Annotated in this window: 221 protein-coding genes, 6 tRNA genes and 4 pseudogenes (2 of these 231 only partly in view); 117 read left to right on the top strand and 114 right to left on the bottom strand. The window is 65.5% G+C overall.

What is annotated here, in order from left to right; translation table 11 throughout:
- From ABRZ00_RS01355 to ABRZ00_RS01345, 3 genes and pseudogenes are all read right to left on the bottom strand, one after another.
- Positions 1–121: pseudogene (locus tag ABRZ00_RS01355) on the bottom strand (IS3 family transposase); its annotated part reaches 593 nt to the left of the window's first position; the annotation flags it as partial.
- 567 nt (positions 122–688) lie between these two features.
- Positions 689–919 (bottom strand): annotated as a pseudogene (locus ABRZ00_RS01350) (Arm DNA-binding domain-containing protein); the annotation flags it as partial.
- Positions 920–1,171: 252 nt separating this feature from the next.
- Positions 1,172–1,247, bottom strand: a tRNA-Gly gene (locus tag ABRZ00_RS01345).
- 246 nt (positions 1,248–1,493) lie between these two features.
- Between ABRZ00_RS01345 and murB the strand changes: the two genes are divergently transcribed.
- Positions 1,494–2,567 (top strand): UDP-N-acetylmuramate dehydrogenase, encoded by a 1,074-nt coding sequence (gene murB, locus ABRZ00_RS01340; protein ID WP_368641403.1) that lies wholly within the window; start codon positions 1,494–1,496, stop codon positions 2,565–2,567.
- 94 nt (positions 2,568–2,661) lie between these two features.
- Here the strand turns inward: murB and dapB are convergent, their stop codons facing one another.
- Complete coding sequence (gene dapB / locus ABRZ00_RS01335; protein ID WP_368641404.1) at positions 2,662–3,453, bottom strand: 4-hydroxy-tetrahydrodipicolinate reductase; 792 nt, start codon at positions 3,451–3,453, stop codon at positions 2,662–2,664.
- The gene (locus ABRZ00_RS01330; protein ID WP_343835933.1) at positions 3,453–3,938 is read right to left on the bottom strand and encodes an outer membrane protein assembly factor BamE; all 486 of its coding nucleotides are present in this window, start codon (positions 3,936–3,938) and stop codon (positions 3,453–3,455) included. The genes dapB and ABRZ00_RS01330 overlap by 1 nt, the downstream gene beginning before the upstream one ends.
- 211 nt (positions 3,939–4,149) lie before the next feature.
- Here ABRZ00_RS01330 and fur point away from each other — a divergent pair, with 211 nt between their 5' ends.
- Entirely contained in the window at positions 4,150–4,575 is a 426-nt protein-coding gene (gene fur, locus ABRZ00_RS01325; protein WP_343835762.1) for a ferric iron uptake transcriptional regulator, read from the top strand.
- Positions 4,576–4,616: 41 nt separating this feature from the next.
- On the opposite strand, the gene recN is transcribed toward fur, so the two are convergent.
- Entirely contained in the window at positions 4,617–6,269 is a 1,653-nt protein-coding gene (recN, locus tag ABRZ00_RS01320) for a DNA repair protein RecN (protein WP_368641405.1), read from the bottom strand.
- Between the two features lie 28 nt (positions 6,270–6,297).
- A complete protein-coding gene (locus ABRZ00_RS01315) occupies positions 6,298–7,200 on the bottom strand; it encodes an NAD kinase (RefSeq protein ID WP_368641406.1) in 903 nt (300 codons plus the stop codon).
- Between the two features lie 199 nt (positions 7,201–7,399).
- On the opposite strand from ABRZ00_RS01315, the gene hrcA reads away from it, so the two are divergent.
- From hrcA to dnaJ, 5 genes are all read left to right on the top strand, one after another.
- Positions 7,400–8,413 (top strand): heat-inducible transcriptional repressor HrcA, encoded by a 1,014-nt coding sequence (gene hrcA / locus ABRZ00_RS01310; RefSeq protein ID WP_343835758.1) that lies wholly within the window; start codon positions 7,400–7,402, stop codon positions 8,411–8,413.
- Entirely contained in the window at positions 8,410–9,456 is a 1,047-nt protein-coding gene (hemH, locus tag ABRZ00_RS01305; protein WP_368641407.1) for a ferrochelatase, read from the top strand. Before hrcA ends, hemH begins: the two co-directional genes overlap by 4 nt.
- 168 nt (positions 9,457–9,624) lie before the next feature.
- Positions 9,625–10,215, top strand: a complete 591-nt coding sequence (gene grpE / locus ABRZ00_RS01300; protein WP_368641408.1) for a nucleotide exchange factor GrpE — start codon at positions 9,625–9,627, stop codon at positions 10,213–10,215.
- A gap of 81 nt (positions 10,216–10,296) precedes the next feature.
- Positions 10,297–12,219, top strand: a complete 1,923-nt coding sequence (gene dnaK / locus ABRZ00_RS01295) for a molecular chaperone DnaK (protein WP_343835754.1) — start codon at positions 10,297–10,299, stop codon at positions 12,217–12,219.
- A gap of 141 nt (positions 12,220–12,360) precedes the next feature.
- Positions 12,361–13,494, top strand: a complete 1,134-nt coding sequence (dnaJ, locus tag ABRZ00_RS01290) for a molecular chaperone DnaJ (RefSeq protein ID WP_343835753.1) — start codon at positions 12,361–12,363, stop codon at positions 13,492–13,494.
- 79 nt (positions 13,495–13,573) lie between these two features.
- Here dnaJ and ABRZ00_RS01285 read toward each other — a convergent pair whose 3' ends face one another.
- The gene (locus ABRZ00_RS01285; protein ID WP_368641409.1) at positions 13,574–16,321 is read right to left on the bottom strand and encodes a M16 family metallopeptidase; all 2,748 of its coding nucleotides are present in this window, start codon (positions 16,319–16,321) and stop codon (positions 13,574–13,576) included.
- A gap of 202 nt (positions 16,322–16,523) precedes the next feature.
- Between ABRZ00_RS01285 and ABRZ00_RS01280 the strand changes: the two genes are divergently transcribed.
- Together ABRZ00_RS01280 and ABRZ00_RS01275 are read left to right on the top strand one after the other, a co-directional pair.
- Positions 16,524–16,979 carry a type III secretion system chaperone gene (locus tag ABRZ00_RS01280; protein ID WP_368641410.1) on the top strand — a complete coding sequence of 152 codons (456 nt, stop codon included), beginning with the start codon at positions 16,524–16,526 and terminating at the stop codon, positions 16,977–16,979.
- Positions 16,980–17,005: 26 nt separating this feature from the next.
- A complete protein-coding gene (locus ABRZ00_RS01275; protein WP_368641411.1) occupies positions 17,006–18,922 on the top strand; it encodes a hypothetical protein in 1,917 nt (638 codons plus the stop codon).
- Between the two features lie 25 nt (positions 18,923–18,947).
- Here the strand turns inward: ABRZ00_RS01275 and ABRZ00_RS01270 are convergent, their stop codons facing one another.
- The 3 genes from ABRZ00_RS01270 to ABRZ00_RS01260 all read right to left on the bottom strand — a co-directional run bounded on the left by ABRZ00_RS01270 (position 18,948) and on the right by ABRZ00_RS01260 (position 21,681).
- The gene (locus tag ABRZ00_RS01270; protein WP_343835747.1) at positions 18,948–20,117 is read right to left on the bottom strand and encodes a VWA domain-containing protein; all 1,170 of its coding nucleotides are present in this window, start codon (positions 20,115–20,117) and stop codon (positions 18,948–18,950) included.
- Between the two features lie 18 nt (positions 20,118–20,135).
- Positions 20,136–20,750, bottom strand: a complete 615-nt coding sequence (locus tag ABRZ00_RS01265; RefSeq protein ID WP_343835745.1) for a GNAT family protein — start codon at positions 20,748–20,750, stop codon at positions 20,136–20,138.
- A gap of 67 nt (positions 20,751–20,817) precedes the next feature.
- A complete protein-coding gene (locus ABRZ00_RS01260; protein ID WP_368640410.1) occupies positions 20,818–21,681 on the bottom strand; it encodes an AAA family ATPase in 864 nt (287 codons plus the stop codon).
- Between the two features lie 159 nt (positions 21,682–21,840).
- On the opposite strand from ABRZ00_RS01260, the gene ABRZ00_RS01255 reads away from it, so the two are divergent.
- Positions 21,841–22,197, top strand: a complete 357-nt coding sequence (locus ABRZ00_RS01255; protein ID WP_343835741.1) for a c-type cytochrome — start codon at positions 21,841–21,843, stop codon at positions 22,195–22,197.
- 17 nt (positions 22,198–22,214) lie between these two features.
- Entirely contained in the window at positions 22,215–22,571 is a 357-nt protein-coding gene (locus ABRZ00_RS01250) for a c-type cytochrome (RefSeq protein WP_343835740.1), read from the top strand.
- Positions 22,572–22,688: 117 nt separating this feature from the next.
- Here the strand turns inward: ABRZ00_RS01250 and ABRZ00_RS01245 are convergent, their stop codons facing one another.
- The gene (locus tag ABRZ00_RS01245) at positions 22,689–23,120 is read right to left on the bottom strand and encodes a DUF1841 family protein (RefSeq protein WP_368641412.1); all 432 of its coding nucleotides are present in this window, start codon (positions 23,118–23,120) and stop codon (positions 22,689–22,691) included.
- Between the two features lie 183 nt (positions 23,121–23,303).
- On the opposite strand from ABRZ00_RS01245, the gene icd reads away from it, so the two are divergent.
- Entirely contained in the window at positions 23,304–24,560 is a 1,257-nt protein-coding gene (icd, locus tag ABRZ00_RS01240) for an NADP-dependent isocitrate dehydrogenase (RefSeq protein ID WP_343835737.1), read from the top strand.
- A gap of 69 nt (positions 24,561–24,629) precedes the next feature.
- Here icd and ABRZ00_RS01235 read toward each other — a convergent pair whose 3' ends face one another.
- From ABRZ00_RS01235 to ABRZ00_RS01220, 4 genes are read right to left on the bottom strand one after another with little or no spacing between them, the layout of a single operon-like run.
- Entirely contained in the window at positions 24,630–25,904 is a 1,275-nt protein-coding gene (locus tag ABRZ00_RS01235; protein WP_368641413.1) for a cytochrome c, read from the bottom strand.
- 14 nt (positions 25,905–25,918) lie between these two features.
- On the bottom strand, positions 25,919–27,682 hold the full coding sequence (locus ABRZ00_RS01230; RefSeq protein WP_368641414.1) for a GMC family oxidoreductase: 1,764 nt from the start codon (positions 27,680–27,682) through the stop codon (positions 25,919–25,921).
- Positions 27,683–27,693: 11 nt separating this feature from the next.
- Positions 27,694–28,389, bottom strand: a complete 696-nt coding sequence (locus ABRZ00_RS01225; RefSeq protein WP_368641415.1) for a gluconate 2-dehydrogenase subunit 3 family protein — start codon at positions 28,387–28,389, stop codon at positions 27,694–27,696.
- Positions 28,390–28,429: 40 nt separating this feature from the next.
- Positions 28,430–28,909, bottom strand: a complete 480-nt coding sequence (locus tag ABRZ00_RS01220) for a hemerythrin domain-containing protein (protein WP_368641416.1) — start codon at positions 28,907–28,909, stop codon at positions 28,430–28,432.
- A 170-nt stretch (positions 28,910–29,079) separates the two neighbouring features.
- Here ABRZ00_RS01220 and ABRZ00_RS01215 point away from each other — a divergent pair, with 170 nt between their 5' ends.
- Positions 29,080–31,176, top strand: coding sequence for a putative bifunctional diguanylate cyclase/phosphodiesterase (locus ABRZ00_RS01215; RefSeq protein WP_368641417.1), 2,097 nt, complete (start codon positions 29,080–29,082; stop codon positions 31,174–31,176).
- Positions 31,177–31,362: 186 nt separating this feature from the next.
- Here ABRZ00_RS01215 and ABRZ00_RS01210 read toward each other — a convergent pair whose 3' ends face one another.
- From ABRZ00_RS01210 to trxB, 3 genes are all read right to left on the bottom strand, one after another.
- Positions 31,363–31,698 carry a multidrug efflux SMR transporter gene (locus ABRZ00_RS01210; RefSeq protein WP_368641418.1) on the bottom strand — a complete coding sequence of 112 codons (336 nt, stop codon included), beginning with the start codon at positions 31,696–31,698 and terminating at the stop codon, positions 31,363–31,365.
- 67 nt (positions 31,699–31,765) lie between these two features.
- Positions 31,766–32,527: a Smr/MutS family protein gene (locus ABRZ00_RS01205; protein WP_368641419.1), complete on the bottom strand. Its 762-nt coding sequence runs from the start codon at positions 32,525–32,527 to the stop codon at positions 31,766–31,768.
- Positions 32,514–33,473 (bottom strand): thioredoxin-disulfide reductase, encoded by a 960-nt coding sequence (trxB, locus tag ABRZ00_RS01200; RefSeq protein WP_343835729.1) that lies wholly within the window; start codon positions 33,471–33,473, stop codon positions 32,514–32,516. The genes ABRZ00_RS01205 and trxB overlap by 14 nt, the downstream gene beginning before the upstream one ends.
- A gap of 45 nt (positions 33,474–33,518) precedes the next feature.
- Between trxB and ABRZ00_RS01195 the strand changes: the two genes are divergently transcribed.
- The 3 genes from ABRZ00_RS01195 (at position 33,519) to ABRZ00_RS01185 (ending at position 37,922) form a co-directional block, all read left to right on the top strand.
- Entirely contained in the window at positions 33,519–35,873 is a 2,355-nt protein-coding gene (locus ABRZ00_RS01195) for a DNA translocase FtsK (protein ID WP_368641420.1), read from the top strand.
- 61 nt (positions 35,874–35,934) lie between these two features.
- Entirely contained in the window at positions 35,935–36,585 is a 651-nt protein-coding gene (lolA, locus tag ABRZ00_RS01190; protein ID WP_368641421.1) for an outer membrane lipoprotein chaperone LolA, read from the top strand.
- Positions 36,585–37,922: a replication-associated recombination protein A gene (locus ABRZ00_RS01185; protein ID WP_368641422.1), complete on the top strand. Its 1,338-nt coding sequence runs from the start codon at positions 36,585–36,587 to the stop codon at positions 37,920–37,922. The genes lolA and ABRZ00_RS01185 overlap by 1 nt, the downstream gene beginning before the upstream one ends.
- A gap of 48 nt (positions 37,923–37,970) precedes the next feature.
- Here the strand turns inward: ABRZ00_RS01185 and wrbA are convergent, their stop codons facing one another.
- Positions 37,971–38,570 carry an NAD(P)H:quinone oxidoreductase gene (gene wrbA, locus ABRZ00_RS01180; protein WP_368641423.1) on the bottom strand — a complete coding sequence of 200 codons (600 nt, stop codon included), beginning with the start codon at positions 38,568–38,570 and terminating at the stop codon, positions 37,971–37,973.
- A gap of 121 nt (positions 38,571–38,691) precedes the next feature.
- Here wrbA and serS point away from each other — a divergent pair, with 121 nt between their 5' ends.
- On the top strand, positions 38,692–40,029 hold the full coding sequence (gene serS / locus ABRZ00_RS01175) for a serine--tRNA ligase (protein WP_368641424.1): 1,338 nt from the start codon (positions 38,692–38,694) through the stop codon (positions 40,027–40,029).
- A gap of 55 nt (positions 40,030–40,084) precedes the next feature.
- Here serS and ABRZ00_RS01170 read toward each other — a convergent pair whose 3' ends face one another.
- A complete protein-coding gene (locus ABRZ00_RS01170; protein WP_368641425.1) occupies positions 40,085–40,450 on the bottom strand; it encodes a hypothetical protein in 366 nt (121 codons plus the stop codon).
- Positions 40,451–40,573: 123 nt separating this feature from the next.
- Between ABRZ00_RS01170 and ABRZ00_RS01165 the strand changes: the two genes are divergently transcribed.
- Positions 40,574–40,664, top strand: a tRNA-Ser gene (locus ABRZ00_RS01165).
- A gap of 790 nt (positions 40,665–41,454) precedes the next feature.
- Here ABRZ00_RS01165 and ABRZ00_RS01160 read toward each other — a convergent pair.
- Positions 41,455–42,753 (bottom strand): MFS transporter, encoded by a 1,299-nt coding sequence (locus ABRZ00_RS01160; RefSeq protein WP_368641426.1) that lies wholly within the window; start codon positions 42,751–42,753, stop codon positions 41,455–41,457.
- Between the two features lie 72 nt (positions 42,754–42,825).
- Here ABRZ00_RS01160 and ABRZ00_RS01155 point away from each other — a divergent pair, with 72 nt between their 5' ends.
- Complete coding sequence (locus tag ABRZ00_RS01155; protein WP_343835721.1) at positions 42,826–43,452, top strand: TetR/AcrR family transcriptional regulator; 627 nt, start codon at positions 42,826–42,828, stop codon at positions 43,450–43,452.
- 43 nt (positions 43,453–43,495) lie between these two features.
- Here ABRZ00_RS01155 and ABRZ00_RS01150 read toward each other — a convergent pair whose 3' ends face one another.
- Positions 43,496–44,566, bottom strand: coding sequence for an alkene reductase (locus ABRZ00_RS01150; RefSeq protein WP_368641427.1), 1,071 nt, complete (start codon positions 44,564–44,566; stop codon positions 43,496–43,498).
- A gap of 252 nt (positions 44,567–44,818) precedes the next feature.
- Between ABRZ00_RS01150 and ABRZ00_RS01145 the strand changes: the two genes are divergently transcribed.
- From ABRZ00_RS01145 to ABRZ00_RS01130, 4 genes are all read left to right on the top strand, one after another.
- Positions 44,819–45,397: a DJ-1/PfpI family protein gene (locus tag ABRZ00_RS01145; RefSeq protein ID WP_368641428.1), complete on the top strand. Its 579-nt coding sequence runs from the start codon at positions 44,819–44,821 to the stop codon at positions 45,395–45,397.
- 129 nt (positions 45,398–45,526) lie between these two features.
- The gene (locus ABRZ00_RS01140) at positions 45,527–45,892 is read left to right on the top strand and encodes a ribbon-helix-helix domain-containing protein (protein WP_368641429.1); all 366 of its coding nucleotides are present in this window, start codon (positions 45,527–45,529) and stop codon (positions 45,890–45,892) included.
- Positions 45,893–46,414 carry a DUF5602 domain-containing protein gene (locus tag ABRZ00_RS01135; RefSeq protein ID WP_368641430.1) on the top strand — a complete coding sequence of 174 codons (522 nt, stop codon included), beginning with the start codon at positions 45,893–45,895 and terminating at the stop codon, positions 46,412–46,414.
- Positions 46,411–46,932 (top strand): plastocyanin/azurin family copper-binding protein, encoded by a 522-nt coding sequence (locus ABRZ00_RS01130; protein ID WP_343835716.1) that lies wholly within the window; start codon positions 46,411–46,413, stop codon positions 46,930–46,932. The genes ABRZ00_RS01135 and ABRZ00_RS01130 overlap by 4 nt, the downstream gene beginning before the upstream one ends.
- Before the next feature lie 49 nt (positions 46,933–46,981).
- On the opposite strand, the gene ABRZ00_RS01125 is transcribed toward ABRZ00_RS01130, so the two are convergent.
- The 3 genes from ABRZ00_RS01125 to ABRZ00_RS01115 form a co-directional block, all read right to left on the bottom strand.
- Positions 46,982–47,683 carry an RNA polymerase sigma factor gene (locus ABRZ00_RS01125; RefSeq protein ID WP_343835715.1) on the bottom strand — a complete coding sequence of 234 codons (702 nt, stop codon included), beginning with the start codon at positions 47,681–47,683 and terminating at the stop codon, positions 46,982–46,984.
- A gap of 91 nt (positions 47,684–47,774) precedes the next feature.
- Positions 47,775–48,122, bottom strand: coding sequence for a carboxymuconolactone decarboxylase family protein (locus ABRZ00_RS01120; protein WP_343835713.1), 348 nt, complete (start codon positions 48,120–48,122; stop codon positions 47,775–47,777).
- A gap of 126 nt (positions 48,123–48,248) precedes the next feature.
- The gene (locus tag ABRZ00_RS01115; protein ID WP_343835712.1) at positions 48,249–48,965 is read right to left on the bottom strand and encodes an ABC transporter substrate-binding protein; all 717 of its coding nucleotides are present in this window, start codon (positions 48,963–48,965) and stop codon (positions 48,249–48,251) included.
- An 86-nt stretch (positions 48,966–49,051) separates the two neighbouring features.
- On the opposite strand from ABRZ00_RS01115, the gene ABRZ00_RS01110 reads away from it, so the two are divergent.
- Together ABRZ00_RS01110 and ypfH are read left to right on the top strand one after the other, a co-directional pair.
- On the top strand, positions 49,052–49,615 hold the full coding sequence (locus ABRZ00_RS01110) for a DUF924 family protein (RefSeq protein WP_343835711.1): 564 nt from the start codon (positions 49,052–49,054) through the stop codon (positions 49,613–49,615).
- Positions 49,616–49,622: 7 nt separating this feature from the next.
- Positions 49,623–50,363 (top strand): esterase, encoded by a 741-nt coding sequence (ypfH, locus tag ABRZ00_RS01105; protein WP_343835709.1) that lies wholly within the window; start codon positions 49,623–49,625, stop codon positions 50,361–50,363.
- Between the two features lie 41 nt (positions 50,364–50,404).
- Here the strand turns inward: ypfH and ABRZ00_RS01100 are convergent, their stop codons facing one another.
- From ABRZ00_RS01100 to ABRZ00_RS01090, 3 genes are all read right to left on the bottom strand, one after another.
- Positions 50,405–52,087, bottom strand: coding sequence for an ABC transporter permease (locus ABRZ00_RS01100; protein ID WP_368641431.1), 1,683 nt, complete (start codon positions 52,085–52,087; stop codon positions 50,405–50,407).
- A gap of 8 nt (positions 52,088–52,095) precedes the next feature.
- Positions 52,096–53,181: an ABC transporter ATP-binding protein gene (locus ABRZ00_RS01095; protein WP_368641432.1), complete on the bottom strand. Its 1,086-nt coding sequence runs from the start codon at positions 53,179–53,181 to the stop codon at positions 52,096–52,098.
- A 100-nt stretch (positions 53,182–53,281) separates the two neighbouring features.
- Positions 53,282–54,271: a diaminopimelate dehydrogenase gene (locus ABRZ00_RS01090; protein WP_368641433.1), complete on the bottom strand. Its 990-nt coding sequence runs from the start codon at positions 54,269–54,271 to the stop codon at positions 53,282–53,284.
- Between the two features lie 243 nt (positions 54,272–54,514).
- Between ABRZ00_RS01090 and sstT the strand changes: the two genes are divergently transcribed.
- Entirely contained in the window at positions 54,515–55,759 is a 1,245-nt protein-coding gene (gene sstT, locus ABRZ00_RS01085; RefSeq protein ID WP_368641434.1) for a serine/threonine transporter SstT, read from the top strand.
- Here sstT and ABRZ00_RS01080 read toward each other — a convergent pair.
- The 3 genes from ABRZ00_RS01080 to ompA form a co-directional block, all read right to left on the bottom strand.
- A complete protein-coding gene (locus ABRZ00_RS01080) occupies positions 55,744–56,442 on the bottom strand; it encodes an HAD family hydrolase (protein ID WP_368642822.1) in 699 nt (232 codons plus the stop codon). The genes sstT and ABRZ00_RS01080 overlap by 16 nt on opposite strands.
- 5 nt (positions 56,443–56,447) lie before the next feature.
- Positions 56,448–57,155, bottom strand: coding sequence for a bifunctional 2-polyprenyl-6-hydroxyphenol methylase/3-demethylubiquinol 3-O-methyltransferase UbiG (ubiG, locus tag ABRZ00_RS01075; RefSeq protein ID WP_368641435.1), 708 nt, complete (start codon positions 57,153–57,155; stop codon positions 56,448–56,450).
- A gap of 104 nt (positions 57,156–57,259) precedes the next feature.
- Positions 57,260–57,829: an outer membrane protein OmpA gene (gene ompA / locus ABRZ00_RS01070; RefSeq protein WP_343835702.1), complete on the bottom strand. Its 570-nt coding sequence runs from the start codon at positions 57,827–57,829 to the stop codon at positions 57,260–57,262.
- Positions 57,830–58,225: 396 nt separating this feature from the next.
- Between ompA and gyrA the strand changes: the two genes are divergently transcribed.
- The 8 genes from gyrA (at position 58,226) to ABRZ00_RS01030 (ending at position 69,293) form a co-directional block, all read left to right on the top strand.
- On the top strand, positions 58,226–60,895 hold the full coding sequence (gyrA, locus tag ABRZ00_RS01065) for a DNA gyrase subunit A (RefSeq protein ID WP_368641436.1): 2,670 nt from the start codon (positions 58,226–58,228) through the stop codon (positions 60,893–60,895).
- Positions 60,892–62,022 carry a 3-phosphoserine/phosphohydroxythreonine transaminase gene (gene serC, locus ABRZ00_RS01060; protein ID WP_368641437.1) on the top strand — a complete coding sequence of 377 codons (1,131 nt, stop codon included), beginning with the start codon at positions 60,892–60,894 and terminating at the stop codon, positions 62,020–62,022. The genes gyrA and serC overlap by 4 nt, the downstream gene beginning before the upstream one ends.
- Entirely contained in the window at positions 62,015–63,103 is a 1,089-nt protein-coding gene (gene pheA, locus ABRZ00_RS01055) for a prephenate dehydratase (protein WP_368641438.1), read from the top strand. The genes serC and pheA overlap by 8 nt, the downstream gene beginning before the upstream one ends.
- A gap of 11 nt (positions 63,104–63,114) precedes the next feature.
- Positions 63,115–64,227, top strand: a complete 1,113-nt coding sequence (hisC, locus tag ABRZ00_RS01050) for a histidinol-phosphate transaminase (protein ID WP_368641439.1) — start codon at positions 63,115–63,117, stop codon at positions 64,225–64,227.
- Positions 64,224–65,105 (top strand): prephenate dehydrogenase, encoded by an 882-nt coding sequence (locus ABRZ00_RS01045; RefSeq protein ID WP_368641440.1) that lies wholly within the window; start codon positions 64,224–64,226, stop codon positions 65,103–65,105. Before hisC ends, ABRZ00_RS01045 begins: the two co-directional genes overlap by 4 nt.
- Entirely contained in the window at positions 65,105–67,117 is a 2,013-nt protein-coding gene (locus tag ABRZ00_RS01040) for a bifunctional 3-phosphoshikimate 1-carboxyvinyltransferase/cytidylate kinase (protein ID WP_368641441.1), read from the top strand. Before ABRZ00_RS01045 ends, ABRZ00_RS01040 begins: the two co-directional genes overlap by 1 nt.
- 107 nt (positions 67,118–67,224) lie before the next feature.
- Positions 67,225–68,937: a 30S ribosomal protein S1 gene (gene rpsA, locus ABRZ00_RS01035; protein ID WP_343835695.1), complete on the top strand. Its 1,713-nt coding sequence runs from the start codon at positions 67,225–67,227 to the stop codon at positions 68,935–68,937.
- Positions 68,938–68,945: 8 nt separating this feature from the next.
- Positions 68,946–69,293 (top strand): integration host factor subunit beta, encoded by a 348-nt coding sequence (locus ABRZ00_RS01030; protein WP_343835930.1) that lies wholly within the window; start codon positions 68,946–68,948, stop codon positions 69,291–69,293.
- Positions 69,294–69,389: 96 nt separating this feature from the next.
- On the opposite strand, the gene ABRZ00_RS01025 is transcribed toward ABRZ00_RS01030, so the two are convergent.
- Positions 69,390–70,268 carry an MBL fold metallo-hydrolase gene (locus ABRZ00_RS01025; RefSeq protein WP_368641442.1) on the bottom strand — a complete coding sequence of 293 codons (879 nt, stop codon included), beginning with the start codon at positions 70,266–70,268 and terminating at the stop codon, positions 69,390–69,392.
- A gap of 150 nt (positions 70,269–70,418) precedes the next feature.
- On the opposite strand from ABRZ00_RS01025, the gene ABRZ00_RS01020 reads away from it, so the two are divergent.
- The 6 genes from ABRZ00_RS01020 to cysM all read left to right on the top strand — a co-directional run bounded on the left by ABRZ00_RS01020 (position 70,419) and on the right by cysM (position 75,524).
- Positions 70,419–70,742 (top strand): lipopolysaccharide assembly protein LapA domain-containing protein, encoded by a 324-nt coding sequence (locus ABRZ00_RS01020; RefSeq protein WP_343835693.1) that lies wholly within the window; start codon positions 70,419–70,421, stop codon positions 70,740–70,742.
- Positions 70,743–70,757: 15 nt separating this feature from the next.
- On the top strand, positions 70,758–71,969 hold the full coding sequence (gene lapB, locus ABRZ00_RS01015) for a lipopolysaccharide assembly protein LapB (protein ID WP_368641443.1): 1,212 nt from the start codon (positions 70,758–70,760) through the stop codon (positions 71,967–71,969).
- Positions 71,966–72,901 carry a D-glycero-beta-D-manno-heptose-7-phosphate kinase gene (gene rfaE1, locus ABRZ00_RS01010; RefSeq protein ID WP_368641444.1) on the top strand — a complete coding sequence of 312 codons (936 nt, stop codon included), beginning with the start codon at positions 71,966–71,968 and terminating at the stop codon, positions 72,899–72,901. Before lapB ends, rfaE1 begins: the two co-directional genes overlap by 4 nt.
- Complete coding sequence (gene rfaD, locus ABRZ00_RS01005) at positions 72,898–73,902, top strand: ADP-glyceromanno-heptose 6-epimerase (protein WP_368641445.1); 1,005 nt, start codon at positions 72,898–72,900, stop codon at positions 73,900–73,902. Before rfaE1 ends, rfaD begins: the two co-directional genes overlap by 4 nt.
- A 148-nt stretch (positions 73,903–74,050) precedes the next feature.
- Complete coding sequence (locus ABRZ00_RS01000; protein ID WP_368641446.1) at positions 74,051–74,515, top strand: ComEA family DNA-binding protein; 465 nt, start codon at positions 74,051–74,053, stop codon at positions 74,513–74,515.
- Positions 74,516–74,618: 103 nt separating this feature from the next.
- Positions 74,619–75,524: a cysteine synthase CysM gene (gene cysM / locus ABRZ00_RS00995; RefSeq protein ID WP_368640520.1), complete on the top strand. Its 906-nt coding sequence runs from the start codon at positions 74,619–74,621 to the stop codon at positions 75,522–75,524.
- A gap of 19 nt (positions 75,525–75,543) precedes the next feature.
- Here the strand turns inward: cysM and mltB are convergent, their stop codons facing one another.
- On the bottom strand, positions 75,544–76,737 hold the full coding sequence (gene mltB / locus ABRZ00_RS00990) for a lytic murein transglycosylase B (protein WP_368641447.1): 1,194 nt from the start codon (positions 76,735–76,737) through the stop codon (positions 75,544–75,546).
- 10 nt (positions 76,738–76,747) lie between these two features.
- Between mltB and ABRZ00_RS00985 the strand changes: the two genes are divergently transcribed.
- The 8 genes from ABRZ00_RS00985 (at position 76,748) to ABRZ00_RS00950 (ending at position 84,025) form a co-directional block, all read left to right on the top strand.
- Positions 76,748–77,671 carry a histone deacetylase family protein gene (locus ABRZ00_RS00985; protein ID WP_368641448.1) on the top strand — a complete coding sequence of 308 codons (924 nt, stop codon included), beginning with the start codon at positions 76,748–76,750 and terminating at the stop codon, positions 77,669–77,671.
- Positions 77,672–77,746: 75 nt separating this feature from the next.
- Entirely contained in the window at positions 77,747–78,496 is a 750-nt protein-coding gene (locus ABRZ00_RS00980) for an electron transfer flavoprotein subunit beta/FixA family protein (RefSeq protein ID WP_368641449.1), read from the top strand.
- Positions 78,497–79,426, top strand: coding sequence for an FAD-binding protein (locus ABRZ00_RS00975; RefSeq protein ID WP_343835683.1), 930 nt, complete (start codon positions 78,497–78,499; stop codon positions 79,424–79,426).
- 79 nt (positions 79,427–79,505) lie between these two features.
- Entirely contained in the window at positions 79,506–81,320 is a 1,815-nt protein-coding gene (locus ABRZ00_RS00970) for an acyl-CoA dehydrogenase (protein ID WP_368641450.1), read from the top strand.
- Positions 81,321–81,434: 114 nt separating this feature from the next.
- Positions 81,435–82,076, top strand: coding sequence for a peroxiredoxin (locus tag ABRZ00_RS00965; RefSeq protein ID WP_343835681.1), 642 nt, complete (start codon positions 81,435–81,437; stop codon positions 82,074–82,076).
- A gap of 300 nt (positions 82,077–82,376) precedes the next feature.
- Positions 82,377–82,721, top strand: coding sequence for a hypothetical protein (locus tag ABRZ00_RS00960; RefSeq protein WP_368644356.1), 345 nt, complete (start codon positions 82,377–82,379; stop codon positions 82,719–82,721).
- An 80-nt stretch (positions 82,722–82,801) separates the two neighbouring features.
- Positions 82,802–83,173 carry a 50S ribosomal protein L19 gene (gene rplS, locus ABRZ00_RS00955; protein WP_343835679.1) on the top strand — a complete coding sequence of 124 codons (372 nt, stop codon included), beginning with the start codon at positions 82,802–82,804 and terminating at the stop codon, positions 83,171–83,173.
- A gap of 135 nt (positions 83,174–83,308) precedes the next feature.
- The gene (locus tag ABRZ00_RS00950) at positions 83,309–84,025 is read left to right on the top strand and encodes a CoA pyrophosphatase (protein WP_368641452.1); all 717 of its coding nucleotides are present in this window, start codon (positions 83,309–83,311) and stop codon (positions 84,023–84,025) included.
- A 163-nt stretch (positions 84,026–84,188) separates the two neighbouring features.
- On the opposite strand, the gene ABRZ00_RS00945 is transcribed toward ABRZ00_RS00950, so the two are convergent.
- From ABRZ00_RS00945 to ABRZ00_RS00925, 5 genes are all read right to left on the bottom strand, one after another.
- Positions 84,189–84,941, bottom strand: coding sequence for an SDR family NAD(P)-dependent oxidoreductase (locus tag ABRZ00_RS00945; RefSeq protein WP_368641453.1), 753 nt, complete (start codon positions 84,939–84,941; stop codon positions 84,189–84,191).
- A gap of 60 nt (positions 84,942–85,001) precedes the next feature.
- Positions 85,002–85,460 (bottom strand): carboxymuconolactone decarboxylase family protein, encoded by a 459-nt coding sequence (locus ABRZ00_RS00940; protein WP_368641454.1) that lies wholly within the window; start codon positions 85,458–85,460, stop codon positions 85,002–85,004.
- 92 nt (positions 85,461–85,552) lie between these two features.
- The gene (locus ABRZ00_RS00935; protein WP_368641455.1) at positions 85,553–86,458 is read right to left on the bottom strand and encodes an RNA polymerase sigma-70 factor; all 906 of its coding nucleotides are present in this window, start codon (positions 86,456–86,458) and stop codon (positions 85,553–85,555) included.
- A gap of 91 nt (positions 86,459–86,549) precedes the next feature.
- Positions 86,550–87,449, bottom strand: coding sequence for a ribosome small subunit-dependent GTPase A (gene rsgA / locus ABRZ00_RS00930; RefSeq protein ID WP_368641456.1), 900 nt, complete (start codon positions 87,447–87,449; stop codon positions 86,550–86,552).
- Positions 87,442–88,686, bottom strand: coding sequence for a M48 family metallopeptidase (locus ABRZ00_RS00925; RefSeq protein ID WP_343835671.1), 1,245 nt, complete (start codon positions 88,684–88,686; stop codon positions 87,442–87,444). The genes rsgA and ABRZ00_RS00925 overlap by 8 nt, the downstream gene beginning before the upstream one ends.
- 55 nt (positions 88,687–88,741) lie before the next feature.
- Here ABRZ00_RS00925 and orn point away from each other — a divergent pair, with 55 nt between their 5' ends.
- The 5 genes from orn to pgsA all read left to right on the top strand — a co-directional run bounded on the left by orn (position 88,742) and on the right by pgsA (position 93,292).
- Complete coding sequence (orn, locus tag ABRZ00_RS00920) at positions 88,742–89,287, top strand: oligoribonuclease (RefSeq protein WP_343835669.1); 546 nt, start codon at positions 88,742–88,744, stop codon at positions 89,285–89,287.
- 64 nt (positions 89,288–89,351) lie between these two features.
- Positions 89,352–89,789, top strand: a complete 438-nt coding sequence (acpS, locus tag ABRZ00_RS00915) for a holo-ACP synthase (protein WP_368641457.1) — start codon at positions 89,352–89,354, stop codon at positions 89,787–89,789.
- Entirely contained in the window at positions 89,786–90,862 is a 1,077-nt protein-coding gene (gene nagZ, locus ABRZ00_RS00910) for a beta-N-acetylhexosaminidase (protein WP_343835667.1), read from the top strand. The genes acpS and nagZ overlap by 4 nt, the downstream gene beginning before the upstream one ends.
- Positions 90,825–92,648: an excinuclease ABC subunit UvrC gene (gene uvrC, locus ABRZ00_RS00905; protein ID WP_368641458.1), complete on the top strand. Its 1,824-nt coding sequence runs from the start codon at positions 90,825–90,827 to the stop codon at positions 92,646–92,648. Before nagZ ends, uvrC begins: the two co-directional genes overlap by 38 nt.
- 74 nt (positions 92,649–92,722) lie before the next feature.
- Entirely contained in the window at positions 92,723–93,292 is a 570-nt protein-coding gene (gene pgsA, locus ABRZ00_RS00900) for a CDP-diacylglycerol--glycerol-3-phosphate 3-phosphatidyltransferase (RefSeq protein ID WP_368641459.1), read from the top strand.
- Positions 93,293–93,305: 13 nt separating this feature from the next.
- Here the strand turns inward: pgsA and queF are convergent, their stop codons facing one another.
- Positions 93,306–94,136, bottom strand: a complete 831-nt coding sequence (gene queF / locus ABRZ00_RS00895; protein WP_343835662.1) for an NADPH-dependent 7-cyano-7-deazaguanine reductase QueF — start codon at positions 94,134–94,136, stop codon at positions 93,306–93,308.
- Between the two features lie 319 nt (positions 94,137–94,455).
- Between queF and aceA the strand changes: the two genes are divergently transcribed.
- From aceA to ABRZ00_RS00845, 10 genes are all read left to right on the top strand, one after another.
- Positions 94,456–95,775, top strand: a complete 1,320-nt coding sequence (aceA, locus tag ABRZ00_RS00890) for an isocitrate lyase (RefSeq protein WP_343835661.1) — start codon at positions 94,456–94,458, stop codon at positions 95,773–95,775.
- Between the two features lie 353 nt (positions 95,776–96,128).
- Positions 96,129–97,079, top strand: coding sequence for a hypothetical protein (locus ABRZ00_RS00885; protein WP_343835658.1), 951 nt, complete (start codon positions 96,129–96,131; stop codon positions 97,077–97,079).
- A gap of 8 nt (positions 97,080–97,087) precedes the next feature.
- Complete coding sequence (gene ccoS / locus ABRZ00_RS00880; protein WP_368641460.1) at positions 97,088–97,249, top strand: cbb3-type cytochrome oxidase assembly protein CcoS; 162 nt, start codon at positions 97,088–97,090, stop codon at positions 97,247–97,249.
- Positions 97,250–97,336: 87 nt separating this feature from the next.
- Positions 97,337–98,818, top strand: a complete 1,482-nt coding sequence (ccoN, locus tag ABRZ00_RS00875) for a cytochrome-c oxidase, cbb3-type subunit I (protein WP_368641461.1) — start codon at positions 97,337–97,339, stop codon at positions 98,816–98,818.
- Between the two features lie 10 nt (positions 98,819–98,828).
- Complete coding sequence (ccoO, locus tag ABRZ00_RS00870; RefSeq protein WP_368641462.1) at positions 98,829–99,488, top strand: cytochrome-c oxidase, cbb3-type subunit II; 660 nt, start codon at positions 98,829–98,831, stop codon at positions 99,486–99,488.
- A 1-nt stretch (position 99,489) separates the two neighbouring features.
- The gene (locus ABRZ00_RS00865; protein WP_343835652.1) at positions 99,490–99,666 is read left to right on the top strand and encodes a CcoQ/FixQ family Cbb3-type cytochrome c oxidase assembly chaperone; all 177 of its coding nucleotides are present in this window, start codon (positions 99,490–99,492) and stop codon (positions 99,664–99,666) included.
- The gene (gene ccoP, locus ABRZ00_RS00860) at positions 99,659–100,561 is read left to right on the top strand and encodes a cytochrome-c oxidase, cbb3-type subunit III (protein WP_368641463.1); all 903 of its coding nucleotides are present in this window, start codon (positions 99,659–99,661) and stop codon (positions 100,559–100,561) included. Before ABRZ00_RS00865 ends, ccoP begins: the two co-directional genes overlap by 8 nt.
- A gap of 114 nt (positions 100,562–100,675) precedes the next feature.
- Positions 100,676–102,181 carry a cytochrome c oxidase accessory protein CcoG gene (ccoG, locus tag ABRZ00_RS00855; protein WP_343835650.1) on the top strand — a complete coding sequence of 502 codons (1,506 nt, stop codon included), beginning with the start codon at positions 100,676–100,678 and terminating at the stop codon, positions 102,179–102,181.
- 12 nt (positions 102,182–102,193) lie between these two features.
- Entirely contained in the window at positions 102,194–102,418 is a 225-nt protein-coding gene (locus tag ABRZ00_RS00850; protein ID WP_343835649.1) for a hypothetical protein, read from the top strand.
- 29 nt (positions 102,419–102,447) lie between these two features.
- Positions 102,448–102,699: a hypothetical protein gene (locus ABRZ00_RS00845; protein WP_343835647.1), complete on the top strand. Its 252-nt coding sequence runs from the start codon at positions 102,448–102,450 to the stop codon at positions 102,697–102,699.
- A 60-nt stretch (positions 102,700–102,759) separates the two neighbouring features.
- Here the strand turns inward: ABRZ00_RS00845 and ABRZ00_RS00840 are convergent, their stop codons facing one another.
- Positions 102,760–103,437 (bottom strand): helix-turn-helix domain-containing protein, encoded by a 678-nt coding sequence (locus tag ABRZ00_RS00840; RefSeq protein WP_343835646.1) that lies wholly within the window; start codon positions 103,435–103,437, stop codon positions 102,760–102,762.
- 354 nt (positions 103,438–103,791) lie between these two features.
- Between ABRZ00_RS00840 and nirK the strand changes: the two genes are divergently transcribed.
- From nirK to thpD, 6 genes and pseudogenes are all read left to right on the top strand, one after another.
- Positions 103,792–105,192: a copper-containing nitrite reductase gene (nirK, locus tag ABRZ00_RS00835; RefSeq protein WP_368641464.1), complete on the top strand. Its 1,401-nt coding sequence runs from the start codon at positions 103,792–103,794 to the stop codon at positions 105,190–105,192.
- A gap of 162 nt (positions 105,193–105,354) precedes the next feature.
- The gene (locus ABRZ00_RS00830; protein ID WP_343835644.1) at positions 105,355–105,891 is read left to right on the top strand and encodes a MarR family transcriptional regulator; all 537 of its coding nucleotides are present in this window, start codon (positions 105,355–105,357) and stop codon (positions 105,889–105,891) included.
- A pseudogene (gene ectA, locus ABRZ00_RS00825) lies at positions 105,888–106,385 on the top strand (diaminobutyrate acetyltransferase); the annotation flags it as partial. The gene ABRZ00_RS00830 and the pseudogene ectA, both read left to right, overlap by 4 nt.
- Positions 106,386–106,454: 69 nt before the next feature.
- A complete protein-coding gene (ectB, locus tag ABRZ00_RS00820; protein WP_368642823.1) occupies positions 106,455–107,759 on the top strand; it encodes a diaminobutyrate--2-oxoglutarate transaminase in 1,305 nt (434 codons plus the stop codon).
- Entirely contained in the window at positions 107,759–108,163 is a 405-nt protein-coding gene (locus ABRZ00_RS00815; protein ID WP_343835642.1) for an ectoine synthase, read from the top strand. Before ectB ends, ABRZ00_RS00815 begins: the two co-directional genes overlap by 1 nt.
- Positions 108,164–108,194: 31 nt before the next feature.
- On the top strand, positions 108,195–109,097 hold the full coding sequence (gene thpD / locus ABRZ00_RS00810; protein ID WP_368641465.1) for an ectoine hydroxylase: 903 nt from the start codon (positions 108,195–108,197) through the stop codon (positions 109,095–109,097).
- A gap of 119 nt (positions 109,098–109,216) precedes the next feature.
- On the opposite strand, the gene ehuA is transcribed toward thpD, so the two are convergent.
- The 4 genes from ehuA to ehuB are packed head-to-tail and all read right to left on the bottom strand — an operon-like array spanning position 109,217 to position 112,287.
- Positions 109,217–110,035, bottom strand: a complete 819-nt coding sequence (ehuA, locus tag ABRZ00_RS00805) for an ectoine/hydroxyectoine ABC transporter ATP-binding protein EhuA (RefSeq protein ID WP_343835640.1) — start codon at positions 110,033–110,035, stop codon at positions 109,217–109,219.
- A gap of 8 nt (positions 110,036–110,043) precedes the next feature.
- A complete protein-coding gene (gene ehuD, locus ABRZ00_RS00800; RefSeq protein ID WP_368641466.1) occupies positions 110,044–110,736 on the bottom strand; it encodes an ectoine/hydroxyectoine ABC transporter permease subunit EhuD in 693 nt (230 codons plus the stop codon).
- Positions 110,737–111,408, bottom strand: a complete 672-nt coding sequence (gene ehuC, locus ABRZ00_RS00795; protein WP_343835638.1) for an ectoine/hydroxyectoine ABC transporter permease subunit EhuC — start codon at positions 111,406–111,408, stop codon at positions 110,737–110,739.
- Between the two features lie 18 nt (positions 111,409–111,426).
- A complete protein-coding gene (gene ehuB, locus ABRZ00_RS00790; RefSeq protein WP_368641467.1) occupies positions 111,427–112,287 on the bottom strand; it encodes an ectoine/hydroxyectoine ABC transporter substrate-binding protein EhuB in 861 nt (286 codons plus the stop codon).
- Between the two features lie 504 nt (positions 112,288–112,791).
- Here ehuB and aroG point away from each other — a divergent pair.
- The 6 genes from aroG to mnmA are packed head-to-tail and all read left to right on the top strand — an operon-like array spanning position 112,792 to position 120,311.
- Positions 112,792–113,880: a 3-deoxy-7-phosphoheptulonate synthase AroG gene (gene aroG / locus ABRZ00_RS00785; RefSeq protein WP_343835927.1), complete on the top strand. Its 1,089-nt coding sequence runs from the start codon at positions 112,792–112,794 to the stop codon at positions 113,878–113,880.
- Between the two features lie 57 nt (positions 113,881–113,937).
- Positions 113,938–115,353 (top strand): FAD-linked oxidase C-terminal domain-containing protein, encoded by a 1,416-nt coding sequence (locus ABRZ00_RS00780; protein ID WP_343835636.1) that lies wholly within the window; start codon positions 113,938–113,940, stop codon positions 115,351–115,353.
- Between the two features lie 9 nt (positions 115,354–115,362).
- On the top strand, positions 115,363–116,859 hold the full coding sequence (locus ABRZ00_RS00775; RefSeq protein WP_368641468.1) for an FAD-linked oxidase C-terminal domain-containing protein: 1,497 nt from the start codon (positions 115,363–115,365) through the stop codon (positions 116,857–116,859).
- A 10-nt stretch (positions 116,860–116,869) separates the two neighbouring features.
- Positions 116,870–117,964: a glycolate oxidase subunit GlcE gene (glcE, locus tag ABRZ00_RS00770; RefSeq protein ID WP_343835634.1), complete on the top strand. Its 1,095-nt coding sequence runs from the start codon at positions 116,870–116,872 to the stop codon at positions 117,962–117,964.
- A gap of 9 nt (positions 117,965–117,973) precedes the next feature.
- Complete coding sequence (gene glcF, locus ABRZ00_RS00765; protein WP_368641469.1) at positions 117,974–119,203, top strand: glycolate oxidase subunit GlcF; 1,230 nt, start codon at positions 117,974–117,976, stop codon at positions 119,201–119,203.
- Positions 119,196–120,311: a tRNA 2-thiouridine(34) synthase MnmA gene (gene mnmA / locus ABRZ00_RS00760; protein WP_368641470.1), complete on the top strand. Its 1,116-nt coding sequence runs from the start codon at positions 119,196–119,198 to the stop codon at positions 120,309–120,311. Before glcF ends, mnmA begins: the two co-directional genes overlap by 8 nt.
- A 68-nt stretch (positions 120,312–120,379) precedes the next feature.
- Here mnmA and ABRZ00_RS00755 read toward each other — a convergent pair whose 3' ends face one another.
- The gene (locus ABRZ00_RS00755; protein WP_368641471.1) at positions 120,380–120,997 is read right to left on the bottom strand and encodes a glutathione S-transferase; all 618 of its coding nucleotides are present in this window, start codon (positions 120,995–120,997) and stop codon (positions 120,380–120,382) included.
- A 161-nt stretch (positions 120,998–121,158) separates the two neighbouring features.
- On the opposite strand from ABRZ00_RS00755, the gene purB reads away from it, so the two are divergent.
- The 3 genes from purB to ABRZ00_RS00740 all read left to right on the top strand — a co-directional run bounded on the left by purB (position 121,159) and on the right by ABRZ00_RS00740 (position 123,186).
- The gene (gene purB, locus ABRZ00_RS00750; RefSeq protein WP_368641472.1) at positions 121,159–122,535 is read left to right on the top strand and encodes an adenylosuccinate lyase; all 1,377 of its coding nucleotides are present in this window, start codon (positions 121,159–121,161) and stop codon (positions 122,533–122,535) included.
- Between the two features lie 84 nt (positions 122,536–122,619).
- Positions 122,620–122,695, top strand: a tRNA-Lys gene (locus ABRZ00_RS00745).
- A gap of 227 nt (positions 122,696–122,922) precedes the next feature.
- Entirely contained in the window at positions 122,923–123,186 is a 264-nt protein-coding gene (locus ABRZ00_RS00740; RefSeq protein ID WP_368641473.1) for a hypothetical protein, read from the top strand.
- A 23-nt stretch (positions 123,187–123,209) separates the two neighbouring features.
- On the opposite strand, the gene ABRZ00_RS00735 is transcribed toward ABRZ00_RS00740, so the two are convergent.
- The gene (locus ABRZ00_RS00735) at positions 123,210–123,563 is read right to left on the bottom strand and encodes a hypothetical protein (RefSeq protein WP_368641474.1); all 354 of its coding nucleotides are present in this window, start codon (positions 123,561–123,563) and stop codon (positions 123,210–123,212) included.
- A 66-nt stretch (positions 123,564–123,629) separates the two neighbouring features.
- Here ABRZ00_RS00735 and ABRZ00_RS00730 point away from each other — a divergent pair, with 66 nt between their 5' ends.
- The 5 genes from ABRZ00_RS00730 to ABRZ00_RS00710 all read left to right on the top strand — a co-directional run bounded on the left by ABRZ00_RS00730 (position 123,630) and on the right by ABRZ00_RS00710 (position 127,350).
- Positions 123,630–124,340 (top strand): carbonic anhydrase, encoded by a 711-nt coding sequence (locus tag ABRZ00_RS00730; protein WP_368644355.1) that lies wholly within the window; start codon positions 123,630–123,632, stop codon positions 124,338–124,340.
- A 3-nt stretch (positions 124,341–124,343) separates the two neighbouring features.
- Entirely contained in the window at positions 124,344–124,496 is a 153-nt protein-coding gene (locus ABRZ00_RS00725; RefSeq protein WP_368641476.1) for a hypothetical protein, read from the top strand.
- A 271-nt stretch (positions 124,497–124,767) separates the two neighbouring features.
- On the top strand, positions 124,768–125,682 hold the full coding sequence (locus ABRZ00_RS00720; RefSeq protein ID WP_368641477.1) for a M14 family metallocarboxypeptidase: 915 nt from the start codon (positions 124,768–124,770) through the stop codon (positions 125,680–125,682).
- Position 125,683: 1 nt separating this feature from the next.
- Positions 125,684–126,616: a 2-hydroxyacid dehydrogenase gene (locus ABRZ00_RS00715; protein ID WP_368641478.1), complete on the top strand. Its 933-nt coding sequence runs from the start codon at positions 125,684–125,686 to the stop codon at positions 126,614–126,616.
- A gap of 101 nt (positions 126,617–126,717) precedes the next feature.
- Positions 126,718–127,350, top strand: a complete 633-nt coding sequence (locus ABRZ00_RS00710; protein ID WP_368642824.1) for a hypothetical protein — start codon at positions 126,718–126,720, stop codon at positions 127,348–127,350.
- Positions 127,351–127,359: 9 nt separating this feature from the next.
- Here the strand turns inward: ABRZ00_RS00710 and ABRZ00_RS00705 are convergent, their stop codons facing one another.
- The 32 genes from ABRZ00_RS00705 to ABRZ00_RS00550 form a co-directional block, all read right to left on the bottom strand.
- Positions 127,360–128,436: an ADP-ribosylglycohydrolase family protein gene (locus ABRZ00_RS00705; RefSeq protein WP_368641479.1), complete on the bottom strand. Its 1,077-nt coding sequence runs from the start codon at positions 128,434–128,436 to the stop codon at positions 127,360–127,362.
- Positions 128,397–129,917: a diguanylate cyclase gene (locus ABRZ00_RS00700; protein WP_368641480.1), complete on the bottom strand. Its 1,521-nt coding sequence runs from the start codon at positions 129,915–129,917 to the stop codon at positions 128,397–128,399. The genes ABRZ00_RS00705 and ABRZ00_RS00700 overlap by 40 nt, the downstream gene beginning before the upstream one ends.
- Positions 129,918–130,064: 147 nt before the next feature.
- Positions 130,065–130,817, bottom strand: a complete 753-nt coding sequence (locus ABRZ00_RS00695; RefSeq protein ID WP_368641481.1) for a hypothetical protein — start codon at positions 130,815–130,817, stop codon at positions 130,065–130,067.
- A 15-nt stretch (positions 130,818–130,832) separates the two neighbouring features.
- Positions 130,833–131,153 (bottom strand): BON domain-containing protein, encoded by a 321-nt coding sequence (locus ABRZ00_RS00690; protein ID WP_343835925.1) that lies wholly within the window; start codon positions 131,151–131,153, stop codon positions 130,833–130,835.
- 525 nt (positions 131,154–131,678) lie between these two features.
- A complete protein-coding gene (locus ABRZ00_RS00685; protein ID WP_368647815.1) occupies positions 131,679–131,924 on the bottom strand; it encodes a hypothetical protein in 246 nt (81 codons plus the stop codon).
- Positions 131,924–132,634 (bottom strand): hypothetical protein, encoded by a 711-nt coding sequence (locus tag ABRZ00_RS00680; RefSeq protein WP_368647814.1) that lies wholly within the window; start codon positions 132,632–132,634, stop codon positions 131,924–131,926. Before ABRZ00_RS00680 ends, ABRZ00_RS00685 begins: the two co-directional genes overlap by 1 nt.
- A complete protein-coding gene (locus tag ABRZ00_RS00675; protein ID WP_368647813.1) occupies positions 132,631–132,963 on the bottom strand; it encodes a hypothetical protein in 333 nt (110 codons plus the stop codon). The genes ABRZ00_RS00680 and ABRZ00_RS00675 overlap by 4 nt, the downstream gene beginning before the upstream one ends.
- Positions 132,963–133,400: a hypothetical protein gene (locus tag ABRZ00_RS00670; RefSeq protein ID WP_368647812.1), complete on the bottom strand. Its 438-nt coding sequence runs from the start codon at positions 133,398–133,400 to the stop codon at positions 132,963–132,965. Before ABRZ00_RS00670 ends, ABRZ00_RS00675 begins: the two co-directional genes overlap by 1 nt.
- Positions 133,400–134,653: a hypothetical protein gene (locus ABRZ00_RS00665; protein WP_368647811.1), complete on the bottom strand. Its 1,254-nt coding sequence runs from the start codon at positions 134,651–134,653 to the stop codon at positions 133,400–133,402. The genes ABRZ00_RS00670 and ABRZ00_RS00665 overlap by 1 nt, the downstream gene beginning before the upstream one ends.
- Positions 134,654–134,682: 29 nt before the next feature.
- Positions 134,683–136,344 (bottom strand): phage terminase large subunit, encoded by a 1,662-nt coding sequence (gene terL, locus ABRZ00_RS00660; RefSeq protein WP_368647810.1) that lies wholly within the window; start codon positions 136,342–136,344, stop codon positions 134,683–134,685.
- The gene (locus ABRZ00_RS00655; RefSeq protein WP_368647809.1) at positions 136,311–136,655 is read right to left on the bottom strand and encodes a hypothetical protein; all 345 of its coding nucleotides are present in this window, start codon (positions 136,653–136,655) and stop codon (positions 136,311–136,313) included. Before ABRZ00_RS00655 ends, terL begins: the two co-directional genes overlap by 34 nt.
- An 8-nt stretch (positions 136,656–136,663) precedes the next feature.
- Positions 136,664–140,038, bottom strand: coding sequence for a hypothetical protein (locus ABRZ00_RS00650; RefSeq protein ID WP_368647808.1), 3,375 nt, complete (start codon positions 140,036–140,038; stop codon positions 136,664–136,666).
- On the bottom strand, positions 140,025–141,611 hold the full coding sequence (locus ABRZ00_RS00645) for a hypothetical protein (protein WP_368647807.1): 1,587 nt from the start codon (positions 141,609–141,611) through the stop codon (positions 140,025–140,027). The genes ABRZ00_RS00650 and ABRZ00_RS00645 overlap by 14 nt, the downstream gene beginning before the upstream one ends.
- Entirely contained in the window at positions 141,608–142,069 is a 462-nt protein-coding gene (locus tag ABRZ00_RS00640; protein WP_368647806.1) for a hypothetical protein, read from the bottom strand. The genes ABRZ00_RS00645 and ABRZ00_RS00640 overlap by 4 nt, the downstream gene beginning before the upstream one ends.
- Positions 142,059–142,523 (bottom strand): N-acetyltransferase family protein, encoded by a 465-nt coding sequence (locus ABRZ00_RS00635; RefSeq protein ID WP_368647805.1) that lies wholly within the window; start codon positions 142,521–142,523, stop codon positions 142,059–142,061. The genes ABRZ00_RS00640 and ABRZ00_RS00635 overlap by 11 nt, the downstream gene beginning before the upstream one ends.
- Complete coding sequence (locus ABRZ00_RS00630) at positions 142,520–144,694, bottom strand: hypothetical protein (protein ID WP_368647804.1); 2,175 nt, start codon at positions 144,692–144,694, stop codon at positions 142,520–142,522. Before ABRZ00_RS00630 ends, ABRZ00_RS00635 begins: the two co-directional genes overlap by 4 nt.
- A 10-nt stretch (positions 144,695–144,704) precedes the next feature.
- The gene (locus tag ABRZ00_RS00625; RefSeq protein WP_368647803.1) at positions 144,705–145,274 is read right to left on the bottom strand and encodes a hypothetical protein; all 570 of its coding nucleotides are present in this window, start codon (positions 145,272–145,274) and stop codon (positions 144,705–144,707) included.
- Between the two features lie 82 nt (positions 145,275–145,356).
- Entirely contained in the window at positions 145,357–145,815 is a 459-nt protein-coding gene (locus ABRZ00_RS00620; protein ID WP_368647802.1) for a hypothetical protein, read from the bottom strand.
- A gap of 11 nt (positions 145,816–145,826) precedes the next feature.
- Complete coding sequence (locus ABRZ00_RS00615; RefSeq protein WP_368640585.1) at positions 145,827–146,693, bottom strand: phage capsid protein; 867 nt, start codon at positions 146,691–146,693, stop codon at positions 145,827–145,829.
- 184 nt (positions 146,694–146,877) lie between these two features.
- Positions 146,878–147,759, bottom strand: coding sequence for a hypothetical protein (locus ABRZ00_RS00610; protein ID WP_368640586.1), 882 nt, complete (start codon positions 147,757–147,759; stop codon positions 146,878–146,880).
- A gap of 2 nt (positions 147,760–147,761) precedes the next feature.
- Positions 147,762–148,004, bottom strand: coding sequence for a hypothetical protein (locus ABRZ00_RS00605; RefSeq protein WP_368640587.1), 243 nt, complete (start codon positions 148,002–148,004; stop codon positions 147,762–147,764).
- Entirely contained in the window at positions 148,001–149,632 is a 1,632-nt protein-coding gene (locus tag ABRZ00_RS00600) for a portal protein (RefSeq protein ID WP_368640588.1), read from the bottom strand. Before ABRZ00_RS00600 ends, ABRZ00_RS00605 begins: the two co-directional genes overlap by 4 nt.
- A gap of 261 nt (positions 149,633–149,893) precedes the next feature.
- Entirely contained in the window at positions 149,894–150,199 is a 306-nt protein-coding gene (locus ABRZ00_RS00595) for a hypothetical protein (RefSeq protein ID WP_368647801.1), read from the bottom strand.
- Between the two features lie 120 nt (positions 150,200–150,319).
- On the bottom strand, positions 150,320–150,589 hold the full coding sequence (locus ABRZ00_RS00590) for a hypothetical protein (protein ID WP_368640590.1): 270 nt from the start codon (positions 150,587–150,589) through the stop codon (positions 150,320–150,322).
- Positions 150,586–151,161, bottom strand: coding sequence for a hypothetical protein (locus tag ABRZ00_RS00585; protein ID WP_368647800.1), 576 nt, complete (start codon positions 151,159–151,161; stop codon positions 150,586–150,588). Before ABRZ00_RS00585 ends, ABRZ00_RS00590 begins: the two co-directional genes overlap by 4 nt.
- The gene (locus tag ABRZ00_RS00580) at positions 151,158–151,712 is read right to left on the bottom strand and encodes an endonuclease domain-containing protein (RefSeq protein WP_368647799.1); all 555 of its coding nucleotides are present in this window, start codon (positions 151,710–151,712) and stop codon (positions 151,158–151,160) included. The genes ABRZ00_RS00585 and ABRZ00_RS00580 overlap by 4 nt, the downstream gene beginning before the upstream one ends.
- A 1-nt stretch (position 151,713) precedes the next feature.
- Complete coding sequence (locus ABRZ00_RS00575; RefSeq protein ID WP_368647798.1) at positions 151,714–153,093, bottom strand: replicative DNA helicase; 1,380 nt, start codon at positions 153,091–153,093, stop codon at positions 151,714–151,716.
- Complete coding sequence (locus ABRZ00_RS00570) at positions 153,090–153,935, bottom strand: YdaU family protein (RefSeq protein WP_368647797.1); 846 nt, start codon at positions 153,933–153,935, stop codon at positions 153,090–153,092. Before ABRZ00_RS00570 ends, ABRZ00_RS00575 begins: the two co-directional genes overlap by 4 nt.
- Positions 153,932–154,384 (bottom strand): class I SAM-dependent methyltransferase, encoded by a 453-nt coding sequence (locus ABRZ00_RS00565; RefSeq protein WP_368647903.1) that lies wholly within the window; start codon positions 154,382–154,384, stop codon positions 153,932–153,934. Before ABRZ00_RS00565 ends, ABRZ00_RS00570 begins: the two co-directional genes overlap by 4 nt.
- A 41-nt stretch (positions 154,385–154,425) precedes the next feature.
- Positions 154,426–154,803, bottom strand: coding sequence for a hypothetical protein (locus ABRZ00_RS00560; RefSeq protein WP_368647796.1), 378 nt, complete (start codon positions 154,801–154,803; stop codon positions 154,426–154,428).
- On the bottom strand, positions 154,800–155,231 hold the full coding sequence (locus ABRZ00_RS00555) for a hypothetical protein (protein ID WP_368647795.1): 432 nt from the start codon (positions 155,229–155,231) through the stop codon (positions 154,800–154,802). The genes ABRZ00_RS00560 and ABRZ00_RS00555 overlap by 4 nt, the downstream gene beginning before the upstream one ends.
- A complete protein-coding gene (locus ABRZ00_RS00550; protein WP_368647794.1) occupies positions 155,231–155,599 on the bottom strand; it encodes a hypothetical protein in 369 nt (122 codons plus the stop codon). Before ABRZ00_RS00550 ends, ABRZ00_RS00555 begins: the two co-directional genes overlap by 1 nt.
- A gap of 101 nt (positions 155,600–155,700) precedes the next feature.
- Between ABRZ00_RS00550 and ABRZ00_RS00545 the strand changes: the two genes are divergently transcribed.
- Positions 155,701–155,907 (top strand): hypothetical protein, encoded by a 207-nt coding sequence (locus ABRZ00_RS00545; RefSeq protein WP_368647793.1) that lies wholly within the window; start codon positions 155,701–155,703, stop codon positions 155,905–155,907.
- An 82-nt stretch (positions 155,908–155,989) separates the two neighbouring features.
- Entirely contained in the window at positions 155,990–156,265 is a 276-nt protein-coding gene (locus ABRZ00_RS00540; protein WP_368647792.1) for a hypothetical protein, read from the top strand.
- Between the two features lie 146 nt (positions 156,266–156,411).
- On the opposite strand, the gene ABRZ00_RS00535 is transcribed toward ABRZ00_RS00540, so the two are convergent.
- Positions 156,412–156,639 carry a Cro/CI family transcriptional regulator gene (locus ABRZ00_RS00535; protein ID WP_368647791.1) on the bottom strand — a complete coding sequence of 76 codons (228 nt, stop codon included), beginning with the start codon at positions 156,637–156,639 and terminating at the stop codon, positions 156,412–156,414.
- Positions 156,640–156,719: 80 nt separating this feature from the next.
- Between ABRZ00_RS00535 and ABRZ00_RS00530 the strand changes: the two genes are divergently transcribed.
- A complete protein-coding gene (locus ABRZ00_RS00530) occupies positions 156,720–157,400 on the top strand; it encodes a helix-turn-helix transcriptional regulator (RefSeq protein WP_368647790.1) in 681 nt (226 codons plus the stop codon).
- Positions 157,401–157,418: 18 nt separating this feature from the next.
- On the opposite strand, the gene ABRZ00_RS00525 is transcribed toward ABRZ00_RS00530, so the two are convergent.
- Together ABRZ00_RS00525 and ABRZ00_RS00520 are read right to left on the bottom strand one after the other, a co-directional pair.
- Positions 157,419–157,616, bottom strand: a complete 198-nt coding sequence (locus ABRZ00_RS00525; protein ID WP_368647789.1) for a hypothetical protein — start codon at positions 157,614–157,616, stop codon at positions 157,419–157,421.
- 400 nt (positions 157,617–158,016) lie between these two features.
- Positions 158,017–158,667 (bottom strand): hypothetical protein, encoded by a 651-nt coding sequence (locus tag ABRZ00_RS00520; RefSeq protein WP_368647788.1) that lies wholly within the window; start codon positions 158,665–158,667, stop codon positions 158,017–158,019.
- 175 nt (positions 158,668–158,842) lie between these two features.
- On the opposite strand from ABRZ00_RS00520, the gene ABRZ00_RS00515 reads away from it, so the two are divergent.
- The 15 genes and pseudogenes from ABRZ00_RS00515 to ABRZ00_RS00445 all read left to right on the top strand — a co-directional run.
- Positions 158,843–159,025, top strand: a complete 183-nt coding sequence (locus tag ABRZ00_RS00515; RefSeq protein ID WP_368647787.1) for a hypothetical protein — start codon at positions 158,843–158,845, stop codon at positions 159,023–159,025.
- A 1-nt stretch (position 159,026) separates the two neighbouring features.
- Complete coding sequence (locus ABRZ00_RS00510; RefSeq protein WP_368647786.1) at positions 159,027–159,371, top strand: hypothetical protein; 345 nt, start codon at positions 159,027–159,029, stop codon at positions 159,369–159,371.
- A complete protein-coding gene (locus ABRZ00_RS00505) occupies positions 159,365–159,727 on the top strand; it encodes a hypothetical protein (protein ID WP_368647785.1) in 363 nt (120 codons plus the stop codon). The genes ABRZ00_RS00510 and ABRZ00_RS00505 overlap by 7 nt, the downstream gene beginning before the upstream one ends.
- Before the next feature lie 7 nt (positions 159,728–159,734).
- The gene (locus ABRZ00_RS00500) at positions 159,735–160,010 is read left to right on the top strand and encodes a hypothetical protein (protein WP_368647784.1); all 276 of its coding nucleotides are present in this window, start codon (positions 159,735–159,737) and stop codon (positions 160,008–160,010) included.
- A 1-nt stretch (position 160,011) separates the two neighbouring features.
- Positions 160,012–160,914, top strand: coding sequence for a recombinase RecT (locus ABRZ00_RS00495; protein ID WP_368647783.1), 903 nt, complete (start codon positions 160,012–160,014; stop codon positions 160,912–160,914).
- Positions 160,911–161,720 carry a lambda exonuclease family protein gene (locus tag ABRZ00_RS00490; RefSeq protein ID WP_368647782.1) on the top strand — a complete coding sequence of 270 codons (810 nt, stop codon included), beginning with the start codon at positions 160,911–160,913 and terminating at the stop codon, positions 161,718–161,720. The genes ABRZ00_RS00495 and ABRZ00_RS00490 overlap by 4 nt, the downstream gene beginning before the upstream one ends.
- 10 nt (positions 161,721–161,730) lie before the next feature.
- Positions 161,731–162,168: a Gp49 family protein gene (locus tag ABRZ00_RS00485; protein WP_368647781.1), complete on the top strand. Its 438-nt coding sequence runs from the start codon at positions 161,731–161,733 to the stop codon at positions 162,166–162,168.
- 15 nt (positions 162,169–162,183) lie between these two features.
- On the top strand, positions 162,184–162,690 hold the full coding sequence (locus ABRZ00_RS00480; protein WP_368647780.1) for a hypothetical protein: 507 nt from the start codon (positions 162,184–162,186) through the stop codon (positions 162,688–162,690).
- Positions 162,691–162,834: 144 nt separating this feature from the next.
- Entirely contained in the window at positions 162,835–163,044 is a 210-nt protein-coding gene (locus ABRZ00_RS00475; RefSeq protein WP_368647779.1) for a hypothetical protein, read from the top strand.
- Positions 163,045–163,056: 12 nt separating this feature from the next.
- On the top strand, positions 163,057–163,299 hold the full coding sequence (locus ABRZ00_RS00470; protein WP_368647778.1) for a hypothetical protein: 243 nt from the start codon (positions 163,057–163,059) through the stop codon (positions 163,297–163,299).
- Positions 163,300–163,653: 354 nt separating this feature from the next.
- Positions 163,654–165,441, top strand: coding sequence for a DNA cytosine methyltransferase (locus ABRZ00_RS00465; protein ID WP_368647777.1), 1,788 nt, complete (start codon positions 163,654–163,656; stop codon positions 165,439–165,441).
- Positions 165,438–165,650 carry a hypothetical protein gene (locus ABRZ00_RS00460; RefSeq protein ID WP_368647776.1) on the top strand — a complete coding sequence of 71 codons (213 nt, stop codon included), beginning with the start codon at positions 165,438–165,440 and terminating at the stop codon, positions 165,648–165,650. The genes ABRZ00_RS00465 and ABRZ00_RS00460 overlap by 4 nt, the downstream gene beginning before the upstream one ends.
- Positions 165,647–166,831, top strand: a complete 1,185-nt coding sequence (locus tag ABRZ00_RS00455) for a hypothetical protein (protein ID WP_368647775.1) — start codon at positions 165,647–165,649, stop codon at positions 166,829–166,831. Before ABRZ00_RS00460 ends, ABRZ00_RS00455 begins: the two co-directional genes overlap by 4 nt.
- The gene (locus ABRZ00_RS00450) at positions 166,828–167,049 is read left to right on the top strand and encodes a helix-turn-helix domain-containing protein (RefSeq protein ID WP_368647774.1); all 222 of its coding nucleotides are present in this window, start codon (positions 166,828–166,830) and stop codon (positions 167,047–167,049) included. The genes ABRZ00_RS00455 and ABRZ00_RS00450 overlap by 4 nt, the downstream gene beginning before the upstream one ends.
- Before the next feature lie 364 nt (positions 167,050–167,413).
- Positions 167,414–168,418 (top strand): annotated as a pseudogene (locus tag ABRZ00_RS00445) (tyrosine-type recombinase/integrase); the annotation flags it as partial.
- Positions 168,419–168,489: 71 nt separating this feature from the next.
- Here the strand turns inward: ABRZ00_RS00445 and ABRZ00_RS00440 are convergent.
- A tRNA-Met gene (locus tag ABRZ00_RS00440) sits at positions 168,490–168,566 on the bottom strand.
- Positions 168,567–168,715: 149 nt separating this feature from the next.
- On the opposite strand from ABRZ00_RS00440, the gene ABRZ00_RS00435 reads away from it, so the two are divergent.
- Positions 168,716–170,278 carry a diguanylate cyclase domain-containing protein gene (locus ABRZ00_RS00435; protein ID WP_368644354.1) on the top strand — a complete coding sequence of 521 codons (1,563 nt, stop codon included), beginning with the start codon at positions 168,716–168,718 and terminating at the stop codon, positions 170,276–170,278.
- A 209-nt stretch (positions 170,279–170,487) separates the two neighbouring features.
- Here ABRZ00_RS00435 and ABRZ00_RS00430 read toward each other — a convergent pair whose 3' ends face one another.
- The 11 genes from ABRZ00_RS00430 to rnr form a co-directional block, all read right to left on the bottom strand.
- Positions 170,488–172,179 (bottom strand): FMN-binding glutamate synthase family protein, encoded by a 1,692-nt coding sequence (locus tag ABRZ00_RS00430; RefSeq protein WP_368641483.1) that lies wholly within the window; start codon positions 172,177–172,179, stop codon positions 170,488–170,490.
- 35 nt (positions 172,180–172,214) lie between these two features.
- A complete protein-coding gene (locus ABRZ00_RS00425) occupies positions 172,215–172,655 on the bottom strand; it encodes a DUF3293 domain-containing protein (protein ID WP_368641484.1) in 441 nt (146 codons plus the stop codon).
- Positions 172,656–172,661: 6 nt separating this feature from the next.
- Positions 172,662–173,255: a DNA-3-methyladenine glycosylase I gene (locus ABRZ00_RS00420; RefSeq protein ID WP_368641485.1), complete on the bottom strand. Its 594-nt coding sequence runs from the start codon at positions 173,253–173,255 to the stop codon at positions 172,662–172,664.
- Positions 173,256–173,274: 19 nt separating this feature from the next.
- A complete protein-coding gene (locus tag ABRZ00_RS00415; protein WP_368641486.1) occupies positions 173,275–174,774 on the bottom strand; it encodes a helicase HerA-like domain-containing protein in 1,500 nt (499 codons plus the stop codon).
- 26 nt (positions 174,775–174,800) lie between these two features.
- Positions 174,801–175,859, bottom strand: a complete 1,059-nt coding sequence (gene selD / locus ABRZ00_RS00410; RefSeq protein ID WP_368641487.1) for a selenide, water dikinase SelD — start codon at positions 175,857–175,859, stop codon at positions 174,801–174,803.
- Between the two features lie 34 nt (positions 175,860–175,893).
- A complete protein-coding gene (mnmH, locus tag ABRZ00_RS00405) occupies positions 175,894–176,970 on the bottom strand; it encodes a tRNA 2-selenouridine(34) synthase MnmH (RefSeq protein WP_368641488.1) in 1,077 nt (358 codons plus the stop codon).
- A 53-nt stretch (positions 176,971–177,023) separates the two neighbouring features.
- Positions 177,024–177,099 (bottom strand) — tRNA-Val (locus ABRZ00_RS00400).
- A gap of 182 nt (positions 177,100–177,281) precedes the next feature.
- Positions 177,282–177,560 carry an HU family DNA-binding protein gene (locus tag ABRZ00_RS00395; protein WP_043681629.1) on the bottom strand — a complete coding sequence of 93 codons (279 nt, stop codon included), beginning with the start codon at positions 177,558–177,560 and terminating at the stop codon, positions 177,282–177,284.
- Between the two features lie 256 nt (positions 177,561–177,816).
- On the bottom strand, positions 177,817–179,058 hold the full coding sequence (locus tag ABRZ00_RS00390; RefSeq protein WP_368641489.1) for a cystathionine gamma-synthase family protein: 1,242 nt from the start codon (positions 179,056–179,058) through the stop codon (positions 177,817–177,819).
- A 104-nt stretch (positions 179,059–179,162) separates the two neighbouring features.
- On the bottom strand, positions 179,163–179,915 hold the full coding sequence (gene rlmB / locus ABRZ00_RS00385; protein ID WP_368641490.1) for a 23S rRNA (guanosine(2251)-2'-O)-methyltransferase RlmB: 753 nt from the start codon (positions 179,913–179,915) through the stop codon (positions 179,163–179,165).
- A gap of 92 nt (positions 179,916–180,007) precedes the next feature.
- The gene (rnr, locus tag ABRZ00_RS00380) at positions 180,008–182,446 is read right to left on the bottom strand and encodes a ribonuclease R (RefSeq protein WP_368641491.1); all 2,439 of its coding nucleotides are present in this window, start codon (positions 182,444–182,446) and stop codon (positions 180,008–180,010) included.
- A gap of 108 nt (positions 182,447–182,554) precedes the next feature.
- On the opposite strand from rnr, the gene ABRZ00_RS00375 reads away from it, so the two are divergent.
- The 8 genes from ABRZ00_RS00375 to ABRZ00_RS00340 all read left to right on the top strand — a co-directional run bounded on the left by ABRZ00_RS00375 (position 182,555) and on the right by ABRZ00_RS00340 (position 189,724).
- Positions 182,555–182,639, top strand: a tRNA-Leu gene (locus tag ABRZ00_RS00375).
- 206 nt (positions 182,640–182,845) lie between these two features.
- Positions 182,846–183,616 (top strand): SDR family oxidoreductase, encoded by a 771-nt coding sequence (locus tag ABRZ00_RS00370; RefSeq protein ID WP_368641492.1) that lies wholly within the window; start codon positions 182,846–182,848, stop codon positions 183,614–183,616.
- A 91-nt stretch (positions 183,617–183,707) separates the two neighbouring features.
- Positions 183,708–184,520, top strand: coding sequence for an energy transducer TonB (locus tag ABRZ00_RS00365; RefSeq protein WP_368644353.1), 813 nt, complete (start codon positions 183,708–183,710; stop codon positions 184,518–184,520).
- Between the two features lie 13 nt (positions 184,521–184,533).
- Complete coding sequence (locus tag ABRZ00_RS00360) at positions 184,534–185,460, top strand: MotA/TolQ/ExbB proton channel family protein (RefSeq protein ID WP_343835922.1); 927 nt, start codon at positions 184,534–184,536, stop codon at positions 185,458–185,460.
- Between the two features lies 1 nt (position 185,461).
- Entirely contained in the window at positions 185,462–185,992 is a 531-nt protein-coding gene (locus ABRZ00_RS00355; RefSeq protein ID WP_368641494.1) for an ExbD/TolR family protein, read from the top strand.
- 54 nt (positions 185,993–186,046) lie between these two features.
- Positions 186,047–186,721: a response regulator transcription factor gene (locus ABRZ00_RS00350; RefSeq protein ID WP_343835586.1), complete on the top strand. Its 675-nt coding sequence runs from the start codon at positions 186,047–186,049 to the stop codon at positions 186,719–186,721.
- A 31-nt stretch (positions 186,722–186,752) separates the two neighbouring features.
- Positions 186,753–187,835 carry a sensor histidine kinase gene (locus ABRZ00_RS00345; RefSeq protein ID WP_368641495.1) on the top strand — a complete coding sequence of 361 codons (1,083 nt, stop codon included), beginning with the start codon at positions 186,753–186,755 and terminating at the stop codon, positions 187,833–187,835.
- Positions 187,836–187,840: 5 nt separating this feature from the next.
- Positions 187,841–189,724, top strand: a complete 1,884-nt coding sequence (locus ABRZ00_RS00340; RefSeq protein ID WP_368641496.1) for a potassium transporter Kup — start codon at positions 187,841–187,843, stop codon at positions 189,722–189,724.
- 15 nt (positions 189,725–189,739) lie between these two features.
- Here the strand turns inward: ABRZ00_RS00340 and ABRZ00_RS00335 are convergent, their stop codons facing one another.
- From ABRZ00_RS00335 to ABRZ00_RS00305, 7 genes are all read right to left on the bottom strand, one after another.
- Positions 189,740–190,147 carry a hypothetical protein gene (locus ABRZ00_RS00335; protein WP_368641497.1) on the bottom strand — a complete coding sequence of 136 codons (408 nt, stop codon included), beginning with the start codon at positions 190,145–190,147 and terminating at the stop codon, positions 189,740–189,742.
- Between the two features lie 138 nt (positions 190,148–190,285).
- The gene (gene mnhG, locus ABRZ00_RS00330) at positions 190,286–190,618 is read right to left on the bottom strand and encodes a monovalent cation/H(+) antiporter subunit G (protein ID WP_368641498.1); all 333 of its coding nucleotides are present in this window, start codon (positions 190,616–190,618) and stop codon (positions 190,286–190,288) included.
- The gene (locus ABRZ00_RS00325) at positions 190,615–190,899 is read right to left on the bottom strand and encodes a K+/H+ antiporter subunit F (RefSeq protein WP_343835580.1); all 285 of its coding nucleotides are present in this window, start codon (positions 190,897–190,899) and stop codon (positions 190,615–190,617) included. Before ABRZ00_RS00325 ends, mnhG begins: the two co-directional genes overlap by 4 nt.
- Positions 190,896–191,384 (bottom strand): Na+/H+ antiporter subunit E, encoded by a 489-nt coding sequence (locus ABRZ00_RS00320; RefSeq protein ID WP_368641499.1) that lies wholly within the window; start codon positions 191,382–191,384, stop codon positions 190,896–190,898. Before ABRZ00_RS00320 ends, ABRZ00_RS00325 begins: the two co-directional genes overlap by 4 nt.
- Positions 191,381–193,030 carry a monovalent cation/H+ antiporter subunit D gene (locus ABRZ00_RS00315; RefSeq protein ID WP_343835578.1) on the bottom strand — a complete coding sequence of 550 codons (1,650 nt, stop codon included), beginning with the start codon at positions 193,028–193,030 and terminating at the stop codon, positions 191,381–191,383. Before ABRZ00_RS00315 ends, ABRZ00_RS00320 begins: the two co-directional genes overlap by 4 nt.
- Complete coding sequence (locus tag ABRZ00_RS00310; protein WP_343835577.1) at positions 193,027–193,368, bottom strand: Na+/H+ antiporter subunit C; 342 nt, start codon at positions 193,366–193,368, stop codon at positions 193,027–193,029. Before ABRZ00_RS00310 ends, ABRZ00_RS00315 begins: the two co-directional genes overlap by 4 nt.
- A 2-nt stretch (positions 193,369–193,370) precedes the next feature.
- Positions 193,371–196,271 (bottom strand): monovalent cation/H+ antiporter subunit A, encoded by a 2,901-nt coding sequence (locus ABRZ00_RS00305; RefSeq protein WP_368641500.1) that lies wholly within the window; start codon positions 196,269–196,271, stop codon positions 193,371–193,373.
- A gap of 244 nt (positions 196,272–196,515) precedes the next feature.
- On the opposite strand from ABRZ00_RS00305, the gene hemN reads away from it, so the two are divergent.
- Positions 196,516–197,949, top strand: a complete 1,434-nt coding sequence (gene hemN, locus ABRZ00_RS00300) for an oxygen-independent coproporphyrinogen III oxidase (protein WP_368641501.1) — start codon at positions 196,516–196,518, stop codon at positions 197,947–197,949.
- Here hemN and ABRZ00_RS00295 read toward each other — a convergent pair.
- Positions 197,931–198,353, bottom strand: a complete 423-nt coding sequence (locus ABRZ00_RS00295) for a YbaN family protein (RefSeq protein ID WP_368641502.1) — start codon at positions 198,351–198,353, stop codon at positions 197,931–197,933. The two genes, hemN and ABRZ00_RS00295, sit on opposite strands and share 19 nt — an antisense overlap.
- A gap of 66 nt (positions 198,354–198,419) precedes the next feature.
- On the opposite strand from ABRZ00_RS00295, the gene ABRZ00_RS00290 reads away from it, so the two are divergent.
- Positions 198,420–199,079 carry a Crp/Fnr family transcriptional regulator gene (locus ABRZ00_RS00290; RefSeq protein WP_368642825.1) on the top strand — a complete coding sequence of 220 codons (660 nt, stop codon included), beginning with the start codon at positions 198,420–198,422 and terminating at the stop codon, positions 199,077–199,079.
- Here the strand turns inward: ABRZ00_RS00290 and ABRZ00_RS00285 are convergent.
- A complete protein-coding gene (locus ABRZ00_RS00285; RefSeq protein WP_368641503.1) occupies positions 199,067–200,410 on the bottom strand; it encodes a hypothetical protein in 1,344 nt (447 codons plus the stop codon). The two genes, ABRZ00_RS00290 and ABRZ00_RS00285, sit on opposite strands and share 13 nt — an antisense overlap.
- Positions 200,411–200,413: 3 nt before the next feature.
- Entirely contained in the window at positions 200,414–200,641 is a 228-nt protein-coding gene (locus ABRZ00_RS00280; RefSeq protein ID WP_368641504.1) for a DUF2249 domain-containing protein, read from the bottom strand.
- A gap of 277 nt (positions 200,642–200,918) precedes the next feature.
- Here ABRZ00_RS00280 and ABRZ00_RS00275 point away from each other — a divergent pair, with 277 nt between their 5' ends.
- The 3 genes from ABRZ00_RS00275 to ABRZ00_RS00265 all read left to right on the top strand — a co-directional run bounded on the left by ABRZ00_RS00275 (position 200,919) and on the right by ABRZ00_RS00265 (position 203,559).
- Positions 200,919–201,974 (top strand): peptidase U32 family protein, encoded by a 1,056-nt coding sequence (locus tag ABRZ00_RS00275; protein ID WP_343835569.1) that lies wholly within the window; start codon positions 200,919–200,921, stop codon positions 201,972–201,974.
- 74 nt (positions 201,975–202,048) lie between these two features.
- Positions 202,049–203,002, top strand: coding sequence for a U32 family peptidase (locus ABRZ00_RS00270; RefSeq protein ID WP_084330570.1), 954 nt, complete (start codon positions 202,049–202,051; stop codon positions 203,000–203,002).
- 38 nt (positions 203,003–203,040) lie between these two features.
- Complete coding sequence (locus ABRZ00_RS00265) at positions 203,041–203,559, top strand: SCP2 domain-containing protein (protein ID WP_368641505.1); 519 nt, start codon at positions 203,041–203,043, stop codon at positions 203,557–203,559.
- Here the strand turns inward: ABRZ00_RS00265 and ABRZ00_RS00260 are convergent.
- The 6 genes from ABRZ00_RS00260 to ABRZ00_RS00235 all read right to left on the bottom strand — a co-directional run bounded on the left by ABRZ00_RS00260 (position 203,465) and on the right by ABRZ00_RS00235 (position 213,201).
- A complete protein-coding gene (locus tag ABRZ00_RS00260) occupies positions 203,465–207,397 on the bottom strand; it encodes an EAL domain-containing protein (RefSeq protein ID WP_368644351.1) in 3,933 nt (1,310 codons plus the stop codon). The two genes, ABRZ00_RS00265 and ABRZ00_RS00260, sit on opposite strands and share 95 nt — an antisense overlap.
- Before the next feature lie 25 nt (positions 207,398–207,422).
- Positions 207,423–208,766, bottom strand: a complete 1,344-nt coding sequence (locus ABRZ00_RS00255) for an HD domain-containing phosphohydrolase (RefSeq protein WP_368641507.1) — start codon at positions 208,764–208,766, stop codon at positions 207,423–207,425.
- A 3-nt stretch (positions 208,767–208,769) separates the two neighbouring features.
- Positions 208,770–210,023, bottom strand: a complete 1,254-nt coding sequence (locus ABRZ00_RS00250; RefSeq protein ID WP_368641508.1) for an ATP-binding protein — start codon at positions 210,021–210,023, stop codon at positions 208,770–208,772.
- A gap of 380 nt (positions 210,024–210,403) precedes the next feature.
- Complete coding sequence (locus tag ABRZ00_RS00245) at positions 210,404–211,183, bottom strand: anaerobic ribonucleoside-triphosphate reductase activating protein (protein ID WP_368641509.1); 780 nt, start codon at positions 211,181–211,183, stop codon at positions 210,404–210,406.
- A gap of 4 nt (positions 211,184–211,187) precedes the next feature.
- On the bottom strand, positions 211,188–211,370 hold the full coding sequence (gene nrdD, locus ABRZ00_RS00240; protein ID WP_368641510.1) for an anaerobic ribonucleoside-triphosphate reductase: 183 nt from the start codon (positions 211,368–211,370) through the stop codon (positions 211,188–211,190).
- A 46-nt stretch (positions 211,371–211,416) separates the two neighbouring features.
- Complete coding sequence (locus tag ABRZ00_RS00235; RefSeq protein WP_368641511.1) at positions 211,417–213,201, bottom strand: ribonucleoside triphosphate reductase; 1,785 nt, start codon at positions 213,199–213,201, stop codon at positions 211,417–211,419.
- Between the two features lie 240 nt (positions 213,202–213,441).
- Here ABRZ00_RS00235 and ABRZ00_RS00230 point away from each other — a divergent pair, with 240 nt between their 5' ends.
- Entirely contained in the window at positions 213,442–214,128 is a 687-nt protein-coding gene (locus ABRZ00_RS00230) for a hypothetical protein (protein WP_368641512.1), read from the top strand.
- 61 nt (positions 214,129–214,189) lie between these two features.
- Here the strand turns inward: ABRZ00_RS00230 and ABRZ00_RS00225 are convergent, their stop codons facing one another.
- The 4 genes from ABRZ00_RS00225 to ABRZ00_RS00210 all read right to left on the bottom strand — a co-directional run bounded on the left by ABRZ00_RS00225 (position 214,190) and on the right by ABRZ00_RS00210 (position 216,957).
- Entirely contained in the window at positions 214,190–214,429 is a 240-nt protein-coding gene (locus ABRZ00_RS00225) for a DUF2249 domain-containing protein (protein ID WP_043681763.1), read from the bottom strand.
- Between the two features lie 149 nt (positions 214,430–214,578).
- On the bottom strand, positions 214,579–214,776 hold the full coding sequence (locus ABRZ00_RS00220) for an oxidoreductase-like domain-containing protein (RefSeq protein WP_368641513.1): 198 nt from the start codon (positions 214,774–214,776) through the stop codon (positions 214,579–214,581).
- 11 nt (positions 214,777–214,787) lie between these two features.
- A complete protein-coding gene (locus ABRZ00_RS00215; RefSeq protein ID WP_368641514.1) occupies positions 214,788–215,618 on the bottom strand; it encodes a class II glutamine amidotransferase in 831 nt (276 codons plus the stop codon).
- 184 nt (positions 215,619–215,802) lie between these two features.
- Positions 215,803–216,957 (bottom strand): cytochrome P450, encoded by a 1,155-nt coding sequence (locus tag ABRZ00_RS00210; RefSeq protein ID WP_368641515.1) that lies wholly within the window; start codon positions 216,955–216,957, stop codon positions 215,803–215,805.
- Between the two features lie 330 nt (positions 216,958–217,287).
- On the opposite strand from ABRZ00_RS00210, the gene ABRZ00_RS00205 reads away from it, so the two are divergent.
- Positions 217,288–218,092 carry the 5' portion of an SDR family NAD(P)-dependent oxidoreductase gene (locus tag ABRZ00_RS00205; protein ID WP_368644350.1) on the top strand. Its footprint extends 6,824 nt past the window's final position, so only the first 805 of its 7,629 coding nucleotides appear in the window; the start codon lies at positions 217,288–217,290; the stop codon falls past the right edge of the window.

Genomic DNA, 218,092 nt, shown 5'->3' with positions numbered 1-218,092 from the left:
TCGTACGCACCCGCTTGCCCCGGCGCACCCCTTCGATGCCCATGTGCCGCATCAAGCGCTCAACCGTGCAGCGGGCAATGGGCTTGCCTTTCTTGCGCATGTCATTCTGCAATTGTTTAATGATCTCTGGAGGGATGATCCACAGCCCTTGGTCCAGATCGAACTGATCGGGGGTGGCCAGGCGTAGTTCTCCCGTTCGCACGCCCGTCAGCAGCAGTAAACGAATGCCGAGCTTGGTGGTGATTGCGCCTCGGTATTGACGAATCTTTTGCAGCAGCGCCGGTACGTCCGGCAAGCGAAGAAATGGATTATGGGCGGCGGGCGGCTTGGGTACGGCCACCACATCGAGGTCCGACGCGGGATTACTCTCCAAACCTTCGATTTTTACCAGGGCATAGCGAAATAGCTGCTTGAACCAGATACGAACCTTCCCGGCGGTAGTGAGCGCTCCGCGCTGCTCGATTTTGGCGAGCACCTCCAGCAATTCGCCACGGCTGATGTTGTGGATTGGTATTTTCCCTAGGCTGGGCAGCACATCCTTACCGAAACTGCGCTTGATTTGAGATCGGGTGCTGTTGCGCCCCTCTTTGAGTTCCAGTTTGCGATGTTCGTACCACTGCAGGTACACGGCCTTGAACGTATGCCCATTGGCCAGGCATACGGCCTGACGCTTGAGCTTGCGATCCACCTTGGGGTTGATGCCCTTGGCCAGCAGGGCGCGCGCCTGGTCGCGCAAGGTTCGTGCATCGCGCAAGCCGACTTCCGGGTAGGTGCCAAGCGACATGCGCTTTTGCTTGCCCGCCCAGCAGTAGCGGAAATGCCAGGTCCGTCCTCCTTGCGAGGATACGGCCAGGGAGAGACCGTCGAGGTCGCCGAGCGTGTAGGCTTTGCCGACCGCCTTGGCTTGCCGAACCGCCATGTCTGAGAGTGCCATCGTTCCAGCTCCTAAGAGGAGTTAGGACTGAATCGTGGTCTCGGTCGCCGCTTTGGCCCAGCAACAATGCGGACTCGAACTCACCCAGATTGATAGGCCAGAAGATGGACTAAAAAATGGACTAAAAAGTCCTGGATGTGGGTGGATTCCAGTGGACGCCGCTGGAATGAAAAAGGGGCCAAATGCCCCTGTTTTCAACGACTTACAGACGTCAGTGGAAGTCTGTAGATCATAAATTGGAGCGGGAAACGAGTCTCGAACTCGCGACCTCAACCTTGGCAAGGTTGCGCTCTACCAACTGAGCTATTCCCGCGTTTTTAGCTATTCAGCTAAGCCTTGCATTTTAGAGCGTATTTTCATGTCTGTCAAATCGTCTGTTGAATCACAGGATTTTTCAAACCGGGCAGCAACGCTACTGAGAGCCGCTGTTGCCAACACGCAATCAAGCAAGAGGCAGAACTATAAGGCACGAAATCGGAGTCTGTCAAATCGCTTGCGGGCGGTGTGAAAGAGGCCTTGCGCGGTATGCTTACGCCTTTCTCCTTATCAGGCATTTCGCTTGTCACTGCACGCCATGTCCGCCTTGCCGCCCGTCTTTTTAGAGCAGGACCTGCACGCTTGCAACACCCTGGGCCTGCCGGCGCGCGCCGCCGTGGCCGCGCTGGAGGACGAGGCCGCCATCCCGGCGCTGTGCGCAGCCCTGGCGGCCGGGCAGAAGGGCGGGGATGCCGCCGCTCCGCTGTTCGTATTGGGTGGCGGCAGCAATCTGGTGATCGCCGCGCGGCCGCGCCGCCGCATCCTGCGCGTGGCGCTGCGCGGGATCCGTTTGTGGCGGGAAACCGCCGATCATTGGATCGTCGAGGCGGCCGCCGGGGAATCCTGGCATGGGTTCGTCGAGCACTGCCTGGCGCAGGGCTGGCCGGGGCTGGAAAACCTGGCGCTGATTCCCGGGACGGTGGGGGCGGCGCCGGTGCAGAACATCGGCGCCTATGGGCTCGAACTGGATCAGCGACTGCACTCGGTGGTGGCCTGGGATCTGCGGGCGGGCCGGGAATGCACGCTGCACCCGGCCGCCTGCGGCTTTTCCTATCGCGACAGCCTGTTCAAGCGCGATGGGGCGGGACGCTGGTTGATCGTGCGGGTGCGCTTCGCGTTGCCTAAGGCCTGGACGCCGCGCCTGGATTATCCGGATCTGCGCGACCACCCAGGGCTGCGGGAGGGCGTCGATGCCCGCAAGAATCCGTCTCCGCGCCAGATATTCGATGCGGTGTGTGAAATCCGCCGCCGCAAGCTGCCCGACCCGGCCGTGCAGGGCAATGCGGGCAGTTTCTTCAAGAACCCGGTGGTCGGGGCCGCGCAAGCGGCCGATCTCGAACGGCATTTTCCGGCGTTGCGGGCCTATCCGCAGGCCGATGGGCGGGTCAAGCTGGCGGCAGGCTGGCTGATCGAACAGGCGGGTTGGAAAGGCCGGCGCCTGGGGCCAGTGGGCATGCACGCGCGCCAGGCGCTGGTGCTGGTCAACCATGGCGGCGCGCAGGCGGCGGATGTGCTGGCCCTGGCGGATGCCGTGCGCGCCGACGTGCACAAAAAATTCGGGGTGGATCTGGAGCGGGAGCCTGTGATCCTGGATTGACGCTCAGCCCGGCCGCACGGCCCGGCACGCGGCCCCAAAAGACGAAGGGCCTCCGTCCAGCGCGGAGGCCCTTCGTCGTTCAGGCGGGCGGCTTTCAGGTGGCCAGCACATCCTGCATGTCGAACAGGCCGAATTCGCGGCGCGCCAGGTAGCGGGCGGCGCGCAGGCTGCCCTGGGCGTAGGTGGCGCGGCTGCTGGAGCGGTGGCTGATCTCGATGCGCTCGCCCGTGCCGCAGAAGTACACGGTGTGGTCGCCCACGATGTCGCCGCCGCGCATCACGGAAAAGCCGATGTGGCCGGTTTCTCGCGGGCCGGTATTGCCGTGGCGGGCCCAGTCGGCGATGTCGTCCAGCGGTTTGCCCCAGGCGCGCGCGACGGCCTCGCCCATGGCCAGGGCGGTGCCCGAGGGCGCATCGACCTTGTTGCGGTGATGAGCCTCGAAGACTTCGACGTCGTAGCCGCTGTTCAACAGCCGGGCGGCCATGTCCAGCAGCTTGAGCGTCGCGTTCACGCCCACGCTCATGTTGGGGGCGAAGACGATGGCGGTCTTTTGGGAGGCGGCGCGGATGGACTGCTTGCCCTCGGCATCGAAGCCGGTGGTGCCGATGACGCATTTGACGCCGTGCGCGACGCAGGCTTCCAGATGGGCGAGGGTGCCTTCAGGGCGGGTAAAGTCGATCAGGCAATCGGCCCCGGCCAGGGCGCCCAGGCTGTCGGTAATGCGGACTCCCGTGTCCACCCCGAGGAAAGCGCCGGCATCCTGGCCGATGGCCTCGTTGCCCGGACGGTCGAGCGCGACGGCCAGGGTGAGGTCCTGGGACTCCAGGACGGCCTGGATCAGCATGCGCCCCATGCGGCCCGAGGCGCCCGCAATGGCGATGCGCATTATGGTTGTTCCTCTTGGTTGGCGGTGCCGCCCGGACCCGTCTCGATGGTGGTTTGCGGCGTGACGCTCTGGCCGCTGGGCGACGCGGAGGTATCCAGGCCGGGGGATGCGGCTTGCTGGGCATCGCGTTCGGCGTCGGCCGACTGGATGGCCTCCTTGCCGCTGTCGGCCCTCTGGAAGGGCTGGCGATCGGGCTGTTCATCGCCCGTCCAGCGCGTCAACTGGTCGTTTTCGAACCAGACGGTGAATTTGCGCAGTTCGTCTTCGCCGTAGCCGGGCTGGTTGTAGTAGGGGTAATCCCAGCGTTCCGCGTGGAAGATATCCTGCAGCGTGGGCGTGCCCAGGATGAAGCGCACCTGGTCGCGGCTCATCCCGGTTTCGAGCCGGGCGACTTGTTCGGCGGTGATCCAGTTGCCTTGCTGGATGGTGGCTCGATAGGGGAAGCCCCAGTTGGTCGAGCCGCAGCCCGCGAGGCCCAGCGCCATGACGCTGGCGGCCAGGCGGAGAGTCAGCCTGTGGGAATGAGCGCTGGATCGGTTGTGCACGAAAGCCCCCGTGATCGGTTCAAGGGCTGCGCAGTCCGCAGCCGCTAAAACCGCTATCATAAAGGGAATTCGGATTTGCGCATGCGCAGGGCTGGATGCGGGGGGCTTGGGCCTTCTTGCCTTCCGCGGCATTCCTCGGGATACTTGACTCATGAACGATCAGATCGAACTCAAAAACATGGGCCTGAAGGCGACTTTTCCGCGCCTGAAGATTCTCGATGTATTCCGCAAGGCGGAAACCCGTCACCACAGCGCCGAAGACGTCTACCGCGCCTTGATCGCCGAGGACGTCGATATCGGCCTGGCCACCGTGTATCGCGTGCTGACCCAGTTCGAGCAGGCGGGCATCCTGCTGCGCAGCCAGTTCGATGGCGGCAAGGCGGTGTTCGAGCTGAACGACGGCGATCACCACGATCACCTGATCTGCACCAACTGCGGCCGGGTGGTGGAATTCTCCGATGCGGAAATCGAAAAACGCCAGCACAAGGTGGCCAAGGACAACGGTTTCACGCTCGAAAGCCACAGCATGATGCTCTACGGCATCTGCCCCAAGTGCACGGCCGCCAAGAAAGCCTGACCACGGGTGTGCGGCCCGCCGCGCCGGCCCCGGCGCGGATTTCAGTGCGCCTGGCCTGAGGCCAGCATTTCGCGCGCATGCGCGCGCGTGGCGTCGGTCATCTTCAGGCCGCCCAGCATGCGGGCGATTTCTTCTGTGCGCGATGATTCGTCCAGCGGCCGGATGGCCGACAGCGTCTGCCCTGCGCGGGTGGCCTTGCTGACTTGGAAATGGCGCGCGGCGCAGGCCGCGACCTGAGGCAGGTGCGTGACGCACAAGACTTGATGGCGCGCGCCCAGTTCGCGCAGCAGGCGGCCGACGACCTCGGCCACGGCGCCGCCGATGCCGGCGTCCACTTCGTCGAAGATCAGGGTGGGCACGCGTGCCGCCTGGCTGGCGATGACCGACAGGGCCAGGGAAATGCGGGCCAGTTCGCCGCCGGAGGCGACGCGTGACAGCGGCCGGGGCGGCACGCCGGCATGGCCGGCCACCAGGAATTCGACGGTTTCCAGGCCCTGCGCCGAGGGTTTGCTGTCCGCCAGGGCGATGTCGAAGACGCCGCCGTCCATGGACAGGGTTTGCATGGCGGCCGTGACCTGCGCGGCGAGTTGAACGGCGGTGGCCCGACGCGCAGCGCCCAAGGCGCGTGCCAGATCCATGTACCGGGATTCGGCCTGTTGGCAGGCGTGCTTCAGCGCTTCGAGATCCTGGCCGGCTTCAGCCTGGCGCAGTTGAACCTGCAGCGCCTCGTGATGCTCGGTCAAGGCTTCGGGTTCGATGTGGAAGCGGCGGGCGGCTTCGAACATGCGGCTCATGCGGGCATCCGCCTGGGCCAGCGCTTCCGGGTCGGGTTCCAGCCGGTCGGCGTAGGCGTTCAGGCCCGACACGGTTTCCGCGCACAGGATGCGGGCCGATTCCAGTGTCTGGCAGTGCTCCTCCAGCGAGGGGTCGTGCCGCACCAGGGATTGCAGCGACTGGATGGCGACGTGCAGGGCCTGCGCCACCGAGCCCGATTCGCCGTCCAGCGCCTCGACGGCCTGGCCGGCGCCAGCCAGCAGGGCCTGCGCATGCGCCAGACGGGATTGGCGAGCGCACAGGTCCGGCCATTCGCCGGGCTCGGGGGCCAGTTCGTCCAGCCAGGCCACGTCCGCGGCCAGCCGCTCCACCAGGGCGGCCCGGCCTGCCGCATCGGTGCGGGCGGCATCCAGCGCCGCCTGCGCCTGGCGCCAGTCCGCCCAGGCTTGCTGCAGCGCGCGCGCCTGCCCGGCGTGTCCCCCCTGGGTGTCCAGCAGTTCGCGCTGGCTGGCGGGCTGCAGCAGGCTTTGATGGGCGTGCTGGCCGTGGATGTCGACCAGCAGGGCGCCCAGGTCGCGCAGTTGGGCCAGCGTGGCCGGCACGCCGTTGATCCAGGCTTTGCTGCGGCCTTGAGGGTCGATCACACGGCGCAGGATCAGTTCCGGGCCTTCCAAGGCCTGGTCGGCCAGCCAGCCTGCGGCGGATTCGGGCGCGTCGAAGACGGCGCTGATGTCGGCGCGCGGGGCGCCCTGACGGATCAGGGCGGCGTCGCCCCGGCCGCCCAGGGCCAGCGCCAGCGCATCGATCAGAATCGATTTGCCCGCCCCGGTTTCGCCGGAAAAGACGGTGAAACCGGCATCGAAGGCGATGTCGGCCTGGTCGACGATGACGAAATCGCGGATGTGCAGGGCGCGCAGCATGGGCTCGGTGATGGTTGGGCCGGCGGCCCTATTGATCGGGTTCGTCCCAGGGGTGCAGCATGCGGTTCCAGTTCAGCTTGCTGCGCAGGGTGGAAAAATAGCTGTAGCCCTGGGGGTGCAGGAAGCGGACGCGGTGCGGGCTGCGGCGCACGTCGATGCGGTCGCCTTCCTGACAGTTGGACAGGGCCTGCATGTCGAAGTGGATGCTGGCGCCCGATTCCACCCGGCCCAGGGCGCTGATGGTGATGTTCAGCACGCTGTCGTCGGGCAGGGTGATGGGCCGGTTCGACAAGGTTTGCGGTGCCACGGGCACCAGCACCAGGGCGTTGACCTGGGGGTGCAGGATCGGCCCGCCGGCCGACAGGGCGTAGGCCGTCGATCCCGTGGGCGTGGCGATGATCAGGCCGTCGGCGCGCTGGCTGTGCATGAAGGCGCCGTTGCATTCGACGCGTAGTTCGATCATGCCGCCGCGCCCGGCGCGGTTGATGATGACGTCGTTCAGCGCCAGGCCCGAGAAGATCGTTTCGTCGCCGCGCATCACGCGGCCTTCGAGGAGGATGCGTTCATCCTGGACGAAGGCGCCGTTGAGGATGCGGGTGATGGCCTCGTCGGCGCTGCCCAGGGGAATGTCGGTGATGAAACCCAGGCGGCCGTGGTTGATGCCGATCATGGCCACGCCCGAGGTGGCCAGTTGCCGCGCCGCCGCCAGCATGGTGCCGTCGCCGCCCATGATGATGGCCAGATCGGCGCGCGCGCCGATGTCTTCGTACGAGGCCAGCGGGAAATCGTCGACGCCGGTGTTGCGGCCCGTTTCGGCCTCGATCAGGACATCGCGCCCCGCCTCGGACAGGACCTTGCCCAGCCGGCGCAGGGGGGCGTCCATGCCGCTATCCTGGTGGCGGCCGATCAGCGCGACGGTCTTGAAATGCATGGGCGGGGGCTCTCCCGGAAATTAATGGAATAATAGGCGTATCCGATTATAGGGGGATGAGTCCGGACACGGGGCAGTCCCTGCGGACTGCCCCGTGCCTGACGAATCCGAGCGCCTTGCAAGGCGCGAGGTGGAGAGATGTGGCAATTGGGGAGGGTTCCCGTGCCTGACGAGTATTAGCCAAACAGGGCGTTAAACCATGGATGATCGAGCCAAGACCTTGCTGAAGGCGCTGGTCGAACGCTACATTGCGGACGGCCAGCCCGTGGGGTCGCGCACCCTTTCGAAAGTCTTCGACCTTTCACCGGCCACGATTCGCAACGTCATGGCCGACCTGGAGGACCTGGGTCTGATCCACAGCCCGCACACCTCGGCGGGCCGCGTGCCCACGCCCCGCGGCTACCGGATGTTCGTCGACAGTCTGCTGACGGCCAGGCCCTACGAACTCAGTCCCTCCCTGTGCATCGAGGACTGTCTGCCCGCGGCCGAGCCCGGCCGCGCCGTGACCGCCGCGGCTTCGCTGCTGTCGAACCTGTCGCAGTTCGCGGGCGTGGTGCTCACGCCCAAGCGCACCCAGGTATTCCGCCACATCGAATTCATCCGCCTGTCCGACCGGCGCGTGCTGCTCATCATCGTCACGCCCAACGGCGACGTGCAGAACCGCATCCTGTTCGTTTCGCGCGAATACTCCGAGGTCGAGCTGCTGGAGGCCTCCAATTTCTTCAACCGGCAGTTCTCGGGCAAATCCTTCCATGCGGTCCGCCAGGCGCTGGCCGACGAGCTTGACACGCTGCGCACGGATATTTCCCGGTTGATGCAGCAGGCGGTGGACGCCGGCCTGGACTCCGCCGACACGGACGACGAGGCCGTGGTCATCTCCGGCGAAGGCAAGCTGCTGGACGTCTCGGAAATGACGGCCGACATGGATCGGTTGCGCCGCCTGTTCCAGTTGTTCGAGCAGAAGACCGATCTGCTGCACCTGCTCGATGTTTCCAGCCGGGCTCAGGGCGTGCAGATCTACATCGGCGGCGATTCCCGGCTGGTGCCGCTGGACGACGTCTCGGTCATCACCGCCCCCTACGGGGTCGATGGCCAGGTGATCGGCACGCTGGGCGTCATTGGCCCCAGCCGCATGGCCTACGACCGCGTCATCCCCATTGTCGACATTACGGCGCGCATGTTGTCCAACGCACTCGGCCAGGCGGTTTCATGAGCCGTTTTCTCTCTGAAGTTCACGATCCCCGGGCGCTGGATCCCGAAGCGCCCGATCCCGGGCGCGGGCCGCTGGGCGTTCTGCTGATCAACCTGGGCACGCCCGACGCGCCGACCCCGGCGGCCGTGCGGCGCTACCTGGGCGAGTTTCTGTCCGATCCTCGCGTGGTCGAGCTGCCTGCCGCGCTGTGGCAGGTGATCCTGCGTCTGTTCGTCCTCACCCGGCGGCCTGCCGCCGTCGCCCCCAAGTACGCCCAGGTCTGGCTCGACCGGGGATCGCCCCTGCTGGTGCACAGCCAGGATCTGGCCGATGCCGTGGCGGCCTCTTTGCGCGACCGGGGCCTGGATGTGCGGGTCGGGCTTGCCATGCGCTATGGCCGGCCGGTTCTGGCGGATGCCCTGGATGCCTTGCGCGCCGCCGGCTGCGGCCGCATCCTGGCGGTGCCGATGTACCCTCAATATGCCGCCAGCACCACGGCCACGGCCGTGGATGCGGTCAATGCGCACCTGGCCCGGCTGCGCCACCAGCCCACCTTGCGTTTTCTGGATCGTTTCCCGACGGACGACGCCTATGTGGATGCGCTGCACCGTGCGGTGCGCGCCCACTGGGACCAGGCCGGCAAGCCGGACCGGCTGCTGCTCAGCTTTCACGGCCTGCCCCAGCAGTCGGTGCGCAAGGGCGATCCTTATTTCCGCGATTGCCATCAGACCGCCCGCGCCTTGCGCGCCCGTCTCGGCGCCGACGGCGACCGGCTGCATGTCGCCTTCCAGAGCCGCTTCGGGGCGGCGCCCTGGCTGCAGCCCTACACTCAGCCCACGCTAGAATCCTGGGGGCGGGAAGGCGTCGGCACGGTGGATCTGATGTGCCCGGGGTTTCTGGCGGATTGCCTGGAGACCCTGGAGGAAATCGACATGGGCTGCCGCGAGGCCTTCCTGAAGGCGGGCGGCCGCGCTTTCCGCTACATTCCCTGTCTCAATGCCGACCCTGACTGGGCGCGGGATTTCGCCGCCCTGATCGCCGACAATCTGGCCGGCTGGACGTGACGGCCCATCGGGCGCCTCTGTGCGCCGGGCTCCGGGCATCGTATCCGGGGCGCCTTCGAGGCCGGGGCGGTTCCGTCCCGGACATCCGCCGTCCCGGGGCTTGAAGAACGCGCGCCCCGTCCTCATCTACCCCCTTGTTCACCCATTTTCAGTATTGGAGATTTCACCATGTCGGCTCCCCAGGAAGACTTGGACCCGCAAGCCGCGCCGAGCGCCGAAACCCAGGCCGCCGGCCAGAACCCGACTGATGCCGCCGCGCCGGCCGCCGAGCAGCCGGGCGAAGACCTTGCCGTGCTGCTGGAAGAAGCCCAGAAGCAGGTTGCCGATTATCATGATCAGTTGCTGCGTGCGCATGCCGAAGTCGAGAACGTCCGCCGCCGGGCCCAGGACGACGTGGCCAAGGCCCGCAAGTTCGGCACGGAGTCCTTTGCCGAGAGCCTGATCCCCGTGCGCGACAGTCTGGAAGCCGCACTGGCCCTGGAAAACCAAACCGCCGAGGATTGGAAGGCGGGCGTCGAGGCCACGCTGCGGCAGTTGAACGCAGCCTTCGAGCGCAACCAGATGCGCGAAATCGCCCCGGCGCCCGGCGACGCTTTCGACCCGCACCGCCACCAGGCGATCTCCAACGTGCCGTCCGAGCATCCCCAGGGCGCCGTCGTCCAGATGCTGCAGAAGGGCTATCTGATTGCCGATCGCGTGCTGCGCCCGGCGCTGGTCATGGTGTCGGCGGGCCCTGCCGCGGACAACGCCGGCTCTTGAAACAAGCCCCGGCAACCCCATATTCGAATCATCGGCGGGCGCAGCGCCCGCCCACTTATTCAAACATCAACAGGATCCAACATGAGCAAGATCATCGGCATCGACCTGGGCACGACCAACAGCTGCGTCGCAGTACTGGACGGTTCCAAGGTCAAGATCATTGAAAACTCCGAAGGCACCCGCACCACGCCTTCCATCGTCGCCTACATGCAGGACGGCGAAATCCTGGTGGGCGCTCCGGCAAAGCGCCAGGCCGTCACCAATCCGAAGAACACCATCTTCGCGGTCAAGCGCCTGATCGGCCGCAAGTTCGACGAGAAGGCCGTGCAAAAGGACATCGACCTGATGCCCTACCGGATCATCAAGGCGGACAACGGCGATGCCTGGGTCGAGGCGCAGGACAAGAAGCTTGCGCCCCCGCAGGTGTCCGCCGACATTCTCCGCAAGATGAAGAAGACCGCCGAGGACTATCTGGGCGAGGAAATCACCGAGGCCGTGATCACGGTGCCGGCCTACTTCAACGACAGCCAGCGCCAGGCCACCAAGGATGCCGGGCGCATCGCCGGCCTGGACGTCAAGCGCATCATCAACGAGCCGACCGCGGCGGCCCTGGCCTTCGGCCTGGACAAGTCCGAACGCGGCGACCGCAAGATCGTCGTCTATGACCTGGGCGGCGGGACTTTCGACGTGTCCATCATCGAAATCGCGGACGTGGACGGCGAAAAGCAGTTCGAAGTGCTGTCGACCAACGGCGATACCTTCCTGGGCGGCGAAGACTTCGACCAGCGCATCATCGAATACATCATCGCCGAGTTCAAGAAGGAATCGGGCGCCGACCTGTCCAAGGATGTGCTGGCGCTGCAGCGCCTGAAGGAAGCCGCCGAGAAGGCCAAGATCGAGCTGTCCTCCACGCAGCAAACCGAGATCAACCTGCCGTACATCACGGCCGATGCCTCCGGTCCCAAGCACCTGAACCTGAAGATCACCCGCTCCAAGCTGGAAGCGCTGGTCGAGGAACTGATCGAACGCACGATCGAACCCTGCCGCGTGGCCATCAAGGACGCCGGCGTGAAGGTTTCCGACATCGATGACGTGATCCTGGTCGGCGGCATGACCCGCATGCCCAAGGTCCAGGAGAAGGTCAAGGAATTCTTCGGCCGCGATCCGCGCAAGGACGTGAACCCCGACGAAGCCGTGGCCGCCGGCGCCGCGATCCAGGGCTCCGTGCTGTCGGGCGACCGCAAGGACGTGCTGCTGCTGGATGTGACGCCGCTGTCCCTGGGGATCGAGACCCTGGGTGGTGTCATGACCAAGATGATCAAGAAGAACACCACCATCCCGACGCGTTTCTCGCAGGTGTTCTCCACGGCCGACGACAACCAGCCGGCCGTGACGATCAAGGTCTACCAGGGCGAGCGCGAAGTCGCCGCGGGCAACAAGGCGCTGGGCGAGTTCAACCTCGAAGGCATCCCGCCTGCGCCGCGCGGCCTGCCGCAGATCGAGGTCACTTTCGACATCGACGCCAATGGCATCCTGCACGTGTCCGCCAAGGACAAGGGCACCGGCAAGGAAAACAAGATCACGATCAAGGCCAGCTCCGGGCTGACCGAGGACGAGATCGAGCGCATGGTGAAGGATGCCGAGGCCAACGCCGAGGAAGACCACCGCATTGCAGAGCTGGCGCTGGCGCGCAACCAGGCCGATGGCCTGGTCCACGCCACGCGCAAATCCCTGACGGAATATGGCGACAAGCTCGAAGCCGCCGAAAAGGAAGCCATCGAATCGGCGATCAAGGACCTGGAAGAAGCCATCAAGGGCGACGACAAGGCCGCCATCGACGCCAAGGTCGAGGCCCTGTCCACCGCTTCGCAGAAGCTCGGCGAGAAGATGTACGCCGACATGCAGGCCAAGCAGGCGGCCGAGGGAGCGGCTGCCGCCGAAGGCGCCAAGCCGGTGGACGACGATGTCGTCGATGCCGACTTCAAGGAAGTGAAGCGCGACTGATCGCCGGCCGCCCCGTCCGGCCCGCCTCGCGGCGGCTGCCGGCCCGGCGCGGCGATCTGCCCGCACTTGCCCGGAACCTGTTTCTGACGGGTCCGGGCATGTGTCCTTCGAACCGTAGCGCATCAGATAAAGTACCGATCAATGGCAAAAAGAGATTTCTACGAAGTCCTGGGGGTCGCCAAGAACGCCTCGGATGACGACATCCGCAAGGCCTACCGCAAGCTGGCCATGAAATACCACCCGGACCGCAATCCGGACAGCAAGGAAGCCGAGGACAAATTCAAGGAGGCCAAGGAGGCCTACGAGATGCTGTCCGACGCGGAAAAACGCGCGGCCTACGACCGTTTCGGCCATGCCGGCGTGGATCCGAACGCGGCGGCCGGCGCAGGCATGGGCGGCGGCGCGGGCGGCTTTGCCGATGCCTTCGGCGATATCTTCGGGGAAATCTTCGGCGGCGCCGCAGGCCGCCGGGGCGGCGGCGGGCCCCAGGTCTATCGCGGCGCCGACCTGAAATACGCCCTGGAAATCAGCCTGGAGCAGGCGGCCAACGGCTTCGATACCGAGATCCGCATCCCCAGTTGGGAATCCTGCGAGACCTGCCACGGGTCGGGCGCCAAGCCCGGCACGTCGCCGCGCACGTGCCATACCTGCGGCGGCAACGGCGCCGTGCGTATGCAGCAGGGTTTCTTCAGCGTCCAGCAGACCTGCCCGACTTGCCATGGCACCGGCCAGGAGATCACCGATCCCTGCGGCGATTGCGATGGCGTGGGCCGCATCCGCAAGAACAAGACTTTGCAGGTCAAGATTCCGGCCGGGATCGACGACGGCATGCGCATCCGCTCCACCGGCAACGGCGAGCCGGGGCTCAACGGCGGCCCGCCGGGCGACCTGTATGTGGAAATCCGCATCAAGCCGCATGGCATCTTCGAGCGCCAGGGCGAGGATCTGCACTGTGAACTCACCATCCCCTTCACCAAGGCGGCGCTGGGCGGCGTGCAGGAAGTCCCGACGCTGGCGGGCCGCGGTGAGATCACCATTCCGGAAGGCACCCAGACCGGTAAGACCTTCCGGCTGCGCGGCAAGGGCATCAAGGGCGTGCGCTCCAGCTACCCGGGAGACCTGTACTGCCACATCGTGGTCGAGACTCCGGTGCGCCTGAACGACGAGCAAAAGGCGCTGCTGCGCCAGTTCGAATCGTCGTTGAACAGCGGCGGCGACCGCCATTCGCCCAAAAGCGAATCCTGGACGGACAAGGTGAAGAACTTCTTCTCCTGACGCCGTTTCTTCGGTCGGCGCCGCCCGCCCCGCATTCCGGTTCCGACCGGCTGCGGGGTTTTTCTTGCGCGGCCGCCGATCAGGGTTTCGGGTCGGGGTCGGCGGCCACGGCAATGCTGAGCTGATCCGGCCGCAGCAGCTCGCGCATCGCGGCATTGACCTGCGCCGCTTTCAGGCTGCGCAACTGGTCGATCACATGCTGCTGCCAGGCGAAACTGCGGCCCGTGTCCAGATAGTCGATCCAGCGGCTGGCCAGGTAGCGGTCGTCGGACCGTCCCAGTTCAAGATAATTCAGCAGGGAATGCACGCCCTGGTCGACCTCGGCCTGGGTGAAGCCGGTTTTCAGGGTGTCGTCCAGAACCGTGCGCATCGCGGCCCGCAACGGATCGGCGTTGCGGGCCGCCGTGCTGGCGAACAGCGTCCAGGCGCCGGAGTCTTCGAAAGGCGAGGCGGAGACGGCGCTGCCCACACCGTAGGACAGGCCGCCGCGAACCCGGATGCCCTGCCATAGCCGGGAATCTTCCGAACCGCCGATCAGGTAGTTGGCCAGCATCAGCGCGGGCCAGCGCGGGTCGGTATCGCGGATTTTCAGAGGCAGGGCGGCCCGGTATTCGGCATTGGCCTTGCCGGGAGCGGGGATGCGGAAGGTCTCGGGCCGCATGGCGTACCAGGGTTCGGCCAGGCGCTCGTAGGGGGGCGCCGTCCGCCAGCCCTCCAGGCCGGCGCGCAGGCTGCGCTCGACTTCTTCCGGATCGAAATCCCCCGCCACCGCCAGGGAAAGGTGTCCCGCGCCGTAGAAGCGCGCATGGAATCGCTGCAACTGGTCGCGGCTCAGGGCGGCGATCCGGGCGAGCGTTTCATCGGTGGTGGGCGTGTAGCGGAGGTCGTCCGGATCCCAGGGCTGGCCGTGGCGCTGCAGCGCGTTGCGCACCAGATAGGCCGGGCTCGCGGCATCGTTTTCCACGTGGGTGCGCAGGCTGCGTTTCAGCCGCTCCAGTTCATCTTCAGGGAAGGCGGGGTTGCGCAGCAGATGGAAGGCCAGACCCAGCACTTCGGGCAGGCGCGCGCGGTCGCTGCGCATGGATAGGCTCAGGACGTTGCCGTCGTCGCTGAACGACAGCGCCGAATCAAGCGCGTTCAGGCGGTCTTCGATCTGCTGGCGGCTCATGTCTTCGGCGCCGCGCAGCAGCATGGCGCTGGTGGCGAAAGGCGCCAGGCCTTGGCCGCGCAGCGCCTCGGCATTGCCGAAACCCATGCGCAGCACGGCATGGACCTGCCCGCCGGCGGTTTCCTTGGGCAGCAGGGCCAGTTCGACCGGGCCATTGGGCAGGGTCAGGATGCTGCGCTGGGTTGCGGCGTCGATGGCCTCGGGCCGGGTGTCGAAGTGGCCCACGGCCGGGCGTCCGGTGCCGGCCGGAATCCGGGCGATCCAGGAGGCGAGATCGGCCGGTGCCGGTCCGGGCGCGTACTTGGGTTCGGCCGTGGGCAGATACAGACCGCTGGTGCGGTTGCTGGGCAGCAGCCAGGCGCCCAGTTGCGTGCGGATCGTTTCCAGGGTCAGTGCCTGGACTCGCAGGCGTTCGATGAAGAACAGTCGCCAGTCTCCCTGGGCGACCGCGTCGGAGAGGGCCTCCGACAGCGCGTCGGACCGGTTGTAGATGTGCTTCCAGTCGTTCAGCCAGGCGGTGCGGATCCGGTCCAGGGCCGCCTGGTCCAGTTGCCCGATGGCGTCTGTTTCCAGGCTGCGCGTCAGGGCGGCCAAAGCCGCCTGGGGATCGGCATCCGGCTGGATCTGCGCGCCGAACACGGCATAGCCGGGCTGCCTCATGGCGCGGGCGAAACCGAACACGTTGCTGGCCAGGCCCTTGGCCACCAGGGCCTGATAGAGCGGGCCGGCCGGTGTATCGGCCAGCATGGCGGCGCCGATGGACAAGGCCGTGTAGGCATCGTCGGCGGCTTCCGGCAGGTGGTATTGCGCCAGGGCGATGGGGCTGCCGCCGATGCGCCGCAGCGTCACGCTGCGTGCGCCCTGCTGGACGGGTTCGCGCGTGTATTCGGGCGGCAGCGTGCGCGCGGGACGGGGGATGGCGCCGAAATCCTGCGCGATCCAGCGCAGCACCTGGCGGGCATCGAAGCGGCCGGTGACGATCAGCGTCGCATTATCGGGCTGGTAGTAGCGGTGGTAGAAGGCGCGCAGCGGCTCGATGCCGACATGCTCTACGTCGGAGCGCGCGCCGATGACGCTGCGCCCATAGGGGTGCCAGACATAGGCGGCCGAAGCGACCTGCTGCATCAGCATGCTGAACGGGCTGTTTTCCCCGCGTTCCATCTCATTGCGCACCACCGGCATTTCCGCATCCAGGTCGGCGCGGGCGATGCGCGCGTTGAGCATGGCGTCGGCCTGCCAGGACAGATACCAGCGCAGCGTATCCGGGTCGCTGGCGAAGGTGGCGTAGTAGTTCGTCAGGTCGGCGGTGGTCGAGCCGTTGGCCGCCAGCCCCCGGCGCGCGAATTCGGCCAGGGCGTCCGGATATTTGGGGCTGCCGCGAAACAGCAAGTGCTCCAGCAGATGCGCCATGCCGGTCTCGCCCGGCCCCTCGTGGCGCGAACCGACCCGGTAGCTCATGTTGACCGAGGTTCTGGCGCGGGAATCGTCCGGGGACAGCAGCACCTGCAAACCGTTGTCGAGGCGGTATTCGGTGACGCCCTCGATCATGACGATCTGGCGCACGCCGGCGGGCAGTGGGACATCCGCGTGGGCTGGCCCCGGCAGGACGGTCATCAGGATCAGGATCAGCAGGGCGGGAAAAATTCTGAAGGGGTTCAATTGGCGTCGTCTCATCGGGAAATAGAACAAGAGGCCGGCCGGTGTGCCGGGCGGCCTGGCAGCGTATGGCGTTATTGTCTCAAGGTTTGGCCCCGACCCGGGGCGCAGGGCGTTCCCGAGGAGCCATATCGCTCAATGGAATCAATTGGGCCCGGCTGTTACTCAGCAAATCATGCCCTCCCGTCATATACAAGGAGCCGATATGCTCGAATTTCGTGGATTTCTCGATGCGTTGGGTGCGCAGGCGCGGTTGGACGTCGCCGAGGCCGCCGGCTCGGGCGGCTGCACGCTCGAATTCGATGGCGGGCTCGAAGTGACTTTCGAGCTGGCCCCCGGCGGACGCGCCGTGCACGTCTATGCCTCCTTGCTGACAGTTGCCCCCGGCGCCGGCCGCGAATCGATGTTGGCCACGGTGCTGCAACTGCATCTGTTCGGCATGGCCACGCAGGATTGCTATTTCGGCCTGGATGCACAGCATGATCGCGTGATTCTCTTCAAGACCGTGGACCTGGCGCTGCATGATGAAGGGTCCGCGCTTCAGGCGGTGGAAAACCTGGTCAACCAGGCCGAACGCTGGAAGGTCGCGTTGCTGGAATTCGCCCAGAAAGCCGGCCAATCCGGCGCGCAGGGCGATCCGCGCCTGTTTCACCGGGCCTGAACGGCTGTCGTTTCCGGGGGATCTCCATGGCCACCAGCATCGGTTCCTATCTCTCCACGGGGCTCAAGACGCTGGCGTTTTCAGCGCTTGAAAAATCCGATACGCTCAACAGCATCGCCAATCGCCTGTCCGGCGGGAAAATCAACCGTGACACGCTGGCGCAAAGCGTGCTGCGCGACGCCATCCAGATCGGCTTCGATTATGCGGCCAGCAACAAATCCCTGGGCGAGCGCCATTCCCGGCTGCTGCCGGCCATCCGCCAGGCCGCCATCGACAACGACCATGAGCAGATGCAGGCCGGGGTCAAGAAACTGATGGAGAAACTGCTGCCCGAGGGCTGGCAGGAAACCGTCGGCAACCTGATTACGGACAAGCTGGGCGACCATGCGCTGGAAAAAGTGCTTGCCACCACGGTGCAGCAGTATGGGCGCAAGCCGCTGGAGGATTACATCAAGGGGATGGTGGGCGGCCGCACCGGAGGCGACTTCGTGGCCCGGCAGATCATGGCCATCCTGGATCGCGCCGTATTGTCCAAGACCGAATTCCAGCAAGGCGACAGCACGCTCTACCGTCTCATGGCCAAGGGGCTCGATGCGTATCTCACCGGCAAGCCGGAAGATCCGCCCGGGGTGCTGTCCCGGGTGCTCGGCGCCGTTCCCGTCGTCACCAGTACCGTCCAGACTGTGCGCAACGGCATCGATCAGTTGGGCGAAAACCTCGGGCAGGTCCTGGGCGAAACCGTCAGCCGGAAGGTCGGCCTGAGTCCCTCGGAGACAACCGACGTCCGTGAAGTCCACTCGAAGGCCATCGAGCGGTTCAAGCAGAAGCAGGAAGAGGGCCTGGAAATCGAGACGGATGACCTGCCCATGCTTTTCCACGACGAGATCACCGACCAGGTCAAGCCGCGTGAGGTCTTGAGCACCCTGGTGGCGCGCCAGTGCGTGAGCGAGGGCGTGTTCGGCACGGAAGGTTCGGCCAAGATGATGGAAGAGCAGACGCAGGAACTCCGGAAGGCGCTGGATTCCGGGCGGCTGAGTTCCGGGCGGCGCGAAGAGCTGGAGGTTGTGGCCAAGATGGTGAACCCCGAGCAGACGCGTCCCTTGGGCGAGCGCGGCGGCACGGAGGTGGGGTATACGCTGACCGGCCGGATGGCGCGGGTGGAGACGGTCAACCACGCCTATATGCGCGACGACGTGGTCGGCGAGGTGGCCCGGGAAGGCGAAGAGGTGCTGGACGGCGCGCCGACGGGGACGAAGCTCATGGGGGGCTGGAGCGTGTCCAGCCGCTACGCCGAGCATGCCGGCACCCTGAATCTCACACTTCCCGACTCATCGTACGGTTATACCGACATGGCCCGGCAGGGGGTGAATACGCTCTGGAGCACGGGCTGGTCCATGATGGGCTGGAGCAAAGAGCTCAGCGTTTCCCAAGAGACTGAATTGCGCAGTCTGTCCAATCTGTGCGGCAACGATCCGCGGGTTCTGGAAACCGTGACGCGCTACCTGGATCCGGATCTGGCCCGCCGCGCGCTGGCCGAGCCTACGCTCAGGCACATGCGCGATCCCGAAACGGGGCTGGTGGGTTCCGAGGGACGCTACCTCAAGCTCGAAGACGGCGAGCCCGAGATCCGTTTCTCGGTGCAGCATCACGATCCGCTGATTTCCATTTCCATGCAGACCGTGTGGCGCGTCGAGCGCTACGGCGCCGATCCGCAATCGTTGCGCGAACCCATCGGAGACAAACCCTGCACCCTGTCGTCCGTGGCGGTCATTACCTTGAGACCCGGCACGGACGGCGCTCCGCCCACGGTATCGCACAATGTCGGCGGCGTGGTCGCGACGATCGGCAATGTCGTGGCGTTCGACTCTTCGACGGGTTCCTTGCGCACCCGCGAGGACGAATCTTTGCTGCCTGGCGGCGAGGATGGGCTGCAGACGGCGTGACGGGCGGGCAGGTTTGCGGGCCGGGCTATTTCGATAGCAAGCGCATGGCTTGCTCCAGGCCTTCCATCGTCATGCCGTACATGCGGTCGTGCATGAGTTCCTTGACGAGGGCGATGGACTGGCGGTACTGCCAGGATCCGGAGGGCTCCGGGTTGAGCCAGACGGCACGCGGCCAATGGCCCAGGATGCGTTGCAGCCAGACAGCGCCGGTTTCTTCGTTGTGGTGCTCGATGGAGCCGCCCGGATACAGCAGTTCGTAGGGGCTCATGGAGGCATCGCCCACCAGGATGAGGCGCCAGTCCTCGCCGTAGCTGCGCAGGAGATCCCAGGTCTCGATGCGTTCGCCGTGGCGGCGGCTGTTGTGGCGCCAGACGGATTCGTAGGGGCAGTTGTGGAAGTAATAGACTTCCAGGTGCCGGAATTCGCTGCGCGCGGCGGAAAACAGGGATTCGATGCGGGCGATGTGGTCGTCCATGCTGCCGCCGACGTCCAGCAGCATCAGGACCTTGACCGCATTGTGGCGCTCGGGCATCCAGCGCAAGTCCAGCATCCCGGCCTGCTCGGCGGTGCCCCGGATGGTGCCGGGCATGTCGAGTTCCTGCGCCGCGCCCTGGCGGGCGAAGCGCCGCAGGCGCCGCAGCGCCATCTTGAAATTGCGCGTGCCCAGGGTCTGCTGGTCGTCGTAATCGCGGTATTCGCGTCGTTCCCAGACCTTGACGGCGGTGCGATTGCCGGCCGAAGGGCCGCCGATGCGGATGCCTTCGGGGTGGTAGCCGCCGTGGCCGTAGGGCGAGGATCCCCCGGTGCCGATCCATTTGCTGCCGCCCGCATGGCGGTCTTTTTGTTCGGCCAGCCGTTCGCGGAACATCTCCATCAGCCGGTCCCAGCCGTGTTTCTCCAGCGCCGCTTTTTCTTCATCGCTAAGCTGTTTGCGGAACGTCTGGACAAGCCAGTCGGGCGGGACATCCGGACCGCCCGCGCGCGCCTGGAGCCGGCCGATGAAGGCGGCGAAGACCCGATCGTAGCGGTCGTATCGGGTTTCGTCCTTGACCAGCGCCAGGCGCGCCAGATGGTAGAACGCTTCCGTGCTGGCCGGCGCGGCGGGACTGCACAGCAGTTCCAGCAGGCTCAGGTACTCCCGGATCGAGACCGGGATGCCGGCGGCGCGCAATTCAGTGAAAAAATCGGTCAACATGGCCGGACAGGCGCGGGGTCAGGCACGCGGGCGCTGCAATTGGTGGAGCAAGTGGGCTCGAGCCTCGGGCCACTCGTCCGCCAGCAGGCTGTACATGACGGTGTCGCGCACGGTGCCGTCGCGGCGCAGGGCGTGGTGGCGGATGACACCGTCGCGCCGGGCGCCCAGGCGTTCGATGGCGCGCTGGGAGGCATGGTTGTCGTTGTCGGTGCGCCAGCCCGCCACCGCCGCGCCCAGGGTGCCGAAAGCGTGCTCGAGCAGCAGCAGCTTGCAGGCCGTGTTCACGTGGGTGCGCTGGTGCGCCTTGGCATACCAGGTGTAGCCGATCTCCAGCCGGGCGATTGCCGGCACGATGTCGTGGTAGCGCGTGGCGCCCAGAATGGTTCCGCCGGCGGCATCGAGGACGGCGAAAGGCAGCATGTGGCCGGCGTCCTTGCCCGCCAGGGCCTGGGCGATATAGGCTTGCGTCTGCCCGGGTTCGGGCACCGAGGTCACGCGCAGATTCCACAGCGCGCCGTCGGCGGCGGCGGCGCGCAGGCCGTCGACATGCTCAAGGGACAGTGGAACCAGGCGCACGCCGTGGCCTTCCAGGGTGACGGGGCTCGGTGCCTGTTTGAAGCCGGGGGAGTTCATGGGACGGTCCGGTGGTGGAGTGGAAAGGGCGGTGCTGCAAGCCGGCCGGTGCGGCGCGGGCCTGCCCTCAACGCGCGCCGCGTTGCGTCAGGGCGGCCAGCCGGCGCAGCAGGTTCAGATCTTGTTCGTTCTTCAGCAAGGCGCCGGCCAGCGGCGGCGTGTCGCCTTGCGACAGGCTGCCGGGCGGCACGGACTCGGCCAGCAGCAGGTGCAGCCAATCCAGGAACTCCGAGGTCGAGGGGCGTTTTTTGAGCCCCGGGACTTCGCGCAGGCGGAAGAACGCATCCAGCGCCGCGCCCAGGACATCGGCGCGCAAGTCCGGGAAATGGACGGCCACAATGTCGCTCAGGGTCGAGCGGTCGGGGAATTCGATGTAATGGAAGAAGCAGCGCCTCAGGAACGCGTCGGGCAGGTCTTTTTCGTTGTTCGAGGTGATGATGATCAGGGGTTTGTGGCGCGCCTGGATGGTCTGGCGGGTTTCGTAGACATGGAATTCCATGCGGTCCAGCTCGCGCAGCAGGTCGTTGGGAAATTCGATGTCGGCTTTGTCGATCTCGTCGATCAGGACCACGCAGGGCCGGTCCGACTCGAACGCCTGCCACAGCACGCCTTGCACGATGTAGTTGCGGATGTCGTGCACGCCCGCTTCGCCCAGTTGCGAATCGCGCAGGCGCGAGACTGCGTCGTACTCGTACAGGCCTTGCTGCGCCTTGGTCGTGGACTTGATGTGCCATTGCAATAGGGGCCGGCCCAGGGCGCGGGCGACTTCCTCGGCCAGCAGGGTCTTGCCCGTGCCGGGCTCGCCCTTGACCAGCAGTGGCCGTTGGAGCGCCAAGGCGGCGTTGACGGCGGTTTTCAGGGAATCGGTGGCGACGTAGCGGTCGGTGCCGTCGAAGCGGCTGTTCGGAGCGTGGGCGGTCGAGCGGGTCATGGGCGGCGTGGGAGAGGGCGGAAGGCGAATGTTATGGGCTTGAAATTTTCATGCCTGACTGTATCGAAACAATTATCGTACAATCGACATGCCTCATCGGCCCGGCAGGAGGCTGGCCGATGCCGACACATAATATGAATCACAGAGACAAGAGGCCATATGAAGTCGCGAGCAATACTTGATCGTGGTTTGGGCGCCGTCGTGGTGGCGGCGTCCTGTCTGCTGGCAGGGCCGGCCCTGGCGGCCGACCAGCCCGCCATCCAGGGCGACGCCCAGGCCGGCGCCCAGAAGGTGTCCATGTGCATCGGTTGCCATGGCATCCTGGGCTACAAGGCAGCCTATCCCGAGTTGTACCACGTCCCCATGATCGCCGGTCAGAACGCCGCCTACATCGTCGCGGCGCTGAAAGAATACGCCAGCGGCGCGCGTTCCTTTCCGACCATGGACGCCATCGCGCGGTCCCTGTCCGAGCAGGACATGGCCGACGTCGCGGCCTACTATTCCAGTCTCAAGTGATCCGGGGGGAGACCATCATGCGTACATTCTGGATTGCCCTGCTGGGCCTCGGGCTGGCAGCCACGGGCGCGCAGGCGGCCGATCTTCAGGCCGGCAAAGCCGCTTTTGAAAAATACACCTGCGCCTCGTGCCACGGCGCCGACGCCAAGACGCCGATGCTGCCCGAGTATCCGATCCTGGCCGGGCAGCACGCGGATTACCTGGCTCATGCCCTGACCTCCTATCAGCGCGGCCAGGCGGGCGCGCCGGCCTCGGCCAACGTGCGCAAGAACGCCATCATGGGCGCCATGGCCGCGCAGCTCTCGGCGGCCGACATCGAAAACATTTCCGCCTGGCTGGCGGCGCAGCCTTCGCCGCTGGCCGTGCGCAGATAGCGCGAATCGGTGTTTCCGGCAACGCCCGCCCGGCTCCGCGCCCGGCGGGCGTTTCTGTCTCGGGGCCGGCGGTGCCCGCCGCGTCGAGAGAAGGGCGGCGCCCACGCCCGCCGGTGGTCAGCGATCGTGCGTGGCGTGCCGCCGGATCAGGTCGATGTAGTGCTCATTGTCCAGCGGCTTGCCCAGCCGCTGGGCCTCCCAGACAACCTCGCCCAAGGCTTCCATGATGATGTGAGCGGCTTCGTGCTCGTCGCGGCCCCGCAGCAAGGCGTTCCAGGCGTTCCGGATGCCGGGCGGGTGATCGATCGACAACTGTTCCTGGATCGCCAGATGCATCGACAGGTGCAGAAAGGGGTTGGTGCGGCCCGCCTCGACCGGGTAGTCGCGTTCTGCGGCGTCCGGGTCCTGCAGCTCGGCGTGGTATTCGGGATGGCGCTCGATCAGATCGGCGGCCATGGTCTCCAGCGGCGTCAGCACCCCGCCTTCGCGGCGCTTGCGCCAGGCGTCGGTGAAGAACGCGCGGACCTGTTCTTTGGAAGGATTGAACATGAGGAGGGACGGGGAAGACGGGCTGGACCGTCCATTCTAACCTGCCGGTCCTCGCGCTTCCGGCGCACGGACCGGTAGAATAAGGTGGAAAGGCTGTCAGCCTATGGCCAGTTTACGTTAAACTCTTATATAAGACTGCTTTCCTTTCTCTTGAACAACAAACCCAGCAACACTGGAGCACCCATGTCCTATCAGCACATCAAGGTCCCGGCCGGCGGACAGAAGATCACGGTCAACGCCGATTTCTCCCTGAATATCCCCGATGAGCCCATTATTCCCTACATCGAGGGCGACGGCACTGGCCAGGACATCACTCCGGTGATGCTGAAGGTCGTGGATGCCGCTGTGGCCAAGGCCTACAGTGGCAAGCGCAAGATCCACTGGATGGAAGTCTACGCCGGCGAAAAGTCCACCAAGATCTACGGCCCGGATGTCTGGCTGCCCGAAGAAACCCTGGAAGCCGTGCGTGAGTACGTCGTATCCATCAAGGGCCCGCTGACCACCCCGGTGGGCGGCGGCATCCGCTCTCTGAACGTGGCCCTGCGCCAGGAACTGGACCTGTACGTCTGCCTGCGCCCCGTGCGCTACTTCAAGGGGGTGCCTTCGCCCGTGCGCGAGCCGGAAAAGACCGACATGGTCATCTTCCGTGAAAACTCCGAGGACATCTACGCCGGCATCGAATTCGAGGCCGAGTCCGACAAGGCCCGTCAGCTCATCGAGTTCCTGCAGGACAAGCTGGGCGTCAAGAAGATCCGCTTCCCCGCCACGTCCGGCATCGGCGTCAAGCCCGTGTCGCGCGAAGGCACGGAACGCCTGGTCCGCAAGGCCATCCAGTACGCCATCGACAACGACCGCCCGAGCGTCACCCTGGTGCACAAGGGCAACATCATGAAGTTCACCGAGGGCGGTTTCCGCGACTGGGGCTACGACCTGGCCCAGAAGGAATTCGGCGCCCAGTTGATCGACGGCGGCCCGTGGTGCAAGTTCAAGAACCCCAAGACTGGCCGCGACATCGTGGTCAAGGACGTCATCGCCGACGCCTTCCTGCAGCAGATCCTGCTGCGTCCGGCCGAATACGACGTCATCGCGACGCTGAACCTGAACGGCGACTACATTTCCGACGCCCTGGCCGCCCAGGTCGGCGGGATCGGCATCGCCCCGGGCGCCAACCTGTCGGATTCCGTGGCCATGTTCGAAGCCACCCACGGCACCGCGCCCAAGTACGCCGGCAAGGATTACGTCAACCCCGGCTCGGAAATCCTGTCCGCCGAGATGATGCTGCGTCACATGGGCTGGACCGAAGCCGCCGACCTGATCATCAGCAGCATGGAAAAATCCATTCTGTCGAAAAAGGTCACCTACGACTTCGCCCGCCTGCTGGAAGGCGCGACCCAGGTGTCGTGCTCGGGCTTCGGCCAGGTGATGATCGACAACATGTGATCACGCCGTCCGGCCCCTTGCGGGCCGCGCCGGCATCGCCCCGCCTCTTCGGAGGCGGGGTTTTTCGTTTCAGGGCCCGCTGATCAGGCGCTGGTAGCGCGGCCCGTATTCGTGCACGCTTTCGCGCATGTCCGCCACCGTCTGCGCGCGGACGGCCGGTGCGCGGTTGCCCCAACTGTTGCGGATATAGGTCAGCACGTCCGCGATCTGCTGATCGCCGAGCTTCCAGCCGAAGGCGGGCATGGCCAGCCCCGTCGGCAGCGAGGGCGGGTCCGCCATGTGGTCGCCGGCCAGCACCACCTGGATCAAAGTCTGCGCGTTGGGCGCCTGCACCGAAGACGTGTTGGCCAGGGGCGGGAAGGCATCGGGCTGGCCCTCGCCGTCGGCCATGTGGCAGCCCATGCACTGGTCGACGTACAGGGCCTCGCCGCGCGCCATGGCCTGATCGTCGATGGGTTCGGGTTCCTCGTCCTCTGTTTCATGGGCCGGGATGCTTTTCAGGTAGGTCGCGATGGCCCGCAGATCGGATTCGCCCAGGTGTTGCGTGGAGTTCATCACGACTTCGGTCATGGGGCCGGAACTCGCCGTGTGCGGGTTTGCGCCGGTCTTCAGGTATTCGACGATATCCTGCTCGGACCAGCCGCCCAGGCCGGTGCGGCGGTTGCCCGTCAGGCCGGGTGCGAACCAGCCTTCGCCGGCGTCGCCGCCCTGCAGCGCCCGGTCCCGGTCCGTCCCGCCCAGCATGTTTTTTGGCGTGTGGCAGGCGGCGCAGTGGCCCGGCCCCTGGACCAGGTAGGCGCCGCGGTTCCAAAGCGTGGATTGAGCCGGGTCTTGGGTGTAGACGCCGGGCTCGAAGAACAGCAGATTCCAGCCCGCCACCAGTGCGCGCCAGCCCAATGGCCAGATCAGATCGTTTTCGGGCGGGATCGAGCGCACCGGCTGCAGGGTGTCGAGATAGGTCTTGAGATCGTCCACGTCCTCCCGGGTCATCTTGGTGAACCAGGGGTAGGGGCAGGCGGGATACAGGTGTTGCCCATCCTTGCGGATGCCTTCGTGCATCGCGCGGTAGAAGTCTTTCCGGGTCCAGTTGCCCAGGCCTGTCATGAGGTCCGGTGTGATGTTGCTGGAATAGAGAGTGCCGAAAGGCGTTTCCACCGGATAGCCGCCGGCAAACGGCTTGCCGCCCTTGGCGGTGTGGCAGGAGATGCAGTCGCCGGCATTGGCCAGCGAGCGGCCGCGTTGGATGCTGGTGAAGTCCGCGTTCCCGAAGTCCGCCGCAACGGCGGCCGGGGCGGAGCACGTGGCCAGGGTCAGCAGGACGGCCAGAGTGCATGAGATTCGCATGATGCCTCCCGGATTCAAACCTGGACCAGGGGTCCGGGGCGTTTCAGGTAGCGCGTGCGTATCGCGTCCGCCGCCCAGTAGGCCAGCGCGCCGACCGTGCCGGTGGGGTTGTAGCCGGGATTCTGGGGAAAGTTGCAGGCGCCCACGACAAACACATTGGGCACATCCCAGCTCTGCAGGTAGCGGTTGACGACGCTGGTGCCCGGATCGTCGCCCATGACGGCGCCCCCGGTGTTGTGGGTGGTCTGGTACGGAACGATGCTGTAGGGCGGCTTGCGTTTCTTGACGTTGATCGCGCGCGGCCGCATCGCCTGGGCGATGCCTTCGGCCTTGCCGGTCAGGAAATCGGACATCCGGTAGTCGTTGGCGTGGAAATCGAAGGTCAGCCGCAGCATGGGCAAGCCGTAGATATCCTTGTAGGTCGGGTCCAGATCGAGATAGGCGGTCCGGTGGCTGACCACGCTGCCGTGGGTTGCGACGGACGCGCTGCGCAGGTAGTTGTCCGCCATCGCCTGCTTCCATCCAGCCCCCCAGGCGGGCGTATCCGCGGGCAGGTGGTGCTGCATGATGGGGCGTCCGCCGGTCGTCCAGAGCGCAATGTAGCCGCCGCCGATGAAGCCCTCGGGGCCATGGTCGAAGTTGTCGCCGTTGAAATCGTCGATGGCCTGGCCAAGGGCTCCCGCGCCCATGTACGGGTTCATCAACTCGTCGACGAAAACCTCGACGGCCGACGTGATCTGGTAAGCGTAGTTTCTGCCGACGACTCCGGTGTTGAGGAAGGGATCGTAGGGTTTTCCGATGCCCGAGAGCAGCAGAAGATGCACATTATGGTGCGCGTAGGCGCACAGAACGACCAGTTCCGCGGGCTGCTCGAACTCCCGCCCTTCGAGATCGCGGTACAGGACGCCCTTGGCCTTGCCGCCCGCGCCATCCAGCAACACGCGCGTCACGTCGCATCCGGTCCGGTAGGAGAAGTTATCCTTCTTCAGCAGCACCGGCAGGATCGTCGATTGAGGGGACGCCTTGGAATGATTGCCGCAGCCGAACCATTCGCAGAAGCCGCAATAGGTGCATTGGCCCATTTGCACGCCCAGCGGATTCTTGTAGGGCCGCGATGTATTGGCGGCCGGGCCGGGAAAAGGGTGGTAGCCCAGTTCGCGCGCCGCCTTGTCGAACATGAGCGAGCCGGCGCTGCGCTTGAGCGGCGGCAGCGGGTAGTCGCGGGCGCGGTTGCCTTCGAACGGGTTGCCCTCGGCCCGGTGCTCGCCCGCCACATGGCCGGCCTGTCCCGAGACACCGCACAGGTACTCGAAGCGATCGTAACTGGGCTCCAGTTCATCGTAGGTCACGCCCCAGTCCTGGATCGTCAGGTCTTCGGGGATGAAGCCGGCGCCGTAGCGCGCTTCAGTATGGGAGCGGATGACGAAATCGTCCGGCAGGAAACGCCATGTCTGCCCGTTCCAGTGCACCCCGGCGCCGCCCACGCCGGCGCCTGGCCTGAAGGATCCCAACTGGCGCATCGGCAGGGCCGTCTGGGCCACCGTGTTGCGAAAACTCAGGGTTTCCCGGATCGGGGCCTGGAAGATATGGCTGCGGACAGCGTATTTCAATTCGTCCTGGATGTGGGGGGTGGCGAAGTCGGGCACCGTGGCGCGGTCTTCGCCGCGCTCCAGGGCCAAGACCTGCAGGCCTTCGTCCGTCAGTTCCTGCGCGATGATGGATGCGGTCCAGCCGAATCCCACCAGCACGACGTCAACCGGTTTCAGTCGTTTTGCCATCCTGCCTCCTTTTAAGCGCCGGCGAGCAGCCGCGTGCCGTCCCGCCCCAGGATGCCGACGGGCGGCAGCGGATAGGGCTTGCCGTATTGAGTGATTTCTTCGACGTAGTTGTAGCGGGGGCCGGGAAAACCGATCAGATTCCAGCCGGCGAATCCACGGTTGCCGCCATACATGGGATCGGACAAAAACCCCTCCTGCGTGTTCTGCCACAGCACCGCAAAGAATGCCTGGGCAGGAATTTCCTGCAGTTCGATCTTGCCGGCTTCCAAGTCTCGAAGAATCTGGTCTTGATCTTCGATGGGCAGTTGGGCGAATGCCTTGCCGTCGAAATGATGGCGGCAGTGCCCGTCGATGCCGGCGATGGCGATGCGGTACAACTGGGCGGGCGTCTGCCTGAGCTGGTAGCCCTGCTGGGCGGTGCCGTCCGCCCATGGGCCCTCCATGTACCATCGGTCCGCGCGGCCATAGGGGCCGGCCAGTTGCAGATCGATAAACAGGGGAACGCCGGCCTCCAGAGCGCCGGGATCATTGTCTTCGCCGGGTATCAGGCGGGCGGCCGCCGCCTCGACGAAGCGGTATTCGTCCGGCGAAAAGAACGTGCCGGCGATCTCGGCCGGGCCTGCGTCTTCCTGCCTGCATGCCGGCAGCGCCAGGACAGCGGGCCATGCGATCGCGGCCTGGACAAACCGCCTTTTCGTTGCATCCATGGGGAACCTCCTTTCGACTGCGGCCTGCCGCGCCTCTCATTCAAGCGGGGGCCTTCGCGGCCAGCGCCTGGCGCTTGGTGTCCTCCATGGGTTTTTCCAGGGTGCGCAGATCGACTTCCTTCTCGATGACCTGGCGGAACAGCTCATCTTCTTCCTCCGCGATGTGATGATTGGTGTATTCGCCCAGCACGGTGAAATGGGCGTCATAGAGCGCGTCGCCGGGGTTCATCGCGCCCAATTGGGCGATGAGATCCTTGGCGCTGGCGTGCTCGACTTCGGCCTCGTCCAGCAGGCTGCCGAACGCGTCGGGGTCGGCGTCGCGCAGGAAGGGGTAGAAGTGCTCTTCTTCTATCTTGGTGTGGGCGGTCAACGCGGTACAGGTGTGCCGCACGATTTCCGCCTTGCGGTCGTCGTCGCGGGCGGACTTGAAGTCCTTGAAAAGCTGTTGCGCCTCGCGGTGATCGTCGATCAGCATGCCGAGCACGCCTTTCTGGGCGGCGGGGGCGTGTGATTTGTTCATGGCCATCCGTGCTCTCCTGAAATCGATGTCGCCAGGATTGGCGACGTTCCGTTGCAGCAAGCCGCGTGCCGGACGGGACAGCCGGATGCGGCCCCACGGGGCATCAGCCGGTATACTGGCCGGAAAAGCAGACAGGGATCGGCGCATTGCGCAGTGTCACTGGGGATTGCATGAGTCAAGAGCGCCGGACAGATCCGACGAAGAGAGTCGGGACCGAGGCAATCGAGCGTCAGCGGGCTTCGGTCCACGGCCTCGGGCCTGCCGCTGAGCACGAACGCAGCCAGACAGCCCTGGAGCGCCGGGTGGCCGAGCGCACGCGCGAACTGGCCCGCGCCAACGAGCGGCTGCAGGCGCAAGTGCGTGAAAGCGAGCGGGCAGTCCATTTGCAGGCCACGCTGTACCGGATCGCCGCGCTTGGCCACGGCGAGGGCAGCAACGAGGCCTTTTATCGCAGCATCCATGAGGCCGTGGGCGAATTGCTCAATGCCGAGAGCTTCTGCATCGCGCTGGTCTCCGACGACGGCCAATGGCTGGATTTCCCCTACTATGTGGACAGTTCGGGGGCGGAGCTCCTGCGCCGCCCCATGGGCCGGGGCATGAGCGAATACGCGATCCGCTGCGCGCAGACCATCCGGCTCGAAGCAGAGAAGATCAGCGCCCTGATCGAGCAGGGCGAAGTCGATGCGGATACCTACGGGAATCCCGCCGTGTCCTGGCTGGGGGCGCCCCTGATGGGCGCGCGTGGTGTGATGGGGATCGTGGTGGTTCAGAGCTACCGGTCCGATCTGCATTACACGCAGCAGGATGCCGAACTGCTGACTTTCGTGTCTTACCAGATTGCCAATACCCTGCAGAGGCGCCAGCAAGCCGAAGCCCTGCGGATTCTGAACGCCGAACTGGAGCGACGAGTCCTCGAACGCACGCAGGAACTGCGCCGGCAGATCGTGGTTCGGGAGCGGGCGCAAAAGCAGCTCAAGCATCAGGTCATGCATGATTCGCTGACAGGCCTGCCCAACCGGCTGTATCTGCGCGAACGCCTCGAGCGCGCCCTCGGCGCATTGAAGCGCGAACCGACGCGCCGCTTCGCGCTGCTGTATCTGGATGTGGACCGCTTCAAGTTGTTCAACGATGGTCTGGGTCACGGCGTGGGCGACGAAGTCCTGCGTATCGTCTCGGCCCGGATGGCCGATTGCGTCCGGCCGCCCGACATCGTCGGACGGCTATCGGGCGATGAGTTCGCCGTGCTGCTGGAAAACTGTCCGCAACCTTCCTCGGCCTGCCTGGTTGCCGAACGCATCCAGGCCCGGATGGCGCAAGCCATTGAAATCGGGGGGCGCCAGTTGCATGTCTCGGTCAGCATCGGCATCGCCATGAGCCGCCCGCTCTACCAGACGGTCGATCAACTGCTGCACGATGCCGACACTGCTCTGTACCGGGCCAAAGCGGCGGGCCGCCATCGATTCGTGCTGTTTGACGAAAGCCTGCATGTGTCGTCCGTGAACGTGCTCGACCTGGAGCAGCAAATGCGTGACGCGCTGGAAAAAAGCGAGTTCGAGGCTTATTTCCAGCCGATCGTGCGTCTGGCCGATGGCGGCGTCACCGGCTACGAGGCCTTGATCCGCTGGCGGCATCCGCAGCTTGGCGTTCTCGGCCCCGGCCAGTTCCTGCCGGCGGCCGAGGCAACCGGCCTGATCGAGATGATCGACTGGCACATGTATCGCCTGGCCTTCCAGGCTGCGCCCGCGCTGCTGGGCCGGGACAAGATCCTGAACATCAATATCTCGACGGGGCATTTCCACAGCCGCGACTTCCCCCAGCGCTTGCTGAATCTGACGGCGCAGGCCGGCGTCGCCCTGGACCAGTTGTGCGTCGAGGTCACCGAAAGCTCGCTGCTGTCGGATCCGGACGCGGCGGCCGAGATTCTGGGCCGTCTGCACGAAGCCGGCGTGCGCATCGCGCTGGATGATTTCGGCACTGGCTATTCCTCGCTCAGCCACGTGCACCGTTTTCCACTGCGGACGCTGAAGATCGATCGCTCCTTCATCGCGCCGTTGGGGCAGGCCGCCCAGCAGCGCAGCATGGCCATCGTGTCAGCCGTGCTGAGTCTGGCCCGCTCGCTGGATTTGAACGTGGTCGCCGAGGGGGTGGAAAACACCGCTCAACGGGATGCGCTGTTGTCCATGGGTTGTACCCACGGGCAAGGGTTTCTCTTCGGCAGGCCGGCGCCGCTCGGAACCGGGGCATCCCTTCGGGTCGAGGAGCCCTAGGGACTTCCCTAGGTGTCATAGAAGGATACAAACGGCATAATGCAGCCCATGCAGGTGAGGAGACAGCCCTGCTGGGCACTGGCGCCACGAAGAGGGCGCTTTCATTTGTGGCAGTACCCATAAAAATCAGAAACCTGGCGGGGCCGACGACACAATCGTCGGCCCTGTTCCACTCCGGCGCGCCGCTCAGTGGCCGCCCGCCCCCGAAAACACGTTCAACACCAGCACGCCCGCCAGGATCAGGCCGATGCCGATCAGGGCGGCGGCATCCAGCACCTGTCCAAAGAAGAAGTAGCCGATCAGGGCGATGGCCACAATGCCCACGCCCGACCAGACGGCGTAGGCGATGCCGACGGGGATGGTCTTCAAGGTCAGGGCCAGCAGGTAGAACGCCAGGCCGTAGCCGATCGCGGTGATGGCCGAGGGCAGGGGGCGCGTGAAACCGTCCGAGACTTTCAAGGCGGAGGTGGCGATGACTTCGGCGAGGATGGCGATGCTCAGGTAGATCCAACTGAGGTTCATGAGAGAAGGCTCCGGTACGCGGAAAAGGGCGCCTGGGCGCCGGATCGAGGCGCAAAGGCGGGCGGGGTCAGGTCTGCGGCGGGAGGGTCTGGCGCAGCAGCGCATGCAATGCGCCTTCTCCGCCTTCGGATTCATTGCACCGGACCCAGGCCTGGACGGCTTCCAGGCGGCACAGGTGCTGGCGGACGGCGGCTTTCAGGACGGGTTCTCCCTGGCGCGAACCGATGCCCTTGCCGTGGATGATGCGTACGCAGCGGATGTCGTGTTCCAGGCATGAGGCCAGGAACCGATCCAGGCGTTCGCGCGCCTGGTCCAGTGTGCTGCCGTGCAGGTCCAGGGATGCCTGCGGAATCCATTTTCCGCGCCGCAGGCCGCGCAAAAGATCCGGTCCGCAGCCCGCCTGCAGGAAAGCATCGGCCTCCGGATCGAGCGCCGGAATTTTGCGCCGCTGCCGGTGGGCGGGCGTAGGCCGGGGTTCGGCTGCGGCGCCTTGGGCATGCCGGCGACGGGCCTGCAACAGGGATTCGGGGCCCTGCGGCGCCTTGCCCGCACGGGCGCGAGGGCCGCGATCCGGCAGCGGCTGCACGAAACGCATGGCCTGGCGAAACAGCGCGCGGTCGGCGGGATCCAGCGGCGGCGCCACGGCGTGCGCTTCGCTGCGGGATGCGGCCGCCGGATTGTCCGGCGTTTCGTGGCGCGATGGCGCGGCGGCGTCCCGGCCGACCCGTTTTTTGCCGGCCGGGCGGCGTGGCGCGGCAGGCGGTTCAGGCGGTGCGGCCTCGGCGCGCAGACGCCGCAGATCGGCCAGGGACGATTTAGAGGCCTTCATTCTCCAGCCAGCGTTGGGCATCCAGGGCCGCCATGCAGCCGGTGCCGGCGCTGGTGATGGCCTGGCGATAGACGTGATCCTGCACGTCGCCCGCGGCGAAGACGCCGGGCACCGAGGTCATGGTGGCCAGGCCCTGAAGGCCGCTGCGGGTGACGATGTAGCCGTTCTCCATGGTGAGCTGGCCTTCGAAGATGCCCGTATTGGGCTTGTGTCCGATGGCGATGAAGGCGCCGGTGACGGCCAGGTCTTCGGTTTCGCCGCTGCGGTTGTCGCGCAGCCGCACCCCGGTGACGCCGGAGTCGTCGCCCAGGACCTCGTCCAGCTCGCGAAACAGCGCCAGACGCATATTGCCGTTTTCGACCTTGTCCATCAGCTTGTCGACCAGGATGGGTTCCGCGCGGAATTTGTCGCGGCGGTGCACCAGGGTCACGGTGCGGCAGATGTTGGACAGGTACAGGGCCTCTTCGACGGCGGTGTTGCCGCCGCCGACCACGACCACGTCCTGGTTCTTGTAGAAGAAACCGTCGCAGGTGGCGCAGGCCGATACGCCGCGCCCCATGAAGGACTGCTCGGACGGCAGGCCCAGGTACTGGGCCGAGGCGCCCGTGGCGATGATCAGGGCGTCGCAGGTGTAGGTCGCGCCCGTATCGCCGGTCAGGGTGAACGGGCGACGGGACAGGTCCACGCCGGCGATGTGGTCGAAAACCATTTCAGTATTGAAGCGCTGGGCGTGTTCCATGAAGCGCTGCATCAGGTCGGGGCCCTGGACGCCGGCGACGTCGGCAGGCCAGTTGTCGACCTCGGTGGTGGTCATCAGTTGGCCGCCTTGCTCCAGGCCGGTGATCAACACCGGGGCCAGGTTGGCGCGCGCGGCGTAGACGGCGGCGGTATAGCCCGCGGGACCGGACCCGAGAATCATCAGTTTGGCGTGTTTTGGGCTGGACATCGCTGAAAATCCGTTCGACATTGACCCCGCAATTATAATGATCCGATGGCAAGAATTCCGGCGACCCCTTCACGCTCCTCCCGCAACGTGCGCAACGGCCCCTCGCCCCTGCAAACACGCCTCTCGGGCTTGTTCCGCGAGGCCCGCTGGGTGCTGCTGGCCGCTCTGGCCTGCTGGCTGGTTCTGGTGCTGGCCACCTGGGACCGCACCGATCCGGGCTGGTCGCATTCCATCCATGGCGGCACGATCCATAACTGGGGCGGCACTTTCGGCGCCTATGTGGCCGACCTGCTGCTGTTCCTGTTCGGCGCTTCCGCCTGGCTGTGGGTGCTGTTGCTGCTGCGCCGCGTGGCGGCGGGCTTCTATCGCCTGTCCAGGGCGGTTCTGCCCAGCCGGGTTCCAGAGTTGCTGCCGCGCGTGCGCTGGGAAGTCGGCATCGGTTATACCCTGCTGTTCCTGGGGTGCATGGGCGTCGAGGCGCTGCGGCTCCATGCCTGGGGCGCGGCGCTGCCCGCCGGGGCGGGAGGCCAACTGGGCCAGTTGCTGGCGAGCGGCCTGGCCCACCTGATGGGCGGCGCGGGCAGTACCTTGCTCCTGCTGGCCTTCATTGTCGTGGGGTCCAGCCTGTTTTTCGGTTTTTCCTGGCTGAATGTCTCCGAACGCGTCGGCTATGGCCTGGAACTCGTCTGGCGGCGTCTGCGGGATCTGAAAAACGCCTGGCAGGACCGCCGCGTGGGTGTCACGGCCCAGGCCGAGCGCCAGGAAATCGTCGAGACCCGCCAGACCCAACTAGTGCATGAGCAGCCGGTGCGCATCGAGCCTACCGTCACCACGGTGCCGAAATCCCCGCGCGTCCAGCAGGAAAAGCAGCAGGCTCTGTTCACCGCGCGCGACGATCCGGCCATGGCGGGCAGCCTGCCGGCCCTTTCCCTGCTGGATCCGGTCGAGGCCTCCCAGGAAACCGTCTCGCCGGAAACCATCGAATACACCTCGCGCCTGATCGAAAAAAAGCTGTCCGATTTCGGCGTCAGCGTCACGGTCGTGGCCGCGCAGGCGGGGCCGGTCATCACGCGCTACGAGATCGAGCCGGCCACCGGCGTCAAGGGCAGCCAGATCGTCAATCTGGCCAAGGATCTGGCCCGTGCGCTCAGCCTGGTGCGCATCCGGGTGGTCGAAACAATTCCGGGCAAGAACCTGATGGGGCTGGAGCTGCCCAACCCCCGGCGCCAGACCGTGCGCCTGTCTGAAATCCTGGGATCCCAGGTCTACCATGCCAGCGCATCCATGCTGACGATGGCGCTGGGCAAGGACATCGCCGGCAATCCGGTGGTCGCCGATCTCGGCAAGATGCCGCACTTGCTGGTGGCCGGCACCACGGGCTCGGGCAAGTCGGTCGGGATCAACGCGATGATCCTGTCGCTGCTCTACAAGGCCGACGCCACCCAGGTGCGCTTGATCCTGATCGACCCCAAGATGCTGGAAATGTCCGTCTACGAGGGCATTCCCCACCTGTTGGCGCCCGTGGTCACCGACATGCGCCATGCGGCCAATGCCTTGAACTGGTGCGTGGCCGAAATGGAAAAACGCTACAAGCTCATGAGCAAGCTCGGGGTACGCAACCTGGCGGGCTACAACAGCAAGATCCGCGAAGCGCAGAAACGCGAGGAACCCATCCCCAATCCTTTCTCGCTCACGCCCGACGCGCCCGAGCCCCTGGGCACGCTGCCCATGATCGTGGTGGTGATCGACGAGCTTGCCGACCTGATGATGGTGGTGGGTAAAAAAGTCGAGGAACTCATCGCACGGCTGGCCCAGAAGGCCCGTGCCGCCGGCATCCACCTGATTCTGGCCACCCAGCGCCCCAGCGTGGATGTCATCACGGGCCTGATCAAGGCCAATATTCCCACGCGCATCGCCTTCCAGGTGTCGTCCAAGATCGATTCGCGCACCATCCTGGACCAGATGGGCGCGGAGACCCTGCTGGGGCAGGGCGACATGCTCTACCAGCCGCCGGGCGCCAGCGTGCCCGCGCGGGTCCACGGGGCCTTCGTGCACGATGACGAGGTCCACCGCGTGGTCGAGGCTCTCAAGGCCGAAGGGGAGCCGGATTACGTCGAGGGGCTTCTGGAAGGCGCCAGCGAGGGCGAGACGGGCGATGGCGTCAGCTCGGTCACGGGCTTTGCCGATCCGGAAGGCGATCCGCTGTACGATCAGGCGGTCGAAGTCGTGATGCGCAGCCGTCGGGCCTCGATCTCTTTCGTGCAGCGCAATCTGCGGATCGGCTACAACCGTTCGGCCCGGATCCTCGAGCAGATGGAGCGGGCCGGCCTGGTGTCGCCGCAGCAGCCCAACGGCAACCGCGACATCCTGGTGCCGGCCAAATCCGGCGAGGACGACTAGGGCCGCCCCGGCGGGCAGGCCCGCCGCGACCCCTTGATGAATGTGAGCAGGTCCTGAGCTTATGCATGCCTATTTCCCGAATCGCCGCCGCATCCTGACCGCCGCCGTCCTGCTGTGCGGTCTCGCAAGCGTGCCCGGCTTCTCGCAAGCCGCCCAGCCGGCGCTGTCGCAATTGAAGGCTTTCGTCGACAAAGTCGAATCCGCCACCGGCCGGTTCCAGCAAGAGCAGATTTCTCCGGACGGCGCCAAGCGCGTCCAGGCGGGCGCATTCGCCTTTCAGCGACCCGGGAAATTCCGCTGGGAGGTCGAGCAACCCTATCCCCAGTTGATCGTCTCCGATGGCCGGCGCGTGTATCAGTACGACCCCGACCTGGAGCAAGTCACCGAGCGTGCGGCGGGCCAGGCGATCGGCGCTTCGCCCGCAGCCCTGCTGTTCGGGTCGGGATCCCTGGATGAGGCCTTCGACCTGCAGGCGCAGCCCGACCGCGATGGCCTGCAGTGGCTGCGCGCCATCCCCAAGACGCCCGATGCGGGCTTCACGCATGCGGACATCGGATTTTCCGGCGGTCTGCCCCAGCGCCTGGAGTTGCTGGACGCCTTCGGCCAGACCTCGCGCATCCTGTTTTCCGGCCTGCAGGCCAATCCCGGCATTCCCGCCGCCCGGTTCCAGTTCACCGTGCCCGAGGGCGCGGATCTGGTCAAGATGAACTGATGAGCGCCCAGGGGGATCTGCTGGGGGGGGCACCCCCGCCGTCTGGCCCGGGCCCGGCCCATGCGCCCCTGGCCGAGGCGTTGCGGCCGCGCAGCCTGGACGAGGTCATCGGCCAATCCCACCTCTTGGGCCCCGGCAAGCCTCTGCGCCTGGCTTTCCAGTCGGGCAAGCCGCATTCCATGATTTTCTGGGGACCGCCGGGGGTGGGCAAGACCACCCTGGCGCGGCTGACGGCTACCGCGTTCGACTGCGCTTTCATCGCCTTGTCCGCCGTATTCTCCGGCGTCAAGGACATCCGCGCCGCCATGGCCCAGGCCGAGCAGAACCAGGTCCGGGGCCAGCCCACCCTCCTGTTCGTGGACGAAATCCACCGCTTCAACAAATCCCAGCAGGACGCGCTGCTGCCTTTCGTCGAAAGCGGTCTGGTGACCTTCATCGGCGCCACAACGGAAAACCCCTCGTTCGAGGTCAATTCCGCCCTCTTGTCGCGCGCCCAGGTTTATGTCCTGGAGTCATTGGGCGAAGACGACTTGCGCCAATTGGCGCGGCGCGCCCAGGCTCAGGCCATGGGTGATCTGGTATTCGACGAGCTGGCCCTCGACACGCTGGTGGGCTACGCCGATGGCGATGCCCGGCGCCTGCTGAACCTGCTGGAGCAGTGCCAGACCGCCGCCGGCGCCAGCGGTGTCACGCAAATCGATGCCGGTTTCATCGAAAATGCCTTGACCCTGAATGCCCGCCGCTTCGACAAAGGCGGGGACAATTTCTACGACCAGATCTCGGCGTTGCACAAATCCGTGCGCGGTTCGCACCCCGACGCCGCCTTGTACTGGCTCACGCGGATGCTGGATGGCGGCGCGGATCCCCGTTACCTGGCGCGGCGCATCGTGCGCATGGCCTGGGAGGACATCGGCCTGGCCGACCCGCGCGCCCTGCAGATCGCCAATGATGCGGCCGCCACCTACGAGCGCCTCGGTTCGCCGGAAGGCGAACTGGCCCTGGGCCAGGCCGTGATCTATCTGGCGGTCGCCGCCAAGAGCAACGCCGGCTACATGGCCTACAACCAGGCGCGCGCCTTCGTGAGGCAGGACAAGAGCCGCGAGGTGCCGGTGCATCTGCGCAATGCTCCGACCAAGCTGATGAAGGAATTGGGCTATGGGCATGAATACCGCTATGCCCACGACGAACCCAACGCCTACGCGGCGGGGGAAACCTACCTGCCTGACGGGATGAAGGAGCCAGGCTGGTACCGGCCGGTACCTCGGGGCCTGGAACTGAAGATTGCCGAGAAACTGGCGCGGTTGCGGGCGTGGGACGACGAGGCGAAAGAGAAATAGAAAAAGAGGCTTCGGCCTCTTTTTCTATTCCGGCTTTCTGTGCCGGCGTCAGCCGAACAGCTTGTTTGCGACCTCCGCCGCGTGTTTGCCCTGGAAGCGTGCGCCATCCAGCTCGTTGGCGGACGGCTTGCGCGAACCGTCGCCCCCGGCGATGGTGGAAGCCCCGTAGGGCGCCCCGCCGGTGACCTCGTCCAGGCGCATCTGGCCCTGGAAGCTGTAGGGCAGGCCCACGACCACGAAACCGAAGTGCAGCATGTTGGCAATGATGGAGAACAGCGTCATTTCCTGGCCGCCGTGTTGCGTGGCGGTGCTGGTAAAGGCGGCGCCCACCTTGCCATTCAATTGGCCGCTGGCCCACAGGCCGCCCGCCTGGTCCAGGAAGTTCGCCATCTGCGAGCACATGCGCCCGAAGCGGGTGCCGCAGCCGATCAGGATGGCATCGTACTCGACCAGATCTTTGACCTGGGCGATGGGGGCGGCCTGGTCGAGCTTGTAGTCCGACTTGCGGGCGATTTCCTCGGGGACCAGTTCCGGCACGCGTTTGATGTCGACCGTGGCGCCCGTCGATCGGGCGCCTTCGGCGACGGCCTGGGCCATGGTTTCGATATGGCCGTATGTGGAATGGTAGAGCACCAGTACTTTCGACATGAAGAGACTCCTTTCCTGAGGTAATTCCCGCCGCCCGGATTACCGCGCCGGCGCGGGACGCGCCAGGGCTGGGGCAGGATTGAATACAATAACGCCTTTCAAGAATCTTCGTCACCTCGCCATGCTCGACACCAATCTGCTGCGCAAGGACCTGGATCGCGTCGTCGGGGCTCTTGCCCGGCGCGGCCTGGTCTTCGATACCGATCGCTACCATGCCCTGGAAGCCCGTCGCAAGGCCGTGCAGATCCAGACCGAAGAACTGCAGGCGCGGCGCAATGCGCTGGCCAAGCAGATCGGCCAGTTGAAATCCCGCGGCGAAGACGCATCGGCCGTGCTGGCGGAATCCCAGGCCATTCCTGATCGGCTCAAAGCGCTTGAGCAGGATCTGGGCGAGGTGCAGCAGGCGCTTTCCGCCTGGTTGATGACCCTTCCCAATCTGCCCGACGACAGCGTACCGGATGGCGCATCCGAGGCCGACAACGTCGAGGTCCGACGCTGGCTTCCGGGCGCCGCGGGTGCCGACGGCAATCCCGCCGGCCTGGGTTTCGAGCCGCGCGACCACGTCGCCCTGGCCGAGCCTTTCGGCCTGGATTTCGAGTCGGCCCGGTCCCTGGTGGGCGCGCGCTTCATGATGCTGCGCGGCCCCATCGCCCGCCTGCACCGCGCGCTGGCCCAGTTCATGCTGGATCTGCAGACCGGCGAGCACGGCTACCAGGAATGCTATACGCCCTACATCGTCAACGGCTCCACCCTGTACGGTACGGGCCAACTGCCCAAGTTCAAGGACGATATGTTCTGGGTGACCAAGGGCGGCCAGGGCAGCACGCCCGATGAGGATGGCCAGGCCGAAGACCTGTACCTGATTTCCACCGCCGAGATCCCGCTGACCGGTACAGTGCGCGACCGCATCCTGGATGAACAGGATCTGCCCGTGCGCCTGACGGCGCACACGCCATGCTTCCGGTCGGAAGCCGGCAGCGGCGGGCGCGATCTGCGCGGCTTGATCCGCCAGCACCAGTTCGACAAGGTCGAGATGGTGCAGATCGTGCACCCCGACCAGTCCTGGCAGGCGCTGGACGAAATGGTCGGCCATGCCGAACACGTGCTGCAGGCGCTTGGGCTGCCATACCGGGTCGTGCTGCTGTGCGCGGGCGACATGGGCTTCGGTTCGGCGAAGACCTACGATCTGGAAGTCTGGTTGCCGGCGCAGAACACCTGGCGGGAGATCTCGTCGGTGTCGAACTGCCTGGATTTCCAGGCGCGGCGCCTGCAGGGACGCTTTCGCCCTGAAGGCCCCAAGGCCAAGCCCGAATACCTGCACACGCTGAATGGTTCCGGGCTGGCCGTGGGCCGCGCCCTGGTGGCCGTGCTGGAAAACTACCAGCAGGCCGACGGCAGCATCGCGATTCCTGCCGTGCTGCGTCCCTACATGGGCGGGCTGGAAGCCATCCAGGCTTGAGGCCGGCTGCGCCGGCAAGGCAGGCCCGAGCCAGGCCGCCTTGCTCGTGCGGAGATCAGGTCTTGCGGGTCTTTGGCCCGCGGTAGTGCGGCATGCCGGGCGCAACCGGCGGTTCCGCCTCGGCCGCCGCCGTGCCGATGGTGGCCTGATGGGCACCGATGCGCGTGATCAGGATCAGGCAGCCGACCCAGAACGCCAGGGTCAGGACCGTGGCCAGCAGGCTTTGAAAACTGGCATACCCCGTGGCCGCCGAGGCTTGAATGCCGAAGGCGTCGGCGATGGGCGGGATATTGCCCAGGCCTTCGACCATCAGGCGGCCGGGCAGGGAAAAAGCCCATTTCAGGGCGGCGACGACTTCCCAGCCGGAGACCGACCCGTTGCCGTCGAGATCGAGCACGAAATGCAGGGCTTGGATGTTCATGGCGGACCTCCTTCTGCGCTTATGCCTGAATCCACTATAGGCCAGAAGGCAAGGGCGGGCAACGGCGCACGGCATTTTGATTCATGCTATGATGCGCGACTCGACTCGCAATGCGTCGTACCCGGAGAGGTGGCAGAGTGGTCGAATGTACCTGACTCGAAATCAGGCGTACGGTAACCCCGTACCGTGGGTTCGAATCCCACCCTCTCCGCCAGATATCCCCTGTAAGCTATGGTTGATTACAGGGGGTTTTTTGGCTTTATGGGCTTGTCGGCCCACATTCCTCCCCACACGTGTGCAGGGTTTGCAACGGTTGCGATCTGGCGACATAGCGGGCACCTGTCCTGGGGGTGTGCCCAAAGTGGGACGCACTAGTTCTTCCCCAGACAGATATCCCCAGAGCTGGGCATATCCCCCCCTTTGGGGACTTGGCATCATGGTCAGCCTCGTCAGGCTGCTGCTTTGCATGATGGGCCGCGCTTTCTGGTGCGGGTGTAAGTTGTAAATCTCCTTATTCCGCCACATCGGCAGAACTGTGCAAGCGCTTCGTCACATCTGATGAGCGAATCAGAATTTTGAGAGGCCTTGTTGCCTGCCGTCGCGCGCTCTAGCGCGCAGACTTTTCGGGCCTCGTGTGCGGCCCGGGCGAACCGGGAGTTGGAGAGTCGATGAGCCCCAGGAAGATGAGCACCGGAGCGTCACGCCGCACGGTTACGCTCTGTAGTTCTTTTCTCTACGGCTTAGGGCAAAATGGCGACGCCATAAAGGGATTGCCATGAAAAAGATACTTCTGGTTTGCGCACTGGCCGCCACGCTTTCCGCCTGTGCGGTGCATACGCCCCGTGGATCCGTGGTTGTCGATCCCGATCCAGCCTACGGGCATGGCGGGTTCTGCCCGCCGGGGCAAGCCAAAAAGGGCAACTGCTGAGCGGGCGGCGATCTTTGCCTTGCGCCTCGAACGACCCCATTTCCGGGGCCTTTCCGTTTGCGCCGGATTTGATTCCTCAGGCGGCCGCCAACCCTTCCGTCATACGTTGGCGCTTGATCATCAGTGAGATCACGGCCGCGGCCAGGCCGGTGGCGCCTGCCAGCACGAAAGCCATCAGGTAGCTGCCGGACACCTCGCGGACGAAGCCGCCCATCCAGGCCGCCGTGGCGGCGCCGATCTGGTGGCCGGCAACGATCCAGCCGAACACCACCGGGGCATCGCGGTCGCCGAATACATCGGTGGCCAGGCGCAGCGTGGGCGGTACGGTGGCGATCCAGTCCAGGCCGTAGAACACGGCGAAGATGGACAGACTGTAGAGCGAGAAATCGGTGTAGGGCAGTGCCATCAGTGAAAGGCCGCGCAGGCTGTAATAGATGAACAGCAGTTTGCGCGGGTCGTAGCGGTCGGTGAGCCAGCCCGAGGCCGTGGTTCCGATGAGATCGAAGATGCCCATCACCGCGAGCAGGCCCGCCGCTTGCACCGAAGCGATGCCGTAGTCGCCGCACATGGCGATGAGGTGGGTGCCCACCAGGCCGTTGGTGGTAAAGCCGCAGACCCAGAAGGTGGCGAACAGAAACCAGAACGCGCGGGTACGGCTGGCCCGGCCGAGCGCACCGAAGGTGGCGGCGAGCAGGCCGGTGCGCGGCGCGGGCGGCGGGGGCGGGTTGTCCGGGTCGCTGCCGTAGGGCAGCAGGCCGACGCTGGCGGGTCCGTCGGGCACCAGCCGCCAGACCAGCGGCACCATTACCAGGATGGCGATGGCCACGGCCCAGACCGCGCGTGTCCAGTCGTCCGACGAGGCCAGGGCGGCCAGCAGCGGCAAGAAGATCAGATTGCCGGTGGCGGTGCTTGCCGTCAGGATTCCCATGGCCAGGCCGCGGTGTTGATGGAACCAGCGATTGGCGATGGTGGCGCCCAGCACCGTGGCCACGGCGCCCGACCCGATCCCGGAGAAAATCCCCCACAAGGCGATCAGATGCCAGCTCTGGGTCATGAAGGCGCTGGCGGCCGAGGAGGCTGCCATCATGACCAGGGCCGCCAGCAGGACGCGGCGCAGACCGAAATGATCCATGGCGGCGGCGGCGAAGGGGCCGACCATGCCGTAGAAGAAAATGCCGAGGGCGGCTGCCAGGGAGATGGTCGCCCGGCTCCAGCCAAAGACCAGATGCAGCGGATCCAGCAGTACGCTGGGCGTGGCGCGCAATCCGGCTGAAAACAGCAGACAGAAGAAGATGACGCCGACGACGACGAACGCGTAACGCTGGCCCAGGCGGGGAATGAGAAGGGGGCTTGCGGAACGCGCAGGGGGAGGCATGAGATGTTACTGTTCGGTACGTTCAGAACGGCATATAATACGTACCGATCAGTAACATCGTCAAGCAGAAAGATGAAAAAGACACCGCCGGCCGCTCGCCGGCCAGATGGCCGGGATACCGCACAGAAGGCAGGATCGCTGCCGCGTGCGGCTGACCGCATCCGCAGCAGCGCGCGGGATCTTTTCTATCACCAGGGCATCCGGGCCGTCGGCGTGGATGCCATCGTGGCCGAGGCGGGCGTCACCAAACCCAGCCTCTACCGCAGCTTTGCCTCGAAAGACGAGCTGGTGGTGGCCTACCTGCGGGATTACGAAGTCGAATTCTGGCGGCGCTTCAACGCGGCGGTCGAAGCCCATCCGGGCGATCCGCGCGCACAGATACTGGCTTATTTCGCGGGGTTGACCAAACGGACCTGCATGGCGGAGTACCGGGGCTGCGGCCTGACCAATGCGTGCATCGAATACCCTGAGCCCGACCATCCCGCCCGGCAGGTGTCGGTGGCGAACAAACGGCAGGTGCGTGCGCGCCTGATCGAGCTGGCGCGCGAAATGGGCGCCCGCGACCCAGAAGCGCTGGGCGACGGCCTGCAACTGCTGTTGGAAGGCGCCTGCGTATCCAGTCAGGTGTTTGGCGCGGAGGGGCCGGTGCGGTATCTGGCGGATACGGCGGCGCGCTTGATCGATGCCAGCCTGGCCTAGGCCGCTACCCGGCGGCGCGCCCGCCCCCCGTGGTCATCGCGTCTCAGGTTTCGGCCCCGCATTGCTCCAGTGCCGGGTAGTCGGTGTAGCCTTCCGGACCCGGGGTATAGAACGTCTCGGGCCGAGGCGCATTCAGCGCGGCGCCGTGCGCGAAGCGGGCGGGCAGGTCGGGATTGGCGATGAACAGTTTGCCGAAGGCGACCGCGTCGGCGCGCTCCTGGGCCAGCCAGGCGGCGGCCTGAGCCTGGTCGAGGGCTTCGTTCGCAATGAACCGGCCGGAGAATTTCCCGCGGATTGCCGACGCCAGGCTGTCCGGGCCTTCATATTCGCGCAGGCATAGAAAGGCGATGCCGCGCCGGTCCAGAGCCTCGGCGACGTAGCCGAAGGTTTCCTGCGGCTGATCGTCGCCCATGTCGTTGCTGTCGCCCCGGGGGGACAGGTGGACGCCGACGAGGCCGGGCGCCCAGACTTCCAGGATCGCGTCCGTGATCTCCAGCAGCAGGCGGGCGCGGTTTTCCAATGAGCCGCCGTAGGCGTCGTTGCGCCGGTTGGTGCTGCTTTGCAGGAACTGGTCGATCAAGTAGCCGTTGGCGGCATGGATTTCGACGCCGTCAAAGCCCGCCGCCCGGGCGTTTGCGGCGCCTTGCCGGTAGGCTTCGATGACCCCGGGAATTTCCGAGATGTCCAGAGCACGGGGGGTGACGTAGGTCTTCTGCGGGCGCAACCGGCTGACGGTGCCGGCCGGTTGCAAGGCGCTGGGGGCCACCGGCGTGGCGCCGTCCAGATACAGGGGATCGGAAATGCGGCCGACGTGCCAGAGCTGCAGGATGATCCGTCCGCCTGCCTCATGTACGGCGGCGGTGACTTTCTTCCAGCCTTCCACCTGGGCGTCGGACCAGATCCCGGGGGTGTCCGGGTAGCCCACGCCCATTGGGGTGACGCTGGTGGCCTCGCTGATGATGAGGCCGGCGCTGGCGCGCTGGCGGTAGTAGTCGACCATCAGGTCGCCGGGAATGCGGCCGGGTTCGGCCCGGCAGCGGGTCAGGGGGGCCATGATGATGCGATTGGGCAGCGACAGGTCGCCGAGCTGAAGGGGATCGAACAAGGTAGGCATGGAAGTTTCTGGGGGGGTGGTTGATGGATCTGGACGGCAAATGATACGTACCGGTAAGTAACATTGTCAAGCGCCCTCGTTGCGATCCATCCGGCCGGCCCATGCGCCCGGCCACAGTGGTATGGGAATACCACCCAGGCACCGGATCGGGGGGCCACAATAGGGATGGGCGGAGCCTGCGGACTGGGCTCCGGCGCCCGATTCCCATCGCCCGGTCGACGGCCGGGCATCACTCAGGACAGGAGACGAACAATGGCGAAGAAATTGCTGATGCTGGTGGGCGACTACGTCGAGGACTACGAAGTCATGGTGCCGTTCCAGGCCTTGCAGGCCGTCGGGCACTCGGTCGATGCGGTTTGTCCGGACAAGAGCGCGGGTGATTGGGTGGCGACGGCCGTTCATGATTTCGACGGCGCCCAGACCTACAGCGAAAAACCCGGACATCGCTTTACGCTGAACCGGGATTTCGACGCGGTGGATGCGGCGGCCTACGACGGGCTGGTGGTTCCTGGCGGGCGGGCGCCCGAATACCTGCGCATGGACGAGCGCGTGCTGGCCATCGTGCAGCAGTTCAATGCCGCCGCCAAACCGATTGCGGCGATCTGCCATGGGGCGCAGTTGCTGGCGGCGGCCGGCGTGCTTCAAGGCCGCACTTGCTCTGCGTATCCGGCGTGCGCGGCGGAAGTCCGGCTGGCGGGCGGCCAGTATGCCGACATTGCGATCGATCAGGCGCACACGGACGGCAATCTGGTCACGGCGCCGGCGTGGCCCGCGCACCCGGCCTGGATCGCCCAGTTCCTGGCGGTGCTGGGCACGCGCATCCAGCACTGAGGCCGTGCGCCGGGGCGCTCGCGCCCGCTTGAGGGAATGAGGCCGCGTGTCAGGGATTCCCCTCTTGCGTGGCCGCGACGCTCGTCCCTACAGTCACAGGATGCCGCGCCTGTTCTGGAGCCTTGCGCCATGTGCGAAATCTTCATCCGGGCCAATCCCCGGTCCTACGACAGCGAAACCCGCTCGTTGCGCCTGCATGGCGTGGCGACCAGCGTGCGTCTGGAGCTTCTGTTCTGGCACGTGCTCGAAGACATCGCCCGGCGGGACGGCATGCGGGTGTCGCAACTGATCGAACGCCTGTACGACGAGTTGCTGGCCTACCGGGGCGAAGCCGGCAATTTTGCTTCTTTCCTGCGTGTCTGCTGCCTGCGCTATCAGATGCTGCAAGTCGACGGGCGCATTCCGGCGGATGCGTCCGTGCCCCTGCGTTCGCTGGATGCCCGGGCCGTCCTGCACGGGTGGCCTGATTTGTTGTACGAGGGCGAGACCGCCTGATTGTCCGCCGCCGAAACAGATCTCCCGGACCGCGCATCCAATAGCGCGGAACACGGCGATTCCCGCCGCGCATACCGGGAGATTCTCATGAACTCGCGTTCTCTTCTGATGGCAGCCACGGCTGCCTTGGCATTCGGTTTGGTCGCGCCTGCGGCGCAGGCGAAAACCGCATCGGCGCTGAAGGCGCCGCCCGCGGCTCCGTACAAGACGGTCAGTTCGCTGGTTCCGTTGCCCGATTTCATTCCGGGCATGGGGCAGTTGTTCGTCGACCCCGCGACGCTGCCCGCCGGCCCGTTCCTGGGCTACGACCATGATGGCAACCTGGTGAACACCACCTACATGATTCCGCTCTCGCTCATGAAGGCCGACATGCACTTGAATGACCTGAAGGTGCCGGCCGGGGTCAAGGTGGATCATGTGGACATGATGTATAACGCGGGGCATCCCGGCGTGGCTGAGCCGCACATCCACATCGTGCTGTGGCATGTGCCGGCCGCGCAGGAAAGCCGCGTAGCGAAATGAGTACGCCTGCCCATGACCCGCGGCGCCGACGGCTGTTGGGCGCCGGCGGCGGCCTGCTGCTGGCGGCCGCCCTGCCATGGCCGGCGGCGGGCGGCGAAGCGATCGAGATCGGCATGGCGGGCACGTCGACCGGGTCGGCCGTCTGGTTCCGGCCGCGAGGTCTGCGCATCCGCCCCGGCCAGGCCGTCCGCTGGGTCAACCACGATGCCGGAAACGTCCATACGGCGACCGCCTATCATCCGGCCAACGGCAAGCCGTTGCGCCTGCCGCAGGATGCAAAGCCATGGGACTCCGGCTATCTGCTGCCCGGACAGTCTTTTACCTGGGTGTTCGATGTTCCCGGCGTTTACGACTATTTCTGCTTGCCGCACGAGCATGCGGGCATGGTCGGGAGGATCGTGGTCGAAGGCGCGCCGGCCGGGCGCCCTTACGCCGGAACGGATGCGCAGTTGCCTCCGGTTGCCGTAGCGGGCTTTCCGGAGGTGGAAGCCGTCCTGAGCCAAGGGCGGGTCGACTGATCCTGGGGCCGCCACCGGCTGCGGACCGCCTCGCTTGTGGGGCGGTGCGTCAGCCGGCCGCCTGCACCCGTGCAAGAACACCCGCCACGATGCGGTCGCAGCGTGCGCCTGCGAACGAGAATGCGCCCGCAGCGCGCGGGTCGAATTCCGGCTGCATGGCCGCCTGCAGCAGGCGGCGGGCGCGCATGAATCGCACACGCACGGTGGCTTCGGGCAGGCCGAGGACGGTGGCGACCTCCGCAGCGGGCATTTCTTCGACCGCGCGCAACATGAAGACTGTGCGGTAGAGGTCCGGCAGTTCGTCGATGCGCCGTTCCAGTTGGCGCCGCAGTTCCGCGCGCCAGGCCATCTGGTCGGGGCTGGCGGAAGCGGGCGCGGCGGTGTCGGGGTCGTGCATCGGCATGGTGTCCTGTTCGTGCGAAACCTGGTATGCGGATTGGATGAGGGTTTCGCGCGATCTGTTTCGTCGCCGCCGCATCAAGGCTTCGTTGATGGCGATGCGCGTCAGCCAGGTGGCGGGCCGGGCATCCGCGCGAAAGTCGCGCAGATGCCCGTAGGCCTTCCACCAGGCTTCCTGGACGGCGTCCTCGGCTTCGGCTTCGTCGTGCAGAATGCTGCGCGCCGCCCGGTAGAGCTGCTGGTTGTGGCGGCGCATCAACGCTTCGAAGGCGGCCAGGTCGCCGCCCGCCGCGCGCCCGATCAGGGCGAGATCGTCCGAGGCTGCCGGATCGGGCTGGAGCTGGATATCCACGTGAACTCCTGAAAGAATACCGTCGGCATTGGATGCCGCTGGCCCCGCAAACGTTTCAACCGTGTCCGGCCCGGCCGCGCGGCGTCGCATATCAGGCCGGCTTGCGCCCGTGCAGGTCTTCCAGGGTCTGCAACGCCAGGGCCGAGTGGGCATACGCGCCGCCCGCCCGCATTTCGGCCGCCACCCAGATCGCCTCCATGATTTCCGCATCGGAGGCGCCTGCGCGGGCCGCGCCTTCGGTGTGGCCTTTGATGCAGTAGGGGCACTGAGTGACGTGCGCGACGGCCACGGCGATCAGTTGCTTGGTTTTCGCGTCCAGCGCGCCCGGTGCGAACACCGCCTTGCTGAACGCCTTGAACGCGGACAGGGCTTCGGGGGCGAGTTCGGCGCGCCGCTTGGCCAGTCCGGCGGTGGGGTGAGGGAACATCGGTGAATCCATGGCGGGCTCTCCTGTGGGTCTGTGCCTGGGACCATCATAGACCTGCGGCGCGCGCCCGGCGCGAAAAGCCACGGGGGCGCCGTGGCGTTTTTCTGGATGCGCCTGGTGGAACCCCGCCGATCTCGTTCAGGGCGCGACCGAGGCGCCCCGGATGCCGTGGCGCGCCAGCGCTTGCGCCACAAAACCGGACGCTTTGCAGCGGGCCACGAAATCGGCCAGTGCGGCGAGGGCCTGCGGTGGGCGGGACCGGGGCAGGCCCATGGCTTGTTCGATCACCATGAAGCGGCCGGGCAGCAGGCGCACGCCGCCGACCCGGTCCGCGTCGGATTGCAGTTGCTGGCGCACTCCGGCGGCCACCTCCTGGCCGCCGGCCAGGAAATCGTCCACGACGCGCTGAGAGTTTTCCGCCCGCACGATTTCCGCCTGTCGCAGGTGGCGGCTGAGGTACAGGTCGTAGGCGCTGCCCTGGCCCACCACGACGCGATGGCCAGGCTGGTCGACCTCGGCGTTGTCGTGCAGCGGGGAATCCGCGCGCACCAGGTAGGCCCCTTCGATGAGCACGTAGGGGGCCGTGAAAGCGATGCCTTCACCGCGCTTGGGATCGATGGCGAAAAAGCCGATGTCGGCCGCCTGGCCGGCCACGGCCTCGACCGACTGGATGGCCTTGTCGAACACCGCCAGCTCCAGGGGCACGCCCAGCTCGCGGGCCAGTTCCGCGGCCAGGTCCACGGACACGCCCGAGACCTCGCCGGTGCCGGCGTCGCGGCGCGCCAGCAGGGGATTCCCCAGATTGATCGAGGCGCGCAGCGGGCCCGAGGGGGCGAGATCCTGTGGCAGAGACATGGCGGGCTTGGTAAAAAGAAGAATGATGCGATTGTAGGAGGTTCGGTGTACCGTAGGTACATTCCGCCGTATTCTGGAGAGATCTGATGCAAGCCGCCGCTTCATCCCTTGCCGCGCCGCCCGAGGCCGCCAGTGCCGTTCTGGCCTTCTGGCGCGGCGCGGGTCCAAGCCGATGGTTCGCCAAGGATGCCGCTTTCGACGCCGAGTTCCGCGAGCGCTTTGCCGATGCCCATTTTGCCGCCGCCCGCGGCGAGCTGGAAGGCTGGCTGGGCCACCCCGAGTCGGCGCTGGCCTTGATCCTGCTGCTGGATCAGTACCCCCGCAATGCCTTCCGGGGCACGGGGCACATGTTCGCCACGGACGGCCTGGCGCTGTCCTGCGCCCGCAGGGCACTGGGCCTTCTGGAGGGTATCGAGCCCGACCTGCGCGGTTTTGTCTGCCTGCCTTTCATGCATGCCGAGGATCTGGCCGTCCAGGAAGAATCCGTGGTCCTGTATGCGCGCGAGGCGCCCGATTCGCTGCGCTGGGCGATCGAGCATCGCGACATCATCCGGCGCTTCGGGCGGTTTCCCCACCGGAACGGCGCGCTCGGGCGCAGTACAACGCCCGAGGAGGAACAATTCCTGAACGCGGGCGGATTCGCCGGCTGAGCCTGCCATGACCCATACCCGACCCGAACCCCTGATCATCGAGCCGTCCGCCGGTGCGCCCGCGCAGCTCTTCGTCGTCTTGCATGGCGAGTCGGCTGCGCCAGACCAGGTGTTGGGCCTGGTGGGGGCGATCCGCCAGGCTTTTCCCCAGGCGCTGATCGTGCAGCCGCACGGGCGGTTCGGCGCAGGCGCGGCTCGGCGCTGGATCGCCCAGGCCGAGCCGGATGCCGAGGCCTATGTGGGCCTGGTGGCCGATGCGGGCACCGTCCTGGCCGCCGAGATCAGGTCTTTGCAGCAGGCCCGGCGCCTGAGCGGCGAACAAACCGCCCTGGCGGGTTTTTCAGAGGGCGCCGCCGTGATCCTGGAGGCGGTTTGCGCCCATCCGGGGCTGGCCGGCCGGGCATTGCTGTTTTCCACGCGCTTTGCCACGCTGCCGCAGGCCGCCCCCGCCCAGACCACATTGCATCTGCTGCACGGCGCGGCGGACGGCGTGGCGCCGGTCGACCAGGCGCGCCAGGTGCATGGCCATCTGGCCGAACTGGGGGGCGACGCGACCCTGGACATGGCTTCGCACGTGGGCCATGAACTTCATGAGGCCTTGGTTCGCCAGGCCATCACGCGGCTGCAGAATTATTTGCCGTTGCGCAGTTGGGAATCCGTAATGGGCGCGCCCGCCGCCCGGGTCGACGAATACAGCGCTGACGACGATTCGGGCAAGCCTTCCGCGGAGGACGGAACCCTGCACTGAGGCGCCTCGGCAAGGGGGTGCCGCCGGTTCCGGCCGGGGCGCTAGGATTCCTGGCGTCGCCGGAAGGCGCGGGTCGCCACCCGGGCGCAGAGTGCCAGAGCCATGGAGAGCGCGATGGCGAGCAGCCCCAACGCCGATAGCCGGCCCCGGCGGCCCTCATCGATGTCGCTCAGAATCCGGGTGGACAGCACCTCTGCGCCGGCGTCCGACAGCACGACGGAGACCGGCAGCTCGTTCAGGAAAAGGATCGCCATCAAGGTCCAGGCGGAGACGAAGCCCGGGATCAGCAGCGGAAGTGTGATGCGCCGCAATGTGGTCAGGCGCCCGGCGCCGCAAAGCCGCGAGGCCTCATCCAGGAGGCGGTGGATCTGCGTGAAGGCTCCGGCCAGAGGCCGCACGCCGTAGGGCAGGTAGACCGCGATGTAGGCCAGCAGCAAGGCGGCCAGCGTGGCGTGGGGCGGGATCTGCGCAAAGAATCCTTTGAAGCCGATGCCGAGGACCAGGGCGGGAAAAGCGAAGGGCAGGAAGCTGAGCATCCTGAGCAGGCGCGTCGGCGGACCATGCGTTTTGACGCAGACGCAGGCCACGCCCAAGGACAATGCCGCTCCCAGGGTGGCGCCTGCGCCCGCCAGGAGCAGGCTGTTGCGCAGCGCCCGCAGAACGGCGGGTTCTTGGAAGACATCGATCCAGTGCTGCAGATCCAGGGCGGCGAAGGCCAGGGCGCCGAGCGGTATGGGCCGGGGGATGAGCGAGGCGTAGAGCAGCGCCAGGACCGGCAGCGCGGTCGCCAGCAGGTACAGCAGCCCGGCACCCAGGCCCAGCGTATGCCGCATGCGGCCGGGCCTGGCCGGGCCTGGCCGCGCACCGTGCGCCGGGGGGGCGGCATAGGCTGCGCTTTCGGCGACCAGTGCGCGGTAGAAGACGGTCAAGGCGAGGGAGGCCGACAGCAGGCCCAGACCGAGCGCGGCAGCCTGGGCCTCATCCGAAGCGGAGCCGGCGGAGATCATCCCGTACAGATAGGTGGTCAGCACGTCCACGTGGCCGGGGGCGCCCAGCACCCGGGGCACGGCATAGGACGCCAGGCTGCGCACCATGCTCAGGACCAGGGCGGCCAGAAGGGCCGGATACAGGATCGGCAGGGTGATCCGCAGCAGGACGTCCGTCGGGCCGGAGCCCGATACGCGCGCGGCTTCCTGCCGCGCCGGGTCGAAAGCCGCCAGGGCCGGTGCGATGATGAGGTAAGCCATGGGCAGGTTCATCATCCCTTCGACCAGGATCATGCCCCCCAGCGAATGGATGTCGAACGGCGCCGGTTCCAGGCCAAGCAGCCCTTGCAGCGCTTGAGCGAGCAGGCCGTCGCCGGGATGCAGCAGCAACGCCCAGCCGGCCGCGAACAGCAAGGGCGGGGTCATCAACGGCAGGATCGAAAACGCCATGCACAGACGCCGGGCGGCGTGGCCGGTGTTCAGGCAAGCCAGGAGCAAAGCCAGCAGCGTGGACAGCAGGGACGAGCCCAGTACGAACACGGCCGTGTTGAGGGCGACCCCCCGCAGGGCGGGGGCGGTGTAGGCGCGGACGTAGGGCGACAGGGTGAACGGATCGGCGGCGCCCGGCGCCCGGGACAGGCTGTCGAGCAGCAGCGTCAGCACGGGACACAGGACCAGGAAGCCGACCAGGGCGGTCAGGGTCCAGCTCAGGGCGCGTGACTGCCGGGAGTCGGGCATCGGCGGCCTCAGGCGTTCAGCAGCAGGCAGTGGGCCGGGTCCAGGCGGATTTCGACGCGTTCGCCTGGGGCGGTCTGTACGTCGGGGTCGATGCGCGCCAGCAACCGTTCGCCGTTGACCCGGATGTCGGCCTCATAGGCCTCGCCGATGAACGTCATGGACTCGATCGTGCCTTCGATGACGTTGAACCCCGGCCCGACCTCGAAGCGCGTGACGCGGATGAATTCCGGACGGATGCAAAGCGTTGCCTCGGCGCCTTCCGGCAGATCGCGCGCTTCGCAATGGATCGTGCCCAGGCCGCAGCGCGCCAGGGTGTAGCCGTGTTCCTGGTTGCGGATGATGGCCGGGAATTGATTGATCCGTCCAACAAGACACGCCACATCGCGCTGCCGCGTTTCGAAGTACAGGCGCTGCGGGGTGTCGGCCTCGAGGACACGGCCATTTTGCAGGGCGGCGATCGTGTGCGACAGGATCAGGGCATCGGCCGCGTTTCGGGTGGCGTACAGGATCGTGATGCCGAGCGCTTTCAGGGATTGGCACAACTGCGTACGGGTTTCCATGCGCCATCCGGCATCCGGGGCGCCGAGCGGCTCGTCGAGCAGGATGGCGTGCGGCTCGGCCACCAGCGCGCGGGCCAGTGCCACGCGTTGCTGCTGGCTGTCCGGCAGACGCGTGACGGATTGTCGTTCGATGCCGCGCAACTGGACGAATTCCAGCGCTTGAGCGACTTTCTCGCGGATCCGTCCCCGGCGCATGCCGCGCACGTGCAGCGGATAGGCCACGTTCTCGAAGACCGACAGGTGCGGCCACAGGGCGGGTGGCTGGAGCACCATGCCCAGGCCGCGCTTTTCTGTGGGCACGGCGATCCGGCGTTCCGATGACCAGACCACATCGTCGCCGATACGGATCTCGCCGGCGTCGGGGGTTTCCAGGCCGGCAATGCAACGCAGCAGCGTCGTCTTGCCGCAGCCGCCGGGTCCGAGCAGGGTGAAGATTTCGTGGGCCGGAATGGTCAGATCGACGCGATCCAGGGCCGCGATGGCGCGATCTTCGGACCGGTAGGTCTTGCACAGACCTTCGACGCGGATCTCCATGGGGCGTTCGAGGCGGAAATGGGCGGCATGCGGCCCGGTCCCTGCATGGTAGTGTGGGCGGCGGCCAGAGGCAAGCACGCCTCTGGCACTGGCTCTTTTATTACAGCAGGGCCTGGCGCAAGGCTTCGGGGGATCGGGGCGACAGCAGGCCGGGGGCCACATCGAAGACGGTTCGGGCGCCGGTTTCACCGGCGGACTTCATCCGCCAGGCGGCGCGCGTGTAGGCCACCAGGACGCTGGACGTGAAGGCCGGATTGCTGTCCAGCGCCAGCGAGAACTCCATCACCTGGTTCTCGCTGGCCTCGGTGCGGCCGCTGCGGATGACGAACCCGCCGTGCGGCATGCCGGCGTGGTCGCGGGCCAGGGCGGCCTCGTCGATGAAATGCACCGTGGTGTCGTAGTCCGCAAAATAGTCGGGCATGGCGACGATGGCCTGTTCGACTTGGCCGGCGTCGGCGCCCGGTTCAAGCGCGACGTAGCATTCGCGCTTGTGCTTTTCCCGGGTCGTCAGAGCCGGCTGCTCGCCGGCGCGTACGCGGGCGACCGCCTCGGGAACCGGGATGGTGTACTGCACGCCGGCCCGAACGCCCGGCACGCGCCGGATGGCGTCCGAGTGCCCCTGGCTCAGGCCCTTGCCCCAGAATGTGTAGGTGGCGCCGGCCGGCAGGATGGCCTCGCCCATCAGGCGGTTGATCGAGAACAGGCCGGGGTCCCAGCCCACCGCGATGATCGACAGGTTGCCGCCCGCGCGCGCGGCGGCATCGACAGCCTCGAAGTATTGGGGGATCCGGGCGTGGGTGTCGTAGCTGTCCACCGTCGTGAACCATCCGGCCAATGCCGGGCCCTGGGCGGGCAGGTCGTCCTTGGAGCCCCCGCACAGGATCATGACGTCGATGTCGTCGCGGCGCGCGGCCGCCTCGTCCAGCGAGAACACCGGGACCGAGGAGTCGGGCAGGCGCAGCGAGGCCGGGTCGCGGCGCGTAAAGACGCCGGCGGGGCGCATGTCGGGGCAGCGGGCCAGGGCCGCCAGGGCGCCACGCCCCAGATTGCCGTAACCGGCAATGCCGACGCGAATCGTGTGTGAAGCCATGGGATTCCTTCGTGTTGCATGAGGGAGGGCCGTGCCGGCCGCCGCGCAAAAAAGGCGGCGGTTGTCATACGGCAAGGTTTGATTGTATCGGCTTGCCGGTCCTGAGGCCCTGCGGTGCTAGAATGGCGCCCATTTCGAGCCGGGTGCCGGTTCCGGAAGCATGCCCGCACGCCGGCGCCCCTGGACCGCCTGCGACTGTTTCCCGCCGTGCGCCGGAAAATTCATGCAGAACTCCCGATTCCTATGACTCCGTCCTCCGCCCTTCCTTCCAATTCCAACGCATTGTTCCATTTCATCCGGCATGGCAGGCTGGTGACGCAGATCCTGATCGGCCTGGCCGCCGGCGTGGTTCTGGCGTCCGTCTCGTCGGATGCGGCGTTGGCCGTCGGCCTGTTTGGCAGTCTGTTCGTCACGGCGCTGAAATCCATCGCTCCGATCCTGGTCTTCGTCCTGGTGGCCGCTTCCATCGCCAGCCATCAACAGGGCACCCAGGCGAAACTGGGGCCGATCCTGGCGCTTTACCTGTTCGGTACCTTTGCGGCGGCACTGGTTGCGGTCGTCGCCAGTTTTCTGTTTCCGCTGACCATTCGCCTGCAGTTGGGCGACGCCGCATTGAGCCCGCCCAGCGGCGTGATCGAAGTCTTGCGCAATCTGCTCTTGAGCATCGTGGACAATCCGGTGCGCGCCCTGGTCGAAGCCAACTACATCGGCATCCTGGCCTGGGCCATCGGCCTGGGCATCGCCCTGCGCCACGCCAATGCGACCACCAAGCACGTCATGACGGATTTGTCGGCGGGGGTGTCGTATCTCGTCAAGGTGATCATCCGGATGGCGCCGATCGGAATCTTCGGGCTGGTGGCCTCGACCATTGCCGAAACCGGCTTCGGCGCGCTGCTGGACTATGCCCGCCTGCTGGCGGTGCTGCTTGGCTGCATGTTGTTCGTGGCGTTGGCGGTCAATCCGCTGATCGTGTTCCTGCGGCTGCGGGTCAATCCGTATCCGCTGGTGTTCACCTGCCTGCGCGAGTCCGGCATCACGGCCTTCTTCACCCGCAGCTCGGCGGCCAATATCCCGGTCAACATAGCCCTGTGCCGCAAGCTGGGCCTGGAAGAGGACACCTATTCCGTCTCCATCCCCCTGGGCGCGACCATCAACATGGCGGGGGCGGCCATCACCATCACGGTGCTGACGCTGGCGGCGGTCAATACGCTGGGCGTGACGGTGGATCTGCCGACGACGCTGTTGCTGAGCATTGTGGCGGCGGTGTGCGCCTGCGGGGCGTCCGGGGTGGCCGGCGGTTCGCTGCTGCTGATCCCGGTGGCCTGCAGCCTGTTCGGCATTTCCAACGACCTGGCCATGCAGGTCGTCGGGGTGGGGTTCATCATTGGCGTGCTGCAGGACTCCGCCGAGACGGCCTTGAATTCTTCGACCGACGTGCTGTTTACGGCCGCCGGCTCCGGCTCAGCCGGCGTTCAAGCGGATGCCTGAGACGCGGAGCCGGCCTCCAGGCCGCCCGCGGCCCAGCGCTCGATGAGCGGCCAGAGATCCTCGGGGCTTGCCGCGATGGCGTCGGCTCCCCAGCGGGCCGGATCCTCGAGCGAGCAGTAGCCGTAGGCGGCGACCACGGTTGCCATGCCGGCCGCCTGGCCGGCGACGATGTCGCGCTCATCATCGCCGATATAGATGCAGTTCCCGGGGGGCACGCCCGCCTGGCGGGCGGCATGCAGCAGCGGTTCGGGATGGGGTTTGGCATGGGGCGTGGTGTCGCCGCCCACCGTTACCAGGCAGCGATCCTGCAGGCCGAGGTGGCGTACGATGGGCAGGGCGAGTGCCTCGATCTTGTTGGTCACGATACCCCAGCCGTAGGCATGGCCGCCCAATTGGTCCAGCAGTATCCCGATGCCCGGGAACAGGCGGGTCTGCACCAGCATGGCCTCGGCATAGTCGCGCAGGAAGCGCTGGCGGGTGGATTCGTATTCGTCGGATTGCGCATCCAGATCCAGAGCGGCTTTCAGCAGGCCGCGCGCACCATGCGAGGCATACGGCCGCAATGCTTCGTAGGGCAGCGGGGGCAAGCCGCGGTAATGGCGCTGGCGGTTGGCGGCGGCGGCCAGGTCCGGCGCCGTGTCGGCCAGCGTGCCATCGAAATCGAACAGGACAAGGCGGCGGATCGCGGTCATGCCGGGCGCCTCGCTGCCATCAGGTAGTTCACGCTGGTGTCCCGGGACAGGCTGTAGTGCCGGGTCAGGGGCTGGTAGCTCATGCCGGCCAGCGCCGTGACTTCCAGGCCCGCCGCGCGTGCGGCGGCAGCCAGTTCGCTGGGGGTGATGAAGTGTTCGTAGCTGTGGGTGCCCCGGGGCAGCATGCGCATCACATATTCGGCCGCCACGATTGCCAGCATGAACGACTTCGGATTGCGGTTCAGGGTGGAAAAGCACACCAGCCCGCCCGGGCGGACCAGTTCGGCGCAGGCGCGCACGACCGAAGCCGGGTCAGGCACGTGCTCCAGCAGTTCCATGCATGTGACGAGGTCGAACCGGCCGGCTTGCTGTTGCGCGTAGTCTTCGGCGCTGGCGCATTCGTATTCGACCTGGATGCCGGACTCATGGCCATGCAGGCGGGCGATCTGCAGGGATTGCTTGGCCAGGTCGATGCCCGTGACCTGCGCGCCCTCGGCCGCCATGGCCTCGGCCAGCAGGCCGCCGCCGCAGCCGACGTCCAGCGCCTGGAGGCCGTCCAGCAGGCCCGTCTGGGTGCGGATCCAGTCCAGGCGCAGGGGGTTGATGTCGTGCAGGGTCTTCAGCTCGCCCTGGGGATCCCACCAACTGGAGGCGAAAGCGCTGAATTTGTCGAGTTCCGCCGGGTCGGCGTTGGCTGCGTGCATGGAGGCGGCTCCAGAGGTCCAGAAAAAAAATAGGGCTCCGTCAAACGGAGCCCTATTGTATCCGCCGCGCGCGAGGCGCGGCGGTTTCGTGCGGCCAGCGGATATTACTTGCGGGTACCGACGATTTCGATTTCCACGCGACGGTTCTGGGCGCGGCCTTCGCGAGTCTTGTTGGACGCGACGGGTTGCAGTTCGCCCTTGCCTTCGGCGTAGATGCGGTCAGCCGGCACGCCCTTGCTGATCAGGTACTGCTTGACCGTGTTGGCGCGGCGCTCGGACAGCCCCTGGTTGTAGGCTTCGGTACCGATGGAGTCGGTGTGGCCGGTGGCGATGACCGTTTCCAGGTTGACGGAACCGGCTTGCTGGGCGACTTGATCCAGCACTTGCTTGCCTTCGGGCTTCAGAGTGGCCTTGTCGAAGTCGAAGAAGGTGTCGGCGTTCAGGACGACCTTGCTGGCGGTCGGGGCAACAACGGGCGCTTCGGCGACGGGCTTGCCGCAGCCTTCAGCGGCGGTAGCCGGCGTCCAGAATGCATCGCGCCAGCAGTTTTCGCCGCTCGCGTCTTTCCAGACATGGCCGTCGACGTTGGTCCAGTTGTCGGACGCCGAAGCGGTACCGACGGCGGCCATGGCAGCAATGGCGAGTCCAATAGCGATTTTGGAGGGTTTGTTCATGTTTCTCCTCGTTTGAGCATGATGCTTGAAAGTGACCGCAGCGAACCCCCGCCGCATATCGAAAGAACGCTTCCAGTATAGCAATGTCGAGTTGGAGTGCTCTGAGTTGCGCTGGGTTTCATGCGTGTTAGCCGAAATCTTAAGGCATTTTCCCTTGCCGGGTTAAGCACAAAACCCTTAGCGCGCCCTCTGGGCGTGTTTTACAGCCATGGAGGTGGCTCGGTGTAGGCTTTTCGCAACACCCGGGATGATTCAATACCTGAGCCGAGGCTTTAGGCCCGGCGGCGGTCCGTCCGTCCCGCACCGCCAGAGGCCTCGGGGCGAATGATAGAATCACCGATTGGCCGACTGCCATCCGGTCCAGTCATTCAAGCCTGTAGGTTTTTCGGATACGCCATGGATTCCTTCGCCAAAGAGACCTTGCCCATTTCGCTCGAAGACGAAATGCGGCGCAGTTACCTGGATTACGCGATGAGCGTGATCGTGGGGCGTGCCCTGCCCGATGTGCGCGACGGGCTCAAGCCCGTGCACCGGCGGGTGCTGTTCGCCATGCACGAACTGAACAACGACTGGAACCGCGCTTACAAGAAGTCCGCGCGTATCGTCGGGGACGTGATCGGTAAATACCACCCTCATGGTGACTCGGCCGTTTATGAAACCATCGTGCGCATGGCGCAGGATTTCTCGCTGCGCTACATGCTGGTCGATGGCCAGGGCAACTTCGGCTCGATCGATGGCGACAGCGCGGCGGCCATGCGCTATACCGAAGTCCGGCTGTCGAAGATCGCCCACGAGCTGCTCGCCGACATCGACCAGGAAACCGTGGATTTCGGCCCCAACTACGACGGCAGCGAACATGAGCCCCTGCTGCTGCCATCGCGCCTGCCCAATCTGCTGGTCAACGGCAGCGCCGGAATCGCGGTGGGCATGGCGACCAACATCCCGCCCCACAACCTGTCCGAGGTCGTCGAGGGCTGCCTGTACTGCCTGCGCAATCCCGACTGCACCATCGACGAACTGATCGAACGCATTCCCGCGCCGGATTTTCCCACCGGCGGCATCATCTACGGCATGGCCGGCGTGCGCGAGGGCTATCGCACCGGGCGCGGGCGGGTGATCATGCGCGCCAAGGTCCACTTCGAGGACATGGAGCGCGGCAACCGCCAGGCCATCATCGTCGACGCCATTCCCTACCAGGTGAACAAGAAATCCCTGCAAGAGCGCATCGCCGATCTGGTCAACGAAAAAAGGATCGAGGGGATCTCCGACATCCGCGATGAGTCGGACAAGGACGGCATGCGCCTGGTCATCGAGCTCAAGCGCGGCGAGGTTCCCGAGGTCGTCCTGAACAATCTCTATAAAAACACCCAGCTTCAGGAAACCTTCGGCATGAACATGGTGGCGCTGGTCGACGGCCAGCCGCGCCTGCTGAATCTGAAGCAACTGGTGCAGTATTTCCTTCAGCACCGCCGCGAGGTCGTCACCCGCCGCACCATCTTCCAACTGCGCAAGGCCCGGGAACGCGGCCACGTGCTGGAGGGCCTGGCGGTGGCCCTGGCCAATATCGACGATTTCATCGCCATCATCAAGGCCGCGCCCACGCCGCCGGTGGCACGCCAGGCCTTGATGGAACGCACCTGGGACTCGTCCCTGGTGCGCGAGATGCTCGAGCGCGCCGATGGCAATGTCGCCTCGGGCGGCCGGGCGGCCTACCGCCCGGACGGCCTGGATCAGCAATACGGCCTGCAGGCCGACGGCCAGTACCGCCTCTCCGAGGTCCAGGCCCAGGAAATCCTGAACATGCGCCTGCAGCGCCTGACCGGCCTGGAGCAGGACAAGATCGTCGGCGAATACCGCGAGATCATGGAGACCATCGCCGACCTGCTGGACATCCTGGCGCGTCCGGAGCGGGTCACCTCGATCATCAGCGACGAGCTGCAGGCGGTGCGCGCCGAGTTCTCCAACGCCAGCAATGACCGGCGCCGCTCGGAGATCGAATACAACGCCACCGAGCTTGAAACCGAAGACCTCATCACGCCCATGGATATGGTCGTGACGTTGTCGCGCAGCGGCTACATCAAGAGCCAGCCGCTTTCCGAGTACCGGGCGCAGAAGCGCGGCGGGCGCGGCAAGCAGGCCACCGCGACCAAGGAAGACGACTGGATCGACCAGCTTTTCATCGCCAATACGCACGACTACCTGCTGTGTTTCTCCGACCGGGGCCGCGTCTACTGGCTCAAGGTCTGGGAAGTGCCCCAGGGGTCGCGCAATTCGCGCGGCCGCCCCATCGTCAACATGTTCCCGCTGGTCGATGGCGAAACCATCACGGTGGTGCTGTCGGTCAAGGCCTTCAGCGAGGATCACTACGTCTTCATGGCCACGTCGCGCGGAACGGTCAAGAAGACGCCGCTGTCGGATTTCTCCAATCCCCGCAAGGCCGGCATCATCGCCGTGGGCCTGGACGAGGGCGATTTCCTGATCGGCGCCGAACTGACCGATGGCCAGCACGACGTGATGCTGTTCTCGGATGCCGGCAAGGCCGTGCGCTTCGACGAGAACGACGTGCGCCCGATGGGCCGCACGGCGCGCGGCGTGCGCGGCATGTCGCTCGAGGAAGGACAGGCCGTGATTGCCTTGCTGGTGGCCGAGGATGAAACCCAGAGCGTGCTGACGGCCACCGAGAACGGCTACGGCAAGCGCACGTCCATCGTCGAGTACACGCGCCATGGGCGCGGCACCAAGGGCATGATCGCCATCCAGACTTCGGCGCGCAACGGCAAGGTCGTCAGCGCCGTGCTGGTGCAGCCCGAGGACGAGATCATGCTCATCACGACCGGCGGCGTGCTGGTGCGCACGCGGGTGTCCGAAATCCGCGAGATGGGCCGCGCCACACAGGGGGTCACGCTGATCAACGTGGACGATGACAGCCGCTTGTCCGGAGTGCGCCGCGTGGTCGAAAGCGATGCCGACGAGGACGAGAACGAAGACGCGCCCGGATCGGCAGAGGACGCCGATCCGGCTTCCAGCGGTCCGGCGGCATCCCGGGCTGGTGAGGCGCAAGAATGAGACGCCCCTGGAATTTTGCCGCAGGGCCTTCGACCCTGCCGCTCGAAGTCCTGCAGCAGGCGGCCGCCGAAATGTGCGATTGGCAGGGCAGCGGCACCTCGGTGATGGAAATGAGCCATCGCGGCAAGCATTACAGCCGCATCCGCGACGAGGCCGAGGCCGATCTGCGCGCGCTGCTGTCGGTGCCCGATGATTTCGAGGTGCTTTTCATGCAGGGCGGCGCCTCGGCGCAGAACGCCATCGTGCCGCTGAACCTGATCGGCCGCGCTGGTGCCGGCCGGGCGGATTACGTCCTGAGCGGCCATTGGGCGCGCAAGTCTTTCAACGAGGCCGCGCGCTACGGTGATATCGCCGTCGCCGCCACGGCCGAATCCGGGACCGTCGCGGGCGGCCGCGCGTACGGTCCCTGGTGCTGGCTGCCGGATCATGCCCAATGGCGGGTCCGTCCCGACGCCGCCTATCTGCATCTGTGCGCCAACGAGACCATCGGCGGCGTCGAGCAGCCCGTCATGCCCGACATGGCCGCCCTGGGGGCGCCCGATGTGCCGCTGGTGGCCGACATGTCGTCCAACATCCTGTCGCGTCCCATCGACTTTTCGCGCGTCGGTATGGTCTACGCCGGCGCACAGAAGAACGCCGGGCCGGCGGGGGTGACGCTGACGTTCGTGCGCAAGGATCTGATCGGCCATGCGTTGCCCTATTGCCCGTCGGTGTTCGATTACGCCAACGTGGCCGGCGCCCAGTCCATGTTCAATACGCCGCCGACCTACGCCATCTACATCGCGGGTCTGGTCTTCAAATGGTTATTGCGCCAGGGCGGAGTGGCGGCCATGGATGCCGCCAGCGAACGCAAGTCGCGCGCGCTGTACGACTATCTGGACAACTCCGGGCTCTATGAAAACCGCATCGCGCCGGCCTGCCGTTCGCGCATGAACGTGCCGTTCTTCCTGCGCGACGAGTCGCTGAATGCGGTCTTCCTGGCCGAATCCGAGGCGGCCGGGCTGCTGGCCCTCAAGGGCCACAAGGCGGTGGGCGGCATGCGGGCTTCGCTGTACAACGCCATGCCCATTGAGGGCGTGCAGGCCCTGATCGACTTTCTCAAAGACTTCGAGGCCCGCCATGGCTGATGACACGCTCCAGTCCCGGCTTGAGCCGCTGCGCCAGCGCATCGACGTGCTGGATACGCAGATTCTGGACTTGCTCAATCAACGCGCGCGCGCGGCCCTGGAAGTCGGCGAGATCAAGAAGGCTTTCGACGCCGCCGGGCCGATTCTCAAACCCGAGCGCGAGGCCCTGATCATCCGGCGCTTGCAGTCGGACAACGACGGGCCGATTCCGGAAGAGGCCGTCGCCGCCATCTGGCGCCAGGTCATCTCGACCTGCCGTGGCCTGGAAAGCGTGCTGACCGTCGCCTTCCTGGGGCCGCAGGGTTCGTTTTCCGAACAGGCGGCCTACGAGCACTTCGGTCATGCCATCACTGGTCTGCGCTGCGAGTCCTTCGACGAAGTCTTCCGCGCCGTCGAGGCCGGGCAGGCGGACGTCGGCATGGTTCCGGTTGAAAACTCCACCGAGGGCGCGGTCAACCGCAGCCTGGACCTGCTGCTGAACTCCTCGCTGAAGGTTCTGGGCGAGCGCACCATCCGCATTCACCACAATCTGCTCACCCTGACCGGCGGGCTGGAAGGCGTCACCCGGGTGCTGGGGCATTCCCAGGCCCTGGCGCAGTGCCAGGCCTGGCTCAGCCGCAATCATCCAGAGCTTGAGCGCGTGCCCGTGGCCAGCAATGCGCAGGCCGCGCGCCAGGCTTCCGAAGACCCTGCCTGTGCGGCGATCGCCGGGGACACGGCCGCCGCGGCCTGGGGCTTGAGCGCCGTGGCCAGCGGGATCCAGGACGACCCCCAGAACCAGACCCGTTTCGTGGCCGTCGGGCCGCACGATGCCGGCCCGACCGGGCGGGACAAGACCAGTCTGGTCCTGGCCGTGCCGAACCGCGCCGGCGCCGTCTACGACATGCTGGCGCCGCTGTCCCGGCATGGCGTGTCCATGACGCGCCTCGAATCGCGTCCCGCCCGAACCGGCCAGTGGGAATACTATTTCTACGTCGATCTGCTCGGCCACCGGGATGACGGTCCCGTCGCCCAGGCGCTGGACGAACTGCGCCAACAGGTCGCTTTTTTCAAGGTTCTGGGGTCCTATCCCCGGCAATGAGGCCCGCCTCCATGACTGATTCCCTGGCCCCCGCCCACATCCGGGCCATCGCTCCCTACCAGGCCGGCAAGCCGATCGAAGAGCTTGCCCGCGAATACGGGCTGGATCCTGCCGGCATCATCAAGCTCGCGTCCAATGAAAACCCGCTGGGTTGCTCGGATCGCGTGCGCGCGGCGCTTCGCGAGGCCGTCGGCGTCCTGCATGGCCGCTATCCCGACCCCAGCGGCTTCGACCTGAAGGCCGACCTCGCGGCGCGCCACCAGGTGCCGGCCGATTGGATCACGCTGGGCAATGGCTCCAACGATCTGCTGGAGCTCGCTTCCCTGGCGCTGCTGGATGAGGGCACCTCCGCCGTCTACGCGCAGCATGCGTTCGTGGTTTACCGTCTCAGCACTCAGGCCCGGGGCGCCCGCCACCTGATGGTGCCGGCGCGAGACTACGGCCACGACCTGGACGCCATGCTGGCGGCGATCGAGCCCGACACGCGGCTGGTCTTCATTGCCAATCCGAACAATCCCACCGGCACCCACGTACCCGGCCCTCATGTGCGGGCGTTTCTGGCCGCCGTCAGGGAACGGCACGGGGAACACGTGACCGTCCTGCTGGACGAGGCCTACGACGAATACCTGGATCCCGACGAACGGACGGACAGCGCGCAGTGGGTGCGCGAGTTTCCCAACCTGATCGTCACACGGACCTTTTCCAAGGCCTACGGTCTGGCCGGGCTGCGGGTGGGCTATGCGCTGGCGCAGCCGGGGCTCACCGATCTGCTCAACCGGGTGCGCCAGCCCTTCAACGTCAACGCGCTGGCCCAGCTCGCCGCGCGCGTCGCCCTGGAGGACACCGATTTCCTGGCCCGGACCTACGCCTTGAACCGGGCCGGCCGCGCGCAACTGCAAGACGGCTTTGCCGCACTGGGGCTGGAATTCGTGCCCAGCCACACGAATTTCGTTCTGGTGCGGGTGGGGGATGCCGCGCGCGTCAATGGCGAGCTTCTGCGTCGGGGCGTCATCGTGCGGTCCGTGGCCGGCGACGGCCTGCCCGAGCATCTGCGGGTCAGCATCGGGCTGCCTCAGGAAAACGCCCGTCTTCTCGACGCCCTGAAGGCCGTGCTGCAGGCATGAGCAACGCACTGGTTCCGGTGCTGGCCGTCGTCGGCACGGGGCTGATCGGCGGCTCGTTCGCGGCGGCCCTGCGCAGGGTGGGGCAGGCGGGCCGGGTGCTGGGCGTCGGGCGCAATCCGGCCTCGCTGCAGCGTGCGCGCGACCTGGGCCTGATCGACGAGATCGCCGACCTCTCCCAGGCGGCCGCACAGGCCGACCTGATCTTCCTTGCCACCCCGGTGGGCGCCCTGGCGCCGATCCTGCAGGAACTGGCGCCGATGCTGCGGCCCGATACGCTCATCACCGATGCCGGCAGCACCAAGTCCGACGTGGCGCGCATGGCCCGGGAAATCCTGGGCGACCGCCATACGCAATTCATCCCCGGCCATCCCATCGCGGGTTCCGAGATGGCCGGCCCCGAAGCGGCCGATCCCATGCTGTATCACGGCCGCAAGGTCGTGCTGACCCCCTTCGAGGATACGCCCGGCCTGCTCCAGCACCGTTTGATCCGGGTCTGGGAAGCCTGCGGCGCGCGGATCGCATTGATGACGCCCGAGGCGCATGACCGGGCGCTGGCGGCGGTCAGTCACGTGCCGCATTTCCTGGCAGCCGCCTACATGGCGCAGATCGTCCATGCCGAGGATGCCGACACGCGACTGAATCTGGCCGGCACGGGCTTCCGGGATTTCACCCGGATCGCGGCGGGCTCCGCCGAGGTCTGGCGCGATATTTTTCTTTCCAACCGGGCGGCGGTGCTGCGCGAACTGGACGGGTTCGACCAGGCGCTGCAGGCATTGCGGGCGACCCTCGAAGGCGACCCCGACCCCGCCGCGCTTGAAGCCTTGCTCGAACAGGCGGCACTCGCCCGCCGGTTCTGGGGCGGCAGGAGCCAGATGTAATGACCACGACCGGCGCCGATGCGCGCGAACCTTTCCTGCGCCTTGCACCGGCTGCGCATGCGCGCGGCGCGGTGACGCTGCCGGGTTCCAAAAGCATCTCCAACCGCGCGCTGCTGCTGGCGGCATTGGCCGAAGGCACGACCGGGCTGGAGGGTCTGCTCGATTCCGACGACACGCGGGTCATGCAGGCCGCCCTGCGGGCGCTTGGCCTGGACCTGCGCCAGGACGAAGGGCGGGTGTGCCTGGAGGGTGCCGCCGACTGGCCGCAGAAACGGGCTGACCTGTTCCTGGGCAACGCGGGCACGGCCTTCCGGCCGTTGACGGCCGCGCTGGCGATGATGGGCGGTGATTACCGCCTGTCCGGCGTGCCGCGCATGCACGAGCGGCCCATCGGTGATCTGGTCGATGCCTTGCGCAGCCTGGGTTGCGAGATCGCCTATGAGGGACGGGAGGGCTACCCGCCGCTGTGCATCGGCCGGGGACGGCTCGATGTGAGCCGGCCCGTGAGGGTGCGCGGCGCCGTGTCCAGCCAGTTCCTGACGGCGCTGCTGATGGCCGCGCCGATCGCGGCCCGCCGCGCCGGCCGCGACGTCGTCATCGAACTGGACGGGCCGCTGATCTCCAAGCCGTACATCCTGATCACTTTGAACCTGATGGAACGCTTCGGCGTCTGCGTGCGGCGCGAGGGCTGGCAACGCTTCATCATCCCGGCCGATGCGCGTTACCGCGCTCCGGGCCGCTACCGCATCGAGGGCGATGCTTCGTCCGCGTCGTACTTTCTGGGGCTGGGGGCCATCGCGGGCGGTCCGGTCCGCATCGAAGGCGTAGGCGGAGACAGCATCCAGGGCGATGTGGCGTTTGCCGAGGTGGTCGAGGCCATGGGCGCCCGGGTCGAGCGCGAGGCCGATGCGCTGGTGGTGAGCGGCCGCGCCGTGGCCGATGGCGGGCGGCTCCGGGCGTTCGACCGGGATTTCAACCTGATTCCCGATGCCGCCATGACCGCCGCCGTGCTGGCCTTGTATGCCGATGGCCCGTGCAGGCTGCGCAACATCGCCAGTTGGCGGGTCAAGGAAACCGACCGCATCGCCGCCATGCATGCCGAACTGGCCCGTCTGGGTGCGCGCGTGGAATCCGATGCGGACAGCCTGACCGTCCATCCCTTGCCGGCCGGCGATTGGCGCGCCGCCGAGATCCGCACCTACGACGACCACCGCATGGCGATGTGTTTTTCGCTGGCGGCGTTCGGCCCCGTGTCGGTCACCATCCTGGATCCGGGCTGCGTCAGCAAGACTTACCCGGACTACTTCACGGACTTCCACCGTTTGCTGGGCGTGGAGCGCGGCGGCGCGGCGCCCGCGCCCGTCATCACCATCGATGGCCCGACGGCCTCGGGCAAGGGAACGATCGCCCAGAAGGTGGCCCAGGCCCTGGGCTGGCATGTGCTGGATAGCGGCGCGCTCTATCGCCTGACCGCCCTGGCCGTGTTGCGCGAAGGCGGGGACGGCGCCGACGAAGCGCAGGCCGCCCGGCTGGCGCGAAGCCTGGACATCCGTTTCGAGCCGGATGCCATCCTGATGGGCGGCGAGGACGTCAGCGCGCTGATCCGCCAGGAAGAAGTCGGCAATCTGGCGTCGCGCGTGGCCGCCTGGCCCGCCGTGCGCGAGGCGCTGCTGGCGTGCCAGAGGGCCTTCCGGCAGGCGCCGGGCCTGGTGGGCGACGGGCGCGACATGGGCACCGTGGTCTTTCCCGATGCCCCTTTGAAGATCTTCCTCGACGCGGACGTCGAAGTGCGGGCGCAACGGCGCTATAAGCAGTTGAAGGACAAGGGTTTTTCTGCTAACCTAGACGACCTTTTGCAAGACCTTCGGGCGCGCGATGCGCGCGACCGGGGTCGGGCGCATGCGCCGCTCGTCGCGGCGGCGGATGCGGTGACCGTGGATTCGTCCCATCAAGGGATCGATGACGTGGTGCGTCAAGTGCTGGATCTCTGGTCCGCACGCGGGCCTGCCTGAGGGGCCGCCGTCTACGGCGTTTTCTTCGGGCGGGATTGTTTTTCACTCCGCCGGGCATGTGCCTGGCGTGTCATGACTGCCCTTCGGGGCGTATGGATCAATCGTTCATGTCCACCCTTACCACTGAAGCCGCCCTGGGCGGCGAGAGCTTCGCCGATCTGTTTGCCGCCAGCATCAAAGATCAAAACATGCGCTCCGGCGAGGTCATCTCCGCCGAAGTCGTGCGCGTCGATCACAATTTCGTCGTGGTCAATGCCGGCCTCAAATCCGAAGCCTATATTCCCCTCGAAGAATTCCTGAATGACCAGGGCGACCTGGAAGTGCAAGACGGCGACTTCGTCTCCGTCGCCATCGATTCCCTGGAAAACGGCTACGGCGATACGATCCTGTCGCGCGATCGCGCCAAGCGCCTGTCGGCCTGGCTGCAGCTCGAGCAAGCCCTGGAATCCGGCGAACTGGTCAACGGCACCATCACCGGCAAGGTCAAGGGCGGCCTGACGGTCATGACCAACGGCATCCGCGCCTTCCTGCCGGGTTCCCTGGTCGACCTGCGTCCCGTCAAGGACACCACCCCCTACGAAGGCAAGACCCTCGAATTCAAGGTCATCAAGCTCGACCGCAAGCGCAACAACGTCGTGTTGTCGCGCCGCGCCGTGCTCGAAGCCAGCATGGGCGAAGAGCGCGAAAAGCTGCTCGAAACGTTGCACGAGGGCGCCATCGTCAAGGGGATCGTCAAGAACATCACCGACTACGGCGCGTTCGTGGATCTGGGCGGCATCGACGGCCTGCTGCACATCACCGACATGGCCTGGCGCCGTGTCCGCCACCCCTCCGAAGTGCTGCAGGTGGGTCAGGAGATCGAAGCCAAGGTCCTCAAGTTCGACCAGGAAAAGTCCCGCGTGTCGCTGGGCGTCAAGCAACTGGGCGAAGATCCCTGGATCGGCCTGGGCCGCCGCTACCCGCAAGGCACCCGCCTGTTCGGCAAGGTCACCAACCTGACCGACTACGGTGCGTTCGTTGAGGTCGAGGCCGGCATCGAAGGCCTGGTGCACGTGTCCGAAATGGACTGGACCAACAAGAACGTCGATCCGCGCAAGGTCGTGACCCTGGGCGAGGAAGTCGAAGTCATGGTCCTGGAAATCGACGAAGACCGCCGCCGCATTTCGTTGGGCATGAAGCAATGCCGCCCGAATCCCTGGGAAGATTTTGCCGCCAACTTCAAGCGCGGCGACAAGGTTCACGGCGCCATCAAGTCGATCACCGACTTCGGCGTGTTCGTCGGCCTGCCCGGCGGCATCGACGGCCTGGTGCACCTGTCCGACATCTCCTGGTCCGAAACCGGCGAAGAAGCCGTGCGCAACTTCAAGAAGGGCGACGAGATCGACGCCGTGGTGCTGGGCATCGACACCGACAAGGAACGCATCTCCCTGGGCGTCAAGCAGCTCGAAGGCGATCCGTTCAACAACTTCGTGGCCACCTATGACAAGGGCGCCGTGATGACGGGTACCGTCAAGTCCGTCGAGCCCAAGGGCGCCGTCGTGACGCTGTCCGTGGACGTCGAAGGCTACCTGCGCGCCTCGGAAATCTCCGCCGGTCGCGTCGAGGACGCCACCACGGTTCTGCACGCGGGCGATCAGGTCGAAACCATGATCATCAACATCGACCGCAAGGCGCGGTCGATCCAGTTGTCGATCAAGGCCCGCGACAACGCCGAGACGGCTGAAACCATCCAGCGCATGACCGAAGCCAGCGCCTCCTCGGGCACCACCAATCTGGGCGCCTTGCTGAAGGCCAAGCTCGACCAGCAGCGCGACGAGTGATGCCCGGCCTGACCAAGTCCGAACTCATCGCCGTGCTGGCGGGCCGCTATCCTCAGTTGGCGGCCCGCGACATGGACTTTGCAGTCAAGACAGTCCTGGACGCGATGGCCGATGCGTTGGCCCAGGGTCAGCGCATCGAGATTCGCGGCTTCGGCAGCTTTTCCCTCTCGCGGCGCCAGCCGCGTGTGGGGCGCAATCCGAAATCCGGTGAAAAAGTGCATGTGCCCGCCAAGCTGGTGCCGCACTTCAAGCCGGGCAAGGAATTGCGCGAACGTGTGGATCAGGGGCCCGATGGCGGCGACGCCGAAGAACCCGCCACCGTGGCCGATCTGTATCACGCCAGGATGATGGACTGAGTCGCGCCATCGCAGAAAAAATGCGGTGCCTCGCAAGAGGCCCCGCATTTTTTTTGTCGCCGGGCCGCCCCTTGCGTCCTGCGTCGGCGCGCCGTTTCAGGCTTGGCGGGTGGCGAGGCTGATTGGAATCTTCAGGTAGCGCACGCCGTTGGATTCGGCTTCGGGCAGGCGGCCGGCGCGGATGTTGACCTGGATGGCGGGCAGCAGCAGCGTGGGCGCCGGCAGTGAAGCATCCCGCTGCCGGCGCATCTGGGCAAATGCCTCGGCGCTCACGCCGTCGCGCACATGCACATTGTCCCTGCGCTGGCGGGCGACGGATGATTCCCATTCGTATGCGCTGCGCCCGGGCGTCCTGTAGTCGTGGCACATGAACAGGCGCGTGTGCGGCGGCAGCGCGAGCAGGCGCCGGATCGACCGGTAGAGCGTCCGGGCGTCCCCGCCCGGGAAGTCGGTGCGCGCAGTCCCGTAGTCCGGCATGAACAGGGTGTCTCCGACGAACACGGCATTGCCGATGCGGTAGGACACGCACGCCGGCGTGTGGCCGGGCGTGTGCAGCACCTCGATGAGCAGTGCGCCGAGTTCGAAGGTGTCGCCATCGTGAAACAGCCGGTCGAACTCGCTGCCGTCCCCTGAGACGTCATCCAGATTGAAGCGGGCGCGAAAGATCTTCTGCACGTCGCGGATGTGCTCGCCGATGGCCACGGGCGCGCCTGTCTGCTCCTTGAGATAGGGGGCCGCGCTCAAGTGGTCCGCATGCGCATGTGTCTCCAGAATCCATGCGATCCGCAGATCGCGCGCCCGGGCGGCAGCCAGGATGCGGTCCGCCGAGATCGTGGACGCCTGGCCGCCGGCATGGTCGTAATCCAGGACGGGATCGATGATGGCCGCCTGGCGGGTCTGGGGATCGGAGACGAGGTAGCTGACCGTGTGGGTGGCCTCGTCGAAGAAGGCCTGGATGTCGGCGCAGGAAGACATGGCGTGCCTGTGGAAGGTCGCGGCGTTTCGCAGAGGGGTCAGTGTATGCCAAAGCGGCGTCTGCTGATCCCGGGTTCCGGTTGGCCGGCCATGGACGGCGTGGGAGCGCTTTACGTTTACAATGAAGGATTGCCCCGAGGAGCTTGAAACATGCGCTACCTGGTCTGGATTCTGCGGCTGGTGATCTTTGTCATCGTGCTGCTTTTCGCCCTGAAAAACACGGCGCCGGTGGATGTCGGCCTGTTTGCCGACCATGTTTTCAGTCAGGTGCCGCTGATCGTCGTGATGCTTGCCGCCTTTGTGCTGGGCGTGGTCTTCGGTCTGCTCATTGCGGCCACCTCCATGTTGCGCCGCCGCCGCGAGATCAACCGCCTGCGCCGCGAGCTCGCCCGTGCCCAGGATGCCCTGGAACACCCCCAGGCGGCCTCCGCGCCGGTGATCCCGGACACCATCGCGCCGCTGGCGCCCCTGTAAATTCCGGGGCCGGCCGTGGATTTCGAGACCTGGTGGCTGATCATCGTGCCGGTGCTGTTCGGCCTGGGCTGGCTGGCGGCGCGGTTCGACTTCCGGCAGATGCTGTCGGAGACCCGGGCGTTGCCCGATTCCTATTTCAAGGGCCTGAACTTCTTGCTCAACGAGCAGCCGGACCGCGCCATCGACGCCTTCGTCGAAGTCGCCAAGCTCGATCCGGAAACCACCGAACTGCATTTCGCCTTGGGCAGCCTGTTTCGCCGCCGCGGAGAAATCGAGCGCGCCATCCGCGTGCACCAGAGCCTGCTCTCGCGCGAAGACCTGCCTGTGCCGGACCGCGAAAACGCCCAGTTGGCCCTGGCCCAGGATTTTTTCAAGGCCGGCATGCTCGACCGTGCCGAACAGGGCTTCCGGGCGGTGCTGCAGACCCGCCACGATCTGGAGGCGTTGCGCGCGCTGGTCCGCATCCATGAGGCCGAGCACGATTGGGGCAAGGCGATCGAAGCCGTCCAGCAGTTGCGCAGCCGCACCGAAGAGTCCGTGCCGCAGTTGGCGCACTACCATTGCGAGCAGGCCCAGGCGCTGATGGAGTCCAAGAGCCCCGATTTCGATGCTGCGGCCCAGGCGCTGGATGCCGCTGAAAACGCCGCGCGCCGCAACGGTGCCACACCGGCCTCCGAAACACGCGTGCGCATGCTGCGCGCCCGCTGGGCCGCCTTGCGCGGCGATCTGGAATCCCAACGCGCACACCTCCAGGACGTCCTCACGACGGCCCCGGAGTTTTCCGGCCTGGTCGCCCAGCCGCTGCTCGATTGCCATGCCGCCCTGGGGCGTGCCGCCGAAGGCCTGTCGTTGTTGCGCGAACAATATGACCGGCTGCCGACGCTGGACCTCTTCAACGTCATCTTCCGCGCGTTGCGCGCCTCGGAAGGCGCCCTGCCGGCCTGGGCCTTCGCCCGCAAGGCCCTGCGCGCCCATCCTTCGCTGCTGGGGCTGGACCGCCTGCTGGAAGTCGAACTGGCCCAGGGCGCCGAGACCCTTCCGGACGAGCCCCTCGTGCCGGGGGCCGACCTGGGCCTGCTGCGCAGCATGATCCACAAACATACACAGCGCCTGGACCGCTACGCCTGCGAGCAGTGCGGCTTCGAGGCGCGGCGCTATTACTGGCAATGCCCGGGCTGCAATACCTGGGAAACCTACCGGCCCCGCCGCCTGGAGGAAATTCGATGAGCTCATTCCCGGCCCGGGCGGCCGCCGCCGCCCGGATCCTCGTTGCCGGAGACATCATGCTGGACCGCTACTGGTTTGGCGAAGTCGACCGCATCTCGCCCGAGGCCCCCGTTCCCGTGGTGCGGGTCGCCCGCCGGGAAGACCGCCTGGGCGGAGCGGCCAACGTGGCCCGCAATATCGTCGCCCTGGGCGCCCAGGTCGGCTTGCTGGGCGTGGTCGGGGCCGACGAGGCCGGGGCGCGTGTGCGCGCCCTGGCGCGGGAGGCCGGCGTGCACGACCATCTGATCGAGGATGCCGACGGCATGGACACCACGCTGAAAATGCGGGTGCTGGGCCGCCAGCAGCAGTTGTTGCGGGTCGATTTCGAGCAGGGGCCGGGCGCGCGCGCGCTGGATGCGCTGGGCGCCGCCCTGGACGCCGTCCTGGCGGACTACGATCTGCTGGTCCTCTCGGACTATGCCAAGGGCGCTTTGTCCCGCGTCGAACCCATGATCCAGGCGGCGCGGGCGCGCGGCATCCCGGTGTTGGTCGATCCCAAGGGCCACCGCTATCCGCGCTACCGGGGGGCCACCCTGGTGACGCCCAACCGCAGCGAGATGCAGGACGCCGTCGGCCGTTGGGATTCGGAAGACGACCTGACGCGCCGCGCCCAGGCCTTGCGCCAGGAACTGGATCTCGAAGGCCTGCTGATCACCCGTTCCGAACAAGGCATGACCCTGTATACCGCCCAGGGCCGCCAGCACGTGGATGCCCAGGCGCACGAGGTCTTCGACGTGTCCGGCGCCGGCGATACCGTGCTGGCCACCCTGGCGGTCGCCCGGGCCGCCGGCCTGGATTGGTTCGAGGCCATGACCTGGGCCAACCGCGCCGGTGGCATCGTCGTCGGCAAGCTGGGCACCTCCATCGTCTCCTCAGAGGAATTGTCATCATGATCGTGGTCACCGGCGCGGCCGGCTTCATCGGCAGCAATCTGGTCCGTGGCTTGAACGCCCGCGGCATGACCGACATCCTGGCGGTCGACGACCTGACCGACGGAGACAAGTTCCGCAACCTCGTCGACCTGGGCATCGCCGACTACCAGCACAAAGACGAGTTCCGCCGCCGGGTGCTGGCGGGTGAACTGCCCCGTCCCGATGCGGTGTTTCATCAGGGTGCCTGTTCCGACACGACGGAGCGCGACGGCCGTTTCATGATGGACAACAACTTCCGCGTGACGCTGGAATTGTTCGACTACTGCCAGGCGCGCGAAGTCCCCTTCCTGTACGCCTCGTCGGCTGCCGTGTACGGAGCCGGCCCGCGCTACGTCGAGGCGCCGGATTGCGAATCGCCGCTGAATGTCTACGGCTATTCGAAACTGCTGTTCGACCAGGTGCTGCGCCGGCGCATGGACCGTCTGACGGCCCAGGTGGTCGGCCTGCGCTATTTCAACGTCTATGGCCCGCGCGAACAGCACAAGGGCCGCATGGCGTCGGTGGCTTTCCATAACATGAACCAGTACGCGAACGAGGGCCATGTGCGTCTGTTCGGCGGCTGGGATGGGTATCCGGACGGCGGCCAGCAGCGCGACTTCATCTTCATCGACGATGTGGTCAAGGTGAATCTGCACTTCCTGGATCATCCGGAAGTCTCCGGCATCTTCAACTGCGGCACCGGCCGCGCCCAGCCCTTCAACGATGTCGCCCAGACGGTGGTCAACAGCCTGCGCGTCTCCCAGGGACAACTGGCCCTGCCGCTGCCGGAACTGGAAGCGGGCGGACACCTGCGCTACATCCCTTTCCCCGACGATCTCAAGGGCCGCTACCAGAGCCATACCCAGGCCGATCTGACGCAACTGCGCGCCGCCGGCTACACGGGCGCCTTCAGCGACGTGCAGACGGGGGTGAACGCCTACGTCAACCGGCTGCTGGAATCCGGCAAACTCGCGATCGGCTGATCCCGGCGAGGTGCCGCATCGCAGCGGCCGGCCGATCCCCGGCCGCATGTGCGTAGTTTTCCGGGCGGACACTCCGGATCAAGGCGCCTGCGTTTTCCGTTCGCGCGGATGCATCATGGCCAGACCCTCATTCACACAGGAGTCGGTCATGAATCCTTTTCTGCACCACACGGCCGGCCGGCCGCCGTCCGGTTCTTTCGACGCCATCCGCGTGCCGGCAGCCACTCGCCGGGCGGGCCGCCGCCGTCCCCACAGTCTGTCGTATCTGCTGACGGCGGCCGGTATCGCGGCCCTGACCTGGGCCGGTACGGCGGGCGCCGTGGACCTGAACACCGCCACGCTGGATCAATTGCGCGGCATTCGCGGCATCGGGCCCAAGACCGCCCAGATCATTCTCGACGAGCGTGATCGCGGCGGGCGCTATTTATCGTTCGCTGATTTGTCGGACCGGGTGCGCGGCATCGGCCCGCGCCGCGCCCAATCTCTGCAGTCCGCGGGCCTGACCATCGACGGCGGGGGGACGCGCCTGTCGGGGCAGGGGGCCGCCGCCCGGGCAGCGGCCGGATCGGGCGGGCCGGCCGCCGCCACCCGGCCCGCGCCGGCCAAGCGCTGAGTCCGCCGCCCGCCCCCGGCTGCGATATGCCGCTCTCTGATAAGCATATTCCAGTCCGGGGATAGGCCCGGCGGGAGGGGTGGGCGGGTGTATGATTTCGTCCATGAAAAGCTACCCCACCATCGAAGACATCATCGGTTCCACACCCCTGGTGCGCCTGCAGCGGTTGCCGGGCGATGTCGGCGAGCCGCGCGGCAACGTGATCCTGGCCAAGCTGGAAGGCCACAACCCGGCCGGTTCGGTCAAGGATCGTGCCGCCCTCAGCATGATTCTCCAGGCGGAGGCGCGCGGCGATATCCGGCCCGGCGACACCCTGATCGAGGCGACCAGCGGCAACACCGGGATCGCCCTGGCCATGGCGGCCGCCGTGCGTGGCTACCGCATGGTGCTGATCATGCCGGACAACTCGACCCAAGAGCGTTGCGCCGCCATGACGGCGTATGGGGCCGAACTCATCTTGACACCTTCCCAGGGCGGTGGCATGGAATATGCCCGCGACCTGGCGCTGAGGATGCAGTCCGAAGGCAAGGGCAAGGTCCTGGACCAATTCTCCAACGCCGACAATCCCCGCGCGCACTACGAAACCACCGGGCCCGAGATCTGGACGCAGACCGAAGGCGGGATCACGCATTTTGTCAGCGCCATGGGCACGACCGGCACCATTATGGGGGTGGGTTCGTACTTGCGCGAGCGCAATCCGGCGGTGCGCATCATCGGCGCCCAGCCGGCCGAAGGCGCCCACATTCCCGGCATCCGCAAGTGGCCGCAAGCCTACCAGCCCAGCATCTACGACCCGGCCGGCGTCGACGCCTTCGAGCCTATCACCCAGGAGCAGGCGGAAACCATGGCCCGGCGCCTGGCCGCCGAGGAAGGCATCTTCGGCGGGATTTCCTCGGCCGGCGCGGCCGTGGCCGCGCTGCGCGTGGCCGCCGAAGTGCGGGATGCCACCATCGTCTTCATTGTCTGCGACCGGGGCGACCGCTACCTTTCTTCCGGCGTCTTCAACTGAGCGCTGTCGCGAAAAACGCTCAGAGGCCCGGGCCGGCGAGCCGGTTCGGATCGCCATAGCCGATGCGGTCGGCGATTTCGTGCGCCAGGTCCGCCACCGAGGCCGCATAGAAATAACTGCGGTTGTAGTGGGTGATGGCGAAGAAGTTCGGGGTGGCGCAGCGCACGTCATGGGTATCGCGGATTTCGTCGCGCAGATCGATGACCCCCAGCGCCAGATCCTGCCAGGCCGGGCCTGCGCCCGGCAGCGCCCGTGCGCCCGCCGCTTTCAATGCGGCCCAGCCGGTTTCCGGCTTCAAGCCGTCCTGGGCAAGCCGCAGCGCATCGGCGGGCAGCGCCACGGGCGCGAAGACCGGCGCGCCGCGCACCCAGCCGTGGGCCTGCAGGAACGCCGCCACCGAGGCGATGGCATCGTCCGTGTTGCCGGCCAGATCCACGCGGCCATCGCCATCGCCGTCCACGGCGTACCGCATCAGGCTGCCCGGCATGAATTGCGGCAGCCCCATGGCGCCGGCGAATGATCCTTCCACCGTCCGCGCGTCCAGGCTTCCCCGGTGGTCCAGCACGATCAGATCGGCCAGTTGCGCACGGAACATCGCCTGGCGCTCGGGCCGGTTCGGATCCGGGTAGCGAAAGCCCAGGGTGGCCAGGGTATCGAGGACGCGGTGGTCGCCGGTATAGCGTCCGTAGACGGTTTCGATGCCGATGATGGCCACGATGACCGAGGGCGGCACGCCCGTGCGGTCGCTGGCCCGGTCGAGCGCGGCGCGGTGCGCCTGCCAGAACGCGACGCCTTCGCGGATGCGCACCGCATCGACGTGGCGCTGGCGATAACTGGCCCAGGCGCGGCGGATGCGCCCCGAGCGCGCGGGCGGCGCCATCAGCCGGGCTGCGGTGGCGTTGTAGCGCGCTTCGGCCAGCAAGGCCTCGACGTCCTCCAGGGGCAGGGCGTGCGCTGCTGCGGTTTCACGGGCAAAGGCCCGCACCTCGGGCAGCAGACGGCCGTCGGCACCCACGAAGTCGCCGGTCTGCGCCCCCTGTTTGCCAGGTGACGGTGTTCTGTTAGAATTAATACGATCGTTTGAAACGATTGTTTGATCTATCGCCTCCGAGAGAGGGGCGGCTGGCGGCTCCGAACCGCCGTGGCTGCTGGCGCAGCCCGAGATAAAAAGCGACGCTACGGCAACTTGCAAAATACGGGTTGGTCTGAACATAATCGCCCTTATGGAGACACTCTATATTACCCATCCGGCCTGCCGACTGCATGAGATGGGGGCCTGGCACCCCGAATCCTCCCTGCGCCTGGATGCGGTGGCCGATCAACTGGTTGCCAGCGGCCTGATGGATTTCCTGTCTCACCGCACGGCCCGGCCGGCCGAACCCGAGGACGTGCTGCGAGTGCACACGCCGGAGTATCTGGCGTTTCTGCGCCAGCACGCCCCCGCGCACGGATATTTTCCGGTGGACCCGGACACGATCATGAATCCGGACACGCTGCAGGCCGCCTGGGCGGCAGCCGGCGCCGGCCTGACGGCTCTGGACGAGATTCTGGCGGGTCATGCGCAGACGGCGTTCTGCGCCATCCGCCCGCCCGGGCATCACGCGCGGCCCGGGCAGGCCCTGGGGTTCTGCTTCTTCAACAACATCGCCGTCGCCGCCCGGTATGCCCTGGATCATCATGGCTTGTCGCGCATCGCCATCGTGGATTTCGATGTTCATCACGGCAACGGCACCGAAGAAGCCTTCCTGGGCGAAGACCGGGTCATGATGTGCAGTTTTTATCAATATCCGCTGTTTCCGGACACCCGCCAGGAGCATCCGGGACCGCATATGGTCAACGTCCCGGTCGACGCTTACGCCGGCGGCGACGTGATTCGCGCTATCGTGTCGGATCGCTGGCTGCCCGCGCTGCGCGATTTCCGGCCCGAGCTGATCCTGGTGTCCGCGGGATTCGATGCCCACCGCGAAGACGATATGGGCAGTCTGAAACTGGTCGAGGCGGATTATGCCTGGATCACCGAACGTCTGGTCGAGGTCGCGGCCGAATCCGCCCGGGGGCGGATCGTCAGCTTTCTCGAAGGCGGTTACAACCTGTCCGCCCTGGGGCGCAGCGCAGTAGCGCATGTGCGGGCGCTGGGGGGTTACTGATGGGGCTGCGTGCGACGCGATTCATCGCTGCCGGGCGCGGCCATCCTGTTTTCTTCTCATTCTGGAGTATGCTCGATGAAGGTCCTGGTACCGGTCAAGCGCGTGGTTGACTACAACGTCAAGGTGCGTGTGAAATCCGATCACACTGGCGTGGATATCGCCAACGTCAAGATGTCCATGAACCCCTTCGACGAAATTGCCGTCGAAGAGGCCACCCGCCTGAAAGAAAAAGGCGCTGCCGCCGAGGTCGTGGCCGTGTCCTGCGGCGTGGCGCAATGCCAGGAAACCCTGCGCACCGCCATGGCGATCGGCGCCGACCGGGGCATCCTGGTCCAGACGGATGCCGAACTGCAGCCGCTGGCGGTGGCCAAGCTGTTGAAGGCCCTGGTGGACAAAGAACAGCCCGGCCTGGTGATTCTCGGCAAACAGGCGATCGACGACGACGCCAACCAGACCGGCCAGATGCTGGCTGCGCTGCTCGACTGGCCGCAGGCCACCAACGCCAGCCGGGTCGAGGTCCAGGGCGAACGCGTCCAGGTCACCCGTGAAGTCGATGGCGGCCTGGAAACCCTCAGCCTGGCGCTGCCGGCTGTCATCACGACCGACCTGCGCCTGAACGAGCCGCGCTACGTGACGCTGCCCAACATCATGAAGGCCAAGAAGAAACCCCTGGAGACCCTCGCGCCCGACGCATTGGGCGTGGACGTGGCGCCGCGCCTGAAGACCCTCAAGGTCAGCGAACCGCCCAGCCGTTCGGCCGGCGTGATCGTGCCCGACGTGGCGACCCTGGTGGACAAACTGAAAAACGAAGCGAAGGTGGTGTAAATGAGCATTCTGGTTATTGCCGAACATGACAACGCCCAACTGGGCGCCGCGACCCGCAACGCCGTGGCTGCGGCAACGGCCATCGGCGGCGAAGTGCACGTCCTGGTGGCCGGCTCCGGTGCGCGCGCCGTTGCCGATCAGGCCGCCCAGGTCGCCTCGGTGAGCAAGGTTCTGCTGGCCGACGGCCCGGCCCTGGCCGAAGGCCTGGCCGAGAACCTGGCCGCGCAGGTGCTGGCGGTGGCCGGCGGCTACAGCCATCTGCTGTTTGCCGCCACGGCCTCGGGCAAGAACGTCGCCCCGCGCGTCGCAGCCAAGCTCGATGTGGCGCAGATCTCCGATATCGTCGCCGTCGAATCGGCCGACACGTTCGTGCGGCCGATCTACGCCGGCAACGCGCTGGCGACGGTGCAGTCCGCCGATGCGACCAAGGTCATCACGGTGCGCGCCACGGCCTTCGATCCGGCGGATGCCGCAGGCGGCTCGGCCGCCGTCGAGACCGTCGATGCCGTGGCCGATGCAGGCAAATCGGCCTTCGTGGGCCGCGAGCTGGCCAAGAGCGACCGCCCCGACCTGACCGCTGCCACGGTCGTGGTTTCGGGCGGCCGTGGGTTGGGCAGCGCCGAAAACTTCAAGATCCTGGATCCGCTGGCCGACAAGCTGGGCGCGGCGCTGGGCGCTTCGCGCGCCGCCGTGGACGCGGGGTATGCGCCCAACGACTGGCAGGTGGGCCAGACCGGCAAGATCGTGGCGCCGCAACTGTATGTGGCCGTCGGAATCTCGGGGGCGATCCAGCACCTCGCGGGGATGAAGGACTCCAAGGTGATCGTGGCGATCAACAAGGACGCCGAAGCGCCCATTTTCGGAGTGGCCGACTACGGCCTGGTGGCCGACCTGTTCCAGGCCGTGCCCGAACTGGTCCAGGCGCTCTAGGCCCGGACGATTTCGCGGGTCCCTCCGGGGGCCCGCGCCGCTTCTGCGGGAATGTTCCCCGCGCACCTTAGGAATTGTCATGACATACCAGGTTCCCACCCAGGATATCCGTTTCGTTCTGCGCGAACTGGCCGATCTGCAAGGCGTGCTGGCGCTGCCCGGCTTCGAGGAGGTCTCCGAGGATCTCGTCGATGCCGTGCTCGAAGAAAACGCGCGTTTCGTCGAGCAGGAGGTCGCGCCGCTGAACCGCGTGGGCGATACCGAGCCGGCCCGCTGGAGCGAGGAGGGCGTGCGCACCACCCCCGGCTTCAAGGCGGCGTTCCAGGCGTTCGCGCAGGGCGGCTGGCAGGGCCTGCCGCACGACACCGAACTCGGCGGGCAGGGGTTGCCCAAGCTCGTCGCCGCGCCGGTCACCGAAAGCATCAATGCCGGGAATCTGGCCTTTTCTCTGTGTCCGCTGCTGACCGATGGCGTGGTCGAAGCCTTGTCCATGGTGGGATCGGACTCGCAGAAAGACCGCTTCATCCCGCCGCTGCTGGAAGGCCGCTGGACCGGCACCATGAACCTGACCGAACCGCAGGCGGGTTCCGATCTGGCGCTGCTCAAGTCCCGGGCCGTGCGCCAGGACGACGGCAGCTACCGCATCACCGGCCAGAAGATCTTCATCACGTATGGGGATCATGACATGGCCGAGAACATCATCCACCTGGTGCTGGCGCGCACGCCGGATGCGCCCAAGGGTGTCAAGGGCATCTCCTTGTTCATCGTGCCCAAGTTCCTGGTGGGCGACGATGGCAGCCTGGGCGCCCGCAACGATGTCGTGTGCGCCTCGCTGGAGCACAAGCTCGGCATCCATGGCAGCCCGACGGCGGTGCTGCTGTACGGCTCGGGCCAGGGAGAAGCGGGCGAGGGCGGGGCGGTCGGTTACCTGATCGGCGAGGAAAACCGCGGCCTGGAATACATGTTCATCATGATGAATGCGGCGCGCTACGCGGTGGGCCTGCAGGGAGTGGCGCTGTCCGAACGCGCGCTGCAGCATGCGGCGGCCTATGCGGCCGAGCGCATTCAGGGCAACGCCCTGGAGGGTTCCGCCGGGCCGGTGCCCATCATCCGCCATCCCGACGTGGCGCGCATGCTGGGGATCATGCGCGGCCTGACGGAGGGCGCGCGTGCCGTGGCCTACGTGGCGGCAGGCTACCGGGACAAGGCGGCCCGCCTGACCGACGAAGCCGAGCGCGCCCGCTGCAAGGCTGTGTACGAATACTTCGTCCCCATCGTCAAGGCGTTCTCCACCGAGTCGTCCGTCGAAGTCACTTCCCTGGGGGTGCAGGTGCATGGCGGCATGGGCTTCATCGAGGAGACCGGCGCCGCCCAGTATTACCGCGATGCCCGCATCCTCCCCATCTACGAGGGCACCACGGCGATCCAGGCCAATGACTTCATCGGCCGCAAGCTGGTGCGCGATGGCGGCGCGGTGGCCCGCGAGCAGATCGCCGGGATGCGCGATACGGCGGCGGTTCTGCGGGCGGCCGGCGGCGTGCACGCCGAAGCCCTGGGGATGATCGGCGAGCGCCTGGAGACGGCGGCCGGAGCCTATGAATCGGCGCTCGACTACGTGCTGGCGCATATCCGCGAGGACATCCGGGGTGTGTTCACGGGCAGCGTGCCGTGCCTGATGCTGGCCGGCACCGTACACGCGGGCTGGCAACTGGGGCGGTCCGCCCTGGCGGCCGCCGCCGCCATCGGCGAGGGCTCGACCGACGCTTTCCATTCCAACAAGATCGCCACCGCCGTGCAGTATGCCGCCCATGTGCTGCCGCGTGCGCTGGCGCTGCAGTCCGCCATCGAGGACGGCGGATTGGCCGACCGCTATGTGCGCCAGGCGCAGATATAGACATAGCTATCCGGTATTTCAATAGCGATCTATATTCTGCAAGAATCTTAAGTGTCTAAACCAATTTGCCGCCCGGATCGTCCGGGCGGCAGATACTTGAAACAGGAGCTATTGATGGCCACTCTACGTCTGGGCGACACCGCCCCCGATTTCGAACAGGAATCTTCCCTGGGGAAAATCAAGTTCCATGAATTTCTGGGCAACGGCTGGGGCGTCCTGTTTTCTCACCCGGCCGACTTTACGCCGGTCTGCACCACCGAATTGGGCTACACCGCCATCCTGTCGGGCGAATTCGCCAAGCGCGGCGCCAAAGTGATCGCCGTGTCGGTCGACGGCAAGCAATCGCACCTCGACTGGATCAAGGACATCAACGACACCCAGAAGACCGACGTCCAATACCCGATTCTGGCCGACGAAGACCGCAAGGTCGCCACCCTCTACGACATGATCCACCCGAACGCCAGCACCACTGCCACGGTGCGCTCGGTGTTCATCATTGATCCGAACAAGAAGATCCGCCTGATCCTGACTTATCCGGCCAGCACGGGCCGCAACTTCGACGAGATCCTGCGCGCCCTGGATTCCATCCAGTTGACCGACAACTACAGCGTCGCGACCCCCGTGAACTGGAAGCAGGGCGAAGACGTCATCATCGCTCCGTCGATCAAGGATCCGGCCGTCCTGAAGGAAAAATTCCCCAAGGGCTACACCGAAGTCCGCCCCTACCTGCGCATCACGCCGCAGCCGGACCTCTGATCCCGCCGCGCCTGATCCAGGCTTGCCGGCCCCGTTTCCGCGGGCCGGCCTGACCCCGGTGGCCGGACTTCGTCCGGCGCCGGGGTTTTGTTTTCCGGGATTGACGCCCGCCCGGCCCGGCGGATTGCCCGCGCCCCTCACGGGGCGTGCGGGCGCCGTGCCCCGCTGCGGGGGCGGCAGCGGGTTTGTCTTGCGGGCGATGCTTGCGCACGGAACTGTTTTTTTGTACAGTGTCTATGACTACTGGATAAAACAACAGCTTCGGCGGCTCTTGCGCCGGGCATACCTGGGAGATTCAACATGGCTGGATCGATGGCTTGGAATGCGACGTGGGCATGGGCCGGCGCAGGCGCCGCAGGGCGTGGCGGGCCGGCGCGCAACACGGCCAGGGCCGCGCGCATGGGTGCGCCGGGCGTGTTGCAGGGGCCCTGGGTGGCGGGCGGGGCCTGGGGCGGCCGGCCGGCAGGGCGTGCCGCCCGCCGGGGGCGGGGGGCATCGCCGGCGATCACGGCGCACCGGCCCCGCACCGGCCTGCGGATCGGCTGGCGCCGCCTGGCTGCGCTGGCAGGCGATGTTCTCATGGTCCTGACCTGGGCCGCCATGGTGCCTGGCATGATGTGGCTGGGTGCGGCGGCCGGGTTCTGATATAATCCCCGGTTTGCATCCTCTGGCCCGGCATTCTCATTATATCCACGCCCGGTGTCCACGATGCCTTGGAGCCTATCTTGAACCTGATCGAAACCCTCGAAAAAGAAGAAATCGCGCGCCTGACCGAAGGCCGCACCATCCCCGATTTTGCCCCCGGCGATACGGTCATCGTGAGCGTCAACGTGGTCGAAGGCTCGCGCAAGCGCGCCCAGGCCTACGAAGGCGTGGTCATCGCCCGCCGCAACCGGGGCTTGAATTCCGCGTTCACCGTGCGCAAGATCTCGTCGGGCGAAGCCGTCGAGCGTACCTTCCAGCTCTATTCGCCGCAGATCGCCTCGATCGAAGTCAAGCGCCGTGGCGATGTCCGCCGTGCTAAACTGTATTATCTGCGCAACCTGACGGGCAAGGCCGCTCGCATCAAGGAAAAGCTGGTTCGCAAGGCCGTCTGATCACGGCACTTCGGATCATCCCAAGGCACCCGTTTCGGGTGCCTTGTTTTTTGCCCGCACAATCCGCTTGCGCGGGGATTTGATCATCGGGATGCCATGTCGTATCGGATGCCGGCCCCGGACAGGGATCGTATCGTGAATTTCGATCCCCAGGTCCAACCTGTTCTGCCCAGCGCGCCCCTGCCGCCGCTGCCGCCGGAATGCCTGCGGCTGGATGCCATCCGCCAGGCGTTCCGGCATCCAGTCGATTGGCGGGTCGAGCCGCTGTTTGCCCAGTCTTTTGTCCCGGGCGGCGATTCCTATGCCCGTGCGCGTCAGGCTGCGGTCCTGATGCCGCTGGTTCAGCGGGATACCGGATTGCACGTGCTGTTTACCCGCCGCGCGGCGCATCTGCATCATCATGCGGGGCAGATCAGCTTTCCGGGCGGGCGCATTGAAACCTCGGACCGCGATCCGGTCGCTGCGGCCTTGCGCGAAACGCAGGAGGAAATCGGCGTCGAACAGCGCTTCATCCAGGTCATCGGTACGCAGCCAACGCTGCTGACCACGACGCATTTCCTGATGACGCCCGTGATTGGAGAACTGCTGCCCGGCTTTCATCTCCATCCCGACGAGGCCGAGGTCGCCGAGGTCTTCGAGGTGCCCCTGGCGGTTCTGATGAACCCCGACAGGCACGTCTTGCACCAGATGGCGACTTCCCTGGGCCATGGGCGATGCTATTTTGCCATTCGCTGGCAATCCTATTTCATCTGGGGGGCCACGGCGATTCTGGTCCGCAATCTCTACCACTTCCTGGCGGCGGCGCAAGGCATCGCGGCCCCGGGCGCCGCCGCCCAGGGCAAAGTGGGATAAGCTCCGGCCTCGAACGCCCGCCCGTACCGCCCTGAGCGGCAGGTTCTGAATCGGGGCCGGCCCGCCGGTGGGCCGGCGGAGCGGGGGATTTGCTCCCGTCCCCGGCCCGCGCCGCCAGGGGCGTGGCGGGCTGAGTGTCGCTGGCGTTGCGACCGGTTCGGACTCAGGTCACGTCCAGGCCGCCATCGATGCAGAGGACCTGGCCGGTGACCCAGGCGGCCCCTGGCGCAGCCAGCGACACGATCCAGGGGGCGACATCCTCCGGCTCGCCGCGCCGGCCCATGGGGATCCTGGCGCGTTCGTCGGCTTTGACGGTCTCGATCTGCTCGGGTGTCAGTTTCATCCGCTCTTCCAGGAAGCGGGTTTCGGTCGGCCCGGCGGCGACCGCGTTGACGCGGATGCCGTCGGCCGCAAGCTCCAGCGCCCAGCAGCGAGTCATGTGCTCCAGCGCCGCCTTGCTGGCGGCATAGTGCGAGAGCCCGGCGGCGGCCTTGTGGCCGAAGGTGCTCGAGATGTTGATGATGGTCCCGCCCGCCGCCTTCAGATGGGGCAGGGCGGCGCGCGTCAGCAGCGACGGGCCGATGACGTTGGTGGCGAAGAGGGCGGCGATGTGGCTGGCGCTGGCTTGCGCCAACGGCAGGATGGCGCCGGCGCCGGCGTTGTTGACCAGAACGTCCAGCCGCCCCCAGCGCTGGATGGCGGTGTCGATGGTGCGTTGCGCATCGGCTTCGCTGGACGCATCCGCGACGATGTAGTCGATGCCGGAGGCCTGGCGGGCGGCGGCGGCGAGGCGCGCCTCGTTCCTGCCGGTGATGATTGTCCGGGTGCCAGCGGCGGCAAAAGCCTTGGCCGCCGCCAGGCCGATACCGGCGCCTGCACCGGTGATGAGCGCAATCCGGGGTGTGGTTGCCTGCATGAAGATATCCAATGAAAAGGAGGGCGCATGCCCTCCGGGAAACAGCCGGTGGGGCTGCGTTCAGTCGAGCGGCTTGGCGGAGACGGGGGCGCGCATGCCGATGGCCATCCGGTTCCAGGCGTTGATGGCGGCGATCGCCCAGCAGAGCTCGACGATTTCCTGCTCGTCGAATTGAGACTGAAGCGCCGCGAAGTCGGCATCCCGGTCGCTGTGATGATCAGCCAGGCGGGTCATGGACTCGGCCCAGTTCAGCGCCGCCCGTTCGCGGGCGTCATACAAGTCGGTCTCGCGCCAGGTCGAGAGGCTGTTGATGCGTTGCCAGGTTTCACCCTGTTTGCGTAGATCGCGCGCGTGCATGTCCAGGCAGAAAGCGCAGCCGTTGATCTGCGACACGCGGGTCTGGACCAGATCCAGCAGGATCGGGCCCAAGGTGGAGCCGGAGAGGGTGGCGTTGACGCCGGCCATGGCCTTGTAGGCCTTGGGCGCGATGTCCGTCCAGTTCAGGCGGGGTTGCGACATGAAATCACCTCGAGTGAAAGTTGAAGGGTTCACACTCAAGACGAATGGCGTTGCCGTGTTGTGACGGCCTGCGAAAAAAGAACGGAACGGTCTCAGACCGGCACGCTCAGCTCGCACCCCAGGGCGCGGGCGAGCCCGGCCAGCTTCTCGGGGTTGCGCTGCGCGTGGATGCGGGTGATGCGTGTGCCATCGGTTTCCAGGTATTGCGCGGATTCCAGCTTGCCGTCGATGAAGCGCAGCAGCCGCCATTGCCCTCCGGCAAGGGCGACTTCACAGCGGACCTGGCCGCGGTAACGCAGGCAGGTTGCGAGGTAGAGCTGCGCAATGCGTTGTCCACCCAGCAGCGGCACGCCGAAACTGGCGACTTTGCCGCCGCCGTCGCCCACCAGTTGGGCGTCGGCCGCCAGCACCGACTTGAGCGCCGTGAAGTCGCCTGTTGAGGCGGCCTGCGCAAAGGCCCGCAGCAGCTTGTGTTGTGTCTCGGGGGCCACGGCCGCCGGTTTGCGCTCGTCCTTCAAGCGGATCCGGGCGCGGTGGACCAGTTGGCGGCAAGCCGCTTCGGTCCGGTCCAACACCCGGGCGATCTCGCCGTAGTCTTCGTCGAATACATCCCGCAGCAGGAAGGCGGCCCGCGCCTCGGGCGCAAGCCGCTCCAGGACGGCCAGCAAAGCGTAGGAGACGTCGTGGGCGTGTTCCAGCGCCTGTTCGGGCGAAGGCGCGGCATCGGCCAGATCCGTCAGATCGGGCTCTGGCAGCCAGGCGCCGATGTAGTGCTCCCGCCGGGACTTGACGGACCGGAGCCGGTCAATGGACAGCCGGGTCGTGACGGAAACCAGCCAGGCCTCGATATTGGCCAGGGTGGCGTGGTCCGCCGCATGCCATTTCAGCCAGGCATCCTGAACCACGTCCTCGGCCTCGGCCCAGGAGCCGAGCATGCGGTAGGCAATACGCTGCAGGCGGGGGCGGTGATGGTTGAAGGTGAGGGTTGCGTCGCTCATGTCGGCATCCAGACGGTCGTGGCCCCCATTTTGTGACAATCCGGGCCGCCAGGATAGGCTGGCGGGCTGGAAAAAAATGCCGGGGGAGCGGCTAATATCGCCGCGCGGCCTCGTTTTCCGCCAGGATGCGTCTGTAAAGGGCGTGGCGTTCCGGGCGCACGTCTCCGCGCTCGACGGCCGCCAGCACGCCGCAGCCCGGCTCATGGCGGTGGGTGCAGTTGTAGAAGCGGCACTCGGAGATCGGCGCCGCGAACTCCGGGAAACCCTGCTCGATGTCATGGGCGCTCAAGTGTTGCAGGCCGAAAGCCTGGAAACCCGGCGAATCGATCAGGCCGCCGCCTTCGGGCAAGGGGTAGAGCTGGGTGCGGGTGGTGGTGTGGCGGCCTGTGCCCAGCGCTTCGGAGTGTGCCTGGGTGGCCGCCAGGGCTTCGGGAACCAGGGCGTTGAGCAGGGTGGATTTGCCCATGCCGCTCTGGCCCAGCAGCAGCGTGAGGCGATCCCGCAAGCGGGGGCCCAGGGTGGCTCGAACCTGGCCCGCGTCCAGGGCGCTGAGCAGGACGACGGGCGTGCCCAGCGCCTCGACGGTCGCCAGCCGCGCGCGGGCGGCAGCGGCGCCGGGCAGGTCCGCCTTGTTCAGCACGATGAGCGCCGGCACCCCGGCGCTGGCGGCCGCCACCAGGGCGCGGCCGGTCAGATCGTCGGAGAATTCGGGCTCGCAGGCCAGCACCAGCAGCAATTGGTCGATATTGGCGGCGAATTGCTTGCTGCGCTGGGCGTCGGAGCGGTAGAACAGGTTGCGGCGCGGCAGGATGTCCAGGATGACGCCCTCTTGGTGACCCTCCGGGCGCACGCGCACGTGGTCGCCCACGGCGGGACCGGCCTTTTTGCCGCGCGTATAGCATTGACGCTGGCCGCCGCCATCGATGGCCACGCCGTAATGGCGTCCGTGGACGGCGATGACGCGGCCCTGCAGCGCGGCGGGTTCAGCCATCGCGCAAGTGCGCGATGCGCACGGGGGCCGGCGGGTGGCTGTCGTACCAGGCGGAATGGATCGGATCCGGCGTCAGCGTGGCGGCGTTGTCGTCGTAGAGCTTGACCAGCGCGCTGGAAAGGGGGGCCGGGCCGCATTGCCGCACGGCATAGCGGTCGGCCTGGAATTCATCGCGCCGCGACAGCAGGCTGGCGATCGGCGTGGACCAGAACGTCAGTACTGGCAAGGCCAGCATGAACAACACCAGGGCCAAGCCGTCGTTGGGCCGCCCCAACTGCGGGATGACGCCCAGCCCGGTGTAGAACCAGAGCTGGGTGGACAGCCAGGCAAGCAGGTGCAGCAGCACGCCGGCCGTCACGAAGCTGATGATGATGCGGCGCAGGATATGACGGTGGGCGAAGTGGCCCAGTTCGTGAGCCAGGACGGCCTCGACCTCGTCGGTGTTCAGTCGCGAGAGCAGCGTGTCGAAGAACACGATGCGCCGATGACGGCCGAAACCGGTGAAATAGGCGTTGCCGTGGGCCGACCTGCGCGAGCCATCCATGACGAACAGGCCCGACAGATTGAAACGGCACCGCTTGGCCAGAGCGTGGATGCGTTCGCCCAGTTCAGGGTCGTCCAGCGGGACGAAGCGGTTGAACAGCGGGGCGATGAAGCTTGGATACAGCCACAGGACCAGCAGGTTGAAACCGACCCACAGGCCCCAGGCCCACCAGGCCCAATCGGTGCCGGCCGAATCCATGATCCACAGGATGGCGGCCAGCAGCGGCGCACCCAGCGCCAGGGTGAGGACCAGCATCTTGATCGCATCGCTCAGGAACAGCCGGGGCGTCATGCGGTTGAAACCGAAACGGGCTTCCAGGCGGAAGGTGCGCCAGGCGGAAAAGGCCAGCCCGACGGCGCCCAGCAGGGCCAGCACCACGCCGACCAGCGCCATCTGGCGCCAGAGCTCCGATTCGATCAGGCGCCCCAGGGTCAGGTCCAGCGCCTGCAGGCCGCCCAGCAGGGTCAGGCCCAGCAGGACGGCGGCCTCGACGATGCGTTCGATCATGACCAACTGGCAGCGGGCCACGGTGTAGTCGGCGGCGCGCTGGTGGCTGTGCAAACCGATGCGGTCGGCGAAGACGGCCGGGACCGCGTCGCGATGCGCGAGCACATGGCGGATCTGACGGCGCGCCAGCCAGTGGCGCAGAAGCAGGTCGCCTACGAGGCAGGCGAGAAACAGGTAGGTCAGCATGTCCGTCCGGCCAATGTGCGAAAATCGGTGCTTTGCAAGCAAAGGATTATAGGATATGGCTGCGAACGATCAGCGCCTGATCTGGCTGGACATGGAAATGTCGGGCCTGGACCCTGAAAAGGAGCGCATCCTGGAAATTGCCATGGTGGTCACCGAGCCTGACCTGACGCCGGTGGCGCAGGCGCCGGTGCTGGTGATCCACCAGGATGCCGCCGTGCTGGATGGCATGGACAAATGGAACCAGTCCACCCATGGCAAGAGCGGCCTGATCGAGAAGGTCAAGGCCTCGACCCTGACCGAATCGGCGGCAGAAGATATCCTGCTGGAATTCCTGGCCCCCCTGGTGCCGGCCGGCAAGTCGCCGATGTGCGGCAATACCATCGGCCAGGACCGCCGCTTCATGGTCAAGTACATGCCCCGGCTGGAAGCCTACTTCCACTATCGCAACCTGGATGTCAGCACCCTGAAAGAGCTGTCCCTGCGCTGGAAGCCCGAGGTCTACCGCAGCTTCGTCAAGGCCAGCAAGCACGAGGCGTTGGCCGACATCCAGGAATCGATCGACGAGCTCAAGCACTACCGGGAGCATTTCATCCGGTTGTGATGAGCGCCGGGCCGCCCGCAGTTGCCCGGATGTCGCGTCATCACCGTTTTTTCGGAGTCCTTCCGTGTTCACTGGAGCCATTGCCGGCATCGGCACCGACCTGCTGCGGGTCGAGCGCGTCGAGCGCATCTATTCGCGGCACGGCGGGCGTTTCGTCCATCGTATTCTGGGGGCGGACGAACAGCTTGTGCATCATCGCCGTCAGGCGCGCGATCCGCGCCGGGGCGTTCTCTACCTGGCGACGCGCTTTGCCGCCAAGGAAGCTTTCTCCAAGGCCATCGGACTGGGCATCCACATGCCCATGACCTGGTCGAGAGTGCAGATCCTGAACCGGCCCGGCGGGGCGCCCGAAATCCGTTTGTCCGGCCCGCTGGCCGACTGGTATGCCGCCCGTTTCGGAAGGGCGCACGTCTCCATGACCGACGAGGCCGACATGGTGGCGGCCTTCGTCGTGATCGAAGCGCTGCCCGCCGGGCCGCACTCCAAGGAAAACACAGCATGACTCTGCAACCGCACGCGCATTCCGGTGACCGCGCTCCCCTGCCGCCCGGGCCCGTCATGGTCGACGTGGCCGGATTCGAGCTGACCGACGCCGAACGCAGCCGTCTGCGTCATCCTCAGGTGGGCGGCGTGATCCTGTTCGCGCGCAATTTTTCCGACCGCGCCCAACTGACATCCCTGTGCGCCGCGATCCATGAGGCCCGGGACGAACCCCTGCTGATCGCCGTGGATCATGAGGGCGGCCGGGTACAGCGTTTTCGCGCCGATGGCTTCACGCCCTTGCCGGCCATGCGGATCTTCGGGCACTGGTATGACCGCGACCCCCAGGCGGCCCTGCGCGCCGCCACCGAGACCGGCTTCGTGCTGGCCAGCGAATTGCGGGCGTGCGGCGTGGACTTCAGCTTCACGCCCGTGCTGGACCTGGACTATGGCGTCAGCGAGGTGATCGGCAACCGGGCGTTGCACGAGGATCCCGCCGTCGTGGCCTTGCTGGCCCGCGCGCTCGTTCAGGGGCTGTCCCAGGCAGGCATGGCGGCGTGCGGCAAGCACTTCCCCGGCCATGGCGCGGTGGCGGCCGATTCCCACCTGGCGATTCCCGTGGATGAGCGGCCGCTGGACGAGATCCTGGAGGCGGATGCGGCGCCGTATCGCTGGCTGGGCGACCTGGCGCTGCCCGCCGTGATGCCGGCCCACGTCATCTATCCTCAGGTGGCGCCCGAGCCGGCCGGATTCTCGCGCCGCTGGGTGACCGACATCCTGCGTGGCCGCTTCGAATACGACGGTGTCGTGTTTTCCGACGATCTCACCATGGAAGGCGCCAGCGTGGCCGGCGACATCCGCGCCCGGGCGCTGGCCGCGCTGGAGGCCGGCTGCGACATGGTGCTGGTCTGCAACCGCCCCGACCTGGCCGACGAGCTGCTGGCGGCGCTCGCAGGCCGTCCCCTGGATCTCCAGGCTGCGCGCCGCATCCGGCGGTTGATGCCGTCCCGGCCCGCATCCGACTGGACCGGGCTGCTGTCCGATCCGAGGTATCTCCGTGCCCGAAGCCTTCGATCTGAAAACCTTTCTATCTGACCTGCCGCATCTTCCGGGGGTCTACCGCCACCTCGATGCGCAGGGCGAAGTCCTGTATGTCGGCAAGGCGCGCGACCTGAAACGCCGCGTCAGTTCGTATTTTCAGAAATCGGGCCACGGGCCGCGCATCGAGCACATGCTGGCGCGCGTGGCGCGCACCGAGATCACGGTCACGCGCACCGAGGCCGAGGCCCTGATCCTGGAAAACAACCTGATCAAGCGTCTCAAGCCCCGCTACAACATTCTCTTCCGGGACGACAAGTCCTATCCCTATCTGCACATCACCGCGCACGAGGCTCCGCGCATCGTGTATTACCGCGGCAGCACCCATGGTCCGGGCCGCTTCTTCGGCCCTTACCCCAACTCCTGGGCGGTGCGCGAGACCATCCAGATCCTGCAAAAGGTCTTCCGCCTGCGCACCTGCGAGGACAGCGTCTACGCACACCGCACGCGGCCGTGCCTGCTGTACCAGATCGGCCGCTGTTCGGCCCCTTGCGTCAATCTGATCTCGCTGGAAGACTATCGGGCCGACGTCGAGCGCGCCATCCGCTTCCTGGAGGGCCGGGCGAGCGAAGTGCTGGAGGATATCGAGCGGCGCATGGCCGCCGCCGCCGCGCGGCAGGATTTCGAGCAGGCCGCCGCGCTGCGCGACCAGATGCGCGCGTTGGCGAAAGTCCTGCAGCAGCAGACCATGGAACAGGTCGGCGACGACAGCGCCGACATCATCGCGGTCGAGATGGGCGGGGGGCGCGTGTGCGTCAATCTGGCGATGGTGCGGGCGGGACGGCACCTGGGCGACAAGCCGCTGTTCCCCACCCAGGCGCAGGATGAATCCGCCGAGGAAGTGCTGAGCGCCTTCGTGGCCCAGCATTACGCGGACAATCCGGCTCCGCCCGTGCTGGTGTGTTCGCATGCGCTGTCCGACCCCGATCTGATTCCGCTGCTGGTCGAGCAGCACGGCCACCGCATCCGCGTGCTGACCCGCCCGCAAGGCACGCGCCGCGCCTGGCTGGAGCAGGCGCAGCGCAACGCCCGGATGGCGCTGGCGCAGCGTTTGTCCGAGTCCAGCGCGCGCGAGGCGCGCACGCGGGCGCTGGCGGTGGAACTGGACCTGGATACGGACGACGAAGCGCTCGAAGCGCTGCACATCGAGTGTTTCGACATCAGCCATACGGCGGGCGAGGCCACCCAGGCGTCCTGTGTGGTCTACCGCCATCATGCCATGCAACCCTCTTTGTACCGGCGCTTCAACATCGCAGGCATCCAGCCGGGCGACGATTACGCCGCCATGCGCCAGGCACTGACGCGGCGCTACACGCGGGTGGCCGACGGCGAGGCCGAACTGCCAGACGTGGTGCTGATCGACGGCGGCGAAGGCCAGGTCGGGGTGGCGCGCCAGGTCTTCGTCGAGCTGGGGCTGGACGTCAGCCGGATCGTCGGCGTGAAGAAAGGCGACCATCGCAAGGTCGGCCTGGAAACCCTGGTCTTCGTCGATGGCCGTCCTTCCGTCGCGCTGGGAGTCGAATCCGCCACTCTGATGCTGGTGGCGCAGATCCGCGACGAGGCGCACCGTTTCGCCATCACCGGCATGCGCGCCAAGCGGGCCAAGGCCCGCAACGTCTCGCGCCTGGAGGATATCGAGGGGGTGGGCAAGCAGCGGCGCCAGAACCTGCTGGCGCGCTTTGGCGGCTTCAGCGGGGTGGTGGATGCCAGCATCGATGAACTGCGCAGCGTCGAGGGAATCTCCGCGGCGCTGGCCGAGCGCATCTATCATGCGCTCAGATGAACGCACCCCGCCGCGGGCTCTTCGGCCCATGCATTGCGCGGCGGAGGCGCCCTTGGGGTAGTATTACGCCTATCATGCCGTTCAATATCCCCATCGCCCTCACCTGGCTGCGCATCGCCATGATCCCCCTGATCGTGGGCTTGTACTACCTGCCCGATGCATGGACCGCATCCGGCTGGCGGGATTGCGCGGCAGCCATCGCCTTCATCGTGGCCGCCGTCACCGACTGGCTCGATGGCTGGCTGGCGCGGCGCTGGAACCAGACCTCGGCCTTCGGCGCATTCCTGGATCCGGTGGCCGACAAGCTGATGGTCTGCGCAGCGCTGCTGATCCTGCTGGATCTGGGCCGCGTCGACTCCCTGATCGCTCTGGTCATCATCGGCCGCGAGATCGCCATTTCCGCCTTGCGCGAATGGATGGCAAAAATCGGCGCCAGCAGCAGCGTGGCCGTCCATTGGCTGGGCAAATTCAAGACCGCCGCGCAGATGATCGCCATCCCCTGCCTGTTGTACTGGCAGCCGCTGGAAGGTGTCTCCACGCGCGTCGTCGGCTCCGTGCTGATCGTGATCGCAGCCATCCTGACGGTCTGGTCGATGTGCTACTACCTGAAAAAAGCCTGGCCCGAAATTCGCGCCAGAGCGTGAGCCGGCTGCGGCTTCACTGCCGCAGCGTGCGCGTCTGGCCGATCTCGGCCGGCAGGTGGTTGGCCCGCCAGGGGTTGATGTCCAGCCCTCCGCGCCGGGTATAGCGCGCGTAGACCAGCAATTCTTCCGGCGCGCAGCGCTGCATGATTTCCCCGTAGATCTTTTCCACGCACAGTTCGTGGAATTCCTGGTGGCGGCGCAGCGACACGATATAGCGCAGCAGCCCCGCGTGGTCGATGCGCGGGCCGGCGTAACGAATCTGCAGGCTGGCCCAGTCGGGTTGCCCGGTGACGGGACAATTCGATTTCAGCAATTCCGACACCAGGATTTCCCGCACGAAAGGGGCGGGCTGCGACAGGGTCAGGCGGTCGGGGCAGGGCGTCTGATCCGGCTCGAATTCCAGATCCTGGTCGTCCAGGCAGGTGCCGCGCAATGGCGCGCAACTGAGTTCAAAGGCCGGCCGCACAGACAGGATCTCTACGTGCACGGGCTTGCCGCAGGCGCGGGACAGGTCCGTGTGCAGACGCTGACGGACGATGTCCGCGTATTCAAAGCGTTCTTCGTTGTAGCTGTTCAGATAGAGCTTGAGCGACTTGGATTCGATCAGGTTGGGACTGTCCATGGGGACGGTGAAGCGCCCGATCGCAGCGACCGGCTTGCCCTTGGCGTTCAGCCAGGACAGCTCATAGGCGTTCCAGATATCGGCGCCGTGGGAGGCCTGGGGGAGATCCAGACCGGCGCGTGTCTCGGTTCGGGCAATCGGAAACAGCAGGGTCGGATCGTACTGCGCCGAACCCGGCGTGGCGCGTCCCAGGGGGCTGGCGGAAAGGGAATCGGGGTGCATGGCGTGGCAGAAAGGGCAAGAAGGCGGGCTGTCCGGCGTAGGGGGCCTTCATTCTACCGCCGACGTGGCTGCCGGCCGGGGGTTTTCCACATCATGGTGTTTTCATTTCATGATATGAAAATAAAATGTTGCGCTGCGTGTTTCCGGGTTTCATAACTGGAAATTTAATTTCATAACATGGAATAGAAAATATAAATCTTTGATTTTAAAAATGAATATTTTCTATCTTATATAAGATAGAAGTCATGTGTGCGGTGCATCATCGGCGTAGACTGTCTTTCATCGATGATTCATTTTCTTCTTTCTCAGGAGCACCATCATGACCTCTCGCGAAACCGAAGTGCGCAATCTTCAACGCAGTTGGGCCGAGGACGCCCGCTGGCAAGGCATCAAGCGGGGCTACAGCGCCGACGAGGTGGTGCGGCTGCGTGGTTCCGTGATGGTGGAGCATACGCTGGCGCGTCGCGGCGCCGAACGGCTGTGGGATCTGCTGCACACCGAGGATTTCGTCAACGCGCTGGGCGCGCTGACCGGCAACCAGGCCATGCAGCAAGTCAAGGCCGGCCTGAAGGCCATCTACCTGTCGGGCTGGCAAGTGGCGGGGGACGCCAACATCGCCGGAGAAATGTACCCCGATCAGTCGCTGTATCCGGCCAATTCCGTGCCCAGCGTGGTCAAGCGCATCAATAATTCGTTGACGCGCTGCGACCAGATCCAGTGGATGGAAGGCAAGAACCCGGGCGATGAAGGCTACATCGATTACTACGCGCCCATCGTGGCCGATGCCGAAGCCGGCTTCGGCGGTGTGCTCAACGCCTTCGAGCTGATGAAGTCCATGATCGAGGCGGGCGCCGCCGGCGTGCACTTCGAGGACCAACTGGCGTCTGTGAAGAAATGCGGCCACATGGGCGGCAAGGTGCTGGTGCCCACCCGCGAGGCCGTGGCCAAGCTGGTGTCGGCCCGCCTGGCGGCCGACGTGCTGAATGTGCCGACGCTGCTGGTGGCGCGCACCGACGCCGAGGCCGCCGATCTGCTGACCAGCAATATCGACGAAAACGATGCGCCCTTCGTGACCGGCGAGCGCACTGTGGAGGGGTTCTACCGCACCCGCGCCGGGCTGGATCAGGCGATTTCCCGCGGCCTGGCCTACGCGCCCTATGCCGACCTGATCTGGTGCGAGACTTCCACGCCGAACCTGGAATACGCGCGCAAGTTCGCCGAGGCCATCCACCGCCAGTTCCCCGGCAAGATGCTGGCCTACAACTGCTCGCCGTCGTTCAACTGGAAGAAGAACCTGGACGACGCCACGGTGGCCAAGTTCCAGCGCGAATTGGGCGCCATGGGCTACAAATTCCAGTTCATCACGCTGGCCGGCTTCCACGCGCTGAACTACGGCATGTTCGAGCTTGCCCATGGCTATGCCCGCACGCAGATGAGCGCGTTCGTCGAGTTGCAGCAGAAGGAATTCGCCGCCGCCGACAAGGGCTTCACCGCCGTCAAGCACCAGCGCGAAGTGGGCGTGGGCTATTTCGATGCGGTGACGCAGACCATCGAGGGCGGCCAGTCGTCCACGACCGCGCTGGCGGGCTCGACCGAGGAAGCCCAGTTCGACCAGGCGGACGCCACCCAGGCGGCTTGATCGCGACAGAGTGAGAGAGGCACAGGGAGGCGTCCAGGCGCTCCCCTGTGGTGTGCTTTCGGGAAGGCAATGATTGCCTTCCCGTTTTTTTTGCGCCAGTGCAGAAGGCGCCGCCGGTTTCATCCAGGTGGATCAAGCGTACCCAGCTTGCATCGGTCAGGCCCGCCTGGGCCGGGTGCGCATCGAGCGGGTCACGCCAACGCCAGGCCAGCAAGGCAAAACGGATGCCGAATCGCGCCCAGGGATAGGCCCAGTATCCATTTGCCCCCTGGAGGGATCGGGTTCTCCCCGAACCGGCCTGAGTTTTGATCTGCATCAAGGTTGGCGGGACGCGCCCTGGCTATAGTCCTCTCATGCGCACGCCTTCCCTTTTTACGCCGCCGCCGAACATGACCGACGCCATGCGCCGGACACGGCGGCACATGCTCGCCCGCACCGGGCTGGCCTGGCTGGTGATGATGCAGGTGATGATGCTGGCCTTCCCGGGCTATCTGCGCCACGGCGCGCGCGCGCCCGAGGCCCAGCAATCCCTGGAGCAGGCCATCGTGCTGATGAATTGGCTCAGCCTGATTCTATGCGTGCCGTTGATCCTGTACTGTGCCTGGCCGGTGTGGCGAGGCGCCTGGCGCGCCTTGTCGCAGCGGTGCATCGGCATGGACGTGCCCGTGGCGCTGGGCATTCTCGCCGCCTTCGTGCCCAGTGTCGTCGCCACCTGGCGCGACGCGGGCGAGGTCTATTTCGATTCGGTGTCCATGTTCGTGGCCTTCTTGCTGACGGCCCGCTTCCTGGAAACCTGCGCCCGCCAGGCCGTCAACGGCCAGCCCCACGAAAGCTGGGATGCGGTGCTGCTGCATTCCGCCGACCGCTTGGCCTTCTGGTTCGTCTGCGTGCAGATTCTGCTGGCCATCATGGTCGGCCTGTACTGGTGGGCCGTGCAGCCGGGCCAAGCCGTTGCCGTGACGGTCGCCTTGCTGGTCATGAGCTGTCCCTGTGCGATGTCCATGTCGGTGCCGTCGGCTTTGGCGGCCCGCCATGCGGTCCGCCTGCGCGCGGGCGCGGCGGGGCCGGGCGGTTCCGCGTCGCTGGACAAAGCCACGCGGCGCATCGCGCGCCAGAACCTGTATGGCTCCCTAGCCTGGCATCTGTTGATGGCCCCGCTTGCGGCCATCGGCTGGGTGCAGCCCTGGGTGGCCGCGCTCACCATGCTGTTCTCCTCCCTGGCCGTCGCAGCCAATGCCTGGCGCCTGACGCGCCGGGCAGGCGATGGCGTCGCCAGCGGGCGGGGCGCCGCCCAGCCAGCCTGAGGCCGCTCATGGATGCGCTGTTTCTGCTTTTGCCGATTTCCCTGCTGTTCGTCCTGGGGATCGGCGTGGCGTTCTGGTGGGCGATCTTCGCAGGCCAGTTCGACGACACCCGGGATGCGGCCGCCGCCATCCTGGACGACGACGACCAGGCCCATCCCGGGGCGACTTGACCTGGATCAAGGATGTTTCGGGTCGGGTAGGGGATTATTCAGCTTTTCAAAAATTCATGTCTTAACCTTGTTCTGAGGGGAACGTTTATGGGCACGACCGGTATAGCCGGAACACCGGCCGAAACCTTCAATTACGGTGTCGTCAGGCAGTTCACCATCGCCACGATCTTCTGGGGCGTGGTGGGGATGGCCGTCGGCGTGCTGATTGCGTCGCAACTGATCTGGCCGGAACTGAACTTCAACACCCCGTGGCTCAGCTACGGGCGGTTGCGGCCGCTGCATACCAACGGGGTGATCTTCGCCTTCGGCGGCAGCGCCTTGTTCGCCACGTCCTACTACGTCGTGCAGCGCACCTGTCAGGTGCGCCTGTTCTCCGACAAGCTCGCCGCCTTCACCTTCTGGGGCTGGCAGGCCGTGCTGGTGGGGGCCGTCATCACGCTGCCTCTGGGCTATACCTCGTCTAAGGAATACGCCGAACTCGAATGGCCGATCGACATCCTGATTACTCTGGTCTGGGTGGCCTATGCCATCGTGTTCTTCGGCACCATCGCCAAGCGCCGCGTCCGGCACATCTACGTGGCGAACTGGTTCTTCGGGTCGTATATCCTGACGATCGCCATCCTGCACATCTTCAACAACCTGGCACTGCCGGTGTCGTTGTGGAAGTCCTATTCCGCCTACGCGGGGGTGCAGGACGCCATGGTGCAGTGGTGGTACGGCCACAATGCCGTGGGCTTCTTCCTGACGACCAGCTTCCTGGGCATGATGTATTACTTCGTGCCCAAGCAGGCGGACCGCCCGATCTATTCCTACCGCCTGTCGATCGTGCACTTCTGGGCGCTGGCCTTCACCTACATGTGGGCCGGCCCGCACCACCTGCTGTACACCTCGCTGCCCGACTGGACCCAGTCGCTGGGCATGGCGTTCTCGCTGATCCTGCTGGCGCCGTCCTGGGGCGGGATGATCAACGGCATCATGACGGTTTCGGGCGCCTGGCACAAGCTGCGCACCGACCCGATCCTGAAGTTCCTGGTGGTGGCGCTTTCCTTCTACGGCATGGCGACCTTCGAAGGCTCGATGATGTCCATCCGTACGGTCAATGCGCTGTCGCACTACACCGACTGGACCATCGGTCACGTGCACGCCGGCGCCCTGGGCTGGGTGGCGATGATCACCTTCGGTTCGCTGTATTACCTGATTCCCCGCTTGTACGGCCGCGAAAGCATGGCGCGCCCCGACTACATCAATCTGCACTTCTGGCTGGCCACGCTGGGCGTGGTGCTGTACATCGCCTCGATGTGGATCGCGGGCGTGATGCAGGGCCTGATGTGGCGCGCCACGGGCGAGGACGGCATGCTGACTTACAGCTTCGTCGAAGCAGTCAAGGCCACCTATCCGTTCTACGCCATTCGCATGACCGGCGGTCTGTTCTTCCTGGCGGGCATGGGCCTGATGGCCTGGAACACCTGGCTGACGGTGCGCGGCCAGCCCCGGGTCAATCCGGTGGTGCCCCTGGAAAATCCGGACGCCCGCGCCGTTCCTCAATCCGCCGTGCCGGCATCGGCTTAAGGAGTTGACCATGTCTGGTACCAAGAAGAAACGCTTCTCCCATGAAATGCTGGAGCGCAACGTCGGCCTGCTGATCTTCTTCAGTATCCTGGTCGTGTCGTTCTCCGGCCTGGTGCAGATCATCCCGCTGTTCTTCCAGCATTCCACCACCACGGCGGTGGAAGGCGTCAGGCCCTACGAGGCCCTGCAACTGGTGGGCCGCGATATCTACATCCGCGAAGGCTGCGTGGGCTGCCATTCCCAGCAGATCCGCAAGCTGCAATCCGAAGTCCAGCGCTACGGCCCGTATTCGATCGCGGCCGAATCCGTCTACGACCACCCCTTCCTGTGGGGCTCCAAGCGCACGGGGCCCGACCTGGCCCGCGTCGGCCAGCGCTATTCCGATGAGTGGCACCGCATCCACCTGCGCAATCCGCGCGACGTGGTCAAGGAGTCCAATATGCCGGCCTACCCCTGGCTACAGCGCAACACGCTCGAGGGCGCCGACGTCCAGGAGCGCATGAAGGTGCTGCGCGTGCTGGGCGTGCCCTACACGGATGAGGACATCGCCGCCGCGCCCGAGCAGCTCAAGGGCAAGACCGAGGAGGACGCGATCGTGGCCTACCTGCAGGGCCTGGGTGTGGGCGGGCGCGCCGCCGCGCAGCGGGCCATGACCGACGGAGGACACTGACATGCTCGGCATCATCAACGGGATCATGACCGTGCTGGGGATGGCGACCTTCATCGGCATCGTGTGGTGGGCCTGGTCGACGCATCGCGCCGAGGCCAACCGGCAGGCGGCGATGCTGCCTTTCGCCTTGCCCGAGGAATATCAGAAAGACAAGAATACCGGGGAATCAAATGAGTGATTTCGTCAGCAGTTTCTGGAGCTATTACATCGCGGTCATCGCCCTGGGCGGCATCGCCTGGTGCGTGTACCTGCTGTTCTCGCAGCGTGCCTGGCTCAAGCGCGACGTCGGGCAGGTCGAGAATACCGGCCACGTCTGGGACGGCGACCTGACCGAACTGAACAACCCCGTGCCGCGCTGGTGGACGGTGATGTACCTGCTGTTGTGCGTCTTTGCTCTGGGCTACCTGTTCCTGTACCCGGGGCTGGGCAGTTGGCAGGGGACGCTGGGCTTTACGGCCGGCAAGCAGGTCCTGCAGGAGCAGGAGGCGCTCAACGCGCGCATCCAGCCCGTGTACGAGCGCTTCCGCGACATGCCGATCCCCGAGATCGCGCACGACACCCAGGCCCAGGACATCGGCCAGCGCCTGTTCCTGAACAACTGTGCCCAGTGCCACGGGTCGGACGCCAAGGGCAGCCGCGGCTTTCCCAACCTGGCCGATGACGACTGGCTCTACGGCGGAGAGCCGGAGCAGATCCAGCAGTCCATCACGGAAGGCCGCCACGGCGTGATGCCGGCCTGGGGCGCGGTGATCAAGCCCGACGAGGCCTCCGCCATCGCCCAGTACGTTCGTTCTCTGTCGGGCCTGGCCCATGATCCGCTGCGGGTCAATGCCGGCAAACGCGGGTTCGAAACCTACTGCGTGGCGTGCCACGGCATCGACGGCAAGGGGAACCAGGCGCTGGGCGCCCCGAACCTGGCCGACGACGTCTGGCTCTACGGCAGTTCCGAAGCCTCCATCGTCGAGGCCATCCTGAATGGCCGCGACAACCAGATGCCCGCCCAGAAGCAGAATCTGACCCCCGAGCAGATCCGCTTGCTGACGGCCTGGGTCTGGGGGCTGTCCAACCGCTAGGCCGCCGCCAGAAGTGAAAGCAGCCGGCCGGTCCCGTAGCGGGGCCGGCCGACCGTTCCATCCAATCCATAAGGGCCTGTCACACAGACCAGTTACCGACGGACAGAGGACACCATGCAGAAGGAACCCCCCCAGCAGGCCGAAGCGCAGGCGTCTCAGGACGCACCGGCCTGGCAGCCCGTGCGCCGGATACGCAAGGGTTCGGGGGGCGGCACCTCGCCCCAGGTGGAAAAAGCGCTTGCCGAGGTCCGCTCGAAAATCTATCCCCGGTCGGTCCAGGGGAATTTCGCGCGCATCCGCGTGCTGATGGTGTTCCTGACGCAATTGATCTTCTACGGCCTGCCCTGGATCGAATGGAATGGGCGCCAGGCCGTGCTGTTCGACCTCGGGGCGCGCAAGTTCTATCTGTTCGGCATGGTGTTGTGGCCCCAGGACGTGATCTACCTGGCGGTACTGCTGGTGCTGTCGGCCTTTGCCTTGTTCCTGTTCACGGCCATGGCGGGGCGCCTGTTTTGCGGCTATGCCTGTCCGCAGACGGTCTACACGGAACTGTTCATGTGGATCGAAGCCAAGGTCGAAGGCGACCGCCTGGCCCGCATCCGTCTGGATGAACAGCCCTGGAACGCCCGCAAGCTGCGCCTCAAGGCGACCAAGCATTTCCTGTGGGTCATCCTGGCCTTGTGGACAGGCTATACCTTCATTGGCTATTTCGCGCCGATCCGCGACCTGGGCGCGCATCTGCTGGCCTTCGATCTGGGGCCCTGGCAGTGGTTCTGGATGCTGTTCTACGCCTTCGCCACCTGGGGCAACGCCGGCTTCATGCGCGAAGCCGTCTGCAAGTACATGTGCCCCTACGCGCGTTTCCAGAGCGTCATGGTGGACGACGATACCTTTGTCGTGACCTACGACCACGTGCGCGGCGAGCCGCGCGGCGGGCGTTCGCGCAAGGTCGATCACAAAGAAGCCGGCATGGGCGACTGCGTGGATTGCAGCCTGTGCGTGCAGGTCTGCCCGACCGGCATCGACATTCGCGACGGCCTGCAGTACATGTGCATCGGCTGCGGGGCCTGCGTGGACGCCTGCGACACGGTGATGGACAAAATGGGTTACGAGCGCGGCCTGATCCGCTATACGTCGGGCAACGCCATCACCGAACGGCTGAGCCAGCCTCAGGTGCGGCGGCGCATGCTGCGCCCCCGCGTCCTGGCCTATTCGGCCCTGCTGGGCGCCATCGCCATTGCATTCGTGTTTTCGCTGGCCACGCGCACCACCTTGCGGGTGGATGTGATTCGAGATCGGGGCGCGCTGGGGCGCGAAGTCGCCGGCGGCCTGATCGAGAACGTCTACCGGCTGCAGATCATCAATTCCGACGAGTCGCCGGTCGAGCTGGACTTGCGCGCCACGGGCGTGCCCGGCCTGGTGCTGCGGACCGCCGACCAGGGGGCCACTCAGGTGCGGGTCGAGGGTTCGGCCAACCGGCTGGTGCCGGTGGTGCTGCAGGCCCCCGCCGACGGACTGAAGCCGGGCTTGTACGACATCCAGTTCGAAACCACCGGCACGCGCGATTCGGGTGATTCCGCTTCAGTGATCGAACAATCCAGCTTCTACGTGCCACACTAGGGAGAGCGCACCATGACTTCACAGACACGCGATACCGAAGGCCTGTCCGAGGGCCAGCCCTGGTGGCGGCATCGCTGGCCCTGGTTACTGATCCTGGGGCCCGCCGTGGCGGTGGTCGGTTGCATCATCACGATCGTGCTGGCGTTCCAGTCCTACGGGGATCAGGCTATCATCGATGGCGGGGTCCGCCAGGGTCTGGTCGTGGCCCCGCCGGCCGCTTCGGGGGCGCAGCGCTGAGTTTTCACCATACCTACGGGAGACAGGCTTTGCACGCACGCAATCTGATGTGGATACTGTGGCCGTCCTTCCTCATGGCGGGGGGCGCGAGCGCGATCGTGTTCGCGCTGATCGATCCCCTGGACGTCGTGTTCCTGGGGCATCTGCAGGCCAGCCGCCTGACGGTATATACCGCGGGCTTCTTTCTCTTCTGGATCATGGCGGCCCTGTCCAGCGCGCTGACGCTGCGCATCGCCCCCCGCGGAGTCGAACTGGACGAATTCGGCGATCCGGTCGAATAGGGCGCGGCCCGGGCGCCGGGCCCTATTCGATGCCTCTTGCGGCGCCGGTTTTGCAGCCCGCTAGCTGCAATCCGTGCCCGAGAGGGTCTGCAGTCCGGACATGTCCAGGATGTGCACTTCGCGCTGCTGGACCCGGATCAGGCCTTCCCGGGCGAACCGCGAGAACAGCCGGCTGACGGTTTCCAGGGTCAGGCCCAGGAAATTGCCGATTTCCTCGCGGCTCATGCGCAAGATGAATTCATAGGGCGAATAGCCTAGTATCTGAAGCCGCTGCGACAGATTCAGCAGGAAGGCCGCCAGGCGCTGTTCCGAGCGCAGGCTGCCCAATGCCAGCAGCAACTGGTGGGAGCGGCTGATTTCCTTGCTCATCAAGCGGCGCAACTGGCGCTGCAGGGAGGGCAGTTGGGGGGCGAGCTGGTCCATTTCGTCCAGACGGATGATGCAGACCTCGGAGTCCTCGAGAGCGATGGCATGGGAAACCTGCCGCTCGTTCATCAGGCCGTCCAAGCCCAGCACCTCGCCGGGCAGCAGAAAGCCGGTGATCTGGACCTGACCGTTGGCGTCTTCGATCTGGGTCTTGATCGAACCCGACCGCAGGCCGAAGACCGCTTCGGCCGCATCGCCCTGGCGATACAGCGTGCCCCCTTTGGGGAGGCGGAAACGCTCTTTGAGCAGTTCGTCCATCTTGACCACATCCTGGCGCGACATGCCCAGTGGCAGGCAGATGGCGTTCAGCATGCAGGTGGAACATCGCGTCGACTCAGGGTCAACAGGAATGCGCCTGGGTGCGTTGGTCCTGCGGATCGGCCCGGAGGAAGGAGGGTCAGCCAGCAAAATGAGAACCTGCCAAAAAAATGAGTTCCAGGGAAAGGCCCCTGATCTCGTGAGGGATTATAAGTTCTTTGCCGGAACATTTGGGGTCTGGACTATTCTTTTGCGCGTACTTGGGCTCCAAACTTGAGATTTGTCTGTTTTTGGCCGGTTTCTTCGTCTGCGCCGGCGGGGCGGTCCGGGGCGGGTTGACATGGGAGGTCTCTGCCTACATTATCCAAGAAGAAAATATTTCGTCTTCAAATATCGGCAGAGGGAATCATGGGTCTTTTGGGAAGATTGTTCGGCAGCGTGCTGCTGTGCGCGGCCAGTCTTGGACTGACCGGCGCGGCGTGGGGCGCGGACGGCGCCCCGCATGGCGATCAGGGGGTGACGCACATGCCGGACGTCACTTTCACGCTGCGCACATCGATCGCCGGCGGCAAGCTGGTGTTCATTGGCGAACGGGGGGCCATCACCGATCAGGTCAATCCGGACCTGCGAGTGCCCGAGGGGGCGGTGGTGCAGATCAATCTGATCAACGATGACGGCGCCACCCATGACATCGCGGTGCCCGATTTCAATGCGCACTCGGACCATATCTCGGGCAAGGGCGCGGCCACGGCCATCGTGTTCCGGGCCTCGAAGAACGGCACTTTCGAGTATCTGTGCACGCTGCCCGGCCACAAGGCGGCGGGGATGGTCGGCAAGCTGATCGTCGGCGAGCCCTCGAAAGAGGTCAAGGCCCAGGCGCCCCAGATCGCGCATGACCCGAGCCAGGTTGGAACCCCGGTGGGTAAACGAGGGCCGCAGAAGATCACGGTGGACTTGTTGACCACGGAAGTCGAGGGCCGCCTGGGCGACAACAGCACCTACCGGTTCTGGACCTTCAACAACAAGGTGCCCGGGCCGCTCATCCGGGTGCGGGTTGGCGACGACGTCACGATCAACGTGACCAACCCCAAGGACAGCACGCACATCCACTCGATCGACCTGCATGCCGTGACAGGGCCGGGCGGCGGGGCCGACGTGACCCAGGTGCCGCCGGGCCAGACCAAATCCTTCTCCTTCAAGGCGCTGCATCCGGGCCTGTTCGTCTACCACTGCGCCACGCCGATGGTGGCCCAGCACATCACCAACGGCATGTACGGCATGATCCTGGTCGAGCCCGAAGGCGGCCTGTCCAAGGTCGATCATGAGTTCTACGTCATGCAGGGCGAGCTCTATACGGCCCAGGTGCACGGCGCCAGCGGGCTGCAGGAATTCTCGCTGGAAAAGCTGCTGGCCGAGAATCCCGAGCACGTGATGTTCAATGGCTCCATGGATGCGCTCACCAAGGTCTACAGCATGGAATCCAGCGTGGGCGATACGGTGCGGATCTTCTTCGGCGTGGGCGGACCCAACCTGACCTCCAGCTTCCACGTCATCGGCGAAGTCTTCGACCGGGTCTACAACCAGGCCTCGCTGACCAGCAAGCCGCTGACCGACGTGCAGACCACGCTGGTGCCGCCCGGCGGCGCCACCATGGTGGAGTTCAAGACCGACTTCCCGGGCCAGTACGTGCTGGTGGATCACGCGTTGTCCCGGGTGGAAAAGGGCGTGGCCGGTTTCCTGACGGTCAAGGGCAAGGCCGATCCCGCGATCTTCCACAGCGACGAGCCCATGGAAATGCACGGGCATTGATGCCGGCCTGCGCTTCGCAGGCAAGAGCAAGCCCCCGCCGGCATCGCCGCGGGGGCTTTGTCATTGGGGCCTGGGCAAGCGGGGGAGGTTTTCATTGACCGAAATGATTGATGGGCTTATTATTTCAATAGAAATCAATTTTTTTGAGGACATCGATTCATCATGAAGACCGTTACGGGCGAGGATCAGACCTACGATCTGCGCATCCTGCGGGCATTGCGCAAGATCACGCGCGCCGTCGCCCTGCATTCACGCCAATTGTCCGTCTGCAGCCACATCACGGGGCCGCAGCTCGTGTGCCTGCGCACGATCATCGATAAAGGGCCGATGACCGCGACGGTCATCAGCCGCGAGGTTCACGTCAGCGCCAGTACGGTGGTGGGCATCCTCGACCGCCTCGAAGACAAGGGGCTGATCGTTCGCGAACGCGGGCGCGCCGACCGGCGGATCGTTTTTGTCAGCGCTACCGAGGCGGGCCGCAAGCTGGCCCGCGATACGCCTTCCCCGCTGCAGCAGAAGCTGGCTGATTCCCTCAAGGCTTTGCCAGAGCTCGAACAGGCCACCATCACCCTGTCGCTGGAACGTGTCGTCGATCTGATCGAGGCCGATCCCGATCTGCCTTCGGCGGCCGATACTCCTTCCCCGATGCTGGATGTGCCAGTCACCGGGGTGGCGCCCGAATCCGGGCTCGTGGTTTGAAGCGCGACAGCGACCCACTAGAAGACGGCGAGGTTCGTTTCCGGACCCCGTGCCGTGCGGATGGCCAGGCGCTGCATGCGCTGGTGTCCGAATGCCCGCCGCTCGATCTCAACTCCGTCTATCTCTACTTGCTGCTGACGGAGCATTTTTCCCAGACCTGCATCGTGGCCGAAGACGCGCACGGCGTGGCCGGCATGGTGAGCGCTTACCGGCCACCAGGCCGCGAAGGCGTCCTGTTCGTCTGGCAGGTGGCGGTCCACCCGCGTGTGCGCGGGCAAGGCATTGGCCGCCGGATGCTGCGCCTGCTGCTGGCGCGGCATGAATTATCGGGGGTGCGTTGGGTGGAAACCACCGTTGGCCCCCAGAACCAAGCGTCCCGAGGGCTGTTCACGCGGCTGGCGGACGATTTGCGGGCCCCCTTGAAAGAATCGGTGCTGTTCGAACCGGCGCTGTTCGGGGCTCAGACACACGAGCCGGAACCGCTGTTGCGTATCGGCCCGTTTTCCTTGTCGGCAGTGAGCCAAGTTGCTGTCGTCCACTCGAACGTCAACAAGGAGGAAACAATGGATCTGAAAATATTCGAACGGATGGAGTCCGAAGTCAGGGGCTACGTCCGGTCATTCCCGGTGATCTTCGCCAAGGCGCGCGGATCGGAACTGTTCGATGAAACGGGACGCTCGTACATTGATTTCTTCAGCGGCGCGGGCACCCTGAACTACGGCCACAACAACCCGGTCCTGCAGGAACGCATGGTCGAGTATCTGTCTTCGGATGGCGTGGTGCACGGGCTGGACATGGCCACCAGCGCAAAAAAGCACTTTTTGCAGACACTGGACCGCCTAGTGCTCAAGCCGCGCGGGCTGGACTATAAAGTGCAGTTCACGGGTCCGACCGGCACCAATGCGGTCGAGGCTGCCCTGAAACTGGCGCGCCAGGTCAAGGGCCGCCAGAACGTCATCTCCTTTACCCACGGGTTTCACGGCGTCTCGGGCGGCTCTCTGGCCGTGACGGCCAATCAGAAATTCCGCAAAGCCGCCGGCGTGGCGTTGGGCAATACCAGCTTCATGCCCTTCGACGGCTATTTCGGCCCGGACGTCGACACCATGGCCTGGCTGGAGCGCATGCTGGACGACCCGAGCAGCGGGCTGGATCATCCCGCCGCCGTGATCGTCGAGACGGTGCAGGGCGAGGGCGGGGTGAACGTGGCTTCGCAGCGCTGGCTGCGCGAGCTGGAGCGCCTGTGCCGCCGCCACGACATGCTGCTGATCGTGGACGACATCCAGGTGGGCTGCGGTCGGACGCGGGACTTCTTCAGCTTCGAGGCCGCCGGCATTTCGCCCGATATCGTGACCTTGTCGAAATCTCTCTCCGGCGCCGGATTGCCCATGTCGCTGGTGCTGTTCCGGCGTGAACTCGACGTCTGGGAGCCGGGTGCGCACAGCGGCACGTTCCGCGGCAACAACCTGGCGTTCGTCACGGCCGCGCAGGCCCTCGAATCCTATTGGGCGGATGACGCCTTGTCCAGGGAAGTGGAGGCCAAGGAGGCGCTGGTGCGCGACTGGCTGGAGAATCTGGCGCACAGTTGCCGTCACGCGGGCCTGACCGTGCGCGGCCGCGGCCTGATCCAGGGGCTCGCGATGCCGGTCGGCGACGATCTGGCCAACCAGATCGCCCGGCGGGCCTTCCAGGAAGGTCTGGTGGTGGAAACTTCGGGGGCGCGCGACGAAGTCCTGAAGATCCTGCCCGCGCTGACGATTCCGCGTGAACAATTGATTCGGGGGCTCGAAATCATCGAACGCTGCACCAGCGAAGTCCTGGCGGGTCTGGGCCGCCGCCCGCAGGTGCTCAAAGTCGCGGGGAGCAACTGATGATCGTACGCAATGTCAAGGACGTGATCGGCACCGATCAGGAAATCGTGACCGAGAACTGGACCAGCCGCCGTGTGCTGCTGTCCAAGGACGGGATGGGGTTTTCCTTCCATGAAACCGTGATCTTTCCTGGAACGGAAACCCACATCCATTATCAGAACCACCTTGAGGCCGTGTGGTGCATCGAGGGCGACGGCGAGATCGAGACGATTGCCGATGGCCGCCGGTTCGCGCTCGGCCCGGGCGTGGTCTATGCCTTGGATCAGCATGATGAACACTGGCTGCGCGGCGGGCGCGAGCCCTTGCGGGTGATCTGCGTCTTCAATCCGCCGCTCACCGGCCGCGAGGTGCATGACGCTTCGGGCGTCTATCCGCTCGAACTGTGCGAGACGGACAGCGCCTGAGCGCGGGCAAGAAGAGCAGAAGGGATTGGTTATGAAAGATTGTTATGTTTCCAGAACGGGGCGGGACGCGGCGCTGATCGCGCGCGGCGATCCCGTGGTGTATGACGGGGGCCGCTACGCCGATGCGCTCGACGAGACGCAACTGCGGGCCTATGAGCAGGACGGTTTTCTGGTCCTGCCCGGCGTGTTCGGTGCCGATGAGGTCGGGGCGCTGCGCCGCGAGGCGCAGGCGCTGGAACACGATCCGGCCGTGCGCGAGGGCGAGGAGGTCATCCGCGAGCCGGGGGGCACCGCCTTGCGGTCGATCTTCCGGGTGCATGAGCTGGGCCGGCATCTGGCCGACCTGCCTCGCGACCCTCGGCTCCTGGACGTGGCGCGCCAGATCCTGGGCTCGGAGGTCTATATCCATCAGTCGCGGGTGAACATGAAGCCCGCGCTCGACGGCAAGGAATTCTATTGGCATTCGGATTTCGAGACCTGGCACGTGGAGGATGGCATGCCGGCCATGCGCGCCCTGAGCTGCTCGGTGCTGCTGACGGACAATACCGCCTTCAATGGGCCGTTGACCTTGATTCCGGGCTCGCACCGGCAATTCGTGGCCTGCGTGGGTGAAACGCCCGAGGACAACTACCGGACCTCGCTGCGGCGCCAGGACGTGGGCGTGCCTGATCCGGTCAGTCTGCGCCTGCTGGCCGAGAAGGGCGGGTTGCGCGCCGTCACGGCGCCGGCCGGTTCGGTGGTGTTCTTCGATTGCAATACCCTGCACAGTTCGGGCGGCAACCTGTCTCCCTGGCCGCGCAGCAATGTGTTCATGGTCTACAACAGCGTGGAGAACCGCCTGGTTGCGCCTTTCCATGGCATGAAACCTCGTCCCGAACATATCGCGGCGCGGCGTTCGATCGAACCGCTGACGCCGCTGCAGGTGGCGGCCTAGACCTGGGTCCGGCGCGCATGCGCCGGGCATGCGGCCGGACGCGCGTGCCGCCCTTTGGGGCGGTACGCGTATTTTTTTCTGGGCGCCGCGCGACGCCGGTTTCGCGGTCAGCCTGCCGATCAGCCGGCGGGTTGATGGGTTTCCATGAAAGAGCGCAGAAACTCCTGGGTGCGCGCTTCCCGGGGCTCGGTGAAGAGCATTTCGGGCGGCCCCTGTTCGACGATGACGCCTTTGTCGAAGAAGCACACGCGATCCGAGAACTGGCGCGCGAATTCCATTTCGTGGGTGACCAGCAGCATGGTCAGGTCGTGCTCTTCGGACAGGCGGCGGATGACGGTGAGCACTTCGCCGACCAGTTCCGGATCCAGGGCCGAGGTCGGCTCGTCGAACAGCATGATACTGGGGTGCATGGCCAGGGCGCGGGCGATGGCCACCCGCTGCTGCTGGCCGCCGGAGAGCTGGCTGGGGAATTTCTCCGCATGTTCGGTCATGCCGACCAGATCCAGGTACTTGTGGGCGCGCCGGACGGCTTTCTCTTTGCTCAGGCCCAGGACGTGGATGGGCGATTCGGTGATGTTGCGCAGCACCGTCATGTGCGGGAACAGGTTGAACTGCTGGAACACCATGCCCATTTCCTTGCGCATGGTGCGCAGGTGGGCCTCGCTGGCCGGCACGGGCTGGCCGTCGCGGTATTCATGCCACAGGGGTTTTCCGGCCACGTGGATCATGCCTTCTTCGATGGTCTCCAGTGTCATGAGGATGCGCAGCACCGTCGATTTGCCCGAGCCCGAGGGGCCGATGATGGTGACTTTCTCGCCCTTGGCCACTTGGAAGTCCAGATGATCGAGGACGGTAGTTTCGCCGAAGCGTTTGACCACCCCCTCCATGGTGATGATGGGGGTGCTGTTCGGGTCGGTTTGGGCGGATGTATCGTTCATGGTCGGGCTCAGCGCAGAGGAATGCCTTGCTTGGGCAGTTTTTCGTCGAGGTGGCGGACCAGGAAGGCGGCCAGCAGCGTCATGATGAGGTAGAGGAGGCCGACCAGGGTGAGCGGCACCATGTAGTTGAAGGTGCGGTCGCCGATGATGCGGGCGACGTTGAGCATTTCCAGGACGGAGACCACGGACAGGACGGGGACGTCCTTCATGATGGAGACGAGGTAGTTGCCCAGGGCCGGGATGATGCGCGGGATGGCCTGGGGCAGGATGATGACGGCGAAGGTGCGCAGCGGCGAGATGTCCAGCGCGCGCGCGGCCTCGGTCTGGCCGTGGGTGATGGATTCGAGGCCGGCGCGGTAGACCTCGGACATGTAGGCGCTGTACTGCACGCCCAGGGCCAGGGCGCCGGTGAGGAAGGCGGGCAGGACCAGGCCGTATTCGGGCAGGACGTAGTACAGAAAGAAGAGTTGCACGAGCAGGGGGGTGTCGCGCAGGAATTCGGTGAAGACGGCGGCGGGCCAGGCGATGAGCTTCAGGCGCGCGCTTTTGAGCGCGGCGAGGATCAGGCCGAGGACGGCGCCGACGACGAAGCCCAGCAGCGTGGCCTGGACCGTGACGACCAGGCCGCGCAGCAGGATGGGCAGGATCGACCAGGCGAAGACCCAGTCGTTGGCGGTGTTCCATTCGATGCCGAACAGCATTCAGGTTCCTCTGGCGCGCCAGCGCCCCACATAGGTTTCCAGAAGACGCATCAGGGCGGCCAGCACCAGTGCCATGCCGAAATACATGAACAGCAGCAGGGTGTAGACGCCGACGCTGTCCTGGGTGAAGTTGCGGATGCGTTCGGCCTGGAAGGCCAGGTCGCCCAGGCCGATCAGTGAGACCAGGGCGGTGTCCTTGAGGTTCTGCACGGCCAGGTTGCCGAAGCTGGGCATCATCTCGGGCACGGCCTGGGGGATGGCGATGCGCCACAGAATCTGCCTGGGGGTGAAGTCCAACGCCTTGGCGGCCTCGTGCTGATTGTGCGGCACGGCCTGGATGGCGCCGCGCACGACCTCGGCGCCATAGGCGCCGATGTTCAGACTGAGCGCCAGGGTGCCGGCCACGACCGGGGGCAGGCGCAGGTCGATGCCCAGGGCCTGGCCGAGCACCGGCAGGGCGAAGAACAGCCAGAACAACTGCACCAGCAGCGAGGTGCCGCGGAAGATCTCGATCAGGGCGATCGAGATCCAGCGGCAGAGGCGCAGGCTGGAGAGGCGGCCGATGCCGAACAGGAAGGCGAACACCCCTCCCAGAAGGGTGGAATACAGGGCGAGCCGGATCGTGACCCAGGCGCCCTCCATCAGGGGGTTCAGGTAGGACAGCCAGTTCATGCGCGGTGCGGTCGGGCCTTAGCCGGCGCAGAGCTGTGCGGTGCTGCGGGCGAAGGACTCGCTCGTGTCTTCCTCGGAGAAGCCGTAGCCGTGGAGGATGTCCTTCCATTCCTGGGTTTTCTTGAATTTCGCCAGTTCCTTGTTCACGGCGTCGCGCAGGTCGGCCGAATCCTTGGAGAACGCGAAACCGCCCCAACTGCGCACGACCTTGCCATCGACAACCGGATCCTTGAAGTCGTGGGCGGCCTCGGTCTTGCCCTGGCTCTTGGCGGCCAGCTCGGAGACGGTCAGGCTGGTGGCGGCATAGGCGTCGGCGCGGCCGGTAGAGACGGTGGAGATCGCGTCGGCGTTGTTGGAGATGGTGACGATCTGGTCGGCGGGCACTTTCAGCGCCTGCAGCATTTCGAGCTGGTCGGCGCCCGCCATGATGGCGACCTTGTGTCCCGAGGTGGCGAAGCTCTCGAAGTCGTGGATGTCCTTGGGATTGCCCTTGGCCACCAGCAGGCCCTCGCCGTAGGAGCTGTTGGGTTCTGAATAGATGATCTGTTCGCAGCGCTGGGGCAGGATGGCCATTTCGGCAGCGACGATGTCGTAGCGGTCGGCCTGCAGGCCGGGGATGAGCGAGCCGAAGTTGGTGGTGGTCCAGGCGATGTTCTTGATGCCCAGGGCCTTGGCGATATGCTTGATGACGTCCGGGCCCGCGCCCTTGGCCTCGCCGTTGAGGTCCATGTAGCCGTAGGGGATTTCGTTGGCGACGGCCACGCGCAGCGTGCCCGACTTCTGGATGGCGGCCAGATCGGCCGCCTGAGCGGCTGCGCCCGGCCCCAGCGTGAAAGCGGCGGCTGCGGCCAGCAGCCAGGGTTTGAAGGTGGTTTTCATGGAGAGTCTCCTGAATGTGTTTGTGTGAAATGATGTCTGAGCGAATGATGGATTATAGAATGATTTGTGTGCTAATCAATTCACGTGGAATGTTCTGGCCGGAACAGAAAGATCGGGCGTGAGCGGAAAATACTTCAGGGATTACTGGAGCAATTTTCTTGCCGTAGAAGAGTGGAGGCGTGCTAGGATTCACCCATCAATCCATGCGCAGCGTCAAGTTCGCATGGAAAAGGCTGGGGAAGCGTGGAAAAAGCTTCGAGGGCATGGAATCACGGAGACATCGTCGGAGCAACTTTCTTGCCCCTGAGACGGGTGTTATGCTAGGATTGACCCATGCATTCGATTCCTTATTTTTTCTACTTTTTTACGTTTCCAAAACCGCTGGTGGAGGAAGGGAATCGCTGTACAAAAAGGTAGACCACACATTCCCGAAAAAGCCGCCGGCGCTGCCAGGCGGCTTTTTTGTTGCCGCCCCGGCATCCGGCCCATGAATGGAGCATGACCGTGTCACACAATACCGACGATACCCGCATCCGAGAAATCCGCGAGCTGGCCCCGCCCGCTCATGTGATGCGTGAATTTCCCTGCACGGCGGATATTTCCCGGACCGTCCACGACACCCGGCATGCCATCCACGAGGTGCTGTACGGCAGAGACGACCGCCTGGTGGTGGTCGTCGGCCCGTGCTCCATCCACGATACCCAGGCCGCCATGGAATACGCCCGCCGCCTGGCGCCGGAGCGCGAACGCCTGGCGGGCGACCTGGTGATCGTCATGCGGGTGTATTTCGAAAAACCCCGCACCACGGTGGGTTGGAAGGGCCTCATCAACGACCCCGGCCTGGACGGCAGCTTCGACATCAACCAGGGCCTGCGCACCGCGCGCGAACTGCTGATCGACATCAACGCCCTGGGCCTGCCGGCTGGTACCGAGTTTCTGGACATGATCACGCCGCAGTACATCGCCGACCTGGTCTCCTGGGGGGCCATCGGCGCGCGCACCACGGAAAGCCAGGTGCACCGCGAACTGGCCTCGGGGTTGTCCTGCCCGGTGGGCTTCAAGAACGGGACCGACGGCAACACGCGCATTGCCATCGACGCGCTCAAGGCTTCGTCGCAGCCGCATTATTTCCTGTCGGTCACCAAAGGCGGGCATTCGGCCATCGTGTCCACGCGCGGCAACGAAGACTGCCACATCATCCTGCGCGGCGGCAAGGCGCCCAACTACCAGGCGGAACATGTCCAGGCGGCGGCCGAGGCCCTGGAAAAGGCCGGCATGCGCCCGCGCGTGATGGTGGACGCCAGCCATGCCAACAGCAGCAAGGACTACACCCGCCAGCCTTTGGTGATCGAAGACGTCTGCGCTCAGATCGAGGCCGGCGACATGCGCCTGTTCGGCGTGATGGTCGAAAGCCATCTGGTGGGCGGCCGCCAGGATCTGGTGCCGGGCAAACCCCTGGTGTATGGCCAGAGCATCACCGATGGCTGCGTGGATTGGGACACGACGGTGGCCGTGCTCGAGCGGCTGGCCGCCGGCGTGCGCGCCCGCCGGCAAACCGCCCAAGCGGCGGCGTCGATCAGCAGTGCCGCCTGAGGCGCGCTGTCCGGCAGGCTTTCGGGTTCACTGGTTTTCGAGAAGACAGGATCAAAGATGGATACCTTGCATATCGCCCAGCAGGCCCGGCCGCTGCCGGATGGTTTCCTCGATGCGCTGAGCGCCCGTTTTGGCGAGCGTTGCTCGAGGGCGCAGTCGGTGCGCGAGCATCACGGGCGTGACGAATCCCCGTATCCGGCCATGCCGCCCGACGCCGTGGTTTTCGCCCAGGACGCGGAAGAAGTCGCCTGGGTGGCGCGCCACTGCCACGACCACGGCATCGCCCTGATTCCGTACGGCGCGGGCTCGTCCCTGGAAGGCCACCTGCTGGCGGTCCAGGGCGGCGTCTGCCTGGACTTGTCGGGCATGAACCGGATCGTGGCCGTGCATGCCGAGGACTTCACCGCCACGGTTCAGGCCGGCGTGACCCGCAAACAGCTCAACGAGGCCCTGCGCGACACGGGCCTGTTCTTTCCGATCGACCCGGGAGCCGATGCCAGCCTGGGCGGCATGGCCGCCACCCGCGCTTCCGGCACCAATGCCGTGCGCTACGGCACCATGCGCGAGAATGTCATGTCGCTGAAGGTCGTCACGGCCGACGGGCGGGTGATCGAGACCGCCAGCCGGGCGCGCAAGTCCTCGGCGGGCTACGACCTGACCCGCCTGTTCGTGGGCAGCGAAGGCACCCTGGGCATCATCGTCGAAGTCACCGTGCGCCTGTATCCTCAGCCGGAAGCCGTGTCCGCCGCGATCTGCAATTTCCCGGATCTGGGTTCCGCCGTCGACAGCGTCATCGAGGTCATCCAGATGGGCGTGCCGGTCGCCCGGATCGAGTTCATGGACGCCCATGCCGTGCGGGCGACCAACCGCTACAGCCACCTGACGCTGCGCGAATCGCCGTTGTTGCTGTTCGAATTTCACGGCAGCCCGGCCTCGGTGCGTGAGCAGGCCGAATCGGTGCAGGCCATCGCACGCGACCATGGAGGCCGGGATTTCGAGTGGGCCGACCGCCCGGAAGACCGCAGCCGCCTGTGGACGGCGCGGCACAATGCCTATTTCGCCGGCCTGCAGTTGCGTCCGGGTTGCCGTTCCAGCACCACCGATGTGTGCGTGCCGATTTCCCGGCTGGCCGAATGCGTGGGGGAAACCGCCCGCGAACTCGACCAGGCGAGCTTTCCCTACACCATCGTGGGCCACGTGGGCGACGGCAATTTTCACGTCCTGATGTTGCTCGACCCTGAAAACCCGGACGAGTGGGCCGAATCCGAGCAATTGAACCAGCGCCTGGTCGCGCGCGCCATCGCCATGCAGGGGACCTGCACCGGCGAGCACGGAGTCGGGCTGCACAAGCAGGCTTTCATGCGGGCCGAGCATGGCCAGGATGCCCTGGACGTGATGGCCGCGCTCAAGACCGCGCTGGACCCGCGCAACGTGCTCAACCCCGGCAAGATTCTGCCGCCGGAGACGACCTGAAGGAACGTCATGGACATCGCAAGCCCTGCGGACGAGCGGCACGCCAGCGTGCCCGATTTCCCCGGCTTTCTTGCGCGCATTGCGCGCGGGCTGCCGGCGCATTGCATTCTTACCCGGCCTGAACAGACCCGCGTCTACGAGTGCGATGGGCTGGCCTTGTATCGTGAACAACCCCCGGTGGTGGTGCTGCCCGAGAACGAGGCGCAGGTCATTGCCGTCCTCAAGGCCTGCCGCGAACACAATGTGCCCGTGGTGCCGCGCGGTGCGGGCACCGGCCTGTCGGGCGGCGCTACACCGCACCCTCAAGGGGTGGTCGTCGGCCTGGCCAAGCTCAACCGGATTCTGCGCCTGGATCCAGAAACGTGCGTGGCTGTCGTCGGCCCGGGCGTGCGCAACCTGGCGATCTCGGAGGCCGCCGCCCCCTATGGCCTGTACTATGCGCCGGATCCGTCCAGCCAGATCGCCTGTTCCATCGGCGGCAATGTGGCGGAGAACTCGGGCGGCGTGCATTGCCTGAAATACGGCCTGACGGTGCACAATGTCCTGCGCGTGCGCGTGGTCACGATCGAGGGCGATATCGTCGAACTCGGCGGCGAGGCGCCGGACGCTCCGGGCCTGAACCTGCTGCAGGCGTTCATCGGCTCCGAGGGCATGCTCGGCCTGGTCACCGAAGTCACGGTGCGGCTGATTCCGCGCCCGCAACTGGCGCGGGTGGTCATGGCCAGCTTTCCCAGCGTCGAGCAGGCGGGCGAGGGCGTCACGCGGATCATCGCGGGCGGCATCATTCCGGCCGGGCTGGAGCTCATGGACAAGCGCTCGGTGCACATGGTCGAGCCCTTCGTGCAGGCCGGCTACGACCTTGAGGCCGAGGCCATCCTGCTGTGCGAATCGGACGGCACGCCCGACGAGGTCGCCGAGGAAATCGCCCGTGTCGAGGTGCTGCTGCGCGAGGCCGGTGCCACGCGTCTGCAGACGTCCGCGTCCGAAGAAGAACGCCTGAAATTCTGGGCTGGCCGCAAGAACGCCTTCCCTGCCGCCGGCCGCATTTCGCCCGATTACTACTGCATGGACGGCACCATCCCGCGCCGCCACCTGGGACAGGTCCTGGCGGCCATCGCGGGGATGGAAGGTCGGTTCGGCCTGCGCTGCGCGAACGTGTTCCATGCCGGAGACGGCAATCTGCACCCCCTGATCCTGTTCGACGCCAATCAGCCCGACGAGATCGAGCGCGCCGAAGCCTTCGGCGCCGCCATCCTCGAACTGTGCGTCCAGGTGGGTGGCACCATCACCGGCGAGCACGGTGTGGGCCTGGAAAAAATCAACCAGATGTGCGCGCAGTTCACCCGCGACGAACTGGATGTCTTTTCAGCGCTCAAACGCGCCTTCGACCCCTATGGGCTGCTCAATCCGCTCAAGCTGATCCCGACGCTGGTGCGCTGCGCCGAATACGGCAAGATGCACGTCCACCAGGGCGACATCCGCTTTCCCGACATCCCCCGGTTCTAGGATTTTCTCCATGGAATTCGTACTGTCTGAACTTTGCGAGCAGGTCGTCACCGCCCGTGCGGCGCAGCGCCCGCTCCTCATCCGGGGCGGCGGCACGCGGCTCTTCTACGGCGGGCCGCTGCCGGCGGACGATGCCGCATCCTGGCTGGATCTGTCCGCCTACCAGGGCGTGGTCAGCTACGAGCCGTCCGAATTGGTGCTGACGGCCCGTGCCGGTACGCGGCTGACGGAAATCGAGACCTTGCTGGCTTCGCAGGACCAGATGCTGGCCTTCGAGCCGCCGCGTTTCGGCGCCGCCGGCACCCTGGGAGGCTGTGTCGCCTCGGGCCTGGCCGGGCCGCGCCGCATGGCCGCCGGCTCGCTGGCGGATTTCGTACTCGGCACGCGCTTGCTGAGCGCCGATGGCAATGTGTTGCGCTTCGGCGGCGAAGTCATGAAGAACGTCGCGGGCTACGACGTTTCGCGCCTGCTGGCCGGGTCGCTGGGCGTGCTCGGGGCGCTGGTGGAGGTTTCCCTCAAGATCGTGCCCCGGCCGCGCTGCGAGGCCACCTGTGTCCTGGCGCTGGATGAATCCGCCGCCCTGGACCGGTGCCTGCGCTGGCGGTCGCGTCCACTGCCGGTGTCGGCGACCGCCTGGGTGGCCGATGCCTCGGGCACCGGCGGGAAATTATCGGTGCGCCTGTCGGGCAATGAATCGGCCGTGCGCCAGGGCCTGGACGAGATCGGCGGGGAACGCATGCCCGACGAAACCGCCGGGGCGTTCTGGCTCGCCCTGCGCGACCAGACGCATGCGTTTTTCGAACAGCGGCCCCTGTGGCGGATTGTCCTGCCGGCCGGGGCGCCGGTCCTGGGCCTGGCGCCCGTGCTGCATGAATGGGGCGGCTGCCTGCGCTGGCTGGCCGGCCCCCATGATGCGGCGGCGCTGCGCGACCGGGTCCAGGCGCTGGGCGGCTCGGCCTGCCTGTACCGGCGCGAGGGCGCGCCACAAGGCGTGCCGGCCTTCCATCCCTTGGCCGACGGTGTGCTGCAGATCCACCGGCGGCTGAAACGCGAATTTGATCCCGCCGGCTTGTTCAACGCCCACCGGCTGTACCCGGAACTTTAAGGATTTACCATGCAGACACAACTCGCGGAATGGGCGCGCGATACCGATTTCGGCCGGGAGGCCGATGAGATCCTGCGCCGCTGCGTGCATTGCGGCTTTTGCCTGGCGACCTGTCCGACCTACCAGATCCTGGGCGACGAGCTTGACAGCCCGCGCGGGCGCATTTACCAGATCAAGCAGGTGTTGGAGGGCGCCGAGCCGACCTTCGTCACGCAGCAGCACCTGGACCGCTGCCTGACCTGCCGGAATTGTGAAACGACCTGTCCGTCGGGCGTCCAGTACGGCGCCCTGGTGGATATCGGTCGCCAGATCGTCAGTGAACGCGTGCGCCGGCCGTGGCGCGAACGCCTGGTGCGAGAGACCTTGCGCCGTTTGATGGGCTCGCGCTGGTTCGGCTTGCTGTACCGGATCGGCGGTTGGGTGCGGCCCGCGCTGCCGGCCGTGCTGCGCTCGAAGATTGCGGAACCCCGGCCGGCGGGCCCGTTGCCGGCCGAGCCGGGGCGTCATGCGCGCCAGGTGTTGATGCTGGCCAATTGCGTCCAGCCCGCGATGATGCCGTCGATCGACGCCGCCACGCTGCGTGTGCTGGATGCGGTCGGCGTGGGGACGCGCATCGCCGCGGGATCGGGCTGCTGCGGTGCCATCAATTTCCACCTGGACGCCCAGGAGGCGGGGCGCGGCCAGATGCGCGCCAATATCGATGCCTGGCTGCCGTTGCTTGAATCGGGCGAGGTCGAGGCCGTGATCGTCAATGCCTCGGGTTGCGGCGGCATGATCAAGGACTACGCCCATCACCTGAAGCACGACCCGGCGTACGCCGAGCGCGCCGAGCGCCTGATGCCGTACATCAAGGACATTGCGGAGTTCCTGGCGCCGATGGCGGCCGAAGTCCGCGCCAAAATGCGCCGGGCACCGGGGCGCAGCGCTTTCCACCCGCCCTGCACCCTGCAGCACTGGCAGGGCCTGCGGGCCGTCACCGAACGGCTGCTCGCCGACTTGGGATTCGATCTACAGGCCTTCGACGAATCGCATCTGTGCTGCGGCTCGGCGGGCACCTATTCGATCACCCAGCCGGTGCTGTCGAAGTCCCTGCGCGACCGCAAGCTTCAAGCCATTCAGGAAACACTGCCCGAGACGATCGTGTCCTCGAACATCGGCTGCATCTGCCATCTCCAGAGCGGCACCGGCACGCCGGTGCGCCACTGGATCGAGACTGTGGACGAGGCGCTGCATGACTGATCGCCCGCCGCGCGGCGCCCGGGTCGTCATCGGCATGTCGGGCGGGGTCGATTCCTCGGTGTCGGCCTGGCTGCTCAAGCAGCAGGGCTACGAGGTGGTCGGTCTGTTCATGAAAAACTGGGAAGACGACGACGACAGCGAATATTGCTCGTCGCGCCAGGATTTGCTGGACGCCGCCAGCGTGGCCGACGTGGTGGGGGTCGAACTCGAAGCGGTCAATTTCGCCGCCGAATACAAAGACCGGGTGTTTGCCGAGTTTCTGCGCGAATACTCCGCCGGCCGCACCCCCAATCCGGACGTGCTCTGCAATGCGGAAATCAAGTTCAAGGCCTTTCTGGATCATGCCATGGGGCTGGGGGCGGACTACATCGCCACCGGCCACTATGCGCGGGTGCGCCGCATGGCGTCTGCGCAAGGGGTGCGCAGCCAGTTGCTGAAGGCCTTGGACAGCACCAAGGACCAGAGTTATTTCCTGCACCGCCTCAATCAGGATCAATTGGCGCGTACTTTGTTTCCGCTGGGCGAACTGCCCAAGACGGAAGTCCGCCGCATCGCCCGCGAGATCGGCCTGCCCAATGCGGCAAAGAAAGACTCCACGGGCATCTGCTTCATCGGCGAGCGGCCGTTCCGTGAGTTCCTGAACCGCTACCTGCCCACCCGGCCGGGCCCGATGCTGACGCCCGAAGGGCGGGAAATCGGCCGTCATCAGGGGCTGGCCTTTCACACCCTGGGCCAGCGCAAGGGCCTGGGCATCGGCGGGGTGCGCGGCGCCCAGCGGGAAGATGGCACGGCCGAAGCCTGGTATGCGGCCCGCAAGGATCTGGAGAACAACATCCTGTATGTGGTCCAGGGACACGATCACCCCTGGCTGCTCAGTGAGCGGCTGCACGCTCAGGATGCCAGTTGGGTGGCGGGCGAGCCTCCGGCTCCCGGCTCCTATGCCGCCAAGACCCGCTACCGTCAAACCGATGCCGCCTGCATCCTGGAAGCCGGGGGAGGCGCGGAGTTCGCGCTGAGCTTCGCCGAGCCCCAGTGGGCCGTCACACCGGGCCAATCGGCCGTGCTGTACGACGGTGATGTCTGCCTGGGTGGCGGAATCATCCTCTAGCTTGGCGCGTCGAGCGGCTGACCGCGCGCATCCCCGCGGATGCCGCGGGAAATCGGCAAGACAGTGCGTTATGCCGAGGCGGGCGGCTTCGTCGTCGCGAACGAGGGGCGCGCGCCGAGCTTGTCGGCCAGGCGGGCCAGATGGCCATGGCTGGCGCGCCAGCCCATGTCCGGGAAGCGCAGGTCCAGGTAATCCAGGGCCGCGCCCACGGCGATATCGGCCAGGCAGAGGTTGACGCCTGTGCAATAGGGCTGCTCGCCCAGCAGTTGTTCCATGTAGTCCAGCCCCGCATGGATTTTCTGGTGCTGGCGGGCGATCCAGTCGGGGCTGCGCTGGGGCTCGGGCCGGCGGCGGGCCTCCATGAAAGCGGCCGCGGCGGCGTCCATGATGCCATCGGCGATGGCTTCCCAGCGCTTGACTTCGATGCGCTCGCGTCCCGGCGGCGGGATCAGCCGCCCGACCGGCGAGAGCGTGTCGAGGTATTCGACGATGACGCGCGAATCGAACAGCGCGCCATTCTCGTCCATGATGAGACAGGGCACCTTGCCCAGGGGATTGTGCGCCGTGACGTGTGTCGCGGACCCCCAGGGGTCGTCGAGAATCAGCTCGTAATCGAGTTTTTTCTCGGCCAGCACGATACGAACCTTGCGGACGTAGGGACTGGTCAGGGAACCGATCAATTTCATGGGGAAAAAAGAGAGTCCAAGGCTCAAAAAGTATAGCAGGGCGGATCCCTCGAACCCGGGTATGCGGGGCATTTCGGTCTTTTTTTTCCAAGCGCCCGCAGCGGGGTGTGGTATATCCGCCCTGTCAGGGAATACGCGAAGTCGGATGTTAGAATTCCGCCATGCAAATCGATCCCTCTCTCAGCGTACTGAACGCGTTGTCTCCCCTGGACGGACGTTACGCGGCCAAGGCCGATGCGCTGCGGCCCTTCTTATCCGAAGCGGGTTTCATGGCGCATCGCGTCGAAGTCGAGATCGCCTGGCTGATCGGCCTTTCCGACGCCGGGCTGCCTGAATTGCCTGCGTTTTCGCCATCGGCGCGTGCGCGGCTGCAGGCGCTGGTCCGGGATTTCTCCGAGACCGACGCGGCCCGTATCAAGGCCATCGAACGCACGACCAATCACGATGTGAAGGCCGTGGAGTACTGGCTCAAGGAACAGGTGGCCGATGATGCTGAATTATCCCGGGCGGCTGAATTCATCCACTTCGCCTGCACTTCGGAAGACATCAACAACACGTCGCATGCTCTGATGCTGGGCCGGGCGCGCTCGCAGAGCGTGGTGCCGGCACTGGAGGCAGTGGCCGCCCGCTTGCGCGAACTGGCGCATCAGCTTGCCGATCAGCCTTTGCTGTCGCGCACCCATGGTCAGCCGGCCACGCCCAGCACCATGGGCAAGGAATTCGCCAACGTGGTCGCCCGCCTGGAGCGGGCCTTGGATGCGATCCGCTCCGTGCAGCCCCTGGCCAAGATGAATGGCGCCACGGGCAACTACAACGCCCACTTGGCGGCCTATCCGGAAGTCGACTGGCCCGCTTTCTCTGCGGGCGTCCTGGGCGGCCTGGGGCTGACGCAGAATCCCTATTCGATCCAGATCGAGCCGCACGACTGGATGGCGGCCCTGTTCGACGCCATCGCCCGTGCCAACACCATCCTGCTGGATCTGAACCGCGACGTCTGGGGATATATCTCGCTGGGGTATTTCAAGCAACGCTTGAAAGATGGCGAAGTTGGCTCTTCCACCATGCCGCACAAGGTCAATCCGATCGACTTCGAGAACTCCGAAGGCAATCTGGGCCTGGCCAATGCGGTGTTGCGTCACCTCTCCGAGAAACTGCCCGTGTCGCGCTGGCAGCGCGACCTGACCGATTCCACCGTGCTGCGCAACCTGGGCGTGGCGCTGGGCTACGGCCTGGTGGCCTATGAAGCCTGTCTGCGCGGCCTGGGCAAACTGGAGCTGAACGCCGCTGCCATCGACGCTGACATCGACGCCTGCTGGGAAATTCTGGCCGAGCCGGTGCAGACGGTGATGCGCCGCTACGGCCTGCCTCAGCCCTACGAGCAACTCAAGGCCTTGACGCGCGGCAAGGGCATCACCGAGCAGGCTTTGCGGGAATTCATCGCCAGCCTGGACCTGCCCGCCGAGCCCAAGGCGCGCTTGCAGGCGATGACGCCGCGCAGCTACGTCGGCCTGGCGGCCCGGCTGGCCAAGGCGGTCTAGGCGGTTCCCCCTCTTTGCGCCAGGGCGTTTTGTGCGGCTTCTGAAAAAGGTGTATACTTTCGTTCTTCGCAAAATTTCTGCGAAGGGCTGTTAGCTCAGTTGGTAGAGCAGCGGACTCTTAATCCGTCGGTCGAGTGTTCGAGTCACTCACAGCCCACCAAGGATAGCAAGCACTCAGGCCAGTTCTTCGGAACTGGCCTTTTTGCAGGAGCATCAAGGGCCTGGATGAAAATCTGGGCCCTTTCTTTTTGCCCGGGTTTTCTTGCATCCGTCCCCCACCGGGGGACACGATGTGTGACAAAGTCGTCCGGCGATTGGCTCCGGTTTGGCCGGGCGCGGTCCGGTAATCTGATATAAAAACGGCAGTGTGTTGCAGGAGACCGGGGAATGTCCGTTCGAACATCATGCCGATTCGGTATGGCGCTGCTGTTGGCCGCGCTGATTTCGGGGTGCTCCCTGTTGGGCTCCGAGGGCGCTGGCGCGGGCTCGCCGGGGGCTTACTCTTCCTCGTCCGGCGAGTGCAGTTGGAACCGCAGCAGGTGCCTTTACGAGGGCGCCTATGAGCCCGGTGAGCGGGATTATGCCGAACAAGAGGCGAAGGCGCTGAACCGGGCCGCGCTGGAGAAGCTCCGCCGCAATGCGGGCCGGTAGTCGGTTTCCGCCGACCCAGCCGTCTACCGGAAGGCTGATCGCGAATCGTGTGCCCGGCCGCCGTGGCGCCGCGTCACGGTCTGCATGAAGGCGAGTCCCAGGCCGCCGTCGGCGGGCTTCTGAGCGTCGTCGGGCAATCTCCGGAAGCGCAAGAATTTCAGTATCGAGAGCGGCCTGCGTCTCCGGGAAACCGCGTCATCGGCCCAGTCCGCTGTTTGGCGAGCAGATGCCGTGCCGGCGGAAAATCCGGGTAATCCTGCGTTTGATTTTTCTTTCCAGGCAAAGGGAGCGCTGGTTATCATGACAGCGACAAAGCCGGTGCGGATGATGCCGGACCGGCTGTCGGGCACGGTACCCCGTTCGATGGGATTGTGCATTCAGCATATGAATCAAACAAAAAGGACACCCTCATGTGTGAACTGAACTGTTGTGTAAAAGATGCTGTGCCTTCCCGACGCTCTTTTCTGCGGTCTTCACTGGCTGCCGCGCTGGCGGTCGCTGCGGGCGGGGCGCTGCCTGGGGGGCTCGCCGTGGCGCGTGCCGAATCTGTCCCCAAGCCGCAGAATGTTCTGGATCCGGATGCCGCGCTTGCGCAGTTGGTCGAGGGCAATGAGCGGTATGTGTCCGGGACGGCCCGGCGCCATGACTTTATCAACGAGCGCCTGGCCTTGACGGCGGGGCAGAATCCCTATGCGGCCATATTGGGGTGCGCCGACTCGCGCGTAGTACCCGAATACGCGTTCGATTGCGCCCGAGGCGATCTATTCGTCGCTCGGGTAGCGGGCAACTTCGTCAATGCCGATATGCTGGGCAGCCTGGAATACGCGGTGGCGGTCTTGGGTGTGCCGCTGATGGTCGTGCTCGGCCATGAACGATGCGGCGCGGTCGATGCCGCCGTCAAGGCCGCGGGCCAATCGGCCAGTTATCCGGGCAGCATCCCGTCGTTGGTGGCCGCCATCGCGCCCTCGGTCGAGAAAGCCCGGGCGCGGGCTGGAAACCTGCAGGAAGCCGCAGTAGAGCAAAACGTCCTCGACAATGTGGCGGCCTTGGCTGCGCATTCGGCCATCATTCGGGAGGCCGCCGAGGCCGGCAAGTTGCGGATCGTCGGAGGCGTCTACCGCCTGAAAACCGGCCGGGTCGAATTTCTGGGGTAGACGATGGCCGGCGGTCCCCGCATCCTGATCGTTGAGGATGAACCGACGCTGGCCGAGAATCTGTATGGTTATCTGGAGCGCCAGGGCATGGTGCCGGATGTGGCCTATGACGGTCATGGCGCGCTCGTCCTGCTGCGCGAGGCGGCGTTGGCTTGATCCTCGCACTGGCGGCTTGGATGATATTTCGCTGGATCGTGAGCGAGGAAGAGCGGATGCTGCGCGCTTCCTTCGGTGCGCCGTTCGAGAATTACTGTGCGCGGGTGCCCCGGTTCCCGTCTTCGAGGCCATCGAAGCCGCTCAGCACGCCGGTTGGCTGCACGTCCGGCTGTGGCTGTATTGAGGTGCGAAGCGGGCTGGCCGGGGTATTGGCGGGGGAAGGCCGTGTGATACATTCCAAGGCAGTTTGATCCCCAGGAGAGTCCGGTTCATGCAGCCCCCGTTCTACCCGATCGGCACCCCCGGCGTTCCGTGGGGGGACGCTGAAATCGCCGCCTGGCTTGCCCGCCAGCGCCGCCACCGCAGTTATGCCGACGAAGTCCTGAGCGAAATCGAACGCCTGCGCGGCCGGTTCGACGTCGTGCCCTACGGCCGTCTGGACTACGCGCCCGATGTCTACCCCCTGTTTGCGCTGCGCAGCCGCGATTGGCAGCCCGCGCGCCCGGTGGCGCTGGTCACGGGCGGGGTGCATGGGTACGAGACCAGCGGCGTTCACGGCGCGTTGCGTTTCGCCGAGCGCCACGCGGCCGACTACACGGGGCGGCTCGATCTGATGATCGTGCCCTGTGTCAGCCCCTGGGGTTATGAACGCATCCATCGCTGGAATCCCCTGGCGCTGGACCCGAACCGCTCCTTCCACCCTGGCAGCCGGGCGCCGGAGTCGGCCGCGCTGCTGGCGCTGGTGGCGCCTTTTGCGGATCGCGTGCGGGTGCACATCGATCTGCATGAAACCACCGACACCGACGAGTCCGAGTTCCGTCCCGCGCTGGCGGCGCGCGATGGCCGGTCTTTTTCTCCGGGTCGCATTCCCGACGGCTTCTATCTGGTCGACGACACCGAGGCGCCCCAGCCCGCATTCCAGGATGCCGTGATCCGCGCCGTCTCCAAGGTCACCCATATCGCACCCGCCGATACGCAAGGCGAGATCATCGGTTCGCCCGTGGTCGCCCCGGGCGTCATCCGCTACGATTTGCGGTCGCTGGGGTTGTGCGCCGGCATCACGGATGCGCCCTACCGCACGACGACGGAAGTCTATCCCGACAGTCCGCGCGCCACGCCGGAGCAGTGCAACGCCGCTCAGGCCGCGGCGGTGTGCGCGGCGCTGGACTACGCCCTGGAGCATTGACATGGAAATCGTCTTTGCCTCCACACTGGAACCCGATCCCCAAGCCTGGACGACCGCACTGCGTGCGGCCCTGCCTGGAGCCCGCGTGCGCCTGTGGGGCGATGGCGAACTCGAAGGCCGGGCGGATTTTGCCGTGGTGTGGGCGCCGCCCGCCGATCTGTTCGCGCGCGAACCCCGCCTGCGCGCCTTGCTCAATCTGGGCGCCGGGGTCGATGCCTTGCTGCGCTTGCCGGGCCTGCCCGACGATCTACCCCTGGTCCGCCTGGAAGACGGCGGCATGGCGGTGCAGATGGCCGAATACACGCTCTACCACCTGCTGCGCGAGTCGCGTGATTTCGGGCGCTACGAGCGCCACCAGGCCGAGGGGCTCTGGCAGCCCCTGGACGACATCGACCGGAGCGCCTGGACTGTCGGTGTCCTGGGCGCCGGGGCCATGGGCGCCCGGGTCGCCCAGGCCTGCGCCGCGCTCGAATACCCGACGGCGGTCTGGTCCCGCAGTGGCCGCAGTGTGCCCGGCGCCGAATCCTACGGCGGCCAGGCGGGCCTGGCCGCCTTCCTGGCGCGTACCCGCGTTCTGGTGAACGCCCTGCCGTTGACCGACGCCACGCGGGGGATTCTGTGCCGCCGCACCTTCGACCAGTTGCGGCCCGACGCCTTGCTCATCAACATCGCCCGAGGCGGCCATCTGGTCGAATCCGACCTGCTGGCCGCCCTGGACAGCGGCCGCTTGCGGGCGGCGGCTCTGGATGTATTCGAGCAGGAACCCCTGCCGCCCGGACATCCTTTCTGGGCCGATGCGCGCATCCGGATCACGCCGCATGTCGCGGGCGCCAGCCTGATGGACCGGACGGTGCGCCAGATCGCCGACAAGATCCGCGCCCTCGATCGGGGCGATGCGGTCACCGGCGTCGTGGACCGGACCCTGCAGTACTGATGGCGGGCGCGCGACCGCCGGCGTTTGCCCGCAGGCGTGCGGGGTGGCTGGCGTGCGGCCTGCTGGCGCTGGCCGGCTGTGCCGCCCCGTCCGACCCCGGGATGCCGGGCGAAGCCATGTCGGCCGATCAGTTCGCCCAGAGCGATCTCAATCGCCTGCAGACCCTGGCGATGCGCGACAACCTGGGCAGTCTGGATCGTCTGCTGGAAAAGCTGTACCGGCGTAATCCGGGGGAATGGCGCAAGGCCGGGTTCACGGATCTGGGGGCCGCGCTGGAGCAGGGCCGCGCGCGTATCCGCCGGGGCGAGGTGCCGCAGGAACTGGACGGCTTGCAGGACATCGAGGTGCTGTCGGTCGCCATGGATCCTCGTTATCCGGGGGACCGGGTGGCGGCATTCGTGCTGGGGCTGTCCAGCATGATCATCGCGGCGCACGGGGGATTGACCCGCTTTCACGTCGGCGACGCGATCCAGGCCCGGCATGTGTTCAACGCCGCCCGCAACGTCGAGATCGCCGCCTGGATGCTGTCCAGCCGGCGCGATGCCCAGGGGCGGCCGCTGCTGTTGTCCAACGAACTGGGCGACGGCGTGGCGAATCTGAGCTTCGAGCGCGAGTTCGGCCGGATCATCGCCCGCCTGGATCTGGAAGCCGCCCTGCAGGACGAGAGCCTGCGGCGCATCGGCATCAATTACGTGCAGGGCCTGCTGTTTTTCAATTTCCTGCCGGTGCGCTGAGCCCGGACGTCAGGCCACCGCCTGGCGGGCCAGCCGCCCGGCGCGCTCCAGGCGCTGGGCACCGTGTTCCAGGGGTTCGAGGAAGCGGGACGGGATGGCCTGGATGCCGCCGAGGGCGCCGCACAGGGCGCCGGTCAGCATGGCCCGCGCTTGATTCTGGCCGCCGCCGTTGACGGCGTGGAGCACGGCGGATTCGAAATCGCCCTGGAAGCGTCCGGCCAGGTAGTAGGCGGCCGGGAACTGGTGATAGACCGCACAGGGCATGCCGTACACCAGCGAAGCCTTCCAGGCCGGCTCGATATGGACGCCGGGATCCTGGGTTGCGCGCAGAATGCCGGAGACGGTCAGCAAGGCGTCGGGCGAAGGGAACTGGCCGGCGGCCCGGGGCGCTTCCGGCCCCGGAGGCGGGGTGTCCTCCCCGGCCGAGGTGACGCTGTGGAAGGGCAGGTCGCCGTTGCGGACCCGTTCCATCAGCCGGTCGGAGGTGGCGGCGTCCAGCGGCTCGCCGCGCACCAGGCTGCCCAGTACGCAGCCGTAGGCGACGGTCATGGCCATGACCGTGGTATCGCGTTGGGTCAGTGCCGTGTTCGTGGCGCAGTGGCGCGCCAGCTCGGACGGCTGGCTGGCGTAGCGCACGGCCAGGGCCAGAATGCGCTCGGCCGCCTCGGTGGTGTCGGCCAGACCCGCCACGCGACCCCAGGGCAGGCCCGCGCCCACGCGCAGGCGCCAGGTTTCGCGGATCGACTGGCTGGTGTAGCCGCCCGGCCCGTTCATGGGCGTGCCGTCGAGCAGGGGAAAGAAATCTTCGTCCAGGCGGCGGCAGAAGTCTGCTTCGTCGTAGCCGCCGCAGGAATCCAGGGATTCCGTCAGCAGATCGAGGATGAAACCGGCCTGGCCCGATTGGCCGGCCTGCAGTCCCGCATGGTAGCGGTCGGGGCGGGGCGCCGTGTAGCCATCGATCCAGTCGCCGTAGTCGCGCCGCAGGGCGTTCAGGTCGTAGTACCAGTGAGGCCCCAAGGCCAGGGCATCGCCGACGTAAGCGCCGATCAGGGCGCCTTGGGCGCGTTGTTCAAGGGTGGGGGCCATGCCGGATCCTCCGTGTCTTCCGTATGGGCGGCGGGGCCGCCATGTGCATGCACCTGATTGCGGCCGCTGCGCTTGGCCTGGTACATCGCCTGATCAGCATACGCCAAAAGCTCGGACAGGGAGGCAAACGGGGTGCGGGCATCGTGCACCGTGCCGATGCTGACGGAGATTCGCAGGGCCAGGCAGGCGTCGAGGGGGACGGACAGTTTCTCGACGCAGAAACGCAGGCGCTCGGCAATATCGCCAGCGTCCCGTTCGGACGTATCGGGCAGGAACAGGGCGAATTCCTCGCCCCCCAGCCGGCCGAACAGATCGTGGGGGCGCACAAGGGTGCGGATGGTCTGGGCGAAGGCTTTCAGGACCTGATCGCCGGCGGCGTGGCCGTGACGGTCGTTCAATTGCTTGAAGTGGTCGATGTCCAGCATCAGCAGGGCATTGCCCTGGGGCGGCGCCGGGGTGCGGCCCAGGTGCTCGTCGGCGCTGCGCAGGAATGCCTGGCGCGACAAGGCCCGCGTCAGGCTGTCGTGATCGAGGGCGAGGCTCAGCGATGAAATCAGATCACTGCGGGCCGCCAGAATGCCGGAGACCAGCAGCGGCGACATGATCAGCAGCAGCACCCCCAGCCTCAGGGAGACCATGTCCCAGGCGTGCGTGCCCGCCAGCGGGTGATTCTGGCCCAGCGGCACCCAGCCGTTGGCGGCGCCCAGCATCACGATGAGGGCGGTCAGCAGCGTGATCCAGGCCGTCGTGCCCTGGCGGTAGGCCAGGGCGCAGTACATCAGGGCCGGAATGGGGAAGGCGGCGGCTCCCGGGCCGCCCAGCAGAAAGCACAGGGACACGCTGGCGATCAGGGCGGCCAGAGGCAGCAGCAGGGTGCCGTTGCGCATCCGCCTGAGCAGTGAAGACCAGGCGTGGCGGCGATCCCTGCGCGGCCGGAAGCGGCGCGGCAGGAGCATGATGGGCGGCAGGAACGCGCAGTAGCTGAGCAGTTGGCCGAAGAACCAGTTCAGGGCGATTGTCATCCATGGCTCGTCGGGCCGCAGCCAGGGGGTGAGGGCCAGCGCGACGGCGGCGTTGGTGGCCGCCGCCGCCGTGCAGGCGGCAAGGACGCGGCCGATGGCACGGGGATTGCGCAACTGGTCGGGCGACCAGGACGAGGTCAGGATCGCCCAGGCGATCAGCACGCCCGACAGATCGGTGATGCCATAGCCCAGGGCGGCCGGCCAGGTCATGTCTTCGAAAACGATGTTCGCCAGGAGCATGCCGCCGAGCGCGCCCGCCCAGGACTGAGGATGAGACAAGGACGGATGGCGAACCAGCAAGGCGGTCAGCAGCGCATTGGCGGGCCACAAGACCGAGAGCCCCCCTTCGGGTTGCGTCAGTTGCCCCAGCAGTGAGCACAGGCACGCAATCGCCGCGACCAGGACAGCCTGGACGGGCTTCCGACAGCATCGTATGCGGAGACGGAAAACCGAGGTCATGAGAGCGGGGGATCTGGTAAGAGGGGCGCTGCGCCCTGAATGTAACAGAGCGTCTGTGTCTTGTCTCTTGTGGAATGCCCCGGGGGGCTTGAAAGGCTTTTCCTGCGTTGCCGCCGTGTTGGATTCGGCCCTCAATCCCTATGGCGGTCAGTTCGTCCGGGGGCGGCGCGTCTGTTGCTGCCAGGCCAGCACGGCCTGGGCGGCCTGGGCCATGATGCGTTCGTGGCGCTCTTTCGGCCAGGCCTGGCGCAGCGAGGCGAACAGGCATTGCGTGCTGGATTGCGCCAGCCCTACGGCGCCGCTGTTCTCCAGCAGGTGGATCTGAATATGCGCCAGCGTATCCGCGACCAGGCGCCACCCCAGCGCGGGCATGGCGGCGTCCAGGGCCAGCAGTTGACTGCCCAGGGCTTGAATCACAGGTTCGATGGCTTCGAGGTTTTCGCCGGCGCACATGGCATGCCACAGGGCCAGGTGAATCTGGCGGCGCAGCGGAATCTTGAAATCGATGGCCGCTGTTTCAGTGGCGTCGAGCCCATCGAATTGCCGTTGGAAACGGGCGTCGTCCTCGGGGCCGAGGCCGGTGCGCAGGGCGCCGATCAATGTGGTCAGGGGCGGAATGGCCTGGATGCCAAACGCCTGGCTGAAGGCCAGGCCCCATTGATCCAGGCCGGCCAGCAGCAAAGCCATCCGCAAGGCACGCGCCTCGGCGTCGGGGTCGGACTGGACCCATTCCAGGCATTGCGTGCGCAGCGCTTCCTGCGGAAACGAGGACGATCCCGCCGCCGCGTGGCGGAAGGCCTGCGTGAAGGATTCCCGGGCCAGGTCGGCCGCCTCCGCCTGGACCCTTGGCGGGGCCAGTGTGGCAAGCGGATCGTGGAGGTCGGCGCGGGCATCAGTCATGGCGCCCGCATTGTCTCATGGTTTGACGACCAGGCCGTTGTGCACCCGGGTCACGCCCTTGACGGATCGGGCCAGCTCGCCGGCGCGGTCTTTTTCGCGCTGGGATTTGGCAAAGCCCGACAACTGCACCACGCCGGCATCGATGGTCTTGACGTTGATGTTGGCCGCCGAAGTCTCGGGGTCGTTGGCCAGCTTGGCCTTGACCTCGGCGGTGACGGTGGCGCCGTCGATGTACTGGCCGACGGTTTCCTGCTTGCGTGCTACGGAACAGCCCGAGATCATGAGGGCTGCGGTGGCGGTCATCGCGGCGAAGGCGATGAGGCGGGTGGCGTTCATGTTCATGGTGGGGATCCTGTGAATGAGAAGCTTGCACTGCATGGATAAAGTAGCATGCGCCATGCCTGGGCGCATGGTCCCGCGGGTCCGGATCATCGGGCTCCGTCTGGCGGCGACGGCGTCAACCGCCCGTGTCTGGTGAATGCCCTTCTCCCGTTTGTGGGGCAGAGCCCGGAAAACAAAAACGCCACCTCGAAGGGTGGCGTTAACGTCCTGATGCAACAGGGGAAATTCTGGTGGCGCATCCCTGATTCGAACAGGGGACCTGCGGATTATGATTCCCATCCACACCAAAGTAGCGTAATCGGTTGTTCTTTTAAATCAACGACTTGCAGCGCCAGCCGCGATTGCAATCAGGACAATTCACTGTATGACCATACAGTATTCTACCGATTCAGGGCACGTTTTGGGCACACGGATTCGATGGTCTCGTTGTGCACCACGATCTGCCGGGTGATGGCTGGGGGTGTGGCATCCAATTGCTCTGCACTATCCCACCAGATCGGCCGCGCGATGTCGCAGTAGCTACCGCCCGTCGTGGCGCACCCACCGTTCAGCGCGATCACGGACAGCAGGATCATCCAGCGCATCGATTTTCTGAGCCACAGCATCGGCTTTCCCCTTCGCGGCCGCGTCGGACCGCCGTTGATCCAACTCAGCACTCCGGCGCGCGGCCCGGCCGCCGGCCGCGTAGGCCCCGGCCAGCACCAGCAGCGCGGCGCCCAGCATGAGCAGCCAGCCCTGCGCGCGCGCCCACAGCGCGGCCAGCATCACAACACCCCCGCTTTGTGCTTGTTAACCTGACTCCATGCAATGAATACGGCCAGGGCCACCAGCACGCCCCCCAGCACGATCCGGCTGATCTGGCCGCTGGTCAGCCCATCCTGCTGCTTCTCGATGGCATCGATAACAGCGGGCGCTACCTCGGCCAGTTGGGCGACACCCACTCCCGCGGTCGCGGTGGCGCCCACGGTTTCCCGGGTGACGGGCACGGGGCCAGCAGCACGCTTCGCAGGCTCGACCCCGGCTAGGGCCAACCCCTTGTCGATGGTCTGGGCGTCGTACCAGGTGTTTGCAGTGGTCAGCGGCCCGGCGCCGTTCTCGTGTCGGATGATCGCCTCCACCAGCGGGCGCAGAGTGGCATAGTCGTGCACGTCGATGGTCTCGTCATCAGGCCCCTTGCACACCCCGGTTCCGCACACAGCCTTGCCGACAGCGGCGACATAGGCATCGGTTTGGTTTTCGAATGCCGGCGCCCAGCGCTCGATCACTTCGCGGATCGAGTCGATTTTGCTGCCGTCTGCGGCCCGGCGCTTGTCTTGATAGGTGATCAACGTCACAGTCATAGCGCGAATACCGTAGGCCGCAGACTGGAACGTGCAGAAGTCGGGATCGGGCTGCTTGTCTGCAAGACCTTGCCAGGGGGCGCCGTGCCTGAGGTTGCCGGGGTTGTTGTTGCGGACGCCGCGAGAGGTTTTCATTTCATGATCTCCATCTTGAATGCCGTCCAGACGGCGTATGCGATCCAGCCCAATGCGCCAACAGCGCCCGCCTGGGCGGCCTTGACCAGGGCTTCGCGGACCATTCGGTTTCGCAGCTCGCGCCACTCGATGATGCTTTCGTGATACCGCCGGTGGCTTTCGGGATCTCCGCCAGGGAAACCGTCCCGCAGGGCGGCCACATCTTCTTGGAGCTTGCGCTGCTCGGTGATGAGGACCGCGATCTGGCGTTCCACGTCGCCCTTGGTTTCGCGCAAGGCCCGGATGATTGCCCGAGCGTCAGCAGACAAAGGCGAGTCCTCGGCGGGCATCACGCAACCGGCTCCGGTTGCAGCAGTTCCAATTTCCGGGCTGCATCGATGATCCCGAGCGAGATCATCAGGTCCAGGCCCATCCCAACAGCCGGGTCCGACAGATCGACGTACTGGGCCGCGATCAAACTGTCGTAGGCTCGTTGCAGGTCGATGCTGTCCGATGACCGCACGGCGGCATATTCGGCGTTCGTGAAGCGCGTCAGATATTCGCGGCTGGACAGAATCGTGCGGGGGGCGGGAGGCTCAGGCTCGGGGGTCGGCGGTTCTTCCGGGGTCGGGGGATCGACCAGCGCGAAGCCGTCTTCGATGCTGACGAGCTGGCCGACCTGCATTCCAGCCAGCGCGGCCGAATACTGCTCATCCGTGATTTCGATCCACGCGGGATCGCCGGACATATCAGCGCGGGATACACCGCCTGCAGTTGCGTAGGGCATCAGAGAATCCTCATCAGATAGACGCGGGGGATGTAGCGCGGGCGGGCTTCGTCGCCGCCGCTGGGATCTGTACTGGTGGGCGACATATAAGAGTAGGCACCGCCGCCAGATTGGTAAGCGCCGTAAGGTATTGCACCTTTCCCGTGGCTGTGGGATAAATTCTGACTATCGACAATCGGCCCGGCAGCAGGCCCAGGCCGCAGGAACACCCGGCTGGTGTTGATCAGGTCGATTGTCTGCCCGTCCATTGGCGACCCGACGAGTGACACGACAGCAGTAGCCGTGATCGTGGGGTCTGAGCCGGTGACCGTTTCGTCGGTCAAGACGCCCTCGTTATAGTCGCCCGATCCATCGAGCCCGGCCGTGAGGATCACGTAGCGGAAAGATGGGTTGTCCGTGGGCGGGAGAGGGGCGTTCGGGTGCAGAGGGAATTCTTCGCCGATTCGGCCGCCGAGCCATTGCGCGGCATCCGGATACACAGGAGCCGCGAACAGATCGCCCTCGATCACCCATGCGTCATCAGCGGCATTGCGGCGCCAAAGCGTATTCGTGCCACTGTCGGCCCAGGTCATGCCGGGCCATGTAGTGGAGGGTGCAGTAGGGCCGTAGTGGTCAGTGCTCAGACCCTGGGGATCTACCGACGCGGCAGCATTGGCGGCATCGATCGCGGACTGCGCGGCAGCATTGGCGGCGGCCGATGAGTTGCCCGCGGCCGTTTGGGCGTCCTGCTTCGCTTGATCGGCAGCGGCTGCGCTGGCTGCGGCGTTCGCGGCTTGATCGTCGTAGTCGTCCAGGCTGGGTTTCGGTGCGCCGGTGACGGGATCGAACACCAGAGCCTTCCCCTTGCGCGTGTTCACGGCGGGCAGGAAGGATACCGATTCGCCGGGCGGGAACCGAACGGCGGCATTCAAATCGACCTGCTGGGACTGCTGGGACAGCCACAGGCGGTCGAAATCCCGGTTCACGACCGGGCTCAGGAAATCGCCTTCGTATTGATAATTTGTCTGGCGGTCGAGCACGACATCCAGGCGCAGGATCACAGAAACACCATTGGCCGGAGGTGTGGTGAATGTGACCATGCCTCCGTTCGGATTGCCCAGGCCGTCAACTGTGTATTCAGATGGATCGACAAGGACCAGGTCGATGAAGACCTTGAAATCGACTTTATCGAAGCACAGGAACGAGTAGGCGAATTGCGTCGTGACGCCGTTCCCCACATGGGTATCGGCCGGAATCTTGGCTGGGACGGTCATGGCGTCTCCGGTAGAGGCGCCAGAAGCGCCTATTGCTCTAGGGTCACCTCAAAGACCCCACCATTTGGACGCCAATCTTCGCCCCGATGGCCTGCCGGAATCCCGTCTTTTTCAGACACGGCCCGGCCGATCCGCACGGGGGCCTGCAGGATTGCGCCGGCGCCGCTGTCCAGGCAGTCGTCCGGCTGTTCCTTCACCGCTGGGTTCCAGTCCTTCATCTGGTCCCACAGGGGCCCATCCAGGACATCGATGTGCGCCCACAGGACACCAGATTTCAGGGGGCCTTCCAGGCCGGCCAGGATGCGATCGTTCTTCGCGCCCTTGGCCGGGACATCCGTGACGCCGCAGCGCAGCCGCTCCTGCTTCAGAGCCTGCTTCAATAGTTGGGGAACGAAGGCCCCGACGCCGTTGGTCTCGACATAGACATTGGGGATGCTGAATTTCTCGATCAGAGCACAGGCCTGCATGACCTGGCCGGACGTGATCATGGTGTTGCGCGAGTCGGAGAACACCGCAAATTCTCCGATCAGCGGTTCACAGACGTGCCAGTAGATATTTCCGGCCGCGTCGTCCAGCATCAGGGAGAGAGTCGATGCATCCCCGCCGGCGCGGCCCAGGGCGCAGTCCCAATAGGCCCGGGCGCTGACGATTTGCACCTGACCCAGCATCATGCGCCAGGCTCGGTTCGCCAACTCCATGCGGGGGTGGACCGCGTATGCCCGCAACTTCTCCGGATCCAGGCGCACATCCCCGATGGGCTTGCTGTGCAGTTGGTACTGGCTGTCCCACTCGTTGACCGTGCGGGTCTTGCGGCGGCGCTTGAGCAGTTCAGCGCGGTCGAATCGTTCCGGCCATGCGCAGCCGGCGTAGAAGTCCAACAGGCCGGACGGCGGCCGCGCGAACCTGATCGATGCGTCCTGGGAGAGCATGTAGTCGATGTCGGGCTCGAGCAGTCGGGCGGATTTCCCGATACCGGAGAAGACGTATTCAGGGACGAACGGCAGGAAATATTCCATGCCGCCAGAGGCGTCCTCGATGCGGTATTCGTGGTCGAACATGGCGATGGTCAGGCAGTCGGCACCCAGGGCTTCCATCTCGTCATAGATCGAATCGTGGGTGTGTGGGGTGCCGACGTACAAGGTTCGCCCACCCGGCACCAGGATGTGGGTCTGTTCGCCCAGGCGGTAGCGTAGTTTCTCGCGTGCCTCCGGGGTCTGGATGTTGCGCGGAACCTCCACGTCGTCGTTCTGGCATTCGTCGGCCCGTGCGCTGGTGACGTTCGACAGGATGCCCTTGGCGTACATGCTGGCGTTTCGGGCGTCCGCTGCTCCGTCGATCCACCACTGCTCGACCGTGCCCTGCCCGGGCGGCAACAGGCCCTGGGTCAGAGGATGGTTGCGCAGCACGTTCTGGGTGTCACGGCTGGTCTTGTAGGCCGTGCCGTCGGCTTCCGACTGATGCAGGATCCGGTAGGTTCGGTCGCGGTAATATCGCCAGGCGTTGTAGACGGCCAGCAGCGTGGATTTTCCGAACCCGCGAAAGCATCGCAGGACCGCCAGATCGCCACGCGATTCCAGCCAGATCGCCGCCCGGACGTGGATATCCGGGACGGTCCAGTTTCGACGCTTGGCCCAGACCAGGAAGAAGACCAGGAACCCTACCGGGTCGCGGCCTGAATCTTTTTCAGACACCGTTCCGCTTCCTTTTCCGCCGCCCGGAGTTCAGCATCCAGGCTGGTTTCTTCTTCCTCGACCGCAGCAGATCCGCCGCCAGCAGCGGATTGCCGGCGCGCCACGTCGATCAGGCTGGTGTTCTTCATGATGAGCGTGAGCGTGGCCGCCGCGTTCTTCTTGCACCAGTACCGGTCTCCCCGGGTCTGTTGATCCATGCTCGCCGGCAGTATCCCGGCCCCCGGCCAGGTTTCGGGGTCCATCTCCTGAATCAGGGCATCGGTCAGTTTCTCGGTCAGCGCCTGTAGGCGTTCGTATTGGTCTTGTCGCATGGTGCCTCCTAATTCACGCCGATCGCTGCGTCGATGGTGTCCTGCAACTGCTGGCGTTTTTTGGCCTCGACATCGGCGCGCAAGGCCGGGAACTCCTCCAACAGTTGGCGTTTGGCGATTTCCCTGTACCGGTTGATGGTGGTGCGGATGAAGTCTGCCTTCCCGCCTTCCGGGCCGTCGCTGAACCGCTCGTAGACCTGAGACATGGGATGCTTGCCCGTCACCACCTGATTCAGGAAGTCCTTGGCCCCCAGATCCCAGGCGGGGTCCTTCGCCTCGTTCCCGGCCAACTGCACGAACCTGGAATAGGCGCCGTGGTAGTTGTCCAGGTTCACGCGCACGCCGTCGAATCCGGTCTTCCGGGCGGGCATGCTGACGAATGAATCCAGCCGGATCATTTCCTTGTCGATGGGGCTTTCCTTGGCCTGACTGCTGTAGATCGGGCTCACCGCGTCATAGATCGCCCCCAGACCAGAACGGTAGCTGATGGCTTCGCCCCACAGGTCGCGGCGCGGCGGAAGGCTCTTCGTCAGACCCGGGACCCGGCTGCGGATGCGTTCCATCATGGTGTCCGCTTCCAGAGCATAGGGATCCATAGCACGCGCAACCTCGGCCACCCCGGTGGGCACAACGGATCCAGCCAGACGTTGGAAGTAGCTTTTCCCATACCGGTCTGGATCGGACATGGCCGTGAACAAATCGGCCATCCCAGTCATGTAGGACTTGTTCATGGCATTGTTGGCCAGGGCCATCGCAATCGCCGCTTGGGTGCTTTCGATCTCGGAATCGCTCAGAGCCTCCTCGTCGTCCATGTTGGAGAGGATTTCCACCATGTCGGCTGCGAGGCCCAGGGTTGTGCCGATTGGGTCGGCCCGGTTGTAGGCGTAGTACCGGTCTCCGACCTTGAGGCTGTATGGCTGCCAACCCGTCCGCTCCAGCGCCTGACGTTCCCTGCGGTCGGCCGGCCCCTTGCCGGTGATCTGCCCGGAGAATGCCAAATCGGCCGAGGCCGCCATCATCATGCTGCCGGTGGCGATCCTTGCCAGGGCGATATCGCGCCGCGCGCCGCCGGCCGCAATGTCGGCCCGGACGTGGGACATGAGCGGCGCCAGCGGGGTGCGCTCGAAGGTGTACTTCAGGATGTTCCCTGGCGTGCGGATGAAGGGCAGAATCAGGCGCCCAGGGAATGGGGCTGCATTCGCCAGCTTCGTGACGGCCTTGGTTAGGTTGCCCGGCGCGCTGGTGAAGGTCTGATAGGTCGCCTGATCGATGGCGTCCAGTTTGATGTCCACCGGGGGATCGGCCAGGATGTCGGCGATCCGCTCCTTCAACTGGTCCGGTTTGATGGTGCCGGCGTTGACCTCCTGAGTGGCCCGGCGCAGCGCCAGGGCATTCAGTTCCATCCGGTATCCCAAGGTCTTGAAGAATTCGTCCTCGGCGGCCAGCAACCGTCCGGGAACTGAAACCGTGGCACCCAGCACGTCCACACTGCGGCCCAGTGGAGAATCCTTCGCCATGCCCCAGGCCTCGGAACTGATCGCCCGCGCGCGCGGCAGATCGATCTTTCCCATGCCAAATCCGGCCTCGTTCGTCCGCAGGGTCTTGGCGGAATACCGCAGGGCGTCCTTGAATCCGGAGAGCATGCCGAAAATCTGTGCGGTGGCTTCGCCGGCCTGGACCCCGCCATCCGTGCCCAGGGCGCGGGAAATCTGCGCCGCCGTGGCCCGCTCATACATCTGCTGGAAGATCACCCCGGTATTGCTCATCATGTTGACGATGTGCGTCTTGGGGCCGGACAGCAGGCCGTTCACCCAGGCTTCCAGGAAGGCGTCTCGACCGCGCACCCACAGCGACCCGCGCACCACGGCGTCCAGTTCGCGCGGCATGTTGGCGCTGCCCAGCTTGGCGATGCGTCCGGCCATTTCGCGGGACAGCTCCGGATCGCCGACAGAACGCAGCGCGTCTTCAACCTGCGCAAACCGCTCCATACCGCTGCCCGCCGGGATGCGCCAGGATGCCAGCGCACGGGCGGTCTCGGTGCGTGCGGCGATGACCTCGTTCTGGATGGCGTAATGGGTCGCCAGCATCTTGCGGAAGGCGAACAGGTTGGCTTCACTCGGGTTCTCGGCGGCAAGCTTCGCCACTTCGGTCAGCTTTTCGGCCGACGCGGCCCAGAGTTGCCGGGCCGCCAGGGACTGTTCGGCGTTCAGCGGCTGACCTTGCCGGCGTTCGGCCAGCACCTTGAAGGCGTCCTCCTGCTCGGCGTTCAGCTTCATCTGGGCGAACGGCATGTGTTCGCCGCGCCGGGCCGCATTCACGTCGCCTTTGAAGCCGTCGGCCATCTGCTGCATGACGTTCTGGACGTCTTCCGGCGTGTCGATGCGGGCGAAGTTGATGTAGGTTTCGCCCGGGGTCGGCTTGGCGATGCCTCGCGCCGTCTGCTCGGCCAGATCCAGATCGCCAGACTTCGGACCAGGCAGAGGGGTGCGAGGTGCCAGTAGCGGGGCCGTCTCGTCGCCCAGCACCTTGAAGGCGTCGGGTTGGACCTCCGGGCGCAGGTTGACCGGAGCTACGGCCCCGCCCTCCGCGCGTTTGGCGATCCTGGCGGCCCGAACGGCCTTCAGGCCCATGAGCATGCCATCGGTCACCATCCCCAAACCCAAGCCCTCGACCGCGTTCTTGAACCGTCCTTCAATGAAGCCGTCGTCTTCATTCGAGGCGAGGTATTCGTTCACCGGGTTTTGCAGGGCGGGGTATTCTTGGATCAGATCAGACAGCCGCTTTTCCTGGCCGTCGAACGCGGTGAAGTCGGCTACCGCGCCCTGAAGCGCAGCCTTGCCGGCGCGCGCCGCTGCGCCTGCGGCCTGCATGCCCTTTGTGGCCGCAGCGCCCGGCCCGAGGAATCCGGTCAGCCATTGGGCAACGCCGCGCACCAGGCCACCGGTCACGCTGTCCGGCTTGGGCACGTCGGGCAGTTCGAAGCCCTGGACCCCTTCTTCGTGGCTGATGCCGCTGGCGTCGGCCTTGATGGAACCCAGCGGCATTTTTTCTTCCAGCCATCCCGCCAGTTCGTTGATCGGGTCCAGGATGGCCGCCTGTGCCGCATCGCGCACACCGCCGACTGTCGCCCGAGGTGTTTCCAGAATTCCCCGGCCCACGTCCTTCGCCGCGGCCTTGATCTGGTCGCTAACCTTGGGTTCTTCGTGCGCGATCTCGACGCGCATGCCGCCGTCCGGGAGTGTCTGGTAGGTGGATCCGTGCGGAACGCTTTCCGGGGTCTGCTGCGGGGCGTATTTGCTCATGAGGCTGGCAGCGGCCGATTCTCGGACGGGAGATTCCCGCACATCCAGCACGGCGGCGGACAGGTCGTTATCGTCGGTCATTACGGTTTCCTTGGCTTGCCGCGCGGGCGCGCTGCTGTTCGATGATGGGGCGCCACTGCTCAATCAGGGCGGCCTGACGTTGAAATTCAGGATCGGCCAGGGCTGCTTCGCGATCGCCGCCGTGCTTGTCCAGGAATGCCTGGACGGTCGCCTGGGCTGTTGCGTCGAGGTCCATGTCACGCCGGTTCCCTACTGCGTAGCTGGGCATGGGCTTGACCAGCGACGAATCCATGGCGTCCGTGAGCTGGTAGTCGTGCACGATGCGCTGGTAGGTCTGCTGTGCGTCGGAATCGCTGGCGTTGGGATTGGCCTGGATCCAGTCGTCCCAATCGTTCAGGGCGCTGGCCTGGCGCTGGGCGGCGGCTGGGTCGGGGTTCAGGTCGGAGACGCGCAGCGCGCCGCGGATGTACCCCACGCCACGCTTGTAGGCGGATGGCACCTCTCCGGCCTGGCTTCCTTTCTCCTGGATCGTGGATAGGCGGTTGAAGTCGTCCGTCTTGAGCAGACCCAGCCGGAGTGCATCGCGTGCATCATCGGAAATGTCGTCGCCGTTGGCAAGGCGATCGCGCAGGTTCGTGTAGACCATCGGATCGGTGCGCTCCGGCGATCCGTCCAGCAGCTTGTTCTGGAAGTACCGGTAGTCCGACGGGTCCAGCGTATTGCGGTTCTGCTCGATCCATTCCGGGGTCAATGTGCCTTGGGTCCAGAGCAGATCCCCGGCCTTGGCCGCGTTCTGGGCGCGCAATTTGTCCTGCTTCTCGCGGATGCGGTCGGCGCGGGCCTCATTCGCCAGGGACAGCCGCATGCGGGATTCCATCGTGTTCGTGGCCACGTTCATCAGGCGTGTGCCGTCGGCGGCATCGAACTGGTCCATGTTCTTCTGGACGAAGTTGAACCCCCTGGAAGGATCAGCCTGGATCATGCGTTCCGCCACTGCGCTCAGCACGTCCGAGCGCTGCTTCTGGATCGCGGCGTCCAGCTGTTCCTGGGACCATCCGTGCCCCTGCGCAAACGCAGTCAGCGCGCCCACGGCCCGGGACGTTTCCTTGCGCACCGCCTCCGGATCATTGAACTGCAGGGCCGCCGAGTTGATCGAGGTCTGCATCAGGCCGTTCAGTTCTCCCTTGGCGTAGGTCTGGGATTCCTGCTGCTCATGGGTGGCAAGCTGTCCTTGCAACTGCATTCGGCGCGACAGGGCAATGCGCTGGAACGCGGCCTTCTGGGATTGGGATGTCAGACCCTGGGCGATGTCATCCACCTGACGGTCGAAGGCCTCAACCGTGGGGGTGGTGATTCCCATAGCGGCTTTTCCTCTGGTGGCAAACGCCCCTTTCTGGGGATCGAACAGCGCACCCATGGACCAGTCGGCCAACTTCTTTTCGGCCCCCATCGTGTTGGCGAGGTCTTCCTGCTCACGCTGCTGGTTGAGCAACTGCATGCCGATGCCAGCCAGTTTTTCGCCGCCGGCCGCCATGCCCTGGGCCGTGCCGTCGATGAACGCGCCGCGTGGGATATCAGGACGCGGCCCGGGCTGGGCGATCTGCTGGCCGAAATTTCCGACGGGGATTTTCATTTTGCCTTCCACATTCCATATTGAGCTGCGCCGGACAGCAGACTGGTGGCGGCGCCCATGTAGCCAGCGGTGCGGGCATTCGACCCGGCACGCCGGTTCAGCGCCGCTTCTTCCTGGCCGGATTGCAACCGTCGTTGACCGGTCAGGATGTTCATGTAGGCGTCTTCCTCGGCGTTACGCTGGATGGATTCGTTCACTCGAACAGGCGTACCGACGCCCACCGACACCCCAGAAGCTGCGTAGGCTGCATCTGCAGCGGATGCCTGACGCTTGCCTGCCCTGCGGAACTTCTCGGCCTGCGCCACCGCTGCATCCGCTTCCTGCGCCGCCTGGCGCTCGGCGATCTTGGCCTGGGCGTCGTACATTTCCTGCTGCTGCTGGCCCTGCACGATGGATGCCCCTGCAGACAGAACCGTGCCAGCCGCCAGTGCGCCGAGCGCAATCGTTTCAATTCCCATTGGGGATCTCCAGTTCCAAGCCAACCATGAAAGCCTTGAATCCCAGCCGCTGGTACAGAGCGGCGGTGCGTTCCGGGGACACCCCGGTCGATACTCCAGCCTCGACCCAGCGCGCTCCCTTCAGCTTCGCCCATTCAGCAAGTCCACAGATCAGCCGACAGGCCAGAATCGACCCGCGAAACTCTGGGCGCACGAAAAGCGCCAGTTCCTGCACGATCATTTCTTCGCTCATCCAGTTCGGGGAAGCGATGGCCGCGATGCCGCCGGCGATCAGTCCGCCAGATCGTTCGCCCACCAGCACCAGGCCGTCGGGCGACTCGATCAAGTTGCGCAGGGTGTTGCCGACGCGCTCTCCGCTGTAGGTCAGCCGGTTCCAGCGCGGGCTTTCGGCGGCCATTCCCGCGCCCATCTCCACCAGCGCGGGTACGTCCTCCAGGGTTGCGGGCCTCATCATTCGTTCGTCGTCCAGTGCCGGACCACTGCCAGCAGGTGAAAGGGAAGAGGGTCGGGCTGGGTGATCTCGATTGGCATTTCGCCTTCATGCCACCCCAGGTCGCCGACACTGGCCCAGCCGGAATACATGGGAGGTGGCTTATCGAGAAGTTCGCTGCCGAATCGACGGAACGTGATCCGCTCCCCATTCACCACTGCGCCGGTCGTGTTCAGCACCAACAGGCTGTATTTGTGGCCGCGCATCTTGCTGGACTGCGCCGTGCCGGTGGGCGTCATGATCTCCGGAGGCAAGGTCTTGATGCGCGGGATGACGGGCAGGCCGATCTGGACGGCGTGCGCGGCGCGCGGCAGGGTGATTTCCCCGCCGGACACCGTGAACATGCCCTGAGGTACGCCATCGGCCAGGACTGTCACAGTCTCGCCCTCCAGGTGCGTGAGGCCACCCCAAACGGCATCCCCTACCTCACTGATGCCCATGATCCCAGCGTGCACGGCGTAATCCGGGTTCAGACGCTCTATGTAGCGCACGGTTTGGCCGTTCACCTCGCGGCGGACCACCGCCATGATTTCGTCGCGGTCGCCGGCGGGGGCTGCTGAAACGCTTTCGTAGAACCCATCCGCTTTGTGCGAGGTCCAGGCAATCACCCCTTCATCCCGATCGATGGTGAGCGCGGCCATCTTCCCGTTTGCCAGCACCGCCCAGACCACGGAGTCAGGCTCCTGCTGGTAGGCCATCTGGACAACACCCGATTCAGTGATGTGCTCGGCCAGCGTGGTCAGGTTCGGCGCCACGTAGGAATCGGACTCGGCCCGATATCCCATGGCCCGGACCTTGCGGCCGGCGCGCTGCACGAAGATGATCTCGTCGCCCACGCGCACGGGGCGCACCGCGTTGCTGCCGTAGACGGATTGGCTCTTGGCCTGGGCGTTTGTGGGCGTGATGGGCTTTTCGACCCCGCCTGTCACGGTGAATTCACCCCCAGCAGTCAGGGTGATGATGGCGCGCACGCTGGCCAGGTGTTCCACCAGGCTGACCTGATCGGAATCCACGTTGAAGAAGAAGCCGTCGGTGTCGTTCTCGCCCTGGGTGAAGTCGTAGTACAGGCCCGTGCAGGACCCCCACACCCCTTGGGGATACTTCACCGTGCCTCCGGCGATCAGCCGCTGTTCGTTGAGCGTCACCGCAGACGGGTAGCCGTTCAGCCCACCCCAGACGCTGGACTGCAGCTTCCAGGCCCCGGCCTGGGCTGCGACTGCGGAATCCAGATCCTGCTTCACCACGCCGGATGCGGATGTGCCACTGGACACCGCCGTGATCTGCACCATGCCCTTGTTGACCTCCACGAACTTGCCGACATCGACGGAGCGCCAGCCGGCGGCCGAGAGCGTGAGGGTGATGGACTGGCCCACGGTTCCCTTTGCCGAAGGGGTCAGGGTCGTCTGCGGAGAGTCTTCCAGCACCCATTCCCCCGCATCAATGGCCGTTCCGGGGAAAGGGCTGGTGATCTCCACCGTGACAGCCGTGCCGCTGGATACGGCTGTCACCACGGCCACGCCGGTCAGGTAGGTAATGCGGCGACCGACATCGGATGCGAGGAAAGCGGAGCCGGACGACGTGGCGGTGCGTCCAGTCCCCACCGTCGCATCCGAAAGCGTGAGAGTGAAGGTCTCGAACACATGGCCGATTTCCCCGAACGGCAGCACCGAGAACGGCGCGGGGTTGATCGCCCACGCATCCTCGGCCAGACGGCGAAGGACGTGGATCGGGTGATCGGGATGGGCGATGAACATGGTGTCCGCCGCCTGCACGTAGCGCAGTTCCCGCAACTCGACCTGGGTGTACGGGATCGTCAGTTCGTAGGGCACGCCATCCTTCAGGATGATCCCTGCACCGGCACGGATCACGCGCATGGTCCCGTCGGAAAATTCCAGGTGGTAGGCGGCGTCTCGGTTGAAGACGAACGGGATCAGCAGGCTTGAGCAGTCCATGTCCGCCACCGGTCCGATGAATTCCGTGCCCGGCGCGCGCCGCACGCCGCCGTAGATATCCACCAGGCAGTTTTCCAACAGCGCGGCACCGTTCTGATACCGAGTCACGTCCACGCGCCCGCGCACCTTCGGGGAGATTTCGCCGGCCGTGAAATTCGTCTGGATCGTGCTGACCTTGGGCATGCTTGCTTCCTCAGAACCTGGCGCGCAGCAGCCCGGACGCCTCGAGTTCCTCAGGCGGATCGTCCTGGCCGTCCATGGCCTTGGCCTGGCGCAGGACGTACTGCGCCTCCTGCAAAAGGGACTCGCGCAGGCTGGTCGACGCGGTGATGGGGTAGGCCAGGGCGGCGGCCATGGCCAGGGTCGCGGCGTTCACCAGCGAGTCGTCCCAGGTCGCCGTGACTTCGTTGCGGAAGACGTAGACCAGCGGCAGCTGCGTCGCATCGCTCAGGATGCAGCGGCCCTCGACCCGGTATTCCGGGGCCACGCCGCGGCGGCCAACCTGCAGCGTCTTGAGCCAGTCGCCCGGGAGCATGAACTTGTGGGTGTAATCGAATGCGGGGGACTCAGCAGCGGGCGCCAGGATCACGCGCTTTGTCGCGCAGTTCCAGGGGTGGGAGCGCAGCAGGGCGTCCCGCACGCCGGGCCACAGGTTTGCGGCGAGGCTGGCCGGCTTCGTGCCTTCCTCGAAGTCCGCGATAGGCTTGTCGCCCAGCCGCTGCAGGGCGTTGGAACAGATCGAGACAGGAGACGCGGTGGACATGCTGGGCCTCAGAAAATGAAAAAGCCGGGATGGCGTGAACCCTCCCGGCGTTCCGTTCCCATGGGAGAGCGGATGGTGAAGATCAGTCCGTCACGTAGGGGATCTGGAATTTCATCTTCTGGTCGGCCTTGAGCGCGGCACCCTTGACCGTGGCGTAGACATCGACCTCGGCAGGCGTGAAGTATTCGGACGCCTTGGCGATCAGGTCGCCGGTGTCGCACTTCACCACCGCGGCGGTGGAGATATCGACACCAGCGGCCAGGCCGTCGGCGTCGATGACCACGCCGGTCTGCGTGTTGCGGATGCCGATGTCCACGGTGGAGCTCGCCGTGCCCGCGTCGGCGACACCGATCACCCCGCCCAGCAGGAACCGAGTATTGGCCGGCACGCGGCCCAGGAAGATCGTGTCATTGATCGCGTACGCGTCGTGAGTGGCGGGCAGGGTGGCGATCAGCACGCGCTGGCGGCCGTGCGAATCGGCGGGCATGAGCTTCTTGCCGGCCACGATCTTCGCGGCCTGAACGCTGTTGGTTTCAGCCATGATCGGCCTCCTTAAATGTTGAACGCGATCGACACGACGCGCTTTTCATCGACGCGGGTGGCGCCGTGACTGGCCGCCATGGACACCTGCATCAGGTCCTTCTTGTCGGGCCGGCGGTTCGCCTTGCCTTCCACGAAGCCGGTACCGAAATGGCAGGCGCTCTTCGCGTAGGCCACAGTCGTGGCGACGGACCCTTCCACCAGAATCCCTTCATAGGGAATCCAGTTGAAGCCCATCCACTTCTTGGACACGTCGCCTTCCTGCAGCATCTTCACGGCCATGAAGTCCGCGCTGGTGAGCGTGGTGTCCGAGAGGATGTCATCGAGCATGTCCGAGTTGTAGATGATGTACAGCTCTTCGCCGTCGTGGTTGTCGGCCTCGTTCTTGCGGAAGATCTTCCGGGCGGTGATCAGCTTCGCTTTCGTGAAGCCGTCGGAGCCGGCCAGGATCTTCTGCTCGGAGGGGAGCGCGACCGTGCCACCTTCCTTAAGGTTCGCGGGGTTCAGCAGCGCGCCGAAGACGATGCGATCCTTGCGGCGATTGTGCGCAGCGATGAGCGAGGCGTTGTACGATCCAGACAGCGGGTTGGCCAGCAGCTTCGGTTCGTCGTTGCGGTCCACCGGCAGGGCCTGGTAGAAGTCGCGCATCAGCGCCACGCGGGTGCTGTGCTGGGCGTCGGACCACGTGGTGTCGCCGTGACGGACGGTGTTCTCGGGCGTGTCTTCCAGGGGTGCCAGCATGTTGGCGGTGAATGATTCCCCGGTGATGCTGCCCCGGTCGGTCACGGTCGAGACCAGGCGGGATTCGTGCTGCTGGGTCTGCAGACGGATCTGCTTGTCCCACTGAACCACGAATGCTTGGGTGATGGATTGCGGCATGGTGGATGCTCCAAAGGTTGGTCAGTCGCCTTCGGGGTGTCCGGTTGATGCCGGGCCCGGTGTCTGCCAGCGGCATCGGCTGCCATGCGCTGGTAGGGCTTTACCGGGTATCCGCGCGCCACCACGGGCCGGTTGATAGCCGTGATGGTCGCGCGAATGGTTGGGCGGAATCCCGTCTTTTTGGTCAAGCCACCGTTTCGGTGCCGTACTTGCGGTCGTACCAAGCCTTGACCTGCTTGCTGACCTTGTCGTGGTCCGGGTGCTTGGGGTTGCTGTAGGCCTCGGATGTTTCCAGCTTCGTGATGTCGTCTTCACCGAAAGACTTGTGCACTGTGCCGCCGGGCGCGTTGTCTTCCTGGAATTCGGAACCCAGAGCCGCCATGAGGCGCAGGAACACCGGGTTGTTTCCCAGGCCAGCCGCTTCGACCTCTTCCATGCTGACTCCGGCACGTTCGATAGCGGCGGCTGTGGCGGTGTACGCCAGGTGGGTATTGCGGTTGAAATCGGCATCCGTGGACCAGACCTCTTTGAGCTGATCCGTCGCGGCGCGCTGGTCCAGAATCATCGAGCCGTTGGCGATCTGCGGGGCCAGCTTGAAATACTCGCCCATCACCACGTCGATCTGGGCCTGAGTCATGCCGGCGGCGTGGGCGCGGCCGAGAAAGTCCTTGATCTCGGGATCGGCCTTGATGTCGATGCCCTTTTCCTCGAGCGTGCCCTTGATCTCGTCGGGGACCGCGATCTCGTAGGCGTCGGCGCTGGCCGGCGGTGCGCCATCGCCCCCCATCTTCTTCGACAAATGGCCGTAGGCTTCGGCGAGTTTTTGTGCCGATGCCTGCACATCCAGTTCGCCATCCGCGCCCTTGACGTGATACTTCTCTGGGATGAACTCCGAAGGAGTGGCCTCGGGTGCGTTTTGTCCGGTCCCCAATACCGAGCCGGGCTGTTCCTGGCCTTGAGCGACTTCAGTGCCGGGCGCGGTCTCGGCGCCACCGGCTTCGCCACCACCGCCGCCACCACTCGAACCGTCGCCCTCGGGGGCCATGAGTTTGTGCTTGATCCACATCGTTATGCTCCTGTGTCGTCGGCGTTGTCGGGCACGCCGTGAGCCCTGTTGATCTGGGAAACAATGTGTTCGATGACGCGGCGCATGCCGTCGCGCTGATAGGTCTGCAGGACCGCATCAATGCCGCCAGTGACGACGGCAGGCCTGGCAAACCGGCGAGTGAGGTCTTCGAGGATCGCGGCACCTACCTTGTGATCCTCGAAGATCAGTGCGTAATCCTGTGGGGTAGTGGATGTGTCGGTCACGCTGCGCCTCCCATCAGTTTGTCGATGCCGGTCTGTGCGGCCTGCATGCCCAGTTGCTGTTCTGCGGCCTGGGCCTGGGCCTGCTGCTGGTCTTCGGCGCGCTGACGGCGAATGCGGGCAACAGCGTCCGGCCCGCGCACGATCTTGGCGGGCACGCCGCGGGCGTCGGCGCCCAGGCGGATGCCTTCGTCCACGTCCACGTTGTCCCACACGCCGATGTCGCCGGTAGCCGCAGCGGCCTCACCGATAGCAGCGAACGCACCCTGGATCGCCGTAGCGACCTCGAGCTGCTGCGCCCGCGCCTGGGGGGACTGATACGTGACAGTGAAGATCCGCCCACGCAGGGAATCGGGCGGCGGGGGAAACAGTCCGCCGCGGTATGCGAGACCGAAACAGCGCTCGATCAGCGGCTTCAGGTATTCGGTCTGCAGGCGGCCAAATACCGGCCCCAGCATCTGGCGAATCAGATTCAAGCGGGCGTAGAACTCGGTCGCAGTGCGGGGCTGACCTTCCATCGGCGGGAGTTGATCAGCCATCAACGTGCGCTTGATCTGGGCCGCCAACTGTTCGCGCTTCGTGAACGAGACCGTGAAATCGGCCCCGGTCTGCAACGGCTTCATGCTCTCCACGCTGTTCGCCACGATGATCTTGCGCGGGCCGACCTTCACCGTCCTGGGATTCAGGACCCCGTCATCCTCGGCGATCCACATGCCCGCGATCGCCATGTCGGCGTTCGTCAGTTCCATGCGGGAAATTTCGTTCAGCGTCTTGATGTCGGGCAGCGCATCGAACACCGGCCCGACGGCATAGACGGACCCAGGGATGCGGGACCAGCGCGGGGCGACGAACGGGCGTTCATGATAGCCGGACTCGCGGACCACGACACTGCCCTCGATTTCGACGTGCAGCGAGGCGTAGGGCAGCATCGTGGCCCGGGCGGCGCCCGGCTTGGCATCGCGTCGGGGGTAGATCGCGTGAATAAGTTGTACGGGCTTGTCGTACTGCTGATCGTTGAACAGTTCTCGGGTCTTTTCCGAGACCTTGTCCAGGCCGAATTCGGAGACGCATTGCTCGACGGTCAGGTCGTATCTCCGGTACACCGTGTCTATGACGCCCGCCGGTTGGGATGCAGCGCAATAGCACTCGGACAGCATCCAGTTCGCAAATCGCAACCCATCGGGGCGCCCCTGGGTATCGCGAGACTCATCGATGAACAGCACCCCCCAGCCGGCGGACACGTTATCGAGCATGAGTTCGAAACTTTCGGCGTCGAAATTCGCGGCGTGGACTGACTTCCACAGCGCTTCGGCAGCATCATCGAACCACACGCGTTCGTCATCTGCTGGGTTTTCGACTTCCAAGCCGAACCAGCGCAGGCTGGACGGAGTGATGCCGGTCTGCACTGTAGACGCGAGGATCCGCGCGGAGTCGGTTCCGGTCGAGTCGTAGAGCCGCGCGCGGGCCGCCTGTACGCCGTCGATGGGGTCGGTCTGCCCGTCCCATCCCTGGTTGCGAATCGGGAATGAGTGGTCCTGGCAGTCCTTCCACGTCGTCTCATGCTGCGCCCGCAGTCCCTTGAGCGCACCGTAGCGACGCAAGACATCATTGGCGCGCTGGTCTTCGGCCATGCCTACTCCCCGAGTTTGCCCTTGCCGTAGGCCAGGACTGACGAGGTTTGCGCATCGCCGGCTTGACCACCTGCAGCCAGCAGACTGCCCTGGCGACGTCGCCGGGCCAAATCGGCGGCCTTTGCGTTCGCAGCCTTTGCTGCATCTGCCTCGGCTTGTCTGCGGGCCTCAGCGGGATCAGGTCCCTGAATAATCGTCGTGCCGCCACCACCGCCACCGCCACCGAACACTTTGCCGACGGCTCTCGCTACGCCGCCCATGTCAGGCCCCTTCGCGCGGGTCGGTCGGCGCCTTGGACGGGCACACCCAGCCGTCACGTGACAGCACCGGCGCGCGCAGCGTCGAGGGGTCGATCTGATCGGCGGGGATATCGCGGCACGCCATGCGGCCAGCCGGCGCGGGAGCCTTGCGGGTCTGGCGTGCCGGCTTCGGCGCAACTTCGGGGGTTTCTACCGGACTGGCAGCGGCTTGCGCCTCGGCGCCGGTCTGATTCTGATCCTGTGCTTGGGTGTCGCCAGCCGGCGCGGGAGCACCAGGGGTCTGAACTGCGTGGGTACGGGGGGCCATATGCGCTCCTGTGGGTTGATGTGGAGACAGTGTGCGCAGTATCGGATTGCAGGCCGAGCGGAATCCCGTCTTTTTGGCCCAAACGCGCGCGCGGGCGCGAGGAAATGCGGCCGCGTGACCTCAGTTCCGACGCCGGGCGGCCAGATGCGACGTGAATCCCTCGATAGTCGGAACTGACTCACGGGGTCTATCGGCCGCTTCGCACCAGAATTGGATGATGGTTTCCCCATCCTGGTGACGGGGTTCGCTGCCGGCCATCCAGCCTTTGATCGTGGATGTGGGGATGCCGACGATATCGGCCACATCGCGCACGGTGTATCCCTCACGGCGTAGCGTGAGAAATATCGCATTCCAGTCGATAGCCGGGGCCGGGCGGATGGGCTTGATCAATCCGCCTCCTGCGCAATCGCCCAGTGCAGGATTGCCAGCGCATCGGCGGCGTTGTCCGTGTCCGGCCGGAAGCCGCGGCGCCGGGCTTCGGCGATCATGTCCGGCTTCTTCGCCCGGCCGGAGCCGGTCCAGTGCTTTTTCACTGTCGCCAGGTTCACGCCATCGGGGATGATGTTGAAGCTCTCGCAGGCTTCGAACGTGTACGCCTGGAATGCGCCATAGGCGTGGGCGGAATCCCACAGCGCCTTGCCGTGGACCTCATGCCGGATGACCAGCTCGTAGGTTACGGCGTGGATCTGCTCTCGGTTCAGCAGTTCCAGCAACCAGGACCGATACCGCTTCCACCTTTGGCCCGGGCCCCACGACTTGCGCGGGCTGAAACTCTCGGTGCCGTGGCTGATCGTGCCGTCCCTGCGCCGGAGTGCATACCCGGTCTGTGTGCCAAGATCGAGGGCCAGCAGGTTCCGGGCATGTGCTGCGACTCCTGCAGGGCCTGCAGCACCTGCGCATTTTTGCAGGGCCTGCAGGTCATCCTGCACAGTGGGCGGGAATGCGAGGTCTTCGAGGGTCATTTACTCTCCAGGTACGGCCGGATTTCATCAATCAGGCCCTGCATGGTTTCGGCGCGCTTGCGGCGCCAGAATTCATCCTGTTCCTCGGGCGACCACTCGGGGAAATCGTCCGGCCGCTCCATGACGCGATTGCAGCGCCAGCCCGGCGCGCGCCAGACCTTCCAGCCGAGTTCGTGCAGGATCGCGTCCCGGCGGGCATCCTTGGCTTCGTCGTGCCACTGGGCCCCGTCGCATTCAAGCGCGACCTTGGCGATGGGATTGCCGAAGTCCACGAAGAAGCGATCGACCGGCAGTTGTGGCCACAAGGGCAGGCCGCCGCAGCGGATGTCGTGCCAGGTCGCGGCCTCGATCGGAGTGAAGATGGAAACCCAGTCGCCGACCTCGTACTGGTTCGTCCCCATCCACGATTCGAAACCCGCGTCGACCAGTTGCTGGAACAGCGCGTAGTTGTGCCGGATGCGGCGGAACCGCTCGGAAATATCGAGTCCAGCGTGCAGGTCGTGAAATGCCTTGCCTTCCATGAATCGGTTGAGTGCGTGCAGTTGTTCCATGTCAGTCCTTGAATCCTTGGTGTCGGGGAGCGATGGGACGGAATTCCGGGGCCTGGCCCACGAAGTTCTCGAAGCGCATCTGCTCGCCCAGGTAGGCCAGAGGGCACCGGCCGGGCTTGCCCTGTCGGTTTTTCATGATGAACACCTCGGCATATCCCCGGTTGTCCGTGTCTGGATTGTCCTGCTCCTCGCGGTACAGGCCCAGCAGGATGTCGCTGTCCTGCTCGATGGAGCCGCTGTCGCGGAAGTCCGACAGGACGGGGCGCTTGTTCGGGCGCCGCTCGATGTCCCGGCCGAACTGGCTCAGGGCCAGCACGGCGATGTTCAGCGTCTTGGCGAGGATCTTCAGGCCCTTGGTGATGGCCTCGATCTGCTGGTAGCGCTTTTCCTCGGTGCCGGTCATGAGTTGCAGGTAATCGACCACCAGCAGGTCCAGTCCGGACTTGCGCTTCACGGCCCGGGCCTTGGTGGCAACCTGCAACAGGGACAGGCCGGGTTCGTCGTCAACGAAGAGCGCCGTCTTTTCCAGCGCCTGGGCGGCGCGGGTGACGCGGTCCCAACTGTCCGCGTGCGGCGTGCGCTCATCGGCTCGCGCCAGTGTGGCCGCCGAGACCTTGCCAACGCTGGCGATTGCGCGCTCCGTGACTTCGGATTCCGGCATCTCCATGGACAGGAACAGCACGCCGAAGCCGGCCAGAGCGGCGTTCAGCGCGATCGTTTCGCCCAGGGCGGACTTGCCCATGCCGGGCCGGGCGCCGAGCGTCACCAAGGCGCCGCGGCGGATGCCGCCGTTCAGAAACGTGTCAAGGTCCACCAGGCCGGTCGGGATACCGGGGTTCTTGGCTTCGCCGGCGAAGCGGCGGTCCAGATCCTGCACGTAGCGGCCCAGCGCTTCCCGGATACTGGCCGGCTCCCGCCGTGTCGTGGCGTCGGCCAGTCGGCCGAACTCGGCCTGGACCGCGTCCAGTTTCTCGGCGGCCGCGAGCGGCCCGGAGACGATCTCATGCACCTTGTGGGCAGCCTGCAGCATCCCGCGAAGCAGGGCCTTTTCCCGGACGATTTCCGCGTACCGGCCGATGTTCGCCGCGCTGGGCGTGTTCGTCATCAGGTCGTTCAGGTGCCGCAGGTCCGCGTCTTCGCCGGCAGCTCGGATCGAATCGAACACGGTCAGCACGTCGGCCGGCTTCTGCTGGGCGATCAGCCGCTGGATGTGATCGAAGATCAGGCCGTGGGTGTGGACGTAGAACTGGTCCCGGCGCAGGTCTCCGATACGGTCGATCGCCTCGTTGTCCAGCAGCAGCCCGCCCAGCACCGCCTGTTCGGCATCCAGGCTTTGCGGCGGGGAGGCCGTGAATTCTTCGGGTTCGTAGGGGGCGTTCATGCCGCTTCCTTGCGTAGTGATGCCTGGGCTTGGATGCCCTGGGTGGACAGTTCGTAGATCGGGCCGTCATCGGTCTGCTTCGCGTACCAGAGGCGGTAGTAGCCCTTCTCGACGTAGTTCAGGAAATGCCGGCGCCAGTCGGCCTGCAGGCGGCTGGCATGTTCCCCGGGCGGCAGGAATTCCCGCTTGAACACGTCCCAGGCGATCTGCACGAAATCCATCGGTAGCCCCGTGTTTTCGACGTAGGTCAGCAAGGGCTGGTAGCCGCTGATGGGTTTTTCCCCGGCCTGCATGCACTGGTCGATGAAGGTCTTCAACTGGATGCGCGGCTTGCGCTCCCTGGGCTTCTTCGCCGGGCTTTCACCCCCTGGGGGGTTAGGGGGGTTCTTTTGTATTGGTTCTTGGTTATTGGTTATTGGGTAAGCATTGCCATCGCTATGCGTTCGGCCATGCGTTTCTTGTGCGTTCGCATATGCGTTCGCATTTTTGCCTGATGCGTTCGCATTGCCATCGCTATGCGTCTTGGCCTGCCAACGCGATGCGGCAGACGTGCGTGCCTTCTCGGATTTCTCCCTGCTTTTCGCTACTTCGGCATCGCAACGCCGGTGCGTCCATCCGTCATCCGTCAGGGTGAAATACTCGTCCAGGATCGTGTCCACGGCACCGCGTTCGGCCGTCGATGCCGCCCGAGCCAGTCTGTAAACCTGACGTTTTTCGGCCGGCAAGGGCTTTTCGTGCAGGTAGTACAGGTCGATCAGGCGTCTGTACGCGCCATCCTCGATCATCGTGAGGTGGGCCGTGTCCTTCAGGTAGTCGCCGATGTGGTGGGGGTAGTAATTCATGCAGCCCCCTTCAGGAAGGTCATCCAGTGGGTCCGATTCAGCCTGCCGACACGGTGTCCGAAAAGAGGCCTCTCAGGCGTGTATGCCAGGATGTCGCGCAGCGGCACCTGGGTTTCGTTCCATTTGAAGATCAGCACGCCGTGAGTCCTCAGAACGCGGAAGCACTCGGCGAAACCCTGGCGCATGTCGTCCTGCCAGTCGGCGCCAAGCTTGCCGTACTTGGCTGCCATCCAGCTACGACGGCCGGCGCGCACCAGGTGTGGGGGGTCGAACGCCACCAGCGCGAACTGTTCGTCCGGGAACGGCAGCGCGCGGAAGTCCATGCGCATGTCAGGGTGGATGTGCACGGCGCGGCTTCCGTCATCGCGGTGCGTGCGGTCCGTGACCACGATGGACTCGTCCCGCATGTCGCCGAACAGGCAGCGCTGGTCCTGGGGGTCGAACCACATCATGCGGGGCCCGCAGCAAGGGTCAAGAATCGGCAGGTCCATCATGCAGCCTCCCCGTGCACGACCCGCACCAGCGGCTGGATTGCGGCCTGGTACTCGGCCTCGGCCTCGGCGGGCCACCATTCGTGCCAGATCATCGAGGCTCGGGTTTTCTCGATGTATTTCAATTCCAGCGCGGTCCGTTCTTCGCGGGACACCTTGCCTCCCTGGTCGTGCAGGCTGTGGCATCCACGGACGCCGGGCCGGTCGCAGCACAAGGGGAATGTCAGGATGTCGCTGGTCTTCGTGCCCAGGCCCTTGCCGGCGTTCGGGTGCGCGGCCTGGCTGTAGCCCACAATGCTGCAGGCCGCGCAGGGCAGGGAGGCGACGAGGCGCCGGTGCCTGGGGCTGCGCCAGGGCTTCGATTTGGGGAACATCATGCTGTGGCCTCGCTGAGAGACAGATCGACCCCGCGCGGCTCGAAATCGGCCCTGATCGCGTCGATGTAGCGGGCGATCTGGCCCCGGTCCATGATCGACGTGACCGGGAAGTAGGCCATCACGGCCAGCTTCGTTTCGTAGGGCAGGGGCTTGATCGATTGGTCGTAGACTTCGCGGAAGTGATCGTCCTCGGCGCGCAGGATCGGCACGCCGAAATGCAGCTTGCAGTACCGCTTCCAGCCGGCCGCGTCGTCGTGCGGGAATGCCTGTGCCATCATTTCGTAGATGACGTGTGTACCGGCGTTCTGTGCGCCCGTGCGGGGCGGGGGCGCGATGCGTACCGTCCAGCCCTCAGGGGCCGACACCACGGCCTTGGCCGCGAAGCCTCGGACCTTGGGTGTGGTGAGGGTGTAGACCTGGCGTTCCATCACGGCCTCCCCAACACCCGGCGCAGCGCGGCGACTTCCTCGCGCAGTTCCCGGTTCTCGCGTTCGACCTCGGTTTCCCGTTTGCGGATCGAGCCCAGGTCATAGCCGCGGTCGTGCAGCATCCAGAGCAGCGGGGCATCGTTGCCGCAGGCATCCATGAGGGCGGACAGCTTTTCCCACTTCACGCCTTCCTGACCGCTTTTCCAGCGGGAGAACTGTCCCTTGTCCAAGCGGAGCGGCAGGGTCAGTTCCTTGTCCACGTCGAAGCCCGCCGCCTTGGCGCACAGACCAATGGCGCCACCCAAGGTTTTCTCGCGGGCGACTTCCTGCGGGGTCACTTCCGAGGGGATGGAAATCTGGCTGCTCATCACGTCACAACCTTGTTGAGAGCGGTTGAGAGGCATTCGGGCGCAAAATTTTTTGTCATGGAGGCGCCGTGGCGCTGTGACAAATCCGCCCGAGGGGAGAAATGCGAATCGACAGGAACCGGCCGGCCGGCGATGCTGCGGCCATGGACACGGACACGAAGCACACGCTGATGGACGAGGCCGAAGAACTGGCCCTGAGGGCGTTCGGCCCAGCAGCCGAGGTCGAGCACATCGAAGCGGTGTTCGAACGGCTGGCCTGGTGCTGGCTGCGCGGCCTGCCGGCCGACGGCGCCGCGACGGTGCACTGAGGCACCGGCATGTTGGGCGCCCGGCTCCCTCCCCTTATGATTGGAGTTCTCACACAACAACCCTTTGGGGAAGGAGACAGGCATGGCAAACAATCTATTCATTTCGTACGACCTCATGGCGCCGGGCCAGCATTACGACCGAGTCACAGAGGCCATCAAGGCTTTAGGCGACTGGGCGAAGGTTCACTATTCACTTTTCTACGTAAGCACCAGCTATACGTCGCAGCAAGCAGCCGAGCATGTATGGAAATCCATGGACGCGAACGACAAGCTGTGCGTCATCGATGCGGCGAATGCTCATTGGTTCAACCTTCCGAACGATGTGAGTCAGTACATGCAGAACCACTGGCGGCGCTGACACCTCCTGCTGACCCAACGCTTTTCGGCTCGTCCTCGACAACCAGGCCGATGTTTCCGGGATGGGTCGAAATCTTGGTGTCCTCGACCAGCGCGAAAGGGATGCCGTTGCGTTTGCAGATCGTGCCGGCGGGCAGGGTGAAGGTTTCAAGCATTGGAGGCCTCCGCAGGTTGGGGCTGCTGGGCGGAAGCAAGTTCCCATGCTCGGTACACCCTGGGGCGGGCAAAACGAAGGGTCTTCTTCCTCGATTTCGGCATGCCTGTCAGCCGCCATTGCGACACGGCACCGGTCGTGATCTCGAAGAATTCAGCCACTTTCGACGTGCCGCCGAAGGCGTCGATCAGGCTGGAATCTGGGTGGGGAGTCTTTTCCATGCCTTAAATCTTAGTTGACTAAGAGAACGAAAGCAAGGAAATCACAGCCAACTAAGATAAATTTTGTTTAGTCTCCTAAGATGCTTTTCAAAGACCGCATCACCGCAGCATTCAACGACGAAAACGCCCGTAGAAGGGCGGCGGGGTTGGCACGCCTGAAGAAAACGGATCTATGGAAGGCGGCCGGCGTGACATCGGGAGCGGTAACCCACTGGTTCAACGGCAGCAATGACGCCGATATGGCCATCTGCATGAAGATTGCTCCATTGCTGGGCGTCAGAGGGCAATGGCTGTTTGATGAGTCCGGACCAAAGCATGAAACTGCGGACGACGGCGGGAACGAAGATCATGCACCCATCCGCCTGGTGGATGCCAAGGCATCGGCCGGGAAGGGGCAACTCGTCTTCTCAGACGATGCCAGCAAGGTCTTGATGTTCCGCCGAGACTGGCTGGCGAAGAATGACGCTAAACCGGAAACCACCCTTGCCTTTGAAGTGGATGGTAATTCCATGGTTGATCTGCACATCATCGATGGGTCCGTGGTGCTGGCGAACAGGAAGAAGACGGAACCCGTCTCGAAGCGCGTCTATGTCGTCTGGATCGATGGGAAGCTGTACGTCAAGCAGCTTGTGAAGAAGGACGGCATGTGGTGGGCTCGGTCGCACAATGCAGCAGAGGCTGACGACTATCCGGACATCCTGATTCAGGATCTGGATGACCGTGTGGTGGGCCGGGCTTTTTGGTGTGGGTTCGGGCTATAGGGCCACCAGCCCAGGGAATCATCGGCGGAGCGATGCCGGGTTTTTGCACATCCCCTCTGCCCGCCGGTATGCGGCGGTCATGCCCATTAGAGAGTAGGTGTTGTACCCTGCATCCGATGTTTCGCCACCAAATACCGTTTTCACGCGCAATGTTTGGCCGCGACTCATTTCCCCAATCTGGCCTATGAGATTACCGTCATCAAGCACGTAAATCATGCCGGTTGTATCTCCCATGGTCACCATGGACCCTGCCATAAAATCTACACGCGCTCCATCATCGGTTCTCATGGTGACGAGGAGGTCGGCCCGCGTGTTGTCCCGCTGCGCCGGGCCCCTCATTGATAGAAGGAACTTCAGTGCTGGCTCGCAGCTCGGGGGCGTGAAGTCTATAGCCAGTGTGGTGGCGGTTCCGTCTGTCGATAGCGCGGACGCCCGTGTATTCGCGGATCCGTTTGGAAGCACCAGGAGGAAGCTGCTCCAATACCCGCTTCGCTTATCAAACAATATTTCCCCGGACACTATTTGTGCAATCGCAGGGACTGCCGCCAGTAGCAATATCGCCGCAATGGCCGCTTTTACAGATCTGGTCATCATCCCCCTCCATGCTGCTGATCGTTCACCGAAATGTGCTAATCACGCGATAAGTGATGCTGGTATTGTCGGCGCTCAGAACCTCCAGTTCCGCCCCCTTGTAGCCAATCCTGTTCGAGGTGGAGAGATCATATTCAACCTCGTTGTTGAAGGCAGGGCGGGCGCGGCTGTTCGAGAACTCTCGATATCCGATTCGGATTTTGTTTCCCACCCGGCCGTTGTATAGCAGCGTCTGCTGGAATGATGCCTCTTGCTCATACGAAACGTCTGTAATTGCGAAGTCGGCGTCATAGCACACGCGCTGGCTGGTGATGGTGACCACACAGACCTGTTTTGCGTCCGGCGTTTTCACCGACAACACATCGGGGTCATCGGCAAAGGCTGATTTTCTGACGCCCGTTCCCTCGAAGAATTGTTCGGCTCCCTTGTCGCCCACTTTGGCGCGCACGCCGGGGTGGATGTCAAATAGTGCCCCATCTACGAGGCGTTTGATGTTGAGCGCTTTCCCTTCTACAACAACCCCCTTCGCCAGCAACTCGTCACCGATCCCGACTATGGTTGTCTGACCGAGAGGCGGCCGGTCAACGTAGCGTTTTTCAGGGGCGTAGGCGTCGTATTTGACGGCGCAGCCGGACATGATGAGTGCGGCCAGTACGGCTGCTGCAATCCTGAGCATTTCCATCCCTCCGTTGTGTGACTAAATCATACAGCAGACGTAAGGGGCAGGGACTGCACGTAGGGGATGACCATGAGTCTCATCTAAATCTTAGTCAGCTAAATTTTTTCTTGACTCTGAAATCTTAGTCAACTAAGATTCTCCCATCGCCCAACCACGGGCAAGGGAGACCACCATGAGCACCACCCCCACTCAAGCGGCCAGCGCCATGAAGCAGTACGGCGGCTCGTTCGCCCGCGCTCTGGCCGAAGCCTGGTTCGCTGCCGACACGGTGAATCAGCAGCGGATCGAGCAGGCCTTTCCCGATTTCTTCCTGCGCTATGCGGCTCTCTCAGAGACAGTCGCGGAAGGGGCCTGACATGGCGAAGACCATTTTCAGAAAGACCAATTTCCGCGTCGTCGTCTACCCGCGCGGCTTGGCGGATTTCGGCTTCATGCGCACGTCGGACGACTTCCTGTATGGGCGTGGCCCGGATGCTGCGGCTCGAATCGAGAAGGAATATCAAGGCCGGTGCGAGGAGATGGCAGCCGACATCCGTCGCCACGTCGATTCGGTGGGCGGCGTCGATATCGAGTTCGACCAGGAACTGGTCTGCGAACATTGCGGATCGGTCTGGACCGAGGACAGCGATACCTACAACGGCGGGTGCTGCTCGAAGGACGAAGAAGGGAACCCGGCCGAAGCGGGGGATGCGACATGCTGACCACCACCAAAGGCCCGGGCGACTTCGCCACGTGGCCCTGCGACCCGGCTGCCGTCATCGATTTGGACGGCGATCACATCCGCGATGTCCTGGCCGAGCGTGTTCAGTTTGATCCGGTGGGCCGGGACCGCGAACAGTTGCTTGCCGCGATGGCAGAGGAATTCGTCCTGGACGATCCCGACTGCCAGGACGAAGCCCTGACGTTCCTCGCGCGGCACATCGATGACGCCGACTTCCCCCTGCATCTGCGCGAGTCCCTGAGCGGGGCTTTCGACGACATCGCCCGCACCACCGACATTCGATTCGAACTTGAGCAGTCCCGCCGCCGGCGCGCTGCCGAGCTTGCTGACATCTGAGGGAACCATGAACCCACATCTGATCCTGGCCCGGCGCCGCGCCGGCCTGCATCCGGGCTACGTCCGGGCCGCCGAATCGAAGATCCAGGCGCCCGCTGAAATCTACGCATACCCGGCCGCCGCGCGCATCGAAGCCTCGAAGCAGTGGCGCCTGCTCGAACTGCCGGCCGATCCCGTCACGCCCGAACCCGCGCCGCGCGCCGTGTGCGGCTGGCTGGTCGCGGCCTATGCCGCCGCCGGTCTGGCCCTCTGGGTCGTGGCCGCAACTGTCCCTGGAGCCTGATATGGCAAACAAGATCGAAACCGTCCAGGCCCTGGTGCTGAACACGCAGCCGGCGTTTGAAGCCGTGCTGTGCGATAAGTCGATTATGTTCCAGCGCGAGGCCGAATTCGCCATGCAGATCATGCAGGCGAACGACTATCTGATCGACTGCGCTGTGAAGAACCCGCAGTCAGCCATCGATGCGGTGACGAACATCGCCGGGATCGGCATCAGCCTGAACCCAGCGAAGAAGCACGCCTATCTGGTGCCGCGCAAGGGCAAGATTTGCCTGGATATCAGCTACATGGGCCTGATGGATCTGGCGATCCAGTCCGGTTCCATCCGCTGGGCGCAGGCTGTGCTGGTGCATGCCACAGACCGTTTCTCCGTGGTCGGTGTGGACAAACCACCCGTGCATGAGCGTGACCCGTTCGCAAAAGACCGGGGCGACATCATCGGCGTGTACGTCGTAGCCAAGACCGCCGACGGCGACTACCTGACCGAGACCATGACCCGCGACGAAATCGACGGGATCATGAACAGGTCCGAATCGGTGAAGGCCGGCAAGACCACGCCCTGGAAGACCGACTACGGCGAGATGGCCAAGAAGACCGTGGTGAAGCGGGCGCAGAAGTATTGGCCGAAGACCGAGCGACTGGAAAAGGCCGTGCACTACATGGACACGGACGGCGGCGAAGGGATCGTCCTGAACCCCGAAGTGAAGCAGTTGACCAGCGAACAGATGGACGAAGTCCTGGCGCGCGTGGCGGCATTCACGGACGCCGAGGCGCTGGCATCGTACTGGCCCGAACTTGTCGCCTACCTGCGCGACACGGCCAGCATGAGCCAGTACGAGCACATCAAGCAGGCCGTGGCCGACAAGGGCGCCGCACTCAAGAACCATACAGAAGGGGCAGCGGCATGAGCTACCAGATTATCGAATGCGAACAGGGCAGCGCGGAATGGCATCGAGTCAGAAGTGGGTGCATCACCGCCAGCATGTTTTCCACAGTGCGACAGAAGGTCAATGGCTTGACCACGCAGCAGCAGACCTATGTCAGCGCCCGGCTGGCCGGCCAGACCGAAGCCCAGGCGCGCGAGGCAGCAGGGTACAAGGCCGCGCCGCGCGCTGAGGTCATCCAGCGTGCCCTGGAAGGGGAGCGGGTAGGGGAATGGTCCCAGGCCGCCCACGACTACGCCACGCGGCTGGCTATCGAGCGCATCGGCGGCGAACCCCTTGATGAAGGTTTCGAGACCTGGGCGATGCGCCGGGGCCGCGAATTGGAACCAGCAGCACGGATGGAACATGAAGTTCAGTCCGGGCTGTTTGTGCAGCGGGCGGGCTTCGTCATGACCGACGACGGCGCTTTCGGCGCCTCCGCCGACGGCCTGATCGATCCGGACGCCGGTGCCGAATACAAGTGCTTCCTGGATCCCGTGAAGCTGCGCGCGTTCTGGCTGGAAAACGATGTGTCCAGCGTCATCGAGCAGTGCCAGGGCGGGCTGTGGATCACCGGCCGCCGCCTCTGGCACATCGGCCTGTACTGCCCGGCGCTTGCCAGCGTCGGGAAGCAACTTTGGTGGCGCGTGGTTGAGCGTGACGACGAGTTCATCGAAGCCATGGAATCCGACCTGCTGGAGTTCAAGGCCCTGGTCGACCAGTACGAGCAGAAATTCCGCGCCGACGCCTCCCAGGCCGCCGGCTCAATCCTCACCCTCACCACCGCATAGGAGCATATCCATGAACATCGAGCAGGAAATCCAGGCCAAGGGCCTCACGGCGCCGCGTATCACTCCGGCGGATATCCAGGCCAATATCGCCAGCGAACACTATTTCACGGCCGCCGATGGCGCCTCTGGAGCGTACCGCAATGGTGGCGATGTGCATCCGGCAGGCGGATCGCCCGGCCAGCAGACGACGCAAGCCTTGGGACTGCTGACCTTTTGTGTGCTGGTGCTGCGCAACGGCTTCACCGTCACGGGCGAAAGCGCCTGCGCCAGTCCGGAGAACTTCGACGCCGAAATCGGCCGCAAGATCGCCCGCCAGAACGCGGTCAGCAAGGTCTGGCCGCTCATGGGCTACGCGCTGCGCACCGAACTGTCCAGGCCTGCACTGACCGAAGTGGACGCCGCAGCAGACGTCGCCGGCACCCCGCGCCCCGACCATCCCATCATCTGATCAGGAGCCATCCACATGCTCTCACTCGACCACCAGATCGGCCAGTTCACCAACTTCAACCCCAGGCCCGAAAAGCACGGCCCGGAATCTGTTCCCGGCGCGGACCTGAAAATCAGCATGACCGTCAGCAATGACGTCCTGGCCGAGTTCCACCCGACGCTGAAATCCACCCTGTTCCGGGAGCCAAACCCGGGTGAAGAAGACTTGGTGGACAAGGCAGCCACCGGGGTGCCCGAACTGAACCGCCTGCGCTTCGGCAACAAGATCGGATCCCTGCGCTGGCACCACGAAATCGTCGGCGCCGATCTGACGATCCACTACGGCACTGGAAAGAACGAAATCGAACTGTCCGACGTGACCGTGGATGGCTTCGTGCTGGAGCCCATGGACGGCGGTTCCGTCGTCATCACGTTCCGCGTCAAGTGCAACCCCAACGAAAAGCAGGGGGGGCAACTCTTCACCCTCATGGGCGGCGAAATCGAATTCAGCCTCGTCCCGCCGGAAGACGGGCCGATTCAGTAACTCCCCTCCCAGGCCAGGCTGGGCCGCTTCGGCGGACTCCCTTCGGCGGCTGCCCGCCGACCCTGGAACCGGCAGTAACGGCGCAGATAGTGATCTGCATCCCGGGGCCAGCACCGGAACCCACCACCCCTATTGGAGAGCAAGATGAAGATCAAGAGCATCACAAACCAGCACCGCCGTGACTTCACGGCCGTCTACGAATGCCAGCACTGCGGCCACGAGCAAAAGGGCGACGGCTACGACGACGCCTATTTCCACGAAAAGGTCATCCCCGCGATGAAATGCGCCTCGTGCGGCAAGGACGGTAATGAAGTTACCAGTGTGCCGTCTGTGCCTGCGCACGCTGTCCTGTAGCCGGAGCCTGTCATGACCCAACGAAATGACGGCGGCCCGGCCTTCCCTGTGCCCGGCCAGAGCCAATTGCCAAACGATCAGTTTCTGCACCCACACCACGGCATGTCCCTACGCGACTACTTCGCAGCCCAGGCGATGCCCGAAGTCTGGCGCGACATCCCCGAGGACGCCAACAGATTGCAGGCGCTCTCGTACCTCGGGAGACGCTCCTATGAAATGGCCGACGCCATGCTTGCAGCCAGGGAGCGGACATGAGCACACAGCACACACCTGGGCCGTGGGTGGCCATAGACGGCAGGATACTGCCGGAAAGATACGTTCTCACAGGGGCGTCTATAGCAACAGTTCATGCGCGCAAGGTTGCTGGGATGCAAGCGGGTAACGCCCACCTGATGGCCGCCGCCCCTGACATGCACGAGGCGCTGAAATCCATACGCGAGTATCTGTCCAGATGCCCGCCCCACAGCGAGGACCGCACAGGCGCTGAATGGGGCCGGATGATGGATTTGTCGGGCGCAGCCCTGGCCCGGGCTGAGGGGAAATCATGAGCAAGCGCTCGAAGGAAAAACGTCAGCGCCCCGGCAAGACGCATCCGTGGCCGTGGGAGGAATGATGCTGACAAACCAACTGCGCCTGACCGGCCTAGACAAAAAGATCATCGTGGACCTGTTCGCCGGCGGCGGTGGCATGTCCGTCGCCATGGAGATGGCCTGGGGCCGCAGCCCAGACATCGCCATCAACCACAACGAAGACGCCCTGAGTCTGCACCAGGCCAATCACCCGCAGACCGAGCACTACGTCGCGGACGTGTACGAGGTCTGCCCGAAGAAAGCTACGCAGGGCCGGCCGGTCGGCTGGCTGCACCTGTCGCCCGACTGCACCCATTTCAGCCAGGCCAAGGGAGGCCAGCCGCGCAGCGCGAAGATCCGGGCGCTGGCTTGGGTCGGGATCCGCTGGGCCGGCCAGGTCCGGCCGGATTGGGTCAGCCTGGAGAACGTCAAGCAATTCACGAAGTGGGGCCCGCTGATCGCCAAACGGTGCCCGAAGACCGGGCGCGTGGTGAAACTGGACGGCAGTGTGGCCGATCCGGGCGAGCGCGTACCTGTTCAACAGCAATTCCTGGTGCCGGACCCGAAGCGTGAGGGCCAGACGTACCGGCGCTGGTGCGCGATCCTGCGAGGGATGGGGTATGCGCTGGACAGCCGCAACATCATCGCAGCCGACCAGGGCGGACACACCACGCGGGAGCGCCATTTCGAGATCGGCAACTGCGTAGGCGAGCCGATCCGGTGGGCTGAGCCGACGCACTTCAAGAAGCCCAGCAAGGGGCAGCGCAAATGGAAACCGGCGGCGGATTGCATCGACTGGTCGATCCCCTGCCCGTCGATTTTCACGCGCAAGCGCCCGTTGGCCGATGCCACCCTGCGGCGGATCGCGCGGGGCATCCGGCGGTATGTGCTGGAGTCTGGAGATCCGTTCATTGTGCCGATTTCAGACTGGTCCAGGGAATCCGTTCAGTCCGTCCGGGATCCCTTGTCCACCATCACAGCATGGCCGCGTGGCGGCAAGCACGCGCTGATCACCCCGACGCTGGTTCAGACTGGCTACGGCGAACGCGAAGGGCAGGCGCCGCGTTCCCTGGACCTGCGGGCCCCGCTGGGAACGGTGGTTGGATCGCAGAAGCATGCCCTGGCCTGCGCCTACCTGATGCAGGCAAACGGCGGATTCAACACGACGCCCGGGCACGACCTGGGAAATCCCATGTCCACCGTGACGAACTCCGGCAGCCAGCAGCAGCTGGTGACGGCGATCCTGGCGGGAGTAGGTGGGCGCGCCGGACAGATTGAGCCGCGCGGTATGGCCGATCCGATCCAAACGGTAACGGCAAAGGCAGACACGGCCATCGTCACGGCGCATCTCGCGCACCTGCGCGGGAATTGTGACGCACGAGATGCCCAGGAGCCGCTGCGCACGATATCCGCCGGCGGCGAGCATCACGGCATCGTCGAATGCACCCTGTCGCCAGAACAGACCGAAGACGCGGAGCGTGTCGCCGCTTTCATGATGCGCTACTACGGCGAGGGCGGCCAATGGTCCGATCCGCGCGACCCCATGACCACGATCACCACCAAGGACCGCATGGCCCTGGTGACGGTCACGATCAAGGGCACGCCCTACGTCATCGTGGACATCGGCCTGCGGATGCTGGAGCCCCGCGAACTGTTCCGCGCCCAGGACTTCCCGGACAGCTACATCATCGACCGTGGCCACGACGGACGCAAATTCTCCAAATCCACCCAGGTCAGGATGGTGGGCAACAGCGTCAACCCGATGATGGCGGCCGGGTTCCTGTCGCTCAATGCCCCGCATCTGGCCGTACAGAGGAAGGTCGCATGATCGACGCCCGAACCCTACTCCTTTCCGAGCAGATACACCGCAGCAACGGCAATCACGCCACCGCCGATCTGATGCGCGAGGCTGCGTGCGCAATCACAGACTTGCGCATGACTCTTGCCGAGATCAAGCGCAGCACATACCTGCGCCACGCCCAAGACTTAGCGGAAACGGCGCTGGCCGACGGGAAACATTGGACGGACAAGACATGACCATCGACACACAGAAGCTGCTGAACCTTTTCGACACCGCCGCTCAGGCTCATGGATGGGCGTCAGATCAGGGCACGAGGGCGCAAGCACAAACGGCCCTGGCGAACTACCAGCGGACGCGCGGAGACCTTGAGCAGGCGCTCGACGCTCAGGCAGCGGAGATAGCGCGGCTGCGCGAGGCGTTGTGGGTGGTCGCGGAACATAACGCGCTGCATTTCGGGGAATCGCACAATACAGTGATTCAGGCCCGCGCCCTTCTGTCCCGCTACAGCAGCGACAGGCCGGCCGAAGTGCGCTGCAACCATTGCGGCTGGCTTGGCGCTGACGCCGATCTCGTGCGCGATGTCGCCGCTGACGAGCCCGATGACGGCGCGGCTGATGTCTGCCCACAATGCAAGCGCATCGGAGATTTGCAGGACATCGGCCAGTCTGCCGCAAGCGCGGAGCCGGTGGGCTGGTTGCGCAATGAACGCGGGCTGGCCGAAGGTCCAGCCACTCTTGATCCGCTTTTCATCCTCGGAAAACCGCGCCGGGACGGATACCGCGCCACTTATTCCCCCGTATACGCCGCCCCTGTAGCGCAGGAGCCGGTGCTGGGTCGAATTAATTGGCCCACCATGCCCTCACGAAAGGGGCAATCCCCCGTCCTTTTTGACGACGGCTATGCCGAAGGATGGGCAAAGTGCATGTCCGAATGCCAGAAGGCTGTTGCCGCCCAGGCGCAGCCATCGGGCGACGTTGACGGACTGACTGCAGTCTACGATGCTTTCGGGATCGGCTCAGCGGCTCGCACACAGGAGACCTTGCTTGCGAGTATCGAGAATGCCATCCGGCGGTCGCGCTGCCTGAGCGCTATCGAGCGGGTGCTGACCGTGGAAACCCCACCGGACCCAGACGAAGGCGACGACGAGCCGGGCGAGGAATGCCTGCTGCGCTGGGGCGCGGACTCCGAAGGGTATGCAGAACATTTCCAGGCCGCCCTCAAGAAGTTTGGCTACACCTTGGCCCCCGTTGCCGCCCAGGCGCAGCCAGTCGTACCGGCGGCATGGAAAGGGATTGCGCTTGATGCGATCCGCCGCATGCGGGCGGGCCACGTCAACTGCATGGACATCATTGACATGGCCGAAAAGCTGCTGGAAGCAGAGCGCGGAGCCTTCACCCGCGCAGCGAAGGGGGAATGATGGTATTCGATCCCTTCGCCGGCCTGATCCGTCAGATCGAGGGCCACCGGCAAGACCCGAAATTACGCACCACGAAAGTCAATCCATACGACCGAATCATTGCGCTTGAGCGCCTTGCCAAGGGGGAGCGATCCTGTGATATCGCCGAAGATCTGGGCGTCACGAAGGACACAGTGGAAGGCTGGAAGAGGGCGGCCAGGGAGGCTTGGCGTGGCTGAAATCTTCGTCCCCGTACCGTGCCTGGAAGACGCCCGCCGGGTGCTGGCTGCTCAAGACCCGGACGCGGCCCGGCGCGCTGAACAGAGGTGGCCCGGCCGCGTGTGGCGGGCGGCTGTCCGGTTGGCTGCCGCCGAAACGGAACAGGAGGTCCAGCATGCAGCCTGACGAAATCGCCATCAGCCTAGCCGAAGCCGCGCGCCGACTGGGCCTGTCGTACCAGACGGTCTTCGCCCGCCGCCATGAAATCGGCTTCCGCCTGGAGGGCTGCCGAGCTTGGAGGGTCTGGCCGTCTCGCCTTGAAGAAATTACCCGCCCGCGTTACAAAGTCACACGGCTGGCGCTGCGGTCAACAGGAGATTCATCATGTCGATCCGACAGCGTAACGGCACCTGGTGGCTTGATATCCGCACGCCAGGTGGACAAAGAATTAGACGCTCTACTGGCACGGCCGACCGCCGGGCGGCGCAGGAATACCACGACCGCCTGAAAGCGGAATTGTGGCGCCAGGACAAGCTGGGCGACCAGCCGGAACACAGGTTTCAGGATGCCGCTGTGCAATTCCTGAAAGCATCCGAGGGCCAGAGCGACTACAGCACGAAGGTGCGGCACATCCGGTACTGGCGAGACCAGTTCTCTGGGCGTGCCGTGAGCTCTTTAACCACCGACGAGATCATCGGCGCGCTGCCCACTCACGTCGAGCGGGAGGGGCAGGGGCGTCGGCCGCTGACGCCGGCCACGCGCAACCGCTATCTGTCCACCATCCGGCGGATGCTGTCCATGTGCGTCGAATGGGGCTGGATGCCTGCGGCTCCCAGGCTTCGCCCCGCAGTGGAGCCAAGGGTTCGAATTCGCTGGCTCACCCAGGAACAGGCCCGGGCGCTGGTAGCGGCGTGCGGCCGTCAGTGGATGCAGGATGCCGTCGCCTTCGCCCTGGCCACCGGTATGCGGGCAGGGGAAATCCTGTCTCTGTGTTGGGAAGATGTGGACCTGTCCAGGTCAACAGCCTGGGTGACGGCGGACCGGGCGAAATCCGGGCGGGCGCGGGCTGTGCCGCTGAATGCGGAGGCTGTCCAGATCATCCGGCGCCGGATCGGGACGCACCTTCAACTGGTCTTCACTCGGAACGGCAGCCCGCAGACCCAGATCGATCCCAAGATGTTCGCCCGTGCATGCGCCCAGGCAGGCATCGAGAACTTCCGCTTCCACGACCTGCGGCACACATGGGCGTCATGGCACGTGCAGGCCGGGACCCCGCTGTTCGTTCTCAAGGAATTGGGAGGGTGGGAGACGCTGGAAATGGTGAAGCGGTACGCCCACATGGACGGGACGACCCTGGCGCAGTTCGCAGGAGCGGTCACGTTTTGGGCACACCATGACCCAGAAAAGAAAATCGCCACCGTGCAGGGTGGCGATAAGTCTTTGGTAAACAAAGAGAATTCTGGTGGCGCATCCCTGATTCGAACAGGGGACCTGCGGATTATGATTCCGTCGCTCTAACCGGCTGAGCTAATGCGCCAAAGCACGCCATTATAGGGGGGGAATTTTCATCACGCAAGTTGCCTTGGTGTCAAAACGCATGATGGGTCGGAAGCCCATGTCGTCTGGCGTATAGCACAGGCTTAAAGGGGTTCGCCACGTGCAGCCATCGGAAGGAGAGCCAGGCGGATGCGTATCCGGAAACCGTCCAGCATCAATCTGAGGCAACTGATCCTGCTGCTGGCCGTGTTCAGCGCGGCGGTGATGCTGGCGGGCGGGATGGCCGGGGCCTATCAGGTGCAACGCCAGCAGCTCGTCGCCAACACGCTGGATGCCAACGAGGCCTTTGCCGTCAAGCTCGCCCGCATCACGTCCGACCTGTTGCTGCGGGCGCAGGGCAATCTATCCTACTCGGGCGGCCTGATGGTGCGCTCCGGCATGGCGCCGACTGTTTTGCAGGCCGAGGTCGACCGCTTGCGCCATCTGGAACTGGGCTTCAATACCGTGACCGTCGTGGATGGGCGGGGGGTCGTCCAGGCGTTTTCCCCGGCCTCGCGGAACTTGAAGGGGCGCAGGCTCGATTCGGTCGCCAGGAACGGCATAGGCGATGACCGGGCGCCGATGATCAGCTCGCCTTATGTGACCGTGCTGGGCAATCTGGCGATCCGGCTCTCGCACCCCTTGTTCGGGCCCGAAGGACGTTCGTTGGGCCGCTTGTCCGCCACCGTGTACCTCAGGGATGAGGGCGGCCTGCAGCGCCTGATCGGCGAACAATACTTCCGTGATGGCACGTACGTTTATGTCGTCGATGCGCAAGGGCGCCTGCTGTACCACCCGCAGGCCGAGCGCATTGGCGAAATCGTCGTGAACAACCCGGTGATCGATACCGTTCGCAAAGGCCGGTCCGGCCAGATGGAGCTGATCAACAGCCGGGATGTGGACATGCTGGCAGGCTATGCCTATGTGCCGACGGCCGACTGGGGGGTGGTGGTGCAGCGGCCCACGAAGCTTGCCCTGAAGGGGCTGAATGACCTGATGCTGCGCGTGCTGCAGTTGGCGGTCTGGCCGGCCCTGGCACTGCTGGTGCTCTTGTGGCTGTTGTCTCGGTGGATCTCCAGGCCGCTGGGCGAGCTGTCGCAGATCGTCCAGGATGGCTACGAGGACGGCATGGCGCGGCGGATCGCCGCCGTGAAGTGCTGGTACCTGGAGGCGCAGCGCCTGCGCGGGGCGTTGCTGGCGGGGCAGGGGCAGGTACGCACCCGGTTGGGCGAGCTTCATAGCGCCGCGCATACGGATCCGTTGACGAAGCTGGGCAACCGCCGGGGATTGGAGGCCGCGCTGCGGATCCTGGAAGAACGGCGGCAGCCGTTTGCCCTGGTGGCGCTGGATATCGATTTCTTCAAGCGGATCAATGACCGGCATGGGCATGATGCGGGCGACCAGGTGATCTCCGGGCTGGCCGATCTCATGCGGGCGCATGCACGCCAAGGGGATGCCTTGTTCCGCCTGGGCGGCGAGGAGTTCCTTGTGGTCCTGCCCGACAACGATCTGGCGGGAGCCAAGATGATCACCGAACGCCTGCGGGCCGCCATGGAGAGCGCGCGGGTGCTGGGAAACGAGACCGTGACTTTGTCGGCGGGGGTGGCCGTGTGGGAGGGCGGCGATGCGCAACTGACGCTGAAGATCGCCGACCAGGCGCTGTACCGGGCCAAGGAAGGCGGGCGCAACCGGGTGGAAGCCGGCAGCCCCTGAAATGAGGCCGCCCTGAAACGCGAAGGCCCCGCCTTTTGGCGGGGCCTTGCTGCCGCTGTGGGCAGCGGCACCGCATGGGAGCGGTGCTAAGTCAACGCCCTGAGGCGTGATTGACTACCGTCAGGTAGCGATTCCAGTATAGATCAGGCGGAAAGCCGGACCATAGGTGGATTCCCTAGGAGATGTGACGGATCAATTCATGGCTGGCTTCATGCCGGATTCATCCCGGCCTGCGGGGCGGGATCCGGAGCCGGCGCGGGTGTATCGGTGTGCCCGGACAGGGCCGCGCTCAAGCTGTAGAGCGGCTCGAAGGATTCTGCCTGTGCCATGGGCCAGGCGGTGCGGAAGATCGTGTTGCGGAAACGGCCTTCCAGCAGTTCGCCCTTTTCCAGGTCGGGGAACAGGGCGGACAGGACGCGGACTTCGCCATTGGTGATCCGTCGCGCGATGTGGTGCGGGCGAAGCTGGTCGGGGTGGGTCAGGCCGGCCGCACCCAGCAGTTCGCCCAGGGCCTTGAGCGTGTTGGCGTGGTAGTTGGCCACGCGCACGGATTTGTCGGACACCACCAGCGCCTGCTGGCGCTTTGGATCCTGGGTGGTGACGCCGGTGGGACAGCGGCCAGTGTGACAGGTCTGGGCCTGGATGCAACCGATGGCGAACATGTAGGCGCGGGCGCTGTTGCACCAATCGGCGCCCAGCGCCATGAGGCGCGCCATATCGAAGGCGCTGATGACTTTGCCCGAGGCGCCCAGGCGGATGTGTTCGCGCAGGCCGATGCCCACCAACGTGTTGTGGACCAGGCGCAGTCCTTCGCGCAAGGGCGTGCCGACGTGGTCGACGAATTCGATGGGCGCCGCGCCTGTGCCGCCTTCGGCGCCGTCGACCACGATGAAGTCGGGCGTGATGCCGGTGGCCAGCATGGCCTTGGCGATGGCGAACCATTCCCAGGGGTGCCCGATGCACAGCTTGAAGCCGACCGGCTTGCCGCCGGACAGTTCGCGCAGCCGGGCGATGAAGCGCATCATTTCAATGGGAGTGCGAAAGGCGCTGTGGCTGGACGGGGAGATACAGTCGTGGCCGGCTGGCACGCCGCGTGCGGCGGCGATCTCGGGGGTGACTTTTGGGGCCGGCAGGATGCCGCCGTGGCCGGGTTTGGCGCCCTGGGACAGCTTGAGTTCGATCATGCGGATTTCGTCCCGGCGCGCCATGTCGGCAAAGCGCTCTTCGGAAAAACCGCCGTCCTGGTTGCGGCAGCCGAAGTAGCCCGAGCCGATGTTCCAGATCAGGTCGCCACCGTGCTCCAGGTGGTAGCGGCTGACGCCGCCTTCGCCCGTATCGTGGGCGAAATGGCCGATTGCCGCGCCTTTGTTCAAGGCCATGATGGCATTGGCCGACAGTGCGCCAAAGCTCATGGCGGAAATGTTGAAGACCGACAGGTCCACGGGACGGCGGCAATCCGGCCCGCCGACGGTGGTGCGGAAATCGCTGTCGGGCACGTGGGCCGGCGCCATGGCGTGGTTGATCCACTCATAGTCGTTGCCGTAGACATCGCCCTGGGTGCCGAAGGGGCGCTGGTCCATTTGCCGCTTGGCGCGCTGATAGACCAGGGACCGGTCGACGCGCGAAAAGGGCAGCTTGAGCGTGTCGTCCTCGAAGAAGTACTGGCGGACTTCCGGGCGGATGAACTCGAACAGAAAGCGCAGATTGCCGATCACCGGATAGTTGCGGCGGATGGCGTGCCGGGTCTGGCGCAGGTCGTAGATCCCCAGCAGGCTCAGGCCCAGGAACAGCAGACAGGGCAGCCACCAGCCGGCGCTGAAGGTCAGGGCCAGCAGGGCGCACAGCACGGTGAGCGCGATGACGGCGTGAAAGGCGGTGTGGCGGGTGAACAGGGAATGCATGGACAGGCTCCGCGGGATCGGGCGACCCGGCTACCTTAGCAGATGTGCCTGGCCTGTGCGGTGGGGGATGGGCCGGTCCATACCAGCCGCGCCACCGTGTCCGGCCCGCACCAGACCAGGGCATTCTGGTCGAAGCGGCGCGCCAGGCGCAATCCCGATTCCAGGGGCAGGCCTGGAACCCAGAGGCTGGGCTCATCGGGCCACGAGCCGTGCGGATCCAGGCCCCGGCCCGGCAGCCAGGCGTGGCCTGCCCGCTCGACTGCGCGGCACAGCGCGCGCATCCGGCGGGCGTTGGCGGCGGGGCGCAGGCGGCGGCTGCGGGGGTTGCAGGCGGTCAGGAAGACGCCGCCGTGTGGAAACCGGGCGGCCAGCGCCGGATGCGTCTGCCCGATGCGCAAGATGAGGGGCGGGGCGGTTTCGATCCGGTAGTGCGCGGCGCGGTAGGCCGCATCCAGCGGATGGCCGCCGGGCATCATGGCGGCTCAGTCCGCCAGCGCCCGATGGCGGTGGCAGTCCGTGGTGTGGTCCATCAGGCAACCGATGGCTTGCAGGTACGACTGGCAGATGGTCGGCCCCACGAAGGTGAAGCCGTGACGTTTGAGCAGCCGGCTGAGGGCTTCGGCTTCAGGGCCGGTCACGGGGGCGTCTTCGACGTTGGCGTAGCGGTGGATGATCGGCTGGCCGCCGACCACCGACCACACCAGGCCGACCGGATCCGACAACGCCAGCCAGGCCCGGGCATTGGTGCCGGCGGCGCGCAGCTTCAGCCGGTTGCGGATGATGCTGGCATCCCGCATGCGGTCCTGGACCCAGGCCTCGTCGGTGCGGGCCAGGGCCTCGGGGTCGAAGCCGAGCAAGGCGGCGCGCAGCGCTTCGCGCCGACGCAGAATGGTGAGCCAGGACAGGCCCGCCTGGAAACCTTCCAGGATCAGCATTTCGAACAGATGCCGGGAGTCGCGCGAGGGTACGCCCCATTCGGTGTCGTGGTAGCGCACGTACAGCGGATCGTCGGTGCACCAGCGGCAGCGGATCGGTTGCGCAGTGCGGGCGGCGGGATCGGGTGCGCGGTCGGGCATGGATGTCTTGCCCGGGCCGTCAGCGCCGCCCGCCGACCAGCGAGCCCAGCAGGCCGCGCACCAGGCGGTTGGCGGCGTTGCGCACCATGCTCTTGGCGACGGATTGCACCACGCCGTCGCGGCGGCCGCCGCGCGGCCCGGTGGAACCGAACAGGAAGTCGCCCACGGCCCCGGCCAGGCCCGTGTCCTGATCGCCCGCCGCCTTGCCTGCATTGGCCTGCGCCGCCTCGGCGGCTCCGGCCTGGGCGCGCCGCTGCAGGATTTCGTAGGCGGATTCGCGGTCCACCGCCTGGTCGTATTTCCCGGCCAGCAGAGAGCCTCCCAGAAGCGCCTGGCGTTCCGCCGCCGCCGCCGGGCCGATGCGGCTGCCGGGTGCCAGCATCCAGACACGCTGCGTGGGCGTAGGCTGGCCCTTGGAGTCGAGCAGCGACACCAGCGCCTCGCCCACGGCCAGTTCGGTGATGGCGGCCTCGATGTCCAGCCCGGGGCTGGGCCGCATGGTTTGCGCGGCGGCCTTGACGGCTTTCTGGTCGCGGGGCGTGTAGGCCCGCAGGGCATGCTGTACACGGTGGCCCAACTGGCCCAGTACGGAGTCGGGAATGTCGGCGGGATTCTGGCTGACGAAGTACACGCCCACGCCCTTGGAACGGATCAGGCGGACGACCTGCTCGATTTTTTCCAGCAGCGCGCCGGGGGCGTCCTTGAACAGCAGGTGGGCCTCGTCGAAGAAAAACACCAGCTTGGGCTTGTCCAGATCGCCGACCTCGGGCAGGCGCTCGTACAGATCGGCCAGCATCCACAGCAGGAAGACGGCGTACAGGCGCGGGGACTGCATCAGACGGTCGGCGGCCAGGATGTTGACCATGCCGCGCCCCTGGGCGTCGGTGCGCATCCAGTCGAAGACGTCCAGCATGGGTTCGCCGAAGAAGATCCCGGCGCCTTCGGATTCGAGGCGCAGCAGGCTGCGCTGGATGGCGCCGATGGAGGCCGATGACACCTGCCCGTAACGGGTGCGCAGTTCGGCGGCGCGGTCGGCGACGTGCTGCAGCATGGAGCGCAGGTCTTTGAGATCCAGAATCAGCAGGCCCTCGTCGTCGGCCACGCGAAAGGCCAGGGTCAGCACGCCTTCCTGCGTGTCGTTCAGGTCGAGCATGCGCGACAGCAGCAGCGGCCCCAGATCGGAGACCGTGGCGCGGATCGGGTGGCCTTGTTCGCCGAAGATGTCCCACAGCGTCGCCGGGCTGCCGCCCCAGAAGGGTTCGGGCAGGCCCAGGTCGGCCAGCCGCTGGCAGAGTTTGGGCGACGGTGCGCCCGCTTGGGAGATGCCGCTCAGATCGCCCTTGACGTCGGCCATGAAAACCGGCGTGCCGATGCGTGAGAACGACTCGGCCAGGACTTGCAGGGTGATGGTCTTGCCGGTGCCGGTGGCGCCGGTGATGCAGCCGTGCCGGTTGGCCAGTTGCGGCAGCAGGCAGGCCTGTGCGTCGGCGTTGCGGGCGATGATCAGGGGGGCGGCCATGGAAGCTCCTGGAACGGGAACGGGATTCAGGATACCCGAATATGGGCGGGTCCGGCTTCCAGGCGTCCGATGCGGGCGGCCTGCGCAAAGCCGTCGGCGCGCAGCAGCGCGAGGACTTCGTCGGCGGCTTCCGGCGCGCAGGCGACCAGCAGGCCGCCGGAGGTTTGCGGGTCGGTCAGCAAGGCGCGGGCTTCTTCCGGCAGGCCGGCATCGAGCGTGGCCTCGGCGCTGCAGGCGTGCCAGTTGCGCCCTGATGCGCCGGTGCAGATGCCCTCCCGCGCCAGGTCCGGAGCGGGTGCCAGCCAGGGCAGGCCGGCATAGGACAGCTCGGCGCGCAGGCCCGAGCCCCGGCACATTTCCAGGGTGTGGCCCAGCAGGCCGAAGCCGGTCACGTCCGTCAGGGCGTGCACGGCTTCGAGCTCGGCCAGACGCGTGCCCGGCGTGTTCAACCGGGTGGCGCTGTCGATCATGGCCCGGTAGCCCTCGGCATCGAGCCGGTCCTTCTTCAGGGCCGCCGACAGGATGCCCACGCCCAAGGGTTTGCTCAGGACCAGCACGTCGCCGGCGCGGGCGCAGTCGTTGCGCTTGATCCGGTCCGGGTGCGCCAGGCCGATGACGGCCAGACCGTAGATCGGTTCCACCGAGTCGATGGAATGGCCGCCTGCGATGGGGATGCCGGCTTGCTGGCAGACCGAGGCGCCGCCGGACAGGATGGCGGCGATGGTGTCGTGCGGCAGAGCCTTGATCGGCATGCCGACCAGGGCCAGCGCCAGGATCGGGCGTCCGCCCATGGCGTAGACGTCCGACAGGGCATTGGTCGCGGCGATGCGGCCGAAATCCCGTGGATCGTCGACGATGGGCATGAAGAAATCGGTCGTGGCGATCAGCGCCTGCTCGTCGTTGAGGCGATAGACGGCCGCGTCGTCGGATGATTGCGTGCCCACCAGCAGATCGGGAAAGGGGCCGGCGGGCAAGGCGTCGCGCATCAGGCGCGCCAGCACGTCCGGTGCGATCTTGCAGCCGCAGCCGCCTCCGTGGGACAGTGAGGTCAAGCGGGGAGCGGGACAGGTCTCGGAAGCATTCATGGCGGTGGGATTCGGAAGGCGGCTCGGGGAGCGTTCAGGCGGGGATGTGCAATTGTTCGATCAGGGCGCGGGCTTGCGCCTGATCGTCGGCGGCGGTGGGGTCGTAGTCGAAGACCAACGCCTGGTCCAGGCCGCTGTAATGAGAACCGCTGCTGCGCCGGTAGGCGGGGTCGTAGTGGGCCTCGACCAGCGCCTGAAACAGGTCGGCGCGCCGGCCGGCGGCGATCAGGGCCTGCCAGTCGCGGATCGTCTGGCGGCTGTGCAGGCCGATCAGGCGCTCGAGCGTCTGGCCAAAGACGTCCGGCGCGTCGAACAGATGCGCGTAGTCCTGCAGCAGGAAAGCGATCCGGTGGGGCAGCGCCGCCTGTACGCGCACGCAGCGGCCGGCATGCATGGCGCGCAGCAGGGCTTCGGGCAGGCTTAATTGGCCGATGCGCCGGCTTTCGGCCTCGACGAAGACAGGCCGGGCGTGATCCAGGGCCTCGATGGCCTGAAGCAGGGCGGACTCGAAGCCTCGCTGGCTGGGCTGCGGCTGGTCCGGCAGCGCACCCAGCAACGAGCCGCGATGGCGGGCCAGGCTTTCCAGATCCAGGATCTGGGCGCCGGCCGCCCCCAGCGATTGCAGCAGGCGGGTCTTGCCCGAGCCGGTGGGGCCGGTCAGCACGATGCAGTCCAGGCCGGCCGGACGTTCCGTCAGGGCATCGATGACGTGGCGCCGCCAGGTTTTGTAGCCGCCGTCGAGCTGGCGCGCGCGCCAGCCGATCAGGTTGAACCAGGCGGTCATGGAGCCCGAGCGCTTGCCGCCGCGCCAGCAATAGATCAGCGGCCGCCAACTGCGCGGGCGGTCGGCGAAGATTGTTTCCAGGTATTCGGCGATGTGGCGGGCGACCAGGGCGGCGCCCAGGCGCGTGGCTTTGAAGGGTGATTCCTGGGCATACATCGTGCCGATCAGAACGCGTTCTTCGTTGCTGAGCACGGGCGCATTCAGGGCGCCGGGGATGTGGTCGTCGGCGTATTCGGCCGGCGTGCGCACATCGACGATCTCGTCGAACTGGCCGAGAGCGTCCAGGCCGCAGCGTTGCGGGCCATGGGTATGCGATGTGGAAGTCATGGCGGGATTGTAAATCCGCCGGGCGGCGGATGCCCGGGCAAGCGCCGGGTTCGTGGTGGGTGCTGAGGGGCTCGAACCCCCGACCTACGCCGTGTAAAGGCGCCGCTCTACCAACTGAGCTAAGCACCCGGACCCATGCGCCCGCCGCATGAGCGCTGGAAGCGCGGGCGGGCGTGGCATTGTAGCTTGAAAAAACGCAGTGAATGAAAAGGCCACCGGTGAGGCGGTGGCCTTTTCATGGAGGGGCGCCCCCGGCGCGGTCGGCATGCAAGACGTGCGCTGCGTGGAGCCCTTTGCCGTTGAGACGCGGATTACTTGGCGTTGACGGCGTCTTTCAGGGCTTTGCCCGGACGGAACTTCGGCACGCGGGCCTTCTTGATCTTGATTTCTTCGCCGGTGCGCGGGTTGCGGCCGGTGCGGGCGGCGCGCTCGGACACGGCAAAGGTGCCGAAGCCGACCAGGGTGACGGAGCCCTTTTTCTTCAGGGTGGTCTTCACGGCGCCCACAAAGGCTTCCAGGGCGCGGCCCACGTCAGCCTTGGAGAGATCGGTCTTGGAGGAAATATGCTCGATCAGCTCGGTCTTGTTCATTGATGAAATACCCCTGAGGTTTATTGTGGCCCGGCGGCCGATCCGCCAGACGTTTGATGGATGATGGTCTGTCGCAGCCAGACCGTTCCGGTTTCCGCGGCCGCTGGGGGAGCGGGATCCTGGCCGGTTCAAAGGCTAAGCCGTATTAAGCCTTCGAAAGACCGGAGTGTCAAGAACAAATCACTGGAAACCCGCGTGGTTCCTGACGTTTGTTAAAAAACCCGGGATTGGGTAAGGGAATACCCCAGACCCGGGATCAGACTCGGGCGGCATCCAGGGCCTGGGCGAAATCGCCGATCAGATCGGCTTCGTCTTCGATTCCCACCGAGATGCGCAGGAAACCGTCCGGAATGCCCATCAGGGCGCGCCGCTCCGGGCCCATCTCGTAATAGATGGTGTGGGCGGCGGGCAGCACCAGCGTGCGGTTGTCGCCCAGATGGGTGGCGAGCGCCACGATGCGCAGGCGGTTCAGGCATTCGAAGACATCCACCTGTTCGTGCAGCTCGACGCCCAGCAAACCGCCGAAGCGGCCGCCGAACCATTGCGCGGCCTGTGCGTGCTGGGGGTGGCTGGCCAGACCGGGGTAGCGCACTTTGCTGACTTTCGGGTGTGTTTCAAGAAAACGCGCCAGCGCCAACGCATTGGCGCAGATGCGGTCCATGCGCAGCGCCAGGGTCTCGGCGCCGGCCGCGATGCGGTGGGCCACATCCGAGGACAGCGTGCCGCCCATGTCGCGCAGCCCTTTCTTCTTGATCTGAAGCAGTCCCCAGGTGTGCGGGTCGCCTTTGCGGTACTGCTCGTAGATGTGCGGAAAATCAGTCCAGTCGTACAGCCCGGTCTGGGTGACGGCGCCGCCCAGGGCATTGCCGTGCCCGCCGATGTGCTTGGACAAGGAGTTGATCACCAGGGAAGCGCCGAAATCCCGGCCCGGGGCCAGGTAGGGCGAGGACAGCGTGGCATCGACCACGTAGACCAGTTTGCGCGAGCGGCACAGCGCGCCGATGGCTTTCAGGTCGGCGACCTGGGTGCCCGGGTTGGCGATGGTCTCGACGAAGACCATGCGGGTGTTGGGCCGGATCGCCGCCTCGACCTGGGCGGCGTCGGTGGCGTCCACCAGGCTCAGTTCCACGCCGAAGTTTTCCAGCGTCATCAGCAGGCTGTTGGTGTTGCCGAAGATGTACTTGCTGGTGATCAGGTGGTCGCCTTGGCGCAGCAAGGCGAAGAATGTGGCGTTCAGTGCCGCCATGCCCGTGGCGAACGTGACCGTGGCCTGTGCATGCTCCATGTCCGTGATCTTGGCTTCCAGCGAGGCCGTGGTCGGCGTGCCCTGGCGGGCGTAGGTGTAGCCGGCCTTGCCCTGAAACACGGCGGCAAGTTCGCGCGCGTCCGAGTAGGCGTATTCGGTGGACGGGTGGATGGGCTGATGGATGGCGCCGTGTTCCAGTTGGGCGCGGTGGTCGGCATGGACGAGCCGGGTGGTGAAGCCTTGATCGGACATGGGAAGGCGTGGGGTCGGATTGAAAAGGAATGGGGGGCTGCCCGGGCGGGCGCGCCGGCCCGGACATTATGCGCTTTTTTGAAAAGGGCTTGCGTGCCGGCCGTTCAAACCGGCGCCAGGCGCTGGCGGACGGTTTCGTACAGGCAGACCGCGCTGGCGACGCTGACGTTCAGGCTCTCGACCGAACCGCGCATGGGAATGGAGACGAGTTCGTCGCAGGTTTCGCGGGTCAGGCGGCGCATCCCCTCGCCTTCGGCGCCCATCACCCAGGCCATGGCACGGCGCGCATCGACAGCGTGCAGGCCGCGCGTGGCGGTGTCGTCGGTGCCTACGATCCAGATGTCGCGCTCGCGCAGCGCGCGCAGCGTGCGCGCCAGATTGGTGACCGTCAAGTAGGGCACGGTGTCGGCGGCGCCGCAGGCCACGCGCTGGACCGTCGCATTCAGGCCCACGGCGCGATCCTTGGGCGCAATGACCGCGTGCACGCCAGCGGCGTCGGCCGTGCGCAGGCAGGCGCCCAGATTGTGCGGGTCGGTGACGCCGTCCAGCACCAGCAGCAGGGCCGGTTCATTGCGGTCTTCCAGGAGGTCGAGGACCTCGTCGACCGCCACGGCCAACGGCCGCGGGCGGGCCAGGGCGACGATGCCCTGGTGACGCACGCCGCGCGCCAGGCCCTCCAGGCGCTGGGCGTCGGCGGCGTGCCAGCGCACGTTCGCGGCCTCCAGTTGTTCGATGCAGCGTTGCATGCGGGCGTCCTGGCGCGTGGTGTCCAGATAGACCTCGCGGATGGAGTCCGGGGCATGGCGCAGACGCGCTTGCACGGCATGGAAGCCGGCCAGGATTTGTTGGGATGACATCGTAGGCCTATGGGAAATATGGGCGGCGCGGCCCCGCCGCATGGGCGGACGGGACCGTGCCTTGGATTGTAGTGCGGCCCGGGCGCGCGGAATCAGGAGCGCCGCTTGCGCGGCGCATCCTGGCGTGCGGCGCGCTTGGCCTCGGCGCGGCGCTGACTGGCCGTGGTGCCGCGCAACGCGGCGGGCTTGGTACCGGCGGCCTTTTTGTGCGGGCGCGCGGCGGGGCTGGATTCGCTGTCGATGCCGGCCTGAAGGGACTTGAAATCTTCACCTTTGACCGGCCGGAAGTCGATGCGCCGGGCTTCGAGATCCACACGCGAGACCTGTACCTGCAAGGCGTCGCCCAGTTGGTAGCGCAGGCCGGTGCGCTCGCCGCGCAGCTCGTTCAGGGCCTCGTGGTACTGGAAGTAATCGCCGCCGAGTTCGGAGATATGCACCAGGCCTTCCACATAGAGCGTGTCCAGCGTGACAAACACGCCGAAGCTGGTGACGCTGCTGATCCGGCCGCTGAAGACCTCGCCGACGTGCTCGCGCACGAACCAGCATTTCAGCCAGGCCTCGACATCGCGCGAGGCCTCGTCGGCCCGCCGTTCGCGCGCCGAGAGCAACGCGCCCAGGGCTTCCCAGGCATCGCGCTCGCGGATTTTCGCGGGCAGGGCGGGGTCTGCGGGCTGGCCCGGCAGAGCAGGGGGCTGGTAGCGGCGCTTGTGCAAAATGCCCCGGATCACGCGGTGCACCAGCAGATCCGGGTAACGCCGGATGGGCGAGGTGAAGTGCGCGTAGTGCTCGTAGGCCAGGCCGAAGTGGCCGGTCTGCTCCGGGCTGTAGATGGCCTGCTGCATCGAACGCAGGCACATGGTCTGGATCGCGTCGAAGTCCGGCCGCGCCCGGCTGGCCTGGATCAGGCGGGCATAGTCGGCGGTCGTGGGCTCGTCGCCGCCTTCCAGCGTGAGGCCCAGAAGGCGCAGGTACTCGCGCAGCGTCTGCAGTTTTTCCGGCGTCGGGCCGTCGTGCACGCGGAACAGCGCCTGGGCCTTGTTGCGCACGATGAAGTCGGCCGCGCAGGTGTTGGCCGCCAGCATGCACTCCTCGATCAGGCGGTGGGCATCGTTGCGTGTATAGGGTTCGATGCGCTCGATGCGGCCCAGGGGATTGCAGACGATGCGGGTCTCGACCGTGTCGAAGTCGATGGCGCCGCGCTTGCGCCGCGCCTGCTCGAAGGCCTGGAACAGATCGTAGGCCGTCTGCACGTGCGGCAGCAGATCGCCGAGATTCTGGGCTGCGGGGCCCGTGGGCTGCTGCAGGGCCGACCAGATGTCGGTGTAGGTGGTGCGGGCGTGGGAGTGAATGACGGCTTCGTAGAATTGATAAGCCGTGACGGAGCCGGCTTTGGCGCCGCTTGCCGGGATCATCATGTCGCATACCATCACCAGACGGTCGACATCGGGATTGAGCGAACAGATGCCGTTGGACAAGGCCTCGGGCAGCATGGGAATCACGCGGCGCGGAAAGTACACGCTGGTGCCGCGGTCCAGGGCGTCTTCGTCCAGCGCCGAGCCGGGCTGCACATAATGGCTGACGTCGGCGATGGCCACCAGCAGCCGCCAGCCGGGCCGCGAGCGTTTGGCCGTGCCCAGGTCGGCGGGCATGCAGAACACCGCATCATCGAAGTCGCGTGCGTCTTCGCCGTCGATGGTGATGAAGGGCACGTCGCGCAGGTCGATGCGTCCGGCCCAGTCGTCCGCGCGCACGTGCTCCGGGATGGAGGCCAACTGCCGGCGCGTGGCGTCGGAGAAGTCCACCGGCACATCGAACTTGCGCACGGCGATTTCGATTTCCATGCCGGGATCATCGATCTCGCCCAGCACTTCGGTGACGCGGCCCAGAGGCTGGATATGGCTGGCCGGCTGGCGCAGGATCTGTACCGTGACCACCTGGCCGGGTTCGGCGTCACCCGTGTCCTGGGGCGCGATCAGGATGTCGTGCTTGATGCGCTGGTCTTCGGGCGCGACGATGAAGGCGCCGTGCTCCTTGAGGAAGCGGCCGACCAGTTTCAGGGTGCGCCGCTCGACGACCTCGACGATGGTGCCCTCGGGGCGCCCGCGGAATTCGCCGGCGGCCTTCACTTTGACCCGGTCGCCATGCAGGATCTTGGCCATCTCGTGGGGCGACAGGAACAGATCCGGGCCGCCCTCGTCGGGGATCAGGAAACCGAATCCGTCCCGGTGGCCTTGTACGACGCCGGTAATGAAGTGCGTGTTGTTGCAGATTTGCAACCTTCCCTGGGGGTTGTAGCGCAACTGGCCATCGCGCTCCATGGCCTTGATGCGGCGGATGAAGCCCGTGGACAAGGGGATCGTAGCGTGAGTGGCGTCGGCCAGGGCCTCGGGAGACAAAGGCTTGCCGGCCTTGCGCAAGGTATCCAGCACTTGCTCGCGGGTGGGGACGTCGGGGTCGAAGTCAGAGGGGAGGCTGTGTGCTGGCGAGTCGGAAGCGTCGCGGTTATTGTCGTTGTTGGTTCGCTTTTTCAAAGGCTGTTTGCATCCAAAAAAATAGTATTGTATAGTTCTGTCTTCGCTGAACGGCGCGCTGAAAAACGCGGCGGATCAGTGAAAGCAATAGCATACACGTTATGCAGTGCCCAGGTGGCGGAATTGGTAGACGCGCATGGTTCAGGTCCATGTGCCGCAAGGTGTGGAGGTTCGAGTCCTCTCCTGGGCACCACTTCTCTTGATCGGGAAGTCCAATTCAGTACGATGTCCTCCGGCATCAAGCAGCGAAACCCGCGTAGACATTCAGTCTTGCGGGTTTTTTGCTTTGGGCGGCTTCGCTGTTCAGGCATCCCGCAGGTGCGGTATCCTCAGGGGCATCACATCACACCGGTGTGCCGGTTCCGCGATCGGCGCACAGACAGCGCATCCAGAGGACTTATGCACGATTCCACACCAGCACAGATCGCCCTCGTGACCGGGGCTTCCGCAGGCTTTGGCCGCGCAATCTGCGAACGCTTCCTGCGCGACGGCTATCGGGTGATCGCCGCCGCCCGCCGGATGGAACGGTTGCTCGATCTGCAGCAGCGGTATGGCGATGCCGTGCTGCCGGTGGCGCTGGATGTTCGCGACGAGCAGGCCATCGCCGACATGAAGGCCTCCTTGCCCGAAGGATGGCGCGACATCGATATCCTTGTGAACAACGCCGGCCTGGCGCTCGGGACTGAAAAAGCCCAAGAGGCCCTCCTGCAGGATTGGCGGACCATGATCGATACCAATATCACCGGCCTGGCGCTGATGACGCACGCTTTTTTGCCGGGCATGGTGGCCCGCAAGCGCGGGCTGGTTGTGAATATCGGTTCGGTGGCTGGTAAATATCCTTATCCGGGCGGCAACGTCTATGGCGGCACCAAGGCATTCGTGGCCCAGTTCAGCCGCAATCTGCGCGCGGATCTGGCGGGCACGGGCGTGCGGGTGACCGACGTGCAGCCAGGTTTGTGCGGGGACACCGAATTTTCCCTGACCCGCTATCGGGGGGATCAGGAGAAAGCGGACTCCGTCTATGCCGGCGCGCATCCGCTGGGGCCGGACGACATTGCGGAAACGGTCGCCTGGGTGGCGTCCCTGCCGCCGCGCGTGAACATCAACGCCATCGAAGTCATGCCGACCTCGCAGTCGTTCTCCGCGTTGACCATCACCCGCAACCCGTGATTCCGTCCGGCGGCTGCTCATTTTGTATTGAGAACCGTTATCATTCCTGCTAAGATCACGTTCTCTGTCGCTTCTTGCTGTCCACTGGTTCATGTCTTCCAGGTCACCCACCTCGCGCCTCGCTCCGCTGAAGCTCGTCTCTGCTTGCGTGGCCGTGGGCTTGCATGCCGCTGTCCTGGCGATGGTGCTGTCGGCGCCGGTGGTCGAGGTCGCCCAGGGGCGGCCCGAAGCGCTGGACGTGCAATTCGTCGAGCTGGGACCGGCGATCGAGCCCGAGCCTGTGGCTGCCGCAGAGCCTCAACCGCAGGTGGAAACGCCGCCGGAACCCGAAATGATTCCCGAGCCCGAGCCGATCATCGAGCCCGAGCCGGAACCCGAGCCCGAGCCGGTCGTGGAGACGCCCGAGCCTGAATCCATCACCGAGCCTCCGCCGCCCGAACCCAAACCCAAACCGAAGTCGAAGCCGAAGCCGAAACCAACGCCGAAGCCGAAGCCGAAGCCTGTGCAGCAGCCTCAAGCGACGCCGCCTGCGCCTCGGGTCAGCGTGGCGCAGACGGCGACGGCGGGCGGCGCGAAGAAGGCATCCGAGGCGCGCGGAGATCCGGTGGCGGTCGATCCCGACCGGCCCCGCACCGTGGGTCAGGTGGATTACCTGGGCAAGCGGCCCAGCCCGGTGTATCCCCGCATCTCGCAGCGGCGGGGCGAACAGGGCCGGGTGGTGCTGCGCGTGCTGATTTCTCCGCTGGGCCAGGTCGCCCATGTGTCGGTGCGCTCTTCGTCCGGGCATGCGCGTCTGGACGAGGCGGCGCTTGATGCCATGCGCACCGCGCGCTTCCGCCCGTATACGGAAAACGGGATCGCCTACAAGGCGCTGGTGGACATTCCTTTCGATTTCGTCTTATAGGACAAGGAACATGATGTTTGATCTGATCGGGGGCGCAGTCTTGACGCTGGCCCAGGCCGCGGGGCCGGATGCCGCTCAGGCTGCGGCGGGTGCGGCGCCCGCCGTGTCGGCCGCTGCGGGGGCGGCCACGACGGCGCTGGCCGGGGCCGCCCCCACGGCGGGCGCAGCGGCCGAGATGATGCTGACCTCCGGCGCCGTGGAAGCCGGCGGCCAGGGGGTGCTGCATTTCATCGGCCAGAGCGATGCGGTCGGCAAGTCGCTGTTCGTCTTCCTGATGCTGATGTCCCTGGCCAGTTGGTATCTGATTCTGGCCAAGGGGCTCACGCATTTGCGCATCCGCCGCCGGTCGCGCAAGTTCCTGTCCGAATTCTGGGCGGCGAGTTCTCTCGAACAGGTGGAAAACGAAATTTCCACCCATGGGGCGGAAGAGCCGTTCGCTCACTTGGCGAGCCACGCCATCCATGCCCAGAAGCATCACACCAAATACGGGGCGCTCAAACTCGAGGAAAGCGGCTCCACGGCCGCATTCGTGACGCGCACCATCCGCAAGGTCATCGACGAGGAAACGGCCCGCCTGGAAAACGGCCTGACGGTGCTGGCTTCCGTGGGCTCCACCGCGCCGTTCGTCGGCTTGTTCGGCACGGTGTGGGGGGTGTATCACGCCCTGTTGAGCATCAGCATGACCGATGGCGTCACCATCAACCGCATCGCCGGCCCGGTGGGCGAGGCCTTGATCATGACCGGCCTGGGCCTGGCGGTGGCCATCCCCGCCGTGCTGGCCTATAACGCTTTCGTGCGCGTCAATCGCGTCTACCTGGCGCAGCTCGATGCCTTTGCGCATGATTTGTTCACCTTCCTGACCACCGGCCAGCAGGTGGCCGATGGCAACCACGAGCGCCATGGCCGGACCATCAGCCTGGCCAGCCACCGGGGGGCCTGAGATGGCGTTCGGCAGCTTCGACTCCAAAGGGCCGGGCACCACGATGTCCGAGATCAACATGGTGCCGTTGATCGATGTGATGCTGGTGCTGCTGGTGATCTTCATCATCACCGCGCCGCTGCTCAGCCATTCGATCCGCATCAATGTGCCCCAGGTCACGGCCCAGCCGGTGGAACAGAAACCCGTGGTGATCGACCTTGCCATCGATCCTTCCGGGGCGCTGTTCTGGAACGAGCAGCCGATCGCCGCAGAGGAATTGCCCGCCCGCTTCGCCAGCGAGGCGGCGGCCGACCCCCAGCCCGAGGTCCGTATCCGCGCCGATGTGGAGACCCGCTACGGCCTGCTGGCGGAGATCATGGGCGCGGCCCGCAAGGCGGGCATGAAACGCCTGGGCTTCGTCACGACACCGGGCCAGGCGGTCCACGATGATACGGCGACGGACGGCGCCGCCCCGGCCGCTGCCGCGAACGCCGCCGCCGGCGGCCGGGGCGCGGCTCGTGAGGGCGCGTTCAAGCAATCGTCAACTATGTAACGCAAGCCCTCGGACGGTGACGTGGCATGATCGCTTCGGGCTAGAATCGTCGTCATGAGAGTTCTGGTCATTGAAGACGACGCCACCCTCGGCCATGCCTTGCAGGAATTCCTGGGCAGCCAGGGCTATGCCGTCGATTGGTTGCAGTCCGGCGATCATGTCGAAGGCTCGCTGGCCGGGCAGGTGTACGACTTGCTGCTGCTGGATCTGAATCTGCCCGGCGTCGGCGGGTTGGAAGTGCTGCGGCGTTTGCGCGACGGCGGCTCCCAGGTGCCGGTGCTGATCCTGACGGCGCGCGATGGCCTGGACGACCGCGTCGCCGGGCTGGATGCGGGCGCCGACGATTACGTCACCAAGCCTTTCGAATTGCCCGAACTGGCCGCCCGCGTGCGGGCGCTGGCCCGCCGCCGTGCCGGCCAGGCGCAGACCATCCTGGAATGCGGTCCTTTGTCCTTTGATACCGTGGGTCGCCAGATCCGGGTGGACGGCAGGCGCCTGGCGCTGTCCGTGCGCGAGCTTTCCGTGCTGGAAATGCTGATGGCGCGGCCGGGCCGGGTGGTGACCAAGCAGCAGATCGTCAATTCCCTGTCCGCCTGGGATGCCGATTTCAGTGAAAACGCAGTCGAAGTCTACGTCTATCGCCTGCGAAAGCGGCTCGACGGCACCGGGACCAGCATCCAGACGGTGCGCGGTTTCGGCTATCTGCTCGACGTTGACCGTGCCGCCTGAGTTTTCCGCCGGCCCGCGGGTCCGCCGCGCAGTGTCGGGCCTAGTCGAACGGCTGGTTCCCCGGGATTCGCTCGCCCGCCGTTTGGTGCGCCGGCTGCTGCCGGCCTTTTTCATTCTGGTGGCCATCGACTTGCTGGCCACTTGGTTCATGACGGGCGTGATCCGGCCTCAGCCCTGGCTGCTGCGCGATCTGTTCTGGACCATGATGCTGACCCAGGGCCTGTTGGTGGCGCTGTTTGTCTGGGTGCTGATTTCCGGTATTCGCTCCGAGCTGGCTTCCATCAACCGGCTGGCCGACGATATTCGCCAGCGGTCCATCGAAGATCTGCAACCGCTCGACTTGGCGGGCCTGCCCGCCGAAATTGCGCCCCTGGTGCTGCATTTCAACGATCTGCTCGTGCGCCTGGATGATTCCGTCCAGGCTCAGCGCCGCTTCATCGGTCATGCGGCGCATCAGTTGCGCACGCCTTTGGCCGGCCTGAAGGTCGAATCCGAGTTGATGCTCGGCCAGGCGCTGCCCGAAGACATCCGCCAGCGCGCCGTGCGCATCAAGTGCGTGACGGATCACATGATCCGCATGGGCCAGCAACTGCTGGTGCTGGCGCGTGCGGAGCACGCCGCCCGTCCCCGGGACAGCTTCATGCGCCTGGATCTGTGCGAGTGGATGCGCCAGGCAGGTGCGGAATGGCTGAGCCGGGCGCACGAGCAGTCCATCGACCTGCAACTGGCGGCGCCCGAGGCCGCCGTCTGGGTGGATGGCGACCCGGTCCTGCTGGCGGAGCTGCTGGGCAATCTGATCGACAATGCCTTGCGCTACGGCCTGGGCGCGCGGCGCATCGTATTGCGGGTCATGGCCAATCCGCCCTCGATTGCCGTCGAGGACGACGGCGCCGGCATCCGGAACGAAGATCTGGACCGGGTCTTCGAAGCCTTCTACCGCGCGGCCGATGCCGGCCAGGGCGGCTCCGGTCTGGGTCTGGCCATCGTGCGTGAAATCGCCCGCGCGCACGGCGCCTGGTGGAAGGTCGCCAGCCGGCCCGCCTTTCCCGGCACCCGGGTTTCCCTCGTTTTTCCCGGCCCCCGGCTGGGCGCCTGCCTGACGCGGGCCGAATGATCTCTATGAACATACAGACATCCACATCGCATCGCCCGCAGGCAGCCTTGATGATCGGCGCCCTGGGCGTGGTCTACGGGGACATCGGCACCAGCCCGCTGTACACCGTGAAGGTGGCGCTTTCGGGGGCGGGCCGGCCCGACGTCGAACACATCCTGGGGATGCTGTCGATCCTGTTCTGGATGCTGATCCTGGTGGTGTCGCTGAAATATGTGACCTGTATCCTGCGTGCCGACAACCGGGGCGAGGGCGGCACGCTGGCACTGATGGAACTGGCCCTCAGGGGCCGGTCCGGACGAGGGCGCTGGCGCCTGGCGCTGTTGGGCCTGGTCGGGGCCAGCCTGTTCTACGGCGACAGCATGATCACTCCGGCGATTTCCGTGCTGTCGGCCATCGAGGGCATCGGCATCGTCTCGCATCGTCTGGATGCCTGGGTGGTGCCGATCGCGGTGATCGTTCTGGTGGTGCTTTTCATGTTCCAGTCGCGCGGCACCGGCGCCGTGGGCAAACTCTTCGGGCCGGTGATGCTGTGCTGGTTTCTGGTGCTGGGCGGGCTGGGCGCCTGGCGGATCATCGGCCGCCCCGAGGTCCTGCTCGCCGTCAATCCCGCCTGGGCCCTGGCGTTCATCGGCAATGCCCCCTGGGAGACCTTCCTGGCGCTGGGCGCGCTGGTGCTGGCGCTGACCGGCGCCGAAGCGCTCTACGCCGACATGGGGCATTTTGGCGGCCCGCTCATCCGCCGCGCCTGGTTCTCTCTGGTGTTGCCGGCGCTCGTCCTGTGCTATTTCGGCCAGGGCGCGCTGTTGCTCAGCGATCCAACCGCCATTCGCAATCCTTTCTTCCTGATGGCGCCCGAATGGGGGCTGGTTCCCCTGGTGGCGCTGGCCACGCTGGCCACGGTGATCGCTTCGCAATCGGTGATTTCGGGCGCGTTCTCCATGACGCGCCAGGCGGTGCAACTGGGCTACTGGCCGCGCATGGTGATTCTGCACACGTCGGCGCGCGAGGAAGGCCAGATCTACCTGCCGCGCGTGAACTGGCTGCTCTTGCTGGCCGTGCTGGTGCTGACGGTATCTTTCGGCTCTTCCGAACGCCTGGCGCACGCCTACGGCTTTGCCGTCACCGGCACGATGCTGATGACCTCGCTGCTGGCGTTCGCCGTGCTGCCCCGGCACGCGCACGGCGCCCGGCGCCTGGCCTGGCTGGCCTTGATCGCCCTGTTTCTGGTGATCGACGTGCTGCTGTTTTCATCCAATACGCTCAAGCTGCACGAAGGCGGCTGGCTCCCTCTGGTGGCGGGAATCGTCCTGCTGACCTTGATGGTGACCTGGAAGCAGGGACGACAGCGGATTCACGATACGCTGGCCGGGGATCACCAGCCGTTGGCCGATTTCATGGAGTCCCTGGAAACCTATCCGCCGACCCGCGTGCCCGGGACGGCGGTGTTCATGAGCATGATCGTGGGTACGGTGCCCCCCGCGCTTTTGCACAATTTGAAACACAACAAGGTGCTGCACGAGCAGGCGCTGTTCCTGACGATCGAGGTCGCCGACGTGCCCTACGTGCCTTTCAGCGAACGGCTGAGGATCGATCGGGTCAGCCGCAGCAGTTGGCAGGCCGTGGCGCGCTGGGGCTTCAAGCAGGAGCCCGACGTGCCGCAGGTGGTGGAACAGATCGGCCAGGAAGTCCGGGACCTGAACCTGGACCCCATGCAGACGTCATATTTCCTGTCCCGCCAGACCGTGATCGTGGTGCGCCGGCTGCCGTGGCACCAGAGCTGGCGGCGGCATTTGTTCGCCTTCATGGCGCGCAACGCCAGCCGCAGCACCCGGTTCTACAAGATTCCGCCCAACCGCGTGGTGGAAATGGGCATGCAGCTCGAACTCTGAGCGGCGCAAGCGCGCTCAGGAGCCGGCGGCGGGCGCCGGGATCGTGATCGTCGTTTCGCGCAGCGTGCCGCCCGACTCGACCGAACCCCGCGTCTGGGCGTTGGCGTCGTTCATGAGGATCATGCAGTCCTGGCGCTGGCGCTCGGGCAGGCTGTCGCAGCGTTGGTTGCGGTTGCGCGCCTCGACCTGAGGCGAAGGCTGGGTCAGCGCATCGCGGGTGGCTGCCTGGGCGGCGGCGCCGGCTTCTTTCAGGCAGGCCTGCACGTCGATGCCTGGGGTGTTGTGGCAGCGCGCCACATCCTGCTGGTATTGGCTTTGCGATGGCGTGCCGGCGGCCTGCGCCGCGGGCGCGAACAGGGCGGCGTAGCCCAAGCCGGCGGCCAGCAGTGCGGTGTGCGGCAAAATAGGGTGGTGTCGACGCATGATGAGCACTCCTTTCGAGTGTTTTCCGGGCGGCTCCCGGCCCGGTCCAGGGGGCGCGATGCGCACGCGGCCCGATGGGCCAGGGTGAGCGCGCCTTGAACCAGTGTACGGGTTTCCCCTAGCGCCAAGGTAACCAGATCATTCCGCTTTTTCTTGGTCTTCCTGCCGGGCGCGCTGGCGGCGCAGAGCGCTTTGCATCAGCAAGATGGCCGTCACCGGCGCCGTGATGAAGAGAAAAAGGCTGATGAGCCACTCGTGGACGATGGGCCGGTTCTGCAGCAGGCTGGCAACCGCAGTGGTCGCCAGGACGACGCAGAAGGCGCCCATCGTCATGCCCATGGTCGGGGCATGCATGCGTTGGCGGAAGTTGCGCAGGCGCAGCAGCCCGAGCGATCCCACCAGGGTCACGATACCCGCCAGGACGAGCAGCAGGGCGACCGGCACGGCGGCCCACAGAGGCAGTTCGGTCATGGCTCGATCACCTCGCCGCGCAGCAGGAATTTGGCCAGGGCCGAGGAACCGACGAAACCGAACAGCGCGATCAGCAGGGCCACGTCGAAGTACAGGCCGGCCTTGAACCGCAGGCCCAGGACCAGCAGGATCAGCATGCCGTTGATGTAGATGGTATCCAAGGCCAGGACGCGGTCTTCGGCGCTTGGCCCCCGGATCAGGCGGATGGCGGCGCAGCCCAGCCCGAGGGTGAAACACAGCAGGGCGAAGCCGCAAGCCCAATACAGTATCGTCGCGCTCATTCGAAGATCTCCATCAGGGGGCGTTCATAGCGATCCTGGATGATGCGGGTCAAACCTTCGGGATCGCTCAGGTCCAGCACGTGCAGGGTCAGCACGTTGCGTTCAGGATCGTGGCCGGCCCAGACGGTGCCGGGAGTGAAGGTGACGATGCAGGCCAGCGCCGTCAGGCCGTGCGGATCGCGGATGCGCAAGGGGATATCCAGGAGACCGGGGCGGGCGCCGGGCGGGTGGCCGCGCAGGATGATCCGTCCGACGTCGCGGTTGGAACGGGCGATGTCGGCGGCCACGTGCCCCGCCAGGCGCAAAGCGACGAGCGGATGCGACAGGCGGGCGCGCACCGGCCGCAGGATCGGGGCCAGCAAGGCGAGCACCAGGGCGATGACGGTGCCCAACACCAGATGGCCCGCCGACAGGCTGTCGTTGAGCACCAGCCAGAGGATCAGCAGCAGGCAGGCCAGCGGCAGGGCATGAAGCAGGCGTCTCATTGCGGTTCTCCGAACCGGTCGGCCGGGGCGGGGAAGACATGCGGATCCTGGCCCAGCACCGCTTCGACGTAGCGGCCGGGCTGATCCAGATACCAGGCGGTGTCCTCGAGGTAGGACATGACGGATCCGGCGTGCACCGTCAACAGGATGCAGGCCGTCAGCAGCACCAGGATGGGGATGGCCTCGTTGAGCTTCAAGGTCGGGATGTGCAGGTCTTCGGGGATCCAGAAGAGGCGCACGCCGCAGCGGCCCAGCGCGATCAGGCCGGCCACGCCCGAAGTCAGCACGGCTGCGACCAGCAGCCAGACGTTGACGGTGGGGGCGCCGTATTCGGCGGTGCGCAAGGCGGCCGACAACAGCGAGAATTTCGCCACGAAGCCCGATAGTGGCGGCAGGCCGATGATCAGCAGCGAGCAGGCGAAGAAGCTCAGGCCGAGGAACGCCATGGTGGCCGGCAGCGGCACGCCGACGGTCTGGCCGCTCAAGTCGGCGGCGTCGGGGTCGTCGCTTTCGAAGGCCTCCTGGGTGATGGCCAGCATGTCGGCGCCGAAGGACTGGCTGCGCTCGGTGAGCTCAAGCAGCAGGAACAGGGCGCCCAGCGCAAGCACCGAGCTGAGCAGGTAGTACAGGGCGGGTCCGGTCAGTGTGGCGCCGGGCATGCCCAGGGCGGCGAACAGGGTGCCGGAGGACGTGATGATGGCATAGGCGGCAATGCGCCGCGCCTGAGTGCTGGCCAGCATGCCCAAGGTGCCGAAAGCCAGGGTGGCGATGCCCGCGGGGAACATCCAGGCGCCGCCGAAGGCTGCCGGAGCACCGGCCGGAAGCAGCAAGGAACCGATGCGCAGCAGCGCGTAGATCCCGACCTTGGTCATGATGGCGAACAGGGCGGCCACCGGGGCGCTGGCTTCGGAGTAAGCGTTGGACAGCCAGAAGTTCAGCGGCCAGGCGGCGGCCTTGATCAGGAAGGCGACGCCCAGGATGGCCGCCGCGCTGTCGAACAACTGCCGGTCCGCGCCGTGCAGGGCCAGGGCGCGGACCGACAGGTCGGCGAGATTCAGCGTGCCGGTCAGGCCGTAGATCAGGGCGATGGCCACCAGCAGCAGGAAGGAGGCGATCAGGTTGACGGCGATGTAGTGCAGAGCGGCGCCGACCCGGCGCTTGCCCGAGCCGTGCAGCATCAGGCCGTAGGATGCGGTCAGCAGGATTTCGAAGAACACGAACAGGTTGAACAGATCGCCGGTGAGGAAGGCGCCGTTCAAGCCCATCATGATCAGGAGGAACATGGGGTGGAAGTGGCTGCCGGCCCGGTCCCAGCGGGCCGTGGCGTAGATCCACGCGCACAAGCCCAGCACCGACGTGAGGCCCAGCATCAGCGCGGCGAGGCGGTCGGCCACCAGCACGATGCCGAAAGGCGCGGGCCAGTTGCCCAGGAGATAGACGCCCACCCCGCCGGGCCAGTACGGCGCGCCGATGCCCTGAGTGGCGCGCACCAGCATCAGGGCCACCAGCGCCATCAGGCCGAGCGCGATCGCGCCCAGGGTCACGCGCAGCCGCCGCTGGCTGTCGCGGGTGAGCAGCATCAGCGCCGCCGCGACCAGGGGGATCAGGACGGGCAGGACCGGCAGGTGTTGCAGCCAGACACTCATGGGCGGTGTTCCTCGCCGTCCACGTGGTCGGTATCGCTCATCCCGCGCGATGCCAGCAGCACGACCAGGAACAGCGCCGTGGTGGCGAAGCCGATGACGATGGCGGTCAGCACCAGCGCCTGGGGCAGGGGGTCCGCGTAGCGGGCCGGGTCGGCCCACGCCGGGTCGATGACCGGCGGGGCGTCGACCCGCAGCCGCCCCATGGCGAAGATGAACAGATTGACCGCATACGCCATGAGCGCCAGACCCATGATGAACTGGAAAGTGCGCGGCCGCAGCAGCAGCCAGACGCCCGAACTCGCGAGCACGCCGATCGCCAACGCCAGGATCCACTCCATGATCAGGCCTCCGTCAGGGGATTGTCCGCCGCTTCGGTGAGCTTGCGGTAAAAGCGCAGGGATTGGTGCGCAAGAGCGATGATCATCAGCACCGTCGCGCCGACCACCAGCATGTATACGCCCAGGTCGAACAGCAGCACGCTGGACAGGTGCACGGCGCCGACCAGGGGCAGGACCAGGTCCACCGCATGGGCGGCAAGCAGGGGCTTGCCGATCCACCAGACCGCCATGGCGGCGGAGCCGGCCACCAGCAGGCCCAGGGCGATCCAGGCCTGAGGACGGATCAAGGGGCGAGCCTCGACCCACAGGATGCCGCCCACCAGGTACTGCAGAATGATGCCGGTGGCCATGATCAGGCCGCCAATGAAGCCGCCGCCCGGCAGATTGTGGCCGCGCAGCAGAAAATACAGCGAGATCAGGGTGGAGACCGGCAGCAGCAGCCGCACCAGAACGGCGGGCACGCGCATCATGCCTTCGGGCAGCGGCGCCTGGAGGTCGGGCTCTTCGAAGGCGGCGGGTGCGCTGCCGCGATGGCGCAACGGCGCGGCGATGGTCTCCGCCGGCGGCCGGAAGCGCCGCAGCAGGGCATAGACGCTCAGGGCCACGACCCCCAGCACGGTGATTTCGCCGAAGGTATCGAAGGCGCGGAAGTCGACCAGGATCACGTTGACCACGTTGGCGCCGCCGCCCAGGGGCCAGGCTTGCTGGACGAAGTAGGAGGAGATGCTGCCGTGGGCCGAAGGCCGCGTCATCATCACATAGGCCAGGGTCGCCATGGTGGCGCCAGCGGAGGCGGCCACCAGGAAGTCGCGGCGGCGGCGCCAGCGCGTCGCCCAGGGGGCGGGACCGGGGAATTCCTCGATCCTGGGCGGCAGCCAGCGCAATCCCAGCAGGATCAGCACGGTGGTGACGACCTCGACCGTGAGTTGCGTCAGGGCCAGGTCGGGGGCCGACAGCCAGGCAAAGGTGGCGCAGGTGACCAGCCCAGCCGCGCCGGACAGCATCAGCGAGGCGGCGCGGTGGTATTTGGCCTGGTAGGCTGCCGCCAGGGCGCAGGCGCCGCCCGCCAACCACATCAGCCCGAAAGACCACTGGGCCGGCGTATCGAGGGTGGTCTCGGGCCACCATCCGCCCGGCAGCAGCGGCAGCAGCGCGACGGCTCCGGTGGCCAGCACCAGCAGCAGCACCTGGGGCTGAAGCCGCTGGGTTTGCAGCCAGCTCAGCAGCCGGGCCGAGCCGGCGTCGATGGCTTCGAGAAGGGCTTCGAAGGATTGGCGCCCGTCCAGGCGGTAGATCAGCGGCACCTGGCCCGGGGCGCGGCGGTCGCGCGCGCGCAGTCCCAGGTACAGGCCGATGCCGATGATCATGGCGGCCAGGCTCATGAGCAAAGGCAGGTTCACGCCGTGCCAGACCTGCAGATCGTAAACAGGGATGTTGTCGCCCAGCAGCGAACGCATGACCATGTTCAGGACGGACTCGAGGAACAGGCCGGGCAGGATGCCGACCGCCAGGCAGAACAGCACCAGCACCGCGCAGGGGATCAGCATCATGCGGGGCGGGTCGTGCGGCGTGCGCGGCAGGTCCGTGGCTTGCGGACCGAAGAACACCTGCAGGATGAAACGCAGCGAATAGGTCACGCTGAAGGCGCCGGCGATCACGGCGAGGGTCGGCAGGCCCCAGCGGGTGGCCCAATGGCCGGTGACGAAGATGGTTTCCGAGAAGAACATTTCCTTCGAGATGAAACCGTTGAGCAGGGGCACGCCCGCCATGGCCGCCGCCGAGACCATGGCCAGCGTCGCCGTGAGCGGCATCAGGGTCCGCAGGCCCGACAGCCGGGTCAGATCGCGGGTGCCGCTTTCATGGTCCACAATCCCCGCCGCCATGAACAGCGAAGCCTTGAACGTGGCGTGGTTGATGATGTGGAAAATGGCAGCCACCAAGGCCAGACGGCTGTTCATACCCAGCAGCAGCGTGATCAGGCCCAGGTGGCTGATGGTGGAATAGGCCAGCACGCCCTTCATGTCGCGCTGGAAGGTGGCGGCGTAGGCGCCCAGCAGCAGCGAGCACAGGCCCGCGCCGCCGATGATCCAGGTCCACCAGTCGGTGCCCGAGAAGATCGGCCAGAAGCGGGCCAGCAGGAAAACGCCGGCCTTCACCATGGTGGCCGAATGCAGGTAGGCCGACACCGGGGTGGGTGCCGCCATGGCGTTGGGCAGCCAGAAATGGAAAGGGAACTGGGCGCTCTTGGTCAAGGCCCCCAGGGCCAGCAGCACCAGCAGGATGGGATACCAACGGTGCCCCCGGATCGCTGTGGCGGCCGCGAGCACCGCGTCCAGATCGTAGCTGCCGACGATATGGCCGATGATGAGCATGCTGGCCAGCAGGCAGAAACCGCCCGTGCCCGTCACGATCAGGGCCATGCGCGCGCCCCGGCGGGCGTCGATGCGGTGGTGCCAGTAGCCGATCAGCATGAACGAGGACAGGCTGGTCAGTTCCCAGAAGACCAGCAACTGGATCAGGTTGCCGGCCAGCACCACGCCCAGCATGGCGCCCATGAAGCTGAGCAGGAAGGTGAAGAAGCGGGGAACGGGATCCTGGGCCGACAGGTAGTAGTGGGCATACAGGGCGATCAGGGCGCCCATGGCTGTGATGATGACGGAAAACAGCCAGGCATAGCCGTCCATGCGCAGGGTCAGGTCGACCCCCATGGTTGGAATCCAGGGCAGGCTGAGCTTGATCACGCCGGAGGCGGCGACCTCGGGAGTCAGCCACAGCGTCAGGGCCAGGCAGGCCAGGGCGCTGCCGCCCGCCAGCCAGGCCCCGGCGCGGCGCGCAGTCGCGGGCAGCAGCGAGGCGCACAGGCTGCCGGCAAACGGGATCGCTAGGATCAGGGTCAGGAGCATGGAATGGATGGTACGGGAATCGGAATCGCTCAGCCGGGAAGGCTGTTCCGGACAGAAAGCCGGCGCGCGCAACGCGGCCGGATGGATTGATCCGGAATCCCTTAATGATACGCGAAGACAGCCGCTTGACTTGAGTCAAGTCGGTTTGGCGTATTTTGCGGGACACTATGTTGAAATGTAGAACAATGCCGCCTGAAGCACCGACCTCCCCGTTCCCCGTGCGGCCTTGTCGCAGGAATTTGCCATGATGACGACCCCCGAACCCGCCACTGCCGTCTCCGATCCGGAAGCCATCGCTTTCCCGGATCTGGAGATTTCCGAGGCCCTGATCCGCCGTTTCGACCAGTCCGGCCCGCGCTACACCTCCTATCCGACGGCCGACCGCTTTCAGCAGGGCTACCCGGCAGAGACCTACATCGGCCATCTGCAGCGGCGGGCGCAGGCCGAGCAGGCACCGCCCCTGTCGGTCTATGTGCACCTGCCGTTCTGCGAATCGCTGTGCTATTTCTGCGCTTGCAACAAGATCATCACCCAGGACCACAGCCGTTCGGGCGAATACCTGGACATCCTGTACCAGGAAATCGATCAGGTCGGCGCCTATCTGGGCCGTCACAATCGCGCGGTGCAACTGCACCTGGGGGGCGGCACGCCGACCTTTCTGAGCGAAGCCGAACTGACCGCGCTGATGGAGCGGATCCGGCGGCACGTCGAATTCACCCCCGATGCGGAACTCGGCGTGGAGATCGATCCGCGCACCGTCACGCCCGCGTCGCTGGCCATGCTGGCGGGGCTGGGCTTCAATCGCACCAGCTTCGGCGTCCAGGACTTCGATCCCCTGGTCCAGGCGGCAGTCAACCGCATTCAGCCCTACGACATGGTGCGCACGGCGTTGCAGGCCAGCCGGGACAATGGGTTCCAGTCCATCAACGCCGATCTGATCTACGGCTTGCCCAAGCAGACGCTGGACAGCTTCAGCCGCACCCTGGACCAACTGGTCGAACTGTCTCCCGACCGCATCGCCCTGTACAACTACGCCCACCTGCCCGACCGTTTCAAGGCGCAGCGCCTGATCCACGCAGAAGACCTGCCCAGCGCCGACACGCGCATGGGCATCTTCCTGATGTCGGTGCGCCGTCTGCTGGCGGCCGGCTACGTCTATATCGGGCTGGACCACTTCGCCAAGCCCGACGACGAACTCAATCAGGCGCGCCTGAACCAGAGCCTGCATCGCAATTTCCAGGGCTATACCACCCGCGCGGAATGCGATCTGGTGGGCTTCGGCATTTCGGCGATCGGCAAGGTCGGCGACGCCTATATCCAGAACCACCATTCCCTGAACGCCTACCGTGACTGTCTGTCCAGGGGCGAACTGCCCACGGCCAAGGGTTTCGACCTGAGCCCCGAGGATGCGCTGCGCCGCGAGGTCATCATGACCGTCATGTGCAGCATGCCGCTGGATTTCGAGGCTTTCGAGGCGCGTCACGGCCGCACGTTCGAATCCTGTTTCCCCGAGGAACTCGAGCGGCTGCGCCCTTACGCGCAGGCCGGCCTGCTGGAACTGGATGCGCGCGGGTTGCGGGTGTTGCCCAAAGGCCGCGTATTCGTGCGCGCGCTGGCGATGGTGTTCGACCAGTACATACGCCGTCCCCGGGTGGCGACCTATTCCCGGTTGATCTGACCGGAAGAGGCGCCCGGCCGGCCGGCCTTGCCGGCCGGCCGGGTGGGCAGGCGCCACAGGTAGATCGTGACGCCGATGCCTGGAATCAACAGAAACCAGCGCGCCCAGGGCACCGGCATGAACCAGGCCGACAAGGCCAGAGAAGGCCACATCAAGGCCAGCGCGATGCACTTGCTGCGCAAGGGGATGCCGCGCCCCTCTTGGAAGTCGCGGATGTACGGACCGAGGATGCGATGGGACATCAACCAGGCATGCATGCGCGGCGAACCGCGCAGGAAGCAGAACGCCGCCAGCAGCAGGAACGGAGTGGTGGGCAGCAGAGGCAGAAAGACGCCCAGCACGCCCAGGGCCAGGGCGACGTACCCCAGGAAGGTCAGGAGGGCGCGGATCATCGTATCGGGCATTCTATCAATCCGTGGCGCCTGCGGGGCGGCGGGCAGGGCGCCGTCGTGGATCCGCGCCACGCCCGGATGCGCGATCTGCTGTCCCAGGTGCCGCTGTTCAATGAGCTGCCGCCGCAGGATCTGGAGCCCATTGCCTGCGGCACCACTGAAATCAGCGCCGTGCGCGGAGACATCATCTTTCGCCGTGGCGACCCGTGCGTGGGCTTTCATGTGGTGGTCTATGGGCAGGTGAAGCTGTTGTTCGTCTCGAATTCGGGGGTGGAGCGCGTGGTGCGCTTGATCGGTCCGGGCGACGGTTTCGGCGAAGCCCTGATGTTCATGGGGCAAGACTACATCGTCACCGCCGAGGCCCTGCGCGATACGTTGCTGCTGCACGTGGGGCGCGATGCGTTGTTCGGTCAGCTTGACCGCAACCCCGGTGTGGCGCGCAAGATGCTGGCCGGCCTGAGCCGGCGGCTGTACAGCCTGATGGGCGACGTCGAGGCCTACACCCTGCACACCGGCGCCCAGCGCCTGATCACCTATTTGTTGCGCGAGTGGCGCGGCGAGGCCGGCGAACCTTTCCGTATCGAGATCAGCAAGGCCGTCGTGGCCTCGCGCCTGAACCTGACGCCGGAGCATTTCTCCCGCATCCTGCGCGATCTGAGCGACCGGGGCCTGATCCGCGTCCGGGGCCGCGAATATACGATTCTGGATCCCGACGGGTTGAAGGCTTACAAAGGTTGAGCATGGTGCGGCAGCGCCGCCATGGCGCGCAGCGTCTTGCGGTAGAGCCGCAGCGCCTGGCCGATGTTCCAGGCCAGGCCCGCCGACGAGACGATCTGCAGCGGGCCGGCCGCCAGCGCCGCCGGCATCCACCCGGCTGCGGCCAGCGACCAGGACACCACGACGGCGACGTGGGCGGCCCATTGCCATCGGGCAGGCCGGTCGCCGATGTAGGCTGCCATCTTGGGCAGGATCTTGAGGTAGACGCGGGCCTGGGCCGGGTCGCGGTCCGGCACGATCATGGCATCCTGGGCATGCTTCCAGAGCAGGAAGGGCACGATCTTGTACAGCATCCCGTTGACGACGGAGCCTAGCACCCCTGCGATCATCACGACCCCCAGCACCAGCCCCGCCCGGGGCGAGTGCCCGTGCGTCATCCAGATCCAGAGCGGCGCGCAGGCCAGCAGGCTGAGCATGCCCGCATACCAGAACAGGGTCGTGGGTTCGGGGGCGGGCCGCTTGCGGGTCCAGAGCAGCCGCAGCGTGACGCCGGCCCACAGTGTGTAGGCGCCGACCAGCAGCAGTTCGACGGTTTCCCGCATCAGATGAGGTAAACCGTCGGACGCATCCAGCGCCGTCCAGGCGAGCAGCAGGCCCGGAATCAGCAGCGGCAGCCAGCGGACGAGGGGCTTGGGATACAGCTCGGTCACCTGGAAGATCGGCAGCAGTTGGAAGGACATGCCCATCAGTAGCAGGCCGCCCCAGCCGGCCAGACCCCAGAGCACGTGGGCGTCGATCCAGTCCGGCAAGGCCCATCCCAGGCCCAGGGACAGCGCCAGGATCAGGCCGATGCACACAGTACAGGACAGCGCGCCCAGCGCCCCGCGCACCGGAACCAGGATTTCACGCGCCCCCTTGTAGACGTGGCGCCGGTGCCGCCAGAGCGCCCAGGCCACGGCCGCCAGGTAGAGCGCAAAGGCCGGGCCCAGCAGGGCGGCCGCGCCGATCCAGGCGGCCGGCCACCATCCCAGGAATCCGGCCGCCAGCAGCAGCGTGCCCGCCGTCAGACAGGCATGGGCCAGGGCGGCGACCGTTCGGGCGGCGCCGACCGGGACATTGCATGCCACGGCCAGGATCTGCAGCAAGGCGCCCAGCATGGCGCTGCCCAGGATGCCCAGGGTCCACAGGTGGGTGAGCGCCAGGGCGGCGCCGTTCCAGCGCGAGGCGAACGCCTGCGGCCCGGCCCAGGCGGCCAGCGCGCCGGCCAGCAGGGCGAACAGCGGGACGTTCAGAAAGAAAGGAAGCGGCACGCCCAAGGCGGGCGTCTTGTCGAAATCCAGGGCGCGCTGCATTGTCTACTTCGCGTCGTACCAGATGGTGACCTGGAAGTGGGTTTCTTCGAAGGTGCAGCAATGCTGGAAGCCGTCGCGATCCAGGAGGGTGTACAGGGGATACGGTTCGCGGTCGATGAGCATGTGCAGGCGCTGGCCCGGCGCCAGGTCGGCCAGAGCCTCCAGGCAGTGTTCCAGCGGTTCGGGGGCGGGCAACGAACGTACGTCGAGGGTCAGGTCGGGAGGGGGCATGAAAGGATCCGGAGGTGGGGCCGTCAGGCGCGCGACGTCGGTGGCGTTACCTTACACGATCCCCGTCCCGGGCGGGGAGGATGACCGCGCTGCGGGTGCTGTTTCCGCCGCACGGCGACGCCGTGGGCGGGGGCGCGCAAAGACCTTGCGCCGGGGTCGGGATGAGCGCTTCTTGATCCTGATTAAGGTCTGATGCCGTCCGACAGGGCATAGTTTCCGCTATCGCCGAAGCGGGGTCCGGCGGTGCGCCCCGCCACGAATCTTCTGGATGCCCCACATGTCAGCCCTTCCCGAATCCCACCGTCCCGGCGTGGTGCCCCGCCACGACCTGTCGGACTTCGAACTCGTCTGCCCCGCGGGCAGCCTGCCCGCGCTCAAGGCCGCCGTCGACGAAGGCGCCGACGCCGTCTACCTGGGCTTCCGCGACGCCACCAATGCGCGTAATTTCGCCGGCCTGAACTTCGACGCCGCCGCCATCGCCGAGGGCATCCGCTATGCCCACGACCGCCAGCGCAAGGTCTTGCTGGCCCTGAACACCTATCCCCAGCCCGATGCCTGGCAACTGTGGCGGGATGCCGTCGATCGGGCGGCCGGCGCCGGGGTCGATGCCGTCATCATGGCCGATCCGGGGTTGATGGCCTATGCCTGCGAGCATCACCCCAGCCTGCGGCTGCACCTGTCGGTGCAGGGCTCGGCCACCAACTACGAGGCCATCCGCTTCTACCACGAGCGCTTCGGGGTGGCGCGCGCCGTATTGCCGCGCGTGCTGTCGGTGGCCCAGGTCCAGCAAGTCTGCGAAAACACGCCGGTCCAGATCGAGGTCTTCGGCTTTGGCAGCCTGTGCGTCATGGTCGAGGGCCGTTGCGCCTTGTCGTCCTACGCCACGGGCGAATCGCCCAACACGCACGGCGTCTGCTCGCCGGCCAAGCATGTGCGCTGGCAGCAGACGGACAAGGGCCTGGAATCGCGCCTGAACGGCGTGCTGATCGATCGCTACGACGAGGGCGAGAATGCCGGCTACCCCACCTTGTGCAAGGGCCGCTTCGACGTCGCGGGTGAAAACTACTACGCGCTCGAAGAGCCCACCAGCCTCAATACCCTGGAGCTGCTGCCCCGGCTGATGGCCATGGGGGTGCGGGCGATCAAGATCGAAGGCCGCCAGCGCAGCCCGGCCTATACCGCCCAGGTCACCCGGGTCTGGCGGCAGGCCATTGACCAGGCCCGCAGCAGCCCGTCCCGCTATTCGGTGCATCCGTCCTGGATGGCGGAGCTCAACAAGGTCGCCGAGGGCCAGCAGCACACGCTGGGCGCCTATCACCGGCCCTGGAAATAATCTTTGCGGGGCATGCGCCGGACGCATCGGAAACGATGCGGGCCGCCCCGCCATCCGCACACAAGGAAACCGTCATGAAAATCGCCCTGGGGCCCCTCCAGTATTACTGGCCTCGCGTCACTACCCTCGAATTCTACGCCGCCGTCTGTGACTGGCCGGTGGACATCGTCTACCTGGGTGAAACCGTCTGTTCACGCCGTCACGAATTGCGCCTGCCCGACTGGATCGAGGTTGCCGACATGCTGGCCGAGGCCGGCAAGACGCCCGTCTTGTCCACCCAGGTCCTGCTGGAATCGGGCAACGATCTCAATACCTTGCGCAAGATTTCCGAGAACGGGCGCTATGCCGTGGAAGCCAACGACATGGGGGCCGTGCACCGCATGCAGGGCCGTCCGTTCGTGGGGGGGCCGTTCCTCAACGTCTACAGCAAGCCGACCCTGGACGTGATCGCCGGTCAGGGCGCGGTCCGCTGGGTCATGCCGCTGGAAATGGGCCGCGCCGGCCTGGCGCAGTTGCAGCAGGACCGGCCCGCAGGCCTGCAGACCGAGGTCTTTGCCTATGGCCGCATGCCCCTGGCCTTTTCCGCCCGCTGCTTCACGGCCCGCAACCGCAATTTCCCCAAGGACAACTGCCAGTACGTCTGCATGGACCATCCGGACGGCCTGCTGCTCGAAACCAAGGAATCCCAGGCCTTTCTCACGATCAACGGCATCCAGACCCAATCGGCGCTGGTCTATACGCTGATTCACGCACTGGACGAATTGCGCGGCCTGGGCGTGGACGTGGTGCGGCTGAGCCCTCAGTCCCAGCACATGGATCAGGTCGTGGCCGCCTTCCGCGCCGTGCTCGACGGCGCCGAGACGGCTGACGAAGCGCACCGGAAACTGGTGCCGTTGATGCCGGCCGGCCCTTGCAACGGCTATTGGCACGGCCGGGCGGGCCTGGACATGGTCCTGCCCGGAGAAGTCGTCGTTTCGCAGGCCCCGGATGCGCGCGCTCCCGGGGTCAAGGCGCGCAGCGCCGCGTGAGATCCCGCCATTTCCCCATTCTTTTCATGAGCTCGACCATGCAAAACCCCACGACCCCCGTCTATCGCATACCCGAACCCCTGGCCCGGGTGCTCGGGCGCTTGCCCCGCTATCCGGGTTCGCTGCTCTTTGTCACCGGCTTGAACCTGGTGCTGGCCCGCCATCTGCACCCCGACACCTTGCACATGCTGGAAGGCCGCTCCTTGCGCATCCACGTGGCGGATGCAGACCTGCGCTTCGACTACACGTGGCGCAACGGCGCTTTCCGCGCGGCCCGGCACACGCAGGCCGAGCCCGACCTGACGTTTCGCGCCGACGCCTGGGATTTCCATTGCCTGCTGCAGCGCCAGGAAGACCCGGATACCCTGTTCTTCAGCCGCCGCCTGGTGATCGAGGGTGATACGGAACTGGGCCTGATGGTCAAGAACACGCTGGATTCGATCGATATGGCGGTGTTTCGGCCTAAGGCCGTGCTGCGTGATTTGCTGCGGGGGCCGCGTCAACGGATCGAAGCGTTGGCCCGGACCCGTCCCCGGCCGCATTCCTCGGGCGTCTGACGAAATCGGGATCCCCGGCGCGCCCGATTTGCACGCGATTACGGCCTTTTTCCTTGGCCAGGGCGCAAGCGATGTCCGCGATGCTCAAGGCTTTAGAAAACGACAGGCGAGGGCCGGCCCCGAATGCCACGAGGCCGATGCTCAAGGTTGTTCTGTAGCGATGCGCCCCCCCGTCGAACAGATGGTTGCCGACCTCGCTGCATAAGGTCCGGGCCAACATCAAGGCATCGCTCTCGGAGCCGCCGATCATCAGGAGCCCGAATTCGTCGCCGTGCAGGCGCGCCAGAAGATGGTTTTCACTGACGTGCCGCCGCAAAATGGCAGCGATTTGCTTCATCAGCCCATCGCCTGCGGCATAGCCACCGTTATTGGCATGCTTGAAATGGTCCAGCCCCATGTACAGGAGCGCGTGGGAATCCGGCGTCACTTCCAGCGCCCGGCCCTTTCTTTCGAATTCCTGGCGATTGAAAAGCCCCGTCAGTGCATCGTGCGTGGCCTGATGGGCGAGTTCCCTTTCGAGTCTGAGGGTTTCAGTGACATCGTGGCCCTGGATCAGGATGCCTGTCACATGCCCGTTCGCGTCCCGGATGGGCTGATAGACCAGGTCGACATAGCGTTGTTCGAGCGGGCCCTCGGCTGACCGCTGTATTTGAAGGGGTAGGGCCTTGCTGACGAACGGCTTGCCGATCGAATAGACCTGATCGAGCCTCTCCACGTACTCTTGCCCGACCGCTTCGGGCAGGGCTTCTGCAACCCCGAGGCCCAGGATTTTCCGACGGCCGATGAGTTGGTAGCAGGCGTCATTGGCCAGCTCGAAGACATGCTGCGGGCCTCGCAATATGCAGACGAATCCGGGGGCCAGTTGAAAGAGTTGTCGCAGGCGTTCGCGTTCGGAACTCAGGATCTCCTGGATGTCCCTGGAGCGCTGATTGACGAAAGCCTGCTCGATGTCTTTTCGCAGGTCTTCGTCATCCCAGGGCTTGGTGATGAATTTATAGATTGCGCCGTGATTGATGGCTTCGGTCACGGATTTCAGATCGGTGTATCCAGAAAGGATCAGGCGGGTGGTCGCGGGGTATATCCGCTTGACCTTGCTGAAGAACTCCGTGCCGGTCATCTCGGGCATTCGTTGATCGGATACGATGACTTGCACAGGATGATTGGCAAGCAACTCGAAGGCTTGGGCGGCGTTGTTTGCCGTCAGTATGCGGTAGCCATCGCGACGCAGCAGCCGCGTGAGCGCGTTCAGGATGTTGGGTTCATCGTCAACCAGTAACAGCACGCGCTCGGCCTTGTGCGCATCGGAGGGTTGAGGAGCGAACCGGCAGCCGTTTTCGCTCAAGGTGGCGGAAAGTTCGTTGAACGGCATGGGCCGTGCGAAAAGGTAGCCTTGAAACTCATCGCAATGGCAGCGCTTCAAGAAGGACAACTGAGACTCGGTTTCCACTCCCTCTGCGATCACTTGAAGGCCCAGATGATGAGCCATCGAGATGATGCCCTGGGCAATGGCGGCATCGGCCGGGTCGCTGACCACGTCGGTGACAAAGGAACGGTCGATTTTGACTTTGTTGATGGGCAGGTTTTTCAGGTAATTCAGGCTCGAATAGCCCGTGCCGAAATCGTCGATGGACGTTCTGATCCCCATGCTTCGAAGCTGCGAAAGCTTCAGGATGGCGGCATCCTCGTCGTCAAGAAGTACCCCTTCGGTGATTTCTATTTCCAGCAGGGAGGCTGGCAATGCCGTGTGACTCAGCGCCTCGCGGATCTTTTGCACGAAATCGGCGCGTTGGAAGTACAGGGGTGAGATGTTGACGATGACAGGGAATGCCGGGAAACCTTTCTTGCGCAGAATATCGCTGTCGCGGCAGGCGGCTGAAAGCACCCATTCGGTCAGAGGAACGATCTGGCCGGTTTCTTCAGATAAAGGGATGAAGCGGGATGGCGGTATGTAGCCGCGTGTCGGGTGCGGCCAGCGCACCAGGGCCTCAACACCGACCACTTGGCCCAAATGCCCGTCGATGATGGGCTGGTAATGCAGTTCCAGCATATCCGCATCCAGCGCGCTTTGCAGATCATTGCGCAACTCCAGCCGGTCCGCGACCCGAGCGCTCAAGTCTTCCGTATACGTATGCCACGTGTTTTTTCCTTCCTGCTTGGCCTGCAGCATGGCCAGATCCGCTTCGCGGACGAGCTGCATGTGATCCCGGGCGTGGCCGTCGCTGATCGTGATGCCTGCGCTGGCGGTGATGCGCAAGGCTTTGTTTGTGACGAAATAAGGTTTCGAGAGCGCGTCGAGGATGCGTTGCGTGCGCTCCTGAACCTGCCGCAGATCAAGGCCGAGGAACAGCAATACAAATTCATTGCCCCCCAGGCGGGCGGCATGGCCGTCTTGCTGTATGCCGTTCAGAAAGCGGCCTGCCGCTTCTCGCAAGACATCGTCGCCGACTCCGTGGCCCATCGAATCATTGATGAGCTTGATGCCGTCCAGATCGAAAAAGACAACGCTTACCGGCAGATTTTCGTGCTTTGCGCGGGCGCACGCTTCGTCCAGGGCCTGCTCCAGCAGGCGTCGATTCGGCAGACCGGTCAGCGGGTCGTGCAAAGCCCCGTGGGCAAGCTGGGCGGAACGCTCTCGCGCGATGAAGGCGAATCGTTGGCTCGAAATGAGCAGAAACGTGAATAACACACCTGCAAGCAGGACGAATTCCGGCAACAACTCGGCGCTGACCTCGGCGGGTGTCTTCACATAGGCATACGACACATTCAATCCGGAGCCATCATGCAAAGGGATGGTCAGTTCACCGGCGGAAAAAGGGTTTCTTGGATATACATCCGCTGTTTGATAGAGAAGATGGCTGCCGTGCGAGATGCGGAAATAACCGTTCTTGGCCCGCGATGTGGCTTGCATGAAAATGTTGGTCAGATCGATCTGCGCGATGGTGAACCAGCCCTTCATGGCGGGATTGGAAAGCGGAGTGATGATCAGCCCGGTTCTTCCATTGCGCGAGATGTGTTCGTCGATGGCGACATGCGGTTCTCCGCTGCTCCGGACGGCCTTCAGCAAAGGCCGCAGGCTGTCTCCGGTGATCAGCTCCTTGATCCAGTCCGGAGCGGACCCGCTCCTGCTTAATCCCATGATGATGGATTGATCGGCGTCCAGAATGGCGAAACCGTCAAAAAATGGAAAATCCCCTACATAGCTGCTGAATTCTTCCTGGATAAACGATTTCGATGGGAGATGGCCAACGGCTTTCCAGCGCTGCGCCTGCCTCCTCATCAGATCGATCGTCCGCCCGATGCTTTCTTCAATCTCGTACACGACCGTTTTCGCGGTTTCATCGATGAAGTTCTGTCTGGTGACAATGTCATTTTCGATCAGGCCGTGCGAGATGATGGTCGACACAGAGATGCCCAGCAGCGCTGTCACGGTGGTGCCCGGGATCGAGCGCGCCCGCCTGTCCTCGGGGCGCAGAAACAGGACCACGATCGCGCCCAGCAGGGCCAGGAGCGTGGCGAAAGCCGCCGAAACGACCCGGCCGTTCATCCACGCATCGAACCAGTGCGGCACCATGCTGACCCAGACCAATGCGCCGATCATGGCGATCCCAAGCAGGCGCGCGTACCGGGCGTATGCGCGGGCGGCATGAAGGGCAAGGCCGCACAGGATCATGATGAGTGCAAAGTAGGGGGAGACGAACACCGGATACCCGGCGTCATAGCCCAGCCGCACATGGCCGATGTAGGCCATCACCCCGATGCAGAGGCATGTGATGGCGATGATTCTGGCGGCAAGCCGCAGCGGTTCCTGCCTGGTTTCTACGAAACGTTCGAAGGTCATGCGAAAAGACCCATGATGGCGCGGATCACCCATCGATCTCTTCCGAATCGGGACGCCGTACATGGAGCTTGTACCCCCCCTCTTCGTGGCTTTCGAGATTCTGCAGTCTCTCGATCAATCTTTGATTCAACATCTTGCCCTCGCCCAGAAGCAGGGTGCCCGATTTCGAGTAGAGTTTTTTCATCATGATCATCCCGGGCTCCAGCGCGTGCGTATCCAGGACCAGGATCGATTTGTCCGTGTTGTCCTCGTCTTCGGTCATGCTGGCGGCGATCTCGATGAATGCCTTGCTCAGCGCCGGATCGTATGACCGCCCGGCGGATTGCTTGATCAGTTTGAGCGCGTCTTGCCGTGTCAGGGGCCGGGCCTGAATCATGCCCATTTCCATTTCGATGGTGTCTACGGCCAGTTTGATCAGCCTCGCTCCCATGGGGATGGCATCCCCGCTCAGACCGTCCGGGTAGCCTGCGCCATCCCAGCGCTCCTGGTGGTGACGAATCAACACGGCGGCTTCTTGCGCCGGATCGAGCGCCATCAATAAGTCCTGGCCGATGCCGGGATAGGCCCGCAAGAGATTGCGCTGCTCTTTGTTCAAGCGGTCCGAGGGCAGGGCAATCATCTCGTCGCGCCAGGTCAGCTTGCCGATGTTGTAGAGCGCGGCCGCCATCGTGAGATTCCGTTCGTCTTCTTCCGGCAGCTTGTGAGCCTGGCAGAACGCTTGGACCAACTGGATGACTTTCTGATTGGTTTGCCGGCTTTGCGGCAACCGTTGGTTGATCAACGAGGCAAAGACTTCAGTTGCGGTGACGTAGCTTCTTTCAAGCTCCCGATTGGCGCGCTCGAGCAGCCGGGCAGTGGCGGCAAGCTCCACCGTGCGCTCCTGTACGCGGCGCTCGAGGCTCCCATTGATTTCCTGGAGCGCCTGATTTTGCTCTTGCGTCAATTGCTGCAAACGCAAGCGTTCGCGTTCTGCGTATTGATAGGCAAGGCTTTGCTCGATCACCTGCAGCACTTCCGCGTCGTGCCATGGTTTGGCCAGATAGCGGTAGATCTGCCCCTCATTGATGGCCTTGATCGTGGTATCGATATCGTTGTAGCCCGTGAGAAAAATGCGGATGCAGTCGGGCCAGCGTTCGTACACCTTGCGCAGCAGGGTGGTGCCGTCCATCCCCGGCATGCGTGCATCGGCCACGATCAGGTCAACCGGATTTTCTTCCAGCCGGCTCAACGCCTGGCGGCCGTCCTGCGCAATCAGTACGCGGTAAGGCCGGTTGCGCAGAATGCGCCGCAGCGCCGCCGTGACGTTCGGCTCGTCATCGACCAGGAGCACTGTCGCCTGCGTGCCGGCCGGGAATTTCTCAATCGGCATGGATTACTCCGATGATTCGAACAAGTGCGGCTGCGCAATGGGGAACCATGCCCTGATGCGAGTGCCCTGACCGGGTTCGCTGAAGACTTCCAGGCGTCCATGATGCTTTTGGACAATCTTGTATGAGAGCGCCAATCCAAGCCCCGTTCCTTGTCCGACGGGTTTGGTGGTGAAGAATGGCTCGAATACCCGAGTCAGGAGTTCGGGCGGTATCCCCTTGCCGGTATCCTGAACTTCGAACCAGACGTCGGATTTTTCCTGCCCCGTCCTGATGGTGATGATCCCTTCCTGGTCGATTGCCTGCGCGGCGTTGACCACCAGATTCAGGATGACCTGGTTGATCTGGGATGCATTGCACTCGATCCTGGGCAGATCGGCGTATTCCTTGACGACGGTGGCCTTGTACTTGATCTCACTGGAGGCCACGCTCAGCGTCGTGTCCAGGCAGGCGTGCAAATCGTGCAGGGAGAATTCCTCTGCATCGATATGGCAGAAATCCTGGAGTGCCGAGATGATCTTCTTGATTCGGTCGATCCCTTCGCCCGATTCCCTGATTAACGCCTCGACATCATCGCGGATGTCGGTGTAGTCGAGCGTGTTCTTGAGCCGCTTGATGTCTTCCAGCGTCTGGGATTCATCGACCGCATCAATGATCTTCAGCAGATCGGTCACGTAGCTGGCCAGGGTTCTGAGGTTGGAAAAGACATACCCCGCAGGGTTGTTGATCTCGTGGGCGACGCCGGCCGCCAACTGGCCTATGCCCGCGAGCTTCTCGGACTGGATCAGGTTTTCGTTTGCGCGCTCGATTTCCATGAGCAGACGGCGTTGTTCGTTTCTCGCGTCGTGGATATCCTTGATGGCACCGGAAAACCCGGGGTGGGAGCCGCCGCTTTCCGCGGTGTCCGGTTCGTGGAACAGCATGGCGTGGTAGTTGTGCCCGTCGCTGTCTGCGAATGGAAAACACAACAGGCTGTCGAGCCGCTTCGCGCGGCCGCCCTGCGTGGTGATATTCAAGCCGATGGCATCGGAGCTTTCCCCTTGTCCGGCGCCTTCGTCCGAGCAGAAGGGCTGGGATCCGGCAGGGCGGACCCGCCTGCCGGCCCGGTCCATGGCAAAGACCGCTTCGAATTTCTTTCCGATGATCTTCTCAGCGGAAATCTCCGTCAACGCGGCCATGTGGGCATTCATGTGCCGAATGATCCGGCTCTGATCCAGAACCACCAGGCCGATCGGGATGTGCTTGTCGAGGCTGCTCAATATGCTGTGCATCGTGCGATGAGGAGTTATCCAGTTTTTTCAATGTGCTTTCAGGGCATGGCGAAGTTGTCCTGGAGCGCCCGGACATAGCCATTTTTTTCGATGAGGGTTATTTCGGCGGAAAGCCGCATGGGCCCGATGATATTTCATCGGCGCCGAGCGCTGCATGGAGATTTTTGACGACACGGTACCCAGAGCCTGGCCGCCGTAGGTCTGGGCGGACAGAGTACTGCTGTTTTTTTGTGTATGTATTTGATTTAAATAATAAAATAGCGAAGCCAATGTAGCTTCAAGGCATCAGCCTGTCAAGCGGCGCCAGGCGCCGGCATTCCGGCCTGGCGTGAATCGGGGCGGCATCGATATCGGATGGTTTCCAGCGTCTATGCACGGCGCAGTGTGAACGACGGAAACAATGCGGCCAGCGCATCGCCGATGGCTGGGCCCGGCCAGTCCCTCAGGGATTGGCGCCGGGCATTCAGCGCTTCATCCCCGCAGCCCTGCGGACGAAACACCTGGACCGCGTAGCGCCGCACGCCAAGATCCGCCAGCGCGCGGCCCAGTGCCACCAGTTCCTGCACATCGATCAGGTCGGGATGGACGGTGGTGCGGCATTCGAAATCGACGCCGCTGTCCAGCACGGCCCGCAGGCTGGCGCGCGCGGGGTGGCCGCTGCCGGTGACGCCGGTGATGCGGGCGTAATCATCGAAATCCGCCTTGATGTCCAGGCCGACCCAGTCCACCAGCGGCAGCACCTGGGCCAGGCGGCGCGGGTGCGTGCCCCCGGTGTGCAGGCCGATCTTGTAGCCCAGTTCGCGCGTCTGACGGATGGCGGCGCCCAGGCCCGGGTCCATCGTGGGCTCGCCGCCGCTGAAGACCACGCCGTCGATCAACCCGACGCGGCGGCGCAAGAATGCCAGGACGTCCTTGTCCCAGTCCAGCGGGCTGTCGGCGGTGCGTGGCTGCAGGTGCGGGTTGTGGCAGTAACCGCAACGCCAGGGGCAGCCTTGCACGAAGATGACGGTTGCCAGCAGGCCGGGGTAGTCTGTGGCGGTGAAGGGCACCAGCCCGCCGACCTTCAGGTGCGCGGGTGGCCGTCCCGGCGCGATGCGCGGGACGGAGGCGGCCGCCGTCGAGGCGCGGGACGCGGTGGCGGCGCGCATGGGATTACACCGCCTGCCGGGCAGGCGCCTGGCCGGCAGACCGCTCGACGAAGAAGCGGCGCTCGTGGAACTCGCCTTTCTTGCCGATGTTGAAGGATGACATGGGGCGGTGGTAGCCCATGACGCGCGTCCAGATCTCGCAAGGTTGGCGTTCTGCGTCGTTCAGGGTGACGGGGGTTGGATTCATGGAATGCTCCTGTGAAGGGTGGGTGGAAAAAAGAGAGGAGAGCGGCTCAGGCTGCTACTGTGTGTGCAGTTGCGCCGGCGTGCAGCGCCGCCTGCTGTTTGCGGGCGATGAGGTCGTCGTCGCAATGCGGGCAAAATTCGTGTTTGCCCGGCAGGTAGCCGTGCCTGGGGCAGATGGAAAACGTCGGCGTGATCGTGATGTAGGGCAGCGAGAAACGGCTGAGCGTGCGGCGCACCAGTTCGCGGCAGGCGTCGGCCGAGGACAGCGGCTCGGTCATGTACAGGTGCAGCACGGTGCCGCCGGTGTACTTGCGCTGCAACTCGTCCTGGCGCTCCAGGGCTTCGAAGGGATCGTCGGTGAAGCCCACCGGCAACTGGGACGAGTTGGTGTAGTAGGGCATGTCCGGCGTGCCGGCCTGCAGAATGCCGGGCCAGCGGGCGCGGTCCTCCTTGGCGAAACGGTAGGTCGTGCCCTCGGCCGGGGTGGCTTCCAAGTTGTACATGTGGCCGGTGGCCTCCTGGAATTCGATCATGCGGGCGCGCACGTGATCCAGCAGGCGCACGGCGAAAGCGTGGCCCCAGGGGCTGGTCAGGTCGTGCTCGTCGGCGGTGAAGTTGCGGATCATTTCATTGATGCCGTTGACGCCCAGCGTGGAGAAGTGGTTGCGCAGGGTGCCCAGGTAGCGGCGCGTATAGGGGAACAGGCCGTTGTCCATGTGTTCCTGGATCACGCGGCGCTTGATCTCCAGGCTGTCGCGGCCCAGTTCCAGCAGTTCGTCCAGGCGCGCCATCAGGCCGGCCTCGTCGCCGGCATGCAGGTGGCCCAGGCGCGCGCAGTTGATCGTCACCACCCCCAGTGAGCCGGTCTGCTCGGCCGAACCGAACAGGCCGTTGCCGCGCTTGAGCAGCTCGCGCAGGTCGAGCTGCAGGCGGCAGCACATGGACCGGATCATGTTCGGCTTGAGTTCCGAATTGATGAAATTCTGGAAGTAGGGCAGACCGTATTTGGCGGTCATTTCGAACAGCAATTCGGCGTTGGGGCTGTGCCAGTCGAAGTCGGGCGTGATGTTGTAGGTGGGGATAGGAAAGGTAAAGGCGCGGCCGCGCGCGTCCCCGGCCATCATGACCTCGATGTAGGCGCGGTTGATCATGTCCATCTCGGCCTGCAGATCGCCATAGGCAAAGGGCATTTCTTCGCCGCCGATGACCGGCACCTGCGCGCGCAGGTCTTCCGGGCAGACCCAGTCGAAGGTCAGGTTGGTGAACGGCGTCTGGGTGCCCCAGCGCGACGGGACGTTCAGGTTGAAGATCAGTTCCTGGATGCACTGGCGGACGTCCGCGTAGGACAGGGCGTCCTTGCGGACGAAAGGCGCCATATAGGTGTCGAAGGAACTGAACGCCTGGGCGCCGGCCCACTCGTTTTGCAGCGTGCCCAGGAAATTGACGATCTGGCCCACGGCGCTGCCCATGTGGCGCGGGGGGCCGGACTCGATCTTGCCGGGCACGCCGTTCAGGCCTTCGGTCAGCAGGGTGCGCAGCGACCAGCCGGCGCAGTAGCCCGACAGCATGTCCAGATCGTGGATGTGCAGATCGCCCTGGCGGTGCGCCTGGCCGATGGTTTCGGGGTAGACGTGACTGAGCCAGTAATTGGCGATCATCTTGCCCGAGGTATTCAGGATCAGGCCGCCCAGCGAGTAGCCCTGGTTGGCGTTGGCGTTGACGCGCCAGTCCTGACGGCGCAGGTATTCGTCGATGGAGCGGATCACGTCCACGTGCGGAACGGGGCGCTCGGCCTGGGCTGCGGCGGCAGGCGGGTTCTGAGAGGCGTTCATCCTGAAATTTTCTCTATATGTTGTGTATCTAATAATCTTAGACACAATATATAGTGCCATCAAGCAAGAGAATGTTTTTTTTCGATAGCCTTGATCGGAGTCAAAAAAGCCTTGGCCTCAAGGCTGCAGACACTTTCTTGACGCAAGGTCCTGACACATATGAAGCGCTCCCGCGCTTGTTGGGCGACCGGAAAACCCGCTATCGTGAGGCATTCATGTGAAGTCCGGGAGAGACGGGAGATGATGCGCTGGTTCGGGTGGCTGCTGGCGGCGTGGTGCGGGGTCGTGCCGGCCTGGGGCATGGCGGCGGGCGTGGCGACCGTGCAGGCGGGGGAACGGACCTTGACGGTGTCTTTCGACGGGCCGGATGCACGGGTCGATGTCGACGGCATCGGCCAGGGCTATTTGCTGATGCGCGGCGACAAGCTGTATTCGGTGATGCGGGTCGGCGGCCAGCCGCTGGTCATGGATGGAAGCGCCATGGCCCGCTTGCTGGGGGGCGGCGCTCTCCGGGCGGCGCCGGATATGATCCGTTCGTTGAACCGGATCGAGCCGACAGGGGCTCGTGCAACAGTGGCCGGCCTCTCAGGCGCCGTCTATGCCGTGTCCTACCGGGACGAGCAGGGGAGTGATCATGCCGGGCAGGGGGTGCTGGGCAAACAGTTGGAAGTGCGGGAACTGACCCGGACTTTGGGCCGGATGGCTGTTTTGCTGCAGACGGCGGCCGGGCAGCCTGCGTCAGGGACGCATCAGGTGCTGGATGCACTGGAAGCGCAAGGCCTGGGCCTGCTGGCCTATGAAAAGAAATTCCGCGTGCAGCGGCTGGCATCCACGCCGCCCGCGCCGGGAAGCCTGGATCTGCCGGCGCAACCGGCGCAGTTGCCGGCCGGATTGGGATTGCTGCTGCAGGGGGCGCATCGTCCGTGAGCGGCGGCATGAATGTAAAAACCACCCGAGAGGGTGGTTTTTTTGCCGCATCTGGCGTGCCTCAGGGCACGATATGGAAATCGATGACGATTTCGCCGGGATTGCGGGCCAGGTACTCGAACTGGATGTTTTCGCCGAAGTGGTTCTTCAGTTGCTGCAGCAGCGGCAGGGGGTCGTGATCATTGCAGAAGCGCATGGTTTCGCCCGGCTGCAGCGCCGACAAGGCGCCGAAGATGGCGGCGTGCCGGAAACGCTTGGCGATGCCGCGCGCGTCGAGGGGGTAGGTGTTTTCAGCGAACATCGGGATAGCGTCGGAAGCCACGGTGCGTCATTCCTGGAGAGGTGTTGGGAGCTTCCGATTATAGGAACGCGCTGCGGGAAAACCCCCGGGAACCCTATGCTCAGCAAGGTTGTCGTGCAAGACGCCGGGCGTGCCGCGCCGGCCTCGAATCAGGCGCCGGGCGGCATGCCGGCCTTGTTCCGCCGGCGTTCTTCCCAGTCTTTGACCGCTTGCTGCCAGGCGCGCTTTTCTTCGGCATAGGTGTCGAACACGCATGGTTCGCAGCCGTTGCCGCAGCATTCGTTGAGATCGGGCTCGATGGGTTCCTCGGGGCGGGGATCGTCGCCGGGCGTGCCGTGTGAATGCATGGCTTGCCCCTTCAGACGCAGGCCAGGTTGGCCTGGTTGCTGCGCCGGACCTCCTCGGGGATCTCGATGATCCGGCCGGCCAGCGGCCTGCCGTCGACGAACATCATCAATTCGCCCGGCTGGAAGGCGGTCCAGGTTTCGTTGTCGGTCAGCGGCTTGGTCGTGATGACCGAGACGCAGTCGCCGCGGGCGTTGGTCTGCGAAAAATCCACCGACATGTCGGTGTCCACCAGGTGGGCCACCTGGAAGGGCCAGGCGCGCACGATGTAGTACAGGTTCGTGGAGCAATGCGCCAGCATGCAGCGTCCGTTGGACAGCAGGAAATTGAACACCCCGTGGCGCGTGAGTTCGGCCGTCATGTCGGCCACCGCGGCAAAGAGTTCGGTGTCTTCGGGCTCGCGGGTGCCGAAACGGTCGCGCAGTCCTTCCATCATGGTGCAGAAGGCCCGTTCACTGTCGGTCTGGCCGATCGGCAGGTGGTCGCCGCGCAGGTCGGGGTCGAAGTTCTTGAGGTCGCCGTTATGGGCGAACAGCCAGTGCCGGCCCCATCGTTCGCGCACGAAGGGATGGCAGTTCTCCAGTTCCAGCGCGCCCTGGGTGGCCTTGCGGATGTGGGCGATGACGTTGCGGGATTTGATCGGATAACGCTTGATCAGTTCGGCCACCGGCGAATGGCAGCAGGGCGAGTTGTCCAGAAAACTGCGTGAGCCGCGATTTTCGTAAAAGGCGATGCCGAAGCCGTCGGCATGGTGGTCGGTACCGCCGCCGCGCGCGGCGAACCCCGCAAAGGAAAACGTGATGTCCGTGGGCGTGGCGCAATTCATGCCCAATAGCTGACACATGGCAGGCAAGTCTCTTCGGCAAGGCGGGATGCTGCGCACCCCGGATGGTTCATGCCTGAATTGTAGTCTTGCCGGGCCGAATATAACGGCGGCTTCGTATGGAAATCCGTGATGAGCTTATGCGGTGTCCCCTCTTCGCCACGAAAAGCGGCGGGTCGGAGCGGGCCCGCCGCATGTCGGCGCTTCAGTCGTGGCGCAGTTGCAACATTGCCTGGCGGTAGCCGCTGGCCGGATAGATGGCCGGCATGGGCGGCTGGTCGGCGACGGGTTCCAGGACGCGCGTCCCCGCCAGCAGGGCCTGGATCATGGCCTCGATTTCCAGCCGCGCCAGGGGCGCGCCCGGACAGACGTGGATGCCGGCCCCGTAGAGCAGGTTCAGGGCGGGATCGCGGTCCAGGCGGAATTCGTCCGGATCGCCGAAGACGGCCTCGTCGCGGTTGGCCGAGGCCCAGATCAGCGTGACCCGTTCGCCGGCCTGGAGTTGCTTGTCGCCCAGGCGCACCGGACAGGTGGCGGCACGGCGGTTGGCGATCAGCGGTGCGTGGATGCGCAGGATTTCGTCGTTGGCGGGCCGGACCAGCTCGGGATGGCGGCGCAGGCGGTTCTGCAGGTCGGGATGGGTCGCCAGGTAGTGCGCGATGATGCCGACGCTGGAGGCCATGGTGCCCAGTTCGCCGACGGTCCAGTTGCGCAGGATGCTGACGATTTCTTCCTCGGCCAGGGGCCGGCCGTTCACGGTTTCGCGCAGCAGGCGCGTGGTCGCGTCGTCCGGCGCCTGGTCGCCGGCGTCGCGGCGGACTTTCAGCAGGGCGCGGATGGTTTCGTCGAATTCGGTGGCCACGGCGGCGATGGCATGGGTGTCGCCCGACAGCGTGGCGACGTTCTTTTTGTGGATCCACTGCCGCAGCGGCTCGTGCAGGCTGTCGGGCCAGCCCAGGAAGGCGCACTGCATGCGCAGGGCAAAGGGGTGCGCCAGGCCGAACATGATCTCGACTTGCGCATTACGCGGCAGCGCGGCGACCAGATCCGTGCAGAGGCGGCGGCAGACCGGCTCGAAGGCCGCCATGCGGTCGGGGCCGAAGTAGGGCTCGATCAACTGGCGGTAGACGGTGTGTTCGGGGGGATCCATGCTGTTGGGCACGGAAACGTGGCGGGACGCCTGGCTGCTGAACGTTTTGTGGTCCAGCAGGATCCGCATGACATCGGCGTGACGGAACACGGAATGATGCAGGTAGTCGCTGTGGGCCACCGGACAGCGGCCGCGCATGCGGTCATACGCGGCAATCGGATCTGCGAGAACTTCCGGGGCGCGAGGGTCCCAGTCCTGGGGTGCGGTCATGGCGGTTCTTTAGAGAGTCGGGCGGGCGGGTTTTATCCGGTCTTTTTGACTGTAGCACCGGGTAAACCCTGGGTGTCGCTGCCCGTCCGTGAAACCGGGGTTTATCTTCCTTGACTTTGACTTTTCTCAATCTGCGGGGTTTTTTCGCGGGTCCGCATCGTCTGTGATGGGGTGATCCCTGTCTTTTGCCCCATAAGCATCTTACCTTGAATGTGGTTGATAATATTACTGATGTAATACAATCCCGGCCAGCGCCAGCCGATCGTGTCACGGCACGGCGGTAGCGTGCCAAAAAGTAACAAACACAACAAAAGCTGTTGGGGAAGCTGTTTGTCAGTTCAGAAAAGTCAGAAAAAAAACCTGCGGAAAGCCGACGGCGCGCAGGCCTGCCCGGCGCCTGGCGCCATCGCCCTGGTCGGGATGGCGTTCCGTTTTCCAGGCGATTGCCGCGACGAGACCGGATTCTGGTCCGCGTTGGCCGGTGGGCGCGATTTGATCACCCAGATTCCGCCGGATCGCTGGGCCACCGCCGAACTGCGCCACCCCAAACGCGCAGAACCAGGCCGCAGCATTACGTTCTCGGCCGGCGTGCTGTCGCACATCGATACGTTCGATGCTGCGTTTTTCGGCATTTCTCCTCGCGAGGCTGCCTGGCTCGATCCTCAGCAGCGCCTGCTGCTGGAACTGTCCTGGGAAGCCATGGAAAACGCAGGCATTCCACCGTCCTCTCTGGCGGGCTCGGATTGCGCCGTCTATGTCGGCATCGCCGCGCTGGACTATGGCACCCGGGGCCTGGACGATCTGGCCAGCCTGTCCTCGAACTCCATGACCGGCAATACGCTCAGCGTGGCCGCCAACCGCCTGTCCTATTTCTACGACCTGCACGGCCCATCATTGGCGGTGGATACGGCGTGTTCTTCATCGCTGGTGGCCCTGCATCACGCCTGCCGCGCCATCCAGACGGGCGAGGCGTCGTGCGCGCTGGTGGGCGGGGTCAATCTGCTGCTGCATCCCTATCCATTCGTGGGCTTCACCAAGGCGTCGATGCTGTCGGCCACGGGGCGCTGCCGTCCCTTCGATGCGTCGGGCGACGGCTATGTCCGCGCCGAAGGCGGAGCGGTCCTGCTGTTGAAGC

Source organism: Castellaniella ginsengisoli (assembly GCF_040955415.1).
GTDB lineage: Bacteria > Pseudomonadota > Gammaproteobacteria > Burkholderiales > Burkholderiaceae_B > Castellaniella > Castellaniella ginsengisoli.
Note: the sequence above shows the minus strand (reverse complement) of the source record. Positions and strands in the feature narration are given on the sequence as shown.

Excerpts from the sequence above, each read along its gene's own strand:
- queF (WP_343835662.1), bottom strand. The coding sequence starts at position 94,136 with ATGCACCCCGATTCCCTTTCCGCCAGCCCCCTGGGACGCGCCACGCCG.
- ABRZ00_RS01115 (WP_343835712.1), bottom strand. The coding sequence starts at position 48,965 with ATGTCTCTGCCACAGGATCTCGCCCCCTCGGGCCCGCTGCGCGCCTCG.
- ABRZ00_RS01220 (WP_368641416.1), bottom strand. The coding sequence starts at position 28,909 with ATGAACAAATCACACGCCCCCGCCGCCCAGAAAGGCGTGCTCGGCATG.
- ABRZ00_RS00480 (WP_368647780.1), top strand. The coding sequence starts at position 162,184 with ATGCTCTCACTCGACCACCAGATCGGCCAGTTCACCAACTTCAACCCC.
- ABRZ00_RS00815 (WP_343835642.1), top strand. The coding sequence starts at position 107,759 with ATGATCGTACGCAATGTCAAGGACGTGATCGGCACCGATCAGGAAATC.
- aceA (WP_343835661.1), top strand. The coding sequence starts at position 94,456 with ATGACCTCTCGCGAAACCGAAGTGCGCAATCTTCAACGCAGTTGGGCC.
- ABRZ00_RS00595 (WP_368647801.1), bottom strand. The coding sequence starts at position 150,199 with ATGGCCCCCCGTACCCACGCAGTTCAGACCCCTGGTGCTCCCGCGCCG.
- dapB (WP_368641404.1), bottom strand. The coding sequence starts at position 3,453 with ATGCGCATCGCCATTGCGGGCGCCTCGGGCCGCATGGGGCGCATGCTG.
- ABRZ00_RS00965 (WP_343835681.1), top strand. The coding sequence starts at position 81,435 with ATGGCCACTCTACGTCTGGGCGACACCGCCCCCGATTTCGAACAGGAA.
- trxB (WP_343835729.1), bottom strand. The coding sequence starts at position 33,473 with ATGTCCAGCCCAAAACACGCCAAACTGATGATTCTCGGGTCCGGTCCC.
- ABRZ00_RS00390 (WP_368641489.1), bottom strand. The coding sequence starts at position 179,058 with ATGTCCGATCAAGGCTTCACCACCCGGCTCGTCCATGCCGACCACCGC.
- ABRZ00_RS01270 (WP_343835747.1), bottom strand. The coding sequence starts at position 20,117 with ATGTTGACCGATTTTTTCACTGAATTGCGCGCCGCCGGCATCCCGGTC.
- ABRZ00_RS01155 (WP_343835721.1), top strand. The coding sequence starts at position 42,826 with ATGAAAAAGACACCGCCGGCCGCTCGCCGGCCAGATGGCCGGGATACC.
- ABRZ00_RS01040 (WP_368641441.1), top strand. The coding sequence starts at position 65,105 with ATGACCACGACCGGCGCCGATGCGCGCGAACCTTTCCTGCGCCTTGCA.
- hrcA (WP_343835758.1), top strand. The coding sequence starts at position 7,400 with ATGGATGATCGAGCCAAGACCTTGCTGAAGGCGCTGGTCGAACGCTAC.
- ABRZ00_RS00830 (WP_343835644.1), top strand. The coding sequence starts at position 105,355 with ATGAAGACCGTTACGGGCGAGGATCAGACCTACGATCTGCGCATCCTG.
- ABRZ00_RS01245 (WP_368641412.1), bottom strand. The coding sequence starts at position 23,120 with ATGTTCAATCCTTCCAAAGAACAGGTCCGCGCGTTCTTCACCGACGCC.
- ABRZ00_RS00290 (WP_368642825.1), top strand. The coding sequence starts at position 198,420 with ATGCGCGATCTGCTGTCCCAGGTGCCGCTGTTCAATGAGCTGCCGCCG.
- ABRZ00_RS01210 (WP_368641418.1), bottom strand. The coding sequence starts at position 31,698 with ATGAACCTCAGTTGGATCTACCTGAGCATCGCCATCCTCGCCGAAGTC.
- ABRZ00_RS00210 (WP_368641515.1), bottom strand. The coding sequence starts at position 216,957 with ATGACCGCACCCCAGGACTGGGACCCTCGCGCCCCGGAAGTTCTCGCA.
- rfaD (WP_368641445.1), top strand. The coding sequence starts at position 72,898 with ATGATCGTGGTCACCGGCGCGGCCGGCTTCATCGGCAGCAATCTGGTC.
- glcE (WP_343835634.1), top strand. The coding sequence starts at position 116,870 with ATGGAATTCGTACTGTCTGAACTTTGCGAGCAGGTCGTCACCGCCCGT.
- ABRZ00_RS00415 (WP_368641486.1), bottom strand. The coding sequence starts at position 174,774 with ATGGCCGCCCCCCTGATCATCGCCCGCAACGCCGACGCACAGGCCTGC.
- ABRZ00_RS00960 (WP_368644356.1), top strand. The coding sequence starts at position 82,377 with ATGGCTGGATCGATGGCTTGGAATGCGACGTGGGCATGGGCCGGCGCA.
- ABRZ00_RS00460 (WP_368647776.1), top strand. The coding sequence starts at position 165,438 with ATGATCGACGCCCGAACCCTACTCCTTTCCGAGCAGATACACCGCAGC.
- ABRZ00_RS01275 (WP_368641411.1), top strand. The coding sequence starts at position 17,006 with ATGGCCACCAGCATCGGTTCCTATCTCTCCACGGGGCTCAAGACGCTG.
- ABRZ00_RS00635 (WP_368647805.1), bottom strand. The coding sequence starts at position 142,523 with ATGATGAGGCCCGCAACCCTGGAGGACGTACCCGCGCTGGTGGAGATG.
- ABRZ00_RS00670 (WP_368647812.1), bottom strand. The coding sequence starts at position 133,400 with ATGCCCTACGCAACTGCAGGCGGTGTATCCCGCGCTGATATGTCCGGC.
- ABRZ00_RS00715 (WP_368641478.1), top strand. The coding sequence starts at position 125,684 with ATGGAAATCGTCTTTGCCTCCACACTGGAACCCGATCCCCAAGCCTGG.
- ABRZ00_RS00940 (WP_368641454.1), bottom strand. The coding sequence starts at position 85,460 with ATGTCGCAACCCCGCCTGAACTGGACGGACATCGCGCCCAAGGCCTAC.
- dnaK (WP_343835754.1), top strand. The coding sequence starts at position 10,297 with ATGAGCAAGATCATCGGCATCGACCTGGGCACGACCAACAGCTGCGTC.
- ehuB (WP_368641467.1), bottom strand. The coding sequence starts at position 112,287 with ATGAAAACCACCTTCAAACCCTGGCTGCTGGCCGCAGCCGCCGCTTTC.
- ABRZ00_RS01225 (WP_368641415.1), bottom strand. The coding sequence starts at position 28,389 with ATGGATGCAACGAAAAGGCGGTTTGTCCAGGCCGCGATCGCATGGCCC.
- ABRZ00_RS00630 (WP_368647804.1), bottom strand. The coding sequence starts at position 144,694 with ATGCCCAAGGTCAGCACGATCCAGACGAATTTCACGGCCGGCGAAATC.
- ABRZ00_RS01205 (WP_368641419.1), bottom strand. The coding sequence starts at position 32,527 with ATGAAGGCCTCTAAATCGTCCCTGGCCGATCTGCGGCGTCTGCGCGCC.
- ABRZ00_RS00395 (WP_043681629.1), bottom strand. The coding sequence starts at position 177,560 with ATGAACAAGACCGAGCTGATCGAGCATATTTCCTCCAAGACCGATCTC.
- ABRZ00_RS00970 (WP_368641450.1), top strand. The coding sequence starts at position 79,506 with ATGACATACCAGGTTCCCACCCAGGATATCCGTTTCGTTCTGCGCGAA.
- ABRZ00_RS00885 (WP_343835658.1), top strand. The coding sequence starts at position 96,129 with ATGCGCACGCCTTCCCTTTTTACGCCGCCGCCGAACATGACCGACGCC.
- ABRZ00_RS00245 (WP_368641509.1), bottom strand. The coding sequence starts at position 211,183 with ATGCGCGCCGCCACCGCGTCCCGCGCCTCGACGGCGGCCGCCTCCGTC.
- ABRZ00_RS00735 (WP_368641474.1), bottom strand. The coding sequence starts at position 123,563 with ATGCACAATCCCATCGAACGGGGTACCGTGCCCGACAGCCGGTCCGGC.
- ABRZ00_RS00615 (WP_368640585.1), bottom strand. The coding sequence starts at position 146,693 with ATGCCGCAATCCATCACCCAAGCATTCGTGGTTCAGTGGGACAAGCAG.
- serS (WP_368641424.1), top strand. The coding sequence starts at position 38,692 with ATGCTCGACACCAATCTGCTGCGCAAGGACCTGGATCGCGTCGTCGGG.
- ABRZ00_RS00675 (WP_368647813.1), bottom strand. The coding sequence starts at position 132,963 with ATGCCCGCCGAGGACTCGCCTTTGTCTGCTGACGCTCGGGCAATCATC.
- ABRZ00_RS00470 (WP_368647778.1), top strand. The coding sequence starts at position 163,057 with ATGACCCAACGAAATGACGGCGGCCCGGCCTTCCCTGTGCCCGGCCAG.
- orn (WP_343835669.1), top strand. The coding sequence starts at position 88,742 with ATGGCTGCGAACGATCAGCGCCTGATCTGGCTGGACATGGAAATGTCG.
- ccoO (WP_368641462.1), top strand. The coding sequence starts at position 98,829 with ATGTCTGGTACCAAGAAGAAACGCTTCTCCCATGAAATGCTGGAGCGC.
- ABRZ00_RS00230 (WP_368641512.1), top strand. The coding sequence starts at position 213,442 with ATGATGCGCTGGTTCGGGTGGCTGCTGGCGGCGTGGTGCGGGGTCGTG.
- ABRZ00_RS01280 (WP_368641410.1), top strand. The coding sequence starts at position 16,524 with ATGCTCGAATTTCGTGGATTTCTCGATGCGTTGGGTGCGCAGGCGCGG.
- ompA (WP_343835702.1), bottom strand. The coding sequence starts at position 57,829 with ATGAACAAACCCTCCAAAATCGCTATTGGACTCGCCATTGCTGCCATG.
- sstT (WP_368641434.1), top strand. The coding sequence starts at position 54,515 with ATGACTCCGTCCTCCGCCCTTCCTTCCAATTCCAACGCATTGTTCCAT.
- ABRZ00_RS00570 (WP_368647797.1), bottom strand. The coding sequence starts at position 153,935 with ATGAATTACTACCCCCACCACATCGGCGACTACCTGAAGGACACGGCC.
- ABRZ00_RS00510 (WP_368647786.1), top strand. The coding sequence starts at position 159,027 with ATGGCGAAGACCATTTTCAGAAAGACCAATTTCCGCGTCGTCGTCTAC.
- ABRZ00_RS01195 (WP_368641420.1), top strand. The coding sequence starts at position 33,519 with ATGGCAAGAATTCCGGCGACCCCTTCACGCTCCTCCCGCAACGTGCGC.
- ABRZ00_RS00975 (WP_343835683.1), top strand. The coding sequence starts at position 78,497 with ATGAGCATTCTGGTTATTGCCGAACATGACAACGCCCAACTGGGCGCC.
- ABRZ00_RS01150 (WP_368641427.1), bottom strand. The coding sequence starts at position 44,566 with ATGCCTACCTTGTTCGATCCCCTTCAGCTCGGCGACCTGTCGCTGCCC.
- ABRZ00_RS00585 (WP_368647800.1), bottom strand. The coding sequence starts at position 151,161 with ATGACCCTCGAAGACCTCGCATTCCCGCCCACTGTGCAGGATGACCTG.
- ABRZ00_RS00525 (WP_368647789.1), bottom strand. The coding sequence starts at position 157,616 with ATGATTTACGTGCTTGATGACGGTAATCTCATAGGCCAGATTGGGGAA.
- ABRZ00_RS00490 (WP_368647782.1), top strand. The coding sequence starts at position 160,911 with ATGAGCTACCAGATTATCGAATGCGAACAGGGCAGCGCGGAATGGCAT.
- pheA (WP_368641438.1), top strand. The coding sequence starts at position 62,015 with ATGGCTGATGACACGCTCCAGTCCCGGCTTGAGCCGCTGCGCCAGCGC.
- ABRZ00_RS00485 (WP_368647781.1), top strand. The coding sequence starts at position 161,731 with ATGAACATCGAGCAGGAAATCCAGGCCAAGGGCCTCACGGCGCCGCGT.
- ABRZ00_RS00420 (WP_368641485.1), bottom strand. The coding sequence starts at position 173,255 with ATGCCCGACCGCGCACCCGATCCCGCCGCCCGCACTGCGCAACCGATC.
- ABRZ00_RS00690 (WP_343835925.1), bottom strand. The coding sequence starts at position 131,153 with ATGAACGCCACCCGCCTCATCGCCTTCGCCGCGATGACCGCCACCGCA.
- ABRZ00_RS00865 (WP_343835652.1), top strand. The coding sequence starts at position 99,490 with ATGCTCGGCATCATCAACGGGATCATGACCGTGCTGGGGATGGCGACC.
- rfaE1 (WP_368641444.1), top strand. The coding sequence starts at position 71,966 with ATGAGCTCATTCCCGGCCCGGGCGGCCGCCGCCGCCCGGATCCTCGTT.
- ccoN (WP_368641461.1), top strand. The coding sequence starts at position 97,337 with ATGGGCACGACCGGTATAGCCGGAACACCGGCCGAAACCTTCAATTAC.
- ccoP (WP_368641463.1), top strand. The coding sequence starts at position 99,659 with ATGAGTGATTTCGTCAGCAGTTTCTGGAGCTATTACATCGCGGTCATC.
- ubiG (WP_368641435.1), bottom strand. The coding sequence starts at position 57,155 with ATGCACGCAGCCAACGCCGACCCGGCGGAACTCGACAAATTCAGCGCT.
- ABRZ00_RS01255 (WP_343835741.1), top strand. The coding sequence starts at position 21,841 with ATGAAGTCGCGAGCAATACTTGATCGTGGTTTGGGCGCCGTCGTGGTG.
- fur (WP_343835762.1), top strand. The coding sequence starts at position 4,150 with ATGAACGATCAGATCGAACTCAAAAACATGGGCCTGAAGGCGACTTTT.
- ABRZ00_RS00720 (WP_368641477.1), top strand. The coding sequence starts at position 124,768 with ATGCAGCCCCCGTTCTACCCGATCGGCACCCCCGGCGTTCCGTGGGGG.
- lolA (WP_368641421.1), top strand. The coding sequence starts at position 35,935 with ATGCATGCCTATTTCCCGAATCGCCGCCGCATCCTGACCGCCGCCGTC.
- ABRZ00_RS01025 (WP_368641442.1), bottom strand. The coding sequence starts at position 70,268 with ATGTCTTCCTGCGCCGACATCCAGGCCTTCTTCGACGAGGCCACCCAC.
- nrdD (WP_368641510.1), bottom strand. The coding sequence starts at position 211,370 with ATGAATCCAACCCCCGTCACCCTGAACGACGCAGAACGCCAACCTTGC.
- ABRZ00_RS00325 (WP_343835580.1), bottom strand. The coding sequence starts at position 190,899 with ATGAGCGCGACGATACTGTATTGGGCTTGCGGCTTCGCCCTGCTGTGT.
- ABRZ00_RS00505 (WP_368647785.1), top strand. The coding sequence starts at position 159,365 with ATGCTGACCACCACCAAAGGCCCGGGCGACTTCGCCACGTGGCCCTGC.
- ehuD (WP_368641466.1), bottom strand. The coding sequence starts at position 110,736 with ATGCTGTTCGGCATCGAATGGAACACCGCCAACGACTGGGTCTTCGCC.
- ABRZ00_RS00520 (WP_368647788.1), bottom strand. The coding sequence starts at position 158,667 with ATGCTCAGGATTGCAGCAGCCGTACTGGCCGCACTCATCATGTCCGGC.
- ABRZ00_RS01230 (WP_368641414.1), bottom strand. The coding sequence starts at position 27,682 with ATGGCAAAACGACTGAAACCGGTTGACGTCGTGCTGGTGGGATTCGGC.
- mltB (WP_368641447.1), bottom strand. The coding sequence starts at position 76,737 with ATGTTCAGACCAACCCGTATTTTGCAAGTTGCCGTAGCGTCGCTTTTT.
- ccoG (WP_343835650.1), top strand. The coding sequence starts at position 100,676 with ATGCAGAAGGAACCCCCCCAGCAGGCCGAAGCGCAGGCGTCTCAGGAC.
- ABRZ00_RS01100 (WP_368641431.1), bottom strand. The coding sequence starts at position 52,087 with ATGCCCGACTCCCGGCAGTCACGCGCCCTGAGCTGGACCCTGACCGCC.
- ABRZ00_RS01185 (WP_368641422.1), top strand. The coding sequence starts at position 36,585 with ATGAGCGCCCAGGGGGATCTGCTGGGGGGGGCACCCCCGCCGTCTGGC.
- ABRZ00_RS00540 (WP_368647792.1), top strand. The coding sequence starts at position 155,990 with ATGGCAAACAATCTATTCATTTCGTACGACCTCATGGCGCCGGGCCAG.
- ABRZ00_RS00260 (WP_368644351.1), bottom strand. The coding sequence starts at position 207,397 with ATGACCTTCGAACGTTTCGTAGAAACCAGGCAGGAACCGCTGCGGCTT.
- hemH (WP_368641407.1), top strand. The coding sequence starts at position 8,410 with ATGAGCCGTTTTCTCTCTGAAGTTCACGATCCCCGGGCGCTGGATCCC.
- ABRZ00_RS00535 (WP_368647791.1), bottom strand. The coding sequence starts at position 156,639 with ATGGAAAAGACTCCCCACCCAGATTCCAGCCTGATCGACGCCTTCGGC.
- ABRZ00_RS00220 (WP_368641513.1), bottom strand. The coding sequence starts at position 214,776 with ATGCATTCACACGGCACGCCCGGCGACGATCCCCGCCCCGAGGAACCC.
- ABRZ00_RS00455 (WP_368647775.1), top strand. The coding sequence starts at position 165,647 with ATGACCATCGACACACAGAAGCTGCTGAACCTTTTCGACACCGCCGCT.
- serC (WP_368641437.1), top strand. The coding sequence starts at position 60,892 with ATGAGACGCCCCTGGAATTTTGCCGCAGGGCCTTCGACCCTGCCGCTC.
- ABRZ00_RS01145 (WP_368641428.1), top strand. The coding sequence starts at position 44,819 with ATGGCGAAGAAATTGCTGATGCTGGTGGGCGACTACGTCGAGGACTAC.
- icd (WP_343835737.1), top strand. The coding sequence starts at position 23,304 with ATGTCCTATCAGCACATCAAGGTCCCGGCCGGCGGACAGAAGATCACG.
- ABRZ00_RS01120 (WP_343835713.1), bottom strand. The coding sequence starts at position 48,122 with ATGGATTCACCGATGTTCCCTCACCCCACCGCCGGACTGGCCAAGCGG.
- ABRZ00_RS00640 (WP_368647806.1), bottom strand. The coding sequence starts at position 142,069 with ATGGGAATTGAAACGATTGCGCTCGGCGCACTGGCGGCTGGCACGGTT.
- ABRZ00_RS00265 (WP_368641505.1), top strand. The coding sequence starts at position 203,041 with ATGCAAAACCCCACGACCCCCGTCTATCGCATACCCGAACCCCTGGCC.
- ABRZ00_RS00255 (WP_368641507.1), bottom strand. The coding sequence starts at position 208,766 with ATGCCGATTGAGAAATTCCCGGCCGGCACGCAGGCGACAGTGCTCCTG.
- ABRZ00_RS00350 (WP_343835586.1), top strand. The coding sequence starts at position 186,047 with ATGAGAGTTCTGGTCATTGAAGACGACGCCACCCTCGGCCATGCCTTG.
- ABRZ00_RS00215 (WP_368641514.1), bottom strand. The coding sequence starts at position 215,618 with ATGTGTCAGCTATTGGGCATGAATTGCGCCACGCCCACGGACATCACG.
- ABRZ00_RS01000 (WP_368641446.1), top strand. The coding sequence starts at position 74,051 with ATGAATCCTTTTCTGCACCACACGGCCGGCCGGCCGCCGTCCGGTTCT.
- ABRZ00_RS00610 (WP_368640586.1), bottom strand. The coding sequence starts at position 147,759 with ATGTGGATCAAGCACAAACTCATGGCCCCCGAGGGCGACGGTTCGAGT.
- purB (WP_368641472.1), top strand. The coding sequence starts at position 121,159 with ATGCAAATCGATCCCTCTCTCAGCGTACTGAACGCGTTGTCTCCCCTG.
- ABRZ00_RS00270 (WP_084330570.1), top strand. The coding sequence starts at position 202,049 with ATGAAAATCGCCCTGGGGCCCCTCCAGTATTACTGGCCTCGCGTCACT.
- ABRZ00_RS00775 (WP_368641468.1), top strand. The coding sequence starts at position 115,363 with ATGGACATCGCAAGCCCTGCGGACGAGCGGCACGCCAGCGTGCCCGAT.
- ABRZ00_RS01095 (WP_368641432.1), bottom strand. The coding sequence starts at position 53,181 with ATGGAGATCCGCGTCGAAGGTCTGTGCAAGACCTACCGGTCCGAAGAT.
- ABRZ00_RS01250 (WP_343835740.1), top strand. The coding sequence starts at position 22,215 with ATGCGTACATTCTGGATTGCCCTGCTGGGCCTCGGGCTGGCAGCCACG.
- mnmA (WP_368641470.1), top strand. The coding sequence starts at position 119,196 with ATGACTGATCGCCCGCCGCGCGGCGCCCGGGTCGTCATCGGCATGTCG.
- ectB (WP_368642823.1), top strand. The coding sequence starts at position 106,455 with ATGGATCTGAAAATATTCGAACGGATGGAGTCCGAAGTCAGGGGCTAC.
- ABRZ00_RS00600 (WP_368640588.1), bottom strand. The coding sequence starts at position 149,632 with ATGGCCGAAGACCAGCGCGCCAATGATGTCTTGCGTCGCTACGGTGCG.
- rlmB (WP_368641490.1), bottom strand. The coding sequence starts at position 179,915 with ATGTCATCCCAACAAATCCTGGCCGGCTTCCATGCCGTGCAAGCGCGT.
- ypfH (WP_343835709.1), top strand. The coding sequence starts at position 49,623 with ATGACCCATACCCGACCCGAACCCCTGATCATCGAGCCGTCCGCCGGT.
- ABRZ00_RS00500 (WP_368647784.1), top strand. The coding sequence starts at position 159,735 with ATGAACCCACATCTGATCCTGGCCCGGCGCCGCGCCGGCCTGCATCCG.
- ABRZ00_RS00340 (WP_368641496.1), top strand. The coding sequence starts at position 187,841 with ATGAACATACAGACATCCACATCGCATCGCCCGCAGGCAGCCTTGATG.
- glcF (WP_368641469.1), top strand. The coding sequence starts at position 117,974 with ATGCAGACACAACTCGCGGAATGGGCGCGCGATACCGATTTCGGCCGG.
- ABRZ00_RS00850 (WP_343835649.1), top strand. The coding sequence starts at position 102,194 with ATGACTTCACAGACACGCGATACCGAAGGCCTGTCCGAGGGCCAGCCC.
- ABRZ00_RS00320 (WP_368641499.1), bottom strand. The coding sequence starts at position 191,384 with ATGAGACGCCTGCTTCATGCCCTGCCGCTGGCCTGCCTGCTGCTGATC.
- ABRZ00_RS00465 (WP_368647777.1), top strand. The coding sequence starts at position 163,654 with ATGATGCTGACAAACCAACTGCGCCTGACCGGCCTAGACAAAAAGATC.
- ABRZ00_RS01140 (WP_368641429.1), top strand. The coding sequence starts at position 45,527 with ATGTGCGAAATCTTCATCCGGGCCAATCCCCGGTCCTACGACAGCGAA.
- pgsA (WP_368641459.1), top strand. The coding sequence starts at position 92,723 with ATGCCGTTCAATATCCCCATCGCCCTCACCTGGCTGCGCATCGCCATG.
- ABRZ00_RS01170 (WP_368641425.1), bottom strand. The coding sequence starts at position 40,450 with ATGAACATCCAAGCCCTGCATTTCGTGCTCGATCTCGACGGCAACGGG.
- ABRZ00_RS00840 (WP_343835646.1), bottom strand. The coding sequence starts at position 103,437 with ATGCTGAACGCCATCTGCCTGCCACTGGGCATGTCGCGCCAGGATGTG.
- ABRZ00_RS00985 (WP_368641448.1), top strand. The coding sequence starts at position 76,748 with ATGGAGACACTCTATATTACCCATCCGGCCTGCCGACTGCATGAGATG.
- ABRZ00_RS00560 (WP_368647796.1), bottom strand. The coding sequence starts at position 154,803 with ATGATGTTCCCCAAATCGAAGCCCTGGCGCAGCCCCAGGCACCGGCGC.
- ABRZ00_RS01110 (WP_343835711.1), top strand. The coding sequence starts at position 49,052 with ATGCAAGCCGCCGCTTCATCCCTTGCCGCGCCGCCCGAGGCCGCCAGT.
- hisC (WP_368641439.1), top strand. The coding sequence starts at position 63,115 with ATGACTGATTCCCTGGCCCCCGCCCACATCCGGGCCATCGCTCCCTAC.
- ABRZ00_RS00530 (WP_368647790.1), top strand. The coding sequence starts at position 156,720 with ATGCTTTTCAAAGACCGCATCACCGCAGCATTCAACGACGAAAACGCC.
- rpsA (WP_343835695.1), top strand. The coding sequence starts at position 67,225 with ATGTCCACCCTTACCACTGAAGCCGCCCTGGGCGGCGAGAGCTTCGCC.
- ABRZ00_RS00550 (WP_368647794.1), bottom strand. The coding sequence starts at position 155,599 with ATGAGCAGCCAGATTTCCATCCCCTCGGAAGTGACCCCGCAGGAAGTC.
- cysM (WP_368640520.1), top strand. The coding sequence starts at position 74,619 with ATGAAAAGCTACCCCACCATCGAAGACATCATCGGTTCCACACCCCTG.
- ABRZ00_RS00710 (WP_368642824.1), top strand. The coding sequence starts at position 126,718 with ATGCCGGGCGAAGCCATGTCGGCCGATCAGTTCGCCCAGAGCGATCTC.
- ehuA (WP_343835640.1), bottom strand. The coding sequence starts at position 110,035 with ATGAACGATACATCCGCCCAAACCGACCCGAACAGCACCCCCATCATC.
- ABRZ00_RS00360 (WP_343835922.1), top strand. The coding sequence starts at position 184,534 with ATGTTTGATCTGATCGGGGGCGCAGTCTTGACGCTGGCCCAGGCCGCG.
- ABRZ00_RS00430 (WP_368641483.1), bottom strand. The coding sequence starts at position 172,179 with ATGCATTCCCTGTTCACCCGCCACACCGCCTTTCACGCCGTCATCGCG.
- thpD (WP_368641465.1), top strand. The coding sequence starts at position 108,195 with ATGAAAGATTGTTATGTTTCCAGAACGGGGCGGGACGCGGCGCTGATC.
- ABRZ00_RS00755 (WP_368641471.1), bottom strand. The coding sequence starts at position 120,997 with ATGAAATTGATCGGTTCCCTGACCAGTCCCTACGTCCGCAAGGTTCGT.
- nagZ (WP_343835667.1), top strand. The coding sequence starts at position 89,786 with ATGACTCTGCAACCGCACGCGCATTCCGGTGACCGCGCTCCCCTGCCG.
- ABRZ00_RS00235 (WP_368641511.1), bottom strand. The coding sequence starts at position 213,201 with ATGAACGCCTCTCAGAACCCGCCTGCCGCCGCAGCCCAGGCCGAGCGC.
- ABRZ00_RS00435 (WP_368644354.1), top strand. The coding sequence starts at position 168,716 with ATGCGTATCCGGAAACCGTCCAGCATCAATCTGAGGCAACTGATCCTG.
- ABRZ00_RS00370 (WP_368641492.1), top strand. The coding sequence starts at position 182,846 with ATGCACGATTCCACACCAGCACAGATCGCCCTCGTGACCGGGGCTTCC.
- ABRZ00_RS01265 (WP_343835745.1), bottom strand. The coding sequence starts at position 20,750 with ATGAACTCCCCCGGCTTCAAACAGGCACCGAGCCCCGTCACCCTGGAA.
- ABRZ00_RS00575 (WP_368647798.1), bottom strand. The coding sequence starts at position 153,093 with ATGAACGCCCCCTACGAACCCGAAGAATTCACGGCCTCCCCGCCGCAA.
- ABRZ00_RS00515 (WP_368647787.1), top strand. The coding sequence starts at position 158,843 with ATGAGCACCACCCCCACTCAAGCGGCCAGCGCCATGAAGCAGTACGGC.
- ABRZ00_RS01260 (WP_368640410.1), bottom strand. The coding sequence starts at position 21,681 with ATGACCCGCTCGACCGCCCACGCTCCGAACAGCCGCTTCGACGGCACC.
- ABRZ00_RS00620 (WP_368647802.1), bottom strand. The coding sequence starts at position 145,815 with ATGGCTGAAACCAACAGCGTTCAGGCCGCGAAGATCGTGGCCGGCAAG.
- ABRZ00_RS00295 (WP_368641502.1), bottom strand. The coding sequence starts at position 198,353 with ATGCCCGATACGATGATCCGCGCCCTCCTGACCTTCCTGGGGTACGTC.
- ABRZ00_RS00700 (WP_368641480.1), bottom strand. The coding sequence starts at position 129,917 with ATGACCTCGGTTTTCCGTCTCCGCATACGATGCTGTCGGAAGCCCGTC.
- ABRZ00_RS00225 (WP_043681763.1), bottom strand. The coding sequence starts at position 214,429 with ATGTTCGCTGAAAACACCTACCCCCTCGACGCGCGCGGCATCGCCAAG.
- ABRZ00_RS00650 (WP_368647808.1), bottom strand. The coding sequence starts at position 140,038 with ATGACCGACGATAACGACCTGTCCGCCGCCGTGCTGGATGTGCGGGAA.
- mnmH (WP_368641488.1), bottom strand. The coding sequence starts at position 176,970 with ATGACTTCCACATCGCATACCCATGGCCCGCAACGCTGCGGCCTGGAC.
- ABRZ00_RS00355 (WP_368641494.1), top strand. The coding sequence starts at position 185,462 with ATGGCGTTCGGCAGCTTCGACTCCAAAGGGCCGGGCACCACGATGTCC.
- ABRZ00_RS01045 (WP_368641440.1), top strand. The coding sequence starts at position 64,224 with ATGAGCAACGCACTGGTTCCGGTGCTGGCCGTCGTCGGCACGGGGCTG.
- nirK (WP_368641464.1), top strand. The coding sequence starts at position 103,792 with ATGGGTCTTTTGGGAAGATTGTTCGGCAGCGTGCTGCTGTGCGCGGCC.
- dnaJ (WP_343835753.1), top strand. The coding sequence starts at position 12,361 with ATGGCAAAAAGAGATTTCTACGAAGTCCTGGGGGTCGCCAAGAACGCC.
- recN (WP_368641405.1), bottom strand. The coding sequence starts at position 6,269 with ATGCTGCGCGCCCTGCACATCCGCGATTTCGTCATCGTCGACCAGGCC.
- ABRZ00_RS01215 (WP_368641417.1), top strand. The coding sequence starts at position 29,080 with ATGAGTCAAGAGCGCCGGACAGATCCGACGAAGAGAGTCGGGACCGAG.
- ABRZ00_RS00695 (WP_368641481.1), bottom strand. The coding sequence starts at position 130,817 with ATGACTGATGCCCGCGCCGACCTCCACGATCCGCTTGCCACACTGGCC.
- ABRZ00_RS00580 (WP_368647799.1), bottom strand. The coding sequence starts at position 151,712 with ATGGAACAACTGCACGCACTCAACCGATTCATGGAAGGCAAGGCATTT.
- ABRZ00_RS00665 (WP_368647811.1), bottom strand. The coding sequence starts at position 134,653 with ATGACCGTCCCAGCCAAGATTCCGGCCGATACCCATGTGGGGAACGGC.
- ABRZ00_RS00555 (WP_368647795.1), bottom strand. The coding sequence starts at position 155,231 with ATGGAACGCCAGGTCTACACCCTCACCACACCCAAGGTCCGAGGCTTC.
- ABRZ00_RS00780 (WP_343835636.1), top strand. The coding sequence starts at position 113,938 with ATGGATACCTTGCATATCGCCCAGCAGGCCCGGCCGCTGCCGGATGGT.
- ABRZ00_RS00725 (WP_368641476.1), top strand. The coding sequence starts at position 124,344 with ATGGCCGGCGGTCCCCGCATCCTGATCGTTGAGGATGAACCGACGCTG.
- ccoS (WP_368641460.1), top strand. The coding sequence starts at position 97,088 with ATGGATGCGCTGTTTCTGCTTTTGCCGATTTCCCTGCTGTTCGTCCTG.
- ABRZ00_RS00305 (WP_368641500.1), bottom strand. The coding sequence starts at position 196,271 with ATGCTCCTGACCCTGATCCTAGCGATCCCGTTTGCCGGCAGCCTGTGC.
- ABRZ00_RS00655 (WP_368647809.1), bottom strand. The coding sequence starts at position 136,655 with ATGCGACAAGACCAATACGAACGCCTACAGGCGCTGACCGAGAAACTG.
- grpE (WP_368641408.1), top strand. The coding sequence starts at position 9,625 with ATGTCGGCTCCCCAGGAAGACTTGGACCCGCAAGCCGCGCCGAGCGCC.
- ABRZ00_RS01235 (WP_368641413.1), bottom strand. The coding sequence starts at position 25,904 with ATGCGAATCTCATGCACTCTGGCCGTCCTGCTGACCCTGGCCACGTGC.
- gyrA (WP_368641436.1), top strand. The coding sequence starts at position 58,226 with ATGGATTCCTTCGCCAAAGAGACCTTGCCCATTTCGCTCGAAGACGAA.
- ABRZ00_RS00680 (WP_368647814.1), bottom strand. The coding sequence starts at position 132,634 with ATGAAAACCTCTCGCGGCGTCCGCAACAACAACCCCGGCAACCTCAGG.
- ABRZ00_RS01160 (WP_368641426.1), bottom strand. The coding sequence starts at position 42,753 with ATGCCTCCCCCTGCGCGTTCCGCAAGCCCCCTTCTCATTCCCCGCCTG.
- ABRZ00_RS01315 (WP_368641406.1), bottom strand. The coding sequence starts at position 7,200 with ATGCATTTCAAGACCGTCGCGCTGATCGGCCGCCACCAGGATAGCGGC.
- ABRZ00_RS00285 (WP_368641503.1), bottom strand. The coding sequence starts at position 200,410 with ATGCAGCGCGCCCTGGATTTCGACAAGACGCCCGCCTTGGGCGTGCCG.
- ABRZ00_RS01130 (WP_343835716.1), top strand. The coding sequence starts at position 46,411 with ATGAGTACGCCTGCCCATGACCCGCGGCGCCGACGGCTGTTGGGCGCC.
- ABRZ00_RS00310 (WP_343835577.1), bottom strand. The coding sequence starts at position 193,368 with ATGGAGTGGATCCTGGCGTTGGCGATCGGCGTGCTCGCGAGTTCGGGC.
- ABRZ00_RS00545 (WP_368647793.1), top strand. The coding sequence starts at position 155,701 with ATGCGAATCGACAGGAACCGGCCGGCCGGCGATGCTGCGGCCATGGAC.
- ABRZ00_RS00475 (WP_368647779.1), top strand. The coding sequence starts at position 162,835 with ATGAAGATCAAGAGCATCACAAACCAGCACCGCCGTGACTTCACGGCC.
- ABRZ00_RS00565 (WP_368647903.1), bottom strand. The coding sequence starts at position 154,384 with ATGTGGTTCGACCCCCAGGACCAGCGCTGCCTGTTCGGCGACATGCGG.
- ABRZ00_RS00450 (WP_368647774.1), top strand. The coding sequence starts at position 166,828 with ATGATGGTATTCGATCCCTTCGCCGGCCTGATCCGTCAGATCGAGGGC.
- hemN (WP_368641501.1), top strand. The coding sequence starts at position 196,516 with ATGATGACGACCCCCGAACCCGCCACTGCCGTCTCCGATCCGGAAGCC.
- ABRZ00_RS00945 (WP_368641453.1), bottom strand. The coding sequence starts at position 84,941 with ATGCAGGCAACCACACCCCGGATTGCGCTCATCACCGGTGCAGGCGCC.
- ABRZ00_RS01090 (WP_368641433.1), bottom strand. The coding sequence starts at position 54,271 with ATGGCTTCACACACGATTCGCGTCGGCATTGCCGGTTACGGCAATCTG.
- ABRZ00_RS00315 (WP_343835578.1), bottom strand. The coding sequence starts at position 193,030 with ATGAGTGTCTGGCTGCAACACCTGCCGGTCCTGCCCGTCCTGATCCCC.
- ABRZ00_RS00685 (WP_368647815.1), bottom strand. The coding sequence starts at position 131,924 with ATGCTGGCCGCGCTGTGGGCGCGCGCGCAGGGCTGGCTGCTCATGCTG.
- ehuC (WP_343835638.1), bottom strand. The coding sequence starts at position 111,408 with ATGAACTGGCTGTCCTACCTGAACCCCCTGATGGAGGGCGCCTGGGTC.
- ABRZ00_RS00645 (WP_368647807.1), bottom strand. The coding sequence starts at position 141,611 with ATGAAAATCCCCGTCGGAAATTTCGGCCAGCAGATCGCCCAGCCCGGG.
- ABRZ00_RS00740 (WP_368641473.1), top strand. The coding sequence starts at position 122,923 with ATGTCCGTTCGAACATCATGCCGATTCGGTATGGCGCTGCTGTTGGCC.
- ABRZ00_RS00495 (WP_368647783.1), top strand. The coding sequence starts at position 160,012 with ATGGCAAACAAGATCGAAACCGTCCAGGCCCTGGTGCTGAACACGCAG.
- ABRZ00_RS00365 (WP_368644353.1), top strand. The coding sequence starts at position 183,708 with ATGTCTTCCAGGTCACCCACCTCGCGCCTCGCTCCGCTGAAGCTCGTC.
- ABRZ00_RS00275 (WP_343835569.1), top strand. The coding sequence starts at position 200,919 with ATGTCAGCCCTTCCCGAATCCCACCGTCCCGGCGTGGTGCCCCGCCAC.
- ABRZ00_RS01330 (WP_343835933.1), bottom strand. The coding sequence starts at position 3,938 with ATGGCGCTGGGCCTCGCGGGCTGCGGCTCGACCAACTGGGGCTTCCCC.
- mnhG (WP_368641498.1), bottom strand. The coding sequence starts at position 190,618 with ATGACCGAACTGCCTCTGTGGGCCGCCGTGCCGGTCGCCCTGCTGCTC.
- ABRZ00_RS00705 (WP_368641479.1), bottom strand. The coding sequence starts at position 128,436 with ATGGCCCCCACCCTTGAACAACGCGCCCAAGGCGCCCTGATCGGCGCT.
- ABRZ00_RS00625 (WP_368647803.1), bottom strand. The coding sequence starts at position 145,274 with ATGTCCACCGCGTCTCCTGTCTCGATCTGTTCCAACGCCCTGCAGCGG.
- ABRZ00_RS00335 (WP_368641497.1), bottom strand. The coding sequence starts at position 190,147 with ATGCGTCGACACCACCCTATTTTGCCGCACACCGCACTGCTGGCCGCC.
- ABRZ00_RS00925 (WP_343835671.1), bottom strand. The coding sequence starts at position 88,686 with ATGCTGACCTACCTGTTTCTCGCCTGCCTCGTAGGCGACCTGCTTCTG.
- wrbA (WP_368641423.1), bottom strand. The coding sequence starts at position 38,570 with ATGTCGAAAGTACTGGTGCTCTACCATTCCACATACGGCCATATCGAA.
- rsgA (WP_368641456.1), bottom strand. The coding sequence starts at position 87,449 with ATGGCTGAACCCGCCGCGCTGCAGGGCCGCGTCATCGCCGTCCACGGA.
- ABRZ00_RS01020 (WP_343835693.1), top strand. The coding sequence starts at position 70,419 with ATGCGCTACCTGGTCTGGATTCTGCGGCTGGTGATCTTTGTCATCGTG.
- ABRZ00_RS00425 (WP_368641484.1), bottom strand. The coding sequence starts at position 172,655 with ATGATGCCCGGCGGCCATCCGCTGGATGCGGCCTACCGCGCCGCGCAC.
- ABRZ00_RS00280 (WP_368641504.1), bottom strand. The coding sequence starts at position 200,641 with ATGCCCCCTCCCGACCTGACCCTCGACGTACGTTCGTTGCCCGCCCCC.
- selD (WP_368641487.1), bottom strand. The coding sequence starts at position 175,859 with ATGAATGCTTCCGAGACCTGTCCCGCTCCCCGCTTGACCTCACTGTCC.
- ABRZ00_RS00980 (WP_368641449.1), top strand. The coding sequence starts at position 77,747 with ATGAAGGTCCTGGTACCGGTCAAGCGCGTGGTTGACTACAACGTCAAG.
- ABRZ00_RS00935 (WP_368641455.1), bottom strand. The coding sequence starts at position 86,458 with ATGAGCGACGCAACCCTCACCTTCAACCATCACCGCCCCCGCCTGCAG.